This is a genomic window from Bacillus cereus, assembly GCF_002564555.1.
GTDB lineage: Bacteria > Bacillota > Bacilli > Bacillales > Bacillaceae_G > Bacillus_A > Bacillus_A cereus_K.
Map to the genome: position 1 here is coordinate 158,463 of NZ_NUVD01000104.1, position 230,686 is coordinate 389,148.

Consider the following 230,686-nt stretch of genomic DNA (forward strand, 5'->3'; position numbering starts at 1 on the left):
AGATATATTTAATTGCTTTTCACCACGAAGGGTATCTATTTGTTGTGTTTCAGCTATTTTCCCAATTTGAGAAGCGTTAGAAGATATTTTAATTGTGGATTCGTTGATGATTTCTAAGTTGACGTTGTTATTTGCCCATTCACTTGCTAATAAACTTGATCGATCTACACCTTGTAATATCTTTTTTCTATCTATGTGAATAACCGTTTGAAATTCATTTGGAATGAGATTAGATATATTAGGATATTTGCCCTCAATCAGTCTTGAATATAACGTAGTTGTGCCAAATGTAAAAATAATGTGACTCTCTGAAAGATAGATATATACGAATTCTGAATTACTATTCATTAACTTAAGAAGTTCACTAATAGTTGAACTAGGTACTATACAGTTTGCCTTCATATTTGTAGAAACTAGTGTTTCACGTATAGCAAGTCTATGTGAGTCAGTTGCAGCGCAAATTAACTTATTATGATCTAACTCTATATGTACACCGGTAAGAACTGGTCTAGATTCATTTTTAGCTACTGCAAAGACAGTTTGTTTAAACACTTCAATCAATTGCTCTGTTTCTACTTGTATTTCTGCATGATCGTCTATACGTGGTACATTCGGAAACTCATTTGCTGGAAATCCATTTAAATTTAATGTGATTTCTTCTGATTGTATGGTAATTATTTGTTCATTCTTACTTTTTATTACTATATCACTTGGCATTTTCTTTATTATTTCAATGAAATATTTTGCAGGTACAACAATAGTGCCTGCTTTTAAGATAGTTGCAATTTTCTTGTCTTCGATAGATCTAGGTATGAATTTTTCAATAAAAATATTCGAGTTACTTGCGATTAAAGTAATTCCAGATTGATCTGCTGTTATTTTGATGCCGGATAATATAGGAATTAAAGATTTTGTAGATATAGCTTTACTTACTTCTGAAAGTGCTTGAGTGAAGTGTTTATGGTTAACAATAAACTCCATTTTTCCACCGCCTTAAATGAAATGATAATTTTATGAAGACTGATGAACGATTGTTCCGTTAAAAAAGTAAGGTGCCGTTTCATCCCTTTGTAAAAAATGTTCTGGCATACGTAAATACGGTGCTGCTATATGTAATTCCATCCAAGTAATCTCTTCGATTTCTTTCGGCCTTGATATATATGTCTCCCCTCCGATTATTTCGCCTAAAAAATTAAAGAAAATTGCATGATGACCTCTCTCTTCGAAAAAAGCTTCGCTGATAGAACAAATCCCGTTTACAGAAATATGTAGTCCTGTTTCTTCTCTCACTTCCCGAATTACTGCCTCTTCTAACGTTTCTCCATGTTTAACTGCACCACCTGGTAATGTGTAATAAGAGCCATGCTTCCCTTTATTTTTTACCATTAGGATCTTTTCGTTAGTTTTATCATACAAAAGCGCGTATGTAACATTGACTTTTTTCATACTTACCTCCTCTATTTTTAATAAAAGGAATTTTCTGTCTTTATCTCATTTTACCATTAATTCGTTTCAAATTGTCCTGTCTTTACTGATCAATTAACGGAGCAAGGTTAACGTTGTAATGAAAAAGAGCCCTAGCATAAGGACTCTTTTTTAAAATTAAGCTGTTTTTCGATGTAACGATTGTATTTCTTTCTTCTTTTCTGCATTTGGAGGACGGATTAATATAGAGATAACGAAAGATATAACAGATAGAACACCGATTGTAATGAAGGTTGGTTGAAATCCTCCAAGTAATGCGCCAATGAATGATCCTGCAAGTGCACCAAATCCGAAACCTTGGTAGACTATCCCATAATTTGTACTATGATTTTTTAAACCGAAGAAATCTCCGACTATGGCTGGAAATATTGTAATGTTACCACCGAAGCAAAAGGCAACGCTAGCTACACAAGCGAAATATATTCCGTAATTTAGTGGTATGAAACTTAAAGTAAAGACTGACAATCCAATAATAATAAACGTTGCAGAAACAATTTTTAATCGACCTATTTTATCTGATAATGTTCCGAGAATGATTCTACCAACCGTATTAAAGACTGCAATCATTGCAACGGCGTTAGCAGCGGTTGCTGCGCTAAGTCCAACGAGTTGTACTCCAATATCTTTTACCATACCGATTAAATACAGCCCGCCCATACATGATGTGAATAACATGAAAAATAAGAGATATACTTGTTTTGTTTTCATCATTTCACCCGGCGTATAATCATTGTGTAATGTTTCCGTTACCGTGTTACTTACAATTGCTTCACGTAAGAAGAACGATCCAATCAATACCAAAAGTAAGACGATAATACCCCAATATAAAAATGCTTGTGATACACCAAAACTATCGATAAGATTGCCGTTTACATATCTAAAGATTAAGCTCCCCATTCCGTATGCTGAAACAGATATACCAGAAATGAGCCCTTTACGGTTTGGAAACCATTTAATTAAATTAGATAGTGATGTAATATATGCTGTTCCATCAGCATATCCAACGACAACACCGGCCAATAAATAAAGTAATGGTAATGAGGAAACTTGTGAACTAAGTATTAAACCGAGTCCTAAAACAATTCCTGCGATAGCAATAAGTTTACGGAGTCCTAATTTTTGCTGCAACTTTCCTGCAAATAAGGTTGAAAATGATAAAGAGAAACTTGTTATGGAGAAAGTTATCGCGACCGAATTGAGACTCCATCCAAACTTACTTACAAGGGGTTGATTAAATAAACTCCATGTATATATTGTACCAAGGCCAATTTGTACAATAATTGTACCCAGAACAATTAACAGCGGATTTATAGAATTTTGTTTCATACTAACTGTCCCCTTCTTTTATCTAGATGTGAATTTCACAGTTAGTATATCCATCAAAAAATGCAAGATACTATACGGAAAATGGTAATTAAGTTCATATACACAAAAAGACACTTCATAAAGAAGTGCCTTTTTGCAGGTTATATCAGATATATTGAAAGAAAGCTTTGTTAAGATAAGACATTTTTTAAATGCTTATGTATATATGTTACCAAATGATTTCTTATATGTGATGGGACTTAAGACGTATTTTTCATTCATCATATAGTCGGATAAGAAATTAATATTCAATTTCATCAAAATCCTTCGGCTGTGGTACAGTTTGCATATTAGCTGCATCTTTTGGATCGCTATAAATCGCATTTTGTTCTGTATTTGTATCTTTTATAATTTCTTGTTTATTTTTGTTTGTTTTTTTGTTCATTTAAGTTCACTCCTTTTTATTATAGGAGTAATTATGCCCTATTACCGCTACTAAATGTATCGGCGACTAAATTGCTAAATTTACGTAAATAATATAAATAATTATCACCGCCATAGTTGTATCTTTTATTATACATTTTCGCAACAACTACATTATATTCAGGTATTACTAAAATGGTCGGTCCAGTAATTCCTAATATTTGATATGCTCCTTTTGGAACACGTTCACCAAGTTCACTTAATCGCGCAGGTTCATTTTGAATGAACCAAAACAATCCGTTTTGGGGTAGCTCATTATTTTTATACGTCGGACTCTGCAAGCTTGTAGCGATTTCTATCACTTCTTTTGGTACAATTTGTGTACCGTGTAACATTCCCTTATTTAAATGAAGGTTCCCCCAATAAGCAAATTCTCTAGCAGAAACAAATAGATTTTTTTCAGTGCCATCATCTACTGTACCAACTTCGCTAATCGCCACTTTATTTGGATTATCAACAACTTTAACTAAATTTTCACCTTGATGAATTCTCCATCCTGTTTCTTGGAAATTAGCAGGTTTAAACACACGCTCTTTTAACAATTCAGGAAAACTTTTGCTGTATAGCTGATAAATAAGATGTGTAACCATTCTCACATTAATACCTCTATACGCCCAAGCTTGTCCAGGTTCAAATTCACGAAAAATTGTCCCATCATCAGTTTCTGTTAAACCGTGCGAATGAGTTACTAAATGTCTTATCGTTGTATTACCAAGTAATAAAGGATCGGAGTCTTTAAAATACTTTATCGCCTCGTCATCAATAGAGTTTATTTTCCCCTCATAAAGCGCATACGCTACCATTAATCCTAAATAACTTTTTCTAGCAGAAGCAACGTTGAACTGTGAAGATGCTGTTACTTTTTTATTCGTTGATGTATTTGAGTGATAACCACTATAATGTTCTAGTACAATTTTGTTATCTTTTATAATGCAAAGCGCTGCTGCAGAACTATGATTTTTTTCTTTTATATTCTCTACCCAAGCAATTAACTTTTCGTATGTATTCAAATAAAAATCCCCCTTAATACTAATAATTATTACAGCATCAAATGAAGGTATAAATTAGTATTTATACCTTCATTTGATGTGAAATGGTATTGATTTACAATCTTTAAATAATCCACCAGTTCCAGCAATTAAAACAACCGAAACATCCAGCACAACCTACACATCCGCCGCAACGCCCTGCGCAACCACCACATCTGCCGCCACATCCACCACAGCGTCCACCGCAACCGCCACATCGACGTGCATCGTCTTGAATGTAGTAATATGGATATTGATTTTGTTGTTGATCCCAATACACAACATTACCAGATTGATAATCATTAAGGTTTAACGATTGTAGTTCATGGTGAAACTCATTCATTTCGAAACCCTCCATTTTTAAGTAATTTCGCCCAAATTGTAATATGTTTTTGTAAACAAAATAGAAACAAGGCTATTGACTAAATGCGTACATCAACAAAATATGACTTTACATTAGGTGATGTACCTTGTTTTTTAGCCTATTTTCTTTTCATCTTCGCGATGGACGTATTTACTATAAATAGAGTGGTTTAAAAATTGCTAATCCAACAATTTGCTAGTTCATCACTTAGTTTTCTTTCTAGTAATTCTTTAACTGAAGGCATTGGCATGATTGTATAAGTATTTAAAGCATCTTTATTATAGTCTATCCAGTGAAACGCTAAATGAGATTCTTTAGAATTTGGTGTCAAGTCAATATGTAATTCTTGTGAATCTACTTCGAAAATGTGATTTATTTCATGATGAAGTACAGCTTTATCTTGCAATTGATTTTCTATAACTCCTAAAAAACGTTTTATACTACAGTTTACTCCTATTTCTTCTCGTAACTCCCTTATTAATGCGTTCTCCGCAGATTCCCCGATTTCAACATGACCACCAGGTAAAAAATAGTGATGTCCTATGTATTCTGCAACTAGTATTTTTTCATCTTTTATCACGACAGCTCGTACAATATGATGGAATTTACTTTTCAATGGGTATTCCTCCTAGTCATTCAATCTATATTTGCTTAATTTACTTCGTAAAAATTAAACTAATAAACGATATACTTGTTCACCATCATAATCATGCCCTAATGGTTGAAAACCGTAACTTTCATATAGTTTCTTTGCTGAGATATTATCTTTATGTACAGTTAATCTAATTTCTTTACACGCCATAAATTTATTTTTTATTAAATGAACGATTTCCTGTAATGCGGCTTTCCCATAACCTCTTCCTTGCTGCTTTTGATCAATGATAAATCCGTTAATCCAATACATGTCTGATGTCTCTTTTATAAAAGCATGCATAATAAAACCAACCATAAGATCGCCATCGTATATAGCAAATGGCATGTACTCTACATTCTCACCATCTGGTTTTATATATACTTTAGCGAGTGAAACTGCTACGGTTGGTACAAATTTTGATTGTTCTTCTTTAACTTGTACCTTTAATGCGTCTTCCCAATTTTCTCTCGTAACCACCTTTAAATGGACGTTCATTATTTTAAGCTCCTTTATACAGAGGATGTATTTTTACATTCGACGTAGTAAAATAATTCCCTTTTTCGGCAACACCTTATAACGTGATTTTTATAAAATCCTGATTGAATTTTAATAAGTGTGTACTTGATATTTAGAGATGTGTTGAAATCGTAGTTTGTATATAAAGGAAAACGCTAGAAGTATGAATGAAGCGATTAACAAGCGTAGTAAAGTAAGATGTTCAGGTGTGTAAGATTCAAGCCCCATACGAATTGCTGGAAAAGCAGTTCCCCATATTAGAATCGTAAAAGCGTGAACACATATGATTCAAAAATCCCATTTTTTATTAAGCATGTTTCGCTTTTAAATAAAGTCACGGAGTTTATTTAAAAGCTCGATGTTTTGCCCCTTTGGATCTGTTTATCTAAAAGGGGTGGATAGTGAAAAGAAGATCTGAACTGAAAGGAGAATTAAGGAACTGTTGAGTAGCAATAAAGTTACTCAGCTAAAGGGCCAATTCGTGGAATAACACCTTTAAAGAAAATTGGATATCTATGTTTAAGTAAAAATCCCAAATCCAATAAAGGATACGGGATTTTTGTTTTTAAATATTGTGTATTACTGTCTAATACGGAACTTAGATTCCAGCCCACACATCTTTTCCGTATCGCCCTTCACGTTGCAATTGGTCTAACCAATTTCTTGCCTCTTGTTCACTTACCCCATGATTTCGCTGATAAGCTTGACAAAGAGTATTCTCTACATCTGGAGCCATTCGACTTCCATCACCGCATATATAAAGATGAGCGCTGTTATCTAATAAAGAAATTAACTTGTCTCCATCTTGTTGCATTAAATGCTGTACATATGTTTTTGGATGTCCTTCCAGACGCGAAAAAGCTGTATGTAAGGATAATATGCCATCCTTTTCATCTTTTTTTAATTCTGTACGATAGAGATAATCATGTTCAGGATGACGACAACCGAAATATAGGTGAGCTTCTCCTAACTTTATGCCTTGCTGTTTCTGGATGCGACGTGATTGTAAAAACCCTCGGAATGGTGCAATCCCAGTTCCTGGTCCAACCATGATAATTGGCGTTTCAGGATTTTTTGGCAACTGAAAACCGGATTGTGGAGTACGAATAAAACAAGCAATATTGTCTTCGTTGTGACGTTGAGCTAAATAGTTAGAAGCGACCCCTTTATATTCGCCTTGTCCACTCCGGGCAGGTCCGCTTACAACACGAACTGTAATACTCAGGCGATCCTCGGCAACGAGTGGTGAGCTTGAAATAGAATAGTAACGTGGTTTGAGTGCAGGGAGAAGTTCTAAAAACCGCTCAAACGGCATTTCACATGCTTCGTACTTTTCGAGAAGATCTAACATGGAAATACGTTTCTTTAATATTTGCTCTTGGTAAATTCCCTCTTCCACCAAAGTTTCCAATTCTCGTTTGTGTGGAGGGCAAACCGTAAAAGATGCCAGTTCCCGTATTTGTGCTCTGGTTGCTGCTTCCTGCACTTCCACACTATAGCTAAGAAGATCACGTAAACTTACAGGCATATCAAGTGGCAGATGAGCTGCGTTTCGTCCACTTGCTGTCAGTACTATTTTATCATTTCCATTCAAATTATACCTACGGAGAACGCGGCTGACATTTTCCTCACTGTTGTGTGGAAGCACTCCGAGATGGTCTCCTTCGTGATAAGTAACTCCTTGAGGTAAGGCCACCTCGATATGCCGAGTGCTCCGATCACTGCCAGCTGATTGGAGTTCGCGATTTTCCACAATAGTTGCATTCATTGCTTCGTATGAACGAGCAAGAGGAGATCCTCCAAGGCCACTGACAAACTGAAGGCTTAGGGTACTGCGTTCTTTTTCTACATTTTCATTGAACTCCAATCCAAAAGCTTTCATCGCATCCGACCACATGCTTTGTTTCCATTGATTGAGCTGTTCCTCAAAGTCTCCACTCGCATCCCCCTCTCCACGTGTTGAGAACCTTGTGGCCCCCTGTTGAGCCATCTGCTCGTCAATATATCTTGGGACATTTTGATAGGTACTGGCCCAGTTATGATCTCCACAACCAAACACCGCATAATGAACACCTTGTAGCTCACCATGTTGTAGTTCTTCGAGCCATTGTACGAATTGTCCAGCATTGCTCGGTGGCTTTCCGTTATAAGAAGAAGTAACAATGAGAATGGCTCCTTCTTTCGGTAAGTTACCAATTCGGTCATTTAAAGGCGATACTTCAGTCCGTACGCCATGCAAACTCGCTGTATCTGCAAGTTCCCGTGCTACACCCTCAGCAGTTCCAGTATCAGAGCCGTAAAGAACAAGAAGCGGACGATTATTGAGTCCTTGGAGAGAAGCTGCATTCTGAACTTGCTTTTCCGTTTTGTGGTCCTCCGGCGTCTCTGCTACAGGTGTTAGGACAGATGGACGGATGGCAGCTTGATTTCGGGATCGAACCTTTATCTTAAAATCACCTGGCTTTAACGTTAATGTTTGTTTAATGTCCAGCTCATAATTCGCATAATCGATGAATTCAAAATGCTGGAGAAGCATTCCCAGTACGAGAGTGGCCTCATGAAGGGCAAACTGCATACCGATACACGCCCTCTGGCCATTTCCAAATGGCTTATAAGCATGATGAGGAACTTTATCCGGATCTTCAAACCGTTCGGGATGGAATTCTTCTGCATTGTCCCCCCATGCATCTTTATCTCGATGCAGTTGTGGAATAAGAACCATAATCCGATCTTCTCTTTTCTTTACCGGATATTTTCCGCCGATCACCGTGTCTTCTTTTGAATAAAGGCTGAATGCTGGTGCGGTAGGCCATAGACGCAGCGATTCATTTAAAATCATCCGGATATACTTAAGCTGCAGAACTTGTTGATATGTCGGAGTGGGCCCTGTTAATACCCGATCTACTTCTTCATAAGCTTTTCTCAATTTATCCGGATTTTTTAATAAGTAATAGATCGCAAAGGATAACAATCCACTTGTTGTCTCGTGCCCGGCTATTAAAAAGGTGATGATTTGGAAACGAATATTTTCATCATCCAGTGTTTCGCCCGTTTCCGGATCCTTCACATTTAACATACGGGAAAGCAAATCATTTCCTTCCTGGTTTCCATTGGCCTTACGTTCGGCAATAATATTATCCACTAAAGAAAACATGGCTTGGATATCATGCTGAAATTGACGTTTAGTTCTCACCATGAGTTTGTCCTGTATATCTAACCGTTGTGTTTGATGCATCGCTTCATCTAGAGCACGGACCATGCTGGTGATAAAAGGATGAGGAGTCTCACGATAATAACTGTTGAATCGGTAATTAAAACCGCATAAACCAATCGTGTCCAATGTAAGACGGGTCATATCCTCCGGGACATCCACCTCTTCATTCGGATTAAGCCGTGCCCATTTTTGAACGAGCTGTACGGCAATATCGACCATCATGGCATGGTAATCCTTCATTGCCCGCTGACTGAATGTAGGCGTCAAAATATTATGGGCTTTTCTCCAGTTAGGCTCGTGCGTTCCACTTGTAAATAACCCGTCTCCAGCAAAGGGACGAACCTTTGCTAAAGGACCTTCTACACTTTTATCGAACCGTGACTGGTCACAGACTTCTTCTACCAGTTCATGCCCAGAAACGATAATGGCAGTACCTCCTGGAGTTTGAAGCTGAAAAATGGGACCGTACTCTTCCGCCAGCTTGATAAACGATAGGAGCGGTTTATCTTTATCAAGTAGAGGTACGTTACCTAATGGACCAAACGTTTTAGGTTGGGGAATATCATTAAGCTTTCTCATTAAAAACATCCTTTCAAAAGAGTATGTTATTTTAGTAATTATTCTTGCTTGAAAAATTTTACCTATCTGCACTACTTTAAAAAGTTTACTTTTAAGCTGTGTTTGATAACTTGTTTCCATCTCTCTCTGTCTTTTGTTACAGTTGTAAAGTTCCCGAAAACATGAGGGGTGGCCTGTTGATATGCAACGGATGATAACAACATGACAACGAGTTCCTCCGGATGCTGGTCTGCAAGAACATCCAATTCGATCCCTTTTACAATAAAAGGATAAGTTTGGTCGTGAAAAGGATTGGGATTAAAAGTTAATCATATAAGATCGTTTAGCTTCATTTCTATACTTTACCAATATGCTTATGATTATGATGCTAGGTAAAGGATTGATCAATCCAGGATGATTTTTGGCAATTAGTTTTCCAACTTGCTAACAGAGGGGCCATGTTCCCTCATGAATTGAAAGGTTCATTCTTTTATGCAATCATTTCCTACCTATGACATATGTTATTGATAGATTGTCAGATATAAAAATGCAAACAGACTATGGATCAAGTTCTTTATCTCAAAGAGTTGCTGCGGAATGGTTATGTAAAGGATATTATGAGGAACATGTAGCGAACGTAAGAATTCACTTGAAAGAACGAAGACGAATGATGGTACAAACTTTAAATAAGTATTGTGCAGACATTGCAACGTGGGATATTCCTAGTGGCGGATTTTTTTATATGGCTAAAGATTGTACCTAACATTCCGATGGAAAAACTATTTTCAAAGGCACTATCAAGAGGTGTTCTTTTAAATCCGGGATGTATTTATGAAGAAGAATCAAATCAGTACATACGTTTATCATATGGATATGCTTCCCCGGAACAAATTACTCACGAGGTTAAATTGCTCAGTGCATTAATCTGTGAGTTAATGGCTTGAAAAAGATCCTCTTTTACTTATAAGAGGATCTTTTTACTTATCTTATTTACCACAATCTCATTTCCTGTCCTAATAAAATAAGTTCTTCATAAGGGTCTCCGTCAATTTTTAATACTTGAGCAAAAGCTGTTTCTGTTTTTAAACCTTGTTCTTTCAAGTGAATAACTTCTTCCCTTATATGCGGATGCTGCATTAATAGCATGTGTTCTACAATCATATGTTTGTATGCATTTTGGTTACGTACTGGTCTAGGTTGACCAAATAATTCAAATTCAAAACCTTCAAATTGAAACTTTCCCTTTATCGTTTCGGTATTATTGATTTGTTTCTTTTTTATTTTGAACCCTTCATAAGAGTCATATAAAGATCTAATCTCTTTTTCAAAAATATCAAAATTATGTACTTCCATTACAATATCTAAGTCAGATTGAATAGTGTCAATTCTAATAGGGATTGTCCCACAAAGCACAGGACTATATAGAACTAAATCCTCCATTATATTTAGTTTATTCATAACTTCGTAAACTTTTTGCTGCTTGTCATTCCCTGATCGTAAATATGTGATAGATGTAAACATAGAAGTCGCTCCTTCATTTAACGTAATAATCGTCTCACTAATTTTGAGAAAACCTTTAAATCATTTGATTTTGTTCTAGGAGTACCTTAATTTCAATATATTAAGCCGAACTAACTATATTTTTCAACTTTTCTCCTATACTGCAATACTATGAAAATAAAAAAGGAGGAATTATTATGAGCATTTTCAACATTCTTTTGACCATACACATATTATTTGGAACAATATGCTTAATCACCGGTATTGTAGCGATGGTTGCTCAAAAAAAGAAAGGAAAACATACGGAATGGGGTGAAATATATCATGCATCCTATGTCGTTGTCACAATTACTGCAATAATATTATCCATTATAAACTGGGATAAAATCGCATATTTATTTTATGTAGCAATTTTCTCTTATTCATTTGCGATTTATGGTTATCTTGCAAGAAAAAAGCGTTGGAAAAATTGGCTTCACCACCATATTAGAGGTATGTTAGGCTCTTATATCGGTGCTGTTACGGCACTTTTAGTAAACATCGGCATTCATATTCCCATTTTAAATTTACTTCCGCCAATATGGTTTTGGTTTTTACCTACCTTAATTGGCATTCCTCTCGTAGCCAGTGTATCAAAAAAATATAAAAAGCGTAGGTGAAATTAATTACATTTTGATTACTTTCTGAGTACTAACATCATTCTTGATACTCAATGTATCAAGAATGATGTTATGAGTGTTTGTCTTATGAATATGCGAAATAAAAAGCCGCCCAACAGGACGGCTCTTATTTTTACTTTTTAAACGTAACATACTCACCAGAAACTCATTGATTCCCACCAACATTATACCAACCATCTTTATACCCAAACGATTGATATTTTTCACCTTGGTACACATTCTTCACAATGTCGTAATTTGTTCCTGGACCTGTACGAACACGCAATACATCTGCTGTAATAGTAACTACACCTACACCGTCGTTTGATGACTGTGAAGTTGCTGGCACATTTCCTCCAGTATAACGAATATATGATGGATCGTTATAAATCCACTGATCTCCACCTAGATTTAACCAGCCGTTTGATTGTCCGAATACTTTGTAGGATTCTCCTTTCCCTAATTGACGAATAACTCCATATCCAGTACCAGGCCCTTTTCGTAAATTCACATTATTACCGTTAATATAAGCAACCCCTGCACCATCATTCGATGGAGGAGGAGATGACACGTTTTGAGCACCTTTTCCGAAAGTATCTGTTCCATACCCTTTGTAGTTATATTGCAAGTGTGGACTATCGACAAACCCTTTCCAGTCACCGCCCCATTCAAAGCCAATTTGTTTAGCGTAACGAATAGCAGATGCCCATGGTTCTTTGTTGTAGCCTTGCCAATCTTCTGTGCCATTTGGTTTAATTGGTACAAAATCTAAGGCCTGCCCAATTAAATGATATGAGCGCATCGTTTATGATGCACCTTTACGAACATTTTCACGTTGTTGTTCCAACGTGCGAATTGTTTCATAAATTAACACTTCAATTCCGTTGTCTATACAGTACTGGTACCATTTAAAAGCTGCAGCTTTCGTATTATCTGCTAAATTATTCAGATTATTAACATTTCTAGTGTGATATTTCATTATTCAGCAACTCCTTTTTTATTATCATATGCAGAGCTTGTCTCATGGTCTGTCCATATGCCTAGAGCCATATAAAGTACAAATACACAAGAAGTCAATTTATCTAAAAAGCCTTTCGCTTCTAGAACTACAAGCTTTGTGAACCGAAATCCAAGCAATGAAAAAAACCGCAACTTAGACCTTCCAGTTGCAGTTTTTGATATTTACTTCACTTTTCATTAACAACCCTATTAAACTTACAAGTTGTGTAAATTATTCCTTTATGAATAATACTTCTTATTCATGATTTTTTAGATCCAGTATGGAATGCAAACGATCTGGATAATTAGTAAACATCCCATCGACGCCCCATGAAAGTAACTTTTTCATATCCTTTTCATTATCTACTGTAAATGGATGAACTTCTAATCCATGTTTCCTTATTTTCTTTACATAACCTGAATCAATATATTTATAATTCATACCAAGACCTATGCAGTATGTTTTATACTTTTCTATATCTAACTCTGTCAATTGAACTGCTTTTTTATATGATAATAATTGCACTAAAGGGATATGTACATTTATACTATGAATCTTTCGGAGACTGTCTTCACTAAATGATTGAATAATAACCTTATCTTTAATTTCGTATTTATCTATAATTTCTAATAGCTTTTCTTCCATACCAGGATATTCATCAGGTGATTTCGTTTCAATATAATAGTTTGCATTATGCCCAAAGGTTTCAATTATTTCTTCTAACGTTGGGACTTTAGCAATTTCAAATGCTGTCTTTGCTAAGTTGGGATACTTTTCATTGAAATAAGAGCCTGCATTTAATTGCTTTATTTCTTCTAATGTATGTTCTTTAACTAGTCCCTTACCGTTTGTTGTACGGTTTAATGTTTCATCATGCATCGCTATTAAATGTCCGTCTTTTGTCATTTGAAGATCTATTTCTAAATAGTCACCTTTTAATTGTTGTCCTAATTTATAAGCAGCAATTGTGTGTTCCGGTGCATATACAGAAGCCCCTCGATGTGCAATGTTTTTTATATGATTTGATTGAGTTATAGCTTTTGTATGTTTATGCTCATTCATTTGATAACACATAAAAACACTTACTACAATTAAGAAACAAATGAATGTAATGATACTTATTTTTTTCATAACGATTTGTTAGCTCCTATATGAAAGCAATTTGATTTGGACGTTTTATTCAAACAAATGTAGTTTTATATGTGAAATTATCTAAAAGTAACTTTTGATAATTCATCAATCTTTCTCCCTTCATAGAAAATAATATTTTAATAACTCTTATATTAAATATAACATATAAGGAATTTTACTTATTCTTTGAAAACGCCCTTTGTAACGCCTTTATAGGATGCATTGTAGTAGGAAAGAATTAAAAATGATATAACGTTGTCGGAATGAAAAAAGTGGTATATAATAAATATTAACATTACTAGTAATTATTTTAGGTATTCCTAGAATAAAGGAGCGATACATATGAAAATTACTATTTATTTCGGAAGTCATGAAGATCAAGATGTTCGTACTATGGACTGTCATTTAGATGTAGAAGATACAGAAGAAATTGTTTCTGTATCATAATATAAATAGTTGGGATGAACCCTGTTCCCTACAACGTTTAAGACACCTTTTATTGGTGTCTTTTTTGTGGTTTTTTCTTCAAAAAACCTTTACTTTAGGGCGTTTTAATAGTAAAATATAAATATACGAACAAACGTTCTTTTTATATTTTACTCGTACATGAAGGGATGATTTTTACAATGGCTCAAGCAAAGCGCAGAGGAAGAAAAAAGCAAACACCTATTATTTCAAATACAGGCTTTATTGGCTCTGTCTTTATTGATACATTGGAGTTACAAAAGAAATCCTATTATTTTGCTCGTAAAAAACTCCAAATCGTTCATCACGTTTTAGATGGCCTCTCTGGGGCAACGAGTTCTCTATTTAAAGAACATAACATTTCAGCATACATGTCATGTGTGTACTTACATAAACAAAAGAAAATTGGCTTCGTTCTTTCAACGAAACCATTTGAACAAAGTGATGGCGTTGCTTATTTTGTAAATTATTTAATCGAAAAGAATTTTTACGGCGGCCATGACGAAGATGTAGAATATCAAGAAGTATTTAATACAGGTTTTATCGGTGTAGTCTTTGCTGATTTATCTAGTATAGATCGCTTTAATTTCGAGTTTGAAATGGGTATGTTAACGAAATTAATGAAAGATATGATTATTCCAGTTAAAGAACTCTTTTTACGCCACAACATACCGGCTTACATATCCACTTCTCATTTAGAGGAGCAAAATAAATTAGGTTTCGTTCTGTCCGTGAAGCCATATGATGAACGTGCCGAAGCAGATTTATATTTTGAAGCGTATTTAAAAGAGCGCGGATTATTTATTGGTGATGAAGAAGATGACATTGATAAGATTATTATTAGAAAAACAGCTGAATTACGATAGAAAAGCGCAGGATAATGATCCTGCGCTTTTTAAACATGTCACAATATCATATAGTTACGTTAAACACTATAGTCTATAGTGGTATTTCTTGTGCAATTAAACTGTCAGTTAGTTAGACTGTCAAAGTAAAGCCCCAGAAATCCAAAGGTCTCTGGGGCTTTATTATATATTTATCTCTTTTTGCTTTTTGGTTTGTTTATGTCTATAAAGGAATTTACGACCTATTAGAGAAATCAGTACTAATATCATTATTAGTACTAAAAGTTGCATAAATGATAAGTCAAAATATTTAGCACCTGTAACAATTAATAGTGTAGATATCGTACCTTTTACAATGAAAAAAATAATAACCCATAATCCGCCTTTTTTCCAGTTCATTTTATTATATCCCTTCCTACGTTTAAATTCCTAAAAAATCAGTGATAGTTCTTGAAAGTAACACCGTAATGGAAATCTATTATATTAATAAAAAGTAGCCTTCTTTTTTACAAAAATCATGCCCAATTAAATGTAACGACTTTATATTAAATGAAAATGATACTCAATGTCAATTTATTCAACTTTTCATTACATAAAATATGGGCCGTTTTTATGTAATTTGGACAGTTACGTTCCCTAAGTTACTAGGTATTTGTCGGGACCTCACTTTCATTATAATTAAATAAAAAAGCCCGCAAATGATTCACGGGCTTTACTGCTAATAACTAATCGCAATTGTACCCTCACCTGCATGAACAGCAAATGAAATTGGTAATGGATATAGTTTGAAATCTATTTCAGGAAATGCTTGTCTTATATCTGAAATCCATTCTTCAGCTCCAGGTTTATCATTAGCATGGAACATATGAAGTACTTTAGGTAACTCTTTTTCCAGTTCATTTTTAATATATTCTCTACATTTTTGGATTTTGCGAACCTTCTTTTCAAGTAAAAGTTCTCCACCTTTTACTTCTAATATTAAGTTAACACTTAATAAACTTCCAAGTAAAAATTGAACTCCCTTTACACGTCCACTTGCGTATAGACCTTTTAAACTTTTTGGAAATACATGAAAAGGTCTTCTATTTTCATCAACTAATATATTGTGTATATTTTGTAAAGTCATACCTTCATTGTATAACGATTTCGCTTTTCTAATTAATTCATCCATCGGATAACTTGTTGTTTCACTATCTAATACGGTTAAAGGAAAACCTGCCATTTCTGCAGCTAGCTTCATGTTTTGATAGGTTCCACTTACTTTCCCGCTAATAGCAACTGCAAATCCTTCTTCGTATTCTTCTTTGCATTTCGTAAATAAATCTACCATTTCCCCAATGTTAGGTTGTGATGTAGTGACAGTTTTACCTTCTCTTAACGCAATATAAACACGTTCACGTACACCTTCTTCACAATCTTTGTACGACACTCCATCAATAATAACTTCAATTGGAATAACAAAGTTATCTCCTTCTGTTGTAAAACTCGCAGTTGTACTATCGGTAATCCAAGCAACACGCTTCATGTTGTTCCTCCCTTAATTCAATTCCTCTTTTCTAATTTTTCTATATATTTATGTTATGAAAAGAGAATATCCCTGTAATAGTAACAGGACTTTATTGTTTTGGCTATAGTAGATGCGCATCAAATGTGACTATTATTTGTCTGTTTCATAAATAAAAGAAGAAAATTAAAGCGTTTGCCTAATTTTCTTCTTATCCTACATTATTTAAAAGTTTCATTATCTAAGATAACAACATAGTCATTCGTTAACCGCCCAGCTTCTTTCGTATAGCTGACAAGCCTTTGTATGTTATCACAACAAATTTTCGCTCCCCATACGAGTAACGGGACACCGATAAAATCTATATGTAATCTTCTAGAAAACAGACCTCCTAAAGTCATAGGTAAAGGTACTGTTGGTGATGTATTAGAAAAAACAATCTTATCCTGGTTTTGATAATGTTTTTGCAGAATCTCACCTAAATGTTTCATCGCAGGTACCACGACTTTTGATGCACCACACCCAATTGTATATACAGGATTACCGTTCTCATCTATTCCGCGAAAAATAATTTTCCCCATATCTTCTGTTTTTAATTTATTGAAGTACTCGACATTTAATATTTCTTCTTTCGTTAACTTCCGATCAGTTGGTAATTTATTTAAATGATACGCTGCAGCAAGTGAAGTTGTATGTGTGCCACCGAAATCTGTGTAAATGAATATCATATTATCATCCCTTGTTGTAAAAGTTCAATGTTAATTAGTATTACCATTTAAAGGATCGTTAAACAAGGGATGAATCTATTTACACTTTTTGAGTTAGTTCATTGTATTTTTTCCAAATATAAAATCGTCTACTAGCTACGGTACCTAATGTGATACATAAAAAAGCATTTGTTACAATCATTAATGTATAGTGTGTACTACCAGAAAACATACTTTGCTTAATTATGACTTTTGTAGCTAAAATAACAAGGAGAATAATTGTACTAAGCCAATTCCCCTTTCGTAATACATGGCCCGTTTCACTATCTAATCGAAAGGTTAAAGATTTTCCCCGTATAATGCCTAGACCTAAGCCGATTCCGAGCATTGCAACAAATAGCAATACTTGTAATATAGTTAATTGTCCCATATGAATAATGGGCTGGATTGTTACAAAACACAACAAAGCCGGTACGAGCCAAATACGATTAATTTTCACTTTACGTTCCTTACCTTGCATTAATACGATAATAAGAATAACAAGTAAAATATCCATCTAGTGTCCTCCTATATACTTGTTTACCTATAAAAATTATATTCCTCTCTTTTTATTCCATACTTGAAATACGATACCTAATTAAAATAGTAAAATATGGAATTTGTTTTTCCGTCAGTCTTAAGCATTATTTATAAAAATAAAAAGACGTACTTTTTACTCGTACGTCTTTTAGTACCTTCCTATTTAATATTATAATTAGATATCGATATGAAAATATAAAATAGTATGATTCGGTAACAAAAAGTCCTCATTCTGTAATTGAACTGAAGACTTTTACCTAAACGCTTGTTGTAATATTAAAATTACATACCAAAGCAGACACCATCATGAACTCTTTTAACTTTTTCAAAAAGATTTTTCTAGTTCTTTCATTAACTTCTCAGGTCCCGCTCCTTTATTCGAAGGAATAACTACTGTAATTCCCAAATCTGGATAAACGGCTGAACGAAAACTGACGCCTGGATCATAGCCCATTACATGATATTTATAAATATTTCCTTGTCTTTTCTCAATCCATATTCCATATCCGTAAGACTGACTATCATTCACTGAAATATGAGGAGTTAAAAGTAAATTCATATATTGGTGGCTTAATATATTATTATTAAATAGAGCCTCCCAAAATTTCAACATGTCTGGTGCGGTAACGTAAGCACCTCCATCAGCGCCTCCTTTTATAGGCATAGAGTATACATTTGTTCTCCATTTTTGATTATTTGCATCTTTTATATATCCAATGGCTGTATCTTTAGGTAAATGATCTAAAGAAAAATAACCTGAGTCATTCATGCCAATTGTCATGAATATTTTTCTTTCTATATATTCCGTAAATTCAAGTCCTGACTGTTGTTCTATAATTAATCCGAGTATGATAAAACCTGCATTATTGTAGTGAAACTTACTTCCTGGTGCAAACATCATATTACCGTTTTGAAATAATGGTAAAAAGTCTCTTAAACTTTTTAAAAGATACATGGGGGTTTGTTTCCAAAGATCTTCAAAGTTATCCATTATACTTTCATCAAAATAATCTGGAATACCCGAACTATGCGTTAAAAGCTGATGTATTGTAATATTTTCATTGAAGTTTGGAAATTTAATATCTAAACAATCTTTTAATTTTGTATGAAAAGAAATAACACCTTTTTCAACAAGTTGACAGATGCCAATTGCAGTGAAAATTTTACATCCTGAGGCAATTCCGAATCTTGTTTGCAGTGTATTGTTTATACATTCACTTCGATTTGCATAACCAAACGCTTTTTCATATATTAATTCTTTTTCTTTTTTTACTAAAACAACTCCAGAGAAATCTATTTTCTTATGCATTTCTTTTATAATTTTATCCATTTCATCTTTTATTTTTATCACAACAACCACCCCTGTCTTTCGGTATCGTTCTTTCCCCTTATTATTTTTCCATATAAAGGGGAAAGAACCCTCTTATTAAATACGATAAATCGTTAATAAGAAAACAAAATTCATTTCGAATTTATTGATTCAGTAGAACACACCTTAGATTGTGATGGCAATAAAGTAAATACACATAATACGATAGTTATAAATAACATTACTAATGCTCCTACGATGACTACAAGTTGTATAGAAATGAATTGAGTTGCAATACCAGAGAGTATTGTTATAAAAATTGTTACCACAGCAATAATAAGCCCATATATACTCCCAATCCGTCCCATCATATGAACAGGAACGTTATTTTGGTAAAAGGTATAAAAACCTGTATTTGCATATGCCATAAAGAAAGATAAAATAAAGAATCCAATAGCAGCTATTAAAAATTCATTTGAAAAAGCATAAATCAAATAACTAATTGCGATGAATAATGATCCTATTCCAATTAGAAATGAAGGTGCTAATTTTTTTGACAAGATTGTATTTGTTATTGCACCTAATATAAATCCTGCACCAGCGATGCTAACTAGAAAACCGTATTCACTATCTGATAACAATAAAACTTCTTTCGCAAATGAAAGCTCAAGTGAATCAATAGCAGTAGCTAATACTATCATCCCTTGAAATAGGAAGTAAACACATACAATATACACAGATTTTTTGCTAAAACTTAAAACTATGTTCCAATCTTTTTTTAATACAGCTAGAGATAACTTATCACTTGCTGTATTAGAATTGTACTTTTTATCAAGATTAGGTAAAAATAATGTAATTAACCCTGATAATATAAATGCTATAGCATTTATATAAATAGCAAATGCTGGTGTACTCGCAATTAACAATACTCCGGCTATCGCTGGACCAATTAAAAATGCACCAGATCCTATTAAACTACGTAATGCGTTGAAACGTTGTCTCTGCTCAACTGGTATTAATTTCGTCATATACGTCATAGCAGTTGGTTCATAAATCGCACTGGCCATGCTTATAAAAAATACTAAGAGATAAACAAGCCAAAGGGATGAAATCAAAGGTAAAATAGCAATAAATACTGCACGATAAATATCAAGGTGAATCATTAACTTTCGTTTGTTTAAACGATCAATCATACTTCCTGACCAAGCGTTTGTAAATAAAGTGGCTAATGGTTTTATTACATATAAAGTAGCAACAGCTAAGGCTGAGCCGCCCATATTATAAACAAGTACATTAAGTGCTATTAAATAAATCCATGCACCTAAATTCGCAATACCAACTCCGGACAGTAGTAATAAAGGATATTTCCAATCTTTAAGCAAATTTTTCACTTCAGGTCCCCGCTTTCCAAATTGTTTTAAAACAATAAAAAAATCCCACCCCCAAGACTTGTAGTCTTAGGGGCGAGATTGATCATCGCGGTGCCACCCTAGTTTATTAATATGTCTCCATATTAACCTTATCAGGTACTGCATTATTTTCATGCTTATACCTTAGCTCTATAACGGGAGCTCCCGTCACACCATCCCCCAATAAAAGGTTCCGATGTGCTGCTCAGAGGCTTGGTTCAATAAAGAATTTTTGCTCCTTTTCAGCTTAATGGAGCTCTCTGTGAAAAATTCATTTTATTTACTCTTCTCTTCACTGCATTTGATTTTTTTCATGTTATCACAACTTGATATAACTGTAAATAAAAAATAATCAGACATTTTAAATCACTTCATTGTTAGCTGTTTTATTTATTGTTTTTTCTGAAAATTACGGTGCGTGAAATTACTTGTAATCCTAAAAAATAACCTATCATATATAGGCTATTCAAACTGTCCGAATTAATTTGCATTTGCCTCCACTAACGGTTGTAGCGGTGGTTCTAATTCTATTTCTAAAGTATCTCCTTCTCGTATATCTTGTCCCTTTTCAATGCTTTGACTCGTTACATAGCCTGAACCTGAGGTTTTTAAATCTAATTTTAATAGCTTGGAGAAATACATAACATCACGCATGGACCACCCTTTTACATTTGGCATTTTTGCGTTATTCCCTAATAGAAATATACGATCTCCTTCGCTCATTACCTCGCCAGATTGTGGATATTGTTTTATTATTTTTCCTTCACCTAAAATTATTGGTTGGAGCTTCTCTTTTTTTACACTATTCTCTACTGTACCCATTGATTGATTGACGTAGTTTTGTACTTTTAATTGAGATTGCTTCGTTGCATCTGTCATTTGTTTTTCCGTATATGGTTTCACCTTTAAATATTCAAGGCTATTTTTCATAACCGGTTTAAAGATTTCAGCAAGAGGCTGAGCTCCATACTCATCCCCCTTTAATTTCGGTTGTTTAATAGCTAAATATACGATTAACTCCGGATCATCAATCGGGGCCATCCCTAAAAATGAAAAAATATAATTTTCTTTCCCTTCCATATATCGTCCATTTTCAGGGTTCGGAATTTGTGCTGTTCCTGTCTTACCTCCAATCGGATACCCATCCACTTTATACATTGTTCCAGTCCCTTTTGAAGACGTAATAACACGCTCCATTAAGCTTCTTACCTTATCTGCTGTCTCTTTTTTTATCGGTTTCGCAATTTCTTTCGGTTGATTTTCCATAATAACTTGTTTGTTTGTTGGATTTACAACTTTATCAACGATATATGGTTGCATCATTTTCCCGTCATTTGCTATAGCAGTTGCTGCTTGGATTAATTGAATAGGAGTTACGGTGGAACCTTGACCGAAAGAAGTTGTAACTTGTTGAATTTGTGTATTTAATAATAAAGTATTTTTACTTTCACCAGGTAAATCTATTCCTGTTTTTTGATTGAATCCAAATTTATTCATGTATTGTTTAAACTTATTTGGTTTTAGTAACTGATCTTCTAAAATAGAAAAAGCTACGTTCGATGATCTTTCAAAACCTTCATCAAATGTAATAGATCCCCATCCAAATCCACCATTATGATCTTTTATATCAGATGAACCAACAGAATATTTTCCTGATTGAAAATACTCTTTCCCATTATATACCCCTTCATTAATTGCAGCGGCTAACGTAAACACTTTCATTGTTGAACCTGGTTCGTATGCGTTTGCTATTGGATCATTTAAAAAGTATTCGATATCACCTTTATTCGGATTAAAACTAGGTTTACTAGACATCGCTAAAACTTTTCCTGTTTTTGGGTCTGCGATGATTCCTAGTAACATGGTAGGATCATAGTGTTCTTCTGCTTTGTTCATTGCTTCTTCTAAAAAACTATTAATTTGTTTATCAAGCGTAAGGTATACGTTATTTCCATGTTTAGCAGGTTCTACTTTACCTATATCATTTGTAAGCGGTATACCTCCTCGCGTGCCTACATATTCTACATTCCCGTTTGTAGCCCGCAAATATTTATCCAAACTTTTTTCAAGTCCAAATTTCCCCTCTGTATTCCCTTTATCATCTGGCCTGGCAAAACCAAGTATATAAGATGCAAAGTCTTCATTTGGATACACTCTTGCTTTCTCTGGCATAAAAGATACACCCGGTATTTTTAATTTCTTAATTTTTTCCTTCGTTTCTCTAGATAAGTTCCGACCAATTTTTCCAATTTCAACTTGTGTACGTCCTTCATGAAAATTTTTTATTACTTCTTCTTTATCAATTTCAAGCACATCTGCCAACTGTTGAGCAGTTTCATCTTTATTTTTCACTTTATCGTTTCCTTTTAAATTTACAACAATTCGATACGTTGTCGAATCTTGAACTAATACCTTTCCATTTTGGTCATAAATTGTGCCTCTATTCGCTTCCAACACACCTTTTTTATTATGTTGTTCATTCGCAAGGTCCGTTACATTAACATTGTGCACAACCCCTACTGCTTGAATGTAAAAAAAACGTAAAAGCATAATAAGAAACAGAACTATAAAAGCAACCATCATATATCGAGCGCCTTTATTTGTTTGAAGTTTATGCATTTTTATCTCCTTTCTTTTTTAATTGATTACTGCGAAGATGCGCGATAAAATATGTAATCTTTGTGTTTGTTTTCGATACTATATGTTTCGAAGTTTTCTGTTTAATTCCTTTAAAACAATGTAAACCTTATTATTGTTATTTTTGTTTTGCATTTATTTCATTCAAATACGGTGCGTGAAATTAAAGAATATTCAAATAATAACTATACTTTTTGAATTATCGTGTAAAAAGAAACTAAGTTCATTCCGATTGCGATAATAAAACAATCATATATTTGTTAAATAGATGAGTAGTTTCTACACATGTTAAACATAAATATCGTCTTTGGAAAAATAAGGGTATATAATTATTGTGTCATTACAATAGTTTTCCGAATGAGTCAGGAGGTGTTTTTTGGAGAAAAATATAAAGAAAGAGGTAATTAAAATTATATCCGTGACTGTTGTAGGTGTAACCTTAATATTACTGATACCGTATCTTTTTAATTATTTTCGTAACCTAACTGTTATTATTAAAAATTAAAAGCCCGCCTTAATAAACGGATTTGAGATATCAATAATAATGCTTTTTTTTACACCCATTACTGTATTCATATTTCCTACACTGTTTAGTCTAACTACTTGTTGACAATGCGCCGTTTTTTCAACATTTCATTTCCAATAGCTTTTTATTCAATAAAAAAGTTCCCCCTATAGATACCAAAGGTGGGAACTTTTTTCAAACAAAGCTACAAAAAATAGTTTCTTAAGACTAAGCTATATGGTTATATTTCGCTAAAAAGGGAATTCGTCTTGCTACCAATGCATACATTTTGAAAATAAATTTCGCTATCGGTTCAAACATTCGTGTACTTTGCATTACTAAGCCGCTTATAATAAATGTTAAGAAAGCAGCACCAAGTATATCTAAAGGATAATGAACTCCTACGTACATGCGTGATATGCCAACTAATATTGCCCATATAAGTGCGATATACTTCAGTTTTTCTCCTCTAAGAATAAATACGAACGCAATGGAAAATACAAGCACAGAATGATCACTTACAAATGATGAATCTGCTGCATGTGGTACTAATTGATGTACATTATGTGTTACAAAAGGACGCGGATGATTATATACCGCATGTATAAGAACGTTTACGAGTAATGCAATTATAACGGAAAGCGACGTATATAAAACTGTATATTGCTTTCTAATTGCATTCTCTTTCTTTCCGTTATTGAACCATAAAATAAGCATAAACAGTATCGCCACATACGCAGTGCTATTTGTAATAGCGATCATTAGCGTATCTAATAGCTTGGACGATCCTGCAAAATTATTAAACCATTGAAATACTGTGTAATTCATAATTCTCTCTCCTTACATACAAGTGTTCTTGATTTACACAGTATACAACATCAATATGAAAATGGGCTTAAGCTTTTCTCATCTAATTCTCATTTTCCCATAATACATTTAGCAATGCTGAAACGAATTATATCGATAATTATGTATATGGAAAATATTTCTTGGAATTCGAAATAAACAAAATGATTTAACCGCAAAAAAAGGAATGTACAAAACATCCCTTCTTTTCATTATTTCTAATCACTTATTTTATTATGCATGGTATGGTAATCGTAACGATTGTTCCCTCGTTTTCTGTACTCTCTATGTGAATAGTTCCGTTATATTTCTCCACTAGTCGTTTTGCAATAGATAAACCTAGCCCATTCCCCCCTTGTTTTCTACTTCTCGCTTTATCAACTCGATAAAAGCGGTTAAGAACAAAAGGCAAATCCGCTTCAGGTATTCCCGCTCCACGATCTATTATACGAATTTTAACTTTCTCTGATTGCAAACTGGATTCAATACAAATATACTTATTAACTTCTTTTGTATATTTAACTGCGTTATCCATTATGATAATAATAATTTGTTCTAGGTAAGGTGATGGCATTGACACATATGCTGCATCTGCATCCAATTTCATATCAAATTGAAAGTCAGTTTGAAGTAACACAAAGTTTTGTGTTACTTGTTTTAATATGCTATTTACATGGACTGGCTCAGCTGCTATTGGATGCATCTGTTCAGATTCAGCCCTGGATAGTTCTAGCAATTCTGAAACCAATCTATTTAAACGATCTACTTCTTTTAAACTGGATTGAAGAGATTTATCTAATACCGCTGGATCATTTTTCCCCCATCGATTTAACATCGATAAATGTCCCTGAATGATTGTTAATGGCGTTCTTAATTCATGAGATGCGTCTTCTACAAATTGTTTCTGTTGTGTAAAAGAGGTTTCTACTTCATCCATCATTTCGTTAAAAAGAAACGATAATTTCGCAAGTTCATCATTATTTTCGCGTACTGGAACCCGTTCATTTAATCCGTTTTTCTTAATACGCTTCATCGTATCAGTTATATTTTGAACGCTTGATAATAGTTTTTTCGTTATAAGTATTCCACCTAAAAAACTAAATATCAATCCGCAGATTCCAGCAATAACCATTACCACTAAAATAATTTTTAATAAATGATCAAAAGTCTCTAAGTTTTTCGTAAGTTCGATTGTTCCGGTAAACTCTTTTGTTTGAATTGGTATGCGCTCAACTAATATTCGATCGTCTAGATGTCTTTTTATAAAAGATTCATCCTCTGTAACATGTTTCGGTTTTATCCAAGCTTCATTAAAATCTCTTGAAACAGAAACAATCGGTATCCCATTCATGTCGATAATACGAATCATTTGATGTTTATCAATCATATTATTCAGGAAATCTTTACTATTTTCAAACGTTTTACTCGAGAGGCTATCGTTTTTATCTTGGAAATATGCCGCTATTTCTGTCACTTGTCTATTTATTTGTTTTTGTTCATAATCTATAGTCCATTTATTAATTACAATAAATTGCAAAGCGCTATATAACATAAATAAAATAAATACTAATGTAGTGGACCAAAGTGTTAACTTCCACTTTATAGGTAGATTTCGAATTCGAAACATAATATTTTTTATCATTTCATTATATATCCTGCACCTCGGACAGTTTGGATATATTCCTCCTTATCAACGCTATGTAACTTATTCCGTAAATAACGAACATATACATCAACGATATTCGTCTCAACCATTGCATCGTATCCCCATACTTGATCCAATAAAACATCACGGGTAAGTACTCGATTAATATTTTTCATAAACATAAGTAATAGCTCAAATTCTTTATTTGTAAGTTCAATTTCTTCATTTTCTTTTGTAATAGTTCGAGATTCAATTTGGAGCTGTAAATCTTTGAACGTAAGAAATGAGACGTTCTTGCTTTCTATGTTTTCTTCTCGTCTAAAAATAACCCTCATACGAGCTAATAATTCTTCGATCGCAAATGGTTTCGGAAGATAATCATCAGCTCCACTATCTAATCCTGTCACACGATCCATAATACTATCGCGAGCAGTCAGCATAATAATTGGTGTCTTTTTAGTCGCTCTTAATCGACGACATACTTCCAATCCATTTAATCCTGGAAGCATTAAATCGAGTAATATGAGGTCGTAATTCTTTTCAAGTGCAACTTCTAATCCCTTTCTCCCATCAGGCTGTATATCTACTCTATATCCTTCATATTTTAGTTCTAGCTCTAAAAAGTCTGATAAACTTTCCTCATCCTCAATAATTAATATATGTTGCAACGATAATTCCTCCTATACGGTTAAGTGAATGAGTAATCCAATCCCAAATATAACTGCAATGATTTGATGTGCTTTTCGATACAAAATCAAGTTTGTTTTTTTATTAGGTTTTTGTAAGAAAAATCCGATAAACCCTAGAACGATTAAGGTTAAAAGAGAAAATATACCACTATATATGAGTAATATATGACGACTTCCTTTTATAAAAAAATATAACCCGTGAGTAATCGATACGGCTATTACAGCGTATCCGATTAATACGTGAAACTTTTTTATAAAAAGATATAGCTCTTTAAAAAATTTAAACCCAAGTATATTTTTCTTCTTTAAAAATAACCATATTTGACGTAAAAACCATAAAGATGCAGCTATAATTGCGCCATATTCACCGAAAGAACCTAATTTTTTATTTAACCATTTAACATTTAATACGTTCCCGTATATTACATTAATCACTAATAACACTGCACTGCAAATGATAATTGTAATACCTATTATTTTAACATACATATGGAAATATTTATTTCTAAGTATTTTCTCCATCTAATTCAGCTCCTTTCCTTTTACAATCTTTGAGAAGCAGTTTATCAAAAGAAAAAGAAAAGAGCATGAAAGTAAGATTAAATTAAAATGAGAATTTCAAAATCACTTGAACTTTCTATAAATCTTTTTCAGCTAATTTTAATATTTTTTGAATAAAAGGCGCTTTTGCTTTTGTATATGACACACGATCAAAAGGAAATGTAATAGCCAGTTTTTCTTTTAATTCTTTATATTCCTTTCGTGCCCATTCATTAGTTATAAGAAAGTCTCGAAAGAAAAGGTTGTTTCTCCATTCGTCACTATTATAAATATAAACATGTAAATGGTGGGTACCAGCCCTCCATTTTCCCTTTCTAAAAAAACACCAATTAGGTGTTTCTTTCGGGACATACTCATAGCCAATTATCGAAAAATTTTTAGTCCACTCTTCGGTAATTTGTAAATCCGTTACGCCAATCATCATATCAATAAGAGGTTTAGCGCTTAATCCTTCTACGGCTGTACTCCCTATATGTTCAATAGCAATCATTTCTTCTCCTAATAAAGAACAAAATTTATCTTTCTCTTTTAAATATTCTTCCTGCCATTCTTTTTGATATGGTTTAATAACAATTTGTTGATCCATTTTCTTCACCTCTGTATAAGTGCTAATCATTATATTTATAAAATTTCATGCTATTAAGATAGGATTTTTATAAATTATGTCGAATATTGAAATATACAATTTTATTATATTAAATTTGGGGTGAATTATGAAAGATATTCCAATTGAAATTAGGTTGAAGCATGTAACTTTCCAGTTAAAAGAAAATCATAATTTTGATTGGCTTATAAAATTAGGGAACGTATTTGCAGTTTTTGATCAACAGGATTCAGGTAATATATGCTTTGGTGTTGAAAAAAATGGCTTTAAGAAGTTTGTTAAATATGCAGGAGCGCAAACAATTGCATATAACGGAATTACAGATGCTGCTATTGAAAGGTTAAAAAGTTCAGTTCCTCTATACAAAGAATTAAAACATGAATCACTTATAAAATTAATTGAACACTTTCCAGTGCAAAATGGATATGTTTTAATCTTTGATTGGTTTGAAGGTGAATGTCTTCATCCTCACTGGAGCTTCCCACCTCCAGAAAAATATAAAAATCCAAGCTCTCCCTTTTATAAATTTAAGCATTTATCTGTAAGGGCACGAATGAATTCATTAAATTCCATTTTTTCTTTCCATACATATGTAGAACAGAAAAACTATGTAGCGATAGATTTTTATGACGGTAGTATTTTATATGATTTTAATACAAATGAGACGAAGATTTGTGATATTGATTTATACGCTAAAAAACCATACATAAATATAATGGGAAGACTATGGGGGTCCTCGCGTTTTATGTCTCCTGAGGAATTTCAGCTAAACACTATGATTGATGAGAGAACAAATGTATTTAATATGGGTGCGATAGCCTTCACGCTTTTAGGGGGCGAACTAGATCGTTCCTTTATTAAATGGGACGCAAGTAGAGAATTATATGAGGTAGCATCTCGTGCTGTAAATGAAAACCGTGCAGAACGATATGCATCAGTTAAAGAATTTTATGAAGCATGGTTAAAGATGTCTAATACTGAAAAGATATAAGCCTATATTCTGAAAACAAATATAGAGTTTATACTTTTATCATGTATAATACATATGAAATGGAAATTCAGAATAACGAGGCAAATATTATGGACTTTGTTTATATTAATCAAAACGTATTAAATAATCTTTTATACATTTTAAGTAGTATAGTTGTTTTTTATTTCATATATGATAGTGGTCGTTATTTAAAGAAATATAAAACACTACTCATTACGATTTGTACGAGTGTGCCACTTATTTTATGTATGAGATACCCTATCTATATGGATGAAAATTGTATTCATGATTTAAGGCAAATCCCAGTTATAATAGGTACACTTTACGGTGGATTCCCTGTCGGTATCATATTGTTTACTATTTTGTTAATTACAAGATTTTCATTTTATGGATTTAACATGTTAACAGTCATTGTTTATGGCACTATGCTTATCATTACAGCATTCGCATCTTCAAAATTTAATACATATAATAGAAAAGTTAAAGTAGCTTTTGCTATGTTTTTAACTTTTTTCCTAGCGATATTTACAACTGTGATTGTATTAACTTTATCAGACTTTGAAGTGAATAATTTGTATATTATTTATTTTATAATATTACCAACTACTTTGATGCTATTTATTGTTTATTTTAATGAAGTACTAAAAGATGCAGTATTTATGCGGTCAAAATTAATTAAAATGGAAAAAATGGAGATTGTTAGCCAACTCGCTGCTAGTATATCGCACGAAGTACGAAATCCTTTAACTGTTGTAAAAGGGTTTACACAACTTTTAAAAACACCAAATTTAACTCCTGCATCAAGAGACGAATATATTGAACATATACTTGAAGAATTAAATCGTGCCCAGGAGATTATTGATGATTATTTAACGTTTGCCAAGCCAGCTTCAGAAAAATTAGATCATATTGCAGTAGAACAAGAGTTAAATCGAGTTATTAATATGATCTTGCCATTATGTAATATGAATACGATACATATTACAAAAAACTTCTCCAAGGCAACGATAATTGGCAATAAACAGCACTTTCAACAATGTTTTTTAAACTTAATAAAAAATGGTATCGAAGCAATGCCGAATGGTGGCACCTTAAATATTTCATCATCTATTAGCAATAATAAAGTGGTCATACGAATAGAGGATCACGGAGTTGGAATGTCACAAGAGCAAATAAATCGATTTGGTGAACCGTATTTTAGTACGAAAACGAAAGGTACTGGTTTAGGTACGATGGTCGCTGTTAAGATTATTGAAACGATGCATGGAACTTTAAAAATTCAAAGTGTTGTTAATAAAGGCACAACTTTGATGATTACATTCCCAAAAAATTAAGGTTCCATCTTAAAACAAATAAAAAAGGAGCATAATAGCTCCTTTTTTATTTGTTTCGATACATGAGTATCTACAATGTTTTTTAAATTTACATTTGTGGAGACTAATTAATAATTAGTACCCTCCGCCCCAGCAGCTGCACCCTACAATAATTAATAAAATAAATAACACAACTAATAAAGCGAAACCTCCACCAAAACCACAAGAACCACCGAAACTCATATTTTCTCCTCCTTTTGGTTTGAAAACTAATAGGTAGTTGATCATTTTAACTGGTTCGTATTATACATTATGTGTATATCCCTTTTTTGAGCATGTCCACCGAAAAATAAGTAAAAGCACTCGCTTGTGAGTGCTTTAAAATGGATACCAAAAATTTTGAAATACATTTAGTTTTAAATATACTGCAACCATTAAAATAAAAACACCTGCAAATAAAGCCATGAAATCCCCACTTTTCGCTTTATTTGTATAGAACCACGTACGTTTATCTTTCTTGCCAAATCCTCTTAAATCCATTGCATTTGAAACTATATCGATTCTTTCTAGAGAATGAATGATTAGAGGCCAGAAAATTAAAATACGATTTTTCATACGAATCCATAAACTTGCTTCTCCTTTTTCAAAAGCTACTCCCCTTGCTTCTTGCGCATGTTTAATAACTTTATATTCAGACTGAATGTCAGGTATATAGCGTAATGCTATATTTATTGCATATGTAATTTTATAATGAATACCAAGTTTACTTAAACTGCTTACAAATTCACTTGGATCTGTCGTGTAAATAAAGATAAGTGTAAATGGTAATAACGTAAAATACTTTAATGAGAGTGTAGCTGCATAAAATAATGTTTCAAATGTAATTGTGTCATAGCCAATATGTAAAAATGAAGTATAGGATCCGGTTAATTCAGATCCATGGGTTGGTGTAATAAATACAATCATGACAGAGTTTAATAAACTAAATGTAAATATAACACTAAAAACAATAAAAATTTTACGTAGTGGAATTTTAGCAATTAAGAGTCCGATACATCCAATAATAAATAATATTAGCAATATACGAAAATCAAAAAATAAAAAAGTAAACGTCATACAAAATATAAATAGAAGTAATTTCACTGCCCCATCCATACGATGAAAATATGTGTTATGCATCTTCCTCCCTCCTGTTAACATCGAAATACAGTTCCAGAAACTTTTCTGAATATGAAATTCCACTAAATCTAATTAGCTTGAACAAAGAACTCTCACTTAGATTTGCTCTTTGTAACGTTTCTTCATGCCCTAATACAGTAGACACCGTATTATTCGCAATAATTCCCCCTTCATGTAGAACTATCGCTCGGTCTGCATATTCTAATGCTAGATTCATATCGTGTGTGATAAAAATAAAAGATATTCCCTTTTTAGCTAGCTTTTTAATAAACGACATAAACTGTTTATAATGATAATAATCTTGTCCAGCTGTCGGTTCATCTAATATGATAAGTTTAGGGTTTGTTGTTAATACAGATGCGATAGTTAATCTCTTTTTTTGTCCGTAGCTTAGTGCTTGAATTGGCCAATTACGAAATGGATATAAACCACAGATTTTTAACGATTCTTCAGCTCTATATTTAATTTCTTCCTTAGAAGACTTTTTTAATTTTAATGTAAATGAGACCTCTTTTAAAACAGTAGGTTGTGTAATCATATGATTTGGATTTTGCATCACATAAGAGATAATCTCCCCGCGTTTACGAATAGACCAAGAATTGATAGTTACTCCATCTAACAAAATTTCTCCATCTTTTATTTTATTTATACCAATCAGACTATGGGCTAATGTTGATTTCCCAGCTCCATTATGTCCCAACAGTGCTACAATTTCTCCTTCGCATATTGATAGACTTACATTTTTTAATGCTTTTTGTTTATTAGGATAAGAAAATGACAAATTCTCTACTTTAAGTAATTCCTTGTTTTTAGTATTACTTTTTAATACAACTTGCTTATTCATCCACTCTTTTATAACGTTATAGATTCTTTCCTTTTGAAGGTTTTCAAGTGGATATATTACGTCATTACTACTATCAAAATTTAATTTCTTTAGTGCTTCAATGTATATCGGTTCTCTTAAACCGATACGAGGTAATATATGAGACGTTAATATCTCTTCTGGTGTCCCTATCGCAACAACTACACCTTCATCAATTAAAATAATTTTATCTAAATCCAGTTTTAAAATTTCTTCTATTCGATGTTCGATAATTACAATTGTTTTATTATATTGTTTATGTATATCTTTAATAAGCTCTATCGTATGTAAACTACTTAGCGGATCTAGGTTTGCTAACGGTTCATCAAACAATAATATATCGGCATTTGTTGTTAATAGACCTGCCAAAGAAACAGTCTGCTTTTGACCTCCTGATAATTCATGTGGACTTCGTTTGTGAAAAGTAGGTATCTTTACCTTTGTTAATGAGCCCGAAACAATCTTTTTCATCTCATCTTGATTTATACATTCATTTTCTAAATAAAAAGCCACATCTTCTTCTACTGTAAGGCCAATGAACTGAGCATCTTGATCTTGCAAAATTGTTCCTACATGTTTACTCTGTTCAAAAATACTGCCTTTCCTCGGGTCTTTTCCGGCAATTAAAACGTTACCAGTACTAATCCCTTCATAAGAAAATGGGATTAGCCCATTGATACAATGAGCTAATGTCGACTTTCCTGAACCACTTCGTCCAGCAATTAGTACTTTTTCGCCAGAATTTATATGAAATGTAATATCTTTTAAAGTAGGCTGCGCAGCATGCCCGTATTGAAAGGTGAATTGTTCAAACGAAATAATTGGTTGCATGTTTATATCCCTACTTTTCAATTTTTAAATGTGTATGTTTTTTATTCGATTTAGCTAGGCCAATTGTAATCGGTAATCCAAGAACTAAGAATACAATAACATCAGAAATTGTTGCTCCTAGTACTTGGATAACAATTTTATCAAATGGTTCTCCCATCACAATAATATCGAATGCCCCAGCAAAAATAATGGCAATAACTATACCAACTAACCCAGCAATTGCTAAATAAGAAATATCCCCCTTACTATACGTCCCGTTTTTCACACTAAAGCCAACTCGTTTTTGAATGAGACCCATCGCAAAACCAATAATTCCTGAGCTAACTACCCAGCCCCACCAAATACCTCCGCCAGTGATCGTATCTGTTACTGTATGACCGATAAGTCCTATTAACAGTCCAGCCACTGGACCAAATAATGTTCCAAAAATGGTTAATATAGCTAATCCAGGTTTAATAAATGTATTTGGTGCAATAGTAAATCCCCAAAGTCCTAATATCCCGTATAAGGCTGATCCAATTCCGATTGCTACTACTAACTTTGTTGATAATGTATTCATTACAATTCTCCTCTCATATTAGTAAACTTTTATTACTCTATATTTATTTTAAAAATGAATTATGCATCGACACTCCCTTTCTATACAATAAAAAATGACCTCTTACATAAGAGGTCATTTTCTTTCACGTTCAAGAATCCTCTTATCTTACAAAAAACACATCGTGTCCTCTGCGGAATTAGCACCTTCCTATGAAATTACATAGGGGTTGCTGAGGTTTCTTAGGGCCGTTCCCTCCACCTCTCTGGATAAGTATTAATTTGTAATTCGTATTATGGCACCAATAAGAGTGATTTTCAATACTTTTCTAATTATTTTTATTTTTTTGTTAAACGATACACCTAAATCATTGTATTCTTATCGGAATTATGAAATAATGAATTCAAAATTGTTACGGGAGGAATGTATGATGAAAGTAATTGGTTTAATTGGTGGACTAAGTTGGGAATCTACATCACTATACTATAAACATATTAATACACTTACCCTCTCTCAATATGATCAAAATGCTAAACTTGTCTTATACAGCATGGACTTTGGTGAAATAACTACTTTATTACAAAACCATCAATATGAAGAAGTAAAAAACGAATTAATCACTGTTGCCAAGAAGGTGGAAAAGTCCGGAGCTGAGTGTTTATTAATGTGTTCAAATACGGTCCATTTATTTGCTGAGGAAGTAGAACAGGCCATATCAATCCCACTTCTTCATATCGGTGATGTTAGTGCTGAAAAAATGGTAGAACAGAATATAAAACGCATCGGACTTTTAGGAACGAAACAAACGATGGAACAAGATTTCTACAAATCAAGACTAGCAAATTATAACATTGAGACAATTATCCCAAATGACGAGGAAAGAACTTTTATCCATCATGTTATTTTAAATGAATTAAGTAAAGGGATTATTTCAGAAACATCAAAAGAAAAGCTATTACAAATTACAAATGCATTAATTCAAAACGGTGCGGAGGGTATATTACTCGGCTGTACTGAAATACCATTGCTTATTTCCAAAAATGACCTTACTGTTCCTGTTTTTGACACTGCTTTTTTACATGCAAATACTGCTGTACAGTTTGCTGGATAATACTATAAAAGCATAATGGCTGAGTTTTAATCAGTCATCAAAAAAGGCATCCACATAAGTAGATGCCTAACGGTGATAAGGAGTGTTCTGTGAGGTAAGGTACAAGCTGTTCGGCTTGTCCTTTGCTATCAATATATGAATCTTTTTATAAAACGTGAATACTTAATAGAATTATTTTATCCATTATTAATATAATGTTTAAAACCTAATTGAAAGTAAATATAAGAATCCCCAATACCCAAAAGCTAAGCTTTTGGGTATTGGGGATTTACTGACTTAAGGGTTACTAATAGAACGTATTGTTAGAAATCTATCATCACAATTTGAGATAGATTATTTCACCTGAATTTTCGGCAAGTATATCGTTACCGTTGTCCCGACACCAACCTCACTCATTATACTTATCGTTCCTTGATGACTTTCAATAATTTTATAACTTAACATTAATCCAATACCAGTACCTTTTTCTTTCGTGCTATAAAAAGGTTCACCTAATCTTTTAATTCTTTCTTCGGGTATTCCTATTCCTTGATCTATTACACTAATAATGACACCATCTTCATGTAATTTTTTTATATGAATTGAAATTTCTCCACCAACTGGCATTGCTTCAATTGAATTTTGCAAAATATTAATAAATACTTGTTTCAATTGATTTTCTGAGCATTCAATGATTATCTCTTCGGAATCCGAAAATAGTTCTACTTGAATATTTGTCATAATTGCTTTTGTATTAATTAGCGATACAACATTTTTAAAAATTTGATAAATATTTTTCTTTTCTGTATTTATTTCATCAGTTTTAGCAATCGACAAAAACTCTTGGAGGATTGCTTCTATTCTTTCTATTTCAGAAAGCATAAGATCAAAATATTTCTCTTGATCTTCTTTATTAATTTGGAATAACTGTATAAACCCTTTAATTACAGTTAAGGGGTTTCTCACCTCGTGAGCTACACCAGCTGCTAATTGCCCGATTGCTGCAAGTGTATCAGATTTATTTAGCAATTCTTCTGCCTTTTTCCGCTCTGTAATATCGCGTACAATAATCATAATTTTATCATGCAATAATGGTAAACATCTGGCCTCAAAGAAATCAACGCTTCCATTAAGTGTTAATGGATATTCTACAATTACATTCGTTCCTTCTTCTTTTAATTTGCGAATTGCTTCTTGAAATTGCTGTGCTACTGGGCATGGTAATATTTCGTAAAATTTTTTTCCCATAAAAGCTTCTGCGGGTACGTAAAATTTTATAGGGGATCCTGCTTTATAATCTATAATCGTACCATCATCTTCTGTTAAGAAACATAAATCTGGTAAAGCTTTAAAAATCAGTTCTAATTCAGATGTTTGTTGTTTTAACTGCTCTTCTATTGTTTTTAAATGTGTAATATCTACACCAACAGCCCAGTAACTAAATCCACTTACAGGAAACTGTTCTGATATATTGGACCACATTATCGTTTTAATTTCACCATTTTTACATGTTAAACGCATTTCCCAATCTCTAAAATTTTTTCCACGTGTCAAAAAATTCTGTTGTATTTGATGACGGTAATTATGGTCAGGATACAATAATCGAAGTGCGTTTGGATTCCCAATTATTTCTTCAGCAGTATAACCTGTTACAAATTCACATTCTCGATTCCATAGAACAAAATCTCCATTATAATCAAGCGCATCAACCATAACTGGCATGTTTTGCAAAATTGTATGTAATTCCTCCTCTTTTCGAGTGAGCAATGTTGTATTTTTGATTGGGACTCCTTTTGTAGCTCTATCTATAATGAGATTAGCAAGCATTTCAAAGTATTTTTGACAATTGTAAATCTCACTTTTTTTAGACCACACAACAAAAGATCCTAAATGATTATCGTTTAAGAAAATGGGGATTTCAATCTTTGGGAGTTTACTCTTTTTTACTTCATTCATACCGAATGAAAACACACATTCTTTTTCAGCATCAAGAAGTTGATGTGATATGTTAGTTAATTTATAAAATTGTTCTGCCATGGTTTCTATTGTACTCACATCAATAAGTTCCATTAGCCGAGCATTCATTCCTTTTTCACCTCGATATGTCAAATTAATACAAATTATGAATTCATACTTCTCCATTATACGAAGAATGTTGTCATAGGTATATAGCAGAAGAATAATTATTCGAACAAATTTTATTTTTCAATTAAAAACATAAAATATCAATTGTATAAAAATACACACATTTATAAAGTTCATAAAATATTCACAATTTTCATGAAAAATATAAACATTTATTCCAATATATTCTATATAATAAAGTGTAATAAGGCTTCTATGAATCTCATAGAATACCTTACCCCTAATAAAAAGTAAAAAAGAATCNNGATTCTTTTTTACTTTTTATACCAATACATACGTATTCAAAGCATGTGCAACACCATGTTCTTCATTAGATAATGTCTCATATTGACACATTGCTTTTATTTCTTCAACAGCATTCCCCATCGCAATAGATACATTTGCTTTCTCCATCATAGAAACATCGTTTAAGCCATCGCCTATTGCTACAGTATTTTCAAATGTAATATTTAGATGTTCTGCTAAAGTATATAATCCATTTCCTTTTTGAGCATCTCGGTGATTAATCTCTAAATTATGCCAATATGAAGATGTAATGGCTAAATCAGTATTATACAGAAACTTTTCTTTTACTTTTTTTAATTTCTCTATGTCATAAGAAAACGGTAAAAGTTTATGCACATGTATATCCATTTCTACAATTGGTTTACAACTTTCTGTACTATGAAATGCTGTATGCTCAAGATATAATGCAGCAATCATTTCTAACTCTTTCAAGTCGAAATTTTCTTTTGAATTCTTCACATACTCGATTTCATTACGCACACTCTCTACTCCATAATCTGGTACATACACACCTTTATCCGTATAAAGTTGATAATATAAATCATTCTCTTCAAGATATTCTATAATTTCTAGTGCTTGCATATTTTGAATTGGATATCTCTTCATCATCTTTTTATCTGTATAAATAAGTGCACCATTTTCAGCAATAATCGGACATTCTAAATTTACTTCTAGCAATAGTCGTTCAATATCCACAATAGAACGTCCTGTACAAATTGCTACAACATGGCCAGCTTCCTGACATTTTCGAATTGCCTCTGCATTCTCTTTACTAATCATTTTATTCCCAGAAAGAAGAGTACCATCTAAATCAATTGCGATTAATTTCATTATTTCTTCACCACTTTCTATAAATACACGAGCTCTTATTAAATAAAAGGTATCGTTTTCATGCTAATCTCGTGAAGTACTCCTTATTTATAATTTATGAAAAGCGTTTCAGGTCAAGAAATATTTTTAAAAAACATGAATGAAAATGAGATTTATTATCAATAATATAATTAATAAAAGGGCAACCACGATCTGGCTACCCTTTAAAAGTTTATATTTCTGGATCGAAAGTTTTGCAATCTGTTTCTTCCGTAGTAGAAGCTTGTTTCCCTTTATTACTTACTACATAAATTGCATCTGCACTACATTTGTTACCGTTAGCCCAAAATTTACAGTTGTTTACTTCACATAAAACGTCTTGTGCCATAGTATCACACCTCCTTGTTTATTTAGCATTAACAAAATCTTGAGGTATGATACTTTTTGCGCTGCATTTTTATTTTAATTTCTATTAAATATCTTAATGTTCTTGCTGGATTACCCCTTTTTTATCATCATTAGTCGTAACGATCGGTTTTAAATTATATATTGGTAAAATAAATAATAAACCTATAATAAACAGTAAAGCTGTAATTTCATACATTGTGCTTAGTGAGAACATTTCCTTTAATGAACCAGCTATACTCATCGTTACTACCATTGATCCGGTAAAGAGTGGACTTAAAATACCATTTACTCTACCAATAAAATCTGTATCGCTATTTTGTATAATGAGTGTATTAATCCCTATTTGAATACACGGTAGAGCTAAACCACTAAAAAGCTGAGCAGTAAGTGTTATCCACAAGTTTGTGGAATAGCCGATTATGCCGATCCCAATTGCCTGACCTAGCATACCGATAATTAACATCTTTTGCGGAACAACATTTTTAGCAAATACCATCGCTAAAGCTCCTCCGACAATCATCCCCGCACCATTTACTGTTAGTAACCATTGTAAACTCTCTTTTGATAACCCTAACTGTTCAGTCACAATAAATATACCTAGTGGCTGAATTAAACCTATACCTAGTCCAGCTGCCATAAAACATAGTCCAAGCAAAGTTAATGCTTTTTTCTTTTTTACATATCTAATACCATCCAGCATTTCCTGTAATAATGTGATTTCTTTCTTCTCATTTTCATTCTCGAGATCTTTCGGAAGAAATAACAAAACAACTGCTGCAAGTAAAAAAGCGATACCTGTTATGATAATTGAAATATAAATTCCAAAACTATGAAAGATAAATGTTCCAAGAATCGGTCCTAATACCATAAATATTGCAAATAGCGTTTGATAAATAGACATCGCTAGTTGTATTTGCTCAGTCGATAAATGCTGTTTAAACAACTTCATTCCCGATGGTTGAGAAAACTGCGAAAGAATTGCAGAAATGAGCGTCACAAAAAACACGATTTTCCACGTTCCAAACATAAGGGTAATTAGCACAGCGAATACTGAAATAGAGCTTAAAGTTTCACACCATATCATTGTCTTCCTTGGCTTCCACCTATCAGCAAAAGTTCCACCAATAAAGGAGAAGATAAAAATCGGAGCAAATTCAGCTACTGAAATCATTGAAATAGCGAAAGCATCACCTTTCGTCATTTCCATTACATAAAGTAATACCGCAAAATTCCGAACCCATATTCCAATTTGTAAAAATAATGCTGATGCAAGAATTCCTTGCACAAACCGATTTTTTAATACTTGCGATACCCCATGATTTTGCTTCGTTATTTCAGTCGCCGACATAAAAAAGCCTCCTATTTCGTGTTCTGAACAGGAGGCAGCACAAATCATATAAAAAGACTATATTTTCGCAGCGCGAAACACATCCCTTTTCTATAAATGTACATACTAATCCTATTCAGAAGAATATTTCGTTTTTTAACGAAGATCTCTTACAAATAGAATTAGTTGATCATTGGGATGTTTTCACCCTTCCGTTTCGAATTTAAATAACACATACATACTCTATGTATAACATTTTCAATGTATGCATGTCTTAAAATAAATATTCTAGAATGTTAATGATAATTCCCCTAAAGAACGCATTAAATAATTGCCTTGCCATTTAATTTTTTCACGATCACCTTTTATTTGTAGTGCAGGCATTCGATTAAACAAAGTAGAAATAGCAATCTTTGCTTCTAGCCTAGCAAGGGGAGCTCCTAAGCAGAAATGACTGCCATGACCAAAAGCAATATGACGGTTATTTTCTCGTGTAATATCAAATACTTCTGGCTTTTCAAATACTGTTTCATCACGGTTTGCTGAAGCTAATGCAATAATAACCATGTCACCTTTTTGTATCATTTGGTCGTGAATCTGAAACGGCTCAGCCGCCCACCTTGCAGTTGTAACCTCAACTGGAGAATAATAACGTAATCCTTCCTCAATAGCGGAGTCAATAAGGTTTGGATTATCTTTTAATAACTGCAGTTGATCCGGATTTTCGAGAAGTGCTAATACCGTATTTGTAATTAAGTTCACAGTTGTCTCGTGTCCCGCTACGATAAGTAACATAATCATGGAATATAGTTCTGCGGCACTAAGTTTATGTCCCTCACTTTCCGCAAGTATTAAAGCACTCACCAAATCCTCTTTTGGCTCTTGCCTTTTTACATCAACTAAATATTGAAGATATGATATAAATTCAGTTAATTGTATTCCAATTCCCTCTATTTCTTCAGACGTTTCTGGGCTAGCAATTACGGCATGAGACCAAATTCTAAATTTTTCTTGATCTTCTTTTGGAATACCGAGCATTTCACTTATAACAATGATTGGTAACGGAAATGAATAATCATCAACTAGATTCACTCTACCTTTTTGCTCAGCATCATTTATTAAATCATCTGCAATCTCTTGAATTCTTCCTTCTAATTGCGTAATCATCTTCGGTGTAAACGCTTTTTGAACTAAAGATCGTAAACGACTGTGGTTAGGTGGATCTGAATTTAACATGTGCGTTGTTAAATGATCACTATTGTCAATGGAAAGATACATGTTCTTTGTATCTTGAGGAAACACATTTACCAGATCTTTTTTTAAGCGATTATCTTTTAAAAGTGGCAAGGCATCTTCATATCTTGTAATAAGCCATTCCGTACCTAATTCAGTTTTATTTACAAATAAGATAGGTTGCACGTTTCTTGATTCTTTATAAATTTCATATGCATCTTCTTTAAAATGGGCCGAAGCTAAATTAATACCATTTTCTATTCTTAGCCCAACTTTATTTTTCATTGACATTGTATTCCCTCACTCTCATTTGTTCTTTAAAACCAGCCAACATTTGTATTATACTCTAATGAAAATGTGAAGATTGTAAATTTTCAATGAAAATCTTACTTCGTATATTGAAAAATAAAAAAGTGGTAGAGTAAAATCATTCTCCTCTACCACTTCTCTTTATGCGAAGCACATGAAATTACTAATTTGTTGATAGCGATAACTTACTTTACGGCGGCGACCACCTTGCCAAGTATATCCTGATACTCCGTTGCTTCTCACTTCAGTCGGAAAGAACCATAAGTCTCTTCCAAAAGGTCCAGGACGATGTAAACGTAAATATCCCCATCTTCCTAGACAGTTACACATCCATGATTTCATATTGCCTGCTTGTGCTGGAGAAGCAAATGTAGATGGTAACGATGGAGCTTGTGACGGTGGTGGTGACGTTGGAGCGTCTTCCGCGTCATCTGGTCTATAATCCTCTTGTTCAATATCTCTAAGTTCATCTACAGCTTCATATCCGTATTGCTGTGGATAATAATACATCGCTTGATCATATGGATAGTTTTGTTGGTTATACATTTTAACAAATCACCTTCTTTTCATTCATTACCTTTAACATTCATATGTGATACATCATCTATAGGAAGCTTATGTATAGCCTAAATTCATAAAAAAAGTCCGCCTTCATTTTTTCAAAAATAGAGGCGAACCTTTTTATACAATTAATAAATAACATCACATATATTATTTTTATAAAGAAAATACTGTATAATCCCTTTTTACTTCATTATTACTAATAAAAATGTAAGAGATAAAAATAAACAAAGAGGAATATATAAATTTGTATCCATTCTAGCAAACTTCGTATCTTTTTTTCGTTTAAAGATACCAAAGTAATTAAACTCACCAATTACCCTTATGAAAAAAACAATCATACAAATCCAGGAGCCGGCTTGAACAATAACATTAGGAACTGCAAAGTGAACAATATTTGTTTGTTGTAGTAAAATTATTGCTGCCATACTTAATAATAACGCAATGACCAGTGTCATTCCTGTACGAGGTGTAAACGCTTTTTCTCCCGATATAGTTGGAATAACACTATTTGTCCCCCACGTACCTCCGAAAGCCCAATAAACATGCAAAAAGCTAACTAAGAATAATATACAAACAGAGATATATGTAATAATAAGCATTTTGCCCTCCATTTATTTTATTTCAGTCCCCATCTTTAAAATATATTATGAGTCCCTCATTAGCAACCTATATTTAATTACATAAAAAAACCCTGTAATGATTTANNTAAATCATTACAGGGTTTTTAGAATTCATTACGCATTATACCTATTTCTTCTACGTTCCATCCTTGTTTGTCCTTGAACATTTCCTTCTTTATATTGATCTATTTGCTCTGTCATTTCATACGTTGCAGCTGGTTCTTCGTAATTACGCTCATGGACTCTTTCTGGATTTTTACGTTTAGACGTCTTTCTCCCAAACTTAAACAATTTCATTTTTAATTTTGGTAATCTTGGAAGACGGACCTTAAATGAGAGCCTTTTGCGTTTCTTTTTTTGTTGAAATAGATTTGTATTCTCTTTATTATCTTTCTCTTTGCGGTGTATTAATATCGCAAGTAATCCCCCTAATATAAGACCTCCAACTAAAAATAGAAGATATACATACTGACTTGTCATTAAGCTCGTCATGCGTTCAAGTATGACTAACGACTGTACTTCTTTTATATCCCATAGTAAAGCGGCCCATAATGAGAATAAGCCCAAAGTAAGCCCATATGTACGAAAACGGAATAAACACGGAATTAAAGCGACACAAGCAGCAATTTTAGCGTTCGCTATGATGGAACTTGTTGAAATATCCTGATTCCAAATGACAAGCAGTAGTGTTAAAAATGGCGCGTACGCTATCCAACTACATATACGTGAATATATCTTTTTCGCAAAGTAACTACCGAAACTAGTGAAAAATAACAGTCCCCCAATATATAATGATTGCTCTAGAGGGATTTGCTTTATAATTCCTGCAATTGGAAAGAGGCCGCTCAGTAGCATTAATAATACATCTAATTTCTTCACAATTCCCCATTCCTTTCGAATTTCTTAAAACTACTTTTCTTTATGACTCAGTTTTTGTATTTCTAAAAAACATCTTAATCCTGAATGTTAATAAAGTAAATACGTAATAGAAAAGATACTTGACAAAGGATAGCCATATTTACATGAAAAAATGACAAATCCTGATCGGTATAACGAGCAGGATTTGTTTATTATTATTTAAAGTAGAATTATTGAATCTTTCTCTTCTATATTTATTACATCAACATCTAATTCATCATCGAATTCTTTAAACTCTCTTGCATCTATATCAGTGACATAACTCTTTATTACTTTAGCCATATGCATAGAATATGGCATGTGTATATCTTTTTTCGAAAGCATACTTGAATTACAGCACATGTAATGTATCATTTTAGCGATATCATCCCTTTCTACTGGTTTTACACCTAATGGTAGAATTTCAAGTATACCTTGTTGCAATGTCGCGCTACAATTTAATGAATATTCCCCAGTGCTATAATACATGCCCTTTTGATCTACATATAATCCAGTTCCATCCATAGCTTCATCACGCTCAATTACAACATAGCTTGGTACACCACAAGCTGTATTTATTCTTATGACATTTAAGTTTGGAACATTTAGCCTATTTCGAACAATTTTAGGTGAAATATCTAAATCAATTATTTCATTTTGTAACTCTTTTATCCAATATTTCCTCATATTCGCATCTACAATAAAATAAACTCGTTCATTTTCCTCTTTCGCATGTTGTAAAATTCCCATTAATGTTTCGGATACAAATTGCTTAAAAAGAGCTCCCATATCATTTCTCTTTGATGGTTGTGGTAAAAATGCATTATGTTTATTTATATTTAATAACAAATAGTCAATCGGTTGCCACTCTGTATTTCCATATAATTTATATAATATTTCTTTGCCTTTTATTTTTGAAAAAATAGGTAAGAAATCAAATTTCGAGATTCGTTCAACTGATAAATTGACATATGTACAAGGTAAATTCATCTTATTCCAATTACGTTTCAAAAATCCCTTTTGTTCCAATAAACTAAAAATACTATTTACAATTGTTTCACGGGATACACTTTGCCCTATAAATAAATTAATAAATGTTGAAATACGCTTTGTTCGTGCAAAACCTTCACGAATAATTTGTTTTGGATCAACCTTCTCTCGCCCATCACAATCTTTCATTGCGATTAATGATAACGTCGTATCACTTTGCTTACCTGCAGTAGCATGAACTGCTTTGACAACATCATCTACAAGATTTGTTTTATATTTCTGGCAATATTGCATTTTATATGGATTTTGTAACACCTTGTCAATATTAAATCTTACTACCTTTAACAATACTGGAGTATCTGCGTTTACTACATAAGATGTTTCACTCATTTTAGCTAAAACAATGCCGCTATCAAATAATGCTTGTTCTATTTCCATTGCTATATTTTCTGACCAAACTTCTAACGTTACCGTCTCTAGTCCTTTTGGTGCAAACAATGGAAAGAATGTATTTTCATTGTTTGATAGTATCTTTTTACATTCTGGGAGTAGTGTGAAATAAGAGAATCTACGCTGAAATTCTTTAAATAGAGACTCTCGCTCCTCTATTTTTATACCAAGCTTTATTTTAGTACCTTGAACTTTATATATTCTATCATTGTATGGAAGTAATACCCTTCTATTTGTCCCAATAATATATTCTTTCGGATATTGGAGAATATGGTCTAATTCAACTTCTCCACCTATATGAAAATCATCTTTTAACTTTCTAAATAACTTAATCCATTTCATACCGTTTGGAGCTTGCTGAACTTTTAGCTTTACAAACCGTATTTTTTTAGTATTTGATGTGAATTCCGGGGGAGAAATCAATATCATGCCCCGTTTTCTTCTTAAAAGTACAGGAATATTTGGATGATTATATTCTTGATAAAATCGTCGAATACCTACTGTAACATTTAATAACGGGATATTTTCCCCTCCGCGAGTTATACATTCAAACCGATAAACATAGGCGAAAAAATCTTGTGTTCTTTCATCTTTAATCGGTTCAGACATAGCCTCACAAATATTTTGTGATCGAAGTGGAGAAAAATAAATTTCTTCATTTTTATTTTCTAATTGTACAGGACATTCACAAAAAATATGTGAAATTAAAGCAGGCACCCACTTAGAAAACGATTCATTATCATGTAATACTGATAAATTAGAAATCGAGTCGTAATGCCATTCGTATTTTGGTGATTCTATTAATTGATTCGGTTTCCAATCATGAATAACCTCATACCAGCTTTGGAAAATATAATCAAGTTGTTCTTGTTTAATTGGCTCTTTTGAAACAATCCATGGTGTATTTTCATTTAATACATATGGATTATGTTGAATAAATAATATATCAGAAAACATATCATACAATCTTTCATTTAAGCTTTTTAACTTACTCGTTAATAAAAATGTCTTATAATGTATTTCTACAATGTCCAGCCATTCAATAGGAAAATATATAAATGATACATGTTCATTAAAAAGCGGTTCTATTATATTTTCAAATGTTAATAAGCGTAATTTCTCCATGCACTGAATACTTCCTCTCTTCATTTGTCTTGATTATCAAAAAATAAAAAACAGTTACTTAATCCAATCAATTTAAATCAAGTATTTAAAAGAAAAATAAATAACATTTTATTCGAATGATACGTTATTAAAACGATTCTTTTAAAAGTTTTAAGTAATTATCATTTACAGCACCCTCTAACATCATTGAAATTATACATCTTGATTATACAATATATAAGTGTATTGCATTTATAATTTACGGAAAATTTACAAAAACTAAAAAATCAGCATGGTTTGTATAAATTCTATATCTAATAGAAAGCGCTCTTTTATGTTTAAATAAGGATTCTGTTCTATTTTTTTATTTACGCTATTTTCGTAAGAATTGCTGCTATCTTGACCATACTGATAAAAGGTTGACTTTCAACTAGTAAATTGGATTTAAAGGAGGGTTAACATGAAAGATGAATTAAGTATAAATATCTATTTAGATGAAACTGATACTCCGTTTTCAAGATATTATAGCTCAGATGATGTTCACCTAAGCTCTGACCTTGAAGATTTTATTTTATCAAAGCTGCACAGTGGCAAAAGAAAAGAAGTAGAAATATTTTTTTCAGGTCAGAATGATTTTGACGAAAAGTCATTGAAGACTGCCACATTTAACACTTTTTCTAACTTCTTGAACGAAGAGGAATATACATATGCGAGAAATGTCAAAAAGGCTATTGTTTTGTTTGTGCTTGGTATTATTGTTGGGTTAATATTCTTGAAACTTTCAAGCACTCATGCCTATGTTGCAGGAGTATTAAGCATTGTGTGTTGGGTTTTTATTTGGGCAGGTACAGAAGTTTATTTTTTTGAAAATCAGCAAATCAAACGAAACATTAGAAAATGCAAGAATATTCTAAATGGTAATGTGCACAAAAGTATGTGATTTGGATGCGTTTTACTCATTAACTGAATTATTTCACATACACTATTTACTATCGATGCCATTCTTCTCTTCACCATTAATAGAGACTACTTCCAAGCTGTTTGAACTAGCAGCTTCACTCTTCTTGTAATGGGAAAACATTTTATCACAAATAGCTAACTCATACAACTCACTGGCAGACAACCAAAATTGTTGTCTGCTTTTTGTATAGAATTTTTCATTTTGCATATACTACTTTTGAGCCTGTATACCAATGCAAGCCATTTTGGTGTTTTGAATTCCGACTAAGCTTTTTGTTGCATAGATTATTACAATCTTTGACAACACTGGTTAAAAGCGCGTTTTCTGGTTATTCGTAGTTCTAGTCCAGAATAATTTTTCTCCTATTAAAGGACAGCAGGTACGACTGCTCGTCCTTTTTTACTTATATCGCATACTCTCAACCGTAATTTTCCCATGTAATTCTTATTTCCTTTCTTCATTTGTCTTGATCATCAAAAAAACTATAAAAAGAGGTATTGCTATACCTATGTATAGCAATACCTCTACTTTTTATCCAATTACATCTTTTACATCAGTATTCACAGGCCACTTTTCTAAAGTATAAGCCATATCCCAAAATGAATATTCATATTGACTACTAATAATAAAATGCTGTTTCATACGATTACGATCTGCCTCTGTTACTGTCTCAGCTATAGCATCTAACCGCGCGATCTGTTCCTCAACTAACGTACGGAACCAATCAGATCCATAAGCAGAAATCCATTCTTGATAAATTGGTTCTTCAGGTTGACACACTTTTAAACGTTCACCAATTTCATAATATAACCAGTAGCAAGGTAAAATAGCTGCAATGATATCCCCTAAATGCCCTTCATACGCAGCACGGTACATATGTGAAGTATAGGCATATGCAGTTGGCGCAGGAATAAAATTATCTTTTTCTTCTTTCGTAATCCCTAATTTCTTTGCGAAATTCTCATGTAATGATAACTCAGCTTCATACGTATTTTGTGCATGATGCGCCATACGAGCCGTCGTTTCTAATTCAAGAGCCTTTGCAGCACCTAACGTTTGTACTCTAGCAAAATGACTTAAATAATATGAATCTTGAAGCACATAATAACGGAAACTAGCTAAATCTAATGTTCCTTCGCCAAGTTTTTTTACAAAAGGATGATTAAAACTTGCTTCCCAAATCGAATCTACTTCTTTGCGTAATGATTGTGAAAAAGTCATTTAAATCCCTCCAATAATTTATAAAACATAATTATTTATCCCATTTATTAAAGCTGTAAAATAAAAAAACTTTCTTTACAGGCGTAAAGAAAGTGAAATAGACGATATTAATTTGTGCATTAAATATCTTGTCTTCCCACTTCCCTACGCTGGCATTAACCAGATCAGGTACTAAGAGTCTCAAAATCCCATTTGATCTCAGCCTATAAAAGGCCCCCCTAGTGGATAAATATTTAGTTGTCGTATTGTAATTATCATAGCATACTTCGTGGAACTATCAAAAGTTTTAATTGTACAATTTTCTTAAAACCCTTCTTCTTTCCTTACTTTTAATGAAGTTTCAATTATCATATCTAATAGTTTACTATAATTAATTCCCGCAGCATTTGCACTTTTTGGCAGTAAACTTGATTGTGTCATCCCTGGTAGTGTATTAACCTCCATTACATATGGAATGCCGTCCTTCACCATCATATCAACCCTTGCATAAACACTACATTTTAATGCTTTATAACAAGCCAGTGACGCTTTATTTACACGTTCCTTCGTTTCAGCTGGAAGTTCGATAACTTCTTCAATTGTACTAGCATCATCATATTTTGCATTGTAATCAAAGAACTCAGCTGCATGTCGAATCGAAATGATAGGTAACTGTTTTCCATCAAAAATGGAACATGTAATCTCTTCGCCCTTTATATACTTCTCAATTACTACTTCTGAATCCCATTCAAATACAGTTTCCAGCATTGTAATCAATTCATTTTTATCCTTGACGATCTTTACTCCAACGCTCGAGCCACCAGAGTTAGGTTTTACCACTAACGGAAATCCTAATTTCTCTAACTCTTCAAGGTTTAGATCCTCCATTTTTGTAAGTTCGATCCAATCTGGTGTTTCTATTCCTTCATAACGTAAAATCTTTTTCGAAAGATTTTTGTCCATACAAATACCGCTAGATAACATATTGCTTCCGCTATAAGGAATACCTAAACTCTCTAGCGTCCCTTGAACTGTCCCATCTTCTCCGTATTTTCCGTGTAATGCGAGCAGCGCAAAATCAATGTCTTTCGCTTTTTCAATTAAATCCATTTTTTCATTTAATGTAATTGGAACGATTTCATACTTACTGTTATCTAAATGTGCAATCATTTCATTTCCAGTCATAATTGATACTTGTTTTTCAGAGGATACTCCTCCCATAATAACGCCAATTCTCATTTCCTCAACTCCATGTTTCATTTTTTAAAGTTTCACCAATTATTTGAATCCCGCTAACTATTTCCTTTTCTTTCAAACGTGAAAAGCCTAATCGGAAGGTATTCGCTCCCCCACCATCAGAATAAAAAACATCTCCAGGAGAAAATGTTACGCCTTTCTCATAGCACCTTTGTAATAGTGTTCGTGCATTAATATGCTCTTCTAGTTCTATAAATACATGAAGTCCACCATCTCCAGTCATTCTTTTAAATGGAATGTACTGATTACATGCCTCAACAGCTAACTCATATTTTTTCTTATAAACAGATCTTGCTTTTTTTAAATATTTTTCAAAATACCCTTCATATAAATATTGATACAGAACAGCTTGATCTAACGTAGAAGTATGAATCGTTCTTGCTCTTTTTACACTTTCTAAATAATGAATTAGCTCTTTATCTGCGATAATCCAACCTACACGTAAACCAGGGAAAAGTACCTTTGAAAAGCTACTAATATAAATCACATTATTACCAGCCCCAGCAAAAGTTAATAATGGTGCTAAATGTGAACCTGAATAACGTAATTCTTCATTAAACCCATCTTCTATAATCGGAATCTTATATTTTGAAAATAATCTCATCAATTCCGTTCTTTTCTCTGAACTCGTAACAATACCGGTTGGATTATGATAAGAAGGAATTAAATACGCGAAATCAAAATCCTTTTCACGCAAACTATTTTCTACTTCATTCGTATCAATACCATCTTCATTCATGTCTATCCCATGAACTTCAAGTCCATGCAAGCGAAAAAGCTTCAGTGCAGCATGGTGAGTTGGATTCTCACAAATAACACGCCCTGATTTCTTTGATAAAGAAGACAGTACGATATCCAGCCCCTCTGTAAATCCATTTGTAATTAGAATATCTTTGTTCGAAATATCTACACCTTTCATTTCCATATAATGAAGTAAATAATTCATTAATGGTCTATAACCTTTTGCATATCCGTAGTTCAATACGATATCCCCTTCAATGGACATACGAGTAAGAAAAGCTCTTTTGAAATTTTCAACATCAAATAGCTTTTCGTCCGGGGCTATGCTATTAAAAACAATCATTCCTTTTTCCCAGCGAACACCATGTTTCATTAAATCTAATTCATCCGCTAATGCGGTAACTGTATTGAGTTTATTTTTCCAATCTATTTCAACAGACGAAGTGTTAGAAATATCAACCTTCGCAACAAAGTTCCCTTTTCCTTTAACTGCATAAATGAGCCCTTCTTGCTCCAAATCCGCATAAGCAGCGAGTACAGTGTTTCTACTCACAGATAATAACTCACTCAGTTCTCGGGTCGATGGGATTTTTTGATTTCCCAATAGGTGCCCCTTCATAATCATCTTTTTTAAATAATCTTTCAATTGTATATAAACGGGTCGATCTTTTACAACTTTAAAATCTTTAAACAATTCCTTACCCCCTGCAATTATTTTTACATATTTATTTCATTCTCAAAAGGTCCACTACATATGTATTTTTTATTACTAGCGGTACGGTATTAAAAATCTTTACGATATAAGTTAATTACATCTTTTAATGCTGCCGCAGCAGCCCCGCGTGGATTAGAAGCTCCACCAATTGTAGTGACTTGTCCCATTGTATCTGTAAAAAACGTAATTCCTTTTTCTGTCCCATTTACTTTTGCCAGCGGGTGTTCTTCTTCTATTTCATACGGTTCAACATTAAGATTCAAATTTCCATTCTTATCTCTATACGCTGATGCAATTAATTTAATATATTTATTTTGTTCCTTAGCAGTTCGAATTTGTTGTTTTGTAACGTCCTCGATTCCATTTACTTGTATATCTTCAAGCGTATTCTCTACTCCCATTAAACTGTTTGTCAAAAGTAGCAATTTACAAGCACTATCCGAACCGCTTATATCTAATATTGGGTTTGTCTCAGCAATCCCTTTATGTTGCGCTTCTTTCAGTGCTTCTTCAAACGAAATATCGTCTTCATACATCTTTGTAAGAATATAATTAGTTGTCCCGTTTAATATCCCTTCTATTTTTTCAATATTACAACCAGCTAAACTAAATTGCCCAATATCTATAGTCGGTAGTGCCGCGGCAGTTGCACCACTATATCGAATTCGTACATTCGCCTTTTTTGCTGCTTCCTTTATTTCTCTCCAGTTTGTAACAAGAGCACCTTTTGAAATTGCGACTATATCCATTTGTTTCTCAATCGCTTGTTTTATATATTGTTTCCCTGGATTTCCATCTTTCAGATTAGTAACTGTTGATTCTACTAAAACCGAACCACTTATGCTATTTATTGCGCGTTCATTTGGATGATGCTCTATATATTTTTCAATCGCAGCAGTACCGTCACCATACATCAATAAATGATGAACAGACAAACCTTCCTCATTATGTATTGCAATATTTCTACCTAATACACCACTTATAACTAAATCTATTCCATATGTTTCATTTATATATAAATATTTTTCATGTAATAATTTAATAAACTCTTTTCCTACTGTCCCATATCCTGACAATACAACTTGAATCTTCATAATATCCCCCCATATTTTTCTACCAAATCCCTCTTCCAATATAATATAAAGCACTTTCGAATTCCATCGAGAGCGCTTTATTATTATCTATTTTGGTTTACGTGATGATTTTTTGTTGATAAATATTATTTTAGACAAGGTGTTCCTTTATAGATCGTACTTGAAATGCTACAAAAAGTCCGTAAAGAAAAAGAAGTTCAAAATTCGAATACGATTGAAGAAGCTAGTGAGACTCGGCTAAATGAAGTAATGTAATCTATGTTAGCTGAATGGCCTATAAACTCAAAAGAGTTCGAGGTTGATAAAGTGTCTATCAACCTCGAACTCTTTTTTAAGATTTTTCTCCAATCGTTACAAACTGAAAAGATACTTCTCCTTCCAAATCTTTAATTAACTTTCTTACTTTTACATTTTCATTAACCAATGTATTATCTGTCGACATTTTAGGCTTTTCATCGCCTAAAGATTTTTTCAGATGAAGAAGTTGCATTTTCGTTTCATTTGCTTTTATTTCCTTATATATACTATTTTTTGATACAATCACATACCATTGCGTTGAATAATCACGCTTATTTCCTATCCAAGCGTCACTATCGTATTTAACAGGAATCTCTTCCCCACCTAATTCAATACTTTTTAAAGTCTTTTCGCCTTCATGTGTAAACAATAGCGAACCTTCATTTGGGAATTTCGGTAACGTATCTATACTAAAATTGGATCCATTTTCTCGTTTACGAAAAATCTTTGCTTTAATTAGTGCTTGCGCTGTAGATTCATTTAAAATTAACACCTGGCCTTTTCCAAATGTACCTGTTTTCACAGAAAACACTTCATTTTTTTTCGTAATTTCTTGATAACGATTAATAATTGGTGAAATTTTATTTTCATCTCCAATGATTAATAAACCGTTTGCAGGAAATGGATTTTCCTTTTTGGAGCATGCACTAAAAATTATTAATAGTATTATAGTTAACATAAAAATAGTTAAAGTTCTTTTCATTACGCTTCCTTTCATCATTCACTTCATTTTTTATATACTTTTGTGTAATCTTACAAGCAAATATACTCTATTGCTCCATAGTCTTATAAAGCTTTTGTAGGTAACGCCAACGAGTTATAAAGAAATATAAAACTTGTATACATATAAATGAAATTAATATAACGATCGAGCTATTTAAAATAGAAAAATCAACTAATTGTTGCAGTGCCATATAAGCGACTGTAGTATGAATTACTGCAACGATAATCGGTAAGAAGAACATTAATACTAACTGTCTCGTTACAACTTTTTTAAGCTCTCGCTTACTTAATCCCATTTTCGAAATCAGTTTATATTGCTGTTGATCGCGGTCCAAATCAGTATATAATCGGAAATAGATAAAACTAGCGGCGAATGTAAAGAATACGATTCCAACTAAAACACTTGTCATAAGTAATAGTCCATTCGTTTGCTTTGCACCTAACAACTCTAATGTTAAAGCTCGAAATTCAAAATGTACTTCTCTAGTATCTTTATCGAATATACTATTTAATTGGTTTGAAATCTCCTTCGTTTTCATCCAATCATCTACAACAAATCCGTAAGTACGATATTGAATATCTTTATTATCCGGGTTACTAGTAAGAGGAATTCCATCATACACATGATCTTGAACTGCAATAAAAATACTACTAGAATCATGTGGTAAAACTAAATTATCTACAGCTTTTTTCACTCGAAATATCTTTGTCCAATCTCCTTGAATGACTTCAATATTCTTTTTATAGTCACCATTTTTAAATTCTTGTTTTTGTGAAACGACTCCAGGGATTAATAAAATTTCATCTTCTTTTTCAATCGTTTCTTGTGGATACCCGAGTGCGCTCGCTAGTTCGTTATATTCACTTAACTTCATTACATTTACGTTACTTTCTGTATATTTATTTGAAGATGAAGCCATTCGATACGGAATATTAGCAGCAGCAAGGTGTTTTTTTATTATAGAAAGATGTTTATCCGCTATTTTGTCTTTTTCAGGACCTGTATACAGAAATGTATACGGATTTGTCATCCTTACCAAATCTTTATTTCCAATTGCAGCTGTTGTACCAATCGCTGTAAATGCAACTGCTGAAACAATGGATACTATAAAAAACATCGTGGCGTTATCTTTCATACGGTAAATCAATTCTGAAAATGTTAATATATTCGTTCTCTTTAAAAAGAAAGATTCACTCTTTTTCGCGAGATGCAATATATAAACGCTACACTGTGTATATAAAAAGTACGTTCCTATAATTACTAGGAGTACACCCATTCCAAGCAAAATAAAACTTTGATTTGAGATAAAGCGAAATACTGAAATATATCCACATCCTATACTAAGTAAAGATAGTAGTGATAATAAAATTGAAGATTTCGGTTCAGGTTTTGGCTTTTCCTCTGCTTGAATAAGTTCTACAAGTTCTGTTACTTTTACCATCTTAAATGTAACTAGCGAAACAATTAAAAATAAGAAAAGAAATGTGATGACTGTTAATAATACCGCCTGCACCGGTATATAAAAAGATAACCCATTACTAATCATTAATACACTTGCGCTTATCAATAAAACTAGTTTAGAAAATACGAGACCAATGAGAATACCTATACAAATTGAACCAAATCCAATTAACATATTTTCAATCAATAATAATTTCTTAAGCTGCCTCATTGACATACCTTGCATCATTAATATGCCAAATTCTTTCTTACGCGTTTTTAAAAATGAACTTACTGAATATAGAATGAAGAAAAATGAAAATACAAAAATCAAGCCTTGCGAAATTGAAAATCCCAATGTTCCGTATGCACTTATTGTTGCACTTGTCGATTTTAACTCCCCTTGTAAATCAGGATGAAATAATAACAGGGCATACGTAAAGAAAATCATAATAGAAAAGGCACAACTTAAAAAATGGGCAGCGTATGTACGCTTATTACGAAAAATATTATTAAATGCGAACTGACGAAAAGTCATGCCTTTTCCCTCCTAATAAAGAAAGGACATCCATAATCTTTTGATAAAAGGCTTGCCTGCTTTCACCACAATAAATTTCATTATATAGTTGACCATCTTTAATAAATATAACTCTAGTGCAGAAACTCGCTGCATACGGATCATGTGTAACTAACATCATCGTTGCTTTTTCTTCTTTGTTAAGAGTATCGAGCATCTCCATTACATCATTTGATGATTTAGAGTCTAAATTCCCTGTTGGTTCATCTGCAAGTAATAATTGCGGTTTATGAACAATGGCACGAGCGATTGCTGTTCTCTGAGCTTGCCCCCCTGATATTTCAAACGTTCTTTTGCCCAATATATCTGTAATATTTAATTTCACTGCAATTTCTTCCACTCGTCTATTCATTTCTTGCACAGAAACACCATCTAATGTCATCGGCAATACGATGTTTTCTTTTACAGTAAGTGTGCTAAGAAGATTAAATGATTGAAAAACAAATCCTAATTGTTTTCTACGGAATAAAGCTAATTCTTCTGATGTTAACTGGAAAGGATTTGTGCCATTTATTAATATTTCTCCCGATGTTGGAGAATCGATAGTAGATACCATATTTAATAACGTTGTTTTTCCGCTACCTGATGGCCCCATAATCCCTACAAATTCACCTTCTTGAATTGATAAATCAATATCTACCAATGCTTTAAAAGGTATTTTTGCTTTATATACTTTACTAATACTTTTTGCATGTAAAATTTCCATTTATGTTCTCCCTTCATTTGCACTGCTTACTATAAAGTGTAAATGAATTGTCTTACAGCTCATATTGATTCATCTTTCATTTATCTTACACGCTTGTAAGATTTCTAATAAAACTGATAATAAACCTATTTTCAAGCTATAACCGACGTATATCTATCTTATAATATTTGTATAGTGGCATGAAATACAATGTTACTTATCTCTGGTCGCTGGAACAACTTATATTCTTTATTAACAACATGCAATATATTATAAAGAATAACTATACAACTTCAAAACAATGAATAACAACTTATGAAATAGTACGTAAAAAAGCTTAGAATTTTACTTCTAAGCTTTTTAATAATTCCCTTATATCTCCTTTTAAAGAGCTATATTTTATATCCACTCTGATTGATTCAATTGATAATGATTATATAGTTGGTTTTCTATCATCTGTTGACTCGTATAAGTGAATCCACATTTTTCAATAACTTTATTTGATGGTACATTGTTAATTAAAGCAATTGCATTGAGGACATTTAAATTTGTTTTTTTAAACAAATAGTCAATTAATCCTTTAGTAGCTTTTGTAGCAAAGCCATTATTTTGATACTCACTTGAAATGGCATACATAATTTCTCTGTTTGGTGACGGAAGTTCTTCTTTCATACTTGTACAGCACCATCCAATACATTCATTTGTATCTTTCATAAATATCCCTAACTTTAATGAATATCCATCTATGTTAGATGTGGTTTTGACGGCGTCAAGAAATGCTTTGTTTGCTGGTACTTCATAATTTGCAAGCCAATTAACTCGTTGTTCTTTTGTTGATTTCCAGTCTGGTAGAAACTTTTCTATTTCTGGTTGATTTGATATTTTATAAATACTATCTGCATCTTTGACCGTAAACTCTTGTAGGTATATATCCCCACAATCTATTCTAAATAACTTAGTCAAACTATCTTCTCCCATGATAATCCCCCTTTAATCACGTTTAGAATTCAGTAATTATAGATACCTCATAGTTAGAGATACCCATAATTACATTAAAGCGCCTTTATTTGCTTCGTAAGTTCTATAAATCGTTCGTCAAGTTCTTTATATCCTTTATCCTTAGAAGTTAAAAAGCTTAATTTACCTAATACTTCTTGCCTCTCTGTTTCTAACGTTAAACGTAGCTCTTCAATGTCATCTCTTGTTTTAGTCGGTTTTTCTAGCTGCTTTTGTATCGTATGATTCGAAAACACAAGTTTGATATTAGTTGTTTTTTCTAGAAAATATCGATCGTGAGAAACAATAATTAGTGTTCCGTTATACTCAGCTAATGTATTTTCAAGTTGTTCACGTGAAGGCAGATCAAGATGATTCGTCGGTTCATCTAAAATAAGTACATCTTTTTCATCTAAAATATAAGCCATTAACTTACACTTTACTCGTTCTCCCATGCTCATATGCTCAATCGGCTCTTTCCATTGAGAAACTTGGAATCCTAAATGTTTCATTAAATTTTGGACTTTTCCTCTTTCTTCAAACGTTTCTTTAAAAAATAAATCTTCTGGTGTTTTATCCAGTGGTAAATCAAATACTTCTTGTGTTAAATAGCCGATATTTGCAGATGGTGAAATCCATATTTCTCCTTGAGCAGTTTCCGTTCCCATAATCATCTTTAGTAAGGTTGTTTTTCCGCTACCGTTTGGTCCAATTATCGCAACCTTCTCACCGTGCTGGATTGTAAAATTAACGTTTTCAAATAATGTTCGTCTATTAAATTCTTTCCGCAATTGTTTCACTTCTAAAAAGCGCTTTCCTACTTTTTTATTCGCTTGAATAGAGAACTCAACTGAATACTCTTCTTTCACACGCTCTACTTTCGTTTTCTCAAGCTCTTTTTCAAGACGTTTCTGTTTTGACTTAACTTGCGCATCCATTCGCTTCGCTTTTACACGATAAAATTCTTTAACTCCTTCTTGTTTTGTGGACTGCGCGTGTGCCTTTTGTGACCATGAACTTAATTCTTTAATATGTGTTTCTACTTGTTCTATCTTTTTTTGCTGTTTTTCATATTCACGCTGCTGCGTCAATCTTCTTTGCTCACGTGCTTTCATATAACTCGTATAATTACCACTATGTTCAATTAATTTCTTATCCTCAATTGACCATATTTTTGTTGCGACAACATCTAAAAAATATCGATCATGCGATACAACGATAACTGTACCCTTCATATTTTTTATTTGTTTAATGAGAAATTCTGTACTCATCTCATCTAAATGATTTGTAGGTTCGTCTAATATTAAGACATTAGGATTTTCGGCAAATCCTTTTGCAAGTCTAACTTTCAGCTTTTCACCACCACTTAACGTAACAAACTCGTTCGTTGGCACGCCCCATTTCGCAAGAAGTTCTGCTTCCTCTGCAATCACATCATTACTACTAAAGGTTTCTTTTTCTTGTTCAACATGTGCTGTTGTCACATTCATTTGCTGCCATTCAACAGTACCTTTTGATGGCTCAATCTTCCCATTTATTAATTGAAGTAAAGTTGATTTACCGGCACCATTTTTACCAATTAATCCGATAACATCCCCTTGTTTTACTGTAACGTTCATTTTTTCTAATAAAGTATTTTCCATTATTTCAACATAAACATCATTTAATTTTAAAAGTTCTTTCATATTACCGATCCCTTTCATTAAGGGAGAACAAAAAATCCTCCCAAAGTAATTTTGGCAGGATTAGTCATTACATTATTTATACCCAAATAAGCTATTACACAAAATAAATAGCAATACCGTTATATGGAATTGGGCAGACTAATCCTAATTTTTGTAAATTGAAATTTATTTAATTTCAACATTTAAAAATAAGATTAGTTAATCATCGTCCACCCATCATTCCTTTCCGTCGTTAGTAACCACATTGTACCATAGTAGTACTTTATGAGTAAATGCAATTGTTTGTGCTTTTAAAAAGGTTGCTTTCTTTTAGGTCTATTTATCATTTCTAAACTTCATACTGAACAAGCACAAACTACATTTATTGTACTACACGCTTTAGATTTCCCTAGCAGTAAAATTCTAAGCATCTCTCTTATATAATTTTTATATAAATTTATTATAAATCATATATTATACATATAATGTTTCCGTTCTTATAATAAAGATATCATTTTTAAGGGGGGATTCTACAATGGAATTTAGCAAACTAGGAAACAGTGGATTAACAGTTAGTAAGATTGCATATGGGAACTGGATAAACCATGGTGGAAAAGTAAACGAAGATACAGCAAATGACTGTGTGAAAGCCGCACTAGATGTCGGAATTACAACGTTCGATACTGCGGATGTTTATTCCGACACGATAGCCGAGGAAGTACTTGGCCGATCCTTGAAAGGTATACGCCGGGAAAGTATAGAATTATGTACAAAAGTATGCCATCCAACCGGCCCCGGAAAAAACGATCGTGGATTATCACGAAAACATATTTTAGAAAATTGTAATGCATCGTTACAACGACTTCAGACAGACTACATTGATGTCTATTATGCACATAGATTTGATACAACAACTCCTCTTGAAGAAACGATGTTAGCTTTTGCTGATCTTGTAAGACAAGGTAAAGTCCTTTATTTAGGCGTAAGTGAGTGGACATCGGAACAAATTACCCGCGGTGCAGCACTTGCACGAGAATTGAACATTCCACTTATCGCTAGCCAACCTCAATACTCGATGTTGTGGCGAGTTATTGAAACAGATGTAATACCAACATGTCAACGTGAAGGACTGGGTCAAATCGTATGGTCCCCCCTTGCACAAGGTATTCTCACAGGAAAATATCAACCTGGTCAAGCACTTCCTATTCAATCACGTGCTAATTCAGATGCTGGTAAACCATTTTTCCAAAAACTCGTGCAACGTTGGATGAGTGATGATGTACTCACTGCAATTCAGAAACTTAATCCCATCGCGCAAGAAACTAATCTTACCCTATCTCAACTCGCAGTTGCTTGGGTATTACAAAATCCAGCTGTTTCATCTGCAATTATTGGTGCTTCAAATCCAGAGCAAATAAGAGAAAACGTAATTGCTTCTGGTGTTACATTACAACCAGAAATTATGGATCAAATTGATAGTGTACTAAAAGGTTTCGTTGAGTACGATCCAAGCAAAACAGGTTGAGACACCATTGAATTTCTTAATAAAAACCATAAAACATCTTTGTAGTCTCATTTTAAAATAAAATAGAAGGTTCCCTTTATACTTCGCTATTGCCCATCCCATTTAAGGTGGGCCTTTTACTCTTTACATTCGAATTTCGAAGTCGTATAAACCTCTCTAACAACTGTTAAAAAATTCTCTAATACGACAGACTTTTCATCTTGCCTCCATCCAGCATATAAATTTATTTTCGGTGTATTTTCTTGAATGTCTCTATACACGACTCCTGATTTTTTATAACCTTCCACCGATGATGGAACGACAGAAATCCCTATTCCTGCTGCAACTAAATTCACAATCGTTTGCATTTGAATCGCTTCTTGAACAATATTTAAACTTACTCCATGTTCCCAAAAGTAACTAATAATTAAATCATAAAAGTTTGTACCGAAATGGCGTGGAAATAAAATAAATGGTTCATCAACTAATAATTTGATTGAAATGTTACGTAACTGAACTAAAGGATGATCTTCATGTAAAACTAATTTTAAACATTCTTCAGAACAAACTTCGGAAGCTAATATTTCATTATTCTGCTCGGAACGAATAAATCCAACATGAATTTGTTTTTCATTGAGCGCTTTTATTTGCTGGTCTGTTGTCATCTCGCGTAATGTAAGCTGTATTTTTGGGAAACGTTCTCGGAATTTTTTTAATATATCTATAACGGTTTCTGTTGAATCGACAAACCCAATTATTAAATGACCTATCTTTCCTTCCCCCGTAAGCTGTGTTTCTTTAATGGTTCTATCTACTTGAATTATCGTTTGCCGCGCACCTTCTAAAAATATTTCCCCAGCATCGGTAAGTTCAACCATTCTTTTTGTTCGATGAAAAAGTTGCACTCCTAATACTTCTTCTAATTTACGAATTTCTTGGCTTAAAGGAGGTTGTGCCATCATAAGACGTTCTGCTGCACGACTAAAATTTAATTCTTCTGCTACTGTTATGAAATATCTCATTTTTCGAATATCCATTACAATCCCCCAATCATTAACAATTAACAAAAAAGCACTTTTACTACCCAAAAGCATGTATATGACTAGTAGTTCTTTTTATCTTTTCTTAGGTAAATAAACTTTCATTCTCAAATTGTATCAGTATTATAAAACAAGGCTAAAAAACTTAGCTCAAAAGTTCTTTAGCCTGAATGATTTTTTACACATTATAAAACTTAATTCGTACAACGGTACCTTTACCAACTTTTGAATCAATTTCTACACTATGTCCTAATTGTTTCGTAATTTCATATACAAGATATAGCCCCATTCCCGTTGATTCCTTAAAATCTCTACCGTTTTCCCCTGTAAAGAATGGTTTAAATACTCTTGGTAAATCTTGCTTCGGTATCCCTACGCCATTATCGACAATTTCAAGTATAACGGTATTACCTTCTTTACACGCTTTCACTTTAATCTTTTCTCTACTACCTGATGAATACTTAATCGCATTCGATATAATTTGTCCGATTAAAAATTGTAACCATTTCGCATCACTTTCTACAGTAATACCTTTATCAATTTCAAGCTCTGGATATACAAAATTTCGGATAAAAAAGCGTTTATGTTCATGTACCGAATCATTCACTATTTGATGTAGTTGCACTCTTTCTACATAGAAATCTTGTGTAAATGCTTCTAAACGTGCGACATACAGAGCCATCTCTAACCCTTTTTTCAATCGATCTGTTTCCTCATTAATACTTTCAAAACGCGAATCCACTTCATCCTGTGTAATTAACTCGATTACAGATAGAGGTGTTTTCATTTGATGAATCCACTGATTCATAAAGGTTAAATGATCATTATTTTTTCTTTCTTGTAATTGCAGCTGATTTTGATAATGACGATATTGTCCATCAAGCAGATCTTGGAGAGCAGCAGATAAAGCTGCAAAATCAGATTTTTGAACAGATTCATCTAAAGATTGCAATGGATTTGCTAAGCGTTCATAAAAAGAACGATGTGTAAAATAACGAAATACTAAATAACTTACCATAAAAAAAACACCTAAAAACATTGCATATAATGCCGTTGTAATATGCTTATGCCCATCAAACCAATATACAAGGAATATAGCTAGTAGTTGAATTATGGTAAAGCAAATAAGTGGTATATGATCACGTATAAACAGCTTTATCATTTTTCTATACCATTATCCCAAGTTATATGCAATCTATATCCAACACTACGAATCGTTTCAATCGCTCCTTCTATATGTAAGGTTTGTAACTTTTTACGTACACGTGTTGTATTTACACTTAATGTATTATCATCAACATAAGATTCACTATCCCATAATTTATTTAGTAACACTTCTCTATTCACAACACGCGGATAATTTTTCATTAACGTCTCTAATAAAATAGCTTCGTTTCTTGTAATATCAATCTCTTCGTTTCTAAGTTTTAATACAAGTCTTTCAGGATATAAACAAAGACCCTGTTGCTCAACCATGCGTTCTTCTAGTTTCGGTGCATAATCTCCGTAAGCACGTCTTAAATGACTACGAATTTTCGCCACCACAACCTCATAATGGAAAGGCTTTGGAATAAAATCATCGCCACCATTTTCTAACGCCATCACTTGATCCATCGTACCTTCACGAGCTGAAATAAATAAAATCGGACAAGTGGAAACCCCGCGAATTTGACGACACCAATAGTACCCGTCGAAACTTGGTAAATTAATATCTAATAAAACTAGCTCTGGCTGTTCTTCTAAAAATATGTCTAACACATTTTGAAAATCTGATACAATAATTCCTTCGTAACCGTATTTCGCAACATGTGTTGATAATAATTCTGCAATTTTCATATCATCTTCTACAATCATAATTTTAACCATTTACTAACTCCTTTTCGATCCATAATCTCACATACAATTATATAAAATAAATACTACCTTTTTTTATTTAATCCGTAAATTAAAAAAGGATACTTTTACACAACAACATCCTTCTTCTATTTTTCTTATTTCATATTAAATTTACTCAAATTAAAACCCAGCTTCCCCACATAATCCATTCCTAATTCCATCCGCGCCGTTTTCAGCGGATCCACAACTTGACAAACTTTTAAATTACCTGCTGCTGATAATAAAAGAGTCGCATCAGCTTTAGGCATTTCTAATTCTTCATGTAAAAATGGCGCCAGGCTCTGCTCCTTTAATATATACCGGTCCAGTAGCTGGATTAATACGATTCCAATCTAATTCTTGAAACACGACATCTTCAGAATCAATTTGATTTTCAAAGCAATCATATGTTTCAAATACAAAACGGCTTATTTTCTGATGACATTGCGTAAATAATATGGTCTTTATGAATTCGATACATAATATCTCTCCCTTTTCATATTAATCTACTATTACTAATTAGCTTTTTTCATACAAGCTCCTCATGAAATTTTAATAATATTTGTATGTAAAAAAGCACTTAGCTCATTTTGAAACATACACTCTTTACTATAACAGTTATAGAAAGGTGGTATCACTATGCCCCTTATCCCATACAACGAAAGTGACGTTGATTTACTAGCTCGTTTAATTCGTGCTGAGGCTGAAGGTGAAGGTCGGCAAGGCGAACAACTTGTCGGATGTGTTGTAGTAAACCGTGTATTTTGTGATTGCTTAGACTTTAAACAAATCCGTACCGTAACTGATGCTGTATATCAAAGCCCTGGTGGATTCGAAGCGGTTCAATACGGATACTTTTATCAACGTGCCCGTGAATCAGAAAAAGAAATCGCAAGAAAAGTTCTACAAGGTGAATGGCGCTGGCCGGCAAGGTGGGCCCTTTGGTATTTCCGTCCAGTCGGGGCTTGCCCGCCTGAATGGTATAATCAGCCGTTTGCAGGGCAATTTAAAAGCCACTGTTTTTACGAACCACGTGGTGATGAATGTCCAAAAATGTATTCGCGATAGCAAAAAATAACCAACGTAAGTATTTATTCATTGAATTACTTGCGTTGGTTATTTACTGTATTTTAGAAATCTAATAATGTGACGAATTTTTCGATACCTACCACATGTATTAATAACGGTATACGAGGGCCAGTTGATTGATTCATAATGAGCTTATATATAATGGTAAACAATTGTTTTTGATTTTCTTTCATGAATTCATTTTCATTTCCTTCATAAACACGAAATGCCTTTTTACATGAAAAACATTTAATCTCATAAAACATCATACATATCTTCTTCACCATATTTATATTCTATTTTCGAATTATTTGAGAGGGTATTCTTTTTTTCTTAGTACATCTTTATTTCAATCCAACAAAAGGTTTACCTCTATTTTTATCGAACTATACATATACCTTTATAGAATAGTGGTGAAACAAATTGATAGAATTAATTATTGATGCAAAGTCTAGTTTAGGTGAAGGACCTTGCTGGGATGAGAAAAAACAAATATTATATTGGGTTGATATTATTGAGAAAAAATTATGCCTTTTTGATCCTGTTAAAAATACAAATCGACTAATAGCTCTTGATCAACAGATTGGTTGTGTTGTTCCATATATAGATGATGTAGTACTTTTAGCTATGGAAAGAGGATTTTACTCTCTTAATCTAAATACAGAAAAACTCACACATATTTATGATCCTGAACCGCATTTATTAGAAAATCGTTTTAATGACGGGAAATGCGATCCAGCTGGCCGTTTTTGGGCAGGCACTACAGACTTATACGGCATCCACGCGGCTGGTTCTTTATATTGCTTACATAATAATTTTACTGTAGATAAAAAAGTTGTAGGTGTTAATACATCAAACGGTATCGCTTGGTCTCCTGATCATACATTTCTTTATTTTATTGATACACCAACTAAAAAAGTTATTCGTTTTGATTATGACATACATACTGGAGAAATTCGTACTCCAATTGATGTTATCATTTTCCCTGACAATGACGGCCTCCCTGATGGAATGACGATTGATGAAGAAGGCTGTTTGTGGATTGCTCATTGGGGCGGTTCAAAGGTTACTAGGTGGAACCCTATGACTGGAAAACAATTATTGAGTATTCCTATCCCTGCGTTATATGTAACATCGTGCACATTTGGAGGATCCGATTTAACTGATTTATATGTTACAACTGCCAGAACGAGAATGACGGATGAGGAATTAAAACAGTATCCGCATGCTGGTGGTATTTTTCGAATGCAAACAAATGTGAAAGGCTGTCCGACGTATTCATTTCGCTATGATAATATTGGAGCTGATACACTATGACCAGAACCGATTACATTAGACAAGAAGAGAAAAAATATCATGATCTATGCTACGACCAGTATGAACTTTTTGAAGCCGGATCTTGGCTTTATAAACCTGTCAAAACAGTTATGGACATGATGGGTTTTTTTGAAGGCAAGGTGCATTTACAAGTACTAGATCTTGGCTCTGGTGTAGGGAGAAATAGCATTCCAATTGCACAAAAAATCGTAAACACTGGCGGCACTGTCACTTGTGTTGATCTACTTGATTCAGCTATAACGAAGTTACAAGTTTACAGTAAAAAGCACGGTGTATTTGAAGGAATAAAAGCGGAGCAATCAACAATCGAAGACTACTACATTGCACCTAATACTTATGACTACATCGTTGCAGTATCTTGTTTAGAGCACGTCAAATCTGAAGAAGATTTTAAGAAAGCCCTTCATTCTATGAAAAATGGAACAAAGAGTGGTGGTATCAACTGTTTGATAGTCAATTCTAGCATTCAAGAAATCGACTTGGAAGCGAATCAAAAATTAGATGCGTTAGTTGAAATTAATCTTCCTACAGAAGAAATGGTATTTTCACTAAAAAATATTTATTTTGAATGGCGAGAACTAAAAATTGAAGTTAAAAATCTATCGTATGATATTGTTCGTAACGGACAACACATTAAATTAATAACAAATGCGATTACTTTTGTCGTTCAAAAAATGTAGTAAATACGAGTGAGGACTATTTTATTTTATACAGTCACCATTCGCGTATTTATGTATAGTTCATTCCATTTGAACATTGTCTCGCATCTAAAACGTAAATAAATAGAATGAGCACGATACAATTTATGCCCATTCTATTTATTGGAAGAGCGATACACTAGCAAAAGCCCATCACTTCATTCGTATGTATAGTGATGGGCTCTATCTATGATTTTCTATGTTTAAAAGAATGGACAATCTAATTGATCAACAGATTCCCACGATTTTTTTTTTGCATTCTCGGTGGATTTATTCGCTTCTAGTGGGACAAGTTTAAATGGATTCGTTTCAACTTTTAATATGGATGACGGTTCTACGTATAAAGAGAAAACATGACTACTTGGCAAGGCTTTCGATACATCAATATCCCCTACTTGTTTAAACAATTGCTGTGCTGCAAAGAAAAAGAAATTAGTTGGATTTGATTGTTTATTAAGCCATGCAAGCATTTCAGGTGATACTGATTTATGAATATTGATTTTTACTCGATCACCACGTTTATATCGCCTAGATCGCATACTTCCACCAACTAACTTATCGTTAAGTTTGTAAATCCTAACTCTTTTTGCTTATGCTCTCTATATTTTGGCGAACAAGTGTAGACTAATAATCCTCGTGCATTTGTAAATAATGGATTATCTACGAATATTACATTTTTCAATCGTCCTTTTTGTTTTAAAATCATCTTTAAACTATTTTTAATAATTACTGCGCCCCCGCCATAAATAAATACGTATGGATCGTCTTTCATGTCGTCGATTTTATTAATAATATCTGTTGCGACACGTGCGGCTAAACCTAATAATGCTGGTTGTGATTCCTCAACTAATGATGCGTTTCTTGGATGTTTATCATTTAAATAAATTTGATTAAATTCTGTAATACTATCAATCGTCTTTGTCGGATATTTCCGGTTCCACCTCGTAATAACTTGTAGTAATGTTTCTTTCACACCATAAGATAAGCCCTTACTTAATTGCGGCCTAAAGTTTACTCCTAACGAAACAACTTCTTCTGTCGTCCCCGCGCCAATATCAAAAGACAATAGAGTTTTATCTACAAAATCGATTTCTGAAACTTGATTTTGTTCACATTCAATTTTATGTTTCACAACATTTCCTTCTTCATCATATACAATGCCCCACGTCCCAGAAGCGCCCTCAGGCAGGCATTTACAAAACTCGATAGAAACATTAATCGTAACATCGCGTCCATTCGGATAATGGAAAATAACCTTATGATTTCCCATATAACGTTTTGCATTTTCCGCAGCAATTTCTTGTGTAATCAGTTGCATTGGAAGAGCGACAGATAAATCATATCGAATATTAATATGGCTAGAAGTTGGACTTTGACGCATAGCACTTATCGCTAAGCCAGATAGTATCGTAATAACCATTAACTCATCCGTCGACTTATTCGATTTCTTCTCCACTTCAGTACCTTTTAATTGATCTTGAATCACTTTTTCTCCAACGATATACCGCACGTTATTTAACATTAGCGATGGAGAACTAATGGTCACGTCAATGTGATTTTCTAATTCTGATAATGAAACATCTCCCTCATCTAACAGTCCTGTAGGCTCTCCTATATATAAAGAATATATACTCGGAATAAACATAGGGTCTTGCCCTTTCACCATTAACTTCAAACCATTATTTCCCGCATCTGCACCAGCTTTTAAAAGAATAGACATAACTACCCCCTAATTTAATCTGACATCCCTTCCAAATATATGCGAGCCCATTCTTTTACATTCAAATGTAATGTAATTTTTTATTTATCTTAAAAACAAAATATAATATACCTACATCTTGATTGTAAAAAGTATTTGACACAAAATTTTTCCGAATTTATACTATAGTTGTAAAAACTTTTTTACAATATTGGGGGGCAATTATTTATTGAATACTAAAAAAACTATTTTTATAATCATTGTTTTAGCGTTACTTGCAATACTTATACATGGCACATATAAATACATTACTGAAGGTTCGATTTTGGGTGGGACGATCTTCGCTGCCTCTTTAATACTTAGTAAATTAATTAATCATATTACATGGGGAGATCCAAACGGCGTATCGAAAGAAAGTCAAGATGAGATGGGACAACAAATTACATATAAAAGCTCTAAAATTGCATATTTTACGCTCGTAGTTGTAATGTTCCTTATATTACTCTCCTCTGAAGGGTTTTCTATGGGGGCTAATTTAGATGGGGTTAAAAACCTTCCACTTTTTATCGCACTTTGTTCTTCATTCTTTATTTATCCTATCATTGAACTTATTGTCGCTAAACAATATAAATAAAAAGAAGAGGTTTTCTGTATATAGAAAACCTCTTCTTTTTATAACTACATACTCTCTACTATCACCTTTAACTTATTCACAGTCCGCCAATTCCTTACAGTAGCTTGTGTATGTAACTTCTGAAACTGGTTCATTAGTTTAGAATTCCGAATGCTTGTTTTGAAAAACAAATACACAACCTTTTCATCTATATAGCAATCTTCAAGTGTACTTTTGGACATCAATAACTGCTTTCTCTCCTCTTCAGAAAGTGGATTAGCTAAAAAGGCAACGTGTATACTTTCTCCTTCTAACAAAGTATCAGCTTTATAAGGGGAATGTTTTATAGTATTTATAAATTCTTCATTTGTTCTTAGCATGACTGGAACATCGAAATCAAAAATGTTTTTAATTTCACGTTCAATTTTTTCTTTTAAAAAGCTCATTTCTTCTTCAGATTCAAACGTAACATTCCCGCTTTGTATATATGTTTTCACGTGTTTTAATCCTATTGATTCAAACACTTTTTTCAAATCAGCCATTTTGATTACTTTATGTCCACCTACATTGATTCCCCTTAGTAGTGCAATATAAATTGTCATATAACAACTCCTCACATATTTTTAAATTTTTCAACTGTATAAAACTGCTTTATTTTTTCTAACATATCATACAATGAAAAAAACTTACTACATGATTATTCAAGAGTAAGTTTTCCATCTTATTATTTCATTATCGGTAAATGCATTATTATTTGTTGACCGATTGGTCCCATTCTTCTATTACCTTTATCTTGGAAACCAACTTTTTCATATAACTTTTGTGCTGGAGTATTCTTTTCGTTAACAGCAAGTACAACTTCATTCTTTATCGGAAAATAACGTTTTACAAACTCTTGCAATAATGCTAATGATTTTTTCGCATATCCTTTTTTTTGCCTATTGTAATTAATAGAAAAAGATGTTAAAAGTAGAGCGTTTTCATTTTCTGTAAATTCCTGTACTCTTTCACCGGTTTGTAATGCAAAAATACCAACAGGTACCTCATTATAATCTAAAATAACTATAACATTTTTTGTACGATCACTTTTTGCTTTCTCGAGTAATTCACCTGGATCTGATGTGAATTGAACTTGTTCACTTGGTAAAGTAAATGATTGTATGATCTCTTTATACTTCTCCCTATAGGGAACTAATTGTATTTCCCTAGTATGTATGTTCATGCTAAACTCTCCCATTTTTATTTTTTTCAAATTAAACCTTGCTGAGCTTTAGAATGCACTTTCCCATCTAAAAATGTAATTTTAACAATTGAATTAGGATCGCTTCCCTTCCAAGCAAAAATTTGTTTAATTTGTGTAGAATGTTCTACCCCTTCTTCTATGAGTAAGTTCCCTTCAAAACCAATTAAATCTTTAACTTCTGTATAAGTCATTCCTTCATCTATTTTCGAGAAATGATTTATATTTATAGCTTCTTTCTTCTGACTTTCCATCACAGTAGAAGAAGTCGCTGTTTGTTTTTTCACTTCTTTCTTCTGTTCACACGCTGTCATACTGAAACTTAGGCATAAACTACATAATATAAATGCACTTTTCTTCATCATAACAGTTGTCCCTCCCACCATAATTAAACCATATATTCCCTTGAAAATAAACTGAATATTTAATTTTATATTAAAAATGCCTCGTACAATTTAGTACGAGGCTAATTTTATTTATTCAAATGATTATTAGATTGGTCATCCTGTTCTTTTCTTAGTTCTTGTTCTTCATCTTTTGGTAATTGCTTGTCATTATCTTTAATTGGATTCGTTTCTTTATTTTCAATCAAATCATTTGGAACTTGTGGCATTACTCGTCCAACAATTGTGGCTAATTCTTCTAATATACCTTCCCCCGTGTTACCTTTTTTGATTTGTTTTCCAATTTGCTTAAGACGTTCGTACGTGTCAATATCTGCTACAACTACTGCGTTTGCACCATCAGGATCATTTTTTAAACTTTCTGCAACAGAATATTTAATTGAATCTACACGCGTTCTATCTAGTTTCGCTTTTACATCAATACCAACAACAGCATATTTCCCAATTACTACCGCTGTTGCATCGTTCACACCTGGTACACTTGCCGCTAATGATGCTAAATGATCTGCTGCTTTTTCATTTGGCTTATTTGATTTATTTGTATAATTAACATTTTTCGTTGAGACATTTTTTTGTTCTGGTTTTTCGTTTGGATTGTCTTTTTTTCCAACACTGCATCCAGTTATAACGAAGCAAAGCATCAATATATATATAAGGATTTTCATTATTTTCACCACTTTACTATTAAAATTTAATCATAAATTTTTTCAACAGCTTGCATTTTCTTCACCTTTTCCTCTGTACCGTTATTGGCATTGATGAAAATTTGGTACGTGTCTTTCCCTAAAGTGCCAACAAATTCATAGCAAAGTACTTCGTTATGCAAGTCATTTACGACTACAGCTTTTCGCTCCTCCATCACTTTTACATCAGGGTTTATTTTCTTTCTTGCCTCTGCAGCAGTAAGCTTTGCAGATGGAATTGTTCGTTTTTGATGTGATGCTAAATATTCTTTCGCAGAAAAACCAACGATTGATCCGTCATCTAAGGCAATTTTCATTTGGATTGCCTCTGGGTAAATACGTACACCATTCTCATTTACTACATACGTAAATACACCGATATTGTCGTACTGAGAACTATCATAAAGCTCCATATTGTTAAACTTATGATCCTTTAAAAAAACCAACCCTTTACTACCTGCATCATTCAAACTAATTTTCTGCTCTTTAATTTCTCGATTATTCATTACCCAAATTGGATATCCGCCTTTTCCGGTAATATCCATGTAATACTCATTATTCGTTGCTGGGTCTTTAATTTTCACACTATAAAAGGATTCTTTTGCACCTTTTCCACTTTTCTCAACATCTACTTTTTCATTTCCTTTTAAATTCAAAAACGATTTTGCAATTTTCGCTGCTTCATCTTCAGAAATTGCTTTCCCTTCTGCTTCAAATCCACCTTTTTTACTTTTTTGCGCACTTGTAAATGTCGGTCCAAAATTTGTAGATGAATAGGATGTTACATTCTTTTCAACTGTTTTTAATCCGTCAATAATTGTGTTATCTGCTGGATCACGATTTGAAGCAAGGGCCAGTTCCACATCCATCCATCGTAAATTATTTTTCAAAGCAAGATGTTGTACTTTTCTTAGCTCATCTTGAATATTACCTGCGTTCGAATATAAAGTTTGTAAAGTTTTATACTCTTGATCATTTAGCGGTTCTTTTTCTAAATCCCGAATGGCTGCACGGTAACTAAAATCACCGATATTCGCTAAAAATTCTTCTGTTTTATTAAATGGCATTAATGTTAACGGTAATTGTCCTACATCTGAGCGCGCTTCTGATGTTAAACGCCATACATCCGCTAATGCCGGTGATAAAGATGAACGTGAATTCATCGCAAGCGTTGTACCAATTTTATCGTGTAATAAATCAACCTCGTATGCTAAATCATGGAATGCTCGTTGATAACTATTTTCTGCCCGAATTAAAACCGCATTTTTCTCTTGGTGCTCTTTATAGCCCCAATATCCTGTTCCAACTACACCTACTGTTAATAACACAATGATAATACCTCGTAACATTGTCCCACCTCCGCTCTATTTACAGAAAATATGTTTACCAATTTTTTTAATTTGTGGACGAGACCAAATCCATTTACTTGTCGCAGTATCCGGATTGAAATAATATAAAGCATTCCCTGTTGGATCCCACCCATTAATTGCATCTAGTACAGCTTTTTTCGCTGTTTCATTTGGCGTTAAATATATTTGTCCATCCGCTACAGCAGTAAATGCTCTCGGTTCAAAGATTACACCTGAAATGGTATTTGGGAATGATGCACTTGTAACACGGTTTAATATAACCGCTGCTACTGCAACTTGTCCTAAATACGGTTCACCACGTGATTCCCCATATACGGCGTTTGCCATAAGCTGAATGTCATTTTGAGAATAACCGTTTGGAACATTTGTCCCTTTACTTTGTGGCGGTTTATTTTCTTGTGCAGTGCCGCCACTATTTCCTTTATTTGTTGTAGTACCTTTATTAGCAGTCGACTTATCATACTTCGTTGCCTTAACAAGCTTCTGCTTCGTTGTAGCCCCCGCTAAACCATCTACAGGTAGTCCAAATTTCTCCTGAAAATTCCGAAGTGCCCAGTATGTACCCCATCCGAAAACACCATCTACTTTTCCCGTATAAAACCCGTTATATTTCAGACGAGATTGAAGTTCAATGACATCTTCACCGGATGCTCCTCTTTGAATGACTTGATTCGAAAAGGCTTCTACATTTTTTAATTGTATACTACTGACCATCAAAGATAGTCCTATGAATACAAGCACAATTGCCATTTTAATAACAGCTTTTTGACGCATAGTTTCCCTCCTTAATTAATAGAAATTATTTCTTGGTTATGTTTTGTAAAACCATCTCTTTTATGTAAAGAAGACAAAAAAATCCAAACTTATATCGTTGAAAGAATAAGTACACAATATACAAAAAGGATAAAAGGAGTTCATTATGAAGCAATTGTTAAAGCGTATCGCACTCGTATTTCTTTTATTAACAACATGTTCAAATATATATATAGAATCATCAATTGTTCATGCACAGCCGCCTTATGCGAAATGGGGTAAACTTGCTGTAGAAAAGACGAAAGAACAATACCCAAAAGCAGAGATTGTTGATTATCTTCATATAGGTAGAAAACCAAAAACAGTACAAGTAACAGTTGAAAAGTTTAAATTGTGGCTACGGGAAAATGGAAAAGAATATGGTGTTTTTGTAGATGTAGAATTTGATACGAAGACGGAGAAATTTATAAAGATGTCATTTCATAAAACAAGTCGCTAAAATTAAAACCCCACTGTTTACAGTGGGGTTTCTTAATTCCTATTTAATTGTTAAAATTCTTTCCTTACATTTCGATTCCCTAACATTTTCACAAATATACAAATAGCACCAATTACAACTGCAATCCCAATACTATATAAAAGCACTCTACCATATCCACCAATTCTCGGATCTAAAAACGGATAAGGATACCAATTCACGATAGGACCACGTATTAAGCTATACACAATGTAAAAAATCGGGAATAAGAGCCAACTCGTAGCGTGTTTCCATGTAATGGTCTTCGTAGGTGGATTTATAACCCAATCTAATATCATTGCAATTGGCATGATGTAGTGCAGCACTGTGTTTACCCAAGGAATCGGTGTTTGAAGGGATTCCTCTAAACCCCTTAACAACAAAAAATAAATAAGACCTGTTGTTAGTATGTATACTGTAGCTGCACCGCGAAGAACTCCAAACTGCTCTGATCGACCAAATGTAGCTGTTCCAATGCTGCTTAAAAGTAGGATGAATGCAACTAAGATGTTACTTTCGATAGTGAAGAAACTAAAAAAATTAGTTGGATTAAACGGTTTTACTTGTGCCCTCGTAACAAATTGAGTAATCAGTGCACTAAACGCTAAAAGGCTTAAACAAAGTCTAAATACCGCTATCATTTTAGCACTGTTCATAACATATTCCCCCTTCCTTATATATAATGGGAATTTTGTTGCACATGCTCAATAAATAATTTTAATGGAACAAGTCCACGTTTTGGCATATGACTACTCATAACAGCGACAAGTTCTAACTGCGGAATGATAACAATGTATTGCCCTCCGTATCCCATAGCAAAATACATACAATACGGTATGTGAAATCTTCCGTTATTTAGTACCCACCAGTGAAATCCATATGCCCCAACGTGCTCATACGTTTCAAATAGAGCTTGACTCGATTCTTTTATCCATTTCGATGATACTATTTCATTCCCCTGCCAATTTCCATTCTGTAAACATACTATGCCTAACTTTAATAAATCTTTAGATTTCATTTTCATACCGAATCCGCCGACATATATACCTTGTGGGTCTTGTTGCCACTCATATTCGGTAATTTCTAACGGCTCAAATAAATGTCTTTTCGCGAACTGTTCTGTCGACATTCCGGTAGCTTTTTGAATGATATAGCTTAGTAAATGGGAAGAACCTGAGTTGTAATTCATTTTTGTAGCAGGTTCTTCAATTATTGGTTTTTCTAATATGTACTGCACCCAGTTCTCTGATTCTACAAAATCATTTGGGAAAACAACACCATTCCCAAACTCTTTCCAGTCTTCTCCTGTTGTCATCGTCAATAAATGATAAATTGTTAATTCACTTTTTTCTTCTGGGACATTTGAAATCCATTTTTTTATTGGCGTATGTATATCATTTATATATCCTTTATCAATTGCAATACCTATTAATATGGATACAATACTTTTTGTAATCGAATTTATTTTATATAAGTTATTTTCACATTCTAATGTTTTATAATATTCAGTCGTTAATTCACCTTTTTGATAGACGAGAAATGTATTCACTTTTTTCTTTTCGAATTTATTTTCTAGTTGTTTGAAATCCAAAAACTTTACCTCCAATTAAATAGTTACTTGATTTATTATATCTTTTTCATTCACTGAATACATAATTGTGCTCGAATAAAAAAATAAACCTGTCAGCCAAACTGACAGGTTTATTTCTATAATTTCGTACGAACATTCCAAAGCTCTGGGAAGAACTGTTGGTCAAGTACGCGTTTTAAATATGATACACCAGAAGAGCCACCTGTTCCCATTTTATGTCCGATAATTCGTTCTACCGTTTTCATATGACGGAAACGCCATTGTTGTAGCCAGTCTTCAATATCGATTAATTTTTCAGCAAGCTGATATAGATTCCAATATTTCTTCACGTCCGCATACACTTCTATCCAAGCCGCTTCTACAGTTGCATCCTCTTCGTAAGGCTGCGTAATATCACGGTTTAACACATCTTGATGAATTGGGAATCCTTCTTTTACAAGTGCTTGAATTGCCACATCATACAAGCTTGGTGCATGTAGCGCTTTATGAAGACGAGCGTGTAATTCTGGATCCTTTTCATAAATTTTTAATGCATGTGGTGTTTTATAACCAAGTGCATACTCAATCATGCGATATTGATACGATTGAAAACCTGAAGCTTGACCGAGTGAATCACGAAACTCAATATATTCTGATGGCGTTAACGTCGCAAGAATATCCCAAGATTGAATAATTTGAGACTGAATTTTTGATACACGTGCTAACATTTTAAAAGCTGGTTGTAATTTATCTTGCTTAATTGATTCAATTGCCGCATTCAGTTCATGTAAAATGAGTTTCATCCAAAGCTCGCTAGCTTGATGAATAACGATAAATAACATTTCATCATGATGATCTGATAATCTCTTTTGACTAGATAATAAGCTATCTAATTGTAAATACTCCCCATATGTCATGTTTTCTTTAAAGTCCGTATGAATTCCTTTTTCCATTATTACCTTTTCGTTTTCTTTCATATTAGCCAAACGCCCCTTTTTTATGTTTCTACTTATATTGGTCTAATCACTGCTCGAACTGGACTACCATCTGCATCTGTTAATGCAAGTGGTAATGCTATTAGTTCATAATCACCGTCTGCTACATGATCTAGTACGACATTTTCTAAAATGTGAATTCCGTGTTTAAATAATTGATGGTGTGCTGCTAATTCTTTATCATCTAATGGATCAACTGATGGTACGTCCACCCCAATTAAACGAATACCCTTCTCTGAAAGAAATGGTGCAATATCAGCGCGTAAATGAGGAATTACATCTGGGAATTCATTTGCTTTACCATGTGAAGATGTGCGTAGCAACAATCGTTCTACACCTTCTAAATTAAAGTTTTCTAATTCTTTTTTTCCAATGCTCTCAAGATTAGAAACGTCAATGATCCGCGCTGGTCCGACATATACTTGAACATCTAAATCTATTACTTTCTTACCCTCATTATCAAAGTGAAAAGGTGCATCAATATGAGTACCTGTATGAATACTCATCGTTAACTTTCCGACATTTACTGAGCCACTCTCTTCTTTGGACCATGAAACTTCATACGAGAATGGTGTATCTCCTGGCCACGTTGCGATATTATTGTTTAATGGTTGTGAAATATCAATCCAATGTGATGGTTTCATGCTTACGCCACAACCTCTCGCTTATTTTCAAACTGCTTATATTCTTCTTCTTTCATAATTTTCTTTAAAATCCGAACGGAATTCCATACTTCCTCGTACGTATTATATAAGGCTACTGGCGCCAGTCTCACGCCGTTTGGTGCCCGGAAATCAGGGATTACTCCATTCGCTTTTAACGCTTTACATATGCGCGCTGCTTCAGTGTGCTCTAAATAAATATGCCCGCCTCGTTTTTCATCCTCTAACGGATTTCCGATTGTAAATCCGAAATCTTTTAATTCATAATCAATTAAATCTAGCATGTATCTCGTAATATGTAGGGATTTTTCACGTAACCTTTCAATGCCAGCTTCTTTAAAGATTTCAAGAGAACCGATTAATGGCGCAGTACTTAATACGTGAGGTGTACCAATTTGATACGCACCTGCATGATCAGCTGCAGTTAATATATGCTCCATATCAAATTGCTTATCTTTTCTAGAACTAAACCAACCAGATAATCCTGGGAGTCTATTAAAGTGTTGTTTATTTACATATAATCCCGCAACACCACCAGGGCCAGCATTTAAATATTTATAATTACACCATACAGCGAAATCAACATCCCACTCATTAAAATGGTGCGGAATCGAACCTATTGAATGACATAAATCAAAGCCAATATGAATACCGCGCTTATGTGCTTCTTCTGTTAAACGTTTCATATCAAGAATTTGTCCACTTCTATATAGTACAGAAGGTAACAAAATTAAAGCGATATCATCGGTCATTGCCTGAATAATATCATCTTCAGAAAGTGTTCTACCATCACGGCTTTTCACTCGTACTAAATGCTCATCTGGATCTAAACCTTTTAAACGAATTTGGCTCTTAAGTGCATATATATCTGACGGGAATGTTAACTCATCAGCAAGAATTTTTGTACGTACACCTTTCGGCTCATAAAAAGTTGCAATAACTTGGTGTATATTTGCCGTTGTAGAACCAGTTACAATTGTTTCTTCTGGTAAAGCTCCAATAAGAGGTGCGGTTAATTCACCTAATTTCTCTGAAAGGAAAAACCACGGATGCTCTCCTTCTGTCCAGCCATCAATACCAAACTCTTTCCATGAATCTAGCAACGTAAGTAACGATTTCTCTGCTCTTTTCGAAAGCAGCCCTAATGAGTTTCCATCTAAATATATTGTTCCTTCTTTTTTATAAAATTCAGTTTGAAAATCTTTCAGTTCATCATGTTTATCACATTCAAGCGCATACTCATAAGTTGGTTGAAATGGTTCTTTATACATGGTGTCACCTTCTCTTAATTTTCTTTTTATTCTAACTAATTGAAATATATCATCTTAGTTGATATAACGTCAATGATATTATGTCAGTTGACTTTATATATGGACTTCTTTTACAATACAGTTATATTTTCAGACATTTCAGTATAAAGAGGTGATTCTTTGGAAAATTCTACTCTTTCAACAAGAAAACACCGCTCCTTAGAAACAAAACAGAAACTATTACACTCCGGTTACACTATTTTTATTAAAAATGGATTTCAGAAAGCGACAATCACGCAAATTATTAAACATGCAGAAACTGGTTATGGAACAGCATATGTATACTTTAAAAACAAAGATGCTCTCCTTATCGTTTTGATGGAAGATGTTATGAATCGCTTTTATGATATTGCTGAGCGCTCTTTTTCTCCTAAAACAAAGTTAGAAGCATGTGATATGATTCAAAGCCAAGTGAGGGCATTTCTACAATTAGCTGAAGAAGAACGGGCTATCTTGCAAGTTGTCGAAGAAGCAATAGGAGTATCAGGAGAGATATATCAAAAATGGAATGAGATTCGTGAACGCTTTATAAAAAGTATTACGCAGGATATTACCCATTCTCAAGAAAGTGGATTAGCGCAGCCTGAATTAAATAAAGAGATTGTAGCACGTGGTTGGTTTGCGATGAATGAAACGTTTCTTTGGACAATTGTGCAAAATAATAATGAAATAGAACTAGAAGAAATAGTGTATACACTAACGGAAATGTATACGACAGGATTATATAAATAGCACACTCATTTACATAAGTGTGCTATTGTATCGTCTATAAAAATATTTCATCTGGGTATGGTAACGCTAAAGGTGGCTTTTCAGTTAAAGGGAAATATTGTAGTTTTAAAGATTCACCATCTATCGATTTCAGATTGCCACCAATAACTTCACACTCAAATACAACAACAATATATTCTACTTGATCTCCATTCGAATATGTATGACGGAACTCTTTCCCTCCAAATACCCCTTTTTCTTGTTTTACTTGAACTTTTAATCCTGTTTCTTCCCAAACTTCTCTAACTATCGCTTCTTCTGGAGTCTCTCCAAGTTCAATTGCTCCAGCTGGCAAACTCCAGTAGTCTCCTCCAGGATATTGAAATAAAGTATCACCCTGCTTATTTTTTATAACAGCAGCTACACTCGGCATGAAAATAAGTTCATGTCCTAATTTCTTACGGATTTTTGCATAGTATAACGACATTGGCAAAGCATCCACCCTCCTATTATAATTCTAATCTTCGGCTATATTGATGGCTTCAATTAATGGTGATGCACTAAAACTGTATTTCGAAGATAAAAAAATAGAACATATCCTTAGCACTTCTCAACTTAATTATTGGATAACAGAAAAATTTTGTATTGATAAGGAAATATACCAAACAGCTACTGAAATCTTCAATCAGAAAACTTCAAAAAAATAAACCGTTACTCAATATGTTACAGTAACGGTTTATTTTAAATATTTTATGAGTGATATAATGATACAAAATAACGATGTAGGTATAAGCACAAGCCCCATAGTCTTATTTTCTTTTTTATCCTTCTTAAAGTGTTGTATTCCCATACCAGCAAGCATAAAACCTAACAGTAATTGTAAAATGAGCATACTTTGCTTCGAATCATCATTCCAACTATAAATGGAATATCCCATTATAATAATCGCGAGTATGAATGTGGTAATTCTAATCATAAGAACACCTCCTGTTTTATTTTATTGTTTTAACCTGCTTACAATTCCAACAATAAACTTAAACTCATCTCTACTTTTCCTTACTTTCTTAAAACCCTCTTTCGTATCAAAAATAAAACATGTTTTCCGAAACCAAACACGGACATAAAATGATTCAAAATAAATTGGTTTCACAATTCCTTTTTCCTCAAATTCAGTACCATCTATATTTTCGGTCTCTGTTCGAACAAACCATCTATTCCCAATACCAATTTCAATATACTTCACTTTCAACTCTCCTTCAGGAAATCTTTTTTCTAATTATTCTATTATTTCCCCGGCAAGCGCATATTCCGACAGAACTTGAGCGAAAAAGAAAAAGTAGATTACAAAAATCTACTTTTCAGCCTATTTTTTTGCATTCGCTTATTTCCCGTCCTTGCGACAAAATGTAAATATGTTCTAATACATTTAATAATTCTCGAATATTTCCTGGCCATTTATGCAATGCGAGTTCATTACAAATACTCTTTGGAAATTACACATTCCATTTCTTTTTCTCGCAAAAATGTTGTATGAAATACGGAATACCTTCTATTCTTTCTGATAATGCCGGAACAAATAGTGGATAAAAGTGTTTTTAATAAAAACTAGAAAGACGACGCGAATATGTTTAAATGCGAATATCTTAATGATACTCTTTATTCTTTTTTAGTAGAACTATATTTTGTATAATGGCTCCAAAGAGAATACATAACCAAAACCACTTTTGTGGATTGTCATTTATAAAGAAAACTATAACCGCTATTGCAAATAAAATCGTGGATGCTAAACTAATATATAATTTTGTTCTGATTTCCATCGAGCTTCACTCCCTATCATTTTACAGTACATAATAACTCTTCATTTTTCATCTCCACTATGTACTCTCGTAAAACATATTCTTTCCCGCCATGTTTTTCATACCAATCATGTATTCTTTTAACATGCTTCTCGTCACTTCTAATTTTCGATTCAATTTCTTCATAATTTTCATAACTATCATATTCCCATATGGCAAATATTTCAGTCGTACCATCATTATTACCTTTCATCCAACGTCCTATTAAACGAGAACCATATTTTAATTGATTAGGTAAATTAGTATGATTGAAATGGTCATTAAATATTTCTATAAATTCATTTTTTACTACATAGTACTTCCTTCTGTAAAACATTCCACCTCACCCCTTTTATGAAATGTATTAGTAAACCTTCCCATTACTACCGTATTATAATACTTTCCATCCGACAGCCTTTTATCATTTTTCAGAACACCTTCTACTTCAAAACTTAATTTTTTATAAAGCTGAATGGCTTTTTCATTTGTCTCTAGCACTTGTAAAGATATCTTTTTCACTTCATTTTCGTCAACCCAGTTAATAGATTGTTGTAATAAGTTCTTACCCATTCCGTATCCCCAAAACTCTTTTAATATACAAACGCCAAACTCGACTTTATGAGATAATCTCTTCAAATTAGATCCTTCGCATCTTGAAAATCCAACGATTCGATTATGTACTTCTATAACTAAAAAGAGATTCTTCATTTCTTCACTATCTGTTTTTATTATTTCCTGAAATCCCTTCGCATCAATAAATCCTTCTCCAGCTTCTCTATCCATATTTTCAGTTTCACCATCGATCTGCACACGTATTTTTGATAACTGATTCGCATCTGTCTCAGCCGCTGAACGAATGGTATAAACTAATCCATTTATATGAAACTCTTGCTCTTTTATAATCATTGCAAACTCCTTTCAAATTGAGTAGACTCCGCTATTATTACTTTCTTACCCTGTTTCTCAAACTCTTGAATTAATTCCTTGTTTGCCTCTTCATCCGTTATAATAAGATTAATTTCATTTAATGATTCCCCTTTTATAAAGCACTCCACACCAAGTTTGTTATGAGGAGCTAAGCAAATATTTCTACGTGCAATTTCACTTACTTTTTTGCTGAAATAGGCAACTTCCGGTGTTGTAGTACTTATACCTTTCAATGAAATACCACCACCTGTAGAAAAATAAAGATCAATAGAAAAACTACTAATTACTTCCGAGGCAAGTGTATCCGTAATATTCCCTGAAGATTTTACCTTGCCACCTATTAAATACGTATCAATGTTCTTACATTCCCGTAACTTACTAGCTATTTCTATAGAATTGGTGATAACTGTAAATGATATTTCCGGTAAATATTTTAACATTGCATAATGAATAGAAGTCCCGCCAATAAAAATTGAATCACCTTCTTGTATATAAGATGCAGCAATTTTGGCGATTGCGTCCTCATATACTGAACTATCACTATAACGTTTAGCTGGTTCCACAGCTAAGTTTCTCACTCGCGCGAGTTCAATGGCACCACCGTGCGTTCTTTTTAATAACCTGTCCTTCTCCATTATTGACAGGTCTCTTCGTATAGAATCAATAGACATATCGAATCTTTCAGCAAGGTCCTTTGCGATTACTCTTCCTTCTAATTTAAGCAATTCTAAAATTTTCTCTCTACGTTCTTCAGTGAACATATTACCACCACCGTTATTGAAAATTCAGAAACTTAATTTCTAGTTCAATTATATGCACGTTTTTTCCGTTTTACAATGTATTCCATCAGATAAACTTCCTTTTTATGCACGGTTCACAAATTGTTATTTTATGTAAAAAATAGTATAATTTAAATAACGATCATATTTAAAAATTCAACAGCTATACTATTCATAAAAAGGGGTGCGATTAAAAAATGGTTTTCCGTGCAAATGTTAATGTTTCCTTAATATTTCTTATATTTTTAGTCACTTTCATAATGAGTTCTATACCACTTCTCTCTCTATTTATGTATGAAACATTACCTATTGTAATCATTTTGCCAGTCATCTTTCTTACTACAGCAGGTTTTATATTATGGTACGCAAATTCTATTACATATGTTTTCTATGAAGATTACTTATTAATTAAAGGCGGACCATTCAAAAGTAAAATCTCATATGAAGACATAACAGAGGTTTCTTCAACAGAAGAATCATTCACTGGTTACCGAATTACATCATCTGAAAAAGGTATTGAATTATTTTCTAAATCTGCTATCGGTGGAAGTATTAAGGTTTTACCCGTGGACAAAATAGAGTTCATTACGGAGTTAAGAAATCGATGTCCTAATATACAAATTCCTAAATTCGATTAAAGTATAGTTTAAAAAGGCTACAACTCGTCTTACACATGAGTTGTAGCCTTTTATTTATAATCAAACCCGTTTTTTTACCCTATTAATTTTCCATCTACATAACCTATAAAAAGCAATGAATCCGTTTATTATATCATTCCAATAACCATTTTTTCTAAAGAGAAAATGTAAAAATATAAATATTCCATCTGTTCCCCCTGAAACTTCAAAATATTTATAAAAACAAAAAGATGAAAAACATTTTACATGTACAGGATTTACCTGGGCAAAATGAACATGGAGATTGGTTAGCTTATGACTTTACTAGAGAATTATTACCTTATTGACCATCAGAATACTTCTGTAATTTCCGAATGTAAATAATTTGACCGATATGATATGCATTATGAGTTGTGACATTCGCTAGCACTTCCCACCACTTTGCAGAAACAGGAAATCCCACTACATCACTTTCAACCTTTTCTTCATTAATGAGATTTTGCCATTGTAACAGTTTCTCTAATAGTTTTTCTCTTAACTCCTCAAATGTTTGATTATTTGATAACATAAAACTTTTGTTATTATCTTCAATAGCAGGTACTGCATTAACATTTGATTCTTTGTACCTTTTTTGCCACGTCGAGTTCCAATACAGTAAATGTTGTACAATTTCAGCTATACAATTACTCTCTTCATTTGGTTTCCAGAAAGCTTCTCTCTCAGATAAATCCTTAACTGCATCTGAAAATGGAATATACCAACTCGGATCATTCGCATTTGCTAATAACTGATCTGCTAATACATCTTTCGCATGAGCCATATTGCTTCCCTCATTTCATTATCATATTACTATACACTACTCTATATACGCTGATTCCCTATAAACCCCTTTTTTACATACAAATTGAACTCATAATTAATGTAAGAATAATAGATTTTCTTTTCATTACTCGTTATGATAAAAGAAAAAGAAAGCGAGCAAAAAATGAATAAAAAAATCGCAGTTATAACCGGGGCTTCAAGTGGATTCGGTCTTTTAACAACACTTGAGCTTGCGAAAAAAGACTATTTAGTCATAGCTACAATGCGGAACCTTACTAAACAAGAAAATTTACTATCTCAAGCTACTAAACTCAATCTACAACAAAACGTAACAGTTCAACAATTAGACGTAACCGATCAGGATTCTATACATAACTTCCAATTATTTTTACAAGAAATAAACAGAATAGATCTTCTCATAAATAATGCAGGATATGCAAATGGAGGCTTTGTAGAAGAAATCCCAGTAGAAGAATACCGTAAGCAATTTGAAACGAATTTTTTTGGAGCTATATCCATCACACAACTTGTCTTACCTTATATGCGTAAACAAAAAAGCGGAAAAATCATTAATATAAGCAGTATTAGCGGTCAAGTCGGATTCCCTGGTTTATCCCCTTATGTATCTTCAAAATATGCATTAGAAGGCTGGAGTGAATCGCTTCGCTTAGAAGTAAAACCTTTTGGAATAGATGTTGTTTTAATTGAACCAGGTTCTTATAACACGAACATATGGGAAGTTGGTAAACAACTAGCTGAAAACCAATCTGATACAACCTCTCCTTACAAAGAATATATGGATAAAATACAAAAACATATTAATAGTGGCAGTGATACATTTGGTAATCCGATAGATGTTGCCAATAAAATCGTTGAAATTGCTGAAGCAAAGCGTACAACATTACGATATCCAATTGGAAAAGGTGTTAAATTTATGATCTTTGCGAAGAAGATTCTTCCTTGGAGATTGTGGGAGTTTCTTGTTTTGAGGAGTTTTAAGAAGATGTAATTAAATTCACTGAAAAATTATGTGAGGGGTGCTAATCAAATGTTAGGTTTACCATTTGGTAAAGTATTTTTAGTTCCGTGGACCGAAGAATGGGAAATTGAATTTATAAAAGAGAAACAATTAATTGAGGAACAAATTGGCGAACATATTTTAGCAATACACCATATTGGAAGTACTTCCATTCCACATTTAAGTGCAAAACCTATTATTGATATAGCGATTGAATTAAAAGATTTCAAAAATGGTCTAAAGTGTATTCCAAGGTTAGAACAATTACATTATACATATAGAAAAGATGTATTACCCGAAAGATATTATTTCAATAAAGGTGAACCAAGAACTCATCAAATTCATATGTATGAACAACGGAATACATATTTAATAGAACAATTAAGTTTCAGAGATTATTTAAGAGATCATAAAACTGCTCGCATGCAGTATGAACAGTTAAAAATTCAACTTTCACAAACCAATCCTAATGATAAACATAAGTATGCAAAGGACAAAACTAGTTTTATTAAATGTATATTAGATAAAGTAAATGATTAAAAACATATCCCTTTTTAAAACAAAAAGTAACCATTTATCACCTAACAGATAAATGGTTACTTTTACTTCATCCCCTCGTTTTCTTCTTTACGTTAAAAACGGCTGGAAGTAAAGTAGCAATGAAATCATAATAATAAATGCAACTAAGCCGATTATCGAAAGAATGTATTCTTTCGATTCCCTATCATATTTCCACTCCATCCATGCCCGTAACGTCCATAAAGTTCCGAAAAAAATGAACATAACATATCCTACATTTTCGCTATTTATATAAGTAAAACAAGTTATGAAATAAATAAAAAATAATACTATTTCCAATTTCATATGCAAACTATTCACATACTTATAGCCGAAGAGCCCCCTCTTCTTCATATTCAATTTTTTTCTTAGAAACTGTTCTAAAAAGTAACCAACTATACCTAGTACAATAATAATAATAAAAATAGTAGAGGTTCCCATTGTGCTCCCTCCTATTACCTAATTTATTTTTAGAAATAAATTCGATTATATTATGATTACTTTCTGCTAAACAATTTAAAATTCCATCAATTTATTAATGTACCCTCAATAATTATTTTGTCATGCAGCAGGTGGAACGAAGTAAAATAGCATCGAGGTCATAAAAACAAATGTAAATACTCCAATTAGTGAAAATATATAATCTTTCGATTCTCTATCATACTTCCATTCCATCCATGCTCTTAAGATCAACGTACCCCCTAAATAAGTGAAAATGACATAAGCAATATTAATACTTTCGAATTTAAAGATAAAAATAAAGCTAGTTATTAAATAAATAAAAAGTAGTCCTATTTCCAATTTTTTATGTAAACTATTTACATGTTTTTTATATCCCCAAAAACCTATCTTTGGCATATTCAATTTTTTTCTTAAAAACTTATCAAAAAAATAGACAGCTATACAAAAAACAATACTTATAATCCAAAAAGTAGAAGTTCCCATTAACATTCCTCCTATTACCCCATTGAATTATCTAAAATAAAGTGAACGATATTACGGTTATTCTCTTCTAAATAACTTAAGATTCCTTCAGGGTATGTTGGCTTTGCCTTTAATTCCTCTATACTTTTCCAGATTAAAATAATATCCTCATGCTCTTTGTGCCTTATTTCATTTGTAACTACTTCTCGAACAGTTCCCCAATGTATTAATGTACAGTGATGTCCCTTTTCTCCGTTCCATTCAAAAATATTCTCATTTACAACTGCTAATTCTTGAACAAAAACTTTTAAATTATATTCTTCCCATAGTTCTCGTGCTATTGCTTTTTTTGCCGTTTCACCAAATTCGATGGAGCCACCTGGAAAACGGTAAAATGATTTGTTCTCGTCACATTGAACAAGTACTTTAGAATGATCTTCATTTAAAATCATTGCTTCTGCACGTAATCGAGGACTTTTCATTGCTTCTCTCCCTTTAATTGCTTATTATATGACATTGCTATAGGGCTGTAATTAATACGTATTAAATAAAAAAATATAGAATCAGCCCTGTTATCATTAATGATACAGCCCCACCTAAGGACATCAAGAACTCTCTCGATTCCCTGTCATATTTCCATTCCATATATGCATCAAAACTATATAACGTAATTAAAAACAGAAAAGGTAGAAAGCCCATGTATAGGGGGTTTGAAAGAGAAGAACATATAATAATAACCACTATATAAGAAAAAATAATAATTCTGTTTCCCCATTTATGAGACTTGTTTACATATTTATTATTCCATCCTTTTTGTTTCGGTATATTCATCTTTTTTCTCACTATATTTTCTAAAACACCTAAGAATAAGATCCATAAAACTAATACAATGACTTTCACATGAAACAGAGAGGTATCCTCCTTTACTTAACCGTTTGGATTTTCTCAGGCTGATCACTCGGATACGTAGCATTCCCTTTGTTTTCAACATCCCAACTAGTAATTGTGGCACTATCTCGCCCTAATTGATGATGAACGTGCTCTAATACATTTCGAACACACTCTGTTAACTCTTTCTTATTTCCATTCATATCTTCATACAAATTTAATGACTTTTCATATCGGCGTTCCCCGCATTCTAATACCCCATCTGTCACCATTACAATTCGATTCTTTCCAGTACGTAATTCACGAATCCCTGAAGAATAGCACGGAACGGGTAAATCAAATGTATTAACATTACCAATCCATTCGTAAAAATGACGTTGATTTAATGTATATTGTCCTAATTTATGTAATTCTTCATGAAATACATACACTAGACAATCGCCAATAGATAGCCACCATATATAATTTTCTTTTCTTACACATATTAAGCAAGCTGTTTCACCTTTAACCTTTTGGCACTTTTCTTTAAATGAGGAAGATTGAAAGATCGCAAGTATATGATTTTCAATAGAGCGAAATACTGTTTTAATTGATTCTTTCATAATCGTTTTTATATTTTCATATTCTTTTTTGATTGCATTTACTACTAAATCAACACTTTCTGCACTATTATGTCCGTCTAAAATAGCAGCGAATTCCCAATCACCATTTGACCAAACTAGCGCACCATCTTCATTCTTTTTCGCCCCAGCACTTATATTCCCGCCATATTTACCAAGTACAATATCACCATATTGCTTAACCGAGATTTCACCTAGACACATTTCCCTACTTCCAACCCATGAATATTGTGTATTATTTGTTGTATGCATACTCATTTACCATATACTTTCGTATTCTTTCACATAGTTTTTGTATTTGCTCCGAACCTCCATGCGGGGCACCTGTCCATCCCGCTACTTCAGTTGGTGACCAAAATTCTTTCGGTGTGTTCGGATAACGCGGTATGATGTGCATATGCATATGAGGTACACCGTTCCCTGAAACAAAAGCGTAAATATGTTCTGCCCCTTCGCTTTCTTTTAGCACTTTACTTACTCTACTAGTTATAAGTCCAAATGCTTTTGCCTCATCTTCAGTTAATTCAGCAAGACCAGGTACATGTCTCTTTATATCAATCATTATGTAGCCAAGGTATGTTTCTTCTCTATCCCAATAGACATGTCCAACGTATATGAGATCATCTTCATAAATAGCACCGCCTGGAACTATAATATTTCCTTTATGTTTTTCGCAAATGAAGCAGTTTTTTTCTGCTTGATTGTTTATGGACATATTTATCACCATCCTTTTCATATATAATATCATAAAAAAAGGAAAAACAGGTTTTATATTCCGAAAATTCAATCTTTAAAATTGACAATTCTGCATTAAAAGCAACAACAACTTTTACTCAAGTTGCATATAGAAAATTTCCAACTCATTATCTCTTCAAAACTGTAATCCCGACTCCAATTACAATCCCAATTGCAATCCCGATTACTAAATTATTAGTATATAAACCAGGAAAGATGCCGATCACAATCCCTATAGCCATACCTATGGTCATTGCATCATTTCTTTTTTTATTATTAGACAAAATACCCTCTCCTCTCATAATTTCTCCCCATATAATATCCATTTATAGGAACGTCGCTGTCTCCTAATATATTCGCTATTCCAATTACTAATTTCCCAAAAATGTACTTTATTACTTTTCCATTCCCTCTACATAATCCTCTTCGTTTCAAAGGATTTTCAAGTCACCATTACATATACATAGGCATTTACTATAGGAAAGATCAGTAATTTATTGAAGGAGGAACGATTCAAATGCATCCTCATTGGAATCCAAATTTAAATCAACAATATGTTTACTCGCCCCACGCTGCAAGGAATACACTGCATTATGATTCCCAGTATATGATGCAGCGCATTGCAAGCCTTGAAAGCCAATTAGCGAAATTAATCTCATTAATCGAAGAGAATAATCATTTAATAAAATCAATGGAACAACAGCAAAACCAAGTTTGTGCACCAGCTGGCGGTTCTGTTATTGTTCGTATGTAATCTTTTCAAACATAAAAAACACACTTTGTATAATAAAGTGTGTTTTCTTTTTATCTTCTTTTTTGATGAAATCCTTGTGTAATGCGGTCTAATATAATCGCAATGACAACAATGGCTAGTCCAGCTTCAAATCCCATTCCGATATTTACTTGTGTAACAGAACGATACACATCGACGCCAAGTCCTGGTGCTCCCACAAGTGATGCTGTTACGACCATTGATAACGAAAGCATAATACTTTGGTTTACACCTGCCATAATCGTTCCGGTTGCGAGTGGTAATTGTACTTTAAATAATTTTTGTGATGCGGTTGAACCAAATGCATTCGCTGCTTCAATTAAATCTTCTGGAACTTGTCTAATTCCTAGGTCAGTAAAACGAATTGTCGGCGGCATTGCAAAAATAACTGATGCAATAATACCAGGAACAACACCTACTCCGAAAAATGTAATCGCAGGAATAAGATATACGAATGCGGGCATTGTTTGCATAAAGTCTAATGTCGGTTTTAAAAATTTTGAGAAGCGTTCATTTTGAGATGCTAAGATCCCAATTGGAATTCCGACAATGATTGAAATAATAACAGAGGTAAGTACGAGCGCTAATGTTTGCATCGTTTGTGCCCAATAGTTAATATTTAAAATAAATAGTAATCCAATGAGTGTAAAAATGACTAAAGATACTTTTCTCGTTGTGTACCAAATGAGGAAACATAAGATAATAATCATCAATATAGCTGGTATTATTGTTAAAAAATTAGTTAGTAAATCAACGAATCCACCGATAATATATGAGAATCCTCGGAACAAGCCTTCAAAGTGCTCATATAAACTCGCAACAAATGAATCGACCCATTCTCCTAACGGAATGCGCGGTATATTATTCATCGTCCTTCACCTCTTCCTCAATGTTACCTGCAAGAGCTTGAATGACACTTTCACGTTTAATAATTCCTCTTAGTCTTTTCTTCTCATCAATGACGGGTAACGGATATTTCATCTCCGCCATTTTTGCATACGTTTCCTCAAGTAAAGTATCTAAATAAACGTGCGGAATATCGTTAAGTAATAGATCAGCAATCGGCCACTGTTTTTGCACTGCTTTACTCGCATCATCTGCAGTTAATATACCTAAAAACTCGTACTTTTTGTTTACAACATATACTGTAGAAACACCTGCATTCCTCATAATTTGAAGTGCTACACGTGGACCACGATCAATGAGTAATGTTTCTGGTCTTTTTAAGATAGATTCCGCCGTAATTACTTTTCCTAAATTCACATCCGCAACGAATTTCTCCACAAACTCGTTGGCAGGACTCATCATAATTTCTTCTGGTGTTCCTATTTGTACAATTTCACCATCTTTCATTAATGCGATACGATCACCTATTCGAAGCGCTTCATCTAAATCATGAGTAATAAAAATAATTGTTTTCTCCATTTTATCTTGTAGTTCTAACAATTCATCTTGCATTTCTTTTCGAATGAGTGGATCTAACGCACTAAATGACTCGTCCATTAGTAATACATCTGGATTATTCGTCAAAGCACGCGCAATACCAACGCGCTGCTGCATACCACCACTAAGTTGACTTGGATAATTGTCTTTATGATGATCTAGCCCTACTAGCTGTAGCGATTCTAACGCCTTATTTTCTCGTTCCTCTACCGGAACTCCTTGAATTTCTAACCCGTAGGCAACGTTTTGTATCACTGTACGGTGCGGAAATAAAGCGAACTTTTGAAAAACCATACTCATTTTCGTTCTTCTCACTCTTCGCAGCTCTTCTTTTCCCATCGTTGCGATGTCTTCACCATCTATGTATATATGACCTGCGGTTGGTTTAATTAATTGGTTTAGCATACGAACTAACGTAGATTTCCCGCTACCTGACAAACCCATAATAACGAAAATCTCTCCGGTGTATACTTCAAACGTTGCCTTTTTCACGCCAACGTTCATTCCTGTTTCTTTTAAAATTTCCGATTTGCTTTTTCCTTCTTTTAATAAAGTAAGCGCTCTTTGTGGATGTTTCCCAAATACTTTTGTTACGTTTTCAACACGTACCTTTGTATTATCCATGTCACTACTCCTTTTCTACCCATCTATTTACATAGTGTTGCGATTTTATAAAGAAATATTACATAAAAATGACATTCATAAGATTTCTTTAAAATTCTCGTTTCCGTTCATAATAAGAATGCTTACCTATACATGTATTTAAAAAGGCAAATGTTTCTTAGGAGGTTTTCGATGAGGAAGAAAATATGGCTTATGGGTCTTGTATTATTTATTACTATGATTTTCACTTCATGTAATGCAACAAATGCTAATTCGAAAGGGAAAATCAAATTAGGTGTAACAAGTTGGAAAGAAAATATTGCAACTGCAAACATGTGGAAGGTTTTATTAGAACAAAAGGGCTATAAAGTTGAACTCATGTATTTAGAAAAAGCTGCGATTTGGACTGGTGTTGCTCGTGGTGATGTCGATGCTAATTTAGAAGTATGGCTACCAGTTACGGATAAACCACTAAATAATCGTTATAAAAATGACATTGTCTTAAAATCAAAATGGTATGAGGGCACTGGTCTTGGTTTAGTCGTCCCTTCTTATATGAAAAACATAAACAGCATCGAAGATTTAAACGCTCACAAAGATGAACTTGATAATAAAATTGTCGGAATCGAACCAGGTAGTAGCCTTATGAATTTAACGGATAAAGCAATGAAGGCATATGATATAAAATTAAAACTTGTCCAATCTTCAGAAGCTGCAATGATGAGCGAACTAAAGAAGGCATATACGAAAAAGAAACCAATCTCAGTTACGCTTTGGAATCCGCATTGGGGCTTTTCAGAATTTGATTTAAAATATTTAAAAGACCCTAAGAAAGTATATGGTGAAAAAGACGACATTTATTACTCTGTTCGTAAAGGTTTCGAAAAAGATCATCCTGATATTGTAAAATACTTTGATAAATGGAAAATGAACGATGAGCAACTTGGTACGTTAATGGTCATGTTAAATAAAACGAAAGATCCGGAAGAAGCTGCACGAAAATGGATTGAAAAGAATCAAACATTAGTTAATGAATGGATAAAAGATTAAAAAGCAGGCTAGAGAATATACATTACTCTCTAGCCTGCTTCATATTATTTTTTCGCAACAACATCATCTACAATCCCATATGCCTTCGCTTCTTCTGCCGTCATAAAATAATCTCTCTCTGTATCATGTGCCACTCTTTCAATTGGTTGGCCTGTTTTATCTGCAATCATTTGATTAATATCATGTTTTAACTTTAATATTCTTTTTGCAGTTATTTCAATTTCCGTTGCCTGCCCTTGTGCACCACCGAGCGGCTGATGAATCATAATTTCACTATTAGGCAACGCAAACCGTTTTCCTTTTGCACCTGATAAAAGTAGCAATGCACCAAATGATGCTGCAAATCCCATACAAAGCGTTTGCACATCCGGTTTAATAAGATTCATCGTATCTAATATCGCAAAACCTGCTGTCGTTGATCCGCCTGGGCTATTGATGTATAAAAATATATCTTTCTCTGCATCTTCTGCTTCTAAAAATAATAATTGAGCTACGACACTACTCGCTACTTGATCGTTAATTTCTGAACCGATCATTATAATTCGGTCTTTTAATAACCTTGAATATATATCATAGGAACGTTCTCCTAATTTCGTTTGTTCTACGACGTATGGAATTGTATTCATTTTTAATCCCTCCAATAATTGTTATGCCGCGCAAAGCATACAACTGTAGGAAGAAGGCTTTTTCGCATTAAATAATAAGACTGGCTGTTTAGATGGTAACTTAGTAAAATCTATTGTAGGAAGAAGCTTTGTTAACAATTCCGGCCTTTCTTCACGAATAGATGTTACTACAATTTCAATATCATCTGTGTATTCGACTATCTCAATTCCTTCTTCACTTACAGTTTTCAATCTATTTCTACTCCTAAATAAAGAAGCTTTCACTGCTCCTTCTGATACAGAACACACTTTAGCAATATCCGCGATACTATATTGAAAAACATCCTTTAATAATAAAATTGCGGATTGTTGTACATTTAATGAAAATAACATTTTCCCTACCATTTCATGCAAATCAGCAATTTTCTCGTGTGGTTCTTCAAAAGTAATTTGTTCCTTTATTTTTTCATGAACTGATTTTGACTTTATCTGGTCTAACCAACGATTTCTAGCTATTTTATAAACAAGTGTCATGCAAATATCTTTATTACTATATTTTTGAAGAACTTTACAAACCGTTTCTTGGGCGAGATCTTCACCGTCCCATTTGTTTTTCGTTAAAAACATACAGTATCTTTTCAACTCTGCATGATTTTCAATTAAAAAATTTATATTTGAATGATTCATATCGATATGATTATTTAAAACCTGAGTTATTTTTGTGCACAAAATAACCACTCCTTTTCAGCGCTTACTTAATAAACGATTGATTAAACGAAAAAGTTACGGGGCTTATAAAAAAATAATGTTTATGTTCGATAATTCGCGGTCATAAATATGTTATGTACAATTTTACGTGAGGAGGAACAAATTTGCCAAAATTAACAATTGAAGGTGCGGGAACGTTTGATGTAAAAGAAGGAACAAAGTTAGTATTAGCTATTGAAGATAACGGTGTACATATTCTCCATCGTTGCGGCGGAAAAGCACGTTGCACAACTTGTAGAGTAGAAATTATAGCGGGCGATTTCTTGGAAGCAAGCTCAGATGAAAAAAATGCGATTACGGAAAAAGGAATTGAAGATCATTTACGCTTATCGTGTCAAATGCAAGTACATAAAGATATAGTCGTTCGTCCGGTACTTACAGTTGAAAATTCAGGTCTTGATGCTGGACCACGTCCGGCGGAGTAAAATGATGAATTTAAAACAGCTCGCTGGCGAATATGCTGCTGACTATGTAAAAGATGGAATGAAAGTTGGGCTTGGAACAGGTTCTACCGTATACTGGGCGATACAAAAATTAGGTGAACGTATCAAAGAAGGACTATCATTTCAAGCTGTACCGACATCAAAGGAAACAGAAGCATTAGCACAGCAACTAAATATCCCCCTGATTTCGTTAAACGACGTACAAAGTCTTGATCTTACAATTGATGGAGCGGATGAAATTGATTCTAATTTACAACTTATCAAAGGTGGCGGTGGTGCATTACTTCGCGAAAAAATTGTTGCTTCCTCCTCTAAAGAACTAATAATTATTGCTGATGAATCAAAAGTTGTGACACATTTAGGTACTTTCCCATTACCTGTTGAAATTATACCTTTTTCATGGAAGCAAACCGAAAGTAAAATTCAATCTTTAGGCTGTAAAACTACGTTACGTTTAAAAAATGATGAAACTTTTATTACCGATAACAATAACATGATTATTGATTGTATATTTCCTAATAATATATCTAATCCTGGCAAATTACACGAACAATTAAAAATGATTACTGGTGTAGTTGAAACAGGATTATTTATTAATATGACGAGTAAAGCAATTATCGGAACTAAAAATGGGATAAGAGAATTATAATGAAAGCTGACTTTTTGAAGTCAGCTTTTTAGTATGTTCTGCTTCTCTTAATAGCATCTTATTATGATATACTATGAAAACACAAACAAATCAGACTAGAAAGGACTGAACAAATTGCAATCCAAACTCATAACAGAACTTACAGATTTAGAAATTGCCTTTCATATTCGAAAAGAAGTATTTGTAAAAGAACAAGGTGTCCCTCTTGCAGATGAATTCGATACATTCGATGAAATCGGCGAGGAATGTAAACATATTTTAGTTTATTATAATGAGATTCCTGTAGGTACAGGCCGTATACGATTTGTTGAAGGAACTGGAAAATTAGAGCGAATTTGTATTTTAAAAGACTACCGTAAATACGGATTAGGAAAAGTAATCATTCAAACGTTAGAAGAAATTGCTTGTAACAAACAAGCTATAAAAGTGAAATTACACGGTCAAACACAAGCTGAAGGATTTTATAAAAAATTAGGCTATCAAACTTCTTCTGATGTATTTATGGAAGATGGTATTCCTCATATTCTTATGACAAAAGTATTGACGTAATAAAAAGGGTATTATATGAATCTACATTATGGATTCATATAATACCCTTTCTGTACCCTATTCGTCTGTTTCATAAAACCTATCATATTCTTCACTGTAATGGAATATTAATTTCCTTTTTAACCCTGCATTGGTTTGTGAATTATTGTCTTTCGAATTGCTGTTTAATAACTTTTTGATAATACTCATGCTTACTTAATAACTCATCATGAGTTCCAAAACCTGTAATTCTACCATCCTCTAATACAATAATTTGATCAGCATCTACTATAGTAGACAATCTATGTGCTATTACAAAAGTTGTTTGTTTATGAATTAATGTATTTATAGCCTTTTGTACTTGTTTTTCTGAATCAGAATCTAGATTTGCTGTAGCTTCATCTAATAACAGGAAATCCGCATCACGCATTAAAGCTCTAGCTATTGCAATACGTTGTTTTTGTCCACCTGAAAGTTGATTCCCTCTTTCTCCTACCTCCGTATTATAACCATCCGATAAACCAACAATAAATTCATGTGCATTTGCAAATGCTGCAATCTCTATCAATTTATCATCTGTAACCTTATCATTTTTTCCATATAAAATATTATCTCTAATTGTACCTGAAAAAATTGGAGTATCTTGCGAAACATAACTAAATTTCTGTCTCCATTCTTCTACATCTATATTTTTATAAGATACATCATCTAATAAAATATCTCCATTAGTTGGATCATAAAACCTTTCTATTAACGAAAATATCGTACTTTTTCCAGAACCACTTGGTCCAACTAGTGCTGTTAAAGATCCTTTCTTAATTTTAAAAGAAATGTCTTCAATAACATTCTCTTTTTCATCATATCTAAAAGAAACATCTTTAAACTCTAATTGTGCTGGAGATCCAATACATGCATTAGTAACAACTTGAACTTCCTCTTCTTCTTCTAATATTTCAAATAATCTTTTCATAGATCCTTTTGCCTCTTGAAAACTCGTTAAAAAATGATTCATTTGTATAAAGGGAACCATAATTTGAAACAAATACAATAAAAACGCTACTAACTCACCAGAACTAATAAGACCTTGATCTACCCTCCAGGCACCAAAACCTATTACACCAATTAGAACTATAGTAGTAAATGTCCCTAAAACCGGAGTTAATATAGAATTAAGTTTAGCCCTCTTTATTCCATTCTTATAAAGAAATTCAAAATGTTTTTGTCCATTTTCCGTTTCTTTCAATTCAGTATTATAAGATTTCACAAGCTTTATTTCAGAAAGGGTCTGTGATAAATAAGCCGTCAACTGAGACATTTTATTTTGTTCTTGAAAAGAAAGGTCATATACCTTCTCGCCCAATGGAATTACAATAAAAAGGGTTATCGGTACTACAAAAATCAAAACCAATGTCATTGGAACATCTAACGTAAATAAAATAATTAAAGAAAGTATTAGCGTTATACAACTCGTGATTAAATCAACAATTTCGGATGAAATTATATTCACTATTGTAGTAGTATCACTAGTTATTCTACTTACCATCTCACCAGATTTATTATCATTGTAATATTTTACAGGTAATTTTAAAAACTTCTCCCAAAGTTTTTCACGCAAGTTTTTCACTATTTCTTCCCCTACTTTAGATAGTAGATAAAGAGAAAAAGCTGAAAAAATGATTTCTAAAATTAACAAAATAGAAATTTGACTTATTAAACCAAAAGATATACCATTTGAAAGTTCATCCATTATATCCTTTATTAATAAAGGTATGATCAATGACATAACACTTGAAACTATAGATAATACTAATCCTGAGATAAAATGAATTTTAGAAGGATTAGTTATCTTCCACATTTTCTTAATTGAAAAATTATTTTCCTCGTCCATATTCTTATTACTCCTTTACATTGCTTAATTTAAATAGTATTTCAATATGATAATACAATTTTTTAACCACAAAATACCATTTTATCATTATAAAGCGAAATATGGAATAATTATAGAACTCCATCTATTTTATCTTACTATTAAGAATTTTTGTTTTATATTCAAAAAAGTGGTGATTTAAAATGGGTAACACCACCCATCCATTAAGTAAAATGAGTGTAATTCTCCACTTTATATAACACGAAACTGTTAATTTATTTATGAAAAAATGCCTATACCATGTAGTATAGACACTTGTTTTTATATAAAATTAAGTTTTGAATTACATATCATATTTACTTTTAAACTTTAAAATCTCATCTACAGCTTGCTTATAACCACATGATTTTCGGAAAGACTCCTTCATATTTAAAGCAGCTTCTGTAAATGAAGGATTATTTAATACTAGCTCTACACTTTCACGTAGCTGCTCCTCGGTTAATTCTTTCATATGTAATTTAACTCCTGCCCCGAGATTTTCCACTTGCTTTGCGATTACTGGCTGATCTGCACTTTGCGGAATGACAACGAGTGGAACCCCGTTATATAATCCTTCATGCGTACTATTCATCCCGCCATGTGTAATAAATAATTTCGTATATGTAAGAAGTTCAGTTTGTGGTACATAATTTTTCACAATGAAGTTTTTCGGAATATCACCTAAATCACTTATTTTCGTTTTATTGCCAATGGACATAACGATTGTATGCTCACTATTTTCGAATGCCTTAAAACAGACTTTATAAAAATCAATCGCTTCATTAAAAACAGTACCTAATGAAATATAAATCGGTCTCTTCTCTTTCATGACATTAAAATCAAAGCTATCTTTTTCAATTGGTGTAGAAATGGATGGTCCTACAAATTTAAATGTCTCATCAAACATATCCCCAAAAGGTTGGAAGTCCTTAATTGTATACACAATTGTAAGTGGCGCTGGATTACAGAAAACTTCATACGGTGATTTTATTTTAACACCGTATTTTTCTGTAATTCCTTTTTTTAAGTATTGAAAATCATCATTTATTTTATCATGAACTTCCGCTGGGATATTTTTCGAAAGATGGTCTAACATTTGTTCAAATGATTTTTCATCCTGCGCAAAAGATGTGCAGGAATTTATAGCTGGAAGATTAAGAATTTGAGCAATTAAATGGCCCGATCCAAACATAGAATCATGAATGATATAATCAAAATGCTCTCCTTCAATTTGTTTTAGAACACTAGGTATTACAATATCCGCAGTATGTAAAAGACCATTTATTCTTTCCTGTAAATAATTACGACCGCCGGAAAGAAACGCTTTTAAAAACTTTTGATCATCAATCGTTCGTACAGTAGCACCTGTTTTCTCAATACGCTCTCTGAAAGCTTCTATTGAAAAATAAACGACCTCTTCACCGCGGGAAATCAGTTCCTCTACAACTTGCAATGTTGGATTTATATGGCCTTCTGACCCAGCGTTAATGAATAAAACTCTAGCCAATGTAAACACTCCTTAAGTTAAATCATTTCTATTTTGTTAAGAGTACGGATACCCTTTTCTTTATTAGTTGTATCATTTAGCTGCTAAATTGACCTAGCAAGCCTAAAACCAAGATCATCTATTTGAAATGTAGGATGGCTACGACGGCGACAAGTAGCCCCGCAACCTCTGGCTGCTTCAGCCCAGCTACCGCCACGAAAAATTCTGTACGATCCGTACACCTTTTCATCATACAAATCATAACACCATTCCCAAACGTTACCTAACATATCGTATAGTCCCCATGCATTTGGTTCCTTTTTACCGACGTCATGAATTTGTCCACTTGAATTCTCATTATACCATGCTATTTTCTGAAGTTCCCCATACGTATATCCCGTTGTCCCTGCTTTACATGCATATTGCCACTCAGCTTCAGAAGGTAATCGGTAGCCGTTGGACTCTACATTACAACTAACCTTTTGGTCGTCATCACTAATGGAATAATACTCTGTTAATCCCGCTTTTTTAGAAAGTAAATTACAAAAGGCAATCGCATCATTCCATGAAATATTTACAACTGGTTTATGATTATCTTTATTATTATTTGCTGTATTATTCGTAATAGCATAATATGTTTCCATCGTTACAACATACTTTGCAAGAAGAAATGGTTGAATTTGAACCTGCCATTCTTTTTTTATTCGATCATCTCTTAATACTACCTCTCCTGCTTGAATATTAACCATTAATGAATCAATCATTTGAATTAAATCATTAGTCATTTTCTATTCCTCCAAGCATTCATTTTTCATAGATTAATAATGATGTACTCATTACAAAATACAATTAGTAGTAACTATTAAATTTATCATAATAAAAAACGATTAGTTTTATTAAACTAATCGGTAATATCCACAAAGATTTGTTGCGTCACAATCTATTATTGTATGTGATTTAAAAACTTCCGAACCTCATTTGGGGATTTTAAAACAATAATCTTTTTATCTTGGGACAATTGCTCTAATCCTTTTAAAATTGTAGGTCGTTTTGCACTAGGATATTCCCATATCCATTTGAAGAATTGTAAATTAAACCTTTCTTCACATCCCGCACCCATATCTGGTCTAGTTTTATGTCGATATTGTACAATTCTTTTAAAAGCACGATAAACACAAATCGTTCTATGAATATCAAGAAAGATGATTGTATCAGCTGCGTTAATTCTTATATCCATTGTCCCGCCATAATTCCCATCGATAATCCACTTCTCATCTTTAATTAAGTTGTTTTGAACTGTTATTTGTTCGTCTCTCGGAACACCTTGCCAATTCGGTTTCCAAAATAGCGCATCAAGATGATGCACCTTAATATTTAGTTTATTCCCTAACTGCTTTGCTAATGTAGATTTTCCTGAACCACCAGAACCAATTAATATGATTTTCTTCATATTAGTACGATCCTTTCTATAGATTCTTCAATATCTTCCTTATTAGCAAAAATCCAGAAGAGCATCTCTTCATTCAATTTTAATAAATCTGGTAACTGGACAAAATAAGTAACAAAGATTACTTGAATTGAAAGCATAACATACCATATAGATTTTATTTCTTCTCTCATTAATATGTTTTGTTTATAGTATCCTTCAAAGACTTTGCTAACAATATGTAACCATTTCCCTCTTAATATTTCATCCCTAAATAGCTCACTTAAAGTACTTGTACAGCAATAGCATAAATCAAATACCCTTACATTGTTTTCTAACAGCTCAAAATCTATAAATCCTTGAAATTCATTACTTTTAAAGATTACATTCGATAAGTGCATATCTCGATGAATAATTTGTTTCGGCAATGATTGAACCGTTTCCTTGAAAGCAGTATGTAATTGCTGCATTTGTTGAATTACGTCCCGATGAACATGCTTATTCTTTTCTAAAATTGGTATAGCCCACTCATATACTACTTTATATAAATCTCTTTTTATTAACTCGTTTGCACTATTCATTGAATTTAGCGCTTTATGTAGATTAGCTATTTCTTCTCCAATTGTGCTTGCTAGCCCTGTCAGCTTGTTCGTATCTTCTATTTCTAAAACACATCCGGCAACATACTCATATAAGCAATAATATCTCTCTTTATATAATACATACTTTTCGTCATTTTCCGTTTCTACTATCCTTTGTACTTTACTCCCTTTTTCATACAGCTGCTCCAATACATTTAATTCATTTAGAAGCTGCTTGATGGATCCTTTTTCTTTTAAAATATACGCTTTATTATTACAGTGAATCTTCGTTACGTTTGGTTGAATTTCAGTAGCTGCGACATCTTTATCTTGAAACCAAAACTTTGCAATTTCTAATATATCCTCCATATAAAAATACCTCTTTTTAATTTCACTTATTTCTTCCGTAATATAGACTCACAAAGCATTCCCACTCCAACACCAATTGTGTAAGCCACTAAATCACTCCACAAAAATCCGTAACCTAATACGAGTCCACCTAAAGTCGTTGCACGAATGCTATCTATCCATTCCGCATGGTACAATTGGCTAATTTCAATCCCGTAGCAAAATATTAAACTAATAATAGCTAATTTCTTCGTTTCTATTTTAGGAAACAAAAATCCAAATCCAGTAAAAATCATTAGTGCCCATAAAGCATCACCTAAATAATTATTTAACAAATCGGGTAACGCAAAAGCAAACTTTCTTGAACTAAGACCTAAAATAATAACAACTATAGTAAACATTGCATAGAGTAATCTATTTCGTTTCGTATTCATTTCAAAATCTCCTAATATATAATATGAAACTATAAATAGCTAGTAAAATATAATCATTTTACTAGCTATTTATGTCCGACTTCACTTTGTATTTAATCCAATAACTCTTGCTGCTTTTTCTTTGAAAATGATTGTAGTACTAATTCATACGACCAATCAATCATTTTATTAATTTGCTCTTGTTCTACATCCTTATGTATATACACGGTATTCCAATGTTTTTTATTCATATGATACCCTGGAATAATCGTTTCTGGATAATCTTCTCTTATTCTTAATGCGAGTTCTGGATCACATTTTAATGTAATCGCAGCTTTTTCACCTTCTTCATGATTCAATATCGCAAATATTTTATTATTAAGCCTCATACAAGTGGCACTCCAGCCATCTGGAGAATCTTCTGTCGCTTTTCTTTTCGATAAACAATACTCTCTCGTTGCATTCATTCTTACTGGCACCTCTTATTCTTTCACAATTTGATTACGATACATCACAATTTGCTTCGTCGCTTTAAACTGCTGTTCACCATAAAACTTGATGAGTTTTTCTCCGCAAAATAGACTAACAATATCAATATGAGATACCTCTTGAAGTAACATTGTAAGCATATTCTCTCCAATGCCTTTATTTCTTACACTTTCATGTACGACAACATCTTCTATGTAGGCTCTAAAAATACCATCAGAAACAACTCTAGCAAATCCAATTAATTCATTTTCTTCCCATACTCCAATTGCTATACTATTCTTTAACATTTTTTCAATATCGATTTTTTCTTTCTGGCCACCAACCGACAGAACCATAAAGCTGCTTAATTTTCCCTGTACAAATCGGTTGTTCATGTTGAAATTTATATGTGTACATTTTCTTTCTCCTATAATTTAGTGTACATAATATTATTATAATCTTTTTTCTAAGAAGTGTTGACTATGTCCCTTCGGATGATCTTCAACAACACCATATTCTCGGTAGCCATGTTTTTTATAAAACTCTGGCGCTTGGAAACTGAATGAATCTAATAATATCAATCTACATCCTTTTTCCTTCGCGATTTCTTCGATTTTATGTAGCAATTGACTACCATATCCATCATGGCGAACTGATTCATCCACCCATAAGAAATCAATATGAAGATGATAAAAATACATTGTACCTGTTACACCACCAAAGATTTTCCCTTCTTCATCCTTCACTACAAAACTTACTCGTTCCATTGGCTGCTTTACTTCATCTGTTAGGATAGACATGTTATATTGAATTACTTTATTTTTTATGTATTCACCTTCGTTACGAGTACCATTTTCTATGCGTTTCATATATATTTCTTCCTTTCAACTTAGTAAGCTACATTTAATTTTTATTTCTTTTCTTTAAAATACTAATAAATACAAATCCTCCATATGTAACAAAGCATGAGAAACCAATCATTCCTGATACAGAGACATGGCCTGTTCTTATATAACTTATAACTGCAAAACTAGCAATTAATAATAAAATAGATGGCCAAAATATAAGAGCTGTTTGTCTTCGTCTCTGTTTCGATGTACTTTCTCTCTCTTCAGAAACACGAGTGCCAAAAAGCAATACAATACAAATAAGAATCGCGGCAAAGTAAATTGTATTTAATGACAAAGTACGATCATATAGTGCGATTCCAACTTCCAAAGCAATAATTGTTAAAATTAAAATGATGATTGTTGAAGTTTTTAAGTTTCTTTTCAATCGTTCACCCCTAACATGCTTTCAATATGTTCTATGTATAAGTGCTTCAAAGATACTGCAAAAGCTTCATCTACCTCTATATTTTCACGTCGATTAGGTAAACCTTTCCCCCCAATAACATAAAGAAACGGGAATTCGTTAAACATTCCCATTATACCAATATTTATTGTAGCTGTGGGCAATCCAGCTGTCATATTCATTCCTCTTTTTGTATCATGTTTTCATCTTCTCGAAATTCGATATAAAATGTAAAAAACCTTTTTTGTTCAAAAATATTGGTGAATACAAAAAGATAGTATGGGATTTCTTCATACTATCTTTTGAAATATATACAATTGCTTTTTAAATTATTTTTACAGTAATACTTACATCTATTCTTCAGTAGGATTTTCAGGTCCATTAAACTCCAATTGATAAAAGGCTAAGTCTAGCCATTTATTAAACTTATAACCTGCCTTTTTAATTGTGCCTGCATAAACAAATCCATAGTTTTCATGCAAGGCAATACTTTTCTTGTTTTCTGCATCAATCCCAGCAATTAAAGTCATATATTCTCTTTCCTGTGCAATTGTTATTAGTTCTTTCACTAAAGAAGTCCCAATTCCATTTTTTCTATATTCTTTATCCACATACACAGAATGTTCAATTGAATATTTATAGGCAGGCCAAGCTCTAAATGGGCCAAATGTCGCAAATCCTACTACTTTATTATCTAGTTCGTATACGAAAATTGGATAACCGTCAGCCTTTTTTTGTTCATACCAATCTATTCTATTTTCAAGGGTTACAGGTTTATATGCATACACAGCTGTTGAGTAAAGTATCGCATCATTATAAATATCTAAAATAAATGCTAAATCGTTTTTCGTTGCTTCCCTTATCATTGTTTTCTTCCTTTCATTATGCTTATCTTCTTTAACTATCTTCTAAATGATTTTATTTTACCGAAATTTCTGATTTATTTCCACATACGAATACCAGCTTTTCGGAAACCATCAAATATATTTATTGCAGCAGACAGTATATAAATGAAAATTCCACCGCCGATTAACCATGTTTTAAATTCCTCTGGGGAAATAGTAAACACATTTGCCACATACGTAATAAACCCTTCGTTAAATAAATGCGGATTTACTACAATTACAATGAATACTATTGTTCCAACTACCTGAAGAATAGCATTCCCAATTGCCAATCTTTGCGTCCATTGTCCTTGAACTAACTTATAAAGAGATATACCGATTTCAAAAACGATTATTATTACAACGATCGGCCAGTACTGAAGTAAAACATCTTGATTAAAAGTTGGCGTGACAAACTTCAGTCCATTTGCGGTACCATTATATACGCCTACAAGATGATTCGCATAAAAGTAAAGTGTAGCCCATATTGCCGTCCACATTAAACCTCCAAAAACTTCAAACTTTGAGATCACCTTTTTCTTCGGGATATACGAAATATTTTTCAAATCATCTGGCGTCCATTTTTTAAAATTTGTCGTTAATGGGTGTGGAGCCTTTTCTTTATCAGTTCTTTCTATAACAGCAAATACAAGTGTCAACCAGAAAAATACATGGATACCTACTTCGACAATTTCCCCAATGCCTTTACCTATCAATTTTAAAATCACATATAATACCGCTTGATCACCATTATAGCCTATAAAATTTTCTGCAACCATTGCAATGAGTGCAATAACTGCCGCAATTGGTATAATCATTTTTAATAACGTCGTATATACATCAAAATAACGTGGTCCAATTAAATGCATCGGTTTATCCAAATAGCCATTAGCCAATGACACTGGACTTCCCAATTTTTCGAGTACGCTCTTCACATCTTCCTCATTATAATCGTCAGGTAACATATCCTCTATTGTTGACCGTAGTTCAAGTGTAATATCTTCACGATTTTTTTCAGGTAATCTCTTCGCAACTTCATGGACGTAAATATCAATTAAACTCATTTTCGTCCTCCTCCTTTAATAGGTTATAAAGTTCTTTCGAATCCTTTATCCATTCCTTTTTCAACTGCAAGAATATCTCTAATCCATATTCACTTAAAACATAATATTTACGAGGTCTACTCTCTGTTTTATCCCAGCTACTCGTCACTAGCTCTTGCTTTTCTAAACGGCGAAGTAGTGGATATAAAGTACTTTGATCAATTATAATCCCCGATTTCTCCAATAATTGGACCAGTGAATATCCATACTGTGGCGTTCTTAATTGGCTTAAAACCGCTAATGTTAATGTCCCTCTTCTTAGCTCAGTAATTAACGAATTTAATAAAGCATCCATGTATTCACCTCATTTCTATTACTATATGTCATACAGTATATGTTTTATACTATGTATCGTACAGTATTAGTGTGCCAAAAACAATCATTATTTACCAAAAAAATACATAATTAAAAGCACAAACTATATGATTTGTGCTTTTCTAGCCAGCTTAAATATCTATAACACGCTTAACTTTGTATCACTGGTAATATATATTCTCCTTTTTCTTTAGAAAATGGGACAACCTCTACAATCGCCTCAACATTGATTACTCCATATACATGCGGGTATTCTTGACCGTTAGAAGCAAGTTCATATTTTATTTCTGCTTGTACCAGAGATGGATCAATTGTAAGTAATAACACCTCTTCTTCATCACTGAAATGTTTTACAGCAACTTTTAAAGCTTGGTCTAATAATGAACAATGAATAAATCCCTCATCCTTAAGAGAGGCTTCATTAATTTCTCCAGTTGTTTTTGCAATCTCCCAATTTCTTTTGGTTATCACTTTTGTAATCATACTCATTCTCATTCTCTCCCCTATCTTTATATAGAAAAACAAGAGGATTTTCTTTTCATTACTAGAAAGTCCTCTTGTTTTTTTATTTATTTTAATCCCTTAATTAAAGGTGATGCTTCCCCACCATGGAAAATCCATAAATCATGAAGAGATCTCGTACATCCTACATACAATAATTTCGCATCATGTTTTGTATTTTTATAATGTTCATCATCCACATCAATTAGAAGTACAGCATCAAATTCTAGCCCTTTTGCTAAGTATACAGGTACTACCGAAATTCCACCTTCATATTTACTTTGATTTGCTTCAATCACGTTTACTGTCAATCCTGCATTTGTTAATTTTTCATACATTTGTCGGCACTCTTCATCCGTTCTTCCTATTACCGCAATTGTTTTCACATCTTCATTTTGCAAATGCTGTAATGTCTTCAAAACTTCAGTAAATTGATCCTCTGCATGAATTACCTTTACTTCTTCACCACTACGGAAAACAGGTGTAGCAAGTCCTACTGGTATTTCCGCATTCTTTATTATTTCATTCGCAAATTCAATAATTTCTTTTGTCGAACGATAACTTCTCGTCAGTTCATAATAACCTGTTTCTTGGAATACTTCCTTAAAAGCATTCCAGTCTTCAATTCCTTGATAATCATAAATTGCTTGCGATAAATCACCTAATATAGTGAAAGAATTACCTAGTGTAATTTCTTTTAGTACATAAACTTGGAAAGGCGAGAAATCTTGCGCTTCATCAATAACGACATGATGAAACTTCTGTCCGATTTCAATTCCTGATATGCGATGATGTATGTAAATTAAAGCAGGTAAATCTTCTACATACACTTCTTTTTTACGACAATTCTTTTCTGTTTCTTGCACTAGCTCTTCAGGTAATACGTCGAGTATTTCTTTACTTTTCAACATTGAACTATATAGTGAAAGCGGGCTCATCTTTGGCCAAAAATTCATATATGTGTTCAATCTCTTTGTCGCTTCTTTTTTTAGTAACTTTTTCTCGTTTGTTTCTCCAAACTTTTTCAGTTCAATTTCAATCCAGCGCTTCATACGGCCGACTAAACGTTCTCTTCTTTTCTTTAATGGATAATGTTTATATTCAACTTGCATCCATTTTTTAACGTCTTCCACTGGAATAACTGCTTTATCCCATGCCTCAAAATCTTTTGTTGGCACTAAATCTTTTTCAAATTGAACCATTTGCTCTTCAATAAACGACTTAAATTCCAGCGTGCCTTTTAATTTACCGAGCATAACCTTTTTTTCATCGCGATTAATTGAAAAAGCTTCTTTCAATTTTTCTTCTGTCTGCTTTAGTTTCACCGAACCCTCTAACAGGCGCAATGCCCAATCTGGAAACGTGGTTTGACTAATATTTCCTACACCTAATTCAGGAAGTACGCTCGAAATATAGTCTAAAAACAAACTGTTTGGAGCGAATACGATCATTCTCTCCGCTTCTAATTGTTCACGGTATTCATAAATTAAAAAAGCAAGGCGGTGTAAAGCAATTGTTGTCTTTCCGCTCCCTGCAACCCCTTGAATTAATAATGGTAAGTTTCTTTCCGCACGAATAATATCATTTTGCTCCGATTGTATAGTCGAAACGATATCTTTCAATTTATTATCTTTATTCTCACCTAATCGATATAGAAGAAAATCATCAGTATGCGATACATCTTCATTTCCTTTCACATATGTATCAACAACACGTTCAAGCTCTCTTTTTCGAATAGAAATATTTCGTTTTAAATAAACATCGCCTTCTACTAACCCGTCAGGTGATTGATAAAATGCTAATTCATCACCACCGGTAAATGAATAAAACATACTTGCAACAGGTGCCCGCCAATCAATAACCATCGGTTTCATCGTGTCCTTATCAGAAACACCTACTTTACCGATGTAAATCGGCATAATATCTTCTTTGCCATCCTCTTGAAAATCTAATCTTCCAAAGTACGGCTCTTGCACACCGATACGTAAGTTTTGTCTATTAGACTCCCTCATACTTTCAAGAATTTGCTCTTTAAAATCTTCTCCATAATAAACCGGGATTTTTTCAAGCTGCTCTAATTGCTCATCCATCGTACATAAAATATCTTTCATTTTTTGTAACTCTTCTTCAAAAATGTTATTCATTTGATGATTCCCTCCTGTCCGTTCCAATTTTTTTCAGTCGAAATATAATTTTATAAAAAACACAATCATAAAGTCAATAGAATAAGTGAGAATTTTCCAAAATAAAGAAAGGCATAAAAAATCATGCCCCTTGATCTAAGATTTTGAAGTATCCTCAAAATAACTTTTTTCTCTTTATATTTATTTATAAAAAGTACATTCATTTTATTAGTTTAGTCAACAATCAATTTTTCACTTACATGCAGGGATTACACACTTACCAAATAAGTCTAAAGATGAAAGCACTTTATGGTGTTCTAGTCCACCAAAATTCATTACTGCCATAAAATTCGTAACACCTATTTCACTGTAGGACTGAATTTGTTTAATAACTTCATCAGGACTTCCTATTACTGGATTGAATTTATGTGTAAGGTCTTCATATGAAATATTTGTCCCACGCGGAGTATTCATAAATCGTTGATATGGATCTTTCGCATTAGATTCAGCCTCTGCATATGTTTCACCAACATGGACATGAAATGCAACAGGAATTTCCAGTTCTTCCGGATTACCGTATCCTGACTTTAGATACGTATTCTTGTAAGTATCAATCAGCTTTGCTAATTCATCTCGTGATTTACTAAACCCAAGCCCCATGAAATTGTTTCCCATACTAGCAACATGACTAACACCTGTTTCACTAGAAGTTGCAATCCAATGAGGCGGAAACGGAGCTTGTATGGGCTGAACATTAAGTTTAAGGTCTTTGTATTGATAAAAGTTCCCTTGATGAGAAAAAATCTTGCCTGACCATGCCTTACGTAACACTTCTAGAGACTCGTTAAAACGCTCAGTTTTGTCTTCCAATGAAATATTATAGCCATCAAATTCCTTCTGTGCATATCCACTACCTAGCCCTAAATCTAATCTTCCATTTGATAAAAGATCAACCATCGCATAATCTTCAGCAACTCGTATAGGGTTGTGTAATGGAAGTACTGAAACACCCACGCCGAGGCGAATTCTATTCGTTCTTTGAGATACCGCAGCGAGCAAAACTGCTGGAGAAGGATTAATACCAAAATCTGAGAAATGATGTTCTGCAAACCATACCCCGTCAAAATTCACTTCTTCAGCTCGAACGGCTTGCTCTAATACCTCATTATAGAATTGTCTAGGTGTTCGAGATAATCGATCGGGGTAATTATCAAATATGGTTAATGTACTAAATTTCATTTACTATCGCTCCTGATACTTTATATTCATTTCTATATTTCATAGATCTTTTACATAACACCCAAATGGTATTATTAATATTCTAGTTATCCGAATCATTCCACTGACGGCTTATTTCTAACCCATAATCCATATCGTAAACTTCTTTTATAGCTTTAACTTTTTCAAGACTTTCATCGCTAAACACAGGTTTGTTTTCAAAAGAATGTAGAACGATTCTTTCAAGAAGAACGCCTAGTGAAATATCATGATACTCTGCCATCGCTTTCAAAACCTTCACCATTCTTTTTTCCATTCTAATTCCAGTTTGTACACGTTCAACTTTAATTTTTTGATTTTTTCCATTTATTTGTTCGTTATGTTGTTTCATAGTTTCACATCCTAACAGCAAAAATGATACATTGTTATCTTGGTAACAATGTATCATTATAACACTAGGGCCTATTTTGTCAATTTTATCATTAAATTATTGATTAAATATAAAAAGATTCTCACCTATTACTATTATCAAGATAATGTGCATTTGTATCCAAATAATAAAAAAACAGATAATGAATTACTCCATTATCTGTTTTGCAATACGATAGCTTCTTTTATTATAGATTTTAATAAACAAGCCAATCTCCAGAATCAATAACTTTTTTTAACATCTTTTTATTTTGTGCAATATACACATATGCATCTATTTCTTTACCATCAATATAAACCGTTTGCGAAATTCGATTATATAAATCTAGCTCCGCATTTCCAGTATATTCTTCAAGTTCATCTAATTTTTGTAAAATAACATCATCTACAGTATAAACTTCCCCATATACCTTCTCTTCATTTGAACAAATCATGGCCGGATACCCTTCGCAGGTATCAAATAATTTTCCAAAAGTCCAAGCATCATCTGCAATACATATTGCACCTTGCATATAATGTGCATTTGTTTGTGCTTTTCTTAACGTACCGTAAACAAATACGTAATGCATATACCCCTATCCCCTTTATATATCTACTTTCTTATTTGTAAATAAGCACGAATCATAAAGTAACTCACTTCATCTGGAAGTTGTTCTTTAATAGATTTTAAACCACCTTCTGCATTTTGCACGGCAGTTTCAATAAGAGGTTCATACTCTGCTGGAACAAAACTTTGCCAATCTACTTCCATACCATCTTCAAAAGAGCGAATTAAATGGTTTTCGATTGTTTGTCTTGAAAGACTACGCTCTTTCGCAATCTCACTTAAATCAATGCCTTGTTTATACATTTCATACGTTTCTAAATGAGAATTTGCTGAAGCTTTCCCTGACTTTTTACGCTCTGAAACCACTTCTGTCTTAATCGTTTCAGCATAGTTTGGATTTTCCTCAATAAAATGCTGAACGGCTTGTAAGAATTGAGAGCCGTATTTCACGAGTTTGTGTTCTCCAATACCTTTTACCGTTAAAAGTTCGGAATCATTTCGCGGCATTTTTGCACACATATCTTTTAATGTTTGGTCAGAGAAAATAACGAACGGAGGTACACCTTCTCCTTGTGCAATTTCTTTACGTACTTCACGCAGCACTTCGAATAAAGGATGATCTTGGACAATTTTCCTTGTCTCTACTCGTTCTTTTCGTAAAACATTCTCTTTACCAAGTAATACCTCTCTCCCTTTTTCCGTTACTTTTAATGTCGGATAAGTACCATGTTCAACTGCGATTAACTCGTCTGAAATTAAAAATTCAATAAACTCACTTACCTCTTTTACACTGCGGTTTGATAAAAGGCCATACGTTGGTAAAGTATGAAAATTAAATTCAATAACTTTCTTATTTTTCGATCCAGTTAATACTTGCGCAATCATTTGTTTTCCAAATCGTTGGTTCGTTCTAATCATACAAGATAAAACCATTTGTGATTCTCTTGTCACATCGATGCTCTCACGTTCATCTGTACAATTACCACAGCGCCCACAATCTTCCTTCGGTTCTTCCCCAAAGTATTGCAAAATAAATGATTGTAAACATTGTTCTGTATGACAGTAATCGGTCATATTTTGCAGTTTTTCTAGTTCATTTGAAAAACGCGATTCTCCTGTTGATTGATCAATTAAAAAGCGCTGTACTTGCACATCTTGAGAAGAATATAACAATATACATTCACTATCTAATCCGTCACGACCAGCACGTCCTGCTTCTTGATAGTAACTTTCCATATTTTTTGGCAACTGATAATGAATAACATAACGAATATTTGATTTATCAATACCCATTCCGAATGCAGATGTCGCTATCATGACACTCACTTCATCTCGTAAAAAGAGTTCTTGTTGCTCATTTCGATCATGATCACTCATACCAGCGTGATATTTCGAAACTGAAACCCCCGCACGCCCCAAATCTTCATACAACTGATCGACTACTTTTCTAGTAGCTGCATATATAATCCCAGATTCCTTCTGATTTTGGCGAATATAATCTGCTAAATACGCATTACGATCCTGTCCTTTAACGACGGAAAACGATAAGTTCTCACGCTCAAACGTTGTCATAATTGTATTCTCTTGATTAATTTCAAGCGTATTGCAAATATCATCACGCACTTGTGGTGTCGCTGTTGCTGTTAACGCTAATACGAGCGGCTTTTCTGGAAGATAATCTAATATACGATGTATATGTAAATAACTTGGACGGAAATCATGTCCCCACTGCGAAATACAGTGTGCCTCATCAATCGCAATCATCGGGATTTTCATATCGATAAGTTGATCAACAAACTCCATTGAATCAAGACGCTCAGGAGCTACATAAAGTAACTTGTAATGCCCTTGTTTCGCTAATTGTATTCTTTGATTTGCTTCTGTAATAGAAATAGAACTATTAATATATGTAGCGGAAATGCCATTCTGTATTAATGTATCTACTTGATCTTTCATAAGTGAAATCAAAGGTGATATGACTAACGTCGTTCCTTCGAATACTAATGCGGGAATTTGATAACAAATAGACTTACCTCCGCCCGTAGGCATAATGCAAACTGTATCTTTCCCATCTAATACATTTTTAATTGTTTCATCTTGTCCTCTTCGGAATGACGAATAACCGAAATAAGACGCTAAAAGTTCTTGTGCTTTTGTAAACAAAAAAGAATCACCTGCTTTTCTTTATCTATCATCTAATTATATTATATATCAAAAAAGTGACGGATGTGGAGAGCATGAATTTTTCAAAATAATCTAAGGAGAGATTTTCCTTATCTTTATCGAATATATACATGATGTACATATAATTTGAGGAGGTTATGGGAATGAAGAATCGTTCTATCAAAACGAAAACTGAAAGTGAACATCCAAAAATTCTAAATAATGATGTGTGGAAATATGAATCTTTTTACAAATATCAGCCTTTATTCAGTTACAAAACGCTATATAATTTCCTTTCTCACCTTTTCAAACGATAATATAAGCAATAGAAATAGTACGCTCACACAAACTTTCTCAATATAAACCTCTCTCTTTTCTCCTAATTAACTAAGCCAGTATAATTATTTTAGTGACCTTTTTCAAACAAAACAAATGATTAGAACTTGAAAAAATAAAATACAAATCCGCTACTTTCATGAAAGTAATTACTATTTCTCAATACACAAATCACAATTCACTTGTTACTATAAAAGTACTCCAGATGAGTTTTTGCTCATCAACATTATCTAGTTAAAGGGATCTGCCGCGGGAAGCAGCTCCCTTTAACTTTTTTATATAGGAGCATTCTCAATTGGACACATTTACCAGGTTTTTTCAAAAGAATTTTATGGTAATATTACCTAGTCGAGTCCGACATCTCGGCAATACCCTTTTGAGGCTCTGCAACTTCCCTTGCAGAGCCTCTTTCATTTCATATTCCGTTAATTCGTATATAAAGATGTTAAACACCTTGTTTTTTCATTTCAAATACCTAGAAATAATCTTGGACACGTAACTAAAAATAAGCCTTTATCATACTTTGAGATATACATGTTCAAAGGAGTGTTACTATTTATGTATTCTTATTGGCAATCGTACTATTCCCCTCATCCTAATCCTTATGAAAACTATGATTTATCCATACGTAATTATCGAATTAGTAAAAACGAGAACTTTTTAAAAGGTTATATGCGTGCCTTATGGGAACAACATGTTACTTGGACGAGATTAGCTATTATTAGCATCATCTATAACTTACCAGATGTAAATGTTACCGTTGGACGTCTTTTACAAAACGCAACACATATGGGACTTTCACTCGAGCCATTCTACGGTGAAAATGCAGTAAAAAAGTATAGTGCATTAATTAAAGACCATTTAGTAATTGCAGCTGATCTTGTTAAAGCCGCGAAAGCTGGCGATCAAAATGCAGCTGCCGCTATTGAAAAAAAATGGTACTCTAACGGTGATGAAATTGTTGAGTTTCTTAACAGCATCAACCCATATATAGAAAAAGAAGAATTTAGAAAAATGTTTTATGAACATTTAGCACTAACGAAAGCAGAAGCACTTGCCTTTCTAAATAAAGATTTTGATGCAAGTGTAAAACTGTACGATAAAATTGAAAAAGAAGCATTAGAAATGGCCGACATGATCACAGACGCAATCGTGAAGCAATTCCCACAAGTATTTCAATAAAAATAAGCCGATTTGAAAAAACAAATCGGCTTATAAAACTTTCTAGCAATGATATTTCACCTCTCCTCTTTACATTTAGTTTATATCGATATATTTTATTAATAGCCGTTTTTATAGGAGGAAATAGTTTGATTAACGCCATTGGTCTCGTTTTTATACTCACAAATAAACACGAGAAAAAGAAGAAAGTTTATCTAAATGAAAAATTCGCATTAATAGACATTATTGATTCTAAGGAAGTATTTGATGATGAAGGCAATCCATTAGTAGAGCTAACATGTAAATACAGTATTTATTTAGATGAAAAATACTACTGTAAATCTCTCGATGATTATACCGGACAAGTATTCCCCTTCTTAAGCGCAAAAATAGGAAAAGGTCTTCTTAGAAACTTAAATTATTACTTTTCTTACGTTGATGCATATGATAAAAAACCACCTGTTAAAGAAATAAGACCACTTATGAAACAAGTAACTAACAGATAGCGAAATCTATTCAAAAAAGAAAGCATCTAACTTCAGATGCTTTCTTTTTTGAATTAATAACTCCTTACTTTTCATCCTCTTCTAATTGTATGTATCCAAGCATATTTTAAATTAAAAACATTGGAGGATTTGACTGAATGAAATACTCAGAAACAATTGTTAGTAAACGGCTTCGAATACTAAAAATGTATGGCATGTTAATCATGCTAATTTTAATCGTATGGCTTGGATATACAAAATTACTTTATGAAAATGGATTTCTTCAAGAAAAGAAAAATTCAGTTGAGGTAATGAATACTAGCATTACAGGAGAAATTGAACAGATTTTTCATGTGAACTTACAAGGGTATCGTAAAACGAACCTTGATAGCATTATAGATGCAAGTAAAACCGATCCCAGCGAACTATCATTAATTGAGCTAATCAATACATCTTGTTCACGAGACTGCATAGGTGAACCATTAACATATGTGAACTCAAACAATGGTTATATCTTTTATAAGGAATCTAATGGAAACAATATAACTTTAAAAATTAAAAAACAAGACACATGGGAAATTGTAAAAAAATCAGTTTATATTGGAATATAAAAGCTTCATAAAAAAGAGTACTTTATTTCAAAGTACTCTTTCAAAAATATTTACCACTTACGGCATTTATCGTCATCATCATCACGTTTACGATTGCAACGGCAATCATCACAATCACAATGACGTTTTCGTCTACAACAACAGTCATCACAATCTCTACGTCTACATCTTCCAAACATTAAATCATCCCAAAATCTATTACAATCTCGGAAATGTCTACAACGACAATTATCTCCCATCAATATGACCCTCCCTTCAATAGTATTCATCATATTCTATGTTTGAAAGTATAAAATGGCTTGTTTACTAGTCTATTTTATAAGCTATATAAGTAGAGCTATAAATATTGTACTTTCTTAATATTCCTTTATATATCAAATAAAGCCCATTACTTGGGCTTTACATTCATGTGTATTTTCTTTCTTCTCGCTTACAATAATATGTAGCTGCTACGTTCACTAAAATCGAACCAAAAACAAGTGCGCTCGTTGTTAGAAACACGTATTCTAATATCGATAAGCTATTAAAATCAATTAATATAAATAATATACCTATACAAACAATACTAGATAAGTTACTTTTAATAACCTTTTTCAATTTTAATCCCATTTTCATACCTTAACATTAGTTATCTATTTTCAAAAGAATATCCATTGTAAAATAATTATTAAATCAAGCTTTTATAAAGTGTAAGACATGAATATCATAATTCCCCTATATTTCTTTCCCTTCCTTCACAGCTCCCTTCAACCTCTGCAACATATACCCAATCCCTTTACATCCCTCTAAAGGGTATGTAATGATTTCTTCTGTATATAATTGTGTCACTACTTTCTTATGCTTTTTCCCTGCAAGTAAAACAATTTCATCAAACTGAAGCAAGCCTTTTTCAATCATCTGTTGTTTTAATTGTTCAATGCTAATAATCTCATCGCTTTTTGAATCAAATGCAAGGTCATAGTTTTCTTTTACAACATCAGTCGGTCTTAAAAATCCATGCTTCGCTGATAATATAACCCAGTCCTCAAAAAACTCAGTTGCGTAGGCCTGACATGCTTTTCCAAATGGACTAATATATACATCTTTTGCCTCCGCCTCTCCGTAATCCTGATACTTATCCCAAATTTTCTTTTTTCCACACGGAATTATGCATAGCCTTTTCATATGTATTTCTTACCTCTTTCATATATAAAATTAATTATTTTGTACATTTTTCTCACAAAATACTATATAATGATTTCGAAAGCGTAAATTACATCTTTTACCATATATGTGCCGTTTTTTATTTCTTTTAAAATTCGCACCCCAATTTCTTTCATTCAACATATTACTTCCTTTTCAAATGTTATAATACTTCATAAAAATTTACACGCCTAATATTTAAAATGTTCTAGAAATGATTCAATATATGAATATATAGATTAAAATATTCCCTAGGAGGTGACCCGCAGTGAAAAATATTATCCCTGCACTATTTGTCTATTTTATCGTTTGTATTATTTCTGTTCTCATTCCAGCATCTGACGGCTATAATACTGTTGGTTGGAAGTTGTTTGTTGGCCAAATATACGCAATACCTATTTTCCTCATTACTGCAATTATTACATTTTATATGAATAAGAAACGATCTTATGAATAAACGTTCAAAAGGATAGCTAATGCTATCCTTGTTTTTATTTAAATATCTTAATAAAACATTAGCTGTCTTTGTATTTTTTTAAGATTTAGCAATAAAAAAGACAAGTAGCCAATCCGACTACTTGTCTTTTCTGTTATCTGTACTCAACCATATTAAGCTTGGAATGCTTCTGTTAATACTGGTACGATTTGTTTTTTACGAGATACAACACCTTTTAAAGTAGCAGTGTTGTTTTCTAGAGATACGTTGTATGCTTTCTCAACAACGTTTGCTGCTTTACCGATCGCAAGACCGACAGAATCGTTAGTTAAGATGTCAGTTACAACGAATAAGAATAGGTCTAAACCTTTTTCTTCTACTACTGCAGAGATAACTTTTTCAAGTTCTGCTTGGTGTACAAGAACGTCGTTTGTATCAACAGCATTTACTTGTGCGATTTCAACTTTCGCGTTACCCATTTGGAATTCTTTAGCGTCAAGAGAGATTAATTGCTCCATTGTTTTTCCGCTTAAGTCAGCACCAGCTTTTAACATTTCTAAGCCGTAGCTATCTGCATCTACACCAGCGATTTCCGCTAATTCACGAGCTGCTGCTACGTCTTGTTCTGTGCAAGTTGGAGATTTGAATAGTAAAGAATCTGAAATGATTGCAGATAACATTAATCCTGCAACTTCTTTACGAATTGCAACGCCATTTTCTTTGTACATTTTGTTTAAGATTGTAGCTGTACAACCAACTGGCTCACAACGGTAGTATATAGGATCGCTTGTTTCAAAGTTAGCAATACGGTGATGGTCAATAACTTCTAACACACGAACAGATTCGATATCGTTAGCACTTTGTTGACGCTCGTTATGATCAACTAAAATAACGTTGTCCACTTCGTTTGCAACTGTCTCAACAAAACGCGGTCCTTCTACTTTAAAATAGTCTAACGCAAATTGAGTTTCACCGCTGATTTCGCCTAAACGTACAGGTTCAGCATTCATTCCTAATTCTTTTTTCAATTCTGCATAAGCAATTGCAGAACAAATTGCATCTGTATCTGGGTTTTTATGCCCGAAAACTAGTACTTTTTCCATGTTTTCCACCTCTTCATGAAAAGGATATCTTAAAGAAGCAAATATGACAATATTTAAAGGCGATTTTTTTATAAATAATTGTACTTTCTTCTATATTTTTCATCTTTTTTTATAAAACAGATCCTCTAAAATGAAATAGATGATCGAAATGAATGTTTCATTAATAAAATAATAAATAGAAAAGGTGTGTTTTGAAAAAGATTGATCAAAACACACCTTACATAAATTCAATTAAACCATTTGTTTATACATAAGGTTGATCTTTTCTTAATCCTCGTACCATTAAATCGTGCAATTGCGAAATTGACAAAGGTAGTCTAATTATCAAATATACCTCTCCCTCTCATATTTGCAGAAACTGGCTCTATTCCTATTTCACGTGCCCATATAGATAACTGGCCGATATGGTGGATTTCGTGGACAATGACATGACGTATTATCTCTCCGTGTGTACATTCAATGACTCGGCGCCTAATTGGTGCGTCTCTAGAGCTAATCGGTTCTTCATTGAAGTCAGTTTCTGAAAGTTTCCGAGAATCCATTTCATTTGTCCAAGAGATCACAAATGGCTTCACTTTCTCGTGGTATTGAACTGAAAGATTTTTCACTTTTTGCAAGCTAGAATAATCTTCAAATTCCGGCTCCTCGGGCACTGGTTCACCGCACAAACCTAAGATCCACATATATTCCACATCTACAATATGAAATAGCGTATGTAGGATACTGCCAAACCCACCGACCCGTTTCTTTAACAGTTCTTCATCCGATATATCTTCACACAATGTAAACCAATCATCACGAACTTGCCAGTTATATTGAAACAGTTTCAACATGACAGCAACCTCCATCTTTTAGATTATCATTTAATATTCACCAAAGGACTGCTAAATCCCTATTAAATAATAACTAAAAAACTGTTTAAACCGTCTGCAAACTGATCCTTTAATTGAACATTCCAGTTGAAGGTAAAGGGTCAAAAAACTAAATCCTTTTATAATATATAACCGTTGCATCTAACTCACCACTCGGAGAAATTGCATACCCTGGTATTTTACCGGATTCTTGATAGTCTAATGACTTGTACAATCTATTAGAAGGATCTCCTTCTCTAGTATCTAACACTAAAAGAGATCTGTTTTCTCGTTTTGCTCTTTCCTCTGCTTTTTGCATAAGTGTACGTCCAATACCGTTACGTCTAAAGTTTGGATGAGTCATTAACTTACAAATTTCGGCTCTATGGATCCCGTTAGGCTTAGTAACTAAATGTAATTGAACACTTCCTGCCACTTCATTGTTTATTTTAGCAACATACAATATCACTTCTGGTGCTAATACAGTTTGCCAATAACCTAACGCTTCTTTTTGTTCAAGTGGAGGTAAAAAACCAATTGACGCTCCATCATCTACTACTGTTTTCAAAAGTTTAGTAAGCTCTTCAATATTGTTTTCTAATTTCTTAATTTCTTCAACTACTAAATTCCCCATTACTTTTCCCCCTTTTATTTTTATTTTAACAATTTTTAAAGCAGGAATAATTAAATATTAAGATGAAATTATTTAAAATATAATTTTTTAGAGAAAGGATACCTATATGGAGTATAGATAGGACGTACGCGAGAGAATAAACGTTAGAATTTGTATGTATGATTCTAAAAAACTTATTTAAAAGTGGAGGAATTGCTTATTAGTAAAATGGGTTTTGACTTAATTAATCATAAAGGTAACTACAATTTTGGATATGAAGATTTAGTGGATATATCTAGTAAGTGTAAATTTTCTAATTGTTCACATACAAATGAAACACACTGTGCGGTTAAAAAAGCTATCTCTGACGGCACTCTTTCCGAAGAGGTAGTTAATAGTTATTATAGAGATTTAAACGAGGCACAATATGTTTCTAAACAGAAGAATAAAACAAAAGCTATCGACTATATGAAACAATTGAAACTCTTTCGAAAAGATTAATAAAAAATCTCCTTAAAATGAAATTTTAAGGAGATAACTCAAATAATTATAATCTCTCAACTTTACAAAAATGTAGATTTACTACAATTCCCACAACTTATTTATTAAAATATCCTGAATTAAATTCACCCTCAGTTAAAAAGATAGAATTTTCAGTCTTTTTATTACGTATTTAAAACTTAACACTATCATCCACTGATACTTTTTCTTTAGAAGTTTTCCTTTCAACCTCTTTACTTCTCTCTTCCCAAAATGTTAAGCCTTCAATCCCCACACTTCTAGGATCAAATACTGGATCTTTCCCTTCCTTTTTCTGCGTTTCATAATCTCTTAATACTTTTAATGCGGTTTTACTTAATAGTAGAATCGCTATAAGGTTTAGCCAGGCCATACTGCCTATGCCTAAATCTCCGAGATTCCATAAAAGTGAAGCTGATTCTACACTACCAATGTAAACCATAATTAGAAACCCAATTTTCAAAACTGGTTTTAACCAGTTATACTTCAGCCCACGATCTAAATAAGTAAGTGTCGTTTCTGCGATATAGTAATAAGCAAGCAAAGTCGTAAATGCGAAGAAGAAGATTGCGATTGAAATAAATATCGGACCAAATCCTGGCATAACAGTTTCAACTGCTTGTTGTGTATAAAGTGGCCCAGCTTCCACATTTCCTATATTTTGTACAATAACACTTTTCCCTTCTGGTATTACATTATACATACCTGTTATTAATATCATAAGAGCAGTCGCTGTGCAAACGACGATTGTATCAATGTATACAGAAAAAGCTTGGACTAAGCCTTGTTTTGCAGGATGCGATACTTCCGCAGCAGCCGAACTATATGTCGCTTCTCCCACACCAGCAACGTTTGAAAATACAGCTCGTTTTACTCCCCACGCAATTGCTGCCCCAACAATTCCACCAAACATTTCATTTACACCAAAAGCACTAGAGAAAATTAAAGCAAACATACTTGGAATTTCTGTTACATTCGCAATTAATACGATACATGTAACAATTACATATCCAATTGCCATAAAAGGTACTAACATTTGAGACACACCAGCAATTCTTTTTACGCCCCCAAATATAATTGCCGCTAGTAGCACAACTAATAGTATTCCAGTTATATATTTGCTAATGCCATTAGAGTTTTCAAATCCAACAGCGATACTACTTGATTGAATACCTGGTAATAATACGCCATATGAAAGTGTCACAACCACTGCGACAATGACTGCAAACCATTTCATTTTTAGGCCTTTTTCAATAAAATATGGTGTACCTCCGCGATATTCATTCCCTACCTTACTTTTATACACTTGAGATAATGTTGATTCAACGAACGCGCTAGCTGCTCCTAAAAGGGCCATTACCCACATCCAAAATACAGCTCCAGGCCCGCCAAAAGCAATTGCTGTTGCTACCCCGGCGATATTACCTATTCCAACCCTTCCCGATAAGGCTAAACAAAATGCTTGGAAGGATGATATTCCCGTCTCCGAGCTCTTCCCTTCAAATAATAGTTTAATCATCTCTTTAAAATAACGAATTTGTAAAAAACGAGTGGCAATTGTGAAATACACTCCTGCTCCTAATGCAAACACAACTAACCCAATACTCCATACTTGCCCTACTAACCACTCTACTAACTGCTCCATCAAAGTCCCCCTCTTAAGTGTTTTGAAAAAGAATATTTATATATAGAAAGCGGACAACCTTTGACTTGCATTCCAGTTGTCCGCTTCTCTTATTTATTCCGTTATTTACGGGCTATAAGACTTCTACTAAATAGAGTTTCACTTAATATTGACCCAAACACTCTTCACTTCAGTATAATTATCAAGTGCATATGAACCTAACTCACGTCCAATACCGGATTGCTTATAACCACCAAATGGTGCAGCAGCATTTTCCAAGTTATAATCATTAATCCATACTGTTCCTGCCTTTAATTTATTAGCAACCTGATGTCCAGTTTTAATATTTTGTGTCCATACGCCAGCAGCAAGTCCGTATGAAGAGTTATTCGCTCTTTCAATCACTTCTTCTGTAGAATCAAATGGAAGTACCACGACAACTGGGCCAAATATCTCTTCCTTAACAATTGTCATATCGTCCGTAACGTCTGTGAATACTGTTGGCTTGACGAAATAGCCCTTTTCAAATGCACGTTCTCCGCCAGCTGCAACAGTCGCACCTTCAGCTTTTCCTTGTTCAATGTAATTCAGCACTCTCTCTTGTTGTTTTTTAGATACGAGTGGACCCATGTCAGTTTCCTTCTCCATACCTGCTCCAAGCTTCACTTCATTTGCCATTTTTACAAGTTCATTCACTACCGTTTCATAATGCTTTCGATGAACGAAAACTCGAGATCCTGCGCTACAATTTTGGCCATGATTGTACATAATACCTTGGAATGCACCGTTAATTGCTTCATCTAAATCAGCATCTTCAAGAATAATATTTGGTGACTTACCACCAAGCTCTAACGTTACATGTTTAATCATTTCAGCAGATTGACGCATAATATACTTTCCAGTAGCAGTAGAGCCAGTAAATGCTATTTTATCAATGTCATGATGATTTACAATTGCCGCTCCCGCTTCTTGGCCAAAACCTGGTACGAAGTTTACAACACCATTTGGAAAACCTGCTTCTTTAAATAACTTCGCTGTGTATAGCAAAGATAAAGGTGTTTGTTCCGCTGGTTTTAGTACAATGGTACAACCTGTCGCAAGTGCAGCTCCCATTTTCCAAGAAGACATAACGAGTGGGAAGTTCCACGGAATAATTTGACCTACAACGCCGACAGGTTCATGACGTGTATAATTTAAATAATCTTTTGAAATCGGAATTGTTTGTCCGACAATTTTTGTTGCCCATCCCGCATAATAACGGTAATTTTCTACTGTTGCGGTAATATCATCATCAAGAGCTACTTGATATGGTTTTCCATTATCTAACGCTTCTAACTGTGCTAATTCTTCTCTATTCTCTTCAATTAAGTCTGCTAGTTTATAAATAAGATGCGCTCTTTCAGCAGTAGTCATTTCTGCCCACGGACCAGATTCAAATGCAAATCTAGCTGCTTTTACTGCAACATCGATATCTTCTTCTTGTGCTTCACATACAACTGCAAGAACATCTTCTGTTGCTGGATTGTATGTTTCAAACGTCTTCCCGCTAATTGAAGGAACGAATTCCCCATTAATAAACATTTTAATTTCTCCGTTTAAAAACGCTTTCACTTTTGGTTTTAGCTCAATGTTTGTCGTTAACATATGCACGCCTCCTTATTTAAACAGCTGTATGAGCTGCGATATTTGATAATATAGTTTGTAGATTTTGATCTTCTTCCACAGTTAATCCTAGTCTAGGATAACGAGAAGGTCCGCCAGCTTGCCCGTGTAATTCCATTGAACGTTTAACGATTTGTACATATTTCCCTGAACCTTCAAGAAACTCGCAAAGAGGTAAAATCGCATCGTTTATTTCCCACGCTTTTTCTAGTTCACCATTTTGGAAATGCTCATACATTTTCGTAACGAGACCTGGAACAATATTTCCAGCTACCGAAACCCATCCCGTTGCACCCACTAAATAAGATTCCATAACTAAATCTTCAGATCCGCAGAAGACTTGAAATGCTCCTTCTCCTTGTCTTACTAAATCTCTCGCTTTACGAATATCTCCACTAGATTCTTTAATATGTGTAACATTTTCACATTCTTTTCCGATTCGAAGCATAAGCTCTGTACTCATATCAACACCAGAAGTAAATGGATTATTATATAACATAATTGGTATATTCACAGCGTTTGAGATTTCTTTAAAATGAAAATAGATTTCCTCTTCTTTCGGTTTACAATAGTAAGAGTTTATAATTAATGCACAATCCGCACCGTTCGCTTCTGCATGTTTCGTATACTCAATCGTTTCTTTCGTTGTCTCTGCTGCAGTTCCAACGATAACAGGAACACGGCCATCAACTTCTTTTAAAACCGTTTCTACCATCTTAAATCTTTCTTCTTTTGATAAACTTACAAATTCCCCTGTGCTTCCGTTAATGATGATACCTGCAACGTTTTGGTTGATAAAGTAATTTACGTTTTGTTTTACCCCATCCCAATTAATCTCTTGTAACTCATCCATCGGTGTTATTAATACTGGAAATGCCCCTTTAATGTTTTGCATATTTATCTCTCCTCTTAACATTTTATTTTAATAAGAAACCTGTTGGGAATGGATCCGTAGGGTCTAATAGAAACGTCTGCATCCCCGTAATAAATCCTCTACTTTCAAAGCGGAAAATATATCCTAATTCTTCCTTCTTCACTTTCTCAACTGTTATAAAGCTATTAAATATACTTTCATTTTTAAACGGTTTATTCGTAATAAAATCATTTTTAAATAAAGCATGAACGTAAGACACTATGGTAGAAACAAAACCAGGTGAACGCACAATAAAGTTATCTTCATGAAATGTAATTGTCTTTATATTGTTTGCTTCTTTTTGCGAAGAATCTACTAAAATAAGTCTTTTAATTAGGGAGTGTTTTTGTATAGCTTGAAGTGTAGCTTCACCCCATTTTTTTAATTCAGATATATTTTCTACACAAATTTCAGGCGAATACGTATCCTTTTCGACAACAGCATAAACTTTATCTGCTTGTATGAGAGAGTAATCTATATTACCAATCTTCAAATCTTTCTCAACCATATAACAAAGTTTGCTTTCAAACGAAACAGATACAACTTCATCATGCTCTATATGGGCGTGAACTGAAAAAATGCCAGACAGCGTTTCAATTTTGTATTGATTAGACTCTCTCTTTTTTAAATACCCACTTTCTAGTAACATCGTTATTACCGCAACAATACCGCCGTAATGAAGAGGAATAGATCCTTCATGATTAAAAAACAATACAGCTGCATCGACTTCCTTATGAATAGAAGGAACGACAATACATCCATTTAATCCGATAAAACCACGCGGTTCATTTAATAGAAGTTGCATTTCTTCAGCTAATTCCCCTGAAAATTGTTCATTTAAATGTTCTAAACTGTAGTAATATTTGCATGGTACGTCTTTTATTACACGAAATGCTTCACCAGCTACGTGCACATCTACTGCTGTGTACATTTTTTGAATGTTCATTTTACATCCTCCGTTTCATGTTCCATCGGCGGAATTAGCAAGAAGCCTTCTTTAAGCGGATCCTTTTCATTGTAAAAAAATCTATGCATCCCCATAAGCCAAGCTGAACCGGTAATCTTCGTTACGACAGCCTCAATATTTTCTACATATGTCGTATTCATGACACACCCTTTAAATAGAGAACCCACAATACTCTCATGAATGAATTCTTCATTGATGTCGATTTCTTTACGAGCGTATAATACAGCTAACTTCGCTGATGTTCCTGTACCACATGGAGATCGATCAATTCCTCCTGGCGGTACGACAACTGTATTTTTCACATGCGCACTTTCATGAGTAGGATCTGTATAAAATTCAACATGAGTTAATCCTCTTATAAACGAATACTCTGGATGAATAATTTCAAACTTCTCGTTAATTGTATTTCTAATTTGAATCGCCTTATCAATGATTGTAGATGCGTTTTCCGGTACTAATTCTAGCCCTACTGTCTTCGCATCAATAATGGCATAAAAGTTTCCTCCATACGCAATATCAGCTTCTACACTTCCGATTCCATCAACTTGCACAGAGATATTTTTCAGTAAAAAAGCTGGGATGTTACAGAAGGAGACTTCTTTCGCTTTTCCATCTTGAACAGAAATATCTACTTCAACTAAGCCAGCTGGTGTATCTAGTTTTAAAGAAGTAACCGGTTCAACTACTGGAATTAATCCCGATTCAACTAAAGCTGTACATACACCGATCGTATCGTGACCACACATCGGTAAATATCCACCTGTCTCTATGTATATAACGCCTATATCAGCTTCCGGATGACATGGATCTGTTAATAATGCCCCTGACATAACATCATGACCACGCGGTTCATTCATTAACAATTTCCGAATCCAGTCATACTCCTTTTTCATATGTAACATCTTCTCTGCCATCGTCTCTCCACTTAACTTTGGAAGTCCGCTAATTAATGTCCTCGTTGGATTTCCGCCCGTATGTGTATCGATTGTCGTAAAGACTCTTTGTGACCTCATCCGCTTAACACCCTTTCTGTAAAACGACTCAAACGAAGTGGTTCAATAGGAATGATTGTTTCTTTTTCATTTAATAACTCTTCAATCACTTTCCCGGTAACTGCTGCAAGACTAATTCCATCACCTTCATGTCCTGCTGCAATAAAGTAATTCGGAATATGTTCCACTCGTGAAATAATCGGCAAATGATCTTCTGTCCACGGGCGTAATCCAGCATATGAACGAATCACCATCATGTCTGCCATTTTCGGATAAAAACGAATCGCTCTGTTCGCAATGCATTTAATAACCTCATTGTTAATCTTCGTATGGAATCCTACAAATTCTCTACTACTACCAATTAAAAAATTTTGACTTTCTGTTGGTTCAAACACAAGAGCTACCCCATACTTTTCAGTTAAAGCATCCACTTTTCGTTTTCCACCAAATTTAGAAATTAAATAACCAAATTCCATTACTTTACGAGAACCTACGTGTTGCTGTCTTGAAGCTACAATAATATGTCCTTTTCTCGGTTCAATTGGAATATGTACGTCTAGCATTTGACCAATCTTAGGAGCCCAAACCCCCGCTGCGTTCACAACTTGCTTCGCAGTAAACGTTCCATTTGTCGTCTCTACAATAAAAGAGCCGTCTATATTTCTTTTCATTTCCTTAACTTCCGTATGGTTGAAAGCTTTTGCACCAAATTTTTTCGCCTCTGCTAAAAGTGAAAAAGCAAGTAGATATGGATTTACAGTCGAATCCGTTGCACATTCTAAACCACCTAATAAATCATCCGCAAAAAATGGTGATTCCGCTCTTATATCTTGCCTGTCTAGCATTCGAAACGGTAAGCCTACTTCTTTTTGCCTGTCTACCCATTGCTGTGCAGCTTCCATCTCCTCGTCCGATTCACAAACGAGAATGCTTCCAGGTGCCCTATATTCAAATGAGTGCTCCAATTCTTCACTTAGTTCTGTTACTAATTTTTGACTTACTAACGACATTTGACTATCAAACCCTGGATCTTTATCAATCGCTAAAATATTTCCGTCACACCGTGAAGACGTCCCACTAACAAATTCTCCTTTTTCAATGATTGTTACGTCTCTCCCGTATTTCGAAGTGTAATAAGCAATCGAACAGCCAATTATGCCGCCACCTATTATTAAAACGTCACAGTGCCTTACCACATAGCATCCTCCTTTCTCTTAAGTCTCTCACTTTCTATTTATGCAATTGGTGTGCCAACTCTACATCCAGAAAATATTTAAATAAAATAATTTTATTTGTAAAAATATTTTAAATTTATCGTAAATAGGTGTATTATTTTTTTATCACTGTCTAAATTTTTATACATACTAGGAGGACCATATGTCATTTTCATTCCCAACAATAAAAGAATTAATAGCCATTTTGTCAATCGATCATCAAAGTGACATTCAGCACATCAAACAAGTAGAAGAAAAATCATTTTACGTCCCTTCATCTTCTGAAAAATACAGTTGCGCAGTTATATGTGAAAATGATTCTTTCGCTGCTTTAATCGATGTATTTTCTAAAGAACAAGCCGTTGTTATCATTAATGAAAATCGAGAACCTATATGTTGTATAACCGCAAAGCAAATGATTCCGTTTCTTTATAAGTCTCACAATAATCTACAAGCTTTCTATAACACTGTAATTCAAACGACTGATTCTTCTGTTACAGTCATCGATGAGAAAGAATGCGTCCGAACGTGGACAGATGGCGCTGAAAAGATTTTTTCAGTCGACCATAATGAAATTATCGGACAACCCATCACTCGTTTTTTTGATTATAAAGATTTGGAAATTTTGCAATCATTACATGACGGAAAAAGCATAATCGCTCAGTTCCATCAGCCACGTCCAGATTTGTTTGTATTGATTAACTCAAACCCTGTTTATTGTAACGATGAAATTATAGGGGCTGTCGTTTCCGAAACGGACGTTACAAATCAAGTTGTATTAAATGAGAAATTATTTAATATGTCGCATGAAGTACATCGCTTAGAGCAAGAAGTTGCAAAGTATAAAGATACATCCGATCCTTTTCTTGCAATGAACGGAAAAAGCCCTGTCATACAAAGAACGATACAATTAGCTCGAAAGGTTTGTTCTGTGAAATCGACTGTTTTAATACTTGGCGAAAGTGGTGTTGGAAAGGAAGTATTTGCGAAAGCGATACATGAAGCAAGTGAAACAGCAAAAGCTCCTTTCATTTCAATTAACTGCGGAGCAATTCCAGAAGCGTTATTTGAAAGTGAATTATTCGGTTACGAACGCGGGGCGTTTTCTGGTGCAAATAGTAAGGGGAAAAAAGGTAAAATTGAGCTCGCGCAAGGCGGTACATTATTCCTTGATGAGATAGGCGAAATGCCGCTTGATATGCAAGTAAAACTATTGCGTGTACTGCAAGAACGGAAGTTTTACCGAGTTGGTGGAGAAAAAGAAATAAATATAGATTTCCGCATCATTGCTGCTACAAATCGTGATTTACAAGAAGAAATGAAAAAAGGCACTTTCCGGGAAGATTTATACTATCGCTTAAATGTGGTTAGCTTGCATATTCCGCCACTGCGCGAAAGACGAGAAGATATTATCGAATTAACGTACTCTTTCTTAAACGATTTTTCAATAAACTATAACAGACCAGTTCGCGACTTATCTTCAAGTATTATGCATGAATTACTTCATTACAATTGGCCAGGTAATATTCGCGAGCTCCGTAATGTAGTTGAAAGACTCGTCGTATTTGCGACAGACGGTATTATTAAACAAGAATATTTGCCATTTCACACAAATGATACTTTAGAGAATGAAACGTCTCACTCCCTTTTACTCAGCAACAATAACACGATTCTTTCATTACAAGAAGAAATGGATGAGCATGAGAAAAGGATCATTGAAAGAGCTTTACGAATTTTAAATGGAAATAAATTAGAATGCGCGAAACAACTTGGTGTAACAAGGGCGACTTTATATAACCGTTTAAAAAAACTTGGGCTTAAATAACCTTGCTTCCTCCTCTATATTGGCATAGTTTTTGCATTATAATTTGTGCAAACCGAACTAGAGGAGGAATTCATATGACGAATAAAGAAAACTTAATTGTTTGTCGTTGTGAAGAAGTAACATACGGACAACTTCAATCGACAATTGCTGAATATAACTGCTCGGCAAGAGAATTAAAACTAAGAACACGTGCTGGCATGGGGTTTTGCGGTGGCCGCACTTGTAGAATGATGATAGATCGAATGATTGAAAATGCGAACCCTGATATAAATTCTAATGAAATCCCATTAAAATATCAGCCACCCGTGCGGGCAGTTACTTTCGGAGCGGTAGGTGAAAGTAAATGAGTAGAATTACACATCACCCTATTTTAGGTAGTTTAAAAAATAGTCCGCGTATCTCTTTTCAGTTTAACGGTCAACAATATGATGCATATGAGCATGAAACAATTGCTGCTGCCTTGCTAGCAAACGGAATACGAACATTAAGAGCACACGAGGATAGCGGGACGCCTCGAGGCATTTATTGCAACATTGGGCATTGTTCTGAATGCCGCGTGACAGTAAATAATCAAACGAACGTACGAGCGTGCTTAACTGTTGTAGAAAACGATATGATTGTTGAAAGTGGAAAACAACATCCGAATATCGTAAGAGAGATGGTGAAAAAACGATGAACGATGTAATTATTATCGGAGCTGGTCCGGCAGGGTTATCCGCTTCTATCTCTTGTGCTCGCTTTGGTCTCAACGTACTCGTTATTGATGAATTTATGAAGCCTGGCGGACGGTTATTAGGACAGTTACATCAGGAACCTACTGGAGAATGGTGGAATGGCATAGAAGAATCAAAACGCCTTCATGAAGAAGCAAAATCACTTTCAGTCGAAATTCGATGTGGTGTTTCCGTCTTTAATTTAGATAAAGATGAAAGTAATTGGTCCGTACATACAAATATCGGTACGTTAGAAGCACCGTTTGTTCTAATTGCTACTGGGGCTGCTGAGTATTCTATCCCCCTTCCCGGCTGGACACTTCCAGGAGTTATGTCCATTGGAGCAGCTCAAGTTATGACAAATGTTCACCGCGTTCAAGTTGGAAAAAAAGGAATTATTATTGGGGCTAACATTTTGTCATTCGCAATATTAAATGAATTACAATTAGCCGGTATTACGGTGGATCATATTGTACTCCCTGAAAAAAGCGAATTAAGCCAAAAAGCTGGTGAACCAGAGGAAGTTTTGAACTCCCTTTTAAATGCTGCTCACCTCGCTCCTTCTGCTTTTCTTCGTTTTGGAAGCAAGTTCATGAAATACGATTGGATTCGAAAAGCCGGATTAACTTTTTATCCAAATAGTGGAATGAAAATAAACGGGACACCTCTTCATCTCCGTAAAGCTGCACTAGAAATTATCGGAACAAACCAAGTTGAAGGTGTTCGCATTGCTAATATTGATTCTAAAGGTAATATTATTAATGGATCAGAAAAGATATATGAGGCAGATTTCGTTTGTATTGCTGGAGGTTTATATCCGCTTGCTGAACTTGCTGCTGTTGCAGGGTGTCCTTTCCGTTACATCCCGGAATTAGGTGGACATGTCCCGCTTCATTCAGAAGCAATGGAAACCCCTCTAACAGGTTTATTTGTAGCTGGAAATATTACAGGAATTGAAAGCGGGAAAATTGCTATGGCGCAAGGAACAGTTGCAGGATATTCAATCGTAAAACAAGCAAATAAAAAATCTAATTCGGTTGAACAACACTTGCAACAAGCCATTCAAAATGTTCACTCCGTTCGTCAGAATGCAGCGATTCAATTTAATCCAATGGTCGATGTTGGTAGACGGAAAATGAATGAGATTTGGCGTGATTTGCAATCCAAAGAGGAAACTTTATATAAACGCCAAGAAATTATTTAATACACGTATCCTACCCTTTCTATACCCAAAAGCTCCCCTTATCTAAAACAATAAGAGGAGCTTTCAAATTATTTCACATCAATTGTCCAATCGCCATCTGCTTGAATAGTGAAAATGTGTATGCCATTTTCTTTTACAGGCATTTTTTTCGTTGTATCAGCTGTACCAATTTCATTAAATACTATACTATCATTTAATTCAACAATAAAATTACTTTCACCGTTCATATGTACACCATGCAACTCTTTCAATCCTTTTTCAAGTTTTACAAAAACAGCATCAGATCCATGGCCACTAATTGTTCCCGGAGTTGTTATTACTTTATCCATTGGGATAGACTGTGACATATTAACCTTCCAATGACCATCCGCTGTAGGATTGATGAAATATTTACCGCTCTTTTTTATGAGAACTAATCTTTTTTCTTTTCCATTACCAATGAAATTTGAAAGTGAACCAGCGTCATTACCCTGTTCGTCTTTCAACTCAAGAATCGCATTACTTTCTCCTGTATGTTCTACCTCAGCAATGACAAATCCAGATTTCAATTCAAAAAAATCAGAAGAATTCTCACCATCACCTTCTAATGATACATTATGATCTTGAGATAATCTCTCTACTGTACTTTTTTCTGTTATTTCTTTAGCTTTCGGGCTAGTAGTCGCAGTTTGTTGCTCCTCATTCTTATCTTTCTTTTCGTTCGCTTGTACATCTTTTGTTTGTTCTGTTGAATTACAAGCAGTTAAAGATAAACAAACCGCAGCTAATGTTACTAATAATTTCTTTTTCATTATATCCTTCTATTAACATAAAACATTTTTATAATAACATATTTTTACCAATTCATTAGTTTATTAATAATTGGATTTTATCTTAAAAGAGGAAACATACTAACAATATTAATCCCAATAAAAAACTGTTAGAGCATACAGCTCTAACAGTTTTATTGTTCGTCATTATTAAATTTCGCTAATGCGTAAATGCCTTCTTCATCATCTAATTCAAGTTGCAATCTTGCTGCAAATGAATTGACGTTGTATTCTCGATCAAGCAACAAGCGTAGTGCTTCGATTAAGTTCGCTTGAATTAATATTTGCTTGCGACCATTTACCTCTACTTCAGCAGAGAAACCATAGTCGTCATCAAACATTAGTTCAACTAAAACTTCTTCTGGTCCAACTTGTCTTTTTTCAGCGATATATACACAAAGTGCATTTATAAGCTCTTGTTCAGAAATTTTTATTGTTTCCATGCTACTTCATCTGCCTTTTTCTTACGTTGATTTTTGAAGTATTTAAATGCACGAACTGCTAACATTACGATACCAGCCATTACTAACATATTTACCATAAACGCTAATACAGAACCAAGAGCTCCCATATTTGCAAATAAGCTACCCATTAGTAAACCACCAAGACCACCTAGTAATAAACCTTTCATAAAGCCTCCTTTATTACTTTTTGGCGCTGTGTTTGTTGCTTTTGTTTTTGAATCAGTTGTTGTTTTTTGTGAATTTACATTAGAATCTTTTTTGTTTAAATCGACTTTTGATTTTTGACCTGAACTTGGTGTATATGATTTTTTACCAGACTTGTAACTTTTCGCTTCCGCATGATCTACGAACATAAAGCTACTAGCCCCAAAGATAACCATGAATGCTGTCATTACTGCTACAAATTTTTTCATCATTTTATATCCATTCTCCTTTTATATAGATATATATTAAATCTACCTTTCTAGTAAATTCAGAATGATAGATTTGTTTTAAAACCATTTTAAAGGTTCTTATGAACTCATTATATGAACTTTTGTCGAAATATGCAAGCATTATTTACTTCCGACAGTTTGGTGACAAAGGAAAAATTAAGCAAAACAGAATTGACTTTAAATGAAACAAAACATATTATAAGTTCATAAGAACTTTTTATTATTTTGGAGGTGAAAAGATGGAAACATTTCATCTCACACGAAACGAAATGGCAACCCTCCTTCTATCACTAAGAGGATGGAATACGAAAAAGCCTCTCAGTATTTTACAAGAAGCTTGGGCAAAGTCACATAAAAAAGATATTGAAAGCGGACAAAGCGTTACTGCTTTTATAACTACCGCACTTTCACCTATTTTTGAAAAACTGATTAAGATTGACGAGACGGATGTTGGTTTTTCTTTAAATGAAATAGTCGCGCTTGGCAATCAGATTGAAAACACGAGTTTCTCTGTAACTGCGATGCAAAACTGGGTGAAACGAGATATAAAAGAAATGATTGGCTCCCCTCAAAAAGGAAAGAAATATTCAATCGAACAAGCAGCCTTACTATTCATTGTTGAAGATTTAAAAACAGCACTCGATTTCGAATCCATTCGCAAGCTATTACGTCTTATTGTAAATGATCCGGCCGATCGTAGTGATGATTTAATCAATCCTGTTCATTTATATGTAGCATACTCTTCTCTATTTGAAGAACTCAATCAAGGGAATTGCTTACAACTAGATGCAACAAATACAGTCCATACAATTGAAAATATCGTGAAAGAAAAAGCTGATAAAATTGCAAGCAAGTTCAATCAAATTAATAACGAACAACGTGAAGCAATTCGTAACGCGATTATTATCGCGACGCTTTCTGTACATACCGCATATGTACAAATGTTAGCGAAACGTTACGTAACAGCAACGTTATTTTTACAAAATTTAGATGTGAAACCGTAAAAAACAGGAGCAGAAATGCTTCTGTTTTTTTATAACGAAAACAAGCATCTACCTTTTCTATATTTAGATCAGGTGGATGCTTGTTTTTCTAGGTATTAATTATGAAAAATCATAATCGCCTATCATTAATTCAAAAATGATCATTTCATTCCTTCAACATTGTAACTCTTTATAAATTTCAATTTGAGCTTTTGAGCTATTAGCAAAATTTAACCAATCCTGTCTTACATTACTTATGTTTTCAGTTACCACAAGTTCAACAATATCTAGATGTGAAACATTCGTTGTTATCGGTTTATTTATACCATTAACTTTAGCACCTGACATATACTTAGCGATCTCAGGGTTTAATGCGAAAGCAAAATCAATTATAGTAGCACCTTGCGGTAAGTTCACGGAATCTAACTTAGGAGTAAATGCAACAATGTTATCTTGGAATAGTTCATATGATACTAAATCATAAAATTCAATCGCATCTTGAGTTACTAGATCATTTGTCTTAATAAAATGATCCATCAATTTATTAATTATATTTTGCATCTCCTTATCAGTTATACTTTTTGTAAGAATATGAAATACCCCTTTATCTCGTATCTCCTGATTTGTTTTTGTTTCAATACATATCACTATTTCATAGTTATTGATCACCACTTTGGTCTTTAAGTATTTGTTTAATACATCATTTTCAATTGCTATATTATCTTCAAATTGATGAGGAATTGGTTTGTACAGTTGATGTATAATCCCTAATATTTTATAACAGTCTAAATTACTTGAGACCGTGATGATTATTTTTGACACTGCTGTAATGTCTTGAATATCTTGGAGACGAGAATAAGCTGTATAAATAGGGCTGACTTCATAGTCCACTTCAAATATTAAAGTTTGATTCAGAAAATTATTTATATCTAGCATAATGTTTTGAGACAAATCCTCTAATAACTTAACATAATTTTGTAAAAGCATTTTCATTCCTTTATATTTAGAATGATTAAGATAATAAAAACCTAAATCTTCTAACTCGTGTTGAATATGAAATAACCCCAGCCTTTTACAAATCGGAGCGAAAATTTTGAGTGTTTCATTTGCATAAGGAACTTGTTTCTTTACAGCTTTCACCTGTAAAGTTCTCATGTTATGTAGACGATCTATCACTTTTATAATAGCCACTCTTATATCTCCATGTGTAGCTAACAATAATTTCTTTAAATTTATTGCTTCATACTCTTCTTTATTCGGGATTTGTTTTTTATCAATTTTAGTTAATCCTTCTACAATATCAGCCACTTTTTTACCGAATATATCATGTATATACTCAATTGTATAATCTGTATCCTCTACCACATCATGTAGTAATGCTGCAACTAAAGTTATAATATCTGCCTTACACTCTAACAAAATTTCTGTAACTGCAAATGGATGAGTAATATACGGCTCACCCGAAACACGAAATTGTCCTTCATGAGCTTTCTCGGAAACTAATATAGCTATATGTAATTGTTCTAATTCTGCTTTATGTAGATATGAGGCCTTTTCTAATAATGCTTCTTTCATATTTTCACCTTCATCACGTTAATTTTCTATAAAAATTTCATTAACATTATAATTCGTTATTTGAAAGTGAAGTACCTGTCTAAGTGATAAGAGAATATTTATATTGTTTATTCCCCACAAAGCATTTTGAACTTTCTAAATCAACTCAAATGGAATATGCATATTCTTTTTTAGGTAACCTTACTATCTCTCGAATAAAAGGGGATTTTTCTAAAATATCATCTAACTGCCCCTCACTAAAAACGTAAATACCACCTACATATGAACTGTATGCCTTTTTCTCAGTTATTACCGCTAAATTGGTATTTTCCTTTTTAAAATCACCCTCCACTCCTTTTTGAAATGATAAACTTTTAGCACCCGAAAAATAAAGCTGAATTAACGCCACTAATTGTTTGTCCTCTGATTTTGCAAAGCACTGAATTTCATGTAAAATCATTTCATCTTGTAATGGGAGAAAGTCCTCTACTAATAAATCCTCTTCTTTATGAAAGAAATTTTGTAATTCAGTAGTATAGAACTTAAGATTTTTCTCAGTTATCTTTTGATAAATGGATTGCAACAATAAGTCTTTTCCTATTACAAACGAATGGCCAAATCCATGATTATAAAGTTTTTGTTTCGCTTTAACCAAATGCTCAATATGAGGTATCCCCTTCTCTTCAATAACAAGCTTTCCATCTATAAAACGCATAGTCGAAATTAGTTCTTTAATCTCAATTCCATCTAATTCAAGCGATGAATAATATAAATCTCTATTCCAAAAATCTAATTGATCCATTCCTAGTGAATGAAATAATAGCTCATCTAAAATTGGAAAAACTCCACCATCTGTTAAAGCTTTTGTTACATCCTCTAATAATCCAGGAGTCTGATTTAAAATTGTATATAGCTCTTCATCCTCTTGTATAATTCGAACCGTCCACTCACCGTGATCTTCACCTGATATTTGTTGAAAACAATGCGAATATGGACCATGTCCAACATCATGCAAAAGAGCTACAGTAGATACTAGCTTCCGGTCATATTCTGATAAACGAATATCACCAATCTCTGTAAGATGTTCTATAACTTTATTTACCAGTACATATACACCTATTGAATGTTCTTTCCTCGTATGTATTGCGTTCGTATGTAAAAAATATGTATGCCCTTGCTGTTTTATAAAGTCCAATCTTCGAAATGCTTTAGTATCAATCAATTGTATGATATCTCTATCTTGAATAGTAACTGACCCATAAATAGGATCTGTAAAATGCATAACTTCTCCCCCTTTGTAAATTCAACACTTACATCATCATACAAAATTTTCAGTCTACCGACCCCTTTCCTTCTCTTTTAAAATGAGAAATTTTTAATATTATTTTCATTATCTCTTCATGAAAACTCAATTTATATCGTTTACTATAAATACTAGAAAAACTAATACAAGACATAAAAAGTATTAAAATAGAAATCCATTCATTAAATAAGGTATAATTTGCATATAGTAAACTTTTTATGTTATTAAATAAAAGAGCTTTTACTTGAAAAAATTCATGAATTAGAAGGTGCAACAATGTTAAGTAGTTTTATTCATTCAGTTTTAACATTTTTTGAAGGATTAGGTTATTGGGGCATTATGCTTGGACTAATGATTGAAATTATTCCGAGTGAAATTGTCCTTGCTTATGCGGGATACTTAGTATCAACTGGAAGTATCTCATTTGTAGGTGCAGTTATATTCGGTACAATTGGCGGTGTAATTGCCCAAGTCTTTATTTACTGGATTGGTCGATACGGTGGTCGCCCTGTATTAGAACGTTATGGAAAATATATTTTCATTCATAAAAAACAAATAGACGCTGCTGAAGATTGGTTTAATCGTTACGGAACTGGTGTAATTTTCACAGCACGCTTCATCCCAGTAGTGCGTCATGCGATTTCAATTCCTGCTGGTATTACAAAAATGCCAATTTCACGTTTCATTACCTTAACAGGACTTGCGATTATTCCTTGGTCAATCATTTTCATTTATTTAGGTGAAAAACTAGGCGAAAACTGGGAGAATATTAATGATATTGCTGGACCGTATGTGAAATCGTTCGCAATTGGCGGCGTCATACTTATACTTTTATACTTCGTCATAAAAAAATGGACAAAAAAACGTAAAAATCTTGCTTAAAATTACAAATAAAACCGCTATAAATTCATTAAGAATTATAGCGGTTTTTTATTATAGGCTTGATTATGTATTAGAAATTGTATTATTTCTTCTTTATGCTTTAAGTCATGCTGAATGAGTGATAAAAAATAATTATTTAATCTCAATTTTTTTGTGCCAAATTGGTAGTCATTATAAAAATATTGGGCAGGAATTCGCTCAATTTGGTCTACTAATTGTTTACGAGTAAAAATAAAGTGATCTATGAGTTTTTCTTTTGAAATACCAGACCTTGCATATACTATTGCACTCTTATTCATTTCCTCCACATCTGTTGGAACATTAAATACAGGTTGTGCCTTTAGAAAACATGGAATTCGATACTTCATTAAAAACTTGTCCCAAACGATAAAATGTGAGATCACATCTGCTGTTGCCCAAGCCCCCTTTTTTAATGGTCGAAACCATATATCATCGGATACACCCTTCAATGTTTGACACCATTCAATTAGGCTCAACTTTTCTTCTAGAATACATTCTTTTCCCATAGTTCATTCCTTCCTCCTCCACACTTATAATCCATTCATCTTAATAATTTCTAGATATTGTGCTAAAACCCTCCAGTTTGAGATTTACGTGGAAAAGCAACCATTCAGCCATGCAACTCGTATAGTAACTTAAAAGGAGTGATTTCCCTATGCATTGGCAACAAAAAATATCATACTTAATCGGGCGCCCTATCGGTATTTCCTTCATGAATGGGCAAGGAACTTCCGGGGTATTATGTTCAGCTCATGATGGTCAATTATATGTGTATGAATACCTGTACCAATCTCAGTTCGCAATAAAACATTATGATTTTAGACAAATTCAAGATATACATGCATTTCCAAATTGCCCGCACCAAAATCCGCTATACTAAAAAACCGGAACGGCTAGTAGCCATTCCGGTTTCTCTACTTTATTTCTCAGAATAAAACTTCTGCACTGCTTCATCAAAATAAATCCAGCCTTTCCAACCTAAATGAATCGTATCTTTTAAGAAATACTTATCATATTCATGGCTAGAAAAATCGACTACTGGATACCCTGCTTTTTCGACTTGCTCGCGAACCTTATTATAATACGCTTCACGGCGTTCTTTCGGGAAACCAGCGTAATCATACCAAGGTCCATTTACAGGTACAGAAATAAAGAGTGGTTTGACATTCTTTTCTTTGAAAAGATCTAAAACAATTTGTAAGTCATCATATTCTGGCGATTCATCATACGATTCATTTTCTCTAAAGTTTTTTAGACCTTTTAATTTTTTCTTTAAATTATGTTTATAGTAATACGGATTTTCAATTCCGAATGTATTTGTAGTAGACTCCGCTATCCCTTCTTGTTCTGCATGTTTACGTGCATCTTCCCAAGAGATTGAACGTAGTCTCATATTTGTTTTCTCTTTCATCGGTTCAATCTTAAATAGAGAATTAAATAAATCTCTATGATCTAAAATATTCCGGTACATATATGCTAGCGGTTTAGCTAGTCCAGCTTTTATATTATGTTTCGTATCGTTATATACAATACTTTCTAGAGAACTACTTAATATCGCATCCTTACGAACAACTTTATAATCTAGTAAACGCTTCGCTATTTTCTTCTTCATTTCAGGATTTATTTCGTCATTAAAAATAAAGTGATAGGCTTGTTGTTTGGAGAAATTATTAGTAAAATCCCCTTGTGATACACCAGTTTTTGTAAACCATTGTGGTGAAAGAACAAACACTACTTTTTTACCTTCTAATTCATCCATTGTAGACGTCATATTTAAAATATGAGCCAAACTTTGCGTACCGCCAGTCCCGATTAAAAATGGTGTAAAGCCTGCTGGATTTACTTTGAAATAATTAGACGGATGGTATGCATCCATTCGTAAAAATTCAGATGAACCGTACATCGGTAAATACTGCGAATTCTCTAACATTTTTTGTTGCAAGAAAACACTTTGTAATTTTTCTTTTTGTAAGGAAGTTGCCGCATCTTCAACTTTCTTATTGCTAATAAGTGATACTAAACTTTTAGATGGAATAAGCACGACAATGAAAAAGAATAGACATGCTATAATAATTGGACCAAAAGCATGTTTCATCTTCATCGTCTATTCCTCTTTCTGTTGCTATTAAACCGTAACCCTTGTTTTTGACACGTCATCATTTCGCTCCTTTTTCTCTATACATGTTCCATTCTATTTATCTATTATATACATGTACGTATTTCCTTCCTTGTACTATTACGTCCTATACAAATAGCGCAAGAAAATGTTTCCATAGAAACACGTTAATTATACAAGATTCTACATAAATTTCACACTGGAATTTTTGTAATCATTTCATTTTCAAGTCGTGAAAAAATATATGAAATATCTATAATTCATTGGGCACTGTACAAAAAAGAAACAGACTATCACATGTGTGAAGTCTGTTTCTCCGTCACTTTATTTTTGTACATCTGCCCATTTCAAACTTGTTGCTGGACCGAATTGATGTACATATAAATCTTTCACATAAGGTTTTTGCAAGTAAGATAGACCACGCTGGAATACCGGTGCAATTACGGCATCATCCAAAAGTATTTTTTCAGCATCTTGCAGCGCTTTCCAACGTGCTTTTTCATCATTACCTAATTCTGTTTTGATCTTCTTAATTAACGCATCATATTTTGGATTTGCATATCCTGTATTATTGACAGTGCTTCCAGAAAGGAAGACTTCTAAGTATGTCATTGGATCTGGATAATCAGGTAACCAGCGTGATAACGACATTTCATATTCTTTCTTCTTCTCTAAAGCTAGTTTTTGTGTATGTGGTTGTAATTTCACATTTACTTTTAATCCAGGTAAGTTTTTCTCAAGCTGTTCTTTAATATATTCTCCTACTTTTTTAAAGTTTTCTAAGTCATAGTTTAATAGTTCTAACGTCACTTCATTTGTGCCTGTCTCTTGCTTTGCCTTTTCCCAATATTCTTTCGCCAGTTTTACATCCGTCTTATTAAACTCACCTGCTGTACTTCTAAAATCTTTCTTATCTGGACCTTTTAAAAACCCTTTTGGTACGTAATAATTCGCCGCAACTGAACCATCATTTAAAAATGAATTTGCAAGCCCCTTCTTATCAAACACTGTACTTAACGCAAGACGTGCATTTTTATTTTGTAGAATCGGCACATTTTCATTGAATCGGAAGAAATACATAACCGGATCCGTATATTGTTTTAGTTCTTTATTATTTTTATATTTATCTACGAATTCTGTGGAAATGACAGCTCTATCTACCTTATCAGTTTCGTATAAATTTACCGCAGTTGAAATTTCTTTCACAATTTGATAGTTTACTTCATCTAATTTCACTTCTTTTTTATCCCAATATTTATCATTTTTCTTCATTGTAAAGCTAGCTTCATGCTTCCACTCTGATAATGTAAATGGCCCATTATATATCGTTTTATTTGCTTCTAATCCGTATTTATCCCCTTGCTCTTTCGCATACTTTTCATTAATTGGATAGAACGATGGTAAAATGAGTAGTTTCGTAAAATACGGTACAGGATGTTCTAGCTCTACAACGAATGTTTTATCATCCTTTGCTTTTACTCCTAATTCATCTAGTCCTAGCTGTTTCTTATTTATCTTCTCTGCATTTTTCACATCGTACGCAATATATGCATATTGAGAAGCTGTATCTGGGTTAATCAGTTGCTTCCAAGCATATACGTAATCATGAGCGGTTACTGGATCTCCGTTAGACCATTTCGCATCTCGCAAATGGAATGTATATGTCTTTCCATCTTTACTCACTTCATATTTTTGTGCTCCTGCTTGAATCACTTCATCATTTTTTGATAATCGGAATAGCCCTTCCATTACATTATTCAAAACGTTAAACGATACCGCATCTGTTACTTTTTCTGAATTTAATGATGGGATTTCACCCGTTTCTAGTAGCTGTAATACTTTCTTCTCATCTCTCGGCGTTGTAGTTGTTTTTTCTTTTGCACAGCCAACTAAAAATGAAGAAACTAATAGAGTACTAACTAATGAGTAGCGAACTACTTTTTTCATTTCAAAACCCCCTCTATTTTTTAAGGTAAGTAACGACGAGCACCAGCGTATTCTTCTATATAACCTGGTGTATTTAGCGGTATAATTTCTACCGATCTTTCAGCTTTTGGAGAGTGAATCATATTTCCATCACCAATATACATCCCAACATGATGAACACTGCCTTTTCCTTGATTATGTGCAAAGAATATTAAGTCGCCCTTTTGAAGATTTTCTTTATCAACCGCAATTCCTGCTTTAGATTGTGGTCCAGAATCTCGCGGAATAGTTATTCCATGCGATTTATAAATCGTATGTGTAAATCCAGAGCAATCAAATCCAAAACCACTTGTACCAGCCCATATATATGGTAATCCTAAAAACATTTTTCCTGTGTTGATTAAATCATCGGCTGTCGGATTTGGAATATCATTTTGAGAACGATAAACAGTTCCATCATTTTTTCGTAGCCACGCCTTCTGACCGTTTGGCAACAACACACGGTATGAAATTGTATCTTCACTTACTAGCGGTAAACGCGTATTATAGCTAACTTCAAGCGATTTATGTTTTTCAGAAGGGTTAATATATAAAATTGCAGTCGGTTTTGTTACTAATACGAAAGGTTCGTTTATTTTATCTGCAAATTCTTGATTATACGTTAATTGTTTTTCAGGCATCCATCCTGGGTACCCTTCTTCATTCCTCGGTGTTGGCTGACCATGGACTAACACTTTCACCCAGTCACCTCTCTTATCAATAACCGTTACTTCTTGACCGAGTAGTGCTTGCGTTTCTAATTTATTAGCACTCGTTAACCATAGTTTCTCATCAAGTGTCATTGATTTCGTCCATTTCCATAAGTCTACTGGATTTGTTGCGCTCGGTGCATCAATTGGTCGTAAGGAATCAGGCGCTGTCCAAAGTGTTGCGGCAGATACATCTATAAATGCTTTATTATTCTTCTTTTCTTCAGCATTTGCCGATGTAAACGATGAAAAAATAAATAAAGTTGTTAAAAATGCAGTTCCTACTTTTTTCATATATATCCCCCTTAAAAGATAGTTAGTTTATCACTTCTTCTAAGATTAAATATTCACTGTAGGATGAAGGTTTACCTTTGATCCGGAATAAGTCATTCCTTCCGGTTCTTCCATTAACCATAGCGGCGCATCAAGATCGAAATAATGAATATTCGGATGTGCCGCTGCTAAATGGGCAACAGCGCTAACGGAAAGTGAAGATTCCATCATGCTACCAACCATACATTTCACACCAGCTGCTTCTGCGATATCTGCAATACGCCATGCTTCACGTATGCCACCACATTTCATTAATTTAATATTGATTAAGTCTGCATATCTTCCTTGAACAAGTTTTAATGCGTCATTTGCTGAAAATATACTTTCATCAGCCATAATTGGTGTTTGTACATTTTCTTTTACGTACTTTAACCCATCCCAATCTTTCGCATGTACCGGTTGTTCAATAAATTCTATATTCAAATTACGATTTTCCATCTCTTTAATGATAGAGACCGCTGCTTTCGGACTCCATCCTTGATTCGCATCTAAACGTAACGTCGTACTTTTTGGTACAACATTTCGAATTGCCTCAATGCGTTCCAAATCTAAATGAACAGATTTACCAACTTTAATTTTTAAAGTTTGAAATCCTTTTTCTACATGTTGCTTTGCCTCTTTCGCCATAATGAAAGGTTCATCTACACTCACCGTAATATCTGTATAAATTTCTTTCTTCCCACCTAATAATGCGTAAAGTGGAACGTTTTGATATTGACAATATACATCGTATAAAGCGATATCTATCGCTGCTTTCGCACTTGAATTTCCAATACAACTCATTTGAATATGTTGTAGTAATAGTTGAAATTGAATCATATCTTGATCAATTAAACATGAACGAATCGGTCCTAATATCGCTTCCTCAATTCCACTAGCGAAATCACCCGTAATAACTGGTGTTGCAGCCGCGGCACCCTTTCCAACAATCCCTTCGTCCGTATGAATATATACATCTATACTTTCAATTTCTGTTACAGTGCGAAGTGCTGTTTTAAAAGGAGTATGAAGCTTTACATGTCGGCGTTTCACTTTTATATCCGTAATTTTCATGTCGCTCATCCTTTCGTTGTCCAATAAAAAAATCCAGCCGTAAGAACATGCTTACGGCTGGATTTTGTCTATGATTGAGTAGACAAAGCAGCAATCTGATTATATTTTTTCCGCGCATCTTTTAGCGCTACAAGTAGCGCCTTTTGAGACGAACCGTAATAGCGATTTTTTATTTCTGTTACTAACGCTGGATCATTAATTTTTTTATGTAAAAATAAATATTTAACGAATTGAGATGTCAATGCAATTGTCGCTGAGCAATCTGCATCTACAATTTCCCCTGTCTCCTTTACAAGTACAAATGCTACAAAATAGCTTTTAAACTTTTCGGTAATGGGCTTATTTTGAGGTGCTTTCGCATCCCCTACAACATAAATTGTATTTGAAGCGTACACAGCTATCTTCCTTTCTTATACAAGGATAACGGTTTTCTTAACTGACGTATGAGCGATAAACTCAACATTGATTAAAAAATGTATCCGCTTACGCATATTATATAAAATTATCAGAATTTTAACAATATTTATTTTTACATATATTCCATAATTAAGGATATCCATACATTTAACTGGAAAAATCTCTAACTCTTCTTCTAAAAATATGTCACTATCCCTTGTAACATGCTAAGATTTAGCTTCTCTTTTCCATACTTCATTTGCAAATAAAAAACAGTTAGCCATGGCTAACTGTTTCATTACTTTGGTAATACGAATATCGTTTCATTTGACTTAGAAAATTGGTACTCTTTTCTCGCAAATTTCAAAATCTCTTCTTCATTATCTGTTAAATTCTCGATATTAGTCTTTAAAGACAATTGATCCTTCTTTAATGAAACTAATTGTTTCTTTTGATTTGTAATCGTATCTTTTTTATTTATTATTATCTCCTGCTGTTTCGTTAAAATATATTGAACGTACAAAGTAGTCGCAGCAATAAAAAGAACCATTAAAATAAGTCGTCTTAACTTCTTTTTGTTTATACTACGATTATGACTAGGCTGTGATAGTTGCTCTGGTATATTAGGAACATTTACTCTTTTGAGTTGCCTCATTTCAAATCCCCCTAACCCATATTTTTCACTACCATCGGCACGTTTTCTTATTAAACTAAATTCTATTCTTAGAAAATAAGTTCCTCCACAAAAATATCTCATAAATTAACCAATTAAAGATAGCATTCGACGACATTTCCGTATTTATATCGATTTTTTTTATGTATGCTGCAATAAAATAGTAGTTTATGTTATTCTTTTTCTACTATTGTAGAAGAGTTTTTCCACACACAAACATAAAAAAAGATAAATTAAAGGACATTCCATATTCTACATGACTAATTTGTAATGTCCTTTTCTACCATTCAATTTGTACCAATGTTTTTTCAGGCATTTTAATAAAATGAATATTAAGATTATCGATTTTCAGAGTTATTTCACCAATTTATTTATCCTTTCCCCCACCAACCAAAAAACGATAATGGACAAAATAATCACCCTATTGAAGATAAATATCCATATAGGTATATTATAAAGAATCCAGTTACAAAGATATATTATATCTTCTAGTTTGAACATCCCCTTTTTAACTTTAGTAACGAAAATAAGCCAATATTATGCAACTCGTATAAAAAGTTGCACAATATTAGCTCTATGGATTTTATTCGTTACATTTACAGAGCCTTTCTAATTAAAAATGATAGGAAAAGTAAATATAACGAAAGCTGCCCAAATCCCGTAGACCGGCAAATACTTAGTAACGGCATCTTGGATAGCCCAAGGTCCAGATTTATTTTGTAAAAAACGCATATAGGAGAGCATAATCCAAATTAGATTTGCCCAAATAAGTATGTTTACACCTAAAACAGCAAGTCTATTAGGCGTAATCCCATAAGAAGAAAGTCTGAACACGATAGCTGACAAAGCTACACTGTCAATGATAAGCGCAAGAACAATTAAGGCAAAATTTATATAATCTGAAATATTCTTTTGCTCGTCTGAGTCGCTCTCGGTAATGGAAAATATGGTAACGGCTAATACACCAATGAGTATTCCGTTGAATGCTATCAGGAAATTACGGTCCAAGAATGGATTTTTTCCGACCCATATAACCGTTATAAGATAAATCAACAATGTGATCAGGACCAGAGGACTAAAAATTTTAGCTATATAAGGTGTAATATTTTTAGCAAGTTTAAGATTCATTGATACTAGATATGTAGCCACAATAGCTAGAGCGGCAGCACCAAATAAAACGACATTACTAAAATAGAAGTCTCCTATATCCAAGTCAACGAAGCTAAATAATTGCATGGTTAATGCTGCCAGTATCATTCCGCTAACTGCCATGCTAGCGTAGAGAATACAATATTCTAAATTAAATTTAATATAGGCTAATCTTTTACTGCCTTTTGAATACTCATTTCCTGTAAAAGCAAGCCCTACCAATACCCATAAAAAGATTGGAAAGTGTAAATAAGCAAGGATAATACTGTCTTTATAATTTAATGGCAGCATATTAAGATAAAACCCGGAAATTAGGAACAATGCTACAATAGAATAAATAACACTTTTTTTCGGAGTATTATTGTAAATAAAATAGACAGCAATAAAGGGAATTATACCAAAAGCCAGGTTAATTGGAGCAATTACTTCCTGTTCGACAAAATGGAAAATGATCCTGGTGCTTATCCCCGCCAAAATGGCTAAAATGCCCATGAATAAGAAACCTTTTTGAATCAAGGACGTTTTCCCTGTATTTTCCGTCTCCTTGAAATGCAATCTTTCATACCAAATACCCAGAACTTGAGAATCAGGATTTTGTTCCCATGCGTGTGAGAATGATTTTTTAAAAGCTTTCGGGTCTTTTCTATACATTCTCTCCAGCTCATGAGGGTTATCAATATTTTCAACAATCAAATTGTTAATTTCCATAGTTATACCTCCCCTAAAAATTGTAATATTAACTTTCTTCCACGACGTTTAACTGTCTTCATCACTTTTGTATTCTAAAATATCTCCAGGCTGACATTCTAAAACCTTACAAATTCCCTCTAAAGTGGATAATCGAATCGCTGTTACCTTCCCATTTTTCAATATAGAAAGGTTCGTCATTGTTATTCCAAGCTTCTACGAGTTGTTACTTTTTCTATAAAAACTACCTAACTTGCTCATTCTGATTTTAATACATATTTTATCGTTTTACAATAAATTTTTATTAATTAAAACGATGTTTTTATTGTTCTTTTTGTTTTAAGTGAAAACAAAAAGCATTCCTCATGCAAAGAAATGCTCTAACACTTTTTATAAACATCCACGTAAGTTACTTCCAGTTGTTCTCTTAATTGCTTGTATTCATTTTAATATTATTAGTTTACATAATAATATTATTTAATTGATTTCGATAAAATTCATTGTTTATTTTCAATATTAAATTTTCTATTAAAGTAAATCTATCACGCTTAATACGGAGGGTAATGTTAAAAGTACTGCCTTAAACACTGAAGACTATGATTTAATTAAATCTAATGAAAAAGTAATCGAAAAAAACTATAAGTATGGTCGCCATCATATCCGTTCAGCTGTACGAACTAAAACGGGAAATGTTTATGCAGCAGTACATGTTGAAGCAAATGTCGGTAGAATAACGGTGTGCGGTGAAGCTATGGCAATCGGAAAATCTATTTCAGAAGGTGATCATGAATTTGATACAATTGTAGCAGTTGCTCATCCACATCCTCATGAAGATATAGAAAAATGTTGGGTTGTTGCTCCATGTGGTATGTGTCGAGAATTAATAAGTGATTATGGAAAAAATACGAACGTTATACTTTCTTATAATGGTGAACTTGTAAAATGTAACGTAATGAAATTATTACCTGAAAAGTATACAAGTGAGGTAGAATAATCATTCATCATTTCAATTTATAAAATAATAGTATTCCAATAAAAAAAAAATCCGTTTTTTGAAACGGATTTTTTTTATTTCTTTTTTATGCAATTTATTTTATTTTCTCATTTTTTATTCTGACAGAGATATACTAATAAAAATGAAATTCAAATATATTCACGTATCTCATAATGTATTTTTTCATTTGAAAATAAAAATGAACATTACCCTTACGTTTGAAAAATACGCATGAAACTTTCTAAAGTTAGCAGCCTTATCATACCAATCTATAACAATTTTGTCTTCTACCCTTACCTGTTTCCTTTAACACATACGACTTCAAAACAAGTGCCGTTAACGAATCTGTTAATGTTTTATATGATAAATTAGATAGCGCCAATAGATCGTTCGTATATAACATTCTATGTTTCTCTAATAATAATAGTACTAATCGTTCTGACGGTTTTAACGTCTCATCACTTTCTAGTATAAAATCTATATTTTTCATTTCTCTTATTATTACTCCTTATATAAAAAAATACTTTAGGTGCTCATTTAATATAAAAATAATACATAATAAAATTATAAATATATCAACATAGCATCATCCCGAAACACTATTATACTATAACATAGAAAAAGCATTTCCCAAAATAGGAAATGCTTTTTCTTAATTCTCTTTCTTATATTGTTTATAGGATTGTTGCAACCCTACATTATACTTCGTGTTCTTATCTGTCCAATCTTCTCCTAAATTACCTGGCCATCCCGATGTATTAGCAACATATTTTAGTAACTCCCAATCTTTTAATCCTTTTTGCACACCTCGTTCATATGATTTTACCAAACTAGAAATAACTGTAACATATGTCTTAAGTCCCTAGTACCTTTTTACCAAGAGGTTTCGTGCTATTCGAATCTGGTTCAATTGTAATACCAATGTTATCAAAGGACTGTTTTTGTGAGATTTCATATGTCAGAAGTCCAGAACCAGTTTCATCAGGTTTAAATATTCCAGCGTTTTTTCTTTCTCCATCCTTTAATAACCAAACTTGATACACTTCTGAATTTTTTACTTGTGGCAAATGATCAGCTTGTACAACTAATTTTTTCTTATCTCCTTGTTGCATAACAAATATATAGCCCTTTGTATTTTCATGATTTTGATCGATTGATACTAATGGACGAGTAGAAATTACTTTAATCGGATCACTGCTTAATTCATGCTTAGCTAAAGATTGTATTTTTAATTGCGAATTTTCGATTGTTAATGCTACAGTAATCACTAACATTATTCCTAGTAATACCGTTGCCAACGGTGTAAATTGTTTTCTTAGTAAAACCGTCCATTCTTTCAATTTCGCTGTTACTATGTTATCTCTACTCGTTTGTTCGTGAACAAATATAAAATCAAACACTTCCGCTTTTAATGTTACTGGTACTTCTTTCTCTTCAAAATCGAAATGTAACGCTTCCCAAGCTGCCTGCATTGATGAATACTCAGTTTGACATTTCGGGCATGTCTTTAAATGTTCTTGAAACTTTCTTTGTTCTCTATCATCAATTGCATTCGTAACGTAATATAATAAATGGTCACATTCTCTCTCCATACTATCCCCTCTATTCTAGATATCTTTTTAATCGCTTTAAAGATTGATGAAGACGACTTTTAGTAGTTCCTAGTGGTTCACCTTCCATTTTAGCAATCTCACTAAGGGAATAACCTTTCCAATATAGCAAGTCGATTAATCTTTTTTGAGATATAGACAAGTTCTGCTTTGCCTTTTGAATTTCAACACTGTGCATCCTTTTCTCAATTTGATTTTCTGAATCTGCTATATGCATATGTTTTTCAGAATCATAAATATTATGAAAGTTTCTATACATAAGTTCTTTATTTTCTTTTCGTGCATAATCAATACATATATTCCTCGTAATAGTAAGTATCCAATTTACGAAATCACCTTTTGAAGGATTATACATACTTTTAGTTGTCCAAAGTTTCAAGAAAATTAATTGAACAACTTCTTTTGTTTTTTCTTCATTTCCTTGGAAAAATTTAAAAGTGAAGCTATATATCAACTTAATATATCGTTCATATATTTCTTCTAATGCAGGACGATAGTTTCCTTTTACTAATTGCATTAACTCATAATCATTTTTTTCTTTCATTCTCACCTGAACTCCCTATTGTTTTTCTTTAATTTCTGATAATTCTAAATTAAGTTAATTATATAATCCGAATAGAGAAAAAGGAACCACCAACAATGTTGGTCGCTCCTTTTAGCAGAATATTTATCCCGCTATTCACGGGCAGTAAGACCCCCACCTCAAGATTCAGAAAAAAACGAAGAAGATGGGATAACTGCTGGCATTCGCCCTATTCAACACGCTTCCCATTACTGTTTAAATGTAGTTTCACTATTCAGTACAAACCATATATCTTTAACCCCTTGTCCATTTATATCCCCTTTGGATTTATCATTAGCAAAATAGTAAAGGGGATAGCCTTTATACGTTACTTGTTTTTCTTTCGTATCCTCTCTTGTTATGGTAGCAAAGTCTTTTTTATCAAATCCTTTTGGAACTTCAAAATCTTTCGCAACAAATGGTGGCCAAAGCTTTACACAGTCACCACTACAATTACTTACCTTAGATGTGTCTTTTGCAAAATAATAGAGTGTCTTTCCATTTGAATCTGTTAAGTATTTTCCAACCTTATCGTTCTCTAATACTTGTAAACTTGGAGATTCGTTTTTATCACTACTAACTTCACTCACCTTTTCTTCACTCGTTTTCTTACTTTGAGAATCTTCTTTCTTATCGCTATTACACGCTGTTAATAAAAAAAGGCTTGCTAATATGGACACAATACATTGCCATGCTTTCATACTGACTCCTCCTTCAATTTTTTATTTATATTTAAGGTAACGATAGAAAGGTTTAAGTGGTTTGATAAAAAATAAAAAAAGATGCAAGTTGGTCATCTCTCTGCTTACATCTTTTTTAACTCTATCAATTTATGCATTTTTCTTATACACAAAAGCGCTATTCCCCTCGGAGTATTCTGTAACTTTAAAATAAAGTTTGATCAAAAATACCTCACACCCCCAAGTTTTACGATAAATAAAAAGAATCCATTTTGAAAAGATTGATCAAAATGGATTCTCCTTCAGTAGATTTAAGTTTGTTTTTTATAAAAAAGTGACTTTATTTAAAAGCAACACACTATTCATATATTATGATTTGTTGTGCGATTCTACATTTATAACGCCATTTCCCTTTTATCTTATTTCCGTTACAAAATGAAACACATATATACGGATTAAAAATTATGGGACTGCCAACGTCTTTTTATTAACATTTTTACCTTATACAATATCTCTTGCAATATGCGGTTTGCTATAATGGCTTGTTCCACCACCGCCTACTATTACTTTTCCACCTTTATCAAAGATTAATAATTTTCTTGAACCATCAGAAAGTAAAACTACTACTTCTGCATTGTCATTCGTAGCCGTATATATTACATATCCACTTTTCGAAATACAAGTTGTCCAATTCTCATCAAATTCCGATCTTAACACTCGGTTAGAATACACTTGATTTTCAATTCTTCCAGGTTGTTCGTTTTCCAAACTCTTCTTACCTTCCTTCTGAAGTTGTATTTTTATATAAATGACAGTTTCTCAATAAATTAGTGACCATCTTTAATATAAATAGTATATGTGTTTATTAAGAGAATGCTTGGACAATGAAAACGTAACACCATTTAAGTATTTTATAATCGGAATTTATCCTTAATCATTATAGCTACTTCTTTTGCACTCAAATGAGTATTATTAATTTTTATATACTCTTCCCTTTTTATCTCACCATGCAGAGAATTTAATCTATGCTTTTCCATCGTCTCTATTAAGTTCTTTTCCGACCATTCAATGTCTCTTTTTTTCGGTTTATGCTCTAATCTATGTGGGCTTTTATTACGTTCCAATCTTTCATCTAAGTCTGCTTCGAGCTCTACAAAATATACTGTTCCACCTTTTGATTCAAAAATTCTTACTGTATGATTTATATATTCCCAATCAGATTGCAGGTCAAATGCCCAAACATATGTAAATATCATTCCATATAAGTTACTTTTAGACACTTCTTCAAATATTTCATTACGAAATAAACTTACTAGTCTTTTTGCTTCGTTCGTACTGTAGCCCAAAATTGGACTTACTAAATCAATTGTCATGTGATTATGAAAAAGTTTTAAATCGGTTAGTTTTGCTAATTCTTGCCCCACTGTCATTTTTCCAACTGCTTGTGGGCCAAATATTATTATGAATTTCATATCTTTTTCCTCCTATCTATTACTCTATAAAAAATCACATAAAATTGAAAATAAGGCAGTCGCTTTTGTATCGAATGCCTTATCTTCAATAATAGTTTCTGTACTATTCTTTTCGTACAGCTTCAAGAAATGGAATAATGACTCGTCCCGATTCCACCGTTAGTTTTTAAATCGGTCTTGGTAATACTCAACATTACCATTTCAAGTATAACCCACTGTTTTTGTGTAATCATAAAGTTCCATACAAAGTGTACTATAAAAACTAATCATTTATTTTCTTCTCCGTTTAAAATGTACAGAAGGCTTCAATTCAATTAATCTTCCTGTACTTTTAATTTAAAAGAGAATTCCGAAGAGCTAACTGTCATAATAAGTAACTAGCTTACCATACAATATAATCATATTGTATAATATTCCCTTCGAAATAAACATGTGGAATTCTCAAAAGAAGGATATGATGAATTCGTTAATTGGATTCCTTTTTCTTCTTATCGCTTTTAACACACTAATTTTCTTTATAGCAAAGAAATATAAACGAACATGGAAAATAGCTAGTTGTATTTTCATTCTTTCTTCTCCCCTTGTTTTCTTCACCACTTTGCACATAATTGGTGAAAAGTAGGAGATGGATTCGCTGGAGGTATGGCTGGGCTTACCTTTAATGGACTTGTAATCATTAATGCAATTGTTTTATTTGTTGTAAGTTTAATTCATAATAAATCACCACATTTATAAACAATATCATTTCAAATGACAAAGAGCTTACTGTAGTAAGCTCTTTGTCATTAACCATTTATTTCACAATCGGCAAAGTCACTTCACTCAATTTCACCGTAAGCTTCGTGCCAGCTTTCGGTCTAATTGTATAATCATAATCACTTGCGATTAAAACAACCCCTATTTGATGCCCTGCTTTAAATACATAATCATCTGGCTGCATGTCCCATGTAAATGTATAATCTTTACCTGGTTGAAGTGCTGTTGAATTTTTTATGCTATTCAAGTTTTGCGGATCCCTCCAGCCTCTCGTTACGATTTCAGGCTTCGCTCCGCCGTAATCAACAAGTAATGCCGTTAAATTAGATACAGAGCGGTCAATATTTCCTTTAAATGAAATCTTCGGTGTACCACTTATACGCGTATCTTTTTGCAGTACAGGCATTGTATACACTAATCGATTTGCTACTTCTAGCTCCGGTTTTTCTACTAATTGATTTGACTTTATTTTCACATCATCTACGAATGAGAAAACCTTATTAATAGATCCCATACCTAATGGTAAATCAACTGCTTTATTACTTAAATACATACGAATTTTTGACGGCACAGCCGCTGGATCCGGCCAATTTTTTAACTTTTCCCATGTTTTATTTTCTCGTTGTACATCAACCATTGGTTCATCCATAATTCCATTTTCAATTCCATACAGCCAATAATCGAACCATTTATTTTGTGTTTTTTGCCAGTCATTACTTGACGTACCACCATGTCCCCCTTGATGTAACCACATTTTACGAGGTACATTATTTTCTCCAAGCGCTTCCCACCATTGTGAAAACTGTTTCGTTTTAACGTTCCAATCGTTTAAACCATGGACAACAAATACGCTTGCTTTTACATTTTTAGCATCTTTTACATAGTTACGTTTATCCCAAAAATCATTATAATTACCAGTTTTCCGGTCCTGCCCAGCAGTGAGTTCTTTAATTATCGGACCACAAACTTCTGGATTCTTTCTTGTCAGTACTGCCTCTGCCATATTATCTGTATCTTCCCCTTGATATCCACCTGGTGCAATGACTGCACCATTTGCCCGATAATAATCATACCAACTACTAATTGCTGCAATTGGAATAATTGTTTTTAAACCTTCTACTCCAGTCGTTGCAACCGCATTCGGTAACGTACCATTATAAGAAACTCCTGTCATACCTACATTTCCAGTAGACCAATTCGCATTTACTTCTTTACCATCTTCTGTATATGCTTTCGCATGTCCATTTACCCAGTCAATGACAGACTTCGTACCAAGTATTTCTTGTTCGTCTCCAGTAGTAGGACAGCCATCTGATTTTCCAGTTCCGATACTTTCTCCTAAAATAACTGCATAACCTCTTGGCACATAATAATTTCCATACGAACCGAGATTAACTGCCCCATACGGTTTTCCTTCATACGCATACAATTCTTCATCAACATTATAAACAGGAACATCTTTTAAACCAGATCGATATGGACTCATTTCATAAATAACAGGAACTTTCACATTTGGATTCGTCTTTGGACGCATAACCTTTACTGATACACGATCTTTTTTACCATCTCGATCACTATCAACTTCTGTTTCTACAAATAAATTTTCAATAATTGCTTCATCAAGTGAGTAAATCGGTTTTGTCATCCCATTTTCTAATTCTATTTTCGTATTGCTTGTCTCTTCCTTCTTCTCTGCATGCACATCCATTGTCAAGTTAGGTATAAAAGTTGCAGATAGTATTGCTGACAGTGTAATTGCTATTTTCTTTTTACTCAAAATGTCCCCTCCCCTTAATTGCTCTCTTTTACTATATAACAAAATAACTGAAAATTCAGTTTTAATATCATTTAAAAGTTGAGAAATTTATGGTGATTTATCCATTATCGGTAATTTCTAAAACTGTAAAAAAGACTAATATTTCATTAGCCTTTTTTCATATTCACATAAAATTGTATCTCTTCATCTATAATAGAAACCCCATATTCAAAACTATGCCTTTCTAAAATACTTTTAACTATTGCTAGTCCTAATCCTGTACCTGATTTTTCTTTACTACGCGAAGACTCTAAGACGTAAAAAGGTTCCCAAATTTTATCGATGTCTTTAATTCGTTCGGCATTAATACCATTTTGAATTTGAAAATGTACACTTTCATTTCTATCTTCTAAAGTAATTATTATGTTTTGATTTGTTGTATATTTTATTGCATTAGAAATTAAATTTTGAAACACCATTCTCATTTTATTTAAATCTCCATAAACAATTGCATCACCTACGTAATAGTTCACTTGCAAATTGATTTTTTTCGACTCCAGCTCAATCTTATGCTTATCTATTATACTTTGGACTAGTGGTTCAATTGGGAATTCTTCTTTTTGTAAAACATCTCTTTCTAGTTTAGAAAATCGCAATAACTCTTCAATTAAGTTGGATATTTGATCTGTTTGTTTAATGATTGTATCCACGAATGTACCATCATCTAAACCATCTTTTATTCCCATAGAATATGCTTTTACTAATGCGATTGGTGTTTTTAATTCATGCGTCACATCACCCATAAATCGTTTTAAATGTTCATTCCGATCTGTTAAATCTTGATGTGCTTCATGCAATTTATCACTCATGATATTGATACTTTTGGCTAAGTCTCCTATTTCATCATTCGTTTTCACTTTCGTTCTTTTAAACTTCAAACGCGAAATATCCTTGGCTACATCACTTAATTCTTTCAGTGGCGTCGTTATTATTTTTGAAAGTATCCACACAAGTAAAATAATGAGAAGGAGTGAGAAACATAAAATGTATAAGTAGAATGTATTTAATGTATTAATAATTTCATTTGAATGTGCAATGGAAGTCCCAATTAAAATTAACATATCATCTTTCGCAATATATTTAGCAAAAAAGCTCGCTTTTAATTTCTCTTGATCATACAGTTTATTCGATTGCCCTTCCGTTCTCACTTTCATGACTTCGTCTTTCGTGATCCACAGTTTATTTAACGTTACTTTCTTTTTCGTAAGTTGCATGCGTAGCTCTTCGTTCATAGTATCTTCTGACAAATTGATTGGCGTATACACAATTGTAACGTTATTTTCACTTTCAATTGTTGGAATAACACCTTCTAAATTTGTAACTGGTGTATTCTGTATTTGCATTGTAATTTCATTTAAGTTCTCACGAGTTTTGTAAATATTGTATTTCGGTAATAGATAATTAATTAATAATAAAGAAATCGTAAAGATAAAAATGACAGTTAAAGAAATACTCAGAAATAGCTTTTTTCCAAGTTTATTCACTATGTTCCTCCAAACTATACCCTAAACCACGATGAGTCTTTATAATATTTTCTCCAATTTTTTTACGCAGTCTTCTTACATGTGTATCAACCGTTCGCTCTTCTCCAAAATAATCAAACCCCCATACGATATCTAACAATTTTTTACGAGTTAAAATTATTCCTTTATGATGTAAAAAACACTTTATTAATTCTAGCTCTGTTTTAGTAATATCTAACTCTATACCATTTTTATATACCTTATTTTCCGCAAAATTTATCTTTACATCTTGTACTTGAATTACATCATCATGCTGTACTAGTTTTTTAGCGCGTGTAAGTAAAACACCTGGATGGAAAGGCTTCTTCACATATTCATCTGACCCACTTTGAAGGGCAGCTAATTCGTCTTCACAATCACTTTTCGCAGTAAGCATTAACACTTTTATGCTTGAGTTCTTTTTCATTTCCTGACATACAGTAATGCCGTTGTATACTGGCATCATCCAATCTAAAATAGCTAAATCTACCTTCACATCATAAAAAATTTGAAGTGCTTCCTCTCCGTCTTTTGCTAATAAAACTTCGAAGCCTTCTTTTTCAAAATAAGCTTTTAATATCCTTAACATATCTTGTTCATCATCTGCGATTAATACTTTCATGCTTATTCCTCCATTACTTTTAAACAAAAAACCAATTGTATCATACAACTTCTTTGTTACATGAATGTGACAGAAAAATATTTATAGCCTTCGAGGGAATAGTAATGATGAGGTGTTGTATTATGATAAAAAAAATCGGGGTCATTTCTCTTCTTTTCTTCTTATTATCAACAAATGCGTTCGCAAATACAAATCAACAACTTGAAGTGTTTGATTGTCAAAAAGAAATGGTCATTCAAAAACAATCTTTAGATCCAGCGATTGAAAAAGAAGCAGTCCAATACGCAAAAGCAATTACTGGCCCATTCAAAAATTTAAACGTCGTTCCGAAAGATGGCCATATGATAAAAATCCCGTTATCGAAACCAGTTTCTATTACAAATCAATGGTTACATACAACAATTGATGAAGTACTTATCCTCCTCCCGCTTAATGAAAAACCTTATATTATGCTTTACGATGATGAAAATAATCCGCATTTTTATTATGTAAAAGGTGATCCTGGGTTACTATTGAAACAGATGAAGGTTAGAATGTAATTGACTGCAGAGAAGTTACCTCACAAACTGAACTTTAGTTGCTGAGGTTCTTTTTTTGTACTATCAATTCAGTAAATGAAATTATATGAACATTGATTTCGATATTCAAATCTCAAAAGTGACAGCTACTTTCATTCGCAATTAAGCCTTTATCTCTAGTTTTTAAACTCTTCTAAAACCCTCACTTTTTTAAGTTTCAAATACTTATATACTAATTTAATTGCCCACACTGATTTGTTGGACAAGCATAAAATAAATTAAATCTACTATAAAGGAGGAACAAACATGAAACACCATCGTATACTTACGTGTAAACTCACCTCATTTGATGGGACAACACTGACCGGTGTCATTAAAAATGGAATTACGCTGACTGCAACTGTAATATCTAAAACAATTTATCATGCGACAAACCTCAATCAATATATCCCTACTGATCCAGTCCTCCCACTAATCACGTCCTATAATAAAGCCGTTAGATCAGGTAAAAGTACCATTATTTTAAATGCCGTAACGCAGCTAGCAAACGCCGGGGCAAATGTACAAATTCGTTTAGAACCCTATAGCACGGTCATAACTTCCTTTCGCCCTACATCCTTAATAATATAGATTGGATGCCTCTAGAAGCCGCTTCGACGAAAACTATTCTAATTCCAATTCCCCTCAGAAATCATCAATCCCTTGATTGCTCCCTAAACTTATCTTTACAATATACTTGACCTTACAGACCTTTAAAGTTCTCAAACTACAGCTTAAATCCCCCCCATCCATCATCGTTACTATTCAAAAAGAAAAACATGATTGTGTATTTTGAGATGCAAAGGAATTCATATTTACTAGCATTCACCAAGATATAGCGATTTATCAACAACTAAAATAGCTGTCCAAAACTGTTCTTTGGACAGCTATTTCTATAACACTTTATAGTGACTAGATCCTTTATATATTTTCCCTTTCATAAATCCATTTGCAGTATAGAACATATCACCTTGTTTTGTATCTGTATGTAAAACAACAACTTGAAAATACTTTTCCGCATGACTTAATAGTCGGTTTAATAGTAATTTCCCTAATCCTATACGCCGATAGTCTTTTGAAATATAAAACCTCCTTAACCGGCCAATCTTATTGTCCTCTGTGTACGGATCTTTATTTAAACCTCCAATTCCAATTAACATTCCCTCTTGAAAAATACCATATAAACATTCTCCAGTTTTATTAAATGTATTTATTTCGGTTTCATATTCATTTACTAATTTTGTTAAGAAATTAAAGCCTTCTTCTTTACTTTCTTGGAGAAGGTGATTAATCTCATACTTTAATACATCTTCAATTTTCTTCATTTGTATTTCTTTCAGCTTTGCCACCTACTCCGTCTTTTAAAATTTATTTGAACGTTTCCTTGTTCATTATTTAACCAATTCGACAATTTAGGAATTGTATCTGCATAAAGATTGATTTCATTTAATGTTGTAGTCACTTGATCCGTTCCTAATTTTTGATCCTCTTCATCTGTACATTCAAGCCTTAACGAGCGTTTTAAATTATACTCTAACCAATCTAATCTCCCTAACAATCCCGTTGCTAACACCTCTTCCCAGTTTGCGTGTATTACACCATGTTTCTTTTTATACCCACTTATAAAAGAAGAGAATCTTTGTTTATCAACTTCACCTTGTTCATCTTTTGACCAATAAATTGCGGTTTCTATTAAATCTTGCATCGGATTTATATAACCAGCTGATTCCCAATCGATAAGTAATGGTTTATTATGATTCCACATTACATTCTTAGGATCTAGACTAATTACCGTAGTTGTTGATAGCATTTTAGATGCTTCATTCGCAGTTGCATTCCACCTTTTAAGATTTTCATAGTTTTTTAAAAATAACTCCAACCATTCCAAATGTTCTTCCTTACCTCTTTTGAAGTAATACTCCCAATCAATTAATCGGTCATTTTCGAGCGCATCATTTGCTATGTCTAACTCTGAAAAATCCGTTTTATGTATTTCTGCAAGAATTTCACCAATTTTTTCACAGTGAGCATTATTTATTTCATCGTCTTTTCTTATCTCGCCTTCCACCCAATCAAATACAAGATAAAATTGATTATTAATTTTAAGTAAGGAATTTCCAGGTATAAAATATCCTACTCTTTTGGATAACCCTTTACAACTTATAAAAATTTTTGATTAAACTTCTTTATAAATCCATTTTATTTTCAGCTGATATTTTAAAATACTTCGCAGATAATTTATAAGAGCGATTTTCATTATAAAAGTTACCTAATTCATAGGATAATTCAGCAACTAAGCGATGTTGCTTTTTTTCTACTCCCACTTCAATTGCTTTTTGCATATTTTTCTCATATTCATGATAATCTCCACGTATTTTGTATATTTTTGCTTTCAAACCATATAGTTGGACGTATGCAATTGGTACATCATAAATCGATAAAAAATGAAATGCTTCATTCATAACTTTATTAACATTTTCCCAATCTTTAAGTTCTATGTACACCTCTATCATGTTTCTTAATGCATATACCTTTTGATGTTTCTCCGATAAATGGTTACTCAATTCCAAACATTCTTCATAGTATTTAATGGCATTCGTATAGTCTTTCAAACCATGGTGAATTTTCCCATAGTCATAAGAAATTATAGGCAAATACATTGAACCACCATTAGTAGCCACACTATTTTCTACTTGCTGTAAAGTTTCAAGTGCCTTTTCATATAACTCATCCAGAATATACAGTACTGCAAGCATTAAAAGTGTATTTATTACATTCTTCTCCATACCATTTTTTCTGTATATGTTGTAAGCTTTTAGGGCATACAAACGACTAATACTTTTATCTTTATAAAGCTCCTTATATACAAGACATAAATTATAGTATATATGACCATGTTGTTCAGTTTTTTCTACACCAAGTAAACTCTCAGCCTGTACATAAATGTCATGTGCAGCAATTTAGTCCTGTCTATAGAAAAAATAGTAACCTCGAGCTTTTAAATAATAAATATAATCTTCAGGATCTTGCATTTCGACCTGACTTGGTATCATTTGCGAAGCTTGATCTACAAGCGACTTCACATATAATAAATTTTCTTGTCGCGCATGATAGTATATAAGTACACCATATATCTTTAGTAATAAAGGGATTGAATCCACTTCACGAACGTATAATTCTAAAAAAGATAAATCAGCTTCCGTTATACTTTTATCTTTTTTATATTTATTACACATTTCAAAAATAGTAAGTTTTATCTCCTCGTGATTGCCATCTATAAGATAATCGTTATCAACATCTAACCTCTTAGAAACTTTTTTTATAAAAGAAGATGACGGTTTTATTTTCCCACTTTCTATTCTGCTTAAATATGTTATTGAACATATTCCTGATACGAGCTCTCCCTGTGTTAATCCTTTATGCATTCGAACTTGCCGAATACGTCCCCCTATTTCCATCTCTCTACTCTCCCTGTCTAACCATTTCATACTTTTTGCTAATTAAGTCATTATGTATTTCTTAATCTTTCATACAAAACAAAATATATATTTTTCAAAAATGTAAAAAAATGTATCAACTATTTTAATTGTACATTCATACTATGATTATTTCTAGATAGCTTGTTAAATTTAATGATAAAAAACCGATTTTTCCGGCTATTTTTTTCATACAATTTTACTACTTGTTATTAACAAAAACAGATATATATACTTGAATTACGATAAACTTAATAAAAAGGATCTAACTAAATGTAAACTATCATTCTTAATTTAGATCGTCTGGTTAATTACATTTACCTAGTACATGGAAGACATCTATTATAAATCAAAATAAATTAAATAAACTTAATAGATGAATTATTAATATCACATCCTAGAAATTAGTTTGTCGAATTATTTTTTTAACACGAAAGGATGATAAACATGATTGTAAGACTTAAAGATGAATCCCCACGAAAAATAGTAAGGTATGTTGGAGGCGCTGTTTTACTTTTAATAATCGCTTCTTTCCTTTATCAGTGGAAAAATGACCTAGTAATTGATCATACTGAAAGAGTCAGCTTTGGACTAGTTCTCATCACTTTCATATCTACCTTCTTTCCTATAAAACAAAGCACTCATAAATAATAAATTCTATATTTTATTTAAAGAAAAAAGGATTGATCAAAAGATCAATCCTTTACTCTACTTCATTTAAGAAAAATAACGTTATAACACCAGGTCCTGTATGTGCACCAATTGCTGCTCCAATTGTATTTACAATGAATACTTCACAGCCAAATCTTTCAGTAATTAATACTTTTAATGCTTCGGCTGTTTCTAAATCATCACCGTGTGTCATACCGATTGTTTGACCTTTTAGGTCTTTTCCACGTTCTTCCATAATGTCAACAATTCGGCTTAATACTTTCTTTTTCCCTCTTACCTTTTCAAGTGGTACAAGTTTTCCTTCTTCCACATTTAAGATTGGCTTAATGTTTAATAAACCACCGATGAATCCCGCTACTTTACTTAAACGTCCACCTCTAACAAGGTACTGTAAGTCAGCTACAGTGAAGATATGTTCCATATGCTTCATTAGAAAAGCGACACGGTTTAAGATATCTTCTTTTGTTGCGCCTTCTTTTGCCATTTTAGCAGCCTCTAATACGACAAGCCCTTGACCTAGCGAAGCGCATTTCGTATCAATAATTTCTAAATCTAAGTCAGCATATGTTTCTTTCACTTCTTCTTTAATAACAACTGACGATTGATATGTACCTGATAGTTCAGATGAGAAAGCTAAATATATACAAGGATTACCTTCTTCTGCATAAGAAACAAATTTTTCTTGGAATGTTTCAAGTGAAGGCAATGACGTTCTATAAGCAGCGCCTTCTCTCATGTTTTGCAATAATGTAACTGAATTTAATGTAACTCCATCTAAATACTCTGTTTCTGCTTCATCATATACACGGAGTGGAATTAAATCAATATCATATGCCTGCAGCAATTCTACCGGTAAATCCGCCGCACTATCCGTAATGATTTTAACACCCATTTTTAAACCTCTATTCTGTTAAAAATATAAAAAATAAAATAAAAATAAATAATAGTACTTTTAAATTATATACGTAAAACTTAAATGAAGAAAGGAAAAGACTTTATATTGTATGCACCATTCTTCAAAACTTGAACTATAAAGTAAAATGATTTCAATTTATCCTCTTTTCACCAGTTATTGAGCTATATATAATTAGAGTATTAAGACTCTTCCAAAGGAGGTTACTCATGAGTATACAACTAGCTACCTCTAAAGATTTAGAATGGATTAATAAACAATACGAATCAATAGGATTTGTACCAAGTGATTTAAAGCGGGATAAAGTTGCGATTATTACATATAAGGGTGAGTATGCAGGTGTAGGTCGTTTAGTTCAAATTGATGGAGAGACTATGGAAATGGGTGGTATTTTCATCGTACCTAAATTTAGAGGGTTACAATTAGCAGGAGAACTCGTTTCATTTTTAGTGCAAACAGCGAAGAAATCACATATTCAAAATGTATTCTGTCTCCCTTTCGAGGAATTAAAAAACTTTTATAAAAAATATGGTTTTACTGAAATAGATACTACACAAGAGGTTGTCCATCCAATTATTCTAAAAAAATATAATTGGTGTCTAAAAGCTTACGATAAGCATGTATTACTATTCAAGTTGTGAGTTTTCTTTACTTGTAGGGGATATACCTTCTCATACACATCATGTTTTAACGAAGATTTATCCGTTTCATCTATCGCATAATTTTTTCAATCAATCCATCAGTTGTATTTCGCATCTTTTCCCATCCCTTATTTGCTAGCTCATTTAAAAACTTGCTAGCATTATTTTTAAGTTTCACTATTACATACTCCTGAAGATATTATTAGCTAATTTATAGAGATATGATCATTTATATAATCCGCACCCAAGCTTCCTGTTCTTGTAATAATTGCACTGTTAATTCCAATACAATATTTTGTATTAGCTGATACGCGTTCTCATGAGATATACTGCGCTCTGATATAAATTCTATACATTGAAAAATATAACCTTCTACAAGTAAACTCCCTTTTTCAATTTTAGATGGATTATTTCCTTCCTTTATTATTTTTGGCAATAAGAATTCTTTTTTTGTTAAAATAATTTCCTGTGACACCTCTTTTATCCCTATAACTTTTTCTTTAAATTCCACTTTTTCTTGTAAACTAATTTCACCTTTATATCTCCCTATTTCTATTGGTAGTTTCGCAGTTATATAATTATTTACGTCTGCTTCATCTTCCTTCTCTAATATTATACCGTGGATAGGAATCCACGAAGATGCATCTACCCAATTCTCTTCCATATTCCCTTTTACTTTTTGATTAGGAAGTTCTAAAAGCACTCTCTCTTCATAAAGATTTGAAGAAATTAAATTACAATTAACTTCTCCATGATAATGTTGCACTGTAGTTAATAACTTAGCATCCAGCTCACGCCCGCCTATATCTTGTTCATTACGAAATACAAACGCTTCTTGAGTTTTCACATTAATATTAGGGAATTTTATAAAACTAGTCACATCCGAAATAATAGAAAATGGAGTCTTTACTACTATTGAACGTACTGAAGTCTCTATTTTTGATCCTGAATCTATACTTTTTTTCTCTAATCCAATTTTTTTACTTTCTTTCTTTGATTCAATTGCTATTTCCTCTTCCTCTGATTCAGTTTCTTCATCTTCTTCCTCTAATCTAATCTCTTTATCGTCTTTTACTGATCCAGTTTCTTCACTTTCTTTCTTTGATTCAATAGTCATTTCTTCTTTTTCTGGTTCAATTACTACATCTTTTTCCTCTAATCCAATCTCTTTACTTTCTTTTACTGATTCAGTTTCCTCATCTTCTTCCTCTAATCTAATTTCTTTACCTTCTTTTACTGATCCAGTTTCTTCAATTTCTCTCTTTGACTCAATTGTCATTTCTTCTCTCTCTGGTTCAATTACTACGTCTTTTTCCTCCAATCCAATCTCTTTACCTTCTTTTGCTGATTCAATTGCTATTTCTTCTTTTTTTGATTCAATTTCTTCAATCTCCCCTTTTTTTCTTATTTCGCCCGAATTATCTTGAACATTTAGCATTTTCCCTTTGTAAACTTTGTTCCATATTCCCTTGCCAACCCATGGCTTATTCATCACCATCCCCCCATCTGATGAAATTCATAAAAATATGCTTTTTGTACGCGACCATTTCATCATTATATATGTTTTATAATAATAAAAAAGACATTGTCTTTTTATTAAAGACAATGCCTTTTTTATTTTTATACTTGTACTTGTTGTACTTGCAACACTTTTAAAGTAAGGTCTAGTACAATTTTTTCACGAAGAGTACCAAATGGCTCGTTTAATTCTGTTGGACAAGGGGAAAAGTCTAACTCGAAAAATTGAGCACTGACTAATTCGCAATACGGTTGTTCATTATAAAAAACTGTATTTTCGAAGAAGTATTTGTCTAAACGTGGTAGATCACCATTTTTAGGATTAATAAAGTGAGAAGTAGTATCTGAGGAAGCAGCTACTATAGCTTGTGATAGAAAATCACCAGCTGTTAAATCAGCAAAACCAGAAAATGGAACATTTGCAATGCGGTCATATAGCACTCCATTACACTCATCATTTGCATATTCAATATTTTTACGAATATATCCTTGTACAAATAATTTTGCTCTTGTAACTCGGCGATAATTTGTACCTGGTACTGGAGTAAATGCTACAGGAACTAATTTACATTGTGTTAAAAATACATTTTTTAAGATACGTTTAATTTCAACTGCTGGAGGATCTAATGAAATATCAGATTCTACAACAATTTGAATTGTTCTCTCTGCTAATACAACTGGTACTTTTACAATCGGTGCTCCTGGAGTAGTAATTGGTGTTGCTGCTGCATCACTTAATGGTGTTTGAGTTTGTCCTTCTACTTGACATGGTACATTAATTGGGCATTGTTCACTCATATTTTATAATCTCCTTTAAAAGAATTTAGAGTTTTTTAACTCTCTTTACTGTATATGTACTTTTTCTATTAATGCGCGGGCTTGTATCATAGTCACTTTTATCATTTACAAATATAAAGAGTATTCTCTCTTTAATAGTCAAATATACACAATTTAATATACTTAGTTTTTATGAATATTCACCTATTAAAAATGAAATTTCTTAACTATCATCGCGGAAAAATACCATAATATGTTGAGTAAGTTCAATAGTAAAAAAGATAACAATATTTCCGAAGAAACTTTCAAAATATCCATGCACCAGCAAATTAATATTGAAAGCACCTTACTTTATTGTAAAAAAATAAAAACCGACTTTTTTAAGTCGGTTTTTATACCAATTTGTAATTTTAAAAAGGGACTAATTAATATTAATTTAATAAGATTTACTAGTTTTTTTACGTTGTACAATTCGTACCAATCCCAATTCATTCACCTATTATCCACAAAATAAGTATCATACGCCTTATCAAAAACATATCCTAGCTTTTCTGCTAGTTTGGCAGATGTAGTATTCGCTGCGTCCCAGTTTGGATATATGCCCTTTTCTAAACAATCCAATATAAGAGCTGCACTAACTACAGTCGCTAAACCTTTTCTTCTATGATTGTGATCAGTAGCAACTTCAATTTCAATTCCATCATCATAAATGCTATAAGATGATGCACCACATACAACTTCTCCGTTATACAAAATACTATAACCTATACCTCGTTTTATATAATCTTCTATTGATTGAAATTGACTTGTGAAATCTTCAGAAAGCTTGTGTAGTGTAGGATTATTTGCGATATGTTCATCTATTCTTCTTAACTCATATCCTTTTGGAAGTGTTAATATAAAAGATTGCAATTTTGAATGATCAAAAACTTCTGCATTTCGTTTAAATTTATAGCGTAAAAACTTATCTATTTTTCTTTCATACAATGTTTCTAAACACTTTTTCCACTCTTCACTATTTACGATTACTAACATTCTATCAGGAATGTTACGTAGTAACTCTTCTGTTCCTTGTACACTTGGATTTCCAGCGTAAAATGTAAAAATCCCTACCGTAATTTGTGCTACTGTCGGTTTTTCAAGATCGTTCACCCAAGCTTTTCCCATATGCCCTTGTAAATAAGAAAGTAAAACAACATTATTGAAGTCCTCGAACATAGAAACTAATTTCTTTCTTGTATGCATATTCGCTTCATATATCATTTTCATTCCCGCTTTCTATAAAATCAACTAGCCTTTACAGTTACATAAATTAATCAACATTTATATTCTTATGTACATTCAATTATTTCTCATAAAAGCATACATCTATTAAACTAAAACTTTGAATTATCATAAAATTTATGTAAATATAAAATGATTATACCATCTATTTCCTATGAAATGATTGACCTATAAAAATAGGTTAACAGCTTATTTATTTCTTACTAATTAACAAGCAAACAAAACGGTACATATAATCTATAATCGGTTTACTTATTCTATTATGTAACAACCCTCAACAATAATTTGAGGGTTAATTGAAATACATATATTATAATTCATTTTTAAAAGTATATGACTCTGTGGCACCATTTTTATATATTTTAGTCAACTTAATGATTGATTTGTACATTGTATTATCATGGATTACCATTTTTTTCATCTCTTCTATTTCGGCATTACCAGTCCCACTTTCTATTTTTAAACAGTTCGAAATGTTGAGGTATCCGCTTGATGCGAAAAGAATAATAAACGTAACATCAGGGAAATTAATGAACAGTACTCCAAACTTCAAAGGATTCGCAGCCGTATCTGATAAAACTAATCGAAAATTTAATAGTTCAGGCACTTGAACAAAGTCTTTAGAAACAATCGCTTCACCTACAATAGTAATTTGCTTTACTACATTCCCAAGTTCATCTGTAAATTCAATACATCTAGGTGCATCAATTGTTTTTGCTTGTAAAGATAAATTTAATTCTGGATTATGAAAGTCAAAAAAGAGTGTACTTCCCTCTGTTAAACATTGCGGACAAATATTTCCAAGTAGACTAAAATCCTCTTCAATAAATTTAACTTTCGTTTTACAACTACACACTTTCCCTATTCGGATCGCATCAATCCTTGAACAATCTACAAATATAACTTCATTGTCCTCTTGTAAAAATGATACGATACCTTTCATCTTGTTAAATGAAAGGAAATAGGTTATAACAATTTCCTTTCCAGCTATAACGATACCCTCAACCTTAGTAAAAGGTTCTAGACTTTGTAAAAATTCACATATACTATTTTGACAACACCCACAATTGCGTTTCTGCTCACAGCCCACTTACATTCAATCCCTTCCCTATATATGTTTTATCTACTACATATAATATGAGTGGAATATAAGAAAAGCTTGGACAATATAATTTTAACGTAGGGATATAGTTACCTACTCATAACATTAGTAAGGAAATTAAAACAATAATGAGTAATAACACATAAATTTTACTATAAATACATATAACAATTTCATCTTTCATGAAAAAAGCGTTATAATGAGGTGTAGCCTCTACGATTACGTTATAAAGGAGATTAAAACAATGGCTAAAATTAAAGTATATCAAGCAAAAGAAGAAAATATGGAGGCAGTAAAAAACATCATTGATGTTGAGGAACAAAATCCAACTGCTGAAAATTTACAAAATCTATATGAATGTGTATTAGCTACTGAAGATATGGCGTTGCCTGAATCATATATTGAAGAAGATATCTTAATTGATTCTATGGAAGTTATGGTTAATGCTTCTCAAAGTAAGCTAAGAGACTTAGGTACATACGATGTAATCGAAGTTCAAAACAAAGGTAAGAAAACACAAATTTTATTATTAGCAGACGAAGAATACGAAATTATCGAAGGCTAATCTAAAACCGTACATACGAAAAAGCTCCTTTCAAATTGAAAGGAGCTTTTTCATTATGCTTCTGATGTTTCACTCTTTATATTCTTTTGCTCTTTCTTTAATACCATACGCTCATTGCCCATAAAGAAAATGAATATGAATGCTAAACCAGCAGGAACTAGCGCCCACATAAATGTTTGAACGATTGAACTTGAAAGAGCGTCAATAATCTTATCTAATATTTGCGGAGGAATTTGAGATCTTGCCGATTCTGATAAAATAGCTCTTGAATCTCCTAAAGCGTTTGTATTCATTCCCCCGCTCATACCTTTAAATGCTTCTTCTAATTGATCTTGGAAACCTGTTCTTTGAATCATTCCAAAGATTGTAATACCAAGCGTCATACCCAATGAACGAATAAAGTTACTCGTTGAAGTCGCAGACCCGCGTTGCTCCATACCAAAATTGTGAATAGCAGCCATACTCAGTACAGAGAATGAGAATCCAACTCCAAATCCGATAATGATCATATAAACTGTTAATAATACCCGGCTTGTTTCTGGCGTTAATGTACTTAATAAGAATAATCCGATTAGCATAATAACCGCAGAAATAAACATAATATTTCGGTAGCTAAGCTTAGTCGTTAAAAATCCGCCTAACTGTGCTGTTACGACTGATCCTAACATCATCGGTAAAAGTAACAATCCTGAGTTTGTTGCGGTACCACCGTATACCCCTTGAATAAATAACGGAATGTACACAGTTGCTGACATAAATGCAGCACCGTAACATAAAGCAATAATTGTACTCATACCGAATAGACGTTGTTTAAACATCTCAAATGAAATGATTGGTTCTTCTGCTTTTCTTTCAATAAATATAAATCCGATGATTAAAATAGCGAATCCAGCAAATAAACTTAAGATAAAGTTAGAATCCCAATCATATTTTTGGCCACCTAGCTCTAAGGCGAACATTAAACAAATTACTGCACCAACTAAAGTAATTGCGCCAAACCAATCAATTTTTTGCTTTCTATGAACCCGTGACTCTTTATAAAAGAATGTAATAAAAATAAGTGCTAAAATGCCAAGTGGTAAGTTAATGTAAAATACCCAGTGCCAGCTAATGTAATCTGTAATATATGCACCAAGTAACGGCCCGAAAATACTTGATAAACCAAATACTGCTCCGAATAAACCACCCATCTTCCCGCGCTTTTCAGGAGGGAAAATATCAAAAACGATAGTAAACGCGATCGGCACTAATGCCCCGCCGCCAATACCTTGAATCGCACGATAAATACCTAACTGTGTAATATTTTCAGCAGTACCACAAAGTGCCGAACCGATCATAAAGACGATTAAACCGAAAATAAAGAATCTCTTTCTACCATACATATCTGATAGTTTACCGAAAATCGGCATACCTGCCATTTCTGCGACCATATAGGCAGAAACGACCCATACAAAGTTTTCAAGGCCTCCTAAGTCACCAACGATTGTTCCCATCGCCGTTACGACAATGGTGTTATCCATTGATGCCATTAAAATACCTAGCAATAAGCCCGCCACAACAAAGCCGAGCTTATTATTCTTCTCAACCATATCTCTTGCTCTCCCTCGTACTACTTATATTTGTTTATGTTCTTTGACGACTGCATTGCCTTTCCGATTAAAACTAGTATGATATTCTACAACACTAATTTCACAGCCAGGACCAATTATAACATGATTTCCTCTTACAACTTCAGCTATTGTATGTTCTAAATAAATATCATCCCCTTCAATGATAGTTGTTTGAAGGTTTCCGGCATGACTTGTAAAAGGTATAAATCTCGCTTTTTTACGAACGGTAATCTTTTTACCACCAATTTCTCTTACTTTGCTTCCTTCATAACGAAGTGAAATTTCAATATTTTCCGCATTAAGTAAGCCATCACTTTCAAGACCACCAGTTAGTGATAATTCTTCTACTTCAATATCTCCCTTCACATTTAAAGCACCTTTCACATCTACAAAATTACCTGAAAACTTCCCTTTCACTTCAATCATACCTCTAACTTTTGTTTTTTCAATATGAGCATCACTATGCATTTGTGTATTACCGTATACTTTGACATATTCCGCATCTACATTTCCTTGTACCTCACTATCTCCATACACGACATAGTTTTTAACTTTCATATTACCGCGTACATCACTCGTGCCATATGTTTTAAATTCATTACAACTCATATCATTAGAAATTGTTCCTTCACCGCGTATCTTTACTTTATTATAATCTCCGCCTGCTGAACTGCCTGAACCATTTACAGTAAGACTATGTTGATGTTCCATACTAATTTCTCCCTCCGTTAAACTTGCTTTATTTCTTTTACATTGGCACTTTTATCAACAGTAAGAACACCGGTATATTCAATGAGTTCAATCTCACAGTTTGGTCCTACTGTAACATTATTTCCCCTTACCGTTTTTATGTGAGCATAATCAATATCGATATTGTCGCCTTCTAACAATTCAGCTTCTAACTGCAAGCCAAAAACTGATTTAAATAGTCTACTGAAAGTACTCAATCTATGTCTTACTTTAATGGTTTGACCGCCAATTTCTTTCGCTCTACATGTACCGTGAATATTTATATTAATTTCATCTGCACTTAATAATCCACCGACTGTAAATTGTCCTTCGGAAGAAAAAATATCAACCTCACAATTCCCATCAATCGTCGCTTGGCCGTTGATTTTAAGTTCTTCACCAGTTATATTTCCACCAATCGTTCCTTTTCCTGCAATCTTTAAAGTGTTTGCCTTTACATCTTGTGTAATTGTCGCTTTCCCATCGATTCGCATCATCTCTGCACTAACTGTACCATCAACTTTACCTGATCCGCTAATCTTTGCATTACTACTTTTCAAATTACCAGTAACAGTTCCGTAACCATTACATTCAAATTGGTCACATTCAACGTTTCCATTGACAGTTCCTTTTCCATTTAGTTGTACTTTATGAAACTCACCACCATTCGATGAACCGTAACCATTTATAATTAAATTTTCGGTACGCATGATTTCTCCTCCACTACAACAGTTTAGTTTTTAATGCTTCGGTATACTTCATAATTGCTTCACGTATAACAATCTTCGTTCCCTTCTCAAAAATTAAATCCTCGACGTTTGAAACTAAGAGGCATGTAGAAATCCCCATCTTTCGAATAATAACTAAGTCACAATTTTTATGTTTGAGTGCTTCATAATTTTCTCGTAAAACCTGCAGAACCATTTTTCCTTCTTCTAAACTAACTTCACCTGATTGTAATAGTTCTTCTAACAAATACACATAAAGACTATCTACAAATTGAAAATCTACCGTTTTGTTCGTTTGCTCTATGAAGAATTGCAAAACAGATTCGGATGTAATCCCTTTACGAATAAGATCTTCCTTCGTTAAAAGAATCTCTGTTACGCTTGGCGAAAACATATTCGCTAATTCATCTAGTGATAAATCCTCTTTCAGCATTTGGATTTTATCAATACGCTCTAATATCTTTTCTTTCGGAAAAAATGTTTCTTGACCTGTGAACGTTGACTTCCGTACAAACCAATCTTCCGGTATTAAATTTTTTCTTTTCCACCTATATAACTGTCCATATGAAATACCAGTTAGTTCCAATAAATCTTTTTTTGAAATTAAATCTGTACTCAAGTGTATAACACTCCTTCCTGATATCAATGTAACATAACACTGTTACGCTGTAAATAGACTTTTATCACAAGTAGCGTAACAATGTGTAAAACAAGCCTGTTTCACACAAAAAAAAGGCTCTTACACATCTTATAAAAATGTGCAAGAACCCTTACATATCAAGACTTAAACCATATTTTATAAAAATCAATCCAACCTTGTGAATTAATCATTATATTTTGTACTTTTTCATGAGAACTTACCTCTTGTTTGTTACGATATAATGGAATAATATGTATTTGATGTAACAATGTGTCCTCAAGATCGCGTAACAGTGTAACTCTTTTCTCTACTTGTTTTTGTTTGAAATAAGGGGACAACATTTCATGAAAGTCGATGCTGCTATGCCCATGAATAAAACTGTTTTTTGTCAGAAACATATATAGCAAACTATCTTCTACCCGTTCACTAATTGTTGCACTATCATGCATGATATCAGCTTTTTGTATCGTTCTTGTTTGCAACAGCTCTTCTATTTCAAGAAAATTAATTTCTACACTAATTCCATATTTCGCACACTCTCTTTGTATCCATTGCGCATCTTCAACGTGATCTCGTCCTTTAAATGTATAAAGTTGTAACACTTCATTATGATACGTACTTCCTTTAATTAAACTTTCTATATCTTCCTCAATCTCTACTATACTATCACTTGCTAATATTAGCTCCTTTGCCACTTCTCCACGTTCTCCCCCAAGTTCTTGAACAATTGTATCACCGTGAATGATTTTATATAACGCTTTCCGAAATAACTCATCTTGCATTGGCCCTTCTTTCACTTGATTACATGTTACATAGGTCACGTTCGACTCAAGTCGAGACAGTTCTTTATTAGGTTTTTCTTTATCTTTATACTGTGCCTTTACTAAAACATCATATGTATTTACACTTTGTTCTACGTTCCATAACTCAACGCGATCTAGAAAAGGTCTCTCTCGAAAATATAAATGATGAGCTTCTAATATAAACAGATTTTCATTACTTTTATATAATTGAAAAGGTCCTGTCCCAATTAAGTTTCCTGTTTCCTCTTCATTTACAATAGAACACTGTTCTGCACTTAGCATATGTAAAAACATCCTATTTTCCGTATGTAATTTAATTTCTACAACATACTCATCTACTGCACGAAAACTTTCAACGTGTTGTAACATCCAAAAATGTGGATTGTTTTCTGCTTTTATAAATCGATTCAGCGAATATATAACATCCTGTGCAGTAAGTTGTTTTCCATTATGAAAGTGAACTCCTTTTCGTAAATAAAATGTCCATATCTTTTCGGCATCATTATATTCCCAGTGAAATGCAAGTCTCGGCTCTATATAGTGTGTTTCCTCATTTACAAATACAAGTGGATCAAAAATATGTTTAACCATATGACATTCTGAACGCATCGTAGCGTAAACAGGATCGAAAGCGATGTCTAAATTCATTTGTACTTGCAAACGAAGTACATCTTTTCTCCCTTCGGATGTCATTTCTATTTTATGACCAAATATTGAATCTATCCAAGTTTGAAATTGCGTTTGAAGAGATGGAAAATACGAGCTATAACGTTCGATAAAATTGATTCCGTTTTTTACGTCCCCTTGTTTTGTTATTTCTTGTCCTCTTTCTAAAATTAAAGAAAGTGGATGTTTTTGAAACACTATCTTTGAACGATTGCCTCTTCCTCGTCCTGGAAACCATATGATCCAATTCAGTTCTTCTAATTTTTTTATAATTAATTTACTATTACGCTCTGTACAAAATAAAGTTTCAGATATATTTCGCACTGTTACTTCTAATTGTTCTCCCTCTTGTTTCCCTTTTCCATATGTAGTCCATAGTTCAATGTATTGATCTAAAACAAACATAATACTCCCCCTAAAAGGTGAAAAATACTCCCTTTTAATTCTACCCTTTTTCCATTTCTCCTTTCATCTTATCATTTCGATATAGAAAGGAGGAAAAAATATTGAATCATCTCTTACTACGCTACAATAAACCTATTATCATTAGACTGTGCGGGGAATTATTAACCCGAACAACTGAGTCAATGTTAGCTCTCATTATGATCATTTACGTTAATAAAATGTTAAACGGCAATATAATGATGACTATGCTTATTTTCGGGCTACAACCACTTTCAGACATTGTATTTACACTTATTGCTGGAGGAATTACTGATAAATATGGACGAAAAAAGATTATGCTAATCGGATTATTACTGCAAGGTTTTGCAATCGGTAGTTTCATTTTTGCTCAATCCGTTTTTATTTTTGCACTGTTATATGTCATTAATGGAATTGGTCGTTCCTTATATATTCCCGCTCAGCGTGCTCAAATTGCTGATTTAACAAAACAAAAACAGCAAGCAGAAATTTTTGCTCTCCTACAAACAATGGGTGCAATCGGTTCTGTAATCGGTCCTTTAATTGGTGCTATCTTTTATAATACTCATCCTGAATATTTGTTTATAATGCAAAGCATTACACTTATAATATATGCCATAGTTGTTTGGACGCAGCTCCCAGAAACTGTTCCGCTTATTACAAAATCAAAACAAACAGTTGAAGTAAATTCACCAAAACAGTTTATTTTTAAACATTACGCCATATTTGGTCTTATGATCTCTACACTTCCTATCAGCTTTTTTTATGCTCAAACGGAAACCAATTATCGCATTTTCGCAGAACATGCATTCCAAAATTTCGTATTCATACTCGCATTTATTTCAACTTGCAAAGCCATTTTGGAAATCATTCTACAAATCTTCCTCGTAAAATGGTCTGAACGATTTTCCATGGCGAAAATCATCCTTATTTCTTACACCTGCTATACAATAGCTGCAATTGGATATGGATATTCTGCAACAATCTCGTCTCTATTTTTCACATTACTTTTTTTAGTCATTGGAGAAAGTATTGCTTTAAACCATTTACTTCGATTCGTTTCAGAAATTGCTCCAACCGAAAAACGTGGGTTATATTTTTCGATTTACGGAATACATTGGGATATATCGCGAACGTGTGGACCTGTTATTGGTGCAGTTTTATTAAGTAAACTAAACGGTAGTATATTATTTTATATTTGCGCTTGTTTCTTATTCGTTGGCGGCATTGTTCAAGCGTTGTTTGTTCAAAATTTAGAACGTAAAAAAACAGAAAAAGCTGGTTATAAAAACATTGCAGAACCTCCAGCTCATAATATATAGGTTACTACTTTTCAGTTTTTTCGATAGATTGATTGAATTATAAAAGACGCTATCCTCCCTATAAATTCCCAGAAAGGATAGCGTCTTTTTTCCTGTTGTATATTTTTCAAAAACAAAAGTGGATTATTTCGCCATATGAAAGTATGTTTCGTATAGCTGGAAACTGATTTTTCTTAATATTGGTTCTGAATGTCCTTTCCTAGCTTGACAAGTAGCTACTGTAACTCCTCTCTCTTTAGCAATCTTTAATCGCTTATATACGAGATTAGAATAGATTCCTTTGTGACGATATTCTCGTAAGACTCCTGAGCCACGCAAATACAATGTAGTGCCGTTGCTACTATATCTATAATTAGCATATCCTACTGCCTTTTCTTCATCACAACAGATTATGTATCCAGATGTACCTTTACTAGCTTTTATGTAATCTTTTCTTTGTTTAAAGAGCTCTTCTTCTAAAGAAGCTTGATAATCCCAGATTTTAGAACTTACTTCCACAAGTTGTCTAATCTGTTCATCTGTTTGCACTTCATAATACGAAAACTCATGATTAATCGACGGAATCTCAAAGTTATGTAACGATAGTGCAAGTCCAGCATATTCATCAATCGTTCGAAAACCCAATTCATTTAGTCGGTTCATGAGTATTATGTTTGATGATGGAATCCACCAGGAAAAAGATAATTTATCATAGAATGCATTAACTTTTTCCAGGCGTTCCTCAAAATCATTATGAAAATTAAAACGAACTACTTTATTAGCATTGATACTATTTAGCTTTTCATTCTTTATCATAATTAATTCTTTCGTGTTAACAAATTCTATATCGTTTGAAATGAGTTCACTTGGATAATCCCAATGATGTGACTCAATAGCTTCTGTAATCGTACTAAAGTTGTTATTCATAATAGTCCCCCTTTCTACATGTATAATTTCATTACAATTCGTAAAAATCCTTCTATACTTTCCTTGTTTATAATTGAAAAGACCCCCTTTTATAATAAAAAGTGGGTCTTTTTGGGGAACGCTTAATTTCTTATCCTGCCATTTTATTTATACTATCCTCTGGTGAAAATACCGAGATGTGGTCTACCTTACCAGTCGATTTTGGAATGATAAATTTCAATTCAAATTGATTGTTTACTTTATAAATATATATTTTATCATCACCATTTACTTTAACTGCAGTTGGTTTTCCTAATGCTTTTTCTATTTCTTTTACTGTAATTACTTTTAGTTCTTCTTGATAAGAACGAACATCAAAAACTTGTGACCCTTTATTAAAACCGAATACAGCCTTTTTATTTGTAAAAGTTGCGTACATTCCGCTCCCTGCTTGTTCCGTTTTATCCGCTTTCCCCCACGCTTTTTCTATTTCTTCAATATCTCCTGTATGTGCTGCAAATGTAATGTTAGGCACTTTTCCTTCTTTTGCAAGTTCAAACAAATCTTTAACGTAGTTAATTGATTTTTGATTAAGTGTTGAATTTTTCGAATCTGGCTCTGTTGAATCTTGATTTTTTGATTTTCCCATGGGCTCCTTCTCTCTTTTAGGAGTAGTTTCTTCATTCTTATTACTCGTTTCTGGCGCACTATTTTTTACTTCTGTATTATTTTCTGAGGTTGGATTTGTTTGCTTCTTTTCCTCCGTACTCTTACACGCGGTTAAAACAATTGCGAATGTTAAAGTCAGAAAAAATATAAGTATATTCCTATAGACTTTCATATTTTTCAGCCTCCCACTTCATCATATTCACTTTAGTAATCATTTCATTACATTACTCTCAAATGAATGTGAATCCAAAATTTCAAAAAGGTTAGGACTGTGCCCTCTATTTGTATAATCATTCTCTCCCTTACTTGTATATCCTTCACATACTCCTATAAATAAATTGTCATAAAAGTTTATTATTTTGAAGTTTATTATTCATAACCGTTTCCGCTTCTAATTTGAGGAAGTTGTATAGTTCTTTTAAATACTATAGATATCATTACTAATACACTATTTATCCAATACTATGCATCCTCAACTGTAAAAATTATTATAGGCAGATCAAATGTTATAAATATGTAAGAGCAGCGAAAAGGAAACCAAACATACAACAATACCAAAGCTTTTCATCTTAGTCACCTTATTATTGAAAACTCCACTTTTTAATTTAAATATACTACTATACAAAACGTTAATACATATTCGTATCACTGACGGAAAATATTAATAAAAAAGCTGTCCTATTTAAGGACAGCTTCAAATATGTATTTTTACACTTCGATTGATTTACCATCTTCAACAATATGATAAAGTAAGTGCGCTAAATGATGAATCGGGCCATACTCTTCCTCTTCCTCATCTGTTTCACCATGGAATTCAAGATCGTTTAAGTATAGTGCTAAAAATTGATAGTATAGTTTTAAATCAAATCCGTAACAAGCACTTGGCTCTTCATGATCTCCTTCATATTGTAACATTAAGTATTGATCATTTCCTTCTGCATCTTCTGCATCAAAGAATACGAAGAAGCCAACGTTTGTATCTAAATCAAATAAATGACGAGTACCTTTTTCTGTTGCTTTATTGAAGTCCTCTTCACTTAATTTATGTACTGTTGTCGCTTTTGCATTATCTTCTTGATGGAAATTTACTGTAAATGTTTTCAATGCTGACACCTCCTGATTGTATAACAGTAGCATAACAGATTAGACAATATAATTCAAAGGGACTGCTTACAAGTGTAAGCAGTCCCTTTTATTCATTTTCGCATTGCTCGGAATATAAAGCTTACGATGAAAATCAAAATAATCGCACCTATTAAAGCCGGAACAATCGCATATCCACCTATAACAGGTCCAAAATTACCAAATAGCGTCGTACCAAGCCAAGAACCGACAATACCAGCAATAATATTACCAATTACACCACCCGGTACATCCTTTCCAGTGAGTAAACTTGCAAACCATCCTAATATACCACCGACAATTAAAGACCAAATCATATGAAAGCCTCCTTTATATAGAAACAAAAAATTATAATCAGAAACAATTGCTTACCATTAGTTATGTTTCATTTCTCATAAGTTATTCGCTCTTTACAAATCCATCAGATTGTATTTACAAAATTCAAGGACAATCCGGTTTTAATATCGTCCTCATAAACTCTTCTTTAAAAGCTGGATAATTAAAACCAACCGCAATTCTTTGTACAGGTCGATTATCAAAAGTCGTCATCTCGGCTATTTTTCTAAAATCCGCAACACTTTGTCCTCTCGTTACATCATTCGTCGTACTAATCCAAACTGCTGATTTTTTATATTCAAAAATATCATCATTTATAAACGAAATGAACGGAAGTAAATCATGAATCGGACTACCACCAATACCCGGGTATTCTTTTTTATAAAAATTCTCATAATAAAAATCAATCATTGGTTTAATCAGTTTCGCCTGTCCGGTTCCTTGTTTATCAATAATATCAACCATTTCAGGCGTAATAAGTGCTGCTTGCGTTACATTTAACGGATATATAGTAGCGTTTTGCACGTATTTCATAACAATATTTGCTGCAATCGGGGCGCCGTAAAAATTTGCTTCAGACACTGGTGTAACATTACCAGGGAATAGGAACGCACCTCCCATTATATAATATGAAGAAATACGATTCATTACATTTGGATACAATATAAATAGCGTTGCAAGTGTTGTCAAACGTCCTGTTGCCACAATAATAATCTCTTCTGGACACGGCTCAATTAATTTAATCAACTCACAAAAATTTTCCCTTTTACAATTCCTCATTTCGGGCGGAATAATTGGACCTAAACCGTGATCACCATGAATTTCAGGGAAAAATAAAGGTTCTTCAGCTGTCATAGGCCTACTAGCACCTTCAATAATTTTCACTTCTGTAGCATAGTATCTTTCTAAAAAATAAACATTCTCCGTAACAATTTCCCGTGATACATTCCCATACTCTGCAACAATACCTAAAATATCTAATTTACATGTTTTATTCGCATAAATTAACGCTACGGCGTCATCAATACCGAAATCTCCGAAAAAGATGATTTTCTTATTAACTTTCTTCACCTCTCTTCAGCGTAATCTACTATCATTATTATGCGAAAAAGACAAGGTGGTGAAACCGCACAAAACAAAAAAAGTCGCCTATTTATTGGCGACTTCAATCTTTTTATAAGATAAATAGGCTAATACATTTTTACTTGAATCATATTTCGGATTATTTCCTTTTCTCGGTTCTCTCATATGTGTTTTTTCAAAACCAGGAATGTCCGGCATTTTTTCCATAAATTCAAGCATTTCTTCCTCAGTTCCTTCAATACGTACACGAATCATTATAACTATTCCTCGATTCTCATTTTCTCTGTACTAAGTATATCGTACTTCGGAAAGACTGCAACATATTTATCCCGTAAAAGCCCGATTGGTGTGGGCTAATAATCAATGAGGGATAGACAGCCCCCACTGAATTAAAGTCTCACTTTATCTTTTTAACGTTGTACTTTTTTTACATATAAACATTGCCATTTCAGTATAGAACGAATCTACTTTATGATTTTTAAATTGAATATGAAAGTATTCTTTCATTTCGTTTGATGTTTTCACCATACATTCTGTTAATTTTTCACGCTTTTGCACTGGTACGTCCATCATATCGCACCACCAGTCAAAATCAAATTTCTTATCAAATGTAAAACATGACTGCACTTGCAAATCATTTTTTTCCAATAAGGCAATCCATTCTGTTTTTTTCAAAGCTCTTTCATGACTCGGATCACGCTTTTTTTCTATAAAATTATAAAATGTATCATATTCATTATTTTCTGCTGAAACATTATCTATTAAAATAAATAATCCACTATCTTCTAACGTGCGATTTACTTCATAAATAAATCGCGCAGGATTCGTAAAATGATGTGCTGCAATCCGGCATGTTATCGTATCAAATGCTTTATCAGCAAATGGCAACTTTTCAGCGTTTCCAGCGACAAAAGATACATTTTCATGTCCATTACTTATAATAAATTTCTTAGCATTCTCTAACATTTTCTCTGTTAAGTCTAATGCAATTACTTCTTTAAACAATGGTGCTAATACATTTGCAACATGTCCACCACCAGTAGCAATATCAAGAAGACGATTATTATGGCGAGACGCAACTTGTTGAACTACATATTGTAAATCTGGTCCTTGTGCATGTATTTTACTTTTCACATACTTTTCTGCATTACTACCAAACTGTTTCTTCACAAGCTCTTCTTTACTCATTTTATCATCTTCTTTCTATTATTATTTACATATACGATTCAGCTAATTAATAAGTTCTCGTTCATATTTTCAAATCCTCTTTTAGACATATGACATATAATCCTCGGCATAAGAGAAAAAAACTGCGAGAACGTATCCCACAGTTTATCTATGTATGTTAAAATCAACTTTTTTAATTTAAATCTTTTTATAAAGTTCCTTTTTCCTCTTTTTCATTTCCAGAAACCAAGTTACCAATAGCATCCGCCGTTACTTCAACTACAAATTCACAAATCCCTGCTACAACTTCTCCAATTACTTCATCCATCTTTCTACCCCCTTGTTTTATGGAACCTATTTGTAGTATAGAAGACATTGGTTAATGTAGACTATCGGAAAAGGTGACATAAACCTTACAGATTTGTAAGCTCTTTCATATTTTTCACTTATCCCCTTTAAAACTCCAAGTATTATTAACAGGCATATAGGCCATCATAATATGTAGTAAGCAATAATCCTGTTAGAGGAGGCATTTAAAATATACTACGTAAAGTTAATTAAAGGTCAATCATTCTATGCTTTTGATCGTCGTTTTTTAGTATCTCAAGAGGAAGAAGTTTCGGAAAAAACGTATAATTACTTACGCCAAAATGAATTCTTCGAAGTACGTAAAGAAGAATTTTCTGCCTAGAGTATTAAAAGCATCAAGAAGTATTTCGTATAACCATGATACATTCTTGATGCTTTTATACCTTTTTCTTTTTTTAACAATCATTCTCGATTATTTTCTTAAAATATTCTAGTATTTGTCCAAGCTAATTCATCGTCACCTTCATATTTTAGTATATGAGGAGGTGACGAACATGACTCATATCATTGATTACCAAGCTACTCAACCTATAAGTAAAACGAATGAAACAACTTTTGCAATTCCCCATTCCCCAAACAAAGCAATTCTAGCTAATATTAAATTAAAAATTTCAAGAAGAGATTCACGTAATAATCGCGTAGAGTTAATTGCTACAGTTGGTGTAAAAGGCATAACTGGTATTTCACAAGTTCTATTCCGAATTTTCCGTGATAACACTGAAATTTTCAATGCACAAGTAGGTATTGAATCTACAGATTCTGAACAATTCTATGCTCAAACATTTCAAGCTATAGATCAAAATGTTATCTGTGGAACTCACGAATATTCATTAACTGTAGAAAACCTTACTAATGGTGCAAGTGCAGATGTTGTTGGTCCACTATCTTTTAGCGGTTTAGCTATTGGACAAGAGCGTAAATGTTGCTAGTGAATCTAATGTTTAATTTTTTCTTAAGAAAAGCGAGACGTAGTAATACGTTCTTGCTTTTTTATTTTTTCTATATTTATCCCTACTTTCAATTAGTTTTTCATATTTTGATGTGCTTATTTCATCTATTAACAAATCAAATTTTTGGAAAATCAAAATGATTGAAATCTACTAATGAAACACGTAATATAGACTCTGACTCTAAAAAAGTTCGTAAAAAATAATACATAAATAAGGAGGTTTTATATACGAGGTTTTCAATTTAAAAGACTGAGAGGTTTTATTTTATGTGGCGTAATAAAAACGTTTGGATTGTTTTAATTGGGGAGTTTATTGCTGGTCTAGGGCTATGGCTTGGTATTCTTGGAAACCTTGAATTTATGCAGAAATATGTCCCTTCGGATTTCATGAAATCCGTTATATTATTTATCGGATTATTAGCTGGTGTACTAGTTGGTCCTATGGCTGGCCGAGTCATTGATCAATACGAAAAAAAGAAAATTCTACTTTATGCTGGATTTGGCCGTTTCCTTAGTGTTATTTTCATGTTTTTCGCTATTCAATATGAAAGCATCGCCTTTATGATTGCATTTATGATAGCACTGCAAATTTCAGCAGCATTTTATTTCCCTGCATTACAATCTGTAATTCCACTCATCGTTCGTGAACATGAGCTATTACAGTTGAATGGTGTACATATGAATGTTGGTACAATCGCTCGTATTGCAGGTACTTCACTAGGTGGAATTCTTTTAGTTGTAATGAGTTTACAGTATATGTATGCCTTCTCAATGGCAGCATACGCTTTATTATTCCTCTCAACTTTCTTCCTACAATTCGAAGACAAGAAATCAACAACACCAAGTAAACAAACTGCAAAAGATAATAGCTTTATGGAAGTATTTCGTATTTTAAAAGGAATTCCTATCGCGTTTACAGCACTTATATTAAGTATTATCCCTCTATTATTTATAGCTGGATTTAATTTAATGGTTATTAATATTAGCGAAATGCAACATGATCCAACGATTAAAGGATTTATATATACAATTGAAGGTGTCGCATTTATGCTAGGTGCTTTCGTTATTAAACGTTTATCTGATCATTTCAAACCTGAAAAATCACTATATTTCTTCGCATTTTGTACTGCATTTGCACACCTTTCGTTATTCTTTAGCGATGTAAAATGGATGGCTCTTGTATCATTTGGTTTATTTGGATTTAGTGTAGGCTGCTTCTTCCCAATAATGTCAACAATCTTCCAAACGAAAGTGGAAAAAAGTTATCACGGACGTCTCTTCTCATTCCGTAATATGTTTGAGAGAGTCATGTTCCAAATCGTTTTACTCGGCACAGGTTTCTTCTTAGATACGATTGGATTACAATACATGGTTCTTATCTTCGGAGTCATTTCCTTGTTAATTATTTTTATTTCCTTATCAAAACAGAAACAATATGAAAAACAACCGTCGCAATCTGCGAATTTATAACATAAACATCTCGGGCATGGATTCAAATTTATACTGATCCATGCCCTTTGTTATATACAAATTACGTTTATTGAAAATATTTAAAGGAGTAACTCATTCTACTTTCGAATAAAGTATATAGCATGAAATATATATAAAGGAGTTGCGGAAATGTCTGATGGCATGCAGTTATTTATTATCTTTCTTTTTGAAGTTATTATGTTTGGTATCATTAATTTTTTAGCCATTTCCCTATCTCAACATAACTTTAAAAGAAGAATTGTAACGGGTTTCATATTTTTACTATTAACCCCTGTTGTATTTTTAACTACTGCAGCATTCGCTTCCATATTTGATAAAGGTGGGTTTGGTGCAGGTACGTTAGCCTTTATTATTGCTGGTATATATATTTTAAATGGAATAGTCATTCTTTTATCCTCTACATTAATCCTCAAAAAATCATAACAAATAGTATACTGCTAGGCATGAATTCTAGTATCACGCTAGATTCATGCCTTTTATTTTTCTCACCGCTTTTCCCAATGTTTATGCGAAGTTAAGTAATTCTTTATAAAAATTTAAACTTTATTTTTTACAATATTCATATCGTACGTTTTATACGCATTACATACGAAAGGAGCACAAAATGAAAAAGTTTCTATTAATATCTCCTATACTCGCCGTTCTTCTTAGTGGGTGCAGCAATAATGATATATACGGTTCTTGGGAAGTCGTTGACAATAAAAATGGAGAATGCCCTGTATATTATAAATTTGAAACAATTGTGAAAGAGGAAAAAAAAGTAGAAATTGTACAAAATTTAGTAGAAATGCAAACGACAAATAAAAAAGAAGATTTGTATAAGGGATCATTTATAAATAACTCTAGCGTATACCACATTGATTATGGTAACTCTTTCACATCGGATCAATCTTTAAAAGTTGTCGATAATAAATTAAATGTATACTTTATTAATGCTGAAAAAATGTGTACATATAAAAAAACAAGTGATTAACTATAGGTATTTTACAAAACCGCAAAATATATTTTTGCGGTTTTGTACTTTAGATGCTTTCTTTAAAAATATGTTCTCTTTTAAATTCCTTAATTATAATATGAAATTAATTAATAATTTTTATTGTGAGGTGTTTTTTTGAGGAGCCTAAGTTCTTTAATTATATCAACAGTTTGTTCCGTAATCCTTATTCTATGGAATGCTATTTCATTCTATGAAAAATTCACTACAGGGCATTCATACTATTGGCTTAGCGGCATACTAGGTTTGGTATTCGTATTCTTTTTAATACAAAATATCCGAGATATTATAAACAAAAACTATAAAACATCTTAACTGTTTTAGAAGAAATATATAATATTCTAATCCTCCCTCTAAATTTGTCAATCGTTTTAATTTTCTTAAAAAAATGATAAAATATAATTATGTGTTTTCAGAATAATTAAAAACGCAGAAAGAAAACACAGTTTTTAGGAGGGGTTTTGATGACTTACACGTTAGCAACTAGAATGAAAGCATTCCAATCTTCTATTTTTAGTGAATTAGGGGCCTATAAAAAAGAGAAAATTGCAGCAGGTCATAAAATGATCGATTTAAGTATCGGGAATCCTGATATGCCTCCTGCTGAGTTCGTAAGAGAAGAAATGGTACATACGGCGAGTGCAAAAGAAAGCTATGGATACACATTAGCAGGTATACAAGAATTTCACGAAGCTGTAACTGAATATTATAATAACACTCATAACGTTATATTAAATGCTGATAAAGAAGTTTTATTATTAATGGGTTCACAAGACGGACTCGTTCATTTACCTATGGTTTATGCAAATCCTGGAGATATAATATTAGTTCCTGATCCAGGATATACAGCTTATGACACAGGTATTCAGATGGCTGGCGCAACATCTTACTATATGCCATTAAAGAAAGAAAATGATTTCTTACCTAACCTACAAGATATTCCTGAAGAAATTGCTGAGAAAGCGAAAATGATGATTTTGAACTTCCCAGGGAATCCAGTTCCAGCAATGGCTCATGAAGATTTCTTTAAAGAAGTAATCACATTCGCGAAAAAACATAATATCATCGTTGTCCATGATTTTGCTTATGCTGAATTTTATTTTGATGGCCAAAAGCCGATTAGCTTCTTATCTGTACCTGGTGCAAAAGAAGTTGGTGTAGAAATAAACTCTTTATCAAAAAGTTATAGTTTAGCAGGTAGCCGTATTGGGTATATGATTGGTAACGAAGAAATTGTCGGCGCGCTTACGCAATTTAAGTCTAATACAGACTACGGTGTATTTTTACCAATTCAAAAAGCAGCATCTGCCGCACTAAGAAATGGCGCAGAGTTTTGCGAGAAAAACCGAAGCATTTACCAAGAACGTAGAGATACTTTAGTCGATGGATTCCGAACATTTGGTTGGAATGTCGATAAACCAGCTGGAAGTATGTTCATATGGGCTGAAATTCCGAAAGGATGGACTTCTATAGACTTCGCTTATGCACTTATGGATCGTGCAAATGTTGTAGTCACACCAGGTCATGCATTCGGTCCTCACGGTGAAGGTTTTGTACGTATTGCACTTGTTCAAGATAAAGTAGTATTACAAGAAGCAGTTGAAAACATTAAAAACAGTGGTATTTTCTCTCTTGAAAAAGCGAATGAATTAGTTAAAAATTAGTTATCACTCCCCTGCTTAACTTTAGCAGGGGTATTATTTATTGGAGGTACTTTCATATGCATATTAAAGATACACTTCCTCACCGTTATCCATTTTTAATGATTGATCAAGTAACAAATATAAAACAAAATGAATCCGTTACAGGGTACAAACTCATTACAAATAACGAATGGTTTATAAATGATTCTCAAAAACATATGCCTCATATGTTAATTGTCGAAGCACTTGCTCAGCTCAGTGCATTTGTAAATAAAAGTGACTCTGAAGGATTAGGCTTTCTCTCCTCATTAGATGGAGTTGAATTTCATGACAAAGCATATCCTGGTGATAAACTTGAATTACATTATGAGCTAACACGCAACCGTCGGGGTTTTGTTCTTGGTAAAGGAACTGCAAGCGTTAACGGTCAGTCAATTGTAACTATAGAAAAGCTATTAATATATCAAGCAGATTAAGTGACTTTTTAATCAGTCGAGGTATCCTATCCCCAACCAACCGGTCTGATCCAAATTAACAGGATAAACATATTACATAGTTAGGAGTAGAACAATGGAACGTACTATCGGTATCGATGCTGGAGGCACATTGACGAAAATAGCTTATTTTAACGAAAAAAAGGCATTAGCTTTTGAAAAATTTTATTCCCATGAACAAAATAAAATTTTAGATTGGATTAAAAATAACAATGGAATAAAACAAATATGTATTACAGGTGGCAAAGCGAAACTATTACAACAACTTCTTTCAGATTCATATAAAATAGTTGAGCTAAACGAATTTGAAGCTACTCTTGCAGGTGTCCGATACATATTAAAAGAAGAAAAACATTCTATAAACAACTTTATTTTAACCAATATCGGTACAGGTACTTCCATCCATTACGTTTATAATGACCAATATATTCGTGCCGGTGGAACTGGAGTTGGTGGCGGTACAATTATGGGGCTTTCAAAACTATTAACAAATATAGATCAGTTTGAAGATGTAATCCCTCTAACCAAAGCAGGTTCTAGAAAAGATTTAGACATTACGGTCGGAGATATTTATGGTGGTATTCTCTCTCCTATTGATAATAGCTTAACTGCTAGCAATTTTGGAAAAGTAGCCATTACAGAATCACAGTTTAATAGCTCAGATATACTTGCTACGATTCAAGGACTTGTAGGTGAAGTTGTTACTGCATTAAGCCTTCAATTCGCCGAAGCGAAGAACATTGATCATATTCTCTACATTGGTTCGACTTTATGTCATAACGTACACCTTCAAAATATTATTAGTAGTTACACAGAATATCAAAACAAAATACCCGTCTTCCTACAAGATGATGGGTATAGCGGTGCGATTGGTGCTTTGCTTCATGCTTCAAAATAAAAAAGCTGACAAAAGTCAGCTTTTTTGCAATGGTACTTCAAATTCAATAATTGACTCTCCGTTCTCTCCAATACGTTCTACACTAATTCTATTAATTACACAAGTTAACTTCTCATGAAAACTAGAAACAGCCTTTGCTATTTCAGCGGCTAACTGAGGACTCTCTTTTCTGCCGACTGTTACATGCGGTATGTACCGAATATCTCTTTTTAAAAATTGTAGTAAAGGTCCTGTATACAATTTATCATGTAACTTTTCGATCTGTTCTTTCCCTTTTTCAACTTTCAAAAACAAATAGTCTCCTACACTAGTTATACGACTTGCAAACTTAATTTCAATTGTCCCTATCCCTTTTGACAAATCCAAAATATGTGATTTCAACTCATCATTTGAAATATTGATTTCAAAAGGAAATACAATTGTTATGTGCGGAGGAATTAAACTAAATAAAGGATCGTGTATTTTTCGAATACTTTCAATCTCATCAGTAGACATGTTATTTAGAAAAAGTAAAATCGTTCGCATGTTTATATCCCCCACTCTCCTCAATTTTTTATATTTATCATATTGGATGGTAGCTTGCACTTCAACGAATTTTTTCACTTACATATAAAAATAAAAAAATTGTTAGCATAACGAGTACATTACGATGCATATATTTCATTTAGCATCCCCCATTTTTATCGATATTTCGTTAATTACAATATTTACTTTCAAATCCCTTTTAAATATACGCAATTTAATCAAAATTAAAAATTTTCGTTTTTTATGTTTACAATTATCCATTAATTGTATATACTTACTAACGTAAGAAAAATATTCTAAAAGGAGGTCGAATAAAATGATGAAATTACAATTACATGCATTTACTTTAGCGTTAACTGCACCTGTGTTTTTCAGACAATTAAATATGAATTCGACCACCCTAATGGAGAATTGAAAATCGCACCCTAATTCTTTTAATTCATAAATTCGCCACAGGAGGTCGTATACTTTCCTGTGGCTTTTTCACGCCCAGCCGTAGGAGAACTGTATCTTCCTGTGGCTTTTTTGTGCGATTTTTTTAGTCTCTTACATCATTTTTCAAAGAAAGGAGCAACATTCGATGACTATTAGCGTATTGTTTTTAAGTATTACGATTCAAAGAAATACAATTTCCAAAGCTGAAATTTTTCATAATGAGCAGATTGAAAAAGCTATGAATGATGTTAAGGAGCGCCAAGTGCTGTATTGTGATCACCTGTAATTCCTTTTCGAAAGGAGGAATTCGTCTATGACTTTTCATATTTTCTTTTTTACGACTGCACTTCAGAAAAAAACATTATCTGAAGATGAAATTATTCGTAAACAACAATTAAAACAAACAACTGATAAATTAACTGACATTAGAAGTACGTACTATACACAAATGTGTTAAAAATATATTTTAAAGGGGCAATATCTTAATGAAATTCAAAGCATTCTTTTTAACCATTACTATTCAAAAACGTAAACTTTCACAGAATGAAGCTTTACACGATCAACATGTTCAAAATACTATGGACGAAGTAAAAGAGCTACAATCCTCTTTTTACAACCGTCTTTTCTAAATAACTATAAAGGAGCAAAACTCTAATGAAATTCAAAGCATTCTTTTTAACCATTACTATTCAAAAACGTAAACTTTCACAGAATGAAATTTCACATGATCAACACGTTCAAAATACTATGGACGAAGTAAAAGAGCTACAATCCTCTTTTTACAACCGTCTTTTCTAAATAAATCCTAAAGGAGCAAAAATCCAATGAAATTTAAAGTATTCTTTTTAACCATTACCATTCAAAAAAATAAAGTTTCTGAGACTGAAATGCTACATGAGCGACAAATTAATCAGGCTATGGATCATGTAAAAGAAAGACAAAGTCATTACTGTAGTCATTTGTAATTCCGATTTGAAAGGAGGAATTCACATATGAAGTTTCACCTTTTCTTTTTAACCATTACCATTCAAAAAGAAACGATATCTCAAAATGAGTTAAAGCAAGAGCAACAATATAAACAAATTATTGATGAAATTCGTGATCGTAGAAGCAAATACTACACTCACCTATAATCGTTTAAATATAAAAAAATGAAAGGAGTCGATTATGATGTTGATAGCACGGTGTAAAGAAATGATTTGGATAATTCAGAGGGATTCCACATAGTTTTTGTAGAGGTTATATCACACAAGTTTACTGTTAAATTTGATATGTATAAAATATATAATAACATTGTATTAATACACTTTTTAATATCGATTCAAAAACAAAGATACACCACTTAAAAAGCGGTGTATCTTTCTCAACAAATGTTATTTCTTTTTACTTCGTTTCGTCTTAAACAATCTTACTAAGTTCGAAACAACTGTTTTCGTTACTGCATACACTGGCACTGCCAAAATCATTCCAATAATTCCCGCGAAGTTACCTACCCCTAAAATTAAGATAATAATTGTTAACGGGTGGATGTTTAATTTCGAGCTCATAATACGCGGTGAAATGATGTTACTTTCAAACTGTTGTACAATTGTTACGATGATAATTACGTACAATGCTTGCATTGGAGATACGAACAGCCCTACAATAACAGCTGGTGCCGCACCTATAAATGGACCTAAGTTAGGAATGATATTTGTAAATGCTGCAATAATTCCTAAAACGAAAGCGTACGGTAAATCAATAATTACATAACCGATGAAAGTAAAAGCACCTATAAATAGACAAACGAGTGCTTGCCCTTGAATATATGCAGATAATGTTTCATTCGTCTCCTTAATAATGCGAAGACCCTCTTCACGGTAAGACTCTGGTAATACGCTAACCGCTTTTCCTGGAAAGGCATGTCCATCTTTAAACATATAAAATAATATGAACGGTACTGTAAATATAACTAACGCAACGTTCGTGATAATACCAAATACTGCCGTTGCACTCGACGTAATTGTGTTTGGTATCTCTTTTAAGTATTCAATCGCATTCTTTTCAATTGTTTCAATGGAAACATAGTTTTGTGTAGATATCCATTCAAAAAATCTATGATGGGATAAATCTTGTATGTATACTTTCCCCTCTTTAATGTAAGTTGGCATATTTTTTACTAAATCCATTAACTGTTGCGAAATGGTTGGAACGACTACTCCAATAGCAACTCCAGTCAATGTAATGATGAACAGGTATAGTAGTAAAATTGCTAAACCTCTAGGTACTTTTTTATTCTCCAAAAAGACTAACAAAGGGTTAAATATGAAGTATAAAAATAACGCAATTAAGATTGGGAAAAATAATGTTGAGACGAAGATACCAATCGGTTGAAATAGAAACGATATTTTAGTGCAAATAAATATAATCCCTACAACCATTAGCACTTCTAATGTCCAAAAGTGCACTTTCGATTTCAAAAAAACGTCCTCCTTTAAACTAGCACTTCTCTTCATTGTACCAAAATAAGCATGAATTTTACATATTATTTTCCTTTACAATATTCCAAAATACCAATAAATACACTACAATGAGATTATATACAAATTTGCAGGTAAAGGTGATAACTATGACGCAATGCATCATTTGCAGAAAAGATACGAAAGAACTTAGTGAACAATATGTCATCCCAGAAATACTATGTGGATATTATTTCACAAACTCAATTTGTGATACTTGTCATGAACAAATGACAACAAATATTGACCGTCCTTTAATTAGGCATAAATTAAGTCAATATAAGATTGAGCAAATGAAAAAACAAATCGACTCCCCTCTTTATACGAACGAGCACGGTGAGGAACTTGCAGCTGCTGAGACTGATGTTGTCGAAGTAAGTGATGAAATTCTTTATTCTAATGCATTAATTATGAAACTATGTAAAAAACATGACATTTCCTTACATAATGAAATTTGGAAAGAGGAACGCGTAACAAAAGTAGCAAGTTCTATTCAACGTGAATTACTATTAGATAATCGTAAGTATAAAATGAGTGTATTAAAAATGGCTTATGCATTCGCTGTCCAAGCAGTTGATGGCTACTTTGACGATCAAGATGCAATTGATATTTCTACCATTCTTTCAAATGCGGATTTCGTCGAACTAAAAGAAAAAAGTATTGTTCGTGATTTAAGTAAAAGTTCTTTATGGAATACGTTAAATACAAGTAGTGAAAACCATTACTTTATTTTACTAAGTGATAAAGATGGTCTGTTTTGTTTTATTCGTCTGTTTGATATCTTTGATGTTGTCGTTCATTTATCAGAAAAAAAATATACTCTTCCATCACCGATTGTCGGAGTAAACAATGTAAATAAACAGGAATTTTATATCCAAAGTTTAAAACAGTATATGGATGGGCTATTTAAAGAAACCGTATCTACTATTTAATCGAATTCAGAACATACGGTCTCCTTTCTTGATGAAAAGACACTGTGTTATAATAATCATGAAAAGAACAATACAATCACATAAACCAATTATTAATTGTATATAAATAAAAAAGACTAGTGTGCGGCTACACACTAGTCTACGTAACTTAGCAGATTGGATTGTTCATTTATCCTATTTGTTTCTTACAAACAAAACAACCCACATTCTATCAGCATAGGTGGGTTGTTATTTTTTGAGCTTGTCAATTAAAACGACAACAAACGTTAACAATGCAACGAGAAACAGTCCACCCTGCAGTAGCAACGCTATTTCACTCACGTATTATCACCCCCCTCCTACTCGGAGAAGTGATAATTGAACATCCAACCGCACCTTAAGTTACCATTTAATTTTACCATATTTTCTAATAGTTTACGATGAAAACCCGCAAGCGCAATACTTGCGGGTTTTTCACTATCCACCATTCATATGTTTTAGCCTTTCAGTAACCACATCATAAAATTTCCGTTCTTCATCAACATTTAAGTGAACACGATTTACTGTTTTAGAAAATCCATATAACAATTGTGCTTTCACTGGCTCTTTTAGTGTTATTTCAAAAGTAGCAGGTTCTTTTATGAACTCCATAACAGTTGCATCCAATACCTCTTTCTCTTCTTTTGCTTTTAAGGAGTCTCCTTTGTAGAACGCAATATCATCAATTTGTGTAAATGGCAATACAACTTTCTTTCCTAATCCGATCTGAATGATTATGTTGTCTTCTGTTACGACAATCGGATTTTTACGCATCGTTTGTATTTCAGCTAAAAAATAAATCATCGCATATACATTTAGTATGAGTAAAATCCAAGCTACCACTGGATTCCATTGATGAAGCAAATAATGAAAACCGATACTTTCAATTACAGTTGCGTGGATAATCATAATATAAACACCTATAGCACCAGTCTTTTTATGATATGAGTACACAGATTCACCTTCTGGTACTTTTACACGCCACGATAAAAATGCATAATAGATTAATTTACACTCAGTAAGAATGATACTTACAGCCTTACTTCTTTTCATAGTAGCGTCAAACGCTGCATCAATCGCATAAGAAAATGAAGAATACTCTTTTCTATATTCTTTATATCTTTTTACTATGTTAGGAAGCACCCTAATTATTTTATATAGAAGAAATAATTCTAAGCCTACAAATGCAATTTCTCCTGCAATTATTATATAAGAAACGAATGAAAAAGCTTGTAAATAATCGTTCGGAATAATAAAGCGTGCAAATATATATCCAGCTATTACGACTGGAAATATATATGTTAACGAATATCTTTTTCGAATAATAAAGAAATACGTGAGAACTGGAATTACAAACATACAATCTAATAATGACCCAAGTACTACTTCTTTAGGTGCATCTGGTACAATTGGAAGAGCATACAATAAATAGTTTGATACCATAATTAAAGATACGAGTCCAATCCAAATTCCTTTTCGCCTTCGCGATATGGATACATTCATACGGTCACTCCTCTATTTAAAAACCTCGTTTAAACGGTCTTTATAAAAAAAAATCGCACGTTCAAATTCTCTTACTTCATCTACTTTTACGACAGTTTCAAGTAATAATTTCATCGCGGATTCATGATCGTTTACGTTGTATTTGGCTAATGATAAAAAAACTTTCATAGCGTCATTCTCCGGAAACTTCTGTACCCCTGCTTCTAAAACAGTAATTGCTTTGTCATACTCTCCAATACAACGATATGTACTACCAAGACCAATATAAGCTCCGCAAAGTGACTCACCTTCAAGCCCGTTCGCAATTGCCTGTTCATAATACGGCACGGCATCCATTTCAAGACCCATTACATCATGTATCCAAGCACATTGATAAAGCACTTCTGCATCCCTCGTAAAATTTGTTAATCCTATAAGTATCTCTCTGGACTGCGCATATTTCTTTTCGTCCCGGAGTTTAATAGCTTGCTTTAATAAATGTTCCATAGAACCCACTCCTCACCAATTATTCTCTGTATAGATCTTGATTGGTTTACGCTTCACATTCGATTAAAGTCTCGCTCATTTATATACTATGCGGATCCATTCTTATCTAAAAACTAAATTTTACAAAGCAGTAATACGATTACACAATATCTCTAAGTTTTTGACAATTTCTTTCGCTGTTTCATCTTTCCCGTTACATAACTTCCCTTTACCATCTTGGCCGATGACATAGTGTACAGCACCGCGCGAATATAAAGAATGTGGTGAATTCGCAATCATTACATTCGCCTTAGCTTCTTTCATTCTATTTTTCGCTCTTTCAAACAGTTCTTCCTCGTTTAGATCACTTTCAAGTTTAAAACCAACGAGTACTGTTTCTGGATCCCACTCTTTTATTTGTTTTAATACTTTCGGTGCCTTTTTAAAATGTATAATCGGTGCGATATCACTTGATATTTTCCCATTCATCTCAAGAACATTCCCATCTTGATCACAAACCTTATCCACAACCCAATCTGATCCAGCCGCTGCCATAATGACCGCATCGACTTTTTCATGCGTAATGATACTTTTCATTTTATCTTGTAAATCAACTATTCCTTCAAATGGATGTAATTCTAACCCTCTATGTACATCGCTTGGTTTCTCCGCAAAGTAACCGTGTAAGTATATAACGTGTGCCCCTTTTGCAATAAGTTCTTCCGCGATGATTCTACCAATTGTACCCTTAGCCATATTCGTATGCCCGCGTACTTGGTCCCATTTTTCTAAACAACCACCACTCGTAATTAATACCTTTTTCCCCTTCATTATAACCATCCCTTACTGATTTTTCTTACGAAACCATTCTGTTCCAAAATCAACTATATCACGTTGCTTCATAATACGGCACGTTGCGTTACCTATTTTCCCATTTGTTACAGTTCCTTTTTGCTCAAACTGTACACCGATTTCTACAAACGTATCAGAATCGTAATCCATATCAACAAACTCTTTCCATACTCTTTCACCGTTTTCTATAATTGGTGCTCCTACCTTTATTAACTCACGCGCACCAGAACGTACTTCAGATATGTGCACAGACGTATTAGAATCATAGCCAACACCAATTAGTAATATGTATCCATCTAAATCGTATATTTTTCTTAATGGTGATTCCTCTCCAAAGCTCATTGAAAGCGAATGATCTCTTACTATTTCCTCTGCATATTTCCCCCATGCAGCAAAACTTCCTAATGGATGATTGCTACGCACTACATTCGGATATGTACGGAAACATTCAACTATTTCTCCCATTCCTCTTGTTGGTGTTATGCGTGGATCAAATGCTGGGACGTTATCACGAATAATCTGCCACCATTCTTCAGGTACAGGTGGTCTTGACCAATGTTTCGGATCGGATAAATCTGAAGATTGCGTCGGCATAATAATCGTTCCTTCTTTTGTAACAACCTTCATTAACGCTTCTACTACCGCAACCGTGCCACCCGATATCCAACCGATAGAACTTAATGACGAATGAACGATAATTGTCATTCCTTTTTTGACTCCTAATGTCTTTAAATCTTTTGTAATGGATTCAATTGTATTCGGAAATTTTGTATTCGCTACTATTTCATTTATTTTCATAATGGTTCCCTCACTAACCCTATATATTAAAATTTAACCCTATATACGAATATATTATCATATTTTTCTTAATTTTTAACTTAATTATCCACTCTATCGCAAAATGAACAAGTACAAAATAAGCGAAGCCCTAGAATAGCTGACTTTACAGCTATATCCTAGGGCTCTTTCTATTACGATGTGTGAAATACTATTTGCAGGTTACTTTCAACCTCATATTTTTTGCTGTGGAAAAGTTTATATTAAAATGATTTATAGAGTTTTTTCAAATACCTTTAACTTATTTAAGATATTTATTTAGAATCCACTATTTTTTCATCATCTACTTCATACTTTACTAGGCAATCATTTTCAATGATTAGTTCCTTAGCAACTAAGTTACCTGTGACACGGTCCACTATTTTTTTATAAACTTTATTTTGCCTGTATACTTTACCATTTACTTTTTTGGCAAAACGATGATCTTCTTCAACAATAGAATACGTATATGGTGGGTATTTAGATGCCCTAATTTCCCCGTATATATATTCTTCATCAAGATACAGATTGACTTGGTAAGTAATATTAGTATTATTCCTTAATTTTAGGTCAATAATCCCATTCATTAAGGTAGCACCTGTTCCAAACGGTATAACTCTTCCATAGTCAGGAAATGGATCAAAACTATGACGATATCTTTCTATTGTTTCTAACTCCGAATGCAGGAACATCCAATAAAGAAGATTCCCTAACTGACAAAGCCCCCCGCCTATTCCCCTGCGCGCTTCGCCATTCATTAAAATAATACCCTCTTTATATCCAGCTTTTTCACTTGAATCTCCCACAAGATTCCAAAAGGAAAAAGTTTCTCCTGGTTTAATTACAACCCTATTTATTTTACTTATAGCTAATTTTAAATTATTGATTTTATTATATTGCAGCTGAATATCAGTATCTCCTAATTTTCTAATAAGAAGAGATTTATGTTTATAAATTCTATATGGTAATAGATTTTTTTCAAATGTTTTTGAAAATCTATACCCTTTAATAGAATCGCTTATTTTTTTAAACACCCTACGTTGTCTAATCCTTAGAGGAATTAATATAGGAAACTGCTGTGTTAATAGCTTTCTTTCCATTGAAAGTTAATCTCCTTAAAATGTTGTAGTCAAATTTATTATTTACTCATTTCAACAATTTTTAAATTTCCTAATTCCATGCTGTAAATATTATTCTTCCTTTAACAAAATAATATTTACTGTTTTACGTGCACATTATCCTTCAATCGTAATTCCAGTAAACATTGATAAGTTCCCCGTTATTTTCTCACCTACACGTAAAAATAAGCCTGCTGCTCTTCCGCTTATACAGTGAGAGCCAATTAGTAGTTTACCAGTATACGGACCATCCCATGTGTCAATGGTATAGTCAGGCATTTCTATGTATTGCTGGTATATTTTCCGTTGTTCAAAATAATACTCTGTTTTATCTTCAGCTAATAGTTCCTCATTATCGTATATAGATACTCCGCCACCTTCCCGGCCATATAAAGGTTTGGAAACATACGATCCATTTCTTTCTAAAAATGGTTTATTTGTAAAATATGTTGGTAGGAAGTAGTTCTTAATGATTTCTCGCTCGTCTTTCTCAAAGAAAACTTCCTCTTCGAAAAGTTGCCAAATTAATGCGAGTACACTTTTATTTTGCATAAGAAAAGCAGCCGGTGGATTAATGATTTTGACTCGTCCTTGCGCTATATGATCTAAAAACTGGAGTCCAATTCTTTTTCCATTTTTATCGACGTCTGAAACTAAATATTCAATGGGATACAGTCTATATAAATATTGGATTTTTTCTCCGCTCGGCGTATATATGCCATCATCTGCAACGACGATATCTTGAATTCCCACATACTCCGTAGGCTGGTTTAAGCAATAACTTCTTAAAAATTGAACTGTTTGACGGTCTTCATCATGCCAATCGTAACTAGTAAAATATATAGTCTCTGTAGGCACTATATTATAGTCATGCTTGATTTGTTCCCACGCCTGCACAATATGCTCTTCAATACGATTTGGATGATTTACATCATGATAACGGCACAATACTTCATTTGCGACAGACGGTTCTAAATATCCTGTTGGTGTATCACAATTTACTTCTATTAATTTAATATCATCACCATTTACAATAAAATCAAACCTTGTAAAATACGAAAACAAACCAGTATGTTTCATTCTCGCAATTTCCCACGTTTCGGGCGGAAACCCAAGTTTTTGAAAATCTTCTGTCGTATTTACAATAAATTGATATGTTCTATATAACACATACATAATTTCTTCTGTCGCTTTTGAAATAGCGGTATATGTGTTTACAGGCATGCGATACATCCCTGTTGCCATATATTGATTCCATTCTTCCTTCTCTAACAGACTCGGCCACGTAAAACCATTTCGACCAGCCTCTTCCGCAAGTGAAAACCATGCTTTCATATAATCTTTCTGTTCTTGTTCTGTATACATGACTCTATTATCCTTTCATTTTAGGATCCGGCTGGCGCCTTTGCGTTTCCAATTCCACTTGAACCAGAATTCACTTTCGGCGTTTGTGTCGTAGATGATTTTGGCGTACTTGTATCTGGCGTCACTTTATTAGATTGATTTGGCTGTTGCTTATTTAAATCAACTTTATTTGAAGAGTTATTGTTATTAGAACCGCCAGAATATCCACCACTACCGCCGCCTGTTCTACGTTCGTCTTTTTCACGATAAGGAATAATATTATTTGTATATGGTTTCTTCATTACATTTGCTTTTGCTGTATAATTCATATTTGAGGTTCTACTTGCTAATAAATAGCCTGCTACGAATGGAAGTATCGGTAAATGTGAGTTTTCGTGATACGATGAAAATGATGGATTATTTTCCTTGCATAACTCATCTTTCTCCACATTTTCCATTGTTGGGGCTTTATCGTCACAATTTAATGTTTCTTGTTCATTCCCTTGCTTCGCACCATCCGTTTCAACAGCTGTACTTTCTTTCTGTGCAGTTTCTTCTTCATAATCACCACAACCCGTTAATAAAAAAGATGAAACACCAATTGAAGTAGCGACTTTCATAAATTTAATTTTATCCATTCTCATGTGTTATACACCTAATTTCTTTTATCTATATTTTTCCAGACACCTTTATTATATAATGTAAATCTTATTTTTTTCAAACTATACTCCATATGCACATTTGCATATTTTCATGCTATTTTTCTAAATAACAATGAAATCTTTCTCTCCTAAATTTTCAACCTGAAAACCAATTCTTTTATCATGCGTAATGCAATTCCTTGGTGACGATCTTTTGGCATGACAGCAATGTGACATATCCTTGCTTTCGATCCTTCAATAACTTCAATACCTATACAAGCTTTTTCTTCGTAGTTATATAATGTCCCTTCATTGCCTTGATAAAATTTAAGCTTATTTCATTTGGACCGACAGCATGCTGTAGTATATTTAGAATGGTTTCACTTTCAATTTGTTCAACGTGCTGTAAATTCATACTTCCATCCCTTTCTATGAAAAAAGACTAGCTCTTTATAAAAAGAGCTAGTCTCATTACGCCGTTATTTTCTCTTCTTTTTTCACAACTACAGCTACGTAACTATGTAATATCATCCCGATAATAACGAGGCTCATGCCAATCCAAGATAAAGATGACGGAATTGGGGCAGATAGCCAGATGAGTTCCCCTACTAGCGCAAATAAAACTTCACCAGACTGAGTCGCTTCAACTGTTGCTAGTTTTTGCGGGTCATCTTTTACAAGATCTGTCGCAAAGAAGAATAATACTGTCGCAATTAAACCAGAGCTAACCGCGACAATAAAACATTGAAAAACTTGGCTACTGGATGGTAATCCATTTGCAGATACCTCATAACCAGATAGTATAAACCAAAATGGTAAACTCGCTAATGTCATACCGAGAACACGCTGGAATACATCTAATTCCCCTTTACAAACTTGCATCATTTTTCGATTTCCAAGGGGGTACGCAAACGCAGCAATAAGTACAGGCACTACACATAAAACAGTTTCACGAATCCCTAATGAAGAAGCATGTTCTACTTGCATGAGAACAACACCGAATAAAATAATGCCTGACATAACTAATTCCTTCATCGGAAGTTTTTTATGTAAAGGATCTACCGCAAAAAATGGTGTTAGCAAAATACCTGCAACGATCGTAATTTGCCATGTTGATGCAACAAGCCAACCAGGTCCAAATGCCCCAGCAAAACTAAGCGGTGCATAAAAGAGACCAAACCCAACAATACTCCATACTAACCATTCTTTCGGATTCTTTTTCATATATTGAAAGAGTTGCTTTAAATTACCTCGATACATGACAATAAATAAAAGCATTGGAACCATAAAGTAATACCGTAAAGACGCACTCCAAATCCAGCTTCCACCATCCAAGTCCATCGCACGGTTTAAAACGAAGGTAAAGGCAAAGAAAAATGATGCCAATATCCCTACTGCAATAGCTTTCATCTAAAAACCCCTTATTAAGTTTCTTCTTATATCATACAACAGAAATAATACACATAAAATTCTAAATTTTCATTTCGTATGTATTATAATAAACTCTCCCTTAAAAGAACAACACCATATGTTCATCATCACTATACACACCATTCATCTTGATAGCCCTTTTTTCAATCCCATACGTTTTAAAGCCCATTGATTCATACAATTTTTTTGCCGGCTCGTTTGTGGACACCACACCTAAGATCAATTGTTCCAAGTTCATTTCTCTTGCTCTTTCAATTGCCTTACGTATTAAATCACGCGCAAGACCACTTCTTCGATCACTTGCATCTACATACATCGCAACGATATGCCCTTTATGCTTATATGCTTCCTTCTCTTCTGTTAATAAAGTAACAACTCCAACTAAACGACTCTCTTTATTAAAAGCACCAAATGTAAAACTACTGTTAGACGAAAGATTACTAGCAACGCGTTCAAGTGGATTTTCTTGACGTACCGCTTCTTCATATGTCGTTACAAATGCTTCTGGATTTACTTGTAGTGCTTGTAAACGTAGCTCCCAATATTGCTCTGCATCTACTTTTGTAAGTAATCGAATCATTTTATACCCCCCTTTTTAATTTACATAATATTTTTATAGGCTATTAAATTTCGATTCATACTCTTCTTTTAATATACTGTAACGATATCGATGAATGAACTTACCATGGCGCAATCGATCATTTCTCATTAACCCTTCACACACAAATCCTGCGTTTTCATAACTCTTTCTTGCTTGTGTATTATCTTCATCTACACGTAACCAAATTTTCTCTAATTCAAACTGAGAGAATCCTATTTGTAACATGCTGTTTAGAGCTGCCATTCCAAATCCTTTACCCCAATAGTCTTTATTTCCAATCGCAATTCCGAGTTCAGCATTTTTATTTGTTTTATCAAAGTTTTTAAGGTCTATCCAGCCAATGTGTATATCGTTCTCTGTAATGATAGCTCTTTGTTCATAACCATTCTTTCGGTTTAAACAAGCTTCAATCCAGTTTTTCGTATCGTCACGAGTGAACGGAGGATATTGGTCTGGTACGACTAAATGCTTTGTTACTTCTGTATCTAACGACCATTGATAGCGATCTTCTACATCATCTAATGTCAATTCTCTTAATTGAACATATGGTACATTCATTGTACTATCCCCTTTTTATTTCCCTATAGAAAATCCTTCGAACATTCTTCCTCCATACTGTTCTAACGTCTTTTCTACAAAAGTAATTAATTTATACTTATCTCCCGTTGTATAAAAATGATCAAAAGCCGCTACAAATTGGTCTGCGTAATTCTCATCATATTTTCTTAGCACCCTAATAAACCACTTTGAATTTCCAAGCCACCTACCATTTACTCTTAATACATATTCCTGTACTAAATCCGCTAATAAATTGGCAATGAATAATTCTTCTTCTCTCTTAGACGCGCCTATAAAATCATCTAAAGCATCTGTAATAAAATAACGTTTTTGCTTCATCGTTTCTTCGGTCCATTTAGCTGGTCCTTTATTTAGCAAGTCATTTGCTTCTCTTTTTAATTTCTCAACAATTTCCTTTTCCCCTTTTAATGCAATCCCTTCTGACACTAATTGTGGTAACGAAGGTCTCCCGCGGTCACAATCTATTGTAAAAAAGGTATTATATGTTTCAAAATTATGCACGAATACTTCAACAGGCCATCCATTACTATAGAAAGATTCTCTATAACAAGAAGTTAAACTTTGATCGACTATTACGATATCAAGGTCAGATGTTTTTGTCGCCTCTCCTCGTGCAACACTTCCTCCCAGTAAAGCAACATCACAATTTGGAAATTGTGATGTAATTATGCTTTGTGCTGCTTCAATTGGTTTCATTGCTGTTCCCCTTCTCTTATTTCACTTTCTTTTTTTCAGCTCTTTCTCTTGCCTTTTTTATATATGCTTCAGCATCTGGTGTTTTACATGACGTCGCACCGTGATCAACCTCTACTTTTCCAATTTCACGAGCAAGTTCAATTGCTTGTCGTTCTAAGTTTTCATTACGAATTCCTATCGCAATTAAAGCGCTATTCATCGCTTCTTTTTTTCTATTTTTTTCATTATGTATATGAATTTTAATCTCTTCTAAATACGGTAAAAAGAAATCATCGTTTAACGTTTTATTTTTCATCGCAATATTTGCTAATAAAGACCAGCCAGCTCTTCCAATCCATTCATCGCTAGATTGCGTCCACTCTTCCATTCTTTCTATTGCGATTGGTGACGTACATATAGACGTCATAAGGACATCCATTAAACAATAATAATCAACATCCTGTACCCAACTATTAAGCTGTTCTGTCGTTAGTTTCTTCGGGTCTAAAACAAATGTCGCTAAAGTCATTGCGTCCATATTTTTCGTTTCCCATAATGAACTTGCTAAATCATGATTCTTTTTTATCCTCTTCTTTAACAATTTTAAATTCGCAAAACTAACTCCAAATAGCGGCTCTTTTGCTCCATGATTTTTATACGTTTTTCGAGTTTGCTCCGTTCCATATTCTTCTAGCTGTTGCATTACTTCTTCAAGTAACATATGTCCACCTCATTTAAATTTTTATGTTGTTTTCATTTATGTATGTACGATATATTCTACATCATTTTTTGATTTTCCTATATTTATTTTTTAACTACGGTATGTGAAATTATAAATTTCCTCCTCCAATTTTCCACACCACTACTTATTCTATTTTTCGAACTTACAAACTACTGAAATCTTGCATACTTTCGGACAAACTTTCTTGTACTTGTAAAAAAGTTTTTTTGCATTTCCCTACCTATAATTGCTAATATAGTAGAGTAGAACTTTTATAGAGAGTAGGAAAATTATGCACAATGGAATTCGAATGACAACTTTAATGAAAAGGGCTATGTTGATTTGCGCTGGGGTATTATTTACATACGAAGCCGCTTACGGATCAACACATATTGCTCTAGCAAGTTCAGAGGATGAAGTAAAATCTGTCCAACTTGTAAGCGAAATTCAAACTTCTCTTGCACCAAAAGAAGCTCCAAAACAATATAATGGGCAAGTTAGAAAAGTCGCTTACTTAACATTTGACGATGGTCCTGGAAAATATACAGCTGAGCTTTTAGATATGTTAAAGAGTGAAAATGCAAAAGCAACATTCTTCCTAATTGGTTCAAACGTTAAAGCTTTCCCCGACCTTGTAAAACGCGAAGATGCTGAAGGCCACTATGTTGGGATGCACAGTATGACTCATAACTACAAGAAGCTTTACACAGAAGGTCATTACGTTGATGAAATGAAAGAAGATCAAGGCTTAATCGCTGATGTTCTAGGAAAATCCCCAGTATTAACTCGTCCTGCTTACGGCTCAATGCCAGGTTTAAATGAAGCTCTTCGTAACAAAGTTTCCGAAAATGGTTTAAAAGTTTGGGACTGGACAATTGATTCATTAGACTGGAAATACAACAAAATGCCAGTAGACGCTGCATCTGCTAAAATCGTAGAAAACGTTCTAGCTCATGCTACAAATCCAACAGAAGTTATCCTTATGCACGATATTCATCCACAATCAGTTAAAGCAGTACCTGGAATTATTAAAGGGCTGAAAGAAAAAGGATATGAATTAGAAAGCTATCATGAGAACGAACACTTCCCATTAAACTTCTGGCATGATAATCGTATGTAATAAAAAGACTTGATTCCCTCTAGTAGGTTATCAAGTCTTTTTTTATCCCACATTAACGGGCGATTGGTGAAGGCTAATAATCCGTAGGAGATGAACAAAACCTCCACTGATTTTAGTTTCACTTTATCGTGTTGGATATTTTCTTTGTTGTTCCTCTAAAGAACGAATAATATGTTCTTTATCATCCCGAGTTATGCCGATAGAAAATTCGTACTCCTCTTGCTTACACCATGAAGGGGTAAGCTCCAGCGATAAGCGAATAATAATGTGAAACTCTCCTTCTTTTTCTCCAATAAATTCAAAAGCTAAATTGGGTTCTATGAAACCTAATTCATTATATGTAGGGTTCGGTAATGATTGAAACCATTTTCTCATGTCCTGTAAATCGGAAGTTTGTAAAAAAGGATCCATCGTTTCAAAAACTTTATTTTCTTCTGAGAGTTTTGCTTTTACTATTAGCCAATTACGATCACATGCAATATGTGCATTTTCAAACTCGTATTTTACAACGTCTAATTGCAATGATACTTTTTCATTTTGAAATATCATGAATACTCCCCTGCCTTCTCTGATTCTTTTGTAGTATAAATTTTTATTAATTCCTATACTTAATTACCTTTATACATAAAATAAATTTGATTTGCGATATAATCTGAACTAAAGTGAAGTCCATTTCTTATCCACCACATGATAATCCCTACCAATGAGGCTGTTTTAATATCAACTGCAACATAATCATCTGGTAAATCCTTCTTCGTATTCTCTCTTCTCGTTTCTATTAATTGCTTAATAAATAAAAATAATTGCTCCTCAAATTGATTCATTTTAAATAAAATAAATAAATAATTTCGGTGGATATATAAATAATCCAGTAGTTGTGTTAGCTTTTGTTTTTCTGATAAATCTCTTGCATGTATTAAATCAACAATTTTATTAGAAAGTTCATTTAAAATCTCATTCGTAATTTGGTCTAGTAAATCTTGAATGTCTTGATAATGTAAGTAAAATGTTGTTCGATTTAATCCTGCTTTTGTTGCGACTTTTTGGACCGTTAAGCTTGAAATACTAGGATTCTCACTTAGAAGAGAAAAAACAGCATTTTTAAACATTTCTCTTGAACGAACTGTACGAGGATCTTCTTTTTTATGTGTAGACACTTTAAAACTCCTTTATAGATTTTCTATTTACTTACTCGACAGTGCATACCTTCTATGTCGAGTAGTGAACATTTTCAAAAAAACTGTTCATGGTCAAAGAAAATTTATTTTGTTACCATTAATTTTATCGACACAATGTCGATAAATCAAGTGAATAATGAAGGAGTTTACCAATGCAAAAGGAACTATCAGAAAGAAACAAAAAAATTATATTAGTTGTCCTCATTACCGGCTGTTTTTTATCCACATTAAATCAGACACTATTAAATGTGGCGATGAGTAATTTAATGGAAGTATTTGATGTTACAGCTGCAACAGTGCAATGGTTATCAACAGGCTTTATGCTCATAAATGGTGTTCTCGTTCCCATTACTGCGTTTTTAATGAAACGTTTTACAACAAGGCAGCTCTTTATTAGTTCGATGCTCTCTTTGTTTATTGGGACTGTTCTCTGTGCATGCGCCATGAATTTTGGTGTTCTGTTAACTGGCAGAATGATTCAAGCAATTGGAGCAGGAATTATTATGCCACTAATGATGACAGTTATTTTATATTTATACCCTAGTGAAAAGCGCGGAAGTATTATGGGGACCATCGGTTTTGCCATCATTTTTGCGCCAGCTATCGCTCCAACATTATCTGGGTTCATCATTGAATATGTATCATGGAGATGGCTATTTATTGGATTAGCTCCATTTGTATTTATCGTTATTATTCTCGCACTTAAATATTTAATGAATGTTGCTGAGACAACAAAAGCAAAATTAGATATCGTAAGTGTCATTTTATCAACGATTGGATTTGGTTGTGTAATATTCGGATTTAGTAGTGCTGGAAGCAAAGGATGGGATCATCCAGTTGTTATTACTACCATTATCGTCGGTATAATCGTTACAACGCTATTCTGTTTACGTCAAATAAAATCTAACGATCCACTACTAAATTTATCCGTATTTAAATATAAAATTTTCGCTCTTACTTCAGTCATTAACGTACTCATTACGATGATTATGTATGCTGATTTAATTCTTTTACCGATTTACTTACAAAGTGGACGTGGTTTTACCGCATTTGAATCCGGTCTACTTCTATTACCCGGAGCTGTGATTAATGCCTTCTTATCCCCTATCACAGGCAAAATGTTTGATAAATACGGAGCGAAGCCACTCTTTATTACAGGTTTAATATGTATAATCATTTCAATGTGGGGTGTAATTGATTTAACCGAATCAACAACTTATATGTATTTAATGGTTCGTACCATTATTTTACGAATCGGGTTAAGCTTTATTTCGATGCCTTTAAATACTGCAGGGCTGAATGCTTTACCAAGAGAATTAGGTTCACACGGTTCAGCAGTAAACAATACCATTCGCCAACTTGCAGGTGCGATTGGAACAGCGGTTATCATCACCGTATATACAATTCAGTCAACTTCACATACTTTACAGTTGTCTAGTGAAAATGGAAACATATCAGCGATGCAAATAACAAAATTAACTTCTATCTTCAGCTCAAGTGATGCCTACTTATTTATGTTAGTCTTATCATTTATTGCTTTGATTATTGCATGTTTCATGCCTAAAAAAGTAGCTACCCAAAAATATGAAAGTAAATCTTAAAACAAAAACTTACACATTTAAAATTAAATACTTAAAAGATGGCTCCGGAATTGTAACGGAGCCATCTTTTTGAATGTCCATTACAAAAAATTAGAATCGTGTAAATCATCCTCGATTACTATTTGAAGAAATTGTTTTTTCAAGCTATTCTTTTCTTAATTATGCATCAAAAAAGATTACCCTTGTAATTTTTCATACCGTTTAATGGCTTAGCACATATTACTCTTAAGGGGTGATATATAAATGGATTTTCTTTCATCTGAATATTTGTCTGCCTTACTTGCCATTATTGTAATTGATTTAGTTTTAGCTGGTGATAATGCCATTGTAATTGGATTAGCAGCAAGACGATTACCGAAAGAACAGCAAAAGAAAGTCATCATTTGGGGAACTATCGGAGCAATCGCTATAAGAGCTGCTGCCACCTTAGTTGTTGTTTGGTTATTAAAAATACCAGGATTACTTCTAATTGGTGGTGTACTTCTTATATGGATTGCCTACAAATTAATTGCTGAAGGCAAAGATCATGATATTAAGGCAGAAGAAGGATTCTGGTCTGCTATTAAAACCATTATTATAGCTGATGCGTTAATGGGAATAGATAATGTTCTCGCTGTTGCTGGAGCTGCACATGGCAATTTTTCTTTAGTAATCATCGGGCTATTAGTTTCTATTCCTGTAGTCGTATGGGGAAGTACATTGATTTTAAAATGGGTGGACCGTTTCCCTGTCATCATTACGATTGGAGCTGCCGTTTTAGCTTATACTGCTGCGAAAATGATTGTAAGTGAAAAATGGTTTGTAGGATTTTTCGAGGGAAACCCTTTAGTTAAATGGGGATTCATCATTATTATCATTGTAGGTGTAGTATTCTTCGGAAAGGCGAAACAAAAAACAAAAGATCCTTCTGTATAATAACGATGGAATTATATACAAACAAGAGCGCTACTCATATGAGTAGCGCTCTTTAGTATTTATTTAGCTTCCTCTTCCGGAGTCGTCTTTACCTTCGGTTTATTTTTATCACGATTGTTGTAGTTGTACTTTGAAGGATCTACTGGGGTAAATCCTTCCGGTGTGTAGAATCGTAATAAATCTCCGTTAACAACTTGGTCAGAGTATTTTAGTGATTTTTGAACCATTTGTTCATTTTGTTTTATTTCATCTGTAAATTCTACAGGTTTCCCAGTCGCTGTATCATAATATTTGCCGTTAAGTGCTGTAACTGTTGGGCTTACGTAGTTACCATTACGGAACGGAACGACTTGTTTATGCTCTGGCGATAATAAATCTGATCCGAATTGGACATAATTTTTTGTATCTGTCCCTAGTAAGTGTAATAACGTTGGAAGAACGTCAATTTCTCCGCCGTATTGATGTTGTACGCCGCCTTCCATTCCTGGTACACGAATGATTAAAGGTACACGTTGTAATTGAGCATTTTCAAATGAGTTCATTTCTTTACCCATTATTTGAGACATTGCTGCGCTATGATTATCTGAAATACCATAATGGTCACCATACATAACAATAATTGAGTTATCGTATAAACCAGATTGTTTCAAGTAATCCATGAATCCTTTTACAGATTCATCTAAATAATGTGCCGTTTGGAAATACGTATCTACAGAAGAGTCACCTGTTTTCGCTGGCTCAATCGTTGCTTCTGCCGGATCAATAGGATAAGGGAAATGATTCGATAACGTAATGAACTTCGCATAGAACGGTTGTTTTAACGTTTGTAATAATGGAATTGATTCATTAAAGAATGGTTTATCTTTTAATCCATAGTTTACTACATCTTTTTCGTTCATATCATAGTATGACGCATCAAAGAATTTATTAAAACCAAATGATTTATAAATTTCATCACGGTTCCAGAACGTTTTATAGTTACCATGGAACACTGCTGATGTGTATCCTTGTTGACCTAAAATGGCTGGTGCTGATTGATACGTGTTATGAGCTTTATTTGTAAAAACAGATCCTTGTGGTAATCCAAACATTGAGTTCTCTAACATGAACTCCGCATCAGATGTTTTACCTTGTCCTGTTTGATGGAAGAAGTTATCAAAGTATAACGTATTCTCATCTTTTATAAATGAATTTAAGAATGGTGTAACCTCTTGGCCATTTAATTTGTAGTTTAGTAAAAAGTTTTGGAATGACTCTAAATGAATATAAATTACGTTCATTCCTTTTCCTTTACCAAAGTACTCAGGATTTGGACTTGCATATGTTGATGTAAGATAGTTTCTAACTTCTGTCATATTATCTCCATCAGCTAATGCTCGTTCTGTTGATGCTTTCGCACTTTGAATACCATCATAAATCGTAAAGTTATACACTCCTAAATATTTCACAATATAATTACGATCGAACGTTCTAGTTAATAACTGAGGACGATCCGATTCTGCGAGTCCTAAGTTAATACTAAAGAATAAAATACCTGCTATAAACACAAGTGATAATTTATGCTTCGCAACACGGATTGGTTTAGGGTTTACAAATTTCGTTGCGACTAAAACAATTAAAATGATTGTATCCAAGAAATATAGTGGATCATATACGTGTAGCAATGCAAAAATACTATTACCTAAATCTCCAAAGTTATTCGATTGTGTTAATGTCGGGAACGTAATAAAATCGCTGAAAAAGCGGTAATATACTACGTTTGAGTATAAAAGTATAGACATTAGCAAATCAATAACAATTAACCAAATGTAAGCTCGTTTCCCCTTCGCGAATAATGCGAGCCCTAAAAATATAACTGCTGAACTTAACGGGTTGAAAAACAGTAAGAACTTTTGGATTGTATTTGATATCCCTAAATTAAATTCTATCACATATGCTGCATACGTTTTTAACCATAATAAAATAACTGCAAACACGAAAAATCCAAAGTGAGTGCTTAACACTCGTTTACTCTTTAACAGTAATTGTTTCATCTCTCCACCTCTTTTGATCATCCAAGGCTTATTTTGATATAAGTCTGTCTCTCTATTCAATTTTTCTTCTCCAACTAGATTTTTTTATTTAACTATATGAAGAATATTAGTAATTATAATTTGAAGCCTTTATTTATTCAACTATTTCTTTTTAAACATTTTGACCTTAGTTTCTATTTAACTAAATTAATTTGTAACATTTCCTGTTTTCTCCCAAAATCCATCCAACTAATTATGACTCCACATACTATAAACCTATATTCACTGCTTCGCAAATAAATATGTCTCCAGTTTTGGAACATTAATGTAATATATTTAAATTCACTATACATAACATTTGTTTTTTCATTGTATAAAAAAATATTCATTAATTCGAAGTTTATTAACGTTTGGGTAATTCCACTGGATGCAACATCAAAATCACTTACCTCCACTAAAGTTTGTTTTGAATAATTATTCATAATACATAAAAAACCCTCGCTCTCAAAACGAGAGCGAGGGTTTTTATCATATATTATTGACCTTTATACATTGCATCTACTTGTTTTTGAAGTTCTTCATTTTCTAAGTACTCATCGTAAGTTGCCTCTTTATCGATTACACCGTTTGGCGTTACTTCGATAATGCGGTTTGCAATTGTTTGTACGAACTGATGGTCATGAGATGTGAATAACATTGTACCTTTAAATGCAATTAAACCGTTGTTTAATGCAGTGATAGACTCAAGGTCTAAATGGTTCGTTGGATCGTCAAGTGTGATTACGTTCGCACCACTTAACATCATTTTAGATAGCATACAACGAACTTTTTCGCCTCCAGATAATACAGAAACGTTCTTCTTAACTTCTTCACCTGAGAATAACATACGGCCTAAGAAACCACGTAAGAAGCTTTCTGACTCATCTTGTGGAGAGAATTGGCGTAACCAATCAACTAAGTTGGAGTCACTGTTCTCAAAGTATTTAGAGTTATCTCTTGGGAAGTAAGATTGAGATGTTGTAACGCCCCATTTGAATGAACCGCTATCTGGCTCCATTTCACCCATAAGGATTTTAAATAATGTTGTCATCGCAATATCATTACGACCGATAAATGCAACTTTATCACCTTTATTTAAAGTGAAGTACACATTATCTAACACTTTTTCACCATCAATTGTTTTAGAAAGACCTTCAACAGTTAATAAGTCATTTCCTATTTCACGCTCAGGTGTAAAGCCAACGAATGGGTAACGGCGTGATGATGGTCTAATATCATCTAATGTAATTTTATCTAATAATTTTTTACGAGAAGTTGCTTGTTTCGCTTTAGATGCGTTTGAGCTAAAGCGTGCAATGAAGTTTTGTAACTCTTTTACTTTCTCTTCTTTTTTCTTATTAGCATCTTGTGTTAATTTTAAAGCTAATTGGCTTGACTCATACCAGAAGTCATAGTTACCAACATAAAGTTGAATTTTACCGAAATCAAGATCAGCCATGTGCGTACAAACTTTATTTAAGAAGTGACGGTCATGGGATACAACGATTACTGTATTTTCAAAGTTCATTAAGAAGTTCTCTAACCATTGAATCGCTTTTAAGTCCAAGTGGTTGGTAGGCTCATCTAGTAATAGAATGTCAGGTTTACCGAATAAAGCTTGAGCAAGTAATACTTTTACTTTCTCTGCCCCAGTTAATTCTGACAATTTCTTATCATGAACATCTTCACCAATACCTAATCCTTTTAGTAAAATTGCAGCTTCTGACTCAGCTTCCCAACCGTTAAGCTCAGCGAACTCACCTTCAAGTTCAGCAGCACGCATACCATCTTCATCACTAAAGTCTTCTTTCATGTAAATGGCATTTTTCTCTTGCATTACTTTGTAAAGTTGCGTGTGACCCATAATTACTGTTTCTAATACTGGGAACTCTTCATATTCGAAGTGGTTCTGTTTTAATACTGCTAGACGCTCACCTGGTGTAATATGTATGTCACCTGTTGATTGTTCGATTTCTCCAGATAAAATCTTTAGAAATGTTGATTTACCAGCACCGTTTGCTCCAATTAAACCGTAGCAATTACCTGGCGTGAATTTTATGTTAACATCTTCAAATAATTTGCGATCCGCGAAACGCAAACTAACGTTACTTACTGTAATCATTTGTGTCCTCCTACTAATACCGCTTATTTCAGCGTTTTCTCACCGATTGTCTTAAAAAATCGCATATTACGACTCAATTATTGTAGACTATAGCTATTATATAGTAGAAGCTGGATGAATAGCAACGATTGATTACCTTTCTACAATGAAATCAAATGGTTTTTATCCATTCCCCTAGCTATTGAATGTATATCATCGACTTCTTTCGAATATATCCATTCGCTTCTCACTCTGTAATACATTAGATCATTTTTTTTGTTTCAAATTTTATATTATATAGAAAAAACTGTAGAGAAAACATTCCCTACAGTTTTTTCTTATTTCGTATTTATTATTTTCTCTTTATAACTCTTCAATTTACTCATCACCCCTATTAAAGCAGGCAACAATATCGGCATCACGATTAAAGCTAATAGTAAAAGAGCAACGCCCACAACGGATGCTACTTGTATAAGCGTTAATACACCTGAAGGAATTAATGCTGCGAATGTCCCGCCTAAAATAAGTGCCGCTGATAATACGACTCCCCCTATATGACGGGATGCATTTACAATTTTCGTTACGGAATCCCCTTCTAGCTCATTGTATCGCATCATTACGAAAATGCTATAATCCACTCCTAAAGTGACAATCATAATAAAACTAAAGAATGGAACATTCCAGCTTAATGACTCAACGTTTAATACATGTGTACTAATTAGTTCACTTATACCAAGTGCTGCGAAATACGCTAAAATTAATGATCCAATAATAAAGATTGTGTTTAAGAATGAACGTGTAATCACGATTAACACAAGTGAAATACCAATCAACATAATAGTAGCTGTACGTAAGAAGTCTTCTTGTGTTACGTCTTTTAAATCAACGTTTCGAGCAGTTGTCCCGCCGATCGCTGTTTTCGCCGATTTTAATTCTGTACCATTTAACGTACCATCTATTGTTTTATTTATTTCTTGAATAATTGGCATCGCTTCTTTTGAATACGGATTTACATCTAAAATGATTGTCATTTTAGCAGTCTTTCTATCGTGTGACATGTACGTATTCAATGCTTTTTGGAAATCTTCTCCCTCTAAAACTTCTTTAGGAATATAAAATTTCTCAGAGCTCTTTGACTCATTTAGCTCGCCTAAATATTTTTGAGCGTCCCCGAGACCATTACTTACTTTTCCAAGGCCTTCTGTACTTTTAGATAAACCGGATTGTAATTGACCCATCTTCTCTTGCAAATCTTTGAGCCCAGTTAATAACTGTCCTTGCCCATCGTTTATTTTTGTTAATCCAGTTTGTAACTCAGCTGACTTGTTCGCAATTTGTTTTGAACCTGTAGCTCCTTCGTTCAAGCCATTTTTCAGCTCGGTTGCTCCCTTTTGTAATTGCGTAACGCCACTGTTCATTTCTTTTAAACCGCTATCTACTTTCAATAACGATTGATTCGCTTCTTTAAATGAACTCATCGCTGCATTATGCTGCGTTGCTAGTTCATTTAATTCTTTTGAAAGTACATTTAATTGCTTTTGAGCTTCCTTCGCAATTCCTAATGTTTGCTGCACATTAGGATCGTTTGCTAATTCTGGTTTCGTTTGAATAAAATTGGTCATTAACATTTCAATTTGCTCATAACCTTTTTTCGCACCATCAATTGCTTGAGAAATACTTCTAAAGTATTGATCATAAGAACTTAAACCTTTTTCTAACTGTGCGTAACCCGCATGAAGTTGTGAAGTTGCATTAGAAAGGACGTTTATATTTTCGTTTACGGAAGTTAACCCACTCTCAATTTGCTGAGCTCCTTGTGCTCCACTGTTTATGCCACTTGATAATTGATTTAAAGCTGTTCCTAATGCTGATACCCCATTTTTCGCCTCGTTCGTTCCATCAATTAACTTTTGAACATTCGCAAGGCTATTTGAGTCATTACTACCCATTTTATCTTTCGCATCAGTTAAACCATCATTAATTTCCTTTATACCGCCATTAGCATCGCCTAAACCTGTATTTAGTTCTCCTGCTTGTTTATTTATATATAACTCTTTTATCCTATCACCAGTTGGACGCGTCGGTGAATACACTTCTGAAACACCTTTAACTTTCGAAATTTTATCAGTTAACTCATCTAATGCTTGTAGAGGAGTCGCCTCATCTAACGTCTTATCCGACTGAATGACTAACGTACTTGGTGAAGAAAATCCTGGTGGAAAATGCTCTTCTATTACGTTAATCCCCATCTTTGACTCATACTTATTATCGACTTCAAATAAGTCATTGTAATTCAGCGTGTTGGAATATTTCAATATGAAAGGAATCGATATCACAAACACAATAATTAAAGCAATAAATGGTCTTGCTACAGAGTTTTTCGCAAAGAATCCCCATAAACGACTATCCTCATGTCCTTTAAATGTTTTAACTGGATAAAACATTCCTTTTCCTAAGAGCACCATAAAAAATGGATTTAAAGTGATTAATACAAGTAATAAAACTGCGACACCAATTGCTACTGCTGAAGTAGATTGATATAATTTAAAACTCGCTAAAGCAAGTGATGCAAAACCAATTAGTACTGCTATCCCGCTATATAAAACGGTTTTTCCTGCCGATTTAAACGTCTCTTTCGTAGCCAAAAATGCATTTTCTTGTTTACTTAATTCTTCTTTAAACCTCGTATATATCAAAATGTTGTAATCTGTTCCTACTCCAAACAGGACGACAACTACAAACACTTGTGTAAAGTTTGAAAATGGAAAATGAAATTGATCTACAAGATGGGCAATAATCCCCATTGAAATTAAATACGATACACCCACTGTAAGAAGTGAAACAATCGGAACAATTGGTGAACGAAATACAATGATTAATACTACAAGAATGAAAATGATTGAAATAACTTCGGTCTTTTTCACTCCCTCTTGAGAAGATTTAAGAAAATCATCTCCGATTAAGTCACTTCCTGTTAAGTATGTTTTTACTCCTTTCGGTTTAATTTTATTATGAAGCTCATCTGCAACTTTTGATATTTCACCATGTTTTTTATCTACCGATATTTGCGTTAAAATAGTCGTATTATCTTTAGAAATTAACTGTTTTTCCAAGTCTTTATTATCTAAATGTGAAACTACTTCCTTAATTCCTAATGTCTCTTTTTCATTTTGTAAAGCATTGATTGTTTTTTCTATTTCTTCTTTCTGTTCATTCGTTAAAGCGTTTTTATCGCCACTATTAAAGACGGCTATAATTTCGTACTTTTCAACCCCTTCTTTATCCATCTCTTTTATCATCTTGTCAGCAATACTACTTTGTTCTGTATTAGGAATCGTAATTTGCCCTTTTTCTTTCACTAACTTATCCATATTAGGCATCGTTACGATCATTGCAATAGTAATAACTATCCATAATAGAAAAGATAAACTTCTCCAGCTTTTTAGCTTGCTCATATAAATCATCTCCCGTTATTAAAGTCGCTCGTTGCGTGTGGAATGAATATTCATTCCTTTTCTATTAAAGTTGTTTTTCGGAATGAACGTTCATTCCTATTATTCTATTAATATTTAAAAACTCTATTAAACCTCATATTTTAGGAATGAATATTCATTCCTATCATTACAAAGCTATAGAATCAATTGATCCTAATAGCATTCCAAGAGCTGTCTTCCAATTCTTTAATCAATTCTTTTGAGTATTCTAATTGCCCTGTCGCCATTACTTTAGTTAATTTTTCAAGTGGTTGATATACAATTATAATTAAAGCAACTGGTGGTAATGGGCGAAGAAAACCTTTTTCGATTCCCTCTTCAATTAGCTTCATAATGAATCCCATGAATTCGTCAAAAACTTCATTGCTATGTTCATCGAGAAAATAACTATCACAGTGAGAATTTGTAAAAATAAAAGCATCCACATTATGTCTCGCAAATTCAAATAAACGGTTGTAAGTATGACTAAACTGTTCACGAATAGTTGCATCGACAGGAAAATCAGTCTTTATTAATTCCGATAGTTGTAAAACGCTTTTTGAAAATAAAGAATTAACGAGCGCCTCTTTATTTTCAAAATAACGATAAATGGTACCTGCACCTACTTTTGCTTTCTCAGCAATCATTGGAATTGTTGTACCATCATACCCTCGTTCTGCAAAAAGTTGTACTGCAGCATCAAAAATATCCTCTTGTTTGTTTTTAGCCATTTTTCCCACCTCAATTTCCAGGAATGAAAATTCATTCCGTTTTTAATTATAAATTACATGGATTAAAAGTCAAGTGGTTAACATTCATAATACTTCGTTAAAAGCAGAAATGTACTATAACTAATTATGTTTAGTTATAGTACATTTCTATTTACACATTAGTATGCCGCACAAAGCTTTACAAAATTAAAAGAAATCATAAATAAACGGCTTACGCACCGGCACTACATTCTCAAATGCACGTATCTCCTCTTCGCTACCGCTTATTAAGTCTATTTCATTTAATTCTAGCGGTCGCTTGTAACCAAATATAATAGTAGATAACGCATTAATATCGATTTGAATTCCATTTTCTTTTGCCGTTTCTTCTTTAACAATTGTTATTTCATTATTTATAAGTTGGACCGTTACGTTATTCCACGGTGCAAATGAATCTGTAATATGTAAAATTACTTCCTGCCCTTCGTTATTCCAGTTCCATTCATATTGTTTGAAAAACTGTTCTACATCTACAATTCTTCCCATGAAATATGGAATTACTTCTGCTTTTACTCGTGGTTCTTGTAATGTGTAAAGAAGTGGTTCGGTCTCACTTAGTATCATTTCTAGATCTTTTATCATAGAATCATGTTGGCAAATGAAATTCCAAAGGCCATTTCTCGCTTCATTATGTAATGGGACAAATTCTTCTACTGTCATTTTAGAGTTCTCTATTTTGTATAAAATGTAACCAGCTGCATTCTTATTTTCATCATAGTAAACTGCCAATGTTAAATCATGATACACCGCTTGCAGCCACCATTTACGTCCGCGAACTAACATACCTGCAAAACGTTCTGCAAATGTTTCATAAATTTTCTCGACTTCTTCTGGATGATTTTCTTTATTGAAACGCTTCACAGTACCATTTACTTGTCTTTTCATAATCAAATCGCTCTTTGTCATATGACATACAAGGCGATTTGCACAAAGTTCCCAGCCGTATTTACGGTAAAATGAAACTGCAAATGGATGTAACATCGATACTGTATAACCAGTTTTTTTCATCGTTTGCAGTGAATGCTGAAGTAATTCTTTTACATACCCACTTCTTCTATACTCTGGATACGTCGCTACCCCTGCAACACCGCCCATTTTAAACTTTTCTTTTCCTATGTAAATATGAAAAGGAATAAGATGTAGTTTTGCTGCTAAGTCTTCCCCTTCCATAATGCCGTATATTTCATGACTTTCCTTCATTCGTGTAAGTTGCTGCTGCACTCGTTCCTCATCTACTTTATATTGAAAAGCGTATTCTGATAAACGTAATGCTTCTCTGAACTTATCTTCTTTTAATTGTATGACGGTCATATAATTCTCCTCCATTCCTCACTTGAATTGTACCATAATTCTTACTATTTCAGTTCGGTAAGTGAAATTATACAGACGTTTCAACAAAAGATATCGATTTAATAACAATCTAACATAAAAAAGCAGATACATTACGTATCTGCTTCTCATCACTTTATTTTGCTAACTTTTGAAGTTCTTCAAAGAACGTAGGGTATGATACTCCTACTGCTTCTGCATCTTCAATTGTTGTTTTTCCTTCTGCTAGACAACCTGCAATCGCAAGCATCATTCCGATGCGATGATCACCGTAACTATTTACTGTATTGCCTTTTAGAGCTGATTTTCCGTATATGATCATACCGTCATCAGTTGCTTCTATGCGAGCTCCTAGTTTCGTTAACTCTGCAACGACTGTATCAATACGGTTTGTTTCTTTTACTTTTAACTCGTGTGCATCTTTAATAACTGTAATGCCTTCTGCTTGCGTTGCCGCTAATGCGATTACTGGAATTTCATCGATTAGTCTTGGGATAATATCTCCGCCAATTTCGATTCCTTTTAATGAAGATGTTTCGATTGTAATGTTTGCAGCTGGCTCTGATGCACCTTCGTTAATTGGCTCTACAGTAAATGTAGCACCCATTTTCTCTAAAACATCAATAATACCTGTACGAGTTGGATTCATTCCTACATTTTGTAATACTAGTTTACTATTTGGGATAATTCCACCTGCTACTAAGAAAAATGCTGCTGATGATACGTCACCTGGCACTTGAACGTCTGTAGCTGTTAACTTCTGCCCACCTGCTAGTTTCACTGTTTTTCCTTCGCGAGTTACTTTAACTCCAAATGCTTCTAGCATTCTTTCCGTATGGTCGCGTGAGATATGTGGTTCTGTAACAGCTGTTACACCTTCTGCGCGAAGACCTGCAAGTAAAATAGCTGACTTCACTTGTGCACTTGCTACAGGTGAAGTGTACTGGATTGCTTTTAAATCTCCGCCACGTATTGTTAGCGGCGTAAACGTTCCTTCTTCTCGGCCATCAATGTTTGCGCCCATTTGTTTTAATGGGTTTGTTACACGTTTCATCGGTCTTTTTGCGATTGACGCATCACCTTGTACGCAAGAGAAAAATGGTGTGTTTGCTAATATACCTGACATTAATCGAATTGTTGTACCAGAATTACCAACATCTAATACAGCTTTCGGCTCTTGTAAACCTTCTAGTCCTTTCCCAACTACAGTGACTTCATCACCATTTTGCGTAATGTCTACTCCCATTTCCTTAAAGCAAGAAATTGTACTTAAACAGTCTGCACCGGGCAAGAAACCTTTAATTGTCGTTTTTCCCTCTGCAATCGCGCCAAACATAACAGCACGGTGTGAAATGGATTTATCACCTGGGATTGTAATTGTACCATTTAATCCGTTATTAACAGGTTGTATTGTTCTTTCCTTCACGTTTTCACCTTCTCATTTAAATTGTTTCATATGTTTGATATTCTTCTTCTCCAAGCGCTAGCTTTGCTTTCATTCGATCTTCTTCTCTTTGGAAGCTAATACGTAATACTCCAAGCAATCCTTCACGCGCTTCTAATATTTGCAAGTTCGTAATACTAATTTCTTCGCGTGCCAAAATACTCGTAATGTGAGCTAATGCACCTACTTTATCTAAAACATCGACATATAAATCGTGATAGGCAGGAATTGCACCTCTCTTTCGTACTGGTAAAGAATCACGGTATTCTTTCGCGTCTGCAAAATAATTTTGAATCTCACCTGCATCTCCAGTAGAAACTGTATCATATAATTCTTCCATTTCAGAGATCCACTCTTTTAATAATACCATTAAATGCTCTCGATTTTGCTTTACAATATCACTCCACATTTTCGGGCTACTAGATGCGATGCGTGTAATGTCTTTGAATCCTCCAGCAGCTAGTTGATGAATGAGTGGATTATCGCCTGCATGCTTCTCAACTTGCTTTACTAATCCTGCCGCGATAAGATGCGGGAAATGACTAACAATCCCTGTTACATAATCATGCTCTTCTGTATTTAAAACAAGGAAATGTGATCCTGTTCCTTTTAGCCATTCTTTTAGCTCTTCCACTTGTTCATTTCCTACATGATTCATCGGTGTTAAAATGTAAAATGCATTTTCAAATAAATGTGCTTTTGCACTTTCAACTCCCGTTTTATGAGAACCTGCCATCGGATGTCCACCAATGAAAGAAACTTCCTTTGAAAATAAAACTTCCGCTTCGTTCATAATCGTTCCTTTTGTACTACCAACATCGGTCACTATAACATCTTCTCGTAAACGGAATGACGCTAGTTTGTGTAATAGCTTCTTCGTTTCTTCAACTGGAGAAGCAAAAACAATTAAATGTGCCTCTTCACATGCACGCTGTAAATCTACTGCTACTTCATCTACTACGTGTAATTCTTTCGCGCGTTCTACTTGTTCTTGAAATATATCATAACCTGTTATCGTTACATCGTGCTCTTTCTTAATTGCTAATGCAAGAGAGCCTCCTATTAAACCAGTTCCAATTAATACTACTTTTTTATGCATTTGCCTCATCTCGAGACTTACTTTTTTTATTTTCAAAGTGTTGTTTTAACACTGAAATCACTCCTTCATTTTGCTCCCTTGTTCCGATTGTAATACGAACACCATTCGGGAACGGACGAATAATAAATCCTGCGTGTGCACAAGCTTCATAAATATCTCCAGCATTATCTACCGGCAAGAAAATGAAATTTGTTTGCGACGGGTAAAATGGAATAGCGTTTTCCTTACAGAAACTTTCGTATTGTTGTAATCCCTCTGTATTAACGCGTACAATTTCTTCAATAAATGCTTCATCGTTAAAAGCAGTTGTTGCAGCTTTTTGCGCTAATGAAGATACGTTAAATGGTAAACGTACGACATTTAATTTCTCGATTAACTCTTCGTGTCCAATCGCATATCCAACGCGGAAAGAAGCTAATCCGTATGCTTTAGAAAACGTTCTAAGTATAAGAATGTTGTTATGTTTTTCTAGAAGCGGTAATGTCTCCGGGAAATCTTTTGCTGTTACGTATTCATAGTACGCTTCATCAATGACAATTAACGTATTTTCACTAATGCCCTCAATAAATTGAGTTAATTTTCGCTCATTAACATATGTGCCTGTCGGGTTATTCGGATTACAAATCCATACGATTTTTGTATTGTTATCAACTGCTGACGAAATTTCGTCTAAGTCGTATACACCGTTATTTAATGCAACTTCTTTCACTTCACATCCTTCAATAACCGCATGATGACGGTACTGCGGGAATGTTGCACCAGCCGTTACAATGTTATCTCCAGCTCGTAATACGGCGCGACTTATTATTTGAATGACTTCATCTAGGCCACTACCGCAAAGTACTTGTTCCATTTGAACATGTAACTTATCTGCGATTGTTTGACGGAGCGTTGTAGCACCTCCGTCAGGATATAATGCATGTTCCAACCACGATTTTTGCAACTCTTCTAAAACACGTGGTGAACAGCCGAATGGATTTTCATTCGATGCTAATTTCACAAATGAATGATCTCCATACACTTCTTTCATTTGTTCAGGTGATTTACCTGGTTTATATGGTTGTAATGATGAAAGCTGCTCTTTTACTTGCATGTTAAAACCACCTTTTTATTAAAATTCTTTTGCGTATTTGTTATGTTGCGTAATGTTTTGCTGAATTAAATCCATACGATCTTTTCCGAATTGTTCGACTAGTGCATGTGCAAGTTCCCATGCTACAACAGATTCAGCTACAACACCTGCTGCTGGTACTGCGCAACTATCAGACCTTTCAATACTCGCTTGGAACGCTTCTTTCGTATCAATATCAACGCTTGCTAACGGTTTATATAATGTAGGAATTGGCTTCATAACGCCTCTTACGACAATTGGCATTCCTGTTGTCATACCGCCTTCTAAACCACCGGCATTATTCGTTTTTCTCGTGTATCCATTTTCTTCGTCCCACAAAATTTCATCATGGACTTTACTTCCTGGTTGTCTTGCCGCTTCAAAACCAACTCCGATTTCAGCACCTTTAAATGCATTAATACTCATAATCGCACCAGCAAGTTTTGCATCTAGTTTACGGTCGTAATGAACGTAACTACCAACGCCAATTGGTATACCTTCTGCAATGACTTCGACAATACCGCCTATGGAATCTCCGCTACTTTTTGCGTTATCAATCGCATCCATCATCTCTTGTTCTACTTCTTTATCTAAACATCGAACTGGTGAGTTCTCAGTAATTGTTTGAATTTCTTCAATTGATAAGTTTGAAATATGCGTTGCTTTTACTCCACCAATTTCAAGTACATGCCCTGCAATTTCCACGCCTAATTCTTTTAAAATTTGTTTCGCAACTGCACCAGCAGCTACACGAACTGTCGTTTCCCTTGCGGATGAGCGCTCTAATACGTTCCTTATATCTCGGTGGCCGTATTTAATCGCTCCGTTTAAATCTGCATGACCTGGACGTGGTTTTGTAATTGTACGTTTCATTTCTTTGCTTTCTTGCTCTGAAATTGGTTCTGCGCCCATTACTTTCGTCCAATGTTTGAAATCATCATTTTTTACGATTAACGTAATCGGTGAGCCAAGTGTCATCCCATGACGAACACCACTTACAATTTCAACTGTATCGGTTTCAATTTGCATGCGTCTTCCGCGTCCGTGCCCTTTTTGTCTTCTTAATAATTCTTTATTAATATGTTCCGCCGCGAGTGTTAAACCTGCAGGTACACCTTCTAAAATAACCGTTAACTGCGGACCATGTGATTCTCCAGCTGTAATGTATCTCATTTCTCTTGCCCCTTTACTATTTTTTGTACAAAAAAGTCCCTACTGAGCGCTCAGTAGGGACGATGTTTATCGCGGTACCACCCTAGTTGTAGACAACTGTCGTCTACCTCTCTTCTTCTTTAACGATCGCTTGACCGTCCTTCCCTCCATTATTGGCGGGAAAGATGCTCCAAGGCTGTAATTCATGCTTATCTTTGTACTGATTCACACCGACCATCAGCTCTCTTTAACAGGGAGATAAGCACTACTATTTCCTCTTCAGCGCATATATGATATGGAATTAAGATAATTTATTTTTGAAACCTTTTAACTCATCCATGAATCTATGGAATTCTGGAATATCCATTTGTTGTGCAGAATCTGATAATGCAACTGCTGGGTCTGGATGTACTTCAGCCATTACTGCATCCGCACCAATTGCTAGTGCCGCTTTCGCTGTTGGTAATAATAAATCTCTGCGTCCAGTTGAATGCGTTACATCAACGATAACTGGTAAATGTGTTTCTTTCTTTAAGATCGGTACTGCTGAAATGTCTAGTGTGTTACGTGTCGCTCTTTCGTATGTGCGGATACCACGTTCACATAGAATAATTTGATCGTTACCTTGCGCAATAATGTATTCCGCTGCGTTAATGAACTCATCAATTGTTGCTGCTAATCCACGTTTTAATAATACTGGCTTGTTAACTTTACCTACAGCTCGTAGTAAATCGAAGTTTTGCATGTTACGTGCGCCAACTTGAATTACATCAACGTAGTCTAATGCCATTTCAACATCATTCGGATTTAAAATTTCACTAATAATCGCTAAGTCGAACTCATCTGCTACTTGGCGTAAAATTTGTAATCCTTCTACTCCTAAGCCTTGGAAATCGTATGGAGATGTTCTCGGTTTGAAAGCACCACCACGCATTAATTTTAAGCCTTGGTCTTTCATCGCTTGCCCTACTTGGCGAACTTGCTCTAAACTTTCTACCGCACAAGGTCCCATAATGAACGTTTGTGTTCCGTTTCCAATCAATTCACCTTTCACATTAACGATTGTATTTTCTTGTTTCTTTTTACGTGATACTAATAACGCTTTTCGGTTATCATCTTCTTGCAACTCTAAGCTAGCTTTGAAGATTGTTTTGAAAATATGTTGAACCGTTGACGTTTCGAATGGTCCTTCGTTATGCTCTGCGATCATGTCAAGTACTTCACGCTCACGTACTGGATCGAAGCGTTTCGTACCTTGTACTTGTTTTTGTTCCCCAATTTTTTGAACGATTTCACCACGTTTGTTTAAAAGGTGTAATAGTTGCAAGTTAATTTCATCTACCTGTTTACGTAATTGATCTAATTCATGATTTGCCATTTGGAAATCCTCCTCTAATGTTTTAAAAGTATAGTAAGAGAATAGAAAATTCTCTATTTTCTGAATCGGTTGATTATACAAATTTAAAGTGGAATCGATACCTCTTCTTATTTTAAACTAATAATTACCACAAAGACACTATCTACTAGTTTAAAAACACTTTTTTTGTACAAAAAATCCCTACTGATTCAATCAGTAGGGACGATATTTATCGCGGTACCACCCTAGTTGTAGACTCACTTTCAGTCTACCTCTCTTCATTGTTAACGATCAATGTGACCGTCTTTCCCTTCGTAAAGATAATAATCTTTACTACGAAAAAGATGCTCCAGGACTGTAATTCGCTCTTGTTTTTGTACTGGTTCGCACCAACCACCAGCTCTCTGTTACAGGGAAACAACAACTACTTCTTTTCCTTTCAACGCATGACTATTTTATTTTCAAGTTAGGCCACTAAAATACAAAAAGTCCCTACTGAATACATCAGTAGGGACGATATTTATCGCGGTACCACCCTAGTTGTAGACTCACTTTCAGTCTACCTCTCTTCACTGTTAACGATCATCTGACCGCTTTTCCTTCATAAAGATGAAAATATCTTTACTACGAAAAAGATGCTCCAAGACTGTAATTCATGATTATCCCTGTACTGGTTCACACCAACCACCAGCTCTCTGTTACAGTAAGACTAACCACTACTGTGATCTCTTCATTGCACTTTGTTTATTCAAATGTTTTTGAAATTGAATAAGTATGATTCGTATTATAGAACGCTTTTCAAAACACTGTCAATAACTTTTTATATATTTTTTAAAATTCCTCTTTCGCCCTATAATCCCTCTTGTAAATTCCCCATTACAATTCCGATACGAATCATCTCATTTTCTATTAAATTTAATACATTTTTTTCCATTCCAAACTGGGCTAATTGTTCATTAATTTGTATAATTTCATTTTCAATAAAATCAGCTTCCTGGCGTGTTTGTAGCAAAGTAAAAAACACGTTTGCATACATTTCTTTATACGCTTTCATACTCTCTTTCTTTTCGAGCATTTCAATAAATAACTGCTTCATTTCCTCCCCTGTACATTTCCCATTTACCTCTAAAAATGTACGAGACAGAATACATAATCCTTTTTCTAAAATCTCATCCATGTATAAAATAATACGTAAAATCATTACATATTCTCTCGTTGTTATCCCACCCATTTTTGGTCGTTCACGTAAAAATATACTGAGCCAAGCTGTCCAAAATTTTTGCTGTTCTTTTACGCTCAATGTTTTAATGTAATAACATAAATACTGCATAAATTTTATTTTATTCTCTTCATTTTTTTGTATAAGTAGAGGGTATAACCAATCTGTTTTTTGCTCCCAATACAGTACACATTTAATAAATACAAAGCTAAGCCACTTTAAGAAAGCTTCCCTCGTATGCGGATGTAATACTTCTAAATGTTCTACTGCATACTTAATAAATCGCTTCATTTCTGTAAATAAAGGTAAATTAATTTGTGTATAACATAAACCTGCCCACGCATATTTCGTAATCTCATTTTCTTTCTTTAAATCTAAGTAAGGTAACAAATATTTTCGGCACCATTGCTTCTCAATATGATATAGAAATGTAATATCTGCTATTAAACGAGCAAACATAAAGTTTGTCCGTTCCGAACTAACTCTTACTTGTTCTTCAAATAAAAATAAATATTCATACACATTACGATCGTATAAATGATCATATGCTAACAGTTTTAATAATACAGCTGTCATTTTCCCAACAGGATGTTGAATGGATTCATTGTAAAAGTCTTGTTTTCCAAGCTTAAAATCCGTTTTCCCTTTCATTACTTGAGGAAATACTGAAAAAGCAAAACGTTTTACAACTCGTATACTATTCTCCTCTAACTCTTCTAATCGATTACTAATTTCATATAGAAAACTACTAATTAACCAATGAAAATCAGTATTTCTAACAAATTTCTGTAATAGCGGAATAATTTTAGGGATTTGCTCACTTGTCAGTCCTCGGTTATTTCGCCACTCTCTAATACACACAAACCATACTTCATTACTTATTTCGTGCACACCTACTAATTGATATGCAAATGAAATACTCCACTCTGTATTCAATTTACATGCTTTTGATAACATTTCTAAAAAATGGCGTTGTTCAAAAACACCATCTTTCGAAAATTGCCGAACTTGCTTCATTATTTCATCGTCTTTCAACTGCAATAATCCATCAGCAGTTACATTGCAAGTAATATTTTGTTCTGTAGATTCTTTCTTTTGTACACTATATCGATCAGAATGAAAGTGTGGATGTTTCTGTTTCATTAACTCGTATCCTTTTGCTGTAGATGGACTATTCGAATCACATGTGAATAATAAGTCTAAGACGAGACAGACATCGAATGCCCTTTCTTCTGTAAGATGCATCATTACAGTTTGAATGACTTGTTCTTTTGTTTCTTCTAAAGAATTTGTATAATGCCTTTTTAAAAGTTGAGAAACCTCGTGTTTATAAGTGACATCTAAAAGAAATCCTTCATCTAGCAACCATTTCATTTTGTCGTCTACGCTAACGAATATATTTTTACTCATCGCATCAATTGCGATTTGCTTTTGGAGTACACTATCTGCTTCTGTCATTTCTGTAATATAATAATTCGCTTTTTTCTCATTGTTTTCACATAAATAAGTTAAACACTCTTTTACAATTTGAATTAAAAATGCAAGGTCATTTTGATGAAACTCTTTCTCTTCATTTTCCTTATCTCTTTTTTTCAGCGCCGTTTGTCTTAATGACAACAATCGCATTTTCTCTAATCCCATCGTCATAATTGGAACAGCGTAATATGAAATATGCGGTCTCATCTTTTCATTCCAAATTTGCTCCACATGAGAAAATATAGACACCGGTAAACGACTCGATTCCTCGAGTTCGATTGATTCTTGCGTATCATTTCCCCATTTTCTTACACGCTTCAATTTAAGTTTTCCATCTAAAATAAACGTTAATAACAATAAAGCAATTTCTTTATGCTCAGGAAACGAACATTTTTGCAGTAAGTAAGAAATTTTTTCTATAGAGCTACTATCTTTTTCCGCAGTTTCTAACAATAGCAGTGTCCACCTTGCAAACAACAACGGATCCATCTTACTCTTCGTTTCGTTTAAGTAGATACAAATTGTTCTCCATAATAACGGGGATATTTTAGAATGATTTTTAAACATCAATTGAAATAATTCTTTTTGATGACTAAACAGAAATTGCTCCACTAACCATTCCGCAAGTAATTCATCAACCTCATCATAGTTTGGCGTAAGCAAAAATAAATTCCGTAATTTCCCTTCTGCTTCAAGCCATTCCACCCATTCATAATCTCGGGCAAATTCAACAAAGTATCGGACAGTTTCAATTTTTTTAATTGACTGCTTTATGTATGACAACTGTTCTTGTTCTACTGATGGTGGCACTATTACAATATCTCGAATGCGCATTCTTTTTGTAATATAATTATCACCCATTAACTCTGCCCAACGTTTCACCGCTTTTACGAGGGATTGATGATTATTTACTTTATTCGGATACACAATCGGTCTGATCCCTAAATGCTCCCAATGATATGTATTTTCTCCTTGTGCAACAAAAGCATATCGCCTTGTACTTGGTGGTAAACCAGTTGCTAAATATTTCATTACTGGGTCATTGTGACTATATCCAACGAATAAAACGGTGTAATTTGAGAATAAATCAACTAAAAACCTTCTCGCCCATCCTTCCGTTAAGTAAGCCCTTCCAAAATCACCGTCTGTTAAAATTAAAGCATCTTTCTCCTGCTCTACATTGCCGTGTATATAAGCAAGTCCTTTAAAAGCCCTCCCAGTCGGTAAAGCTGGTGCGTAATAAACATTAATCTCTCTATTCATTTCTTTAATTACAGTTGTAAAATGTTGATCAAAGTTTGTTGTTACAATGCGGACATCTGTATCTAAAGGAAACAGCCTCGGAATTGCATAATGCAGTGGGTTTGGTTTGGATTTTTCAATATGAACAAGATCTCTTGCAACTTGATGTACATCTTTCGTTTTCGCAATTTTACCAAGATAATAATCGTGCGGTTCTGTCATTTCACGTTTTTCGACATATAGCGTTTTTGCAATTTCATCAACTAAATCATCAAAATTCGGTAAGTTTGATTTCCCTTTCATAGAAACTCCCGCTCCAACAAATAACACTAATTTCCCTTGTTCAAGATGATCGATTAACTCCTCTGGAATTTCTACTTCTGAAGTAATCCACATCCTGGATTCCCCCTTACCTAAAAATGTCATATACTCTCATTTTACTATAACATTTTTTCTCCTTTTTTATAATATTTAGATAAAACTTCAAACATGAAAAAGTTTTATCTAAATAAGTCCGTTACAATGTATGAACTCCTGAATTTATTGCAAAACTATGTATAAATCGGAGGTGTAAATATTGAATGGTTTTACTGTAGTACTTATCAAATTTATATCGTGCATTATCGCATTTAGTATTGGACTCGCTTTATTTTTCCCTGCAACGTTTGTTCAAATTATTTCTTTCAGTCTCTTTGTGACAATCGTATCTTATATGTTTGTTGATAAAATTATTTTAAATCGAATTGGCAATTCTGGTGCCATTATGACAGATTTCTTACTAGCGTATTTAAGTGTTTGGATTTTCGGTAATATTTTATTAGACAACTATATGCAAATTGCATGGGGCAGTATCCTTTCCGCTATTGTCTTTACGTTATCTGAAGTAATCGTTCATCGCTTTTCTAATTCACACACAAGGCACAACAACGATAACATTCATATTAATCGCCGCTTTGCATATGGTACGGAGTTTGCTGAAGAACAGAATATATTGGATAAAGATAAGAAGAAGAAGTAACGTTTTGATGAAGGAGCTCCCTTTTTGGTCATGTGGTGCTCCTTTTTTTGTATTGTAAATTCAGTACATAAAATTACATAAGCGTATATATATCGATTCACCAATTTATTTAGACAAGGAAGTGATATTACATGCATTACTTTTGATTCAAAATATAATCACGTTATTCATGTACAGTTTTCCATTTAAACACCTCTATATACTTTTGAAATGTTGTTATATTTTTCTCCATAAAAAATATCCCCTTCAAGTACAGTGCAACATTCCACATTGAAAATGTAGTTTTTTACACTATCTCCTTAAAGGGGATAATTAACCTTTATGATTTATTGACTAAATAATACTTCTTATTTATCTACTTGTTTATGCTTGTTTTTTCCTTAAAACAAAACCATTTCAGTTTTTATGATGCATCTTCAAACTGACTATTGTATAAATCCGCATAGAATCCTTTTTCTGCAATTAACTCTTCATGATTACCACTTTCAATAATATCTCCGTCTTTCATAACCAAAATCAAATCGGCATTTCTAATTGTTGAAAGTCTATGTGCAATAACAAATGATGTTTTACCCACCATCAACTTATCCATTGCTTCTTGAATAAGCGCTTCAGTACGAGTGTCAACGGAACTAGTAGCCTCATCTAATATAAGCAACGGTGCTTTTTTTACCATTGCCCTTGCAATAGTAAGAAGCTGTTTTTGTCCTACAGATAAACTTGCTTTATCATTTAATGCTGTATCATAACCTTTTGGCAGGGTTCTAATAAAACGGTCCAGACCTACTGCTTTACAAGCTGCAACTACTTCTTCATCAGTTACATCTTTTTTGTTATAGATGATATTTTCCTTTATGGTACCTTCGAATAACCAAGTGTCTTGCAACACCATACAAAATAGATCATGAACATTTTTACGAGTAATCGACTTAGTCGGTACATCTTCAATCTTGATTTCACCGCTATCTACTTCATAGAAACGCATGAGGAGATTAACAAGCGTTGTTTTCCCAGCCCCAGTAGGTCCAACAATTGCAACTTTTTGGCCGGCTTTTATATGAGTAGAAAAATCTTTAATAATAAGCTTCTCTTTCGTATATCCAAACTTAACGTTTTTAAATTCCACGTTACCTTTGACATCTTTGGCATCTAAAGTAACTTCTTTATCACTTTCGTCTTCAAGTTCATCTTCTTCTAAGAATTCAAATACACGTTCGCTTGCTGCAGCAGTTGACTGCAAACTTGTAGCTGCCTGTGCTAACTGCGACAATGGCTGTGTAAATAAACGGATATAAACCATAAATGAAACAATAACACCAAATGTAATGGTACCCTGCATTGCTAGTGCAGCACCCACTACACAAACAACAACATAGCCTAAATTTCCAATAAAGATCATGAGAGGCATCATCATCCCCGACATAAACTGGGATCTCCAAGCACTATTAAAAAGACTTTCATTGATTTCATTAAATTGTTGCTTCGCTTCTTTATCACCATTATAAACCTTCACAACATCGTGCCCTGAATAGATTTCTTCAATATGACCATTCATTCTACCAAGGTCTTTCTGCTGGCGTATGAAATATTTTTGAGATTTAGATATGATGAAAATCATTAATACAAATCCAACAGCTGTTGCAGCAATGGCTGAAAGTGTCATCGTAACATTAATAGAGAACATCATAATCAAGGATCCTAAGAACATAACGACCGCTGTCACTAGCGAACCAATACTTTGGTTTAGAGTCTGGCCAATCATATCCACATCATTAGTCACACGACTTAACACATCTCCATAGGTTGTAGAGTCAAAGTATTTCAATGGTAATTTATCGATTTTGTCCGAAATATCCGTACGTAACTTCTTGGAAACTCGCTGCGTAATAGTTGCCATAATAAACGACTGAATATAGCTGAAAAGAAAACTCAATCCGTACAAAATAGCAAGGAATAGAGCAATTTTTCCTATAGCGGTAATATCAATATCACCTGCCATGCCCTCCATTATCAAATCGGTTATCTCACTAAGCTTATCTGGGCCAATAATAGTGAAAATGGTACCTATAACTGCCAATACAAGTGCAAAGATAACCGCTGGTACATAAGGTTTACAATAGGCGATTAACTTTCCCCAAGGCTTTTTAAAGTTTTTTGGCTTTTCTCCAGGAGCTGCCATTCTCCCTGGACCACCTGGGCCTTTCCGGGGATTATTTGTTTGATTATTACTCATTTTCCAGCTCCTCCTTCGATAGTTGTGAATAGGCAATTTCCTGATAAGTTCTACAACCTTTCAACAATTCGCCATGTTTTCCCATACCAACGATTTTGCCTTCATCCAGCACGATGATTTTATCAGCATCTTTAATCGTTCCAATTCGCTGTGCCACAATCAAAGTAGTTGCACCTTTCGTTTCTTTTTTCAAAGTAGAACGAAGTTGACGGTCTGTTTTATAATCTAGAGCAGAGAATGAATCATCAAAAATAAAAATTTCTGGATTTTTACTTACTGCTCTTGCTATAGAAAGACGTTGTTTTTGTCCTCCAGAAAGGTTTGTACCACCTTGAGCGATAGTCGCATCATATTGGTCATCCATTTTTTCTACAAATTCTTTTCCCTGTGCAATTTCCACTGCTTTTTTGATATCCTCATCTGTTGGCGGGTTCTGATCGCTATCACCATATGCCACATTCGATTTCACTGTACCTGAAAATAATACGGCTTTTTGAGAAACGTAGCCAAACTTATTATGAAGAGCCTCGATTGTGTATTCTTTCACGTTAATTCCGTCGACTAATACTTCTCCCTCAGTCGTATCATAAAACCTTGGGATTAAATTAATTAGCGTACTTTTACCACTACCAGTAGAACCAATTAAAGCGACAGTTTCGCCTTTACGTGCTGTAAAGCTAACATTTTCTAAAACATAATCCTCTGCGTTAGGATATTTAAAACTAACATTACGCAGTTCGATTTCACCTTCGATTCCATTAGGTGACGATTGCATTTCTCCATCAATAATTGTTTGGGGTGTATCTAATACTTCATTAATACGTGCTGCAGATACTGATGCTC

241 protein-coding genes, 14 pseudogenes, 2 riboswitches and 4 other annotated features (2 of these 261 only partly in view) are annotated in these 230,686 nt (G+C 33.4%); of the genes and pseudogenes, 62 read left to right on the forward strand and 193 right to left on the reverse strand.

Annotated features, from left to right (window positions below; all coding sequences use genetic code 11):
• From dnaN to COI75_RS24325, 10 genes and pseudogenes are all read right to left on the reverse strand, one after another.
• Window positions 1–981, reverse strand: partial view of a DNA polymerase III subunit beta gene (gene dnaN / locus COI75_RS24280; protein WP_000394461.1) — the 5' portion only. The gene continues 150 nt to the left of window position 1, outside the view; the window shows 981 of its 1,131 coding nt (coding positions 1–981); it begins with the start codon at window positions 979–981; its stop codon lies off the left edge, out of view.
• A 30-nt stretch (window positions 982–1,011) separates the two neighbouring features.
• The gene (locus tag COI75_RS24285) at window positions 1,012–1,446 is read right to left on the reverse strand and encodes an NUDIX hydrolase (protein WP_000757630.1); all 435 of its coding nucleotides are present in this window, start codon (window positions 1,444–1,446) and stop codon (window positions 1,012–1,014) included.
• A gap of 156 nt (window positions 1,447–1,602) precedes the next feature.
• A complete protein-coding gene (locus COI75_RS24290; protein WP_098448666.1) occupies window positions 1,603–2,811 on the reverse strand; it encodes an L-lactate MFS transporter in 1,209 nt (402 codons plus the stop codon).
• Between the two features lie 280 nt (window positions 2,812–3,091).
• A complete protein-coding gene (locus tag COI75_RS27090; protein WP_001036752.1) occupies window positions 3,092–3,235 on the reverse strand; it encodes a hypothetical protein in 144 nt (47 codons plus the stop codon).
• Window positions 3,236–3,266: 31 nt separating this feature from the next.
• Window positions 3,267–4,283, reverse strand: a complete 1,017-nt coding sequence (locus COI75_RS24300) for a serine hydrolase domain-containing protein (protein WP_001099506.1) — start codon at window positions 4,281–4,283, stop codon at window positions 3,267–3,269.
• A 103-nt stretch (window positions 4,284–4,386) separates the two neighbouring features.
• Entirely contained in the window at window positions 4,387–4,644 is a 258-nt protein-coding gene (locus COI75_RS24305) for a heterocycloanthracin/sonorensin family bacteriocin (protein ID WP_001001714.1), read from the reverse strand.
• A 190-nt stretch (window positions 4,645–4,834) separates the two neighbouring features.
• The gene (locus COI75_RS24310) at window positions 4,835–5,281 is read right to left on the reverse strand and encodes an NUDIX domain-containing protein (protein ID WP_000836841.1); all 447 of its coding nucleotides are present in this window, start codon (window positions 5,279–5,281) and stop codon (window positions 4,835–4,837) included.
• A 54-nt stretch (window positions 5,282–5,335) separates the two neighbouring features.
• Window positions 5,336–5,794 carry a GNAT family N-acetyltransferase gene (locus COI75_RS24315; protein WP_001100609.1) on the reverse strand — a complete coding sequence of 153 codons (459 nt, stop codon included), beginning with the start codon at window positions 5,792–5,794 and terminating at the stop codon, window positions 5,336–5,338.
• Window positions 5,795–5,944: 150 nt separating this feature from the next.
• A pseudogene (locus tag COI75_RS24320) lies at window positions 5,945–6,103 on the reverse strand (EamA family transporter); the annotation flags it as partial.
• Window positions 6,104–6,413: 310 nt separating this feature from the next.
• Window positions 6,414–9,608, reverse strand: coding sequence for a bifunctional cytochrome P450/NADPH--P450 reductase (locus tag COI75_RS24325; protein WP_002095622.1), 3,195 nt, complete (start codon window positions 9,606–9,608; stop codon window positions 6,414–6,416).
• 499 nt (window positions 9,609–10,107) lie between these two features.
• Here COI75_RS24325 and COI75_RS27490 point away from each other — a divergent pair.
• A pseudogene (locus COI75_RS27490) lies at window positions 10,108–10,531 on the forward strand (aminotransferase class I/II-fold pyridoxal phosphate-dependent enzyme); the annotation flags it as partial.
• A gap of 46 nt (window positions 10,532–10,577) precedes the next feature.
• Here COI75_RS27490 and COI75_RS24335 read toward each other — a convergent pair.
• A complete protein-coding gene (locus tag COI75_RS24335) occupies window positions 10,578–11,108 on the reverse strand; it encodes a DUF4269 domain-containing protein (protein ID WP_000495207.1) in 531 nt (176 codons plus the stop codon).
• Between the two features lie 176 nt (window positions 11,109–11,284).
• On the opposite strand from COI75_RS24335, the gene COI75_RS24340 reads away from it, so the two are divergent.
• Window positions 11,285–11,746 carry a DUF2306 domain-containing protein gene (locus COI75_RS24340; protein ID WP_000021748.1) on the forward strand — a complete coding sequence of 154 codons (462 nt, stop codon included), beginning with the start codon at window positions 11,285–11,287 and terminating at the stop codon, window positions 11,744–11,746.
• A 166-nt stretch (window positions 11,747–11,912) separates the two neighbouring features.
• Here COI75_RS24340 and COI75_RS24345 read toward each other — a convergent pair.
• Window positions 11,913–12,725 (reverse strand): annotated as a pseudogene (locus COI75_RS24345) (M15 family metallopeptidase).
• Between the two features lie 276 nt (window positions 12,726–13,001).
• The gene (locus tag COI75_RS24355; protein WP_000723969.1) at window positions 13,002–13,877 is read right to left on the reverse strand and encodes a glycerophosphodiester phosphodiesterase; all 876 of its coding nucleotides are present in this window, start codon (window positions 13,875–13,877) and stop codon (window positions 13,002–13,004) included.
• 614 nt (window positions 13,878–14,491) lie between these two features.
• Between COI75_RS24355 and COI75_RS24365 the strand changes: the two genes are divergently transcribed.
• Entirely contained in the window at window positions 14,492–15,208 is a 717-nt protein-coding gene (locus COI75_RS24365; RefSeq protein WP_141535150.1) for a hypothetical protein, read from the forward strand.
• Window positions 15,209–15,370: 162 nt separating this feature from the next.
• Here COI75_RS24365 and COI75_RS24370 read toward each other — a convergent pair whose 3' ends face one another.
• The 12 genes from COI75_RS24370 to COI75_RS24425 form a co-directional block, all read right to left on the reverse strand.
• Complete coding sequence (locus COI75_RS24370) at window positions 15,371–15,586, reverse strand: hypothetical protein (protein ID WP_001104098.1); 216 nt, start codon at window positions 15,584–15,586, stop codon at window positions 15,371–15,373.
• A gap of 319 nt (window positions 15,587–15,905) precedes the next feature.
• Window positions 15,906–16,712, reverse strand: a complete 807-nt coding sequence (locus COI75_RS24375; RefSeq protein ID WP_000831938.1) for a DegV family protein — start codon at window positions 16,710–16,712, stop codon at window positions 15,906–15,908.
• Window positions 16,713–16,912: 200 nt separating this feature from the next.
• Entirely contained in the window at window positions 16,913–17,419 is a 507-nt protein-coding gene (locus COI75_RS24380) for a DUF3189 family protein (RefSeq protein ID WP_000576346.1), read from the reverse strand.
• Window positions 17,420–17,498: 79 nt separating this feature from the next.
• Complete coding sequence (locus COI75_RS24385; protein WP_000353704.1) at window positions 17,499–17,954, reverse strand: DUF1453 family protein; 456 nt, start codon at window positions 17,952–17,954, stop codon at window positions 17,499–17,501.
• Window positions 17,955–18,302: 348 nt separating this feature from the next.
• Window positions 18,303–19,328: a serine hydrolase domain-containing protein gene (locus COI75_RS24390; RefSeq protein ID WP_000590510.1), complete on the reverse strand. Its 1,026-nt coding sequence runs from the start codon at window positions 19,326–19,328 to the stop codon at window positions 18,303–18,305.
• Window positions 19,329–19,438: 110 nt separating this feature from the next.
• Window positions 19,439–20,677: an MFS transporter gene (locus tag COI75_RS24395; protein WP_000793354.1), complete on the reverse strand. Its 1,239-nt coding sequence runs from the start codon at window positions 20,675–20,677 to the stop codon at window positions 19,439–19,441.
• A gap of 65 nt (window positions 20,678–20,742) precedes the next feature.
• Window positions 20,743–21,000, reverse strand: a binding site (T-box leader).
• A 175-nt stretch (window positions 21,001–21,175) separates the two neighbouring features.
• Complete coding sequence (locus tag COI75_RS24400) at window positions 21,176–23,314, reverse strand: penicillin-binding protein (protein WP_000549374.1); 2,139 nt, start codon at window positions 23,312–23,314, stop codon at window positions 21,176–21,178.
• A gap of 751 nt (window positions 23,315–24,065) precedes the next feature.
• The gene (locus tag COI75_RS24405) at window positions 24,066–24,665 is read right to left on the reverse strand and encodes an undecaprenyl-diphosphatase (RefSeq protein ID WP_001110137.1); all 600 of its coding nucleotides are present in this window, start codon (window positions 24,663–24,665) and stop codon (window positions 24,066–24,068) included.
• Between the two features lie 244 nt (window positions 24,666–24,909).
• Window positions 24,910–26,325, reverse strand: coding sequence for a HAMP domain-containing sensor histidine kinase (locus COI75_RS24410; RefSeq protein ID WP_000594476.1), 1,416 nt, complete (start codon window positions 26,323–26,325; stop codon window positions 24,910–24,912).
• Entirely contained in the window at window positions 26,322–26,996 is a 675-nt protein-coding gene (locus COI75_RS24415) for a response regulator transcription factor (protein ID WP_001163830.1), read from the reverse strand. Before COI75_RS24415 ends, COI75_RS24410 begins: the two co-directional genes overlap by 4 nt.
• Before the next feature lie 12 nt (window positions 26,997–27,008).
• A complete protein-coding gene (locus tag COI75_RS24420) occupies window positions 27,009–27,539 on the reverse strand; it encodes a hypothetical protein (RefSeq protein WP_000411449.1) in 531 nt (176 codons plus the stop codon).
• Window positions 27,540–27,654: 115 nt separating this feature from the next.
• A complete protein-coding gene (locus COI75_RS24425) occupies window positions 27,655–28,164 on the reverse strand; it encodes a GrpB family protein (protein ID WP_000372693.1) in 510 nt (169 codons plus the stop codon).
• Between the two features lie 127 nt (window positions 28,165–28,291).
• On the opposite strand from COI75_RS24425, the gene COI75_RS24430 reads away from it, so the two are divergent.
• A complete protein-coding gene (locus tag COI75_RS24430; protein ID WP_000651936.1) occupies window positions 28,292–29,173 on the forward strand; it encodes a protein kinase domain-containing protein in 882 nt (293 codons plus the stop codon).
• Window positions 29,174–29,214: 41 nt separating this feature from the next.
• On the forward strand, window positions 29,215–30,507 hold the full coding sequence (locus COI75_RS24435) for a sensor histidine kinase (protein WP_002095616.1): 1,293 nt from the start codon (window positions 29,215–29,217) through the stop codon (window positions 30,505–30,507).
• A 114-nt stretch (window positions 30,508–30,621) separates the two neighbouring features.
• Here COI75_RS24435 and COI75_RS24440 read toward each other — a convergent pair whose 3' ends face one another.
• The 4 genes from COI75_RS24440 to COI75_RS24455 form a co-directional block, all read right to left on the reverse strand.
• Window positions 30,622–30,729 (reverse strand): YjcZ family sporulation protein, encoded by a 108-nt coding sequence (locus COI75_RS24440; RefSeq protein ID WP_000007807.1) that lies wholly within the window; start codon window positions 30,727–30,729, stop codon window positions 30,622–30,624.
• Between the two features lie 135 nt (window positions 30,730–30,864).
• Window positions 30,865–31,665: an energy-coupling factor transporter transmembrane component T family protein gene (locus tag COI75_RS24445; RefSeq protein ID WP_000552025.1), complete on the reverse strand. Its 801-nt coding sequence runs from the start codon at window positions 31,663–31,665 to the stop codon at window positions 30,865–30,867.
• The gene (locus COI75_RS24450; RefSeq protein WP_001182500.1) at window positions 31,658–33,358 is read right to left on the reverse strand and encodes an ABC transporter ATP-binding protein; all 1,701 of its coding nucleotides are present in this window, start codon (window positions 33,356–33,358) and stop codon (window positions 31,658–31,660) included. The genes COI75_RS24445 and COI75_RS24450 overlap by 8 nt, the downstream gene beginning before the upstream one ends.
• 10 nt (window positions 33,359–33,368) lie before the next feature.
• The gene (locus tag COI75_RS24455; RefSeq protein ID WP_001094754.1) at window positions 33,369–33,917 is read right to left on the reverse strand and encodes an ECF-type riboflavin transporter substrate-binding protein; all 549 of its coding nucleotides are present in this window, start codon (window positions 33,915–33,917) and stop codon (window positions 33,369–33,371) included.
• A gap of 139 nt (window positions 33,918–34,056) precedes the next feature.
• A riboswitch (SAM riboswitch) is annotated at window positions 34,057–34,172 on the reverse strand.
• Window positions 34,173–34,323: 151 nt separating this feature from the next.
• Between COI75_RS24455 and COI75_RS24460 the strand changes: the two genes are divergently transcribed.
• Entirely contained in the window at window positions 34,324–35,007 is a 684-nt protein-coding gene (locus COI75_RS24460) for an aspartate/glutamate racemase family protein (protein ID WP_002095615.1), read from the forward strand.
• Between the two features lie 333 nt (window positions 35,008–35,340).
• Here the strand turns inward: COI75_RS24460 and COI75_RS24465 are convergent, their stop codons facing one another.
• The 9 genes from COI75_RS24465 to COI75_RS24515 form a co-directional block, all read right to left on the reverse strand.
• Window positions 35,341–37,071, reverse strand: a complete 1,731-nt coding sequence (locus COI75_RS24465; protein WP_000994065.1) for a PAS domain-containing sensor histidine kinase — start codon at window positions 37,069–37,071, stop codon at window positions 35,341–35,343.
• A gap of 321 nt (window positions 37,072–37,392) precedes the next feature.
• Complete coding sequence (locus COI75_RS24475; RefSeq protein ID WP_000766378.1) at window positions 37,393–38,247, reverse strand: Cof-type HAD-IIB family hydrolase; 855 nt, start codon at window positions 38,245–38,247, stop codon at window positions 37,393–37,395.
• Between the two features lie 211 nt (window positions 38,248–38,458).
• Window positions 38,459–38,614, reverse strand: coding sequence for a DUF1540 domain-containing protein (locus tag COI75_RS24480; RefSeq protein WP_000046093.1), 156 nt, complete (start codon window positions 38,612–38,614; stop codon window positions 38,459–38,461).
• A gap of 93 nt (window positions 38,615–38,707) precedes the next feature.
• Window positions 38,708–39,982 carry an MFS transporter gene (locus tag COI75_RS24485; protein WP_001276850.1) on the reverse strand — a complete coding sequence of 425 codons (1,275 nt, stop codon included), beginning with the start codon at window positions 39,980–39,982 and terminating at the stop codon, window positions 38,708–38,710.
• 267 nt (window positions 39,983–40,249) lie between these two features.
• Window positions 40,250–41,485, reverse strand: coding sequence for a cytochrome P450 family protein (locus tag COI75_RS24495; RefSeq protein ID WP_000062116.1), 1,236 nt, complete (start codon window positions 41,483–41,485; stop codon window positions 40,250–40,252).
• A gap of 159 nt (window positions 41,486–41,644) precedes the next feature.
• Window positions 41,645–42,049, reverse strand: a complete 405-nt coding sequence (locus COI75_RS24500) for a hypothetical protein (protein WP_000282695.1) — start codon at window positions 42,047–42,049, stop codon at window positions 41,645–41,647.
• Window positions 42,050–42,249: 200 nt separating this feature from the next.
• Window positions 42,250–42,666 (reverse strand): DUF3995 domain-containing protein, encoded by a 417-nt coding sequence (locus tag COI75_RS24505; RefSeq protein WP_000905593.1) that lies wholly within the window; start codon window positions 42,664–42,666, stop codon window positions 42,250–42,252.
• Between the two features lie 135 nt (window positions 42,667–42,801).
• Window positions 42,802–43,566 carry a DUF3959 family protein gene (locus COI75_RS24510; protein ID WP_000732174.1) on the reverse strand — a complete coding sequence of 255 codons (765 nt, stop codon included), beginning with the start codon at window positions 43,564–43,566 and terminating at the stop codon, window positions 42,802–42,804.
• A gap of 198 nt (window positions 43,567–43,764) precedes the next feature.
• Entirely contained in the window at window positions 43,765–46,149 is a 2,385-nt protein-coding gene (locus COI75_RS24515) for an RNaseH domain-containing protein (protein ID WP_000413648.1), read from the reverse strand.
• A 439-nt stretch (window positions 46,150–46,588) separates the two neighbouring features.
• Between COI75_RS24515 and COI75_RS24520 the strand changes: the two genes are divergently transcribed.
• Window positions 46,589–47,068, forward strand: a complete 480-nt coding sequence (locus COI75_RS24520) for a hypothetical protein (RefSeq protein ID WP_000651001.1) — start codon at window positions 46,589–46,591, stop codon at window positions 47,066–47,068.
• A gap of 552 nt (window positions 47,069–47,620) precedes the next feature.
• On the opposite strand, the gene tenA is transcribed toward COI75_RS24520, so the two are convergent.
• The 4 genes from tenA to COI75_RS24545 form a co-directional block, all read right to left on the reverse strand.
• On the reverse strand, window positions 47,621–48,310 hold the full coding sequence (tenA, locus tag COI75_RS24530) for a thiaminase II (protein WP_000144515.1): 690 nt from the start codon (window positions 48,308–48,310) through the stop codon (window positions 47,621–47,623).
• Window positions 48,311–48,434: 124 nt separating this feature from the next.
• A riboswitch (TPP riboswitch) is annotated at window positions 48,435–48,540 on the reverse strand.
• A 73-nt stretch (window positions 48,541–48,613) separates the two neighbouring features.
• Entirely contained in the window at window positions 48,614–49,528 is a 915-nt protein-coding gene (ddlB, locus tag COI75_RS24535) for a D-alanine--D-alanine ligase (RefSeq protein ID WP_002095614.1), read from the reverse strand.
• 4 nt (window positions 49,529–49,532) lie between these two features.
• The gene (locus tag COI75_RS24540) at window positions 49,533–50,981 is read right to left on the reverse strand and encodes a MocR-like pyridoxine biosynthesis transcription factor PdxR (RefSeq protein ID WP_000471639.1); all 1,449 of its coding nucleotides are present in this window, start codon (window positions 50,979–50,981) and stop codon (window positions 49,533–49,535) included.
• A gap of 89 nt (window positions 50,982–51,070) precedes the next feature.
• On the reverse strand, window positions 51,071–52,096 hold the full coding sequence (locus COI75_RS24545) for a homoserine dehydrogenase (RefSeq protein ID WP_000701753.1): 1,026 nt from the start codon (window positions 52,094–52,096) through the stop codon (window positions 51,071–51,073).
• Window positions 52,097–52,249: 153 nt separating this feature from the next.
• Between COI75_RS24545 and COI75_RS24550 the strand changes: the two are divergent.
• Window positions 52,250–52,351, forward strand: a pseudogene (locus COI75_RS24550) (DUF3914 domain-containing protein); the annotation flags it as partial.
• 76 nt (window positions 52,352–52,427) lie between these two features.
• On the opposite strand, the gene COI75_RS24555 reads toward COI75_RS24550, so the two are convergent.
• The 5 genes from COI75_RS24555 to abc-f all read right to left on the reverse strand — a co-directional run bounded on the left by COI75_RS24555 (window position 52,428) and on the right by abc-f (window position 58,500).
• On the reverse strand, window positions 52,428–53,096 hold the full coding sequence (locus tag COI75_RS24555; protein ID WP_002095612.1) for a lipoprotein BA_5634 family protein: 669 nt from the start codon (window positions 53,094–53,096) through the stop codon (window positions 52,428–52,430).
• A 67-nt stretch (window positions 53,097–53,163) separates the two neighbouring features.
• Window positions 53,164–55,095, reverse strand: a complete 1,932-nt coding sequence (locus tag COI75_RS24560; RefSeq protein WP_000144133.1) for an ABC transporter permease — start codon at window positions 55,093–55,095, stop codon at window positions 53,164–53,166.
• Entirely contained in the window at window positions 55,070–55,840 is a 771-nt protein-coding gene (locus tag COI75_RS24565) for an ABC transporter ATP-binding protein (protein ID WP_000404261.1), read from the reverse strand. The genes COI75_RS24560 and COI75_RS24565 overlap by 26 nt, the downstream gene beginning before the upstream one ends.
• Window positions 55,841–56,218: 378 nt before the next feature.
• A complete protein-coding gene (locus tag COI75_RS24570; RefSeq protein ID WP_000503426.1) occupies window positions 56,219–56,797 on the reverse strand; it encodes a GNAT family N-acetyltransferase in 579 nt (192 codons plus the stop codon).
• A gap of 74 nt (window positions 56,798–56,871) precedes the next feature.
• Window positions 56,872–58,500 (reverse strand): ribosomal protection-like ABC-F family protein, encoded by a 1,629-nt coding sequence (gene abc-f, locus COI75_RS24575; RefSeq protein ID WP_002095611.1) that lies wholly within the window; start codon window positions 58,498–58,500, stop codon window positions 56,872–56,874.
• A 514-nt stretch (window positions 58,501–59,014) separates the two neighbouring features.
• Here abc-f and COI75_RS24580 point away from each other — a divergent pair.
• Complete coding sequence (locus COI75_RS24580; protein ID WP_000395975.1) at window positions 59,015–60,004, forward strand: aldo/keto reductase family protein; 990 nt, start codon at window positions 59,015–59,017, stop codon at window positions 60,002–60,004.
• A 116-nt stretch (window positions 60,005–60,120) separates the two neighbouring features.
• Here COI75_RS24580 and COI75_RS24585 read toward each other — a convergent pair whose 3' ends face one another.
• The 4 genes and pseudogenes from COI75_RS24585 to COI75_RS24600 form a co-directional block, all read right to left on the reverse strand.
• Complete coding sequence (locus COI75_RS24585; RefSeq protein WP_000354661.1) at window positions 60,121–61,020, reverse strand: LysR substrate-binding domain-containing protein; 900 nt, start codon at window positions 61,018–61,020, stop codon at window positions 60,121–60,123.
• Window positions 61,021–61,201: 181 nt separating this feature from the next.
• Window positions 61,202–62,185: a sensor histidine kinase gene (locus COI75_RS24590; RefSeq protein ID WP_002095610.1), complete on the reverse strand. Its 984-nt coding sequence runs from the start codon at window positions 62,183–62,185 to the stop codon at window positions 61,202–61,204.
• Window positions 62,182–62,889 carry a response regulator transcription factor gene (locus COI75_RS24595; protein WP_000238975.1) on the reverse strand — a complete coding sequence of 236 codons (708 nt, stop codon included), beginning with the start codon at window positions 62,887–62,889 and terminating at the stop codon, window positions 62,182–62,184. The genes COI75_RS24590 and COI75_RS24595 overlap by 4 nt, the downstream gene beginning before the upstream one ends.
• Window positions 62,890–63,014: 125 nt before the next feature.
• Window positions 63,015–63,379: pseudogene (locus tag COI75_RS24600) on the reverse strand (hypothetical protein).
• 158 nt (window positions 63,380–63,537) lie between these two features.
• Here COI75_RS24600 and COI75_RS24605 point away from each other — a divergent pair.
• Complete coding sequence (locus COI75_RS24605) at window positions 63,538–63,966, forward strand: cell wall hydrolase (RefSeq protein ID WP_001128406.1); 429 nt, start codon at window positions 63,538–63,540, stop codon at window positions 63,964–63,966.
• Between the two features lie 62 nt (window positions 63,967–64,028).
• Here COI75_RS24605 and COI75_RS24610 read toward each other — a convergent pair.
• Window positions 64,029–64,163, reverse strand: a pseudogene (locus COI75_RS24610) (lysine--tRNA ligase); the annotation flags it as partial.
• Between the two features lie 226 nt (window positions 64,164–64,389).
• On the opposite strand from COI75_RS24610, the gene COI75_RS24615 reads away from it, so the two are divergent.
• Together COI75_RS24615 and COI75_RS24620 are read left to right on the forward strand one after the other, a co-directional pair.
• Complete coding sequence (locus tag COI75_RS24615) at window positions 64,390–65,283, forward strand: SMP-30/gluconolactonase/LRE family protein (RefSeq protein WP_000571114.1); 894 nt, start codon at window positions 64,390–64,392, stop codon at window positions 65,281–65,283.
• Window positions 65,280–65,984 (forward strand): class I SAM-dependent methyltransferase, encoded by a 705-nt coding sequence (locus COI75_RS24620; RefSeq protein ID WP_000198640.1) that lies wholly within the window; start codon window positions 65,280–65,282, stop codon window positions 65,982–65,984. Before COI75_RS24615 ends, COI75_RS24620 begins: the two co-directional genes overlap by 4 nt.
• A gap of 221 nt (window positions 65,985–66,205) precedes the next feature.
• Here COI75_RS24620 and COI75_RS24625 read toward each other — a convergent pair whose 3' ends face one another.
• Window positions 66,206–66,541 carry a hypothetical protein gene (locus COI75_RS24625; RefSeq protein WP_001257758.1) on the reverse strand — a complete coding sequence of 112 codons (336 nt, stop codon included), beginning with the start codon at window positions 66,539–66,541 and terminating at the stop codon, window positions 66,206–66,208.
• An 11-nt stretch (window positions 66,542–66,552) separates the two neighbouring features.
• Entirely contained in the window at window positions 66,553–67,722 is a 1,170-nt protein-coding gene (locus tag COI75_RS24630) for a ParM/StbA family protein (protein WP_000025626.1), read from the reverse strand.
• Window positions 67,723–67,930: 208 nt separating this feature from the next.
• Here COI75_RS24630 and COI75_RS24635 point away from each other — a divergent pair, with 208 nt between their 5' ends.
• Window positions 67,931–68,335 carry a hypothetical protein gene (locus COI75_RS24635; protein WP_001093146.1) on the forward strand — a complete coding sequence of 135 codons (405 nt, stop codon included), beginning with the start codon at window positions 67,931–67,933 and terminating at the stop codon, window positions 68,333–68,335.
• Between the two features lie 44 nt (window positions 68,336–68,379).
• On the opposite strand, the gene COI75_RS24640 is transcribed toward COI75_RS24635, so the two are convergent.
• From COI75_RS24640 to sleB, 6 genes are all read right to left on the reverse strand, one after another.
• Entirely contained in the window at window positions 68,380–68,916 is a 537-nt protein-coding gene (locus tag COI75_RS24640; protein ID WP_000158251.1) for a DUF1697 domain-containing protein, read from the reverse strand.
• Between the two features lie 122 nt (window positions 68,917–69,038).
• The gene (locus COI75_RS24645; RefSeq protein ID WP_001020900.1) at window positions 69,039–69,536 is read right to left on the reverse strand and encodes a GNAT family N-acetyltransferase; all 498 of its coding nucleotides are present in this window, start codon (window positions 69,534–69,536) and stop codon (window positions 69,039–69,041) included.
• 26 nt (window positions 69,537–69,562) lie between these two features.
• On the reverse strand, window positions 69,563–69,919 hold the full coding sequence (locus COI75_RS24650) for a hypothetical protein (RefSeq protein ID WP_000976457.1): 357 nt from the start codon (window positions 69,917–69,919) through the stop codon (window positions 69,563–69,565).
• 107 nt (window positions 69,920–70,026) lie between these two features.
• Entirely contained in the window at window positions 70,027–70,623 is a 597-nt protein-coding gene (locus tag COI75_RS24655) for a YhcN/YlaJ family sporulation lipoprotein (RefSeq protein WP_000697983.1), read from the reverse strand.
• 26 nt (window positions 70,624–70,649) lie between these two features.
• Window positions 70,650–71,990 carry a germination protein YpeB gene (gene ypeB / locus COI75_RS24660; RefSeq protein WP_000943720.1) on the reverse strand — a complete coding sequence of 447 codons (1,341 nt, stop codon included), beginning with the start codon at window positions 71,988–71,990 and terminating at the stop codon, window positions 70,650–70,652.
• Window positions 71,991–72,005: 15 nt separating this feature from the next.
• Window positions 72,006–72,785: a spore cortex-lytic enzyme gene (sleB, locus tag COI75_RS24665; protein ID WP_001249067.1), complete on the reverse strand. Its 780-nt coding sequence runs from the start codon at window positions 72,783–72,785 to the stop codon at window positions 72,006–72,008.
• 145 nt (window positions 72,786–72,930) lie between these two features.
• On the opposite strand from sleB, the gene COI75_RS24670 reads away from it, so the two are divergent.
• A complete protein-coding gene (locus COI75_RS24670) occupies window positions 72,931–73,263 on the forward strand; it encodes a DUF3889 domain-containing protein (RefSeq protein WP_000811611.1) in 333 nt (110 codons plus the stop codon).
• A gap of 50 nt (window positions 73,264–73,313) precedes the next feature.
• On the opposite strand, the gene COI75_RS24675 is transcribed toward COI75_RS24670, so the two are convergent.
• From COI75_RS24675 to kynU, 5 genes are all read right to left on the reverse strand, one after another.
• Window positions 73,314–73,937: a Pr6Pr family membrane protein gene (locus COI75_RS24675; RefSeq protein WP_001083343.1), complete on the reverse strand. Its 624-nt coding sequence runs from the start codon at window positions 73,935–73,937 to the stop codon at window positions 73,314–73,316.
• Between the two features lie 17 nt (window positions 73,938–73,954).
• A complete protein-coding gene (locus COI75_RS24680) occupies window positions 73,955–74,872 on the reverse strand; it encodes a serine hydrolase domain-containing protein (protein ID WP_000346231.1) in 918 nt (305 codons plus the stop codon).
• Between the two features lie 116 nt (window positions 74,873–74,988).
• Entirely contained in the window at window positions 74,989–75,828 is an 840-nt protein-coding gene (gene kynA, locus COI75_RS24685) for a tryptophan 2,3-dioxygenase (RefSeq protein ID WP_000661960.1), read from the reverse strand.
• Between the two features lie 32 nt (window positions 75,829–75,860).
• A complete protein-coding gene (gene kynB / locus COI75_RS24690; RefSeq protein ID WP_000804617.1) occupies window positions 75,861–76,490 on the reverse strand; it encodes an arylformamidase in 630 nt (209 codons plus the stop codon).
• A 2-nt stretch (window positions 76,491–76,492) separates the two neighbouring features.
• Window positions 76,493–77,779: a kynureninase gene (gene kynU / locus COI75_RS24695; RefSeq protein ID WP_000276273.1), complete on the reverse strand. Its 1,287-nt coding sequence runs from the start codon at window positions 77,777–77,779 to the stop codon at window positions 76,493–76,495.
• Between the two features lie 159 nt (window positions 77,780–77,938).
• Here kynU and COI75_RS24700 point away from each other — a divergent pair, with 159 nt between their 5' ends.
• On the forward strand, window positions 77,939–78,550 hold the full coding sequence (locus COI75_RS24700) for a TetR/AcrR family transcriptional regulator (RefSeq protein WP_000431910.1): 612 nt from the start codon (window positions 77,939–77,941) through the stop codon (window positions 78,548–78,550).
• A gap of 34 nt (window positions 78,551–78,584) precedes the next feature.
• Here COI75_RS24700 and COI75_RS24705 read toward each other — a convergent pair whose 3' ends face one another.
• The 7 genes and pseudogenes from COI75_RS24705 to COI75_RS24740 form a co-directional block, all read right to left on the reverse strand.
• Window positions 78,585–79,022: an NUDIX domain-containing protein gene (locus COI75_RS24705; RefSeq protein WP_001132260.1), complete on the reverse strand. Its 438-nt coding sequence runs from the start codon at window positions 79,020–79,022 to the stop codon at window positions 78,585–78,587.
• Window positions 79,023–79,265: 243 nt separating this feature from the next.
• The gene (locus tag COI75_RS24710; RefSeq protein ID WP_000619424.1) at window positions 79,266–79,505 is read right to left on the reverse strand and encodes a DUF3953 domain-containing protein; all 240 of its coding nucleotides are present in this window, start codon (window positions 79,503–79,505) and stop codon (window positions 79,266–79,268) included.
• A gap of 21 nt (window positions 79,506–79,526) precedes the next feature.
• Window positions 79,527–79,772 (reverse strand): DUF3977 family protein, encoded by a 246-nt coding sequence (locus COI75_RS24715; RefSeq protein ID WP_000873839.1) that lies wholly within the window; start codon window positions 79,770–79,772, stop codon window positions 79,527–79,529.
• A gap of 133 nt (window positions 79,773–79,905) precedes the next feature.
• Window positions 79,906–80,121 (reverse strand): annotated as a pseudogene (locus tag COI75_RS24720) (sigma-54-dependent Fis family transcriptional regulator); the annotation flags it as partial.
• 241 nt (window positions 80,122–80,362) lie between these two features.
• A complete protein-coding gene (locus COI75_RS24730; protein ID WP_000499981.1) occupies window positions 80,363–80,701 on the reverse strand; it encodes an NIPSNAP family protein in 339 nt (112 codons plus the stop codon).
• Complete coding sequence (locus COI75_RS24735; RefSeq protein ID WP_000584320.1) at window positions 80,674–81,270, reverse strand: GNAT family N-acetyltransferase; 597 nt, start codon at window positions 81,268–81,270, stop codon at window positions 80,674–80,676. The genes COI75_RS24730 and COI75_RS24735 overlap by 28 nt, the downstream gene beginning before the upstream one ends.
• Window positions 81,267–82,052 (reverse strand): DeoR/GlpR family DNA-binding transcription regulator, encoded by a 786-nt coding sequence (locus tag COI75_RS24740; RefSeq protein WP_000493633.1) that lies wholly within the window; start codon window positions 82,050–82,052, stop codon window positions 81,267–81,269. Before COI75_RS24740 ends, COI75_RS24735 begins: the two co-directional genes overlap by 4 nt.
• A 215-nt stretch (window positions 82,053–82,267) precedes the next feature.
• Between COI75_RS24740 and COI75_RS24745 the strand changes: the two genes are divergently transcribed.
• Complete coding sequence (locus COI75_RS24745) at window positions 82,268–82,708, forward strand: PH domain-containing protein (RefSeq protein ID WP_000231870.1); 441 nt, start codon at window positions 82,268–82,270, stop codon at window positions 82,706–82,708.
• A 319-nt stretch (window positions 82,709–83,027) separates the two neighbouring features.
• Here the strand turns inward: COI75_RS24745 and COI75_RS24750 are convergent, their stop codons facing one another.
• Window positions 83,028–83,507 carry a DinB family protein gene (locus COI75_RS24750; RefSeq protein ID WP_000929598.1) on the reverse strand — a complete coding sequence of 160 codons (480 nt, stop codon included), beginning with the start codon at window positions 83,505–83,507 and terminating at the stop codon, window positions 83,028–83,030.
• A gap of 165 nt (window positions 83,508–83,672) precedes the next feature.
• On the opposite strand from COI75_RS24750, the gene COI75_RS24755 reads away from it, so the two are divergent.
• Both COI75_RS24755 and COI75_RS24760 read left to right on the forward strand, forming a co-directional pair.
• Window positions 83,673–84,518: an oxidoreductase gene (locus tag COI75_RS24755; protein WP_002095605.1), complete on the forward strand. Its 846-nt coding sequence runs from the start codon at window positions 83,673–83,675 to the stop codon at window positions 84,516–84,518.
• Window positions 84,519–84,557: 39 nt separating this feature from the next.
• A complete protein-coding gene (locus tag COI75_RS24760) occupies window positions 84,558–85,067 on the forward strand; it encodes a GrpB family protein (protein WP_000901166.1) in 510 nt (169 codons plus the stop codon).
• A gap of 87 nt (window positions 85,068–85,154) precedes the next feature.
• Here the strand turns inward: COI75_RS24760 and COI75_RS24765 are convergent, their stop codons facing one another.
• The 7 genes from COI75_RS24765 to COI75_RS24795 form a co-directional block, all read right to left on the reverse strand.
• A complete protein-coding gene (locus tag COI75_RS24765; protein ID WP_000537338.1) occupies window positions 85,155–85,526 on the reverse strand; it encodes a DUF4181 domain-containing protein in 372 nt (123 codons plus the stop codon).
• A 120-nt stretch (window positions 85,527–85,646) separates the two neighbouring features.
• Window positions 85,647–86,030 (reverse strand): DUF4181 domain-containing protein, encoded by a 384-nt coding sequence (locus COI75_RS24770; protein ID WP_000537335.1) that lies wholly within the window; start codon window positions 86,028–86,030, stop codon window positions 85,647–85,649.
• Between the two features lie 14 nt (window positions 86,031–86,044).
• Window positions 86,045–86,491 (reverse strand): NUDIX domain-containing protein, encoded by a 447-nt coding sequence (locus COI75_RS24775; RefSeq protein ID WP_000841906.1) that lies wholly within the window; start codon window positions 86,489–86,491, stop codon window positions 86,045–86,047.
• A 61-nt stretch (window positions 86,492–86,552) separates the two neighbouring features.
• Window positions 86,553–86,909: a DUF4181 domain-containing protein gene (locus tag COI75_RS24780; protein ID WP_000864844.1), complete on the reverse strand. Its 357-nt coding sequence runs from the start codon at window positions 86,907–86,909 to the stop codon at window positions 86,553–86,555.
• 23 nt (window positions 86,910–86,932) lie between these two features.
• Window positions 86,933–87,769 (reverse strand): PP2C family serine/threonine-protein phosphatase, encoded by an 837-nt coding sequence (locus COI75_RS24785; RefSeq protein ID WP_000557610.1) that lies wholly within the window; start codon window positions 87,767–87,769, stop codon window positions 86,933–86,935.
• Window positions 87,753–88,253, reverse strand: coding sequence for an HIT family protein (locus COI75_RS24790; protein WP_141530731.1), 501 nt, complete (start codon window positions 88,251–88,253; stop codon window positions 87,753–87,755). The genes COI75_RS24785 and COI75_RS24790 overlap by 17 nt, the downstream gene beginning before the upstream one ends.
• A 127-nt stretch (window positions 88,254–88,380) precedes the next feature.
• Window positions 88,381–88,554, reverse strand: a complete 174-nt coding sequence (locus COI75_RS24795) for a hypothetical protein (protein ID WP_002095603.1) — start codon at window positions 88,552–88,554, stop codon at window positions 88,381–88,383.
• Window positions 88,555–88,769: 215 nt separating this feature from the next.
• Here COI75_RS24795 and COI75_RS26700 point away from each other — a divergent pair, with 215 nt between their 5' ends.
• Window positions 88,770–89,006, forward strand: coding sequence for a hypothetical protein (locus COI75_RS26700; protein ID WP_000553349.1), 237 nt, complete (start codon window positions 88,770–88,772; stop codon window positions 89,004–89,006).
• Window positions 89,007–89,056: 50 nt separating this feature from the next.
• On the opposite strand, the gene COI75_RS24805 is transcribed toward COI75_RS26700, so the two are convergent.
• Window positions 89,057–89,893, reverse strand: coding sequence for an ABC transporter permease (locus COI75_RS24805; RefSeq protein WP_001059833.1), 837 nt, complete (start codon window positions 89,891–89,893; stop codon window positions 89,057–89,059).
• Complete coding sequence (locus COI75_RS24810; protein WP_000370622.1) at window positions 89,886–91,091, reverse strand: quaternary amine ABC transporter ATP-binding protein; 1,206 nt, start codon at window positions 91,089–91,091, stop codon at window positions 89,886–89,888. The genes COI75_RS24805 and COI75_RS24810 overlap by 8 nt, the downstream gene beginning before the upstream one ends.
• 171 nt (window positions 91,092–91,262) lie before the next feature.
• On the opposite strand from COI75_RS24810, the gene COI75_RS24815 reads away from it, so the two are divergent.
• The gene (locus COI75_RS24815) at window positions 91,263–92,120 is read left to right on the forward strand and encodes a glycine betaine ABC transporter substrate-binding protein (protein WP_001227655.1); all 858 of its coding nucleotides are present in this window, start codon (window positions 91,263–91,265) and stop codon (window positions 92,118–92,120) included.
• Window positions 92,121–92,164: 44 nt separating this feature from the next.
• Here COI75_RS24815 and clpP read toward each other — a convergent pair whose 3' ends face one another.
• Both clpP and COI75_RS24825 read right to left on the reverse strand, forming a co-directional pair.
• On the reverse strand, window positions 92,165–92,746 hold the full coding sequence (clpP, locus tag COI75_RS24820) for an ATP-dependent Clp endopeptidase proteolytic subunit ClpP (protein ID WP_001092375.1): 582 nt from the start codon (window positions 92,744–92,746) through the stop codon (window positions 92,165–92,167).
• A gap of 21 nt (window positions 92,747–92,767) precedes the next feature.
• A complete protein-coding gene (locus COI75_RS24825; RefSeq protein WP_000337470.1) occupies window positions 92,768–93,454 on the reverse strand; it encodes an RNA polymerase subunit sigma-70 in 687 nt (228 codons plus the stop codon).
• 143 nt (window positions 93,455–93,597) lie between these two features.
• Between COI75_RS24825 and COI75_RS24830 the strand changes: the two genes are divergently transcribed.
• The 3 genes from COI75_RS24830 to COI75_RS24840 all read left to right on the forward strand — a co-directional run bounded on the left by COI75_RS24830 (window position 93,598) and on the right by COI75_RS24840 (window position 95,134).
• Window positions 93,598–93,918: a 2Fe-2S iron-sulfur cluster-binding protein gene (locus COI75_RS24830; protein WP_001125373.1), complete on the forward strand. Its 321-nt coding sequence runs from the start codon at window positions 93,598–93,600 to the stop codon at window positions 93,916–93,918.
• A 4-nt stretch (window positions 93,919–93,922) separates the two neighbouring features.
• Entirely contained in the window at window positions 93,923–94,585 is a 663-nt protein-coding gene (gene rpiA, locus COI75_RS24835; protein WP_001049977.1) for a ribose 5-phosphate isomerase A, read from the forward strand.
• A 114-nt stretch (window positions 94,586–94,699) separates the two neighbouring features.
• Window positions 94,700–95,134, forward strand: coding sequence for a GNAT family N-acetyltransferase (locus COI75_RS24840; protein WP_001190871.1), 435 nt, complete (start codon window positions 94,700–94,702; stop codon window positions 95,132–95,134).
• 142 nt (window positions 95,135–95,276) lie between these two features.
• On the opposite strand, the gene COI75_RS24845 is transcribed toward COI75_RS24840, so the two are convergent.
• From COI75_RS24845 to recQ, 20 genes and pseudogenes are all read right to left on the reverse strand, one after another.
• Complete coding sequence (locus COI75_RS24845) at window positions 95,277–97,001, reverse strand: ABC transporter ATP-binding protein (protein ID WP_000343076.1); 1,725 nt, start codon at window positions 96,999–97,001, stop codon at window positions 95,277–95,279.
• Window positions 97,002–97,323: 322 nt separating this feature from the next.
• Window positions 97,324–98,526 carry a macrolide family glycosyltransferase gene (locus COI75_RS24850; protein ID WP_000124895.1) on the reverse strand — a complete coding sequence of 401 codons (1,203 nt, stop codon included), beginning with the start codon at window positions 98,524–98,526 and terminating at the stop codon, window positions 97,324–97,326.
• An 83-nt stretch (window positions 98,527–98,609) separates the two neighbouring features.
• Window positions 98,610–99,290 (reverse strand): formylglycine-generating enzyme family protein, encoded by a 681-nt coding sequence (locus COI75_RS24855; RefSeq protein WP_000180355.1) that lies wholly within the window; start codon window positions 99,288–99,290, stop codon window positions 98,610–98,612.
• 158 nt (window positions 99,291–99,448) lie between these two features.
• Window positions 99,449–99,955 (reverse strand): DNA topology modulation protein, encoded by a 507-nt coding sequence (locus tag COI75_RS24860; RefSeq protein WP_000720542.1) that lies wholly within the window; start codon window positions 99,953–99,955, stop codon window positions 99,449–99,451.
• The gene (locus tag COI75_RS24865) at window positions 99,952–100,881 is read right to left on the reverse strand and encodes a phosphotransferase enzyme family protein (RefSeq protein ID WP_000389479.1); all 930 of its coding nucleotides are present in this window, start codon (window positions 100,879–100,881) and stop codon (window positions 99,952–99,954) included. Before COI75_RS24865 ends, COI75_RS24860 begins: the two co-directional genes overlap by 4 nt.
• A gap of 26 nt (window positions 100,882–100,907) precedes the next feature.
• Window positions 100,908–101,294: a DUF2809 domain-containing protein gene (locus tag COI75_RS24870; protein WP_001093437.1), complete on the reverse strand. Its 387-nt coding sequence runs from the start codon at window positions 101,292–101,294 to the stop codon at window positions 100,908–100,910.
• A 92-nt stretch (window positions 101,295–101,386) separates the two neighbouring features.
• On the reverse strand, window positions 101,387–101,740 hold the full coding sequence (locus tag COI75_RS24875; RefSeq protein WP_000994647.1) for an MmcQ/YjbR family DNA-binding protein: 354 nt from the start codon (window positions 101,738–101,740) through the stop codon (window positions 101,387–101,389).
• 15 nt (window positions 101,741–101,755) lie between these two features.
• Window positions 101,756–102,158, reverse strand: a pseudogene (locus COI75_RS24880) (GNAT family N-acetyltransferase).
• A gap of 35 nt (window positions 102,159–102,193) precedes the next feature.
• Window positions 102,194–102,610, reverse strand: a complete 417-nt coding sequence (locus tag COI75_RS24885) for a GNAT family N-acetyltransferase (protein ID WP_000821021.1) — start codon at window positions 102,608–102,610, stop codon at window positions 102,194–102,196.
• Between the two features lie 34 nt (window positions 102,611–102,644).
• Window positions 102,645–103,016, reverse strand: coding sequence for a hypothetical protein (locus COI75_RS24890; RefSeq protein ID WP_000827999.1), 372 nt, complete (start codon window positions 103,014–103,016; stop codon window positions 102,645–102,647).
• Window positions 103,013–103,213 (reverse strand): annotated as a pseudogene (locus tag COI75_RS24895) (serine hydrolase); the annotation flags it as partial. The pseudogene COI75_RS24895 and the gene COI75_RS24890, both read right to left, overlap by 4 nt.
• A gap of 174 nt (window positions 103,214–103,387) precedes the next feature.
• On the reverse strand, window positions 103,388–103,900 hold the full coding sequence (locus COI75_RS24900) for a GNAT family N-acetyltransferase (protein ID WP_000617514.1): 513 nt from the start codon (window positions 103,898–103,900) through the stop codon (window positions 103,388–103,390).
• Between the two features lie 74 nt (window positions 103,901–103,974).
• Window positions 103,975–104,982, reverse strand: coding sequence for an HAAS signaling domain-containing protein (locus tag COI75_RS24905; protein ID WP_000052336.1), 1,008 nt, complete (start codon window positions 104,980–104,982; stop codon window positions 103,975–103,977).
• The gene (locus tag COI75_RS24910; protein WP_000339345.1) at window positions 104,969–105,316 is read right to left on the reverse strand and encodes a PadR family transcriptional regulator; all 348 of its coding nucleotides are present in this window, start codon (window positions 105,314–105,316) and stop codon (window positions 104,969–104,971) included. Before COI75_RS24910 ends, COI75_RS24905 begins: the two co-directional genes overlap by 14 nt.
• A 170-nt stretch (window positions 105,317–105,486) precedes the next feature.
• Window positions 105,487–105,819: a DUF952 domain-containing protein gene (locus COI75_RS24915; RefSeq protein WP_033657155.1), complete on the reverse strand. Its 333-nt coding sequence runs from the start codon at window positions 105,817–105,819 to the stop codon at window positions 105,487–105,489.
• Between the two features lie 86 nt (window positions 105,820–105,905).
• Window positions 105,906–107,981 (reverse strand): HelD family protein, encoded by a 2,076-nt coding sequence (locus COI75_RS24920; protein ID WP_001059496.1) that lies wholly within the window; start codon window positions 107,979–107,981, stop codon window positions 105,906–105,908.
• Window positions 107,982–108,212: 231 nt separating this feature from the next.
• The gene (locus COI75_RS24925; protein ID WP_098448667.1) at window positions 108,213–109,199 is read right to left on the reverse strand and encodes an LLM class flavin-dependent oxidoreductase; all 987 of its coding nucleotides are present in this window, start codon (window positions 109,197–109,199) and stop codon (window positions 108,213–108,215) included.
• 82 nt (window positions 109,200–109,281) lie between these two features.
• Window positions 109,282–109,569 (reverse strand): hypothetical protein, encoded by a 288-nt coding sequence (locus COI75_RS24930; RefSeq protein ID WP_000809196.1) that lies wholly within the window; start codon window positions 109,567–109,569, stop codon window positions 109,282–109,284.
• Between the two features lie 235 nt (window positions 109,570–109,804).
• A complete protein-coding gene (locus COI75_RS24935) occupies window positions 109,805–110,176 on the reverse strand; it encodes a gamma-glutamylcyclotransferase family protein (protein WP_000559538.1) in 372 nt (123 codons plus the stop codon).
• Between the two features lie 23 nt (window positions 110,177–110,199).
• Complete coding sequence (gene recQ / locus COI75_RS24940; protein WP_000494251.1) at window positions 110,200–112,317, reverse strand: DNA helicase RecQ; 2,118 nt, start codon at window positions 112,315–112,317, stop codon at window positions 110,200–110,202.
• Between the two features lie 894 nt (window positions 112,318–113,211).
• On the opposite strand from recQ, the gene COI75_RS24945 reads away from it, so the two are divergent.
• The 3 genes from COI75_RS24945 to COI75_RS24955 all read left to right on the forward strand — a co-directional run bounded on the left by COI75_RS24945 (window position 113,212) and on the right by COI75_RS24955 (window position 114,910).
• A complete protein-coding gene (locus COI75_RS24945; protein WP_000287700.1) occupies window positions 113,212–113,835 on the forward strand; it encodes a hypothetical protein in 624 nt (207 codons plus the stop codon).
• A gap of 128 nt (window positions 113,836–113,963) precedes the next feature.
• Window positions 113,964–114,320 carry a hypothetical protein gene (locus COI75_RS24950; protein WP_000606231.1) on the forward strand — a complete coding sequence of 119 codons (357 nt, stop codon included), beginning with the start codon at window positions 113,964–113,966 and terminating at the stop codon, window positions 114,318–114,320.
• 137 nt (window positions 114,321–114,457) lie between these two features.
• Window positions 114,458–114,910: a hypothetical protein gene (locus tag COI75_RS24955; protein ID WP_000877579.1), complete on the forward strand. Its 453-nt coding sequence runs from the start codon at window positions 114,458–114,460 to the stop codon at window positions 114,908–114,910.
• A 50-nt stretch (window positions 114,911–114,960) separates the two neighbouring features.
• Here the strand turns inward: COI75_RS24955 and COI75_RS27500 are convergent, their stop codons facing one another.
• From COI75_RS27500 to COI75_RS24970, 3 genes are all read right to left on the reverse strand, one after another.
• A complete protein-coding gene (locus COI75_RS27500) occupies window positions 114,961–115,149 on the reverse strand; it encodes a hypothetical protein (RefSeq protein WP_080020285.1) in 189 nt (62 codons plus the stop codon).
• Between the two features lie 166 nt (window positions 115,150–115,315).
• The gene (locus COI75_RS24965; RefSeq protein ID WP_033658005.1) at window positions 115,316–115,507 is read right to left on the reverse strand and encodes a hypothetical protein; all 192 of its coding nucleotides are present in this window, start codon (window positions 115,505–115,507) and stop codon (window positions 115,316–115,318) included.
• Window positions 115,508–115,624: 117 nt separating this feature from the next.
• Entirely contained in the window at window positions 115,625–116,074 is a 450-nt protein-coding gene (locus COI75_RS24970; RefSeq protein WP_000824890.1) for a DUF6884 domain-containing protein, read from the reverse strand.
• A gap of 286 nt (window positions 116,075–116,360) precedes the next feature.
• Here COI75_RS24970 and COI75_RS24975 point away from each other — a divergent pair, with 286 nt between their 5' ends.
• Window positions 116,361–116,549 (forward strand): DUF4017 family protein, encoded by a 189-nt coding sequence (locus tag COI75_RS24975; protein ID WP_000789476.1) that lies wholly within the window; start codon window positions 116,361–116,363, stop codon window positions 116,547–116,549.
• Window positions 116,550–116,701: 152 nt separating this feature from the next.
• On the opposite strand, the gene ppaC is transcribed toward COI75_RS24975, so the two are convergent.
• The 3 genes from ppaC to COI75_RS24990 form a co-directional block, all read right to left on the reverse strand.
• Window positions 116,702–117,631, reverse strand: coding sequence for a manganese-dependent inorganic pyrophosphatase (gene ppaC, locus COI75_RS24980; RefSeq protein WP_000416847.1), 930 nt, complete (start codon window positions 117,629–117,631; stop codon window positions 116,702–116,704).
• Window positions 117,632–117,948: 317 nt separating this feature from the next.
• Window positions 117,949–118,464, reverse strand: a complete 516-nt coding sequence (locus tag COI75_RS24985; protein WP_000915552.1) for a DinB family protein — start codon at window positions 118,462–118,464, stop codon at window positions 117,949–117,951.
• Between the two features lie 148 nt (window positions 118,465–118,612).
• The gene (locus COI75_RS24990) at window positions 118,613–119,116 is read right to left on the reverse strand and encodes a GNAT family N-acetyltransferase (RefSeq protein ID WP_000527642.1); all 504 of its coding nucleotides are present in this window, start codon (window positions 119,114–119,116) and stop codon (window positions 118,613–118,615) included.
• 207 nt (window positions 119,117–119,323) lie between these two features.
• Between COI75_RS24990 and COI75_RS24995 the strand changes: the two genes are divergently transcribed.
• On the forward strand, window positions 119,324–119,596 hold the full coding sequence (locus COI75_RS24995; RefSeq protein ID WP_000505218.1) for a hypothetical protein: 273 nt from the start codon (window positions 119,324–119,326) through the stop codon (window positions 119,594–119,596).
• Window positions 119,597–119,768: 172 nt separating this feature from the next.
• Here the strand turns inward: COI75_RS24995 and COI75_RS25000 are convergent, their stop codons facing one another.
• The 6 genes from COI75_RS25000 to COI75_RS25025 all read right to left on the reverse strand — a co-directional run bounded on the left by COI75_RS25000 (window position 119,769) and on the right by COI75_RS25025 (window position 126,968).
• On the reverse strand, window positions 119,769–121,259 hold the full coding sequence (locus tag COI75_RS25000; protein ID WP_098448668.1) for an alanine/glycine:cation symporter family protein: 1,491 nt from the start codon (window positions 121,257–121,259) through the stop codon (window positions 119,769–119,771).
• A 138-nt stretch (window positions 121,260–121,397) separates the two neighbouring features.
• On the reverse strand, window positions 121,398–122,882 hold the full coding sequence (locus tag COI75_RS25005; protein ID WP_000958336.1) for an aldehyde dehydrogenase family protein: 1,485 nt from the start codon (window positions 122,880–122,882) through the stop codon (window positions 121,398–121,400).
• A gap of 16 nt (window positions 122,883–122,898) precedes the next feature.
• On the reverse strand, window positions 122,899–123,795 hold the full coding sequence (dapA, locus tag COI75_RS25010; RefSeq protein ID WP_001179594.1) for a 4-hydroxy-tetrahydrodipicolinate synthase: 897 nt from the start codon (window positions 123,793–123,795) through the stop codon (window positions 122,899–122,901).
• A gap of 22 nt (window positions 123,796–123,817) precedes the next feature.
• A complete protein-coding gene (locus COI75_RS25015) occupies window positions 123,818–124,759 on the reverse strand; it encodes a proline racemase family protein (RefSeq protein WP_098380629.1) in 942 nt (313 codons plus the stop codon).
• Window positions 124,756–125,793 carry a proline racemase family protein gene (locus COI75_RS25020; protein WP_001257556.1) on the reverse strand — a complete coding sequence of 346 codons (1,038 nt, stop codon included), beginning with the start codon at window positions 125,791–125,793 and terminating at the stop codon, window positions 124,756–124,758. The genes COI75_RS25015 and COI75_RS25020 overlap by 4 nt, the downstream gene beginning before the upstream one ends.
• Window positions 125,790–126,968 (reverse strand): NAD(P)/FAD-dependent oxidoreductase, encoded by a 1,179-nt coding sequence (locus COI75_RS25025; RefSeq protein ID WP_000251559.1) that lies wholly within the window; start codon window positions 126,966–126,968, stop codon window positions 125,790–125,792. Before COI75_RS25025 ends, COI75_RS25020 begins: the two co-directional genes overlap by 4 nt.
• A 181-nt stretch (window positions 126,969–127,149) precedes the next feature.
• Between COI75_RS25025 and COI75_RS25030 the strand changes: the two genes are divergently transcribed.
• From COI75_RS25030 to COI75_RS25045, 4 genes are all read left to right on the forward strand, one after another.
• On the forward strand, window positions 127,150–128,811 hold the full coding sequence (locus COI75_RS25030) for a sigma-54 interaction domain-containing protein (protein WP_000010354.1): 1,662 nt from the start codon (window positions 127,150–127,152) through the stop codon (window positions 128,809–128,811).
• Between the two features lie 74 nt (window positions 128,812–128,885).
• Window positions 128,886–129,158: a (2Fe-2S)-binding protein gene (locus COI75_RS25035; protein WP_000182288.1), complete on the forward strand. Its 273-nt coding sequence runs from the start codon at window positions 128,886–128,888 to the stop codon at window positions 129,156–129,158.
• Window positions 129,155–129,487 carry a (2Fe-2S)-binding protein gene (locus COI75_RS25040; RefSeq protein ID WP_000087055.1) on the forward strand — a complete coding sequence of 111 codons (333 nt, stop codon included), beginning with the start codon at window positions 129,155–129,157 and terminating at the stop codon, window positions 129,485–129,487. The genes COI75_RS25035 and COI75_RS25040 overlap by 4 nt, the downstream gene beginning before the upstream one ends.
• Window positions 129,484–130,728: an NAD(P)/FAD-dependent oxidoreductase gene (locus tag COI75_RS25045; protein ID WP_001000593.1), complete on the forward strand. Its 1,245-nt coding sequence runs from the start codon at window positions 129,484–129,486 to the stop codon at window positions 130,726–130,728. The genes COI75_RS25040 and COI75_RS25045 overlap by 4 nt, the downstream gene beginning before the upstream one ends.
• Window positions 130,729–130,796: 68 nt before the next feature.
• On the opposite strand, the gene COI75_RS25050 is transcribed toward COI75_RS25045, so the two are convergent.
• The 3 genes from COI75_RS25050 to COI75_RS25060 all read right to left on the reverse strand — a co-directional run bounded on the left by COI75_RS25050 (window position 130,797) and on the right by COI75_RS25060 (window position 132,417).
• A complete protein-coding gene (locus tag COI75_RS25050; RefSeq protein WP_000728074.1) occupies window positions 130,797–131,519 on the reverse strand; it encodes a hypothetical protein in 723 nt (240 codons plus the stop codon).
• Window positions 131,520–131,671: 152 nt separating this feature from the next.
• Window positions 131,672–131,980, reverse strand: coding sequence for a YxcD family protein (locus COI75_RS25055; RefSeq protein ID WP_000447753.1), 309 nt, complete (start codon window positions 131,978–131,980; stop codon window positions 131,672–131,674).
• On the reverse strand, window positions 131,968–132,417 hold the full coding sequence (locus COI75_RS25060; protein ID WP_000976020.1) for a hypothetical protein: 450 nt from the start codon (window positions 132,415–132,417) through the stop codon (window positions 131,968–131,970). The genes COI75_RS25055 and COI75_RS25060 overlap by 13 nt, the downstream gene beginning before the upstream one ends.
• Window positions 132,418–132,674: 257 nt before the next feature.
• On the opposite strand from COI75_RS25060, the gene COI75_RS25065 reads away from it, so the two are divergent.
• A complete protein-coding gene (locus COI75_RS25065; protein WP_000447239.1) occupies window positions 132,675–133,439 on the forward strand; it encodes a DUF1836 domain-containing protein in 765 nt (254 codons plus the stop codon).
• A gap of 153 nt (window positions 133,440–133,592) precedes the next feature.
• Here COI75_RS25065 and COI75_RS25070 read toward each other — a convergent pair whose 3' ends face one another.
• A complete protein-coding gene (locus tag COI75_RS25070; RefSeq protein WP_000656617.1) occupies window positions 133,593–134,993 on the reverse strand; it encodes an HD domain-containing protein in 1,401 nt (466 codons plus the stop codon).
• Window positions 134,994–135,138: 145 nt separating this feature from the next.
• Entirely contained in the window at window positions 135,139–136,254 is a 1,116-nt protein-coding gene (locus tag COI75_RS25075) for an HD domain-containing protein (RefSeq protein ID WP_000545825.1), read from the reverse strand.
• A gap of 297 nt (window positions 136,255–136,551) precedes the next feature.
• Here COI75_RS25075 and COI75_RS25080 point away from each other — a divergent pair, with 297 nt between their 5' ends.
• Complete coding sequence (locus COI75_RS25080) at window positions 136,552–137,157, forward strand: DedA family protein (RefSeq protein WP_000952919.1); 606 nt, start codon at window positions 136,552–136,554, stop codon at window positions 137,155–137,157.
• A gap of 35 nt (window positions 137,158–137,192) precedes the next feature.
• On the opposite strand, the gene COI75_RS25085 is transcribed toward COI75_RS25080, so the two are convergent.
• Window positions 137,193–137,684, reverse strand: a complete 492-nt coding sequence (locus COI75_RS25085) for a DinB family protein (protein ID WP_000513974.1) — start codon at window positions 137,682–137,684, stop codon at window positions 137,193–137,195.
• 149 nt (window positions 137,685–137,833) lie between these two features.
• Between COI75_RS25085 and COI75_RS25090 the strand changes: the two genes are divergently transcribed.
• Entirely contained in the window at window positions 137,834–138,058 is a 225-nt protein-coding gene (locus tag COI75_RS25090) for a hypothetical protein (RefSeq protein ID WP_000558711.1), read from the forward strand.
• 39 nt (window positions 138,059–138,097) lie between these two features.
• Here the strand turns inward: COI75_RS25090 and dltD are convergent, their stop codons facing one another.
• The 8 genes from dltD to COI75_RS25130 all read right to left on the reverse strand — a co-directional run bounded on the left by dltD (window position 138,098) and on the right by COI75_RS25130 (window position 146,461).
• A complete protein-coding gene (dltD, locus tag COI75_RS25095) occupies window positions 138,098–139,279 on the reverse strand; it encodes a D-alanyl-lipoteichoic acid biosynthesis protein DltD (protein WP_000782282.1) in 1,182 nt (393 codons plus the stop codon).
• Window positions 139,280–139,618: 339 nt separating this feature from the next.
• A complete protein-coding gene (locus COI75_RS25100; protein ID WP_000758271.1) occupies window positions 139,619–141,241 on the reverse strand; it encodes a peptide ABC transporter substrate-binding protein in 1,623 nt (540 codons plus the stop codon).
• 20 nt (window positions 141,242–141,261) lie between these two features.
• A complete protein-coding gene (locus COI75_RS25105) occupies window positions 141,262–142,263 on the reverse strand; it encodes a C40 family peptidase (RefSeq protein WP_000755458.1) in 1,002 nt (333 codons plus the stop codon).
• Window positions 142,264–142,308: 45 nt separating this feature from the next.
• Window positions 142,309–143,364 carry a dipeptide epimerase gene (locus tag COI75_RS25110; protein ID WP_141535151.1) on the reverse strand — a complete coding sequence of 352 codons (1,056 nt, stop codon included), beginning with the start codon at window positions 143,362–143,364 and terminating at the stop codon, window positions 142,309–142,311.
• 59 nt (window positions 143,365–143,423) lie between these two features.
• Entirely contained in the window at window positions 143,424–143,750 is a 327-nt protein-coding gene (locus COI75_RS25115) for a DUF3870 domain-containing protein (RefSeq protein ID WP_000271320.1), read from the reverse strand.
• A 299-nt stretch (window positions 143,751–144,049) separates the two neighbouring features.
• The gene (locus COI75_RS25120) at window positions 144,050–144,406 is read right to left on the reverse strand and encodes an FtsB family cell division protein (protein WP_001249462.1); all 357 of its coding nucleotides are present in this window, start codon (window positions 144,404–144,406) and stop codon (window positions 144,050–144,052) included.
• 627 nt (window positions 144,407–145,033) lie between these two features.
• A complete protein-coding gene (locus COI75_RS25125) occupies window positions 145,034–146,281 on the reverse strand; it encodes a DUF4153 domain-containing protein (protein ID WP_000405156.1) in 1,248 nt (415 codons plus the stop codon).
• Between the two features lie 48 nt (window positions 146,282–146,329).
• Window positions 146,330–146,461: a helix-turn-helix domain-containing protein gene (locus COI75_RS25130; protein ID WP_002095591.1), complete on the reverse strand. Its 132-nt coding sequence runs from the start codon at window positions 146,459–146,461 to the stop codon at window positions 146,330–146,332.
• A 340-nt stretch (window positions 146,462–146,801) separates the two neighbouring features.
• Here COI75_RS25130 and COI75_RS25135 point away from each other — a divergent pair, with 340 nt between their 5' ends.
• Window positions 146,802–147,254 carry a cytidine deaminase gene (locus COI75_RS25135; RefSeq protein WP_033657945.1) on the forward strand — a complete coding sequence of 151 codons (453 nt, stop codon included), beginning with the start codon at window positions 146,802–146,804 and terminating at the stop codon, window positions 147,252–147,254.
• Between the two features lie 259 nt (window positions 147,255–147,513).
• Here COI75_RS25135 and COI75_RS25140 read toward each other — a convergent pair whose 3' ends face one another.
• The 9 genes and pseudogenes from COI75_RS25140 to COI75_RS27505 form a co-directional block, all read right to left on the reverse strand.
• Window positions 147,514–147,744: a hypothetical protein gene (locus tag COI75_RS25140; RefSeq protein ID WP_000789036.1), complete on the reverse strand. Its 231-nt coding sequence runs from the start codon at window positions 147,742–147,744 to the stop codon at window positions 147,514–147,516.
• A 162-nt stretch (window positions 147,745–147,906) separates the two neighbouring features.
• A pseudogene (locus COI75_RS25145) lies at window positions 147,907–148,092 on the reverse strand (invasion protein); the annotation flags it as partial.
• A 16-nt stretch (window positions 148,093–148,108) separates the two neighbouring features.
• Complete coding sequence (locus tag COI75_RS25150) at window positions 148,109–148,846, reverse strand: anti-sigma factor (RefSeq protein ID WP_000439053.1); 738 nt, start codon at window positions 148,844–148,846, stop codon at window positions 148,109–148,111.
• Window positions 148,847–148,856: 10 nt separating this feature from the next.
• Window positions 148,857–149,408 (reverse strand): RNA polymerase sigma factor, encoded by a 552-nt coding sequence (locus COI75_RS25155; protein ID WP_000660279.1) that lies wholly within the window; start codon window positions 149,406–149,408, stop codon window positions 148,857–148,859.
• A 227-nt stretch (window positions 149,409–149,635) separates the two neighbouring features.
• Complete coding sequence (locus COI75_RS25160; RefSeq protein ID WP_000649285.1) at window positions 149,636–150,127, reverse strand: COG4315 family predicted lipoprotein; 492 nt, start codon at window positions 150,125–150,127, stop codon at window positions 149,636–149,638.
• Between the two features lie 480 nt (window positions 150,128–150,607).
• Window positions 150,608–150,874 carry a hypothetical protein gene (locus tag COI75_RS25165; RefSeq protein ID WP_000426823.1) on the reverse strand — a complete coding sequence of 89 codons (267 nt, stop codon included), beginning with the start codon at window positions 150,872–150,874 and terminating at the stop codon, window positions 150,608–150,610.
• 143 nt (window positions 150,875–151,017) lie between these two features.
• The gene (locus COI75_RS25170; RefSeq protein WP_000668636.1) at window positions 151,018–151,578 is read right to left on the reverse strand and encodes an AAA family ATPase; all 561 of its coding nucleotides are present in this window, start codon (window positions 151,576–151,578) and stop codon (window positions 151,018–151,020) included.
• Window positions 151,579–151,696: 118 nt separating this feature from the next.
• Window positions 151,697–151,848: pseudogene (locus tag COI75_RS27840) on the reverse strand (class I SAM-dependent methyltransferase); the annotation flags it as partial.
• A gap of 171 nt (window positions 151,849–152,019) precedes the next feature.
• A complete protein-coding gene (locus COI75_RS27505; RefSeq protein ID WP_255265695.1) occupies window positions 152,020–152,145 on the reverse strand; it encodes a hypothetical protein in 126 nt (41 codons plus the stop codon).
• Between COI75_RS27505 and COI75_RS25175 the strand changes: the two are divergent.
• Window positions 152,096–152,313, forward strand: a pseudogene (locus COI75_RS25175) (hypothetical protein). The gene COI75_RS27505 and the pseudogene COI75_RS25175 overlap by 50 nt on opposite strands.
• A gap of 58 nt (window positions 152,314–152,371) precedes the next feature.
• Here COI75_RS25175 and COI75_RS25180 read toward each other — a convergent pair.
• The 3 genes from COI75_RS25180 to COI75_RS25190 form a co-directional block, all read right to left on the reverse strand.
• Complete coding sequence (locus COI75_RS25180; RefSeq protein ID WP_000038214.1) at window positions 152,372–154,111, reverse strand: Xaa-Pro dipeptidyl-peptidase; 1,740 nt, start codon at window positions 154,109–154,111, stop codon at window positions 152,372–152,374.
• Window positions 154,112–154,257: 146 nt separating this feature from the next.
• Window positions 154,258–155,634 (reverse strand): sensor histidine kinase, encoded by a 1,377-nt coding sequence (locus COI75_RS25185; protein WP_001037241.1) that lies wholly within the window; start codon window positions 155,632–155,634, stop codon window positions 154,258–154,260.
• The gene (locus COI75_RS25190; protein WP_000865983.1) at window positions 155,627–156,274 is read right to left on the reverse strand and encodes a response regulator transcription factor; all 648 of its coding nucleotides are present in this window, start codon (window positions 156,272–156,274) and stop codon (window positions 155,627–155,629) included. Before COI75_RS25190 ends, COI75_RS25185 begins: the two co-directional genes overlap by 8 nt.
• 122 nt (window positions 156,275–156,396) lie before the next feature.
• Here COI75_RS25190 and COI75_RS25195 point away from each other — a divergent pair, with 122 nt between their 5' ends.
• Together COI75_RS25195 and COI75_RS25200 are read left to right on the forward strand one after the other, a co-directional pair.
• A complete protein-coding gene (locus COI75_RS25195; RefSeq protein ID WP_000591754.1) occupies window positions 156,397–156,813 on the forward strand; it encodes a hypothetical protein in 417 nt (138 codons plus the stop codon).
• A gap of 285 nt (window positions 156,814–157,098) precedes the next feature.
• Window positions 157,099–157,422, forward strand: a complete 324-nt coding sequence (locus COI75_RS25200) for a hypothetical protein (protein ID WP_000680382.1) — start codon at window positions 157,099–157,101, stop codon at window positions 157,420–157,422.
• A gap of 302 nt (window positions 157,423–157,724) precedes the next feature.
• On the opposite strand, the gene COI75_RS25205 is transcribed toward COI75_RS25200, so the two are convergent.
• The 3 genes and pseudogenes from COI75_RS25205 to COI75_RS25215 all read right to left on the reverse strand — a co-directional run bounded on the left by COI75_RS25205 (window position 157,725) and on the right by COI75_RS25215 (window position 160,289).
• On the reverse strand, window positions 157,725–158,156 hold the full coding sequence (locus COI75_RS25205; protein ID WP_000717816.1) for a GNAT family N-acetyltransferase: 432 nt from the start codon (window positions 158,154–158,156) through the stop codon (window positions 157,725–157,727).
• A gap of 11 nt (window positions 158,157–158,167) precedes the next feature.
• A complete protein-coding gene (locus COI75_RS25210) occupies window positions 158,168–159,001 on the reverse strand; it encodes a phosphotransferase (protein ID WP_368665683.1) in 834 nt (277 codons plus the stop codon).
• Between the two features lie 16 nt (window positions 159,002–159,017).
• A pseudogene (locus tag COI75_RS25215) lies at window positions 159,018–160,289 on the reverse strand (helix-turn-helix domain-containing protein).
• A gap of 465 nt (window positions 160,290–160,754) precedes the next feature.
• Here COI75_RS25215 and COI75_RS27510 point away from each other — a divergent pair.
• Window positions 160,755–160,958 (forward strand): hypothetical protein, encoded by a 204-nt coding sequence (locus COI75_RS27510; protein WP_000637080.1) that lies wholly within the window; start codon window positions 160,755–160,757, stop codon window positions 160,956–160,958.
• Window positions 160,959–161,010: 52 nt separating this feature from the next.
• Here the strand turns inward: COI75_RS27510 and COI75_RS25225 are convergent, their stop codons facing one another.
• The gene (locus tag COI75_RS25225; RefSeq protein WP_000538292.1) at window positions 161,011–161,871 is read right to left on the reverse strand and encodes a DegV family protein; all 861 of its coding nucleotides are present in this window, start codon (window positions 161,869–161,871) and stop codon (window positions 161,011–161,013) included.
• 230 nt (window positions 161,872–162,101) lie between these two features.
• On the opposite strand from COI75_RS25225, the gene COI75_RS25230 reads away from it, so the two are divergent.
• On the forward strand, window positions 162,102–162,533 hold the full coding sequence (locus COI75_RS25230; RefSeq protein WP_000027148.1) for a GNAT family N-acetyltransferase: 432 nt from the start codon (window positions 162,102–162,104) through the stop codon (window positions 162,531–162,533).
• A gap of 229 nt (window positions 162,534–162,762) precedes the next feature.
• Here the strand turns inward: COI75_RS25230 and COI75_RS25235 are convergent, their stop codons facing one another.
• The 4 genes from COI75_RS25235 to COI75_RS25255 all read right to left on the reverse strand — a co-directional run bounded on the left by COI75_RS25235 (window position 162,763) and on the right by COI75_RS25255 (window position 167,202).
• Window positions 162,763–164,025 carry a BC_2427 family protein gene (locus COI75_RS25235; protein ID WP_001040074.1) on the reverse strand — a complete coding sequence of 421 codons (1,263 nt, stop codon included), beginning with the start codon at window positions 164,023–164,025 and terminating at the stop codon, window positions 162,763–162,765.
• A 128-nt stretch (window positions 164,026–164,153) separates the two neighbouring features.
• Window positions 164,154–164,849 carry a CsxC family protein gene (locus tag COI75_RS25245; RefSeq protein ID WP_001294989.1) on the reverse strand — a complete coding sequence of 232 codons (696 nt, stop codon included), beginning with the start codon at window positions 164,847–164,849 and terminating at the stop codon, window positions 164,154–164,156.
• Between the two features lie 471 nt (window positions 164,850–165,320).
• Entirely contained in the window at window positions 165,321–166,091 is a 771-nt protein-coding gene (locus COI75_RS25250) for a GNAT family N-acetyltransferase (RefSeq protein ID WP_000638749.1), read from the reverse strand.
• Window positions 166,092–166,422: 331 nt separating this feature from the next.
• Complete coding sequence (locus COI75_RS25255; RefSeq protein ID WP_002095585.1) at window positions 166,423–167,202, reverse strand: BC_2878 family exosporium-associated protein; 780 nt, start codon at window positions 167,200–167,202, stop codon at window positions 166,423–166,425.
• 256 nt (window positions 167,203–167,458) lie between these two features.
• On the opposite strand from COI75_RS25255, the gene COI75_RS25265 reads away from it, so the two are divergent.
• Window positions 167,459–167,779 (forward strand): hypothetical protein, encoded by a 321-nt coding sequence (locus COI75_RS25265; protein WP_001062736.1) that lies wholly within the window; start codon window positions 167,459–167,461, stop codon window positions 167,777–167,779.
• A gap of 53 nt (window positions 167,780–167,832) precedes the next feature.
• Here COI75_RS25265 and COI75_RS25270 read toward each other — a convergent pair whose 3' ends face one another.
• The 5 genes from COI75_RS25270 to COI75_RS25290 all read right to left on the reverse strand — a co-directional run bounded on the left by COI75_RS25270 (window position 167,833) and on the right by COI75_RS25290 (window position 173,360).
• Window positions 167,833–169,368: an MDR family MFS transporter gene (locus tag COI75_RS25270; protein WP_000229610.1), complete on the reverse strand. Its 1,536-nt coding sequence runs from the start codon at window positions 169,366–169,368 to the stop codon at window positions 167,833–167,835.
• Window positions 169,369–169,392: 24 nt separating this feature from the next.
• The gene (locus tag COI75_RS25275; protein ID WP_000401027.1) at window positions 169,393–170,100 is read right to left on the reverse strand and encodes a hypothetical protein; all 708 of its coding nucleotides are present in this window, start codon (window positions 170,098–170,100) and stop codon (window positions 169,393–169,395) included.
• A 17-nt stretch (window positions 170,101–170,117) separates the two neighbouring features.
• Window positions 170,118–170,828, reverse strand: coding sequence for a bactofilin family protein (locus COI75_RS25280; protein WP_001258579.1), 711 nt, complete (start codon window positions 170,826–170,828; stop codon window positions 170,118–170,120).
• 13 nt (window positions 170,829–170,841) lie between these two features.
• On the reverse strand, window positions 170,842–171,465 hold the full coding sequence (locus COI75_RS25285; RefSeq protein WP_000102237.1) for a YhbD family protein: 624 nt from the start codon (window positions 171,463–171,465) through the stop codon (window positions 170,842–170,844).
• Between the two features lie 158 nt (window positions 171,466–171,623).
• Complete coding sequence (locus tag COI75_RS25290) at window positions 171,624–173,360, reverse strand: SgrR family transcriptional regulator (RefSeq protein WP_098448669.1); 1,737 nt, start codon at window positions 173,358–173,360, stop codon at window positions 171,624–171,626.
• Between the two features lie 101 nt (window positions 173,361–173,461).
• Between COI75_RS25290 and COI75_RS25295 the strand changes: the two genes are divergently transcribed.
• A complete protein-coding gene (locus tag COI75_RS25295; protein ID WP_001016140.1) occupies window positions 173,462–174,700 on the forward strand; it encodes an MDR family MFS transporter in 1,239 nt (412 codons plus the stop codon).
• Window positions 174,701–174,823: 123 nt separating this feature from the next.
• Here COI75_RS25295 and COI75_RS25300 read toward each other — a convergent pair whose 3' ends face one another.
• The 7 genes from COI75_RS25300 to COI75_RS25330 all read right to left on the reverse strand — a co-directional run bounded on the left by COI75_RS25300 (window position 174,824) and on the right by COI75_RS25330 (window position 179,983).
• On the reverse strand, window positions 174,824–175,606 hold the full coding sequence (locus COI75_RS25300) for a GNAT family N-acetyltransferase (RefSeq protein ID WP_098448670.1): 783 nt from the start codon (window positions 175,604–175,606) through the stop codon (window positions 174,824–174,826).
• 130 nt (window positions 175,607–175,736) lie between these two features.
• Window positions 175,737–176,426, reverse strand: a complete 690-nt coding sequence (locus COI75_RS25305) for a YjgB family protein (protein ID WP_000870458.1) — start codon at window positions 176,424–176,426, stop codon at window positions 175,737–175,739.
• A 536-nt stretch (window positions 176,427–176,962) separates the two neighbouring features.
• Window positions 176,963–177,358, reverse strand: a complete 396-nt coding sequence (locus tag COI75_RS25310) for a hypothetical protein (protein ID WP_000847585.1) — start codon at window positions 177,356–177,358, stop codon at window positions 176,963–176,965.
• Window positions 177,359–177,450: 92 nt separating this feature from the next.
• Window positions 177,451–177,693 carry a GlsB/YeaQ/YmgE family stress response membrane protein gene (locus COI75_RS25315; protein ID WP_000638304.1) on the reverse strand — a complete coding sequence of 81 codons (243 nt, stop codon included), beginning with the start codon at window positions 177,691–177,693 and terminating at the stop codon, window positions 177,451–177,453.
• Window positions 177,694–177,817: 124 nt separating this feature from the next.
• Complete coding sequence (locus COI75_RS25320) at window positions 177,818–178,783, reverse strand: nucleoside hydrolase (RefSeq protein WP_098448671.1); 966 nt, start codon at window positions 178,781–178,783, stop codon at window positions 177,818–177,820.
• A gap of 78 nt (window positions 178,784–178,861) precedes the next feature.
• Window positions 178,862–179,050 (reverse strand): DUF3970 family protein, encoded by a 189-nt coding sequence (locus tag COI75_RS25325; RefSeq protein ID WP_000621879.1) that lies wholly within the window; start codon window positions 179,048–179,050, stop codon window positions 178,862–178,864.
• Between the two features lie 147 nt (window positions 179,051–179,197).
• Window positions 179,198–179,983, reverse strand: a complete 786-nt coding sequence (locus COI75_RS25330) for a class I SAM-dependent methyltransferase (protein ID WP_000031319.1) — start codon at window positions 179,981–179,983, stop codon at window positions 179,198–179,200.
• 517 nt (window positions 179,984–180,500) lie between these two features.
• On the opposite strand from COI75_RS25330, the gene COI75_RS25340 reads away from it, so the two are divergent.
• The 8 genes from COI75_RS25340 to coaW all read left to right on the forward strand — a co-directional run bounded on the left by COI75_RS25340 (window position 180,501) and on the right by coaW (window position 186,800).
• Window positions 180,501–180,653 carry a YqbF domain-containing protein gene (locus tag COI75_RS25340; RefSeq protein ID WP_080020352.1) on the forward strand — a complete coding sequence of 51 codons (153 nt, stop codon included), beginning with the start codon at window positions 180,501–180,503 and terminating at the stop codon, window positions 180,651–180,653.
• Between the two features lie 172 nt (window positions 180,654–180,825).
• Window positions 180,826–181,260, forward strand: a complete 435-nt coding sequence (gene exsC / locus COI75_RS25345) for an exosporium protein ExsC (RefSeq protein WP_000148812.1) — start codon at window positions 180,826–180,828, stop codon at window positions 181,258–181,260.
• A gap of 287 nt (window positions 181,261–181,547) precedes the next feature.
• Window positions 181,548–182,750: an MFS transporter gene (locus tag COI75_RS25350; RefSeq protein WP_098448673.1), complete on the forward strand. Its 1,203-nt coding sequence runs from the start codon at window positions 181,548–181,550 to the stop codon at window positions 182,748–182,750.
• Between the two features lie 150 nt (window positions 182,751–182,900).
• Complete coding sequence (locus COI75_RS25355) at window positions 182,901–183,194, forward strand: hypothetical protein (protein WP_001279508.1); 294 nt, start codon at window positions 182,901–182,903, stop codon at window positions 183,192–183,194.
• A gap of 181 nt (window positions 183,195–183,375) precedes the next feature.
• Window positions 183,376–183,744 (forward strand): hypothetical protein, encoded by a 369-nt coding sequence (locus tag COI75_RS25360; protein ID WP_000714136.1) that lies wholly within the window; start codon window positions 183,376–183,378, stop codon window positions 183,742–183,744.
• Window positions 183,745–184,229: 485 nt separating this feature from the next.
• The gene (locus COI75_RS25370; protein WP_000222689.1) at window positions 184,230–185,429 is read left to right on the forward strand and encodes an LL-diaminopimelate aminotransferase; all 1,200 of its coding nucleotides are present in this window, start codon (window positions 184,230–184,232) and stop codon (window positions 185,427–185,429) included.
• A 56-nt stretch (window positions 185,430–185,485) separates the two neighbouring features.
• Window positions 185,486–185,884, forward strand: a complete 399-nt coding sequence (locus tag COI75_RS25375) for a 3-hydroxyacyl-ACP dehydratase FabZ family protein (RefSeq protein ID WP_000547671.1) — start codon at window positions 185,486–185,488, stop codon at window positions 185,882–185,884.
• A gap of 94 nt (window positions 185,885–185,978) precedes the next feature.
• Window positions 185,979–186,800, forward strand: coding sequence for a type II pantothenate kinase (gene coaW / locus COI75_RS25380; protein WP_000442488.1), 822 nt, complete (start codon window positions 185,979–185,981; stop codon window positions 186,798–186,800).
• A gap of 15 nt (window positions 186,801–186,815) precedes the next feature.
• Here the strand turns inward: coaW and COI75_RS25385 are convergent, their stop codons facing one another.
• The gene (locus tag COI75_RS25385) at window positions 186,816–187,325 is read right to left on the reverse strand and encodes a 2'-5' RNA ligase family protein (RefSeq protein WP_001259214.1); all 510 of its coding nucleotides are present in this window, start codon (window positions 187,323–187,325) and stop codon (window positions 186,816–186,818) included.
• Between the two features lie 580 nt (window positions 187,326–187,905).
• Between COI75_RS25385 and COI75_RS25395 the strand changes: the two genes are divergently transcribed.
• Genes COI75_RS25395 through COI75_RS25420 form a run of 6 tightly spaced genes read left to right on the forward strand, consistent with a single transcriptional unit; the run spans window position 187,906 to window position 188,893 of the window.
• Window positions 187,906–188,046: a YrzI family small protein gene (locus COI75_RS25395; RefSeq protein WP_000156185.1), complete on the forward strand. Its 141-nt coding sequence runs from the start codon at window positions 187,906–187,908 to the stop codon at window positions 188,044–188,046.
• 27 nt (window positions 188,047–188,073) lie between these two features.
• Window positions 188,074–188,217 carry a YrzI family small protein gene (locus COI75_RS25400; protein ID WP_000142705.1) on the forward strand — a complete coding sequence of 48 codons (144 nt, stop codon included), beginning with the start codon at window positions 188,074–188,076 and terminating at the stop codon, window positions 188,215–188,217.
• 28 nt (window positions 188,218–188,245) lie between these two features.
• Window positions 188,246–188,389, forward strand: a complete 144-nt coding sequence (locus tag COI75_RS25405) for a YrzI family small protein (RefSeq protein ID WP_000668970.1) — start codon at window positions 188,246–188,248, stop codon at window positions 188,387–188,389.
• Between the two features lie 25 nt (window positions 188,390–188,414).
• The gene (locus COI75_RS25410) at window positions 188,415–188,558 is read left to right on the forward strand and encodes a YrzI family small protein (protein ID WP_000668978.1); all 144 of its coding nucleotides are present in this window, start codon (window positions 188,415–188,417) and stop codon (window positions 188,556–188,558) included.
• A 26-nt stretch (window positions 188,559–188,584) separates the two neighbouring features.
• The gene (locus tag COI75_RS25415) at window positions 188,585–188,725 is read left to right on the forward strand and encodes a YrzI family small protein (RefSeq protein ID WP_000669809.1); all 141 of its coding nucleotides are present in this window, start codon (window positions 188,585–188,587) and stop codon (window positions 188,723–188,725) included.
• Between the two features lie 27 nt (window positions 188,726–188,752).
• On the forward strand, window positions 188,753–188,893 hold the full coding sequence (locus tag COI75_RS25420; RefSeq protein ID WP_000668496.1) for a YrzI family small protein: 141 nt from the start codon (window positions 188,753–188,755) through the stop codon (window positions 188,891–188,893).
• Window positions 188,894–189,133: 240 nt separating this feature from the next.
• Here the strand turns inward: COI75_RS25420 and COI75_RS25425 are convergent, their stop codons facing one another.
• Complete coding sequence (locus tag COI75_RS25425; protein WP_000837899.1) at window positions 189,134–190,219, reverse strand: AI-2E family transporter; 1,086 nt, start codon at window positions 190,217–190,219, stop codon at window positions 189,134–189,136.
• 149 nt (window positions 190,220–190,368) lie between these two features.
• On the opposite strand from COI75_RS25425, the gene COI75_RS25430 reads away from it, so the two are divergent.
• Window positions 190,369–191,190, forward strand: a complete 822-nt coding sequence (locus tag COI75_RS25430; protein ID WP_000189716.1) for an HNH endonuclease — start codon at window positions 190,369–190,371, stop codon at window positions 191,188–191,190.
• Window positions 191,191–191,418: 228 nt separating this feature from the next.
• Here the strand turns inward: COI75_RS25430 and COI75_RS27520 are convergent, their stop codons facing one another.
• The 14 genes and pseudogenes from COI75_RS27520 to COI75_RS25500 form a co-directional block, all read right to left on the reverse strand.
• A complete protein-coding gene (locus COI75_RS27520; RefSeq protein WP_001289320.1) occupies window positions 191,419–191,511 on the reverse strand; it encodes a putative holin-like toxin in 93 nt (30 codons plus the stop codon).
• Between the two features lie 135 nt (window positions 191,512–191,646).
• Window positions 191,647–192,711 carry a hypothetical protein gene (locus COI75_RS25440; RefSeq protein WP_098448674.1) on the reverse strand — a complete coding sequence of 355 codons (1,065 nt, stop codon included), beginning with the start codon at window positions 192,709–192,711 and terminating at the stop codon, window positions 191,647–191,649.
• A 12-nt stretch (window positions 192,712–192,723) separates the two neighbouring features.
• On the reverse strand, window positions 192,724–193,197 hold the full coding sequence (locus tag COI75_RS25445; protein ID WP_000400622.1) for a tetratricopeptide repeat protein: 474 nt from the start codon (window positions 193,195–193,197) through the stop codon (window positions 192,724–192,726).
• Window positions 193,198–193,317: 120 nt separating this feature from the next.
• Window positions 193,318–194,007, reverse strand: coding sequence for a phosphopantothenoylcysteine decarboxylase domain-containing protein (locus COI75_RS25450; RefSeq protein WP_000676699.1), 690 nt, complete (start codon window positions 194,005–194,007; stop codon window positions 193,318–193,320).
• A 12-nt stretch (window positions 194,008–194,019) separates the two neighbouring features.
• Window positions 194,020–194,820 (reverse strand): aminoglycoside N(3)-acetyltransferase, encoded by an 801-nt coding sequence (locus COI75_RS25455; protein WP_141530741.1) that lies wholly within the window; start codon window positions 194,818–194,820, stop codon window positions 194,020–194,022.
• Window positions 194,821–195,119: 299 nt separating this feature from the next.
• On the reverse strand, window positions 195,120–195,944 hold the full coding sequence (locus COI75_RS25460) for a VanW family protein (protein ID WP_000440090.1): 825 nt from the start codon (window positions 195,942–195,944) through the stop codon (window positions 195,120–195,122).
• Between the two features lie 135 nt (window positions 195,945–196,079).
• A complete protein-coding gene (locus COI75_RS25465) occupies window positions 196,080–197,327 on the reverse strand; it encodes a glutathionylspermidine synthase family protein (protein WP_098380661.1) in 1,248 nt (415 codons plus the stop codon).
• 20 nt (window positions 197,328–197,347) lie between these two features.
• A complete protein-coding gene (locus tag COI75_RS25470; RefSeq protein ID WP_001242147.1) occupies window positions 197,348–197,950 on the reverse strand; it encodes a hypothetical protein in 603 nt (200 codons plus the stop codon).
• Window positions 197,951–198,114: 164 nt separating this feature from the next.
• Window positions 198,115–198,362, reverse strand: a pseudogene (locus COI75_RS25475) (GNAT family N-acetyltransferase); the annotation flags it as partial.
• Window positions 198,363–198,418: 56 nt separating this feature from the next.
• The gene (locus COI75_RS25480; protein WP_000643654.1) at window positions 198,419–199,357 is read right to left on the reverse strand and encodes a DMT family transporter; all 939 of its coding nucleotides are present in this window, start codon (window positions 199,355–199,357) and stop codon (window positions 198,419–198,421) included.
• 100 nt (window positions 199,358–199,457) lie between these two features.
• Window positions 199,458–199,958: a GNAT family N-acetyltransferase gene (locus tag COI75_RS25485; protein WP_000620353.1), complete on the reverse strand. Its 501-nt coding sequence runs from the start codon at window positions 199,956–199,958 to the stop codon at window positions 199,458–199,460.
• A gap of 33 nt (window positions 199,959–199,991) precedes the next feature.
• Entirely contained in the window at window positions 199,992–200,537 is a 546-nt protein-coding gene (locus COI75_RS25490) for a GNAT family N-acetyltransferase (protein WP_001102508.1), read from the reverse strand.
• A gap of 15 nt (window positions 200,538–200,552) precedes the next feature.
• Entirely contained in the window at window positions 200,553–201,254 is a 702-nt protein-coding gene (locus COI75_RS25495; RefSeq protein ID WP_000802431.1) for a nucleotidyltransferase domain-containing protein, read from the reverse strand.
• A gap of 16 nt (window positions 201,255–201,270) precedes the next feature.
• On the reverse strand, window positions 201,271–201,954 hold the full coding sequence (locus tag COI75_RS25500) for a DNA alkylation repair protein (protein WP_000923460.1): 684 nt from the start codon (window positions 201,952–201,954) through the stop codon (window positions 201,271–201,273).
• 292 nt (window positions 201,955–202,246) lie between these two features.
• Here COI75_RS25500 and COI75_RS25505 point away from each other — a divergent pair, with 292 nt between their 5' ends.
• Complete coding sequence (locus COI75_RS25505) at window positions 202,247–203,074, forward strand: peptidoglycan-N-acetylglucosamine deacetylase (RefSeq protein ID WP_000551422.1); 828 nt, start codon at window positions 202,247–202,249, stop codon at window positions 203,072–203,074.
• Between the two features lie 123 nt (window positions 203,075–203,197).
• On the opposite strand, the gene COI75_RS25510 is transcribed toward COI75_RS25505, so the two are convergent.
• Window positions 203,198–203,623 carry a WapI family immunity protein gene (locus tag COI75_RS25510; protein WP_000577202.1) on the reverse strand — a complete coding sequence of 142 codons (426 nt, stop codon included), beginning with the start codon at window positions 203,621–203,623 and terminating at the stop codon, window positions 203,198–203,200.
• Window positions 203,624–203,682: 59 nt separating this feature from the next.
• A complete protein-coding gene (locus tag COI75_RS25515; protein WP_000103618.1) occupies window positions 203,683–204,231 on the reverse strand; it encodes a TetR/AcrR family transcriptional regulator in 549 nt (182 codons plus the stop codon).
• Between the two features lie 173 nt (window positions 204,232–204,404).
• On the opposite strand from COI75_RS25515, the gene COI75_RS25520 reads away from it, so the two are divergent.
• Both COI75_RS25520 and COI75_RS25525 read left to right on the forward strand, forming a co-directional pair.
• Complete coding sequence (locus COI75_RS25520; RefSeq protein WP_001168403.1) at window positions 204,405–205,853, forward strand: DHA2 family efflux MFS transporter permease subunit; 1,449 nt, start codon at window positions 204,405–204,407, stop codon at window positions 205,851–205,853.
• Window positions 205,854–206,096: 243 nt separating this feature from the next.
• Window positions 206,097–206,768, forward strand: coding sequence for a TerC family protein (locus COI75_RS25525; RefSeq protein ID WP_000346965.1), 672 nt, complete (start codon window positions 206,097–206,099; stop codon window positions 206,766–206,768).
• 59 nt (window positions 206,769–206,827) lie between these two features.
• Here the strand turns inward: COI75_RS25525 and COI75_RS25530 are convergent, their stop codons facing one another.
• The 11 genes from COI75_RS25530 to COI75_RS25595 form a co-directional block, all read right to left on the reverse strand.
• Window positions 206,828–208,801 (reverse strand): LTA synthase family protein, encoded by a 1,974-nt coding sequence (locus COI75_RS25530; RefSeq protein ID WP_033657153.1) that lies wholly within the window; start codon window positions 208,799–208,801, stop codon window positions 206,828–206,830.
• A 514-nt stretch (window positions 208,802–209,315) separates the two neighbouring features.
• Window positions 209,316–210,941, reverse strand: coding sequence for an ABC-F family ATP-binding cassette domain-containing protein (locus COI75_RS25540; RefSeq protein WP_000633873.1), 1,626 nt, complete (start codon window positions 210,939–210,941; stop codon window positions 209,316–209,318).
• 317 nt (window positions 210,942–211,258) lie between these two features.
• The gene (locus COI75_RS25545; RefSeq protein WP_000040284.1) at window positions 211,259–214,375 is read right to left on the reverse strand and encodes an MMPL family transporter; all 3,117 of its coding nucleotides are present in this window, start codon (window positions 214,373–214,375) and stop codon (window positions 211,259–211,261) included.
• Between the two features lie 182 nt (window positions 214,376–214,557).
• The gene (locus COI75_RS25550; RefSeq protein WP_001107310.1) at window positions 214,558–215,124 is read right to left on the reverse strand and encodes a TetR/AcrR family transcriptional regulator; all 567 of its coding nucleotides are present in this window, start codon (window positions 215,122–215,124) and stop codon (window positions 214,558–214,560) included.
• Window positions 215,125–215,310: 186 nt separating this feature from the next.
• Window positions 215,311–216,474, reverse strand: a complete 1,164-nt coding sequence (locus COI75_RS25555; protein WP_000216082.1) for a GNAT family N-acetyltransferase — start codon at window positions 216,472–216,474, stop codon at window positions 215,311–215,313.
• A 154-nt stretch (window positions 216,475–216,628) separates the two neighbouring features.
• Window positions 216,629–217,918 (reverse strand): 3-phosphoshikimate 1-carboxyvinyltransferase, encoded by a 1,290-nt coding sequence (gene aroA, locus COI75_RS25560; protein ID WP_000664640.1) that lies wholly within the window; start codon window positions 217,916–217,918, stop codon window positions 216,629–216,631.
• A 16-nt stretch (window positions 217,919–217,934) separates the two neighbouring features.
• Entirely contained in the window at window positions 217,935–219,035 is a 1,101-nt protein-coding gene (tyrA, locus tag COI75_RS25565) for a prephenate dehydrogenase (RefSeq protein WP_000549202.1), read from the reverse strand.
• Window positions 219,028–220,128, reverse strand: a complete 1,101-nt coding sequence (hisC, locus tag COI75_RS25570; RefSeq protein WP_001197359.1) for a histidinol-phosphate transaminase — start codon at window positions 220,126–220,128, stop codon at window positions 219,028–219,030. The genes tyrA and hisC overlap by 8 nt, the downstream gene beginning before the upstream one ends.
• An 18-nt stretch (window positions 220,129–220,146) precedes the next feature.
• Window positions 220,147–221,319, reverse strand: coding sequence for a chorismate synthase (gene aroC, locus COI75_RS25575; RefSeq protein ID WP_001269409.1), 1,173 nt, complete (start codon window positions 221,317–221,319; stop codon window positions 220,147–220,149).
• 52 nt (window positions 221,320–221,371) lie between these two features.
• Window positions 221,372–221,590, reverse strand: a binding site (T-box leader).
• A gap of 9 nt (window positions 221,591–221,599) precedes the next feature.
• Entirely contained in the window at window positions 221,600–222,676 is a 1,077-nt protein-coding gene (locus tag COI75_RS25585) for a bifunctional 3-deoxy-7-phosphoheptulonate synthase/chorismate mutase (RefSeq protein ID WP_001273578.1), read from the reverse strand.
• 194 nt (window positions 222,677–222,870) lie between these two features.
• Window positions 222,871–223,107, reverse strand: a binding site (T-box leader).
• A 54-nt stretch (window positions 223,108–223,161) separates the two neighbouring features.
• Window positions 223,162–223,398 (reverse strand) — a binding site (T-box leader).
• A gap of 107 nt (window positions 223,399–223,505) precedes the next feature.
• Window positions 223,506–226,988 carry a DUF4020 domain-containing protein gene (locus COI75_RS25595; RefSeq protein WP_000265234.1) on the reverse strand — a complete coding sequence of 1,161 codons (3,483 nt, stop codon included), beginning with the start codon at window positions 226,986–226,988 and terminating at the stop codon, window positions 223,506–223,508.
• Window positions 226,989–227,169: 181 nt separating this feature from the next.
• Between COI75_RS25595 and COI75_RS25600 the strand changes: the two genes are divergently transcribed.
• On the forward strand, window positions 227,170–227,610 hold the full coding sequence (locus COI75_RS25600) for a YndM family protein (protein WP_001013093.1): 441 nt from the start codon (window positions 227,170–227,172) through the stop codon (window positions 227,608–227,610).
• 403 nt (window positions 227,611–228,013) lie between these two features.
• Here COI75_RS25600 and COI75_RS25610 read toward each other — a convergent pair whose 3' ends face one another.
• The gene (locus COI75_RS25610; protein ID WP_000069809.1) at window positions 228,014–229,843 is read right to left on the reverse strand and encodes an ABC transporter ATP-binding protein; all 1,830 of its coding nucleotides are present in this window, start codon (window positions 229,841–229,843) and stop codon (window positions 228,014–228,016) included.
• Window positions 229,836–230,686, reverse strand: partial view of an ABC transporter ATP-binding protein gene (locus COI75_RS25615; RefSeq protein ID WP_000912330.1) — the end only. 913 nt of this gene lie beyond the right edge of the window; the window shows 851 of its 1,764 coding nt (coding positions 914–1,764); its start codon lies beyond the right edge, outside the window; the stop codon is at window positions 229,836–229,838. The genes COI75_RS25610 and COI75_RS25615 overlap by 8 nt, the downstream gene beginning before the upstream one ends.

What these genes read in the sequence shown, in the direction of transcription:
- COI75_RS24425 (WP_000372693.1), bottom strand. Translation starts at nt 28,164, where the DNA reads ATGGATCAACAAATTGTTATTAAACCATATCAAAAAGAATGGCAGGAA.
- COI75_RS24460 (WP_002095615.1), top strand. Translation starts at nt 34,324, where the DNA reads ATGATGAAAGTAATTGGTTTAATTGGTGGACTAAGTTGGGAATCTACA.
- COI75_RS24580 (WP_000395975.1), top strand. Translation starts at nt 59,015, where the DNA reads ATGGAATTTAGCAAACTAGGAAACAGTGGATTAACAGTTAGTAAGATT.
- COI75_RS24505 (WP_000905593.1), bottom strand. Translation starts at nt 42,666, where the DNA reads ATGCTTATTATTACATATATCTCTGTTTGTATATTATTCTTAGTTAGC.
- COI75_RS24920 (WP_001059496.1), bottom strand. Translation starts at nt 107,981, where the DNA reads ATGAATAACATTTTTGAAGAAGAGTTACAAAAAATGAAAGATATTTTA.
- COI75_RS25510 (WP_000577202.1), bottom strand. Translation starts at nt 203,623, where the DNA reads ATGATATTTCAAAATGAAAAAGTATCATTGCAATTAGACGTTGTAAAA.
- COI75_RS25270 (WP_000229610.1), bottom strand. Translation starts at nt 169,368, where the DNA reads ATGGTTGAGAAGAATAATAAGCTCGGCTTTGTTGTGGCGGGCTTATTG.
- COI75_RS25200 (WP_000680382.1), top strand. Translation starts at nt 157,099, where the DNA reads ATGAAACACCATCGTATACTTACGTGTAAACTCACCTCATTTGATGGG.
- COI75_RS25265 (WP_001062736.1), top strand. Translation starts at nt 167,459, where the DNA reads ATGGCTAAAATTAAAGTATATCAAGCAAAAGAAGAAAATATGGAGGCA.
- COI75_RS24440 (WP_000007807.1), bottom strand. Translation starts at nt 30,729, where the DNA reads ATGAGTTTCGGTGGTTCTTGTGGTTTTGGTGGAGGTTTCGCTTTATTA.
- COI75_RS27510 (WP_000637080.1), top strand. Translation starts at nt 160,755, where the DNA reads ATGATTGTAAGACTTAAAGATGAATCCCCACGAAAAATAGTAAGGTAT.
- COI75_RS24735 (WP_000584320.1), bottom strand. Translation starts at nt 81,270, where the DNA reads ATGATTATAAAAGAGCAAGAGTTTCATATAAATGGATTAGTTTATACC.
- COI75_RS25005 (WP_000958336.1), bottom strand. Translation starts at nt 122,882, where the DNA reads ATGTTAACGACAAACATTGAGCTAAAACCAAAAGTGAAAGCGTTTTTA.
- COI75_RS24285 (WP_000757630.1), bottom strand. Translation starts at nt 1,446, where the DNA reads ATGAAAAAAGTCAATGTTACATACGCGCTTTTGTATGATAAAACTAAC.
- COI75_RS24290 (WP_098448666.1), bottom strand. Translation starts at nt 2,811, where the DNA reads ATGAAACAAAATTCTATAAATCCGCTGTTAATTGTTCTGGGTACAATT.
- COI75_RS24760 (WP_000901166.1), top strand. Translation starts at nt 84,558, where the DNA reads ATGTTAGGTTTACCATTTGGTAAAGTATTTTTAGTTCCGTGGACCGAA.
- COI75_RS25085 (WP_000513974.1), bottom strand. Translation starts at nt 137,684, where the DNA reads ATGGGAAAAGAATGTATTCTAGAAGAAAAGTTGAGCCTAATTGAATGG.
- dapA (WP_001179594.1), bottom strand. Translation starts at nt 123,795, where the DNA reads ATGCAAAACATTAAAGGGGCATTTCCAGTATTAATAACACCGATGGAT.
- COI75_RS24480 (WP_000046093.1), bottom strand. Translation starts at nt 38,614, where the DNA reads ATGGCACAAGACGTTTTATGTGAAGTAAACAACTGTAAATTTTGGGCT.
- COI75_RS25140 (WP_000789036.1), bottom strand. Translation starts at nt 147,744, where the DNA reads ATGAAAAATATAGATTTTATACTAGAAAGTGATGAGACGTTAAAACCG.
- COI75_RS25315 (WP_000638304.1), bottom strand. Translation starts at nt 177,693, where the DNA reads ATGATTTGGTCTTTAATTGTCGGTGGTATATTAGGATGGTTTGCAAGT.
- ddlB (WP_002095614.1), bottom strand. Translation starts at nt 49,528, where the DNA reads ATGAGAATTGGCGTTATTATGGGAGGAGTATCCTCTGAAAAACAAGTA.
- COI75_RS25300 (WP_098448670.1), bottom strand. Translation starts at nt 175,606, where the DNA reads ATGAATAACAACTTTAGTACGATTACAGAAGCTATTGAGTCACATCAT.
- COI75_RS24630 (WP_000025626.1), bottom strand. Translation starts at nt 67,722, where the DNA reads ATGTCTATTCTTTTAAAAGCTGGTGCAGATGCGGGAAATAATGGTTTG.
- COI75_RS25060 (WP_000976020.1), bottom strand. Translation starts at nt 132,417, where the DNA reads ATGATGAAAAAATTTGTAGCAGTAATGACAGCATTCATGGTTATCTTT.
- COI75_RS25155 (WP_000660279.1), bottom strand. Translation starts at nt 149,408, where the DNA reads ATGAAAGAAAAAAATGATTATGAGTTAATGCAATTAGTAAAAGGAAAC.
- COI75_RS24565 (WP_000404261.1), bottom strand. Translation starts at nt 55,840, where the DNA reads ATGGAAATTTTACATGCAAAAAGTATTAGTAAAGTATATAAAGCAAAA.
- COI75_RS24485 (WP_001276850.1), bottom strand. Translation starts at nt 39,982, where the DNA reads ATGTCGGCGACTGAAATAACGAAGCAAAATCATGGGGTATCGCAAGTA.
- COI75_RS24730 (WP_000499981.1), bottom strand. Translation starts at nt 80,701, where the DNA reads ATGTTTTACAGAAGGAAGTACTATGTAGTAAAAAATGAATTTATAGAA.
- COI75_RS24465 (WP_000994065.1), bottom strand. Translation starts at nt 37,071, where the DNA reads ATGAATGCTCGGCTAATGGAACTTATTGATGTGAGTACAATAGAAACC.
- COI75_RS24315 (WP_001100609.1), bottom strand. Translation starts at nt 5,794, where the DNA reads ATGAACGTCCATTTAAAGGTGGTTACGAGAGAAAATTGGGAAGACGCA.
- ppaC (WP_000416847.1), bottom strand. Translation starts at nt 117,631, where the DNA reads ATGGAAAAAGTACTAGTTTTCGGGCATAAAAACCCAGATACAGATGCA.
- COI75_RS25035 (WP_000182288.1), top strand. Translation starts at nt 128,886, where the DNA reads ATGACGAATAAAGAAAACTTAATTGTTTGTCGTTGTGAAGAAGTAACA.
- COI75_RS25480 (WP_000643654.1), bottom strand. Translation starts at nt 199,357, where the DNA reads ATGAAAGCTATTGCAGTAGGGATATTGGCATCATTTTTCTTTGCCTTT.
- COI75_RS24585 (WP_000354661.1), bottom strand. Translation starts at nt 61,020, where the DNA reads ATGGATATTCGAAAAATGAGATATTTCATAACAGTAGCAGAAGAATTA.
- COI75_RS25430 (WP_000189716.1), top strand. Translation starts at nt 190,369, where the DNA reads ATGACGCAATGCATCATTTGCAGAAAAGATACGAAAGAACTTAGTGAA.
- COI75_RS25415 (WP_000669809.1), top strand. Translation starts at nt 188,585, where the DNA reads ATGAAATTTAAAGTATTCTTTTTAACCATTACCATTCAAAAAAATAAA.
- COI75_RS25595 (WP_000265234.1), bottom strand. Translation starts at nt 226,988, where the DNA reads ATGTGGATTACTTCAGAAGTAGAAATTCCAGAGGAGTTAATCGATCAT.
- exsC (WP_000148812.1), top strand. Translation starts at nt 180,826, where the DNA reads ATGACTCATATCATTGATTACCAAGCTACTCAACCTATAAGTAAAACG.
- COI75_RS25485 (WP_000620353.1), bottom strand. Translation starts at nt 199,958, where the DNA reads ATGATTCGATTACTTACAAAAGTAGATGCAGAGCAATATTGGGAGCTA.
- COI75_RS24335 (WP_000495207.1), bottom strand. Translation starts at nt 11,108, where the DNA reads ATGTTTACATCTATCACATATTTACGATCAGGGAATGACAAGCAGCAA.
- COI75_RS24445 (WP_000552025.1), bottom strand. Translation starts at nt 31,665, where the DNA reads ATGCATAACACATATTTTCATCGTATGGATGGGGCAGTGAAATTACTT.
- COI75_RS25280 (WP_001258579.1), bottom strand. Translation starts at nt 170,828, where the DNA reads ATGCGTACCGAAAATTTAATTATAAATGGTTACGGTTCATCGAATGGT.
- COI75_RS25385 (WP_001259214.1), bottom strand. Translation starts at nt 187,325, where the DNA reads ATGCGAACGATTTTACTTTTTCTAAATAACATGTCTACTGATGAGATT.
- COI75_RS26700 (WP_000553349.1), top strand. Translation starts at nt 88,770, where the DNA reads ATGCATCCTCATTGGAATCCAAATTTAAATCAACAATATGTTTACTCG.
- COI75_RS27505 (WP_255265695.1), bottom strand. Translation starts at nt 152,145, where the DNA reads ATGAAAATACAACTAGCTATTTTCCATGTTCGTTTATATTTCTTTGCT.
- COI75_RS25610 (WP_000069809.1), bottom strand. Translation starts at nt 229,843, where the DNA reads ATGAGTAATAATCAAACAAATAATCCCCGGAAAGGCCCAGGTGGTCCA.
- COI75_RS25050 (WP_000728074.1), bottom strand. Translation starts at nt 131,519, where the DNA reads ATGAAAAAGAAATTATTAGTAACATTAGCTGCGGTTTGTTTATCTTTA.
- kynB (WP_000804617.1), bottom strand. Translation starts at nt 76,490, where the DNA reads ATGAAACCATCACATTGGATTGATATTTCACAACCATTAAACAATAAT.
- COI75_RS25235 (WP_001040074.1), bottom strand. Translation starts at nt 164,025, where the DNA reads ATGAATAAGCCATGGGTTGGCAAGGGAATATGGAACAAAGTTTACAAA.
- COI75_RS25225 (WP_000538292.1), bottom strand. Translation starts at nt 161,871, where the DNA reads ATGGGTGTTAAAATCATTACGGATAGTGCGGCGGATTTACCGGTAGAA.
- hisC (WP_001197359.1), bottom strand. Translation starts at nt 220,128, where the DNA reads ATGCAAGTAAAAGAGCAGCTTTCATCATTACAACCATATAAACCAGGT.
- COI75_RS25495 (WP_000802431.1), bottom strand. Translation starts at nt 201,254, where the DNA reads ATGAAACCAATTGAAGCAGCACAAAGCATAATTACATCACAATTTCCA.
- COI75_RS25395 (WP_000156185.1), top strand. Translation starts at nt 187,906, where the DNA reads ATGACTATTAGCGTATTGTTTTTAAGTATTACGATTCAAAGAAATACA.
- COI75_RS24495 (WP_000062116.1), bottom strand. Translation starts at nt 41,485, where the DNA reads ATGTCAATGAAAAATAAAGTTGGGCTAAGAATAGAAAATGGTATTAAT.
- COI75_RS24865 (WP_000389479.1), bottom strand. Translation starts at nt 100,881, where the DNA reads ATGGAGGATATATTAGAAATTGCAAAGTTTTGGTTTCAAGATAAAGAT.
- COI75_RS24790 (WP_141530731.1), bottom strand. Translation starts at nt 88,253, where the DNA reads ATGAAAAGGATGGTGATAAATATGTCCATAAACAATCAAGCAGAAAAA.
- COI75_RS24985 (WP_000915552.1), bottom strand. Translation starts at nt 118,464, where the DNA reads ATGTTGAAACTGTTTCAATATAACTGGCAAGTTCGTGATGATTGGTTT.
- COI75_RS25420 (WP_000668496.1), top strand. Translation starts at nt 188,753, where the DNA reads ATGAAGTTTCACCTTTTCTTTTTAACCATTACCATTCAAAAAGAAACG.
- COI75_RS24520 (WP_000651001.1), top strand. Translation starts at nt 46,589, where the DNA reads ATGAAAGATGAATTAAGTATAAATATCTATTTAGATGAAACTGATACT.
- COI75_RS25000 (WP_098448668.1), bottom strand. Translation starts at nt 121,259, where the DNA reads ATGGAGCAGTTAGTAGAGTGGTTAGTAGGGCAAGTATGGAGTATTGGG.
- COI75_RS24545 (WP_000701753.1), bottom strand. Translation starts at nt 52,096, where the DNA reads ATGAAGATTCAAGTTGTATTGTCAGGATATGGGACAGTAGGAAAAGAG.
- dltD (WP_000782282.1), bottom strand. Translation starts at nt 139,279, where the DNA reads ATGAAGATGAAACATGCTTTTGGTCCAATTATTATAGCATGTCTATTC.
- COI75_RS25070 (WP_000656617.1), bottom strand. Translation starts at nt 134,993, where the DNA reads ATGAAAGAAGCATTATTAGAAAAGGCCTCATATCTACATAAAGCAGAA.
- COI75_RS24570 (WP_000503426.1), bottom strand. Translation starts at nt 56,797, where the DNA reads ATGGGAGAAGATAGTTTGACTAAGTTATTTAGAATAGATTGTGGGGAT.
- COI75_RS25015 (WP_098380629.1), bottom strand. Translation starts at nt 124,759, where the DNA reads ATGAACATTCAAAAAATGTACACAGCAGTAGATGTGCACGTAGCTGGT.
- COI75_RS25120 (WP_001249462.1), bottom strand. Translation starts at nt 144,406, where the DNA reads ATGAGGCAACTCAAAAGAGTAAATGTTCCTAATATACCAGAGCAACTA.
- COI75_RS24605 (WP_001128406.1), top strand. Translation starts at nt 63,538, where the DNA reads ATGCCCCTTATCCCATACAACGAAAGTGACGTTGATTTACTAGCTCGT.
- COI75_RS24795 (WP_002095603.1), bottom strand. Translation starts at nt 88,554, where the DNA reads ATGAGAGGAGAGGGTATTTTGTCTAATAATAAAAAAAGAAATGATGCA.
- COI75_RS24750 (WP_000929598.1), bottom strand. Translation starts at nt 83,507, where the DNA reads ATGGCTCATGCGAAAGATGTATTAGCAGATCAGTTATTAGCAAATGCG.
- COI75_RS25075 (WP_000545825.1), bottom strand. Translation starts at nt 136,254, where the DNA reads ATGCATTTTACAGATCCTATTTATGGGTCAGTTACTATTCAAGATAGA.
- COI75_RS24955 (WP_000877579.1), top strand. Translation starts at nt 114,458, where the DNA reads ATGAAATACTCAGAAACAATTGTTAGTAAACGGCTTCGAATACTAAAA.
- COI75_RS25400 (WP_000142705.1), top strand. Translation starts at nt 188,074, where the DNA reads ATGACTTTTCATATTTTCTTTTTTACGACTGCACTTCAGAAAAAAACA.
- abc-f (WP_002095611.1), bottom strand. Translation starts at nt 58,500, where the DNA reads ATGAAAGAACTTTTAAAATTAAATGATGTTTATGTTGAAATAATGGAA.
- COI75_RS25065 (WP_000447239.1), top strand. Translation starts at nt 132,675, where the DNA reads ATGGAAACATTTCATCTCACACGAAACGAAATGGCAACCCTCCTTCTA.
- COI75_RS25550 (WP_001107310.1), bottom strand. Translation starts at nt 215,124, where the DNA reads ATGGCTAAAAACAAACAAGAGGATATTTTTGATGCTGCAGTACAACTT.
- COI75_RS24325 (WP_002095622.1), bottom strand. Translation starts at nt 9,608, where the DNA reads ATGAGAAAGCTTAATGATATTCCCCAACCTAAAACGTTTGGTCCATTA.
- COI75_RS24845 (WP_000343076.1), bottom strand. Translation starts at nt 97,001, where the DNA reads ATGGACGAGGAAAATAATTTTTCAATTAAGAAAATGTGGAAGATAACT.
- COI75_RS25375 (WP_000547671.1), top strand. Translation starts at nt 185,486, where the DNA reads ATGCATATTAAAGATACACTTCCTCACCGTTATCCATTTTTAATGATT.
- rpiA (WP_001049977.1), top strand. Translation starts at nt 93,923, where the DNA reads ATGAATTTAAAACAGCTCGCTGGCGAATATGCTGCTGACTATGTAAAA.
- COI75_RS25470 (WP_001242147.1), bottom strand. Translation starts at nt 197,950, where the DNA reads ATGAGAATGGATAAAATTAAATTTATGAAAGTCGCTACTTCAATTGGT.
- COI75_RS24560 (WP_000144133.1), bottom strand. Translation starts at nt 55,095, where the DNA reads ATGACTTTTCGTCAGTTCGCATTTAATAATATTTTTCGTAATAAGCGT.
- COI75_RS25080 (WP_000952919.1), top strand. Translation starts at nt 136,552, where the DNA reads ATGTTAAGTAGTTTTATTCATTCAGTTTTAACATTTTTTGAAGGATTA.
- COI75_RS24385 (WP_000353704.1), bottom strand. Translation starts at nt 17,954, where the DNA reads ATGGATATTTTACTTGTTATTCTTATTATCGTATTAATGCAAGGTAAG.
- coaW (WP_000442488.1), top strand. Translation starts at nt 185,979, where the DNA reads ATGGAACGTACTATCGGTATCGATGCTGGAGGCACATTGACGAAAATA.
- COI75_RS24910 (WP_000339345.1), bottom strand. Translation starts at nt 105,316, where the DNA reads ATGGATGCTTTATTAAATTCGTTAATTACTGAGCTAAGAAGAGGGACA.
- COI75_RS25040 (WP_000087055.1), top strand. Translation starts at nt 129,155, where the DNA reads ATGAGTAGAATTACACATCACCCTATTTTAGGTAGTTTAAAAAATAGT.
- COI75_RS25090 (WP_000558711.1), top strand. Translation starts at nt 137,834, where the DNA reads ATGCATTGGCAACAAAAAATATCATACTTAATCGGGCGCCCTATCGGT.
- COI75_RS24515 (WP_000413648.1), bottom strand. Translation starts at nt 46,149, where the DNA reads ATGGAGAAATTACGCTTATTAACATTTGAAAATATAATAGAACCGCTT.
- COI75_RS24435 (WP_002095616.1), top strand. Translation starts at nt 29,215, where the DNA reads ATGTATAATACATATGAAATGGAAATTCAGAATAACGAGGCAAATATT.
- ypeB (WP_000943720.1), bottom strand. Translation starts at nt 71,990, where the DNA reads ATGTTACGAGGTATTATCATTGTGTTATTAACAGTAGGTGTAGTTGGA.
- COI75_RS25540 (WP_000633873.1), bottom strand. Translation starts at nt 210,941, where the DNA reads ATGATTACAGTAAGTAACGTTAGTTTGCGTTTCGCGGATCGCAAATTA.
- COI75_RS24755 (WP_002095605.1), top strand. Translation starts at nt 83,673, where the DNA reads ATGAATAAAAAAATCGCAGTTATAACCGGGGCTTCAAGTGGATTCGGT.
- COI75_RS24455 (WP_001094754.1), bottom strand. Translation starts at nt 33,917, where the DNA reads ATGAATACATTATCAACAAAGTTAGTAGTAGCAATCGGAATTGGATCA.
- COI75_RS24855 (WP_000180355.1), bottom strand. Translation starts at nt 99,290, where the DNA reads ATGACTAATGATTTAATTCAAATGATTGATTCATTAATGGTTAATATT.
- COI75_RS25330 (WP_000031319.1), bottom strand. Translation starts at nt 179,983, where the DNA reads ATGAGTAAAGAAGAGCTTGTGAAGAAACAGTTTGGTAGTAATGCAGAA.
- COI75_RS25275 (WP_000401027.1), bottom strand. Translation starts at nt 170,100, where the DNA reads ATGGAACATCAACATAGTCTTACTGTAAATGGTTCAGGCAGTTCAGCA.
- COI75_RS24645 (WP_001020900.1), bottom strand. Translation starts at nt 69,536, where the DNA reads ATGAACATACATACTAGGGAAATACAATTAGTTCCCTATAGGGAGAAG.
- COI75_RS25370 (WP_000222689.1), top strand. Translation starts at nt 184,230, where the DNA reads ATGACTTACACGTTAGCAACTAGAATGAAAGCATTCCAATCTTCTATT.
- COI75_RS24970 (WP_000824890.1), bottom strand. Translation starts at nt 116,074, where the DNA reads ATGAAAAGGCTATGCATAATTCCGTGTGGAAAAAAGAAAATTTGGGAT.
- sleB (WP_001249067.1), bottom strand. Translation starts at nt 72,785, where the DNA reads ATGCGTCAAAAAGCTGTTATTAAAATGGCAATTGTGCTTGTATTCATA.
- COI75_RS24640 (WP_000158251.1), bottom strand. Translation starts at nt 68,916, where the DNA reads ATGACAATTTATATTGCACTACTAAGGGGAATCAATGTAGGTGGACAT.
- COI75_RS24930 (WP_000809196.1), bottom strand. Translation starts at nt 109,569, where the DNA reads ATGAAACAACATAACGAACAAATAAATGGAAAAAATCAAAAAATTAAA.
- COI75_RS25045 (WP_001000593.1), top strand. Translation starts at nt 129,484, where the DNA reads ATGAACGATGTAATTATTATCGGAGCTGGTCCGGCAGGGTTATCCGCT.
- COI75_RS25555 (WP_000216082.1), bottom strand. Translation starts at nt 216,474, where the DNA reads ATGACCGTCATACAATTAAAAGAAGATAAGTTCAGAGAAGCATTACGT.
- kynU (WP_000276273.1), bottom strand. Translation starts at nt 77,779, where the DNA reads ATGTATAAAGAACCATTTCAACCAACTTATGAGTATGCGCTTGAATGT.
- COI75_RS25020 (WP_001257556.1), bottom strand. Translation starts at nt 125,793, where the DNA reads ATGAGGTCACAAAGAGTCTTTACGACAATCGATACACATACGGGCGGA.
- COI75_RS24775 (WP_000841906.1), bottom strand. Translation starts at nt 86,491, where the DNA reads ATGAAAAGTCCTCGATTACGTGCAGAAGCAATGATTTTAAATGAAGAT.
- COI75_RS24420 (WP_000411449.1), bottom strand. Translation starts at nt 27,539, where the DNA reads ATGGAGAAAATACTTAGAAATAAATATTTCCATATGTATGTTAAAATA.
- COI75_RS24650 (WP_000976457.1), bottom strand. Translation starts at nt 69,919, where the DNA reads ATGATGAAGAAAAGTGCATTTATATTATGTAGTTTATGCCTAAGTTTC.
- COI75_RS24900 (WP_000617514.1), bottom strand. Translation starts at nt 103,900, where the DNA reads ATGATAAGGGAAGCAACGAAAAACGATTTAGCATTTATTTTAGATATT.
- COI75_RS25410 (WP_000668978.1), top strand. Translation starts at nt 188,415, where the DNA reads ATGAAATTCAAAGCATTCTTTTTAACCATTACTATTCAAAAACGTAAA.
- COI75_RS25445 (WP_000400622.1), bottom strand. Translation starts at nt 193,197, where the DNA reads ATGGAACATTTATTAAAGCAAGCTATTAAACTCCGGGACGAAAAGAAA.
- COI75_RS25125 (WP_000405156.1), bottom strand. Translation starts at nt 146,281, where the DNA reads ATGGAAATTAACAATTTGATTGTTGAAAATATTGATAACCCTCATGAG.
- COI75_RS25160 (WP_000649285.1), bottom strand. Translation starts at nt 150,127, where the DNA reads ATGAAAGCATGGCAATGTATTGTGTCCATATTAGCAAGCCTTTTTTTA.
- COI75_RS24590 (WP_002095610.1), bottom strand. Translation starts at nt 62,185, where the DNA reads ATGATAAAGCTGTTTATACGTGATCATATACCACTTATTTGCTTTACC.
- COI75_RS24305 (WP_001001714.1), bottom strand. Translation starts at nt 4,644, where the DNA reads ATGAATGAGTTTCACCATGAACTACAATCGTTAAACCTTAATGATTAT.
- COI75_RS25490 (WP_001102508.1), bottom strand. Translation starts at nt 200,537, where the DNA reads ATGAATGTACCATATGTTCAATTAAGAGAATTGACATTAGATGATGTA.
- COI75_RS25325 (WP_000621879.1), bottom strand. Translation starts at nt 179,050, where the DNA reads ATGATTCGTGTACGTATTGAAGGAACTGAGGAAGAAATGCTTGAATTT.
- COI75_RS24410 (WP_000594476.1), bottom strand. Translation starts at nt 26,325, where the DNA reads ATGATAAAAAATATTATGTTTCGAATTCGAAATCTACCTATAAAGTGG.
- COI75_RS24770 (WP_000537335.1), bottom strand. Translation starts at nt 86,030, where the DNA reads ATGGGAACTTCTACTTTTTGGATTATAAGTATTGTTTTTTGTATAGCT.
- COI75_RS25205 (WP_000717816.1), bottom strand. Translation starts at nt 158,156, where the DNA reads ATGAAGAAAATTGAAGATGTATTAAAGTATGAGATTAATCACCTTCTC.
- COI75_RS24400 (WP_000549374.1), bottom strand. Translation starts at nt 23,314, where the DNA reads ATGCATAAACTTCAAACAAATAAAGGCGCTCGATATATGATGGTTGCT.
- COI75_RS24595 (WP_000238975.1), bottom strand. Translation starts at nt 62,889, where the DNA reads ATGGTTAAAATTATGATTGTAGAAGATGATATGAAAATTGCAGAATTA.
- COI75_RS25405 (WP_000668970.1), top strand. Translation starts at nt 188,246, where the DNA reads ATGAAATTCAAAGCATTCTTTTTAACCATTACTATTCAAAAACGTAAA.
- COI75_RS25520 (WP_001168403.1), top strand. Translation starts at nt 204,405, where the DNA reads ATGCAAAAGGAACTATCAGAAAGAAACAAAAAAATTATATTAGTTGTC.
- COI75_RS24870 (WP_001093437.1), bottom strand. Translation starts at nt 101,294, where the DNA reads ATGAATACGAAACGAAATAGATTACTCTATGCAATGTTTACTATAGTT.
- COI75_RS24925 (WP_098448667.1), bottom strand. Translation starts at nt 109,199, where the DNA reads ATGAAATTTAGTACATTAACCATATTTGATAATTACCCCGATCGATTA.
- COI75_RS24380 (WP_000576346.1), bottom strand. Translation starts at nt 17,419, where the DNA reads ATGATATTCATTTACACAGATTTCGGTGGCACACATACAACTTCACTT.
- COI75_RS24990 (WP_000527642.1), bottom strand. Translation starts at nt 119,116, where the DNA reads ATGGGGAATTTAGTAGTTGAAGAAATTAAGAAATTAGAAAACAATATT.
- COI75_RS25505 (WP_000551422.1), top strand. Translation starts at nt 202,247, where the DNA reads ATGCACAATGGAATTCGAATGACAACTTTAATGAAAAGGGCTATGTTG.
- COI75_RS25465 (WP_098380661.1), bottom strand. Translation starts at nt 197,327, where the DNA reads ATGTATACAGAACAAGAACAGAAAGATTATATGAAAGCATGGTTTTCA.
- COI75_RS24935 (WP_000559538.1), bottom strand. Translation starts at nt 110,176, where the DNA reads ATGCATTACGTATTTGTTTACGGTACGTTAAGAAAAGCACAAACAAAT.
- COI75_RS24740 (WP_000493633.1), bottom strand. Translation starts at nt 82,052, where the DNA reads ATGTTCACTGAAGAACGTAGAGAGAAAATTTTAGAATTGCTTAAATTA.
- COI75_RS25290 (WP_098448669.1), bottom strand. Translation starts at nt 173,360, where the DNA reads ATGTTTGTTTTAGATCAATACATTGAACTATGGACTACATATGGAAAA.
- kynA (WP_000661960.1), bottom strand. Translation starts at nt 75,828, where the DNA reads ATGAAAGAAAACGAAAAGGTAATAATGGAAAAAGGAATTCATACGGAC.
- COI75_RS25355 (WP_001279508.1), top strand. Translation starts at nt 182,901, where the DNA reads ATGTCTGATGGCATGCAGTTATTTATTATCTTTCTTTTTGAAGTTATT.
- COI75_RS24625 (WP_001257758.1), bottom strand. Translation starts at nt 66,541, where the DNA reads ATGCGATCTAGGCGATATAAACGTGGTGATCGAGTAAAAATCAATATT.
- COI75_RS25030 (WP_000010354.1), top strand. Translation starts at nt 127,150, where the DNA reads ATGTCATTTTCATTCCCAACAATAAAAGAATTAATAGCCATTTTGTCA.
- COI75_RS24805 (WP_001059833.1), bottom strand. Translation starts at nt 89,893, where the DNA reads ATGAATAATATACCGCGCATTCCGTTAGGAGAATGGGTCGATTCATTT.
- COI75_RS24375 (WP_000831938.1), bottom strand. Translation starts at nt 16,712, where the DNA reads ATGAAGCGTGTTGCTTGGATTACCGATAGTACAACTGCGAGTTTTACA.
- COI75_RS25230 (WP_000027148.1), top strand. Translation starts at nt 162,102, where the DNA reads ATGAGTATACAACTAGCTACCTCTAAAGATTTAGAATGGATTAATAAA.
- COI75_RS24810 (WP_000370622.1), bottom strand. Translation starts at nt 91,091, where the DNA reads ATGGATAATACAAAGGTACGTGTTGAAAACGTAACAAAAGTATTTGGG.
- COI75_RS27090 (WP_001036752.1), bottom strand. Translation starts at nt 3,235, where the DNA reads ATGAACAAAAAAACAAACAAAAATAAACAAGAAATTATAAAAGATACA.
- COI75_RS27500 (WP_080020285.1), bottom strand. Translation starts at nt 115,149, where the DNA reads ATGGGAGATAATTGTCGTTGTAGACATTTCCGAGATTGTAATAGATTT.
- COI75_RS25100 (WP_000758271.1), bottom strand. Translation starts at nt 141,241, where the DNA reads ATGAAAAAAGTAGTTCGCTACTCATTAGTTAGTACTCTATTAGTTTCT.
- COI75_RS24450 (WP_001182500.1), bottom strand. Translation starts at nt 33,358, where the DNA reads ATGCAACCAATTATTTCGTTTGAACAATTCACCTTTCAATACGGGCAT.
- tenA (WP_000144515.1), bottom strand. Translation starts at nt 48,310, where the DNA reads ATGACTTTTTCACAATCATTACGCAAAGAAGTAGATTCGATTTGGGAA.
- aroC (WP_001269409.1), bottom strand. Translation starts at nt 221,319, where the DNA reads ATGAGATACATTACAGCTGGAGAATCACATGGTCCGCAGTTAACGGTT.
- COI75_RS24405 (WP_001110137.1), bottom strand. Translation starts at nt 24,665, where the DNA reads ATGAATTACACAGTATTTCAATGGTTTAATAATTTTGCAGGATCGTCC.
- COI75_RS24860 (WP_000720542.1), bottom strand. Translation starts at nt 99,955, where the DNA reads ATGAAGAAAATCATATTAATTGGTTCTGGTGGTTCAGGAAAATCTACA.
- COI75_RS24655 (WP_000697983.1), bottom strand. Translation starts at nt 70,623, where the DNA reads ATGAAAATCCTTATATATATATTGATGCTTTGCTTCGTTATAACTGGA.
- COI75_RS24365 (WP_141535150.1), top strand. Translation starts at nt 14,492, where the DNA reads ATGATTTTTACAATGGCTCAAGCAAAGCGCAGAGGAAGAAAAAAGCAA.
- COI75_RS24670 (WP_000811611.1), top strand. Translation starts at nt 72,931, where the DNA reads ATGAAGCAATTGTTAAAGCGTATCGCACTCGTATTTCTTTTATTAACA.
- tyrA (WP_000549202.1), bottom strand. Translation starts at nt 219,035, where the DNA reads ATGCATAAAAAAGTAGTATTAATTGGAACTGGTTTAATAGGAGGCTCT.
- COI75_RS25105 (WP_000755458.1), bottom strand. Translation starts at nt 142,263, where the DNA reads ATGAAAAAAGTAGGAACTGCATTTTTAACAACTTTATTTATTTTTTCA.
- COI75_RS24430 (WP_000651936.1), top strand. Translation starts at nt 28,292, where the DNA reads ATGAAAGATATTCCAATTGAAATTAGGTTGAAGCATGTAACTTTCCAG.
- COI75_RS25450 (WP_000676699.1), bottom strand. Translation starts at nt 194,007, where the DNA reads ATGAAGGGGAAAAAGGTATTAATTACGAGTGGTGGTTGTTTAGAAAAA.
- COI75_RS24745 (WP_000231870.1), top strand. Translation starts at nt 82,268, where the DNA reads ATGGTTTTCCGTGCAAATGTTAATGTTTCCTTAATATTTCTTATATTT.
- COI75_RS25305 (WP_000870458.1), bottom strand. Translation starts at nt 176,426, where the DNA reads ATGAAAGTCTATAGGAATATACTTATATTTTTTCTGACTTTAACATTC.
- COI75_RS25055 (WP_000447753.1), bottom strand. Translation starts at nt 131,980, where the DNA reads ATGGAAACAATAAAAATTTCTGAACAAGAGCTTATAAATGCACTTTGT.
- COI75_RS25150 (WP_000439053.1), bottom strand. Translation starts at nt 148,846, where the DNA reads ATGGAGAGAGAATGTGACCATTTATTATATTACGTTACGAATGCAATT.
- COI75_RS24620 (WP_000198640.1), top strand. Translation starts at nt 65,280, where the DNA reads ATGACCAGAACCGATTACATTAGACAAGAAGAGAAAAAATATCATGAT.
- COI75_RS25350 (WP_098448673.1), top strand. Translation starts at nt 181,548, where the DNA reads ATGTGGCGTAATAAAAACGTTTGGATTGTTTTAATTGGGGAGTTTATT.
- COI75_RS25440 (WP_098448674.1), bottom strand. Translation starts at nt 192,711, where the DNA reads ATGAATGTATCCATATCGCGAAGGCGAAAAGGAATTTGGATTGGACTC.
- COI75_RS24710 (WP_000619424.1), bottom strand. Translation starts at nt 79,505, where the DNA reads ATGATTAGAATTACCACATTCATACTCGCGATTATTATAATGGGATAT.
- COI75_RS25460 (WP_000440090.1), bottom strand. Translation starts at nt 195,944, where the DNA reads ATGGAAAGAAAGCTATTAACACAGCAGTTTCCTATATTAATTCCTCTA.
- COI75_RS25190 (WP_000865983.1), bottom strand. Translation starts at nt 156,274, where the DNA reads ATGAAAGTATTAATCGCAGATGATGAACAAGATATGTTAAGGATATTA.
- COI75_RS25585 (WP_001273578.1), bottom strand. Translation starts at nt 222,676, where the DNA reads ATGGCAAATCATGAATTAGATCAATTACGTAAACAGGTAGATGAAATT.
- COI75_RS24765 (WP_000537338.1), bottom strand. Translation starts at nt 85,526, where the DNA reads ATGGGAACCTCTACTATTTTTATTATTATTATTGTACTAGGTATAGTT.
- COI75_RS25545 (WP_000040284.1), bottom strand. Translation starts at nt 214,375, where the DNA reads ATGAGCAAGCTAAAAAGCTGGAGAAGTTTATCTTTTCTATTATGGATA.
- COI75_RS24500 (WP_000282695.1), bottom strand. Translation starts at nt 42,049, where the DNA reads ATGTATAACCAACAAAACTATCCATATGATCAAGCGATGTATTATTAT.
- COI75_RS25530 (WP_033657153.1), bottom strand. Translation starts at nt 208,801, where the DNA reads ATGAAACAATTACTGTTAAAGAGTAAACGAGTGTTAAGCACTCACTTT.
- COI75_RS24995 (WP_000505218.1), top strand. Translation starts at nt 119,324, where the DNA reads ATGGGTTTTGACTTAATTAATCATAAAGGTAACTACAATTTTGGATAT.
- COI75_RS25250 (WP_000638749.1), bottom strand. Translation starts at nt 166,091, where the DNA reads ATGATATATGAAGCGAATATGCATACAAGAAAGAAATTAGTTTCTATG.
- COI75_RS25245 (WP_001294989.1), bottom strand. Translation starts at nt 164,849, where the DNA reads ATGAGTGAACAATGCCCAATTAATGTACCATGTCAAGTAGAAGGACAA.
- COI75_RS25110 (WP_141535151.1), bottom strand. Translation starts at nt 143,364, where the DNA reads ATGAGCGACATGAAAATTACGGATATAAAAGTGAAACGCCGACATGTA.
- COI75_RS24355 (WP_000723969.1), bottom strand. Translation starts at nt 13,877, where the DNA reads ATGAAAAAAATAAGTATCATTACATTCATTTGTTTCTTAATTGTAGTA.
- COI75_RS24885 (WP_000821021.1), bottom strand. Translation starts at nt 102,610, where the DNA reads ATGAAACGCATAGAAAATGGTACTCGTAACGAAGGTGAATACATAAAA.
- COI75_RS25525 (WP_000346965.1), top strand. Translation starts at nt 206,097, where the DNA reads ATGGATTTTCTTTCATCTGAATATTTGTCTGCCTTACTTGCCATTATT.
- COI75_RS24905 (WP_000052336.1), bottom strand. Translation starts at nt 104,982, where the DNA reads ATGAGTTTAATTGATATTTACGTCCATGAAGTTGCGAAGAGATTACCT.
- COI75_RS24555 (WP_002095612.1), bottom strand. Translation starts at nt 53,096, where the DNA reads ATGAAAAGAACTTTAACTATTTTTATGTTAACTATAATACTATTAATA.
- COI75_RS25360 (WP_000714136.1), top strand. Translation starts at nt 183,376, where the DNA reads ATGAAAAAGTTTCTATTAATATCTCCTATACTCGCCGTTCTTCTTAGT.
- COI75_RS24675 (WP_001083343.1), bottom strand. Translation starts at nt 73,937, where the DNA reads ATGAACAGTGCTAAAATGATAGCGGTATTTAGACTTTGTTTAAGCCTT.
- COI75_RS24370 (WP_001104098.1), bottom strand. Translation starts at nt 15,586, where the DNA reads ATGAACTGGAAAAAAGGCGGATTATGGGTTATTATTTTTTTCATTGTA.
- COI75_RS24785 (WP_000557610.1), bottom strand. Translation starts at nt 87,769, where the DNA reads ATGCATACAACAAATAATACACAATATTCATGGGTTGGAAGTAGGGAA.
- COI75_RS25500 (WP_000923460.1), bottom strand. Translation starts at nt 201,954, where the DNA reads ATGTTACTTGAAGAAGTAATGCAACAGCTAGAAGAATATGGAACGGAG.
- COI75_RS25130 (WP_002095591.1), bottom strand. Translation starts at nt 146,461, where the DNA reads ATGACGAACCTTTCTATATTGAAAAATGGGAAGGTAACAGCGATTCGA.
- COI75_RS25170 (WP_000668636.1), bottom strand. Translation starts at nt 151,578, where the DNA reads ATGAAATTCATAATAATATTTGGCCCACAAGCAGTTGGAAAAATGACA.
- COI75_RS24915 (WP_033657155.1), bottom strand. Translation starts at nt 105,819, where the DNA reads ATGATTACAAAAGTGATAACCAAAAGAAATTGGGAGATTGCAAAAACA.
- COI75_RS24815 (WP_001227655.1), top strand. Translation starts at nt 91,263, where the DNA reads ATGAGGAAGAAAATATGGCTTATGGGTCTTGTATTATTTATTACTATG.
- COI75_RS25195 (WP_000591754.1), top strand. Translation starts at nt 156,397, where the DNA reads ATGATAAAAAAAATCGGGGTCATTTCTCTTCTTTTCTTCTTATTATCA.
- COI75_RS24340 (WP_000021748.1), top strand. Translation starts at nt 11,285, where the DNA reads ATGAGCATTTTCAACATTCTTTTGACCATACACATATTATTTGGAACA.
- COI75_RS24875 (WP_000994647.1), bottom strand. Translation starts at nt 101,740, where the DNA reads ATGAATGCAACGAGAGAGTATTGTTTATCGAAAAGAAAAGCGACAGAA.
- COI75_RS24475 (WP_000766378.1), bottom strand. Translation starts at nt 38,247, where the DNA reads ATGAAATTAATCGCAATTGATTTAGATGGTACTCTTCTTTCTGGGAAT.
- COI75_RS24945 (WP_000287700.1), top strand. Translation starts at nt 113,212, where the DNA reads ATGTATTCTTATTGGCAATCGTACTATTCCCCTCATCCTAATCCTTAT.
- clpP (WP_001092375.1), bottom strand. Translation starts at nt 92,746, where the DNA reads ATGAATACAATTCCATACGTCGTAGAACAAACGAAATTAGGAGAACGT.